The organism is Streptomyces sp. NPDC048473 (genome assembly GCF_043200155.1).
Lineage (GTDB): Bacteria > Actinomycetota > Actinomycetes > Streptomycetales > Streptomycetaceae > Streptomyces.
The window spans coordinates 57672-288357 of the sequence record NZ_JBICXE010000005.1; the positions used below are offsets into that span (position 1 = coordinate 57672).

A 230686-nucleotide genomic window follows, 5' to 3' on the forward strand; every position below is an offset into this window, starting at 1 on the left:
CTCCGGCGCCGAGGTCGGCTGCCAGGGCGAGGTCGGCTCCGCCTGCTCCATGGCCGCGGGCGCCCTCGCCGAGGTCCTCGGCGGCACCCCCGAGCAGGTCGAGAACGCCGCCGAGATCGGCATGGAACACAACCTCGGCCTGACCTGCGACCCGGTCGGCGGTCTCGTTCAGATCCCGTGCATCGAGCGCAACGGCATGGCCGCGGTCAAGGCCGTCACGGCCGCCAAGATGGCGCTGCGCGGCGACGGCACCCACAAGGTCTCCCTCGACAAGGTCATCAAGACCATGAAGGAGACGGGCGCGGACATGAGCGTGAAGTACAAGGAGACGGCGCGGGGCGGGCTCGCGGTGAACATCATCGAGTGCTGAGCGTTCATGTTGCGTCGTGCTGCGCGGCGACGTCCGGGCTGATCAGAGTGGTTGCGGCAGGGTAACCAGTACCACCCGGAGGCATCTGCCCACCGGCTGTCCACCGGTGCGGCCGTTCACCTGTCGGTTCGCGAGGGGATCCTCTTGTCCAGGATGGTCATCAGCATGACGGCGACGCCGATGCCGATGACGACGAGGGCGACGGCGTGGAATCCGGCGTCGGTCGCGGTGGATCCGAAGGCGATGCCGATGAGGCTGGAGGAGAAGATCGCGCCGAAGTACGCGAAGGTTCGGAACAGTCCTCGATCTTCCAGACGTCGGCGTGACCGTCGATCCACTGAAAGTGCTCAAGGGCGAGGTTTCGCGCAGGGGAGGGCATGATCGCGAGTCTTGCGACCATCGGTCACCACGGCCGGTAAATATCTCCGGGCTCCGTCGCACGACGCCCCTGCTGTCACCGGCGGCAGCTGAACACGCAGGACAGCACTTCGGAGGCGATGTGCATCAGCGAGGGGTCGCGGGTGACACGTGGCGCTGCGGCGGCACTACTGCCGTGCAGGAGAAAACTGTTCGTTGTGCCGGATGGTCTGGGGCCAGTAGGTTCGTGCCGTCGAAGATCGAGTGGTCTGGAGCCTGCGCACGATGCGAGAGCACGCATGATGACGAGTCCAGCCTCTGGGTTCGAGGGATCGGCCGGCTCACCGGAATCCGAGCAGGCAAACGGCGGACTGATCATCTTTTTGAACGGCACGTCGAGCTCGGGCAAGTCGAGCGTCGCCAGGGAGCTTGTCGGAGTCCTTGATGAGCCGTGCTTCTACATGCCCGTGGACGCGTTCCATGCCATGCGATCAGCACCTGAGATGACACCGGACCAGCTGAATGTCGTACTCAAGCGCACCTGGATGGGGTTTCACCGTGCGGTCGCGGGCATGGCTGCGGCAGGCAACATCATTGTCGCGGACCACGTCTTGAGCGAGCCGTGGCGCCTTCGCGATTGCCTGGCTCTGTTTTCCCCTCAGGACGTCGTCCTCGTCGGAGTGCGCTGCCCTTTGCCGGAGCTGGAACGCCGGGAGCAAGCGCGTGGTGATCGTCCGGCAGGGCTGGCTGCCCGCCAGTTCGACCGCGTCCATGCCCACGGCATCTATGACATCGAGTGCGACACCGGCAGTTCGAGCCCGCTCGAGTGCGCTCGGGAGATCAAGGAGTTTCTTCTCCGGCGGACGACCCCCACTGCGTTTGAACGCATGAGGCCAGTAAGTCTCGCCCAACCTGCGGTTGGGTGAGACCAAGCTTCTTTGCCGTCATGACCTGGCGCTCGCGCATGCGGTAAGTCGCCGTCCGGTGGTCCTGTTGCAAGTCAGCTCGGGCTCTGTCTGTCGTTGTGTGGAGCGCGACGTTCACTACCCGGCGTGCCTCAACGGGCCGGAACCGCACCCCCTTCCTCTCCGCCGATCCGGAACGTGAGCGATGTCTGAGAACAAGAGCGTCTGGGAAGTGCGGCTGGGTATTTACGCCACTCAGCAGCAGGCCGAAGAGGTCGAGGAACGCATCACCAGGCTGCTCTGCCCGGACCCCGATCACGCCCCGCCGTGCCCGATCCCCTGGTCGGTATCCCTCCTCCACGGGTCCGGGCTCGAGGAAGACGACTCGTATGCGGAGCTGATCGAACAGGCCGAGGCGGAGAAGCACCTCCGCCCGTAACCATCCGGACCCGCCCGACCATCCGGCGGTTCGATCGAACGGTCGCCGCTTGCGATCGTGCGTACGAGGTGAAGATCGGCTGAAGATCCCAGGGAACCCGGCCGCGCCGAGAAGACCCCCAGCCCTCCACGGCCGGGGCAAGTGCTCCGCCCTTGAACCTCATTGCCTGCCCCGGACCGCCGACGGCTCTGCCACAGCATCTCCACAGCCCTGAGGCCCTCGATTGCTTCAGCACCGTGGAGTTGACACCACGGTGCGGACGCGCCCGGCGCAGGCGGTACGGCGGACGACTTCAAGTACACGCCCCACGTGTCGGAAGCCGATTTCGACGCACTCTCCACCGCCGAGAAGCACTAGGTCGCCGCCGCCGAACTGACCGACGGCACCGTGCCGTTCGCGGACGACTTCGATGCGGTCCAGTACGGCCGGGACTACTGGAACGACTACGTGGACAACCTGGACCCGTCCGCACAGCAGGCGCTCCGGGACTACACGGGCGACTCGTTCCCCTCGTACAAGGACATGAACGGCTACCTGCGGAACGACCCCTACTACGGTCCCAGGCCCGAGGTGCTGCACGACATCGGCGAGATGGACCGGGTGATGTCGACCCGCCCCGTGCCCGAGGACGTCATGGTGGTGCGCGGCACGGGCATCGGGCACCTCGACCTCGACTCGTCTCTCGAAATGCTGGGTGGCACGTACGGTGACGAGGGTCCACATCGCTCGGCAACCACCCGGTACCCAGCTTCGCGGGCAAGGACGCCATCCTCCACCTGCGGGTCCCGGAGGGGACGCCCGCGCTGTGGCTGGAGAAGGTCAGCCAATACGGTGTGACCGAGCGTGAGATCCTTCTCGGGCGCGGCTCGGAGTACCGGGTGACCCGAGTCTTCGTGGACGAGGCCGGACAGGCCCAGGTGTACGGCGAAGTCCTGCCGAAGTGACAGAGGAAGAGTGCATGACCAGCGAGAACCGACCCAATCCGCGGTTCGAGGAAGACATGCAGCTCAAGCGGGTCGCCGGGCCGCCCCGCTACAACCGTGTCGCACAGGGGCCCGTGCAGTACGTGCGGGTCGCCGACAGCGACGGCGTGGTGATCGGCTACGTATGGGCCAATGACGAGGGGGACGCCGCCGGCTGGGTGACGCCGCAGGGGCTGGGGGCCGCCGCGATCAACGCCGGAGCCGCATGGCTCAGGAAGCTGCGGGACGCGAAGTCCCGCGGGATCGCTCCCACTGCCCTGCTCGCCGAGCTGGTCCGGGACACGAGTGACATCAAGGGCAGCGGTGTCGTACCCGGCTCGCCGGCCGAGGCCCCGTCGCTCGCCGAACTCAAGGAACTGGCAAGCGGGGGCTGAGGTCTCGCACCGACGCCCACGGCAAGAGCGGATCATGACGTACGAACCCGACGCACCGCGTTACCGCGGCGAGACCGACAAGCCGGTCCACCACCTCACCGTCGCCAACGCCCGCGGCGAGGCGATGGGCTACCTGTGGGCCAACGACGAGGACGACGCCGCCGGGTGGTGCCTGCGGCCCACCGGTGACCGGGCCGGGTTCAACGAAGGGCTTGAGTGGTCCACAAAGCTCAACGAGGCCAAGGCGCGCGGGCTCGTACCCACAGCCGCGCTCGCCGAGCTGGTCCGCGGCTCGGACCCGAGATGCGTCAGCCACATCGTCCCGGACTCCCTGACTGCGGCCCCGTCCCTGGCGGCGCTCACGGAGCTCGCCCACGTCGTGACCAAAGCCGACGACCGGCGTCTGCTGGCCCAGCTCGACCGTGAGAACGCCGACGCATGGCGCCAGTTGAGGGAAGGGCTCGCCGCGCTGACCGACGAGGACCGTGACGTGCAGTGGTCCAAGGGCGGGAAGCAGCCGGACGGCACCTGGCAGATGAGCTATCCGCTCCACAGCAGGCGGCTCGAACGCGTGGTCCGGGCGCTGCCCGCTGTCGGCGCCGTGACGCCCGCGTACCTCTGGCAGGACAATCCGCCGCCCACCGTGCCGCTCGACGGCCGGATGAGCCCGGCCGACGCCGTGCGCGCGGCCACGGCCGTGGTGCGCGGGGAGCGGTTCTCGGACGGGACGATCGCCCAGGCGGCGAGGGACGGACTCATCGACGCCGTGGCCGAGTCACTGTGCTCGTGGTACGAGACCGAGGTCGCCGGCACCCATGAAGATCCCTGACAATGACGATCTCCCCGCCGTACGCAACAGCCTGAGCGGCTGGCCCTCGCGCTGGGTGGTGCAGGACGAGAAGGACGGCTATTACGACGGCCTGTCCGGTGCCGTACTGCGTTGGCAGAACGGTCTGTTCGCACCGGCCGAGGCGGCCGACCCGGTCCCCGGGGACCCGCGCACGCCGGTGGCCGCCTCCTACCAGGAGGTCGCGAACACCGGCGAGCGTCAGCTGGCCGTCTCGTTCCGTACGGTCCACCCCGCGAACGGCCGGCTGGTGCTCGGCGGCGCCCTGGAGTCGGTGTGGCGCGAGCTGACCGGCGAGGCTCCGGCCTGCTGGGGCACCGCGGAGCCCGCCAGCCTCCCCTGGTCGCTGCGGCGGCTGACCGATGTCGCCTTCGAGAGGGCGCCCGAGCCGACCTGGATCGTGGTGGTCGGCAGCCCGGACCGGCCGGGTCTGGCGACGGTCCGCATCAGCCGCACGAAGGCGGGTGTGGAGGAGGACGTCACGCTGGCGTTCGGCTACGGCCCCGACGAGGAGCCGCCGCTGGACGCCCTGCCCCGGGCCGCGGAGGTGCTCGCCACCCGTCATCACCTGCAGTCGATGCTCGTCCAACTCCGCAAGGCCCGCCGCGACTTGGCCGTTCCGCCACGCTTCGAGGGGCCCGGTGTCCCGCCGGCCTTCGTGCTCGGCGCGGAGGAGGTCCGCGAGATGCCCGGCGACCGCGCCCGGCGCACCCCGCTGTCCGAGCCGCCGGTCCAGCTCGGCCCGAAGTCCCGTCCCGCGCTGTACTACCCGCTGCCGGGCGATCCGTCGGTCTGTCGGGGTGGCAGGACTTCGAGCGGCTGATGCGGCACCTGAAGGGTGCCTGAGCGAGGCGTCCCAACCCCTGGGTCAGGAAGTCCGGCCCAGGGGCTCACAGGCGTGTCCGGCCCGGGTGAGGTACGGCGGGGCCGATCGGCCTGAAATCGACGTGCCTCGCAGGCGTCCGCGCCGTCGGCACAGTGATCGCTCCAAGAGGTCACCAACTGCTCAGAGATGTTCAGTCGTTCGTGACGATCACGCAATTTCGGTCACAAATGCTTCCCTCTCTCACCCACAGGGGGTTGACTGTGGGTCACGCATGGTGATGCCGCCGTCCTGAGCCAAGGGCGATTGCCACCGCGGGCCCGTAAGCCCGGCCCCGATGCCCCGGCCCCCGGCAGAGGAGAGTGAGCAGGGATGACCGGCTCATCTCGTACGGTGACCTTCTGGCCAAGGGCGGATGGGAGCGGGCGGCCCGTCCCCGATGTGTACTGGCGCCGACGCGTGAATTCGATCAGATCCCCGTTCGTATCGTTCATCCGCATCGTCTCGACGAGGGGCACCAATGAGCCAGATTGCGCTGCCAGAGTTTCATATGCCGTTCCAGAGCACGGGATGCAATCCCGGCATCGAGGAGACCAGGAAGGCCACTTGGGAATGGGCCGAATCCAATGGTCTCGCGCTCTCCCCGATGGCCCGGAAGAAGATGGTCCGGACCAGGCCCGAACTCTGGATATCCCTCATTTTCCCCACTGCTTCACAGCAGCATCTCGATCTCTTCTGCCAGTGGCTCTTCTGGGCCTTCCTCGTCGACGACGAGTTCGACGACGGCCCCGCCGGACGTGATCCCCGCATGTGCGAGGCGGCGATCGACCGGCTGGTGGCGGTACTCGACGGCGAACAGCCGCGCGGCGCCATGGAGTACGCGCTCGTGGGCCTGCGGGCCCGGACGTACCACGACCGCTCGCCGCGCTGGATCCGGCAGTTCCGGCGCGACACGGTCTCCTGGCTGTGGACCTACTACGCCGAGGCGGTCGAGCGGGCCGCCGGGCAGGTGCCGACCAGGAACGAATTCGTGAAGCACCGGCGGGATTCGGTGGCCATGCAGCCCTTCCTGGATCTGCATGAGATCACCGCCGGAATCGACCTCCCGGAATCGGCCCGCAGCCTTCCCGCGTATATCGCTCTACGCAACGCCGTAACCGATCACTCGGGGCTCTGCAACGACATCTGCTCCTTCGAGAAGGAGGCGCTGCTCGGCTACGAGCACAATGCGGTACGGCTGATTCAGCGCGACAGCGGATTCACCCTCCAGGAAGCCGTCGACGAGGCCGGGGTGCAGCTCGCGGAGATAGCGGAACGGGTGCAGCGCGCCGAGAAGGAACTGATCGACGAAATAGAGGCGGCCGGGATCCACGGCCACACCCGGGCCGCGCTGGAGCGATGCGTGCAGGACTACCGAGGGCTGGTCCGGGGCGACTTCGACTACCACGCCCGCGCGGAGCGCTACACCCGTCCCGATCTGGTGGAGATCGACGAACGGGAGTCGCTGTCGCGGTACTTCGCCGCCTGACCGGCCGGCAACGGGTGGCACGGGGGCGGGAGGCCGGGGCCGGAGGCAGGAGGCCCGAGGCAGGAGGCCCGAGGCCCGAGGCAGGAGGCAGGAGGCCCGAGGCAGATCTCCGGAGGCCCGGCGGCAGGTCTCCGGAACCCCTGGGGCCGGAGACCCGGCCGCGGGTCTCCGGAGGCCGCGCCGCCTCAGCGGGTGCGCTGCAGGTGGGTGCCGATCTGTAGGAATGCTGAGACGAGGGGGGCCGCGGGTGCGACCGGGGACATGACCTGGGAGCCGTAGTGGACGATGACGGTCTCCAACTCGGGTGAGATGAACAGACGTTGGCCGTGGATTCCGCTGGCCATGTAGGAGTTGTAGGGGTCGTTCAGGATCCACCAGAAGTCGTGGTAGGAGAAGCCGGCAGGCGCGGTGGGGGGCGCGGCAGGGAAACGGACGCGCTTGGCGTAGCCGTCGGGGGCGTTGGGGATGGAGGCGGTCACGGCGGCGGGCAGGATCTGCCGGTCGGCGATGGCGCCGCCGCAGCGGATCATCTCTCCGAGGCGGGCCACGTCGCGGGCGGTGGCACTGAATCCGCCGCAGGCGGCTTCAGTGCCTTCGCTGTCGAGGGTGTAGTAGGCGTCTTCGTCGGCTCCGATGCGGGACCAGATGATGTCGCTGAGCAGGGCCGAGGTGGTGGCGCCGGTAATGCGGCGCAGGATTTCAGCGAGGGTTTCGACGTTGCCGTTCTCGTAGCGGAACTCTGTTCCCGGTGCAGCGGTGGCGCGTGCGGTGGTGAGGTGCTCGCGGATGCTGGTGGGGCCGCTGTAGCCGTACGGACGCAGGGGCGGTGCGATGACCGCGAAATAGCGCTGGGCCTCGATGGCTTTGTCGAAGGGGCGCCCGGCGTACGAGACGTGGGTTCCCATGTGCAGCAGGTGGTCAACGGTGCTGTCACCGAAGGCGGTTCCGGCGAGTTCGGGGATGTACGTGGAGGCTGCCGCGTCGCGATCGAGGATTCCCTGGTGGGCCAGCGTGGCTGCCAGAAGGCCTATGTACGACTTGGCCGCCGAGGCATTGAGGTGGGGGTCGTGCGCCTGCAGGCCGTGCAGGTAGGTCTCGTGGACGACGGCGCCGCGATGCATCACCAGGAGAGCGTCGGTCTGGGCGGCTTCGAAGACGTCGGGAAGGGTCAGGGCGCTGCCGTCGGGTGCGGTGATGGTGAGCTGGTCGATGCCGGCGGTGTCGGCCGGGAGACTGCGGGCCGCATCCTGTCCGCGCCCTACGCGTCGGCTGGGGCCCAGTTCGCGTGCTGAGGTGGTGTAACGGCGCACCCAGGCCGGGTCGGTGTAACCACGGGACCAGTGGAGATTCGCCAGCGGCGCGTCGGTCATCTGCACTCCTCGTTAAGCGACACTTTGAGCGCAACCATACACAGCGTTCAATTGATCCAAGGACCCACCTTCTGCACCACCACCCCACTTGCTGCAGAAGCATTGACCGGAAGCGGTCGCGGAGTTACGTTGCCGGACTAGCAGCCCATTAGTAGACGCTCTGTCCAGATGCTCTGCGGTGTCGTATCCCGGCCGGACTCACGGGGACGGGAAGGGCGCCGTCGTCTGCGGTCGCCTGATGCTCCCGCGGCAGAGCAGTCGCCCCCTGCCTTTCCGAGCCGCAGGAGTCCCCGCATGTCTTCACAGCCATCACCGCAGCTGACTCTCGACGCCTCCGGCGGGCTTGAGGCGCCGGCGTTCGACCGGCGTCGCGCCTGGCTGATCACCGCGATGATCGTCACGTTCATGATCGTCAATTTCGCGGAAAAGTCGGTGCTCGGCCTGGCGGCCGACCCGATCATGAACGAACTGGACATCAGCCGCAGCGCGTACGGCCTGATCTCCAGCGCCTACTCGATCCTGTTCAGCATCTCCGGGCTGCTCGTCGGCTTTCTCTCCGCACGCATCTCCAGCCGCGTCCTGCTGTTCGTGATGTGTCTGGCGTGGGGCATGGCTCAGCTGCCGGTCCTGATCGTGGCAACCGTGCCGACACTGGTCGCGGGCCGGGTGTTGCTCGGCGCGGCCGAGGGGCCGGCCACGCCGATGTCGATGCACGCCCTGTACAAGTGGTTCCCGGCGGAGCGCCGCAGCCTGCCGTCGGCCCTGCAGATCAGCGGCGGCGCGCTCGGCACGCTGATCGCAGCACCGGTGGTGACCTGGCTCATCACCCAGTTCGGGTGGCGTTCGGCGTTCGCCGTACTGGCGGCAACGAGTCTGGTGTGGAGCGCGGTGTGGTGGTTCGTGGGCCACGACGGCCCCCACGACCGGCCGGCCGCGCGCGTGCAGGCGTCCGGCGACGGTCCCGCACAGGCCCCCTACCGTCGGGTTCTGCTGTGCGGCACCGTGATCGGAAGTGTGGCCAGTGCGTTCGGCGCGTCGTGGGCAATGGCCATGAGCCAGGCCTGGCTGCCCTCGTATCTCAGGAACGAGCTGGCAATGAGTCCGGGGGCGGCGGCCTCGGTGCTCAGCGCCGTGGCCGCCTTCAGTTTCGTGCTACTGCTGGCGCTGTCCCCGGTGGTGGACCGGCTGGCCCGGCGGGGAGTGTCACTGCGCCGGTCGAGCGGTCTGCCGCAGGGCCTGGCCGTGGTGTGCGCAGGAGTGGCCATGGCGACGCTCCCGTTCGCAGGCTCACTGCCGGTCCAACTGGCCCTGGTCGCGGTCGCCTTCGGCGCGCACTCCATCGCCTTCCCCCTGCACTACATGACGGCCGCGGCAGTCGTGCCCGCCTCCCGGCGCGGCGCGCTGTTCGGCATCGTCGCCGCGACGGGGACGCTGCCGGGCCTGCTGGCACCTTCCCTCACCGGGCACCTGCTGGACACGGCGTCCTCCGAGAGCGCGGGCTATGCGCAGTCGTTCGTCCTGGCGGCGGCAGTCATGATCGTCTGCGGGCTGGTGGCGGTCTGCTGCATCCGCCCGGAACGGGACGCGGCGCGGCTCGGCGCGCCCTCCTAGAACAGACCGGGTGGCGCCCGCCCGGATCATGGCGGGTGCCGCCCGGCGCGGGCGCGGGTTCAGTCCTGACCGGGCGCGGTGTATCCGCTGGCCCAGTGCCGGCCGTGCAGGGCGAGGTCCAGGAGCATGCGCACGACCTCTTCGGCGGGCATGGGCGGGGTGTCCTGCTCGGCCCACCAGCGCAGCACGGCGACCTGCTCGCCGACCCACACCCGGGCCAGGAGGTCGGCGTCGATGCGCGGCTGGACGTTGTTGCGCTCGGCACGGGCCTTGAACTCCTTGGCCGTCGCGGCCGCGCAGGAATCCACGAACATCTGCAGGGGCTTGCCGTCCCCTTCGCCGCGCAGGACGACCCGGTAGAGGTCCCGTTCGTCGCTCACGTGCCGCAGCATCTCCAGCAGCGGTCTGCCGGTGAACCCGACAGCACTGCCGGTGAGCGCCGGCTCCAGGCGCTGCGCGAGCTGCTCGAGCAGCTCGGCGGTCACGCGCGCGAACAAGTCGTCCTTGCCCTTGAAGTGTGCGTAGAAGGTGGCGCGCGCGACATCGGCCCGTTCGGTGATGTCTTCGACGGTGAGCGCGCTGAAGCCGCGTTCCAGCACCAGCTCCACCAGTGCGCCGCCCAGCGCCCGGCGAGTGCGTCTGGTGCGCCTGTCCTCGGCCATGCGGCCCCCTTCGCTCTGTCGTGGTCGCCACACAGTCTAGATGGCTCTTGACAGCCCAGAGGATACAAAACACTCTGTCTGTAAACGTTCTTGCTGTATTCAATTGGTCAGACTGCAAGACTGGAGATCGTTGATGAACCTCGGCACCTATCTCACCCGCAGCGCCCGCTACTGGCCCGACGCCACCGCCCTGGTCTGCGGCGCGCGTTCCTGGACCTACACGGAGCTGGACCGCGCGAGCGACGGGCTCGCCTCGGCCCTGATCGCCCGTGGACTGGGCCCCGGCGACGCGGTCGCCTCCCTGGCCTGGAACCGCGGGGAGCTGGTCGAAGTCGAATTCGCCCTCTACAAGGCCGGGTTGGTGCGCGCGCCGATCAACGCCCGTCTGGGGCGTGGCGAGATCGAGCACATCCTGCGCTACGCCCCGGTACGCGTCCTCGTGTTCGACGCGGCGCACAGGGCGGACGCGCTCGCCGCGATCGAGTCGGCGGGCACCGGCTGCCTCGCCGTCCAGCTCGACGAGGACGGCACACAGGACACGGCCGGAATCCTCGACTACCGGGCCCTGCTCGGGGCGGGGACAGCCGCCCCTGTTGCCGTCGACGTCGACGAGGACGCCGCGTGCGTCCTGAACTTCACCTCCGGTTCCACCGGCACGCTCAAGGCGGCCGTACAAACGTTCGGCAATCGGTTGGCAAACATGCGCAAGCTGCTGATGAGTGACGAATCCAGGCCCCGGCCCAGCACGCGCTACCTTGCCTGCGGCCCGATCACGCACGCCACCGGCATGGCCCTGCTGGCCAACGTGTTCGCCGGGGCAACCACCTATGTGCTGCCCACCTGGAGCGCCGAGGCATTCGTGGACACGGTGGAAAAGGAGCAGATCACCACGACGTTCCTCGTGCCGGCCATGGTCAACATGCTGCTCGCCCGCCCGGACGCGGCCGAGCGTGACCTTTCCAGCCTGACCAGCGTTCGGGTGGGCGGCGCGCCCATCTCGCCGCAACGCCTCAGTGACGCGGTGGAGTTCTTCGGCCCTGTGGTGGCGCAGGGCTACGGGCTGGGCGAGACCACCAGCGTGGTGGCGGCCCTGAGCAGCCAGGAGATCGCCCACGCCGTGACCGGCGACCCGGAACTGCTCCAGTCCTGCGGGCGGCCGATGTACGACACCGAGATCCGCATCGTCGACGAGGCCGGCCTGCCGCTGCCGCCCCGCGAGGTCGGCGAGCTCATCGTCCGCGGCCCCGACTGCGTGCGCGAGTACTGGCAAGAGCCCGAGCTGTCCGCCGAGACGTTCCGCGGCGGCTGGGTCCACACCGGCGATCTCGCCTGGATGCGCGAGGACGGCTACCTGTTCCTCGTCGACCGCATGAAGGACATGATCATCTCGGGCGGGTTCAACATCTACTGCACCGAGGTCGAAGCCGCCCTCTACGAGCACACCGGCGTCCAGGAAGCCTGTGTCATCGGCGTGCCCGACGAGACATGGGGCGAAGCGGTCAAGGCCGTCATCGTGCCCCGCCCGGGCCACGCCCTGACCGCCGACGAGATCACCGCGTTCTGCGCAGACCGCCTCGACCGCTTCAAGAAGCCCAGGACTGTCGACTTCGTCGACGAACTGCCCCACAACCGCAACGGCAAGCTCGACCGCAAGGCCGTACGCGAACCGTTCTGGGCCGGCGCCGCCCGCCGCGTGAACTGACCCGCACCCTCCCCCACCCACAAGGACCCACGATGACTTTCTCTCTGCGCCCCGCTTATGACGCCCCCCAGGTCGCCGACCTCGTCGGCCGGCTCCGCACCTACCTCGAAGGCGAACTGGCCGACTACGAACGCGAACACGGCATTACTCACGACACCCACCTGACCCGCGCCGACCTCGAACCCGTCTGGCAGCGCAGCCGCGAACTGGGTTTCTACGGCATCCACCTGCCCGAGCAGTACGGCGGCCAGAACCTCTCCTATACGTCGCTGGCCGCCCTCAAGGAAGAAGTCGGCGCCAGTGGACGCGTCCTGGGCCACAGCGTGCTGGGAGACATGGGCGGCCCACTGCGCGCCGGCGACATCCTCAACCACGCCACCGACTACCAGCTGGACAAGTACCTGCTGCCCCTGGTGCGCGGCGAGCGCGCCTGCTGCTTCTCACTGACCGAAACCGACGCCGGCTCCGATGTGCGCTCCATGCGCACCACCGCCGTCCACGACGGCGACGGCTACCGCCTGAGCGGTCACAAGGTGTTCAGCTCCGCGGGCCCGTTCGCCGACTTCGCCATCGTCGTGGCGCGGATGGCCGGCACCGGCGGAAACGAGGGCGACAAGCCGTCCTTCTCCGCCTTCCTCGTCGACCTCGACAGTCCCGGCTGCCGGGTGACCGACGGCGCAACTCCCATGTCCGGCGAGCACATCGAGAGCGATATCGTCCTGGACAACTGTTATGTCCCCGCCGAGAACCTCCTCGGCGAGGAAGGCAAGGGCATGCGTATCGCGCTCGGCCGCGTCACCATCAATCGGCTCCTGCACTGCCCCACCGTCATCGGCGCCACGCGCCGCGCCCTCGACCTCACCCTGGACCGGACCCGCACCCGCAAGGTCGCCGGGGGCCAACTCCTGCTGACCCTTCAGTCCATCCAGCACAAGGTCGCCGACATGGCCACCGACCTGTATGCGGCCCGGTCGATGACCTACGCCGCGCTCGCCGCCCTGGACCAGGGCAACGACGTCCGCACCGAGGCGTTCATGTGCAAGTTGTTCGTCGCCGAGTCCGCCTTCCGCATCCTCGACCAGGCCGTCCAGATCCACGGCAAGGAGGGCCTCACCCAGGGCAACGAGATCGAATTCCTGTTCCGCAAGATCCGCATGTTCCGCATCCTGACCGGAACCTCCGAGATCCAGCGCAACGGCATCGCCCAAGGCCTCGCCTTCATGGCCTGACCCCTCCCCCCCACTCCTTGACCGCAAGACAGGTGCAACCAGTGACCACCACCCGCCCCGCAGCACCCGCCTGGTCGGCGCTGACCGGCAAACGCATCCTCGACCTTTCCCGCCTCCTGCCCGGCCCCTACGCCACCTGTCTGCTCGGCGACCTCGGCGCCGACGTCGTCAAAGTCGAAACCCCCGGCACCGGCGACCCCCTGCGCATCGCCCCCGAACTGTTCGACGCCCTCAACCGCAACAAACGCTCCGTCGCCCTCGACCTTCGAGACCCGGAAGACCGCATCGCCTTCCTCGACCTGGTGCGTACCGCCGACGCTGTCGTGGAAAGCTTCCGCCCCGGCGTCCTCGACACCATGGGCCTGGGCTACGCCACGCTCCACGAGGCCAACCCGCGCCTGGTGCTGTGCTCGCTCAGCGGGTACGGGCAGACCGGCCCCTACGCGCAAAAGCCCGGCCACGAACTCAACTTCCTCGGCCTGTCCGGCTTCTTCACTGTCCCCGGACGCCTCGACGGCCACATCACCCGTCCCGGCGTCCGCGTCGGCGACATGGCCGGCGCCATGCACGCAGCCCTCGCGCTGGCCACCGCTCTCGGCGCCGGCGGCGAGGGACAGCACATCGACGTGTCCCTCAGCGAATCCATCACCGCCTGGTGCTCGCTGTTCGCGCTGCCGCTGCGCGACATCCCCGACCCGCTCCAAGCAGGCCTGGTCCAGGGCGACAACGACATCTTCACCACGGCCGACGGGCGCCGCCTGTCCCTGGCCACGTTCGAGGACAAGTTCTGGCTCCGATTCCGCACCGAACTGTCCGACGCCTTCCCTGAACTGCACACATCCGCCTACGACCAGCGCGCTGCCCGCACCGCGGCACGGCAAAGCGTCGGCGACCTCCTGCACGGCGTCTTCCAGGCCCGCGACTACGCCTGGTGGGAGAAGCGCCTGAACGACCTCAACGCCCCCTGGGCCCCCGTCCTGGCCACCCCCGGTGAACTCCTGGCCGACCCCCACACCACCGCCCGGCAGCTGTTCAGCACTCCTTCTGATCACACCGCCTGCCCGCAGGCCCGTTTCCCCGTCACCTTCGGCGCCGGCCTCGACACCTTCCGCCGGCCCGCCCCCGCTCTCGGCCAGCACAATCAGGAACTGCTCGGCGAACGCGCGCACTCCGGTTGACGGCCCGCTCAACCGTGCTGCGGTCTCGGTAGAGGCCGGTGTCGTGGGTGACGGGCCTGTCGCCCCGGCTGCCCTTCTTCCTGCGGTTGGCAGCCTGGTCCCTCTTCTCCGGGACGACCGCCTCGATGCGGCGATCGCGCAGGTGGTGCGATTGGCGCGGGAGGAGTGGGCCTTGTCGCCCACGGCGGCGGGCCGGGTGCGGGACCGGCCGAGCAGGGCCGTCTTCGGACGGGCTCGCCGTCTCAGGCGGATGCGTCGCCGGTCGGCCCGGACCGGATCGTCTTCGCCGTCCTGCCCGTCGTGTTCCTCGCACGCTCCTTTTTTTGCGAGGCCGCCTCCTCAAGTGCGGCCAGGGCCTCCTAGCCCAAGTAGTCGTCCGTAGGCGCCGGTTCGTCATCGGCGCTCCTCAGCGGCAGCGCTCTGAGGGCCAGCGCCCACCCCAGCCGCGCCTCGCCCGACTCCGCGGAACGGCCGGTGAGTTCGGCGATCCGGCCGATCCGGTTGAGGACCGTGTTGCGGTGGCAGTAGAGGAGCTCGGCGGCACGCGCCGCCGAGCAGCCGCTGTCGAGCCAGACCCGGAGCGTGCTGAGCAGCGCGTCGCGTTCGGCCGCCGCGTCCAGGACGGCGCCCAGTTGCGTGGTGACGATGCGCTCGGCGATCTCGGGCCGGCCGACGAGGAGGACCTCCGCCAGCCGGTCGTCGAAGGCCGCCGCCTCGCCGCTTCCGGCGGGCAGCGTACGCAGCGCCTGCTCGGCCAGCCGCAGGGCCCGGCCCGCCTGGGCGAGCCGGCCGAACTCCGGTGACACGCCCGCGGTGGCACCGGTGCGATCGCGCAGCAGGTCGAGCAGTACGCCGGACTCCCCCGCGGCCAGCCGCACGATTCCCGCGTACCGGCCCGATCTCGGCCGCCAGAAGGACCAGATGCCGTGGCCGTCGAGGACGGGCGCCGGGTTGGGCGGCGCGGCCGGGTCCTGGGCGGCGACGACGATGACGTACCGGTCGTGGACCGGCACGCCGAGCGCGGCGGAGGCCGCCGCGGCGACCGCCGGGTCGTCCCCGCGCCCGTCGAGCAGGGCCTCGAAGAGGGCGACGCGGCGGGTGTCCTGGCGGCCCTGCATCTCCAGCTGGGTCAGCCGGTAGGACTCCGCCATCACGAGCGAGTAGCGGTCGATGGTCTCCCACACGGCACCCGCCATGTCGAGCTCGATGTCCCGGTCGCCCGCGACCGGGCCCACGGGGTCCCGCCCCCGCCCGGCCCCACCGACGCCCACGACGCTCCCGCCCCTACCGGCCCCGCCGGCACCACTAGTCCGACCGGCCCCACCAACCCCACTGGCCCGTCCCGACCGCGTCGCCCGTGTCGCCCGCAGGTGCTCCGCCATCACCTGCCACATCACCCGGCCCCCGCGCCGGTAGGCCTGCAGCACGGTGTCCAGCGGTACGTTCTGCTCCGCGCGCCGCCGTCCCGTCTCGCGCGCCGCGTGCTCGAAGTCGCCCCCACTGGAGGGCAGCCCGCCGAAGTCCTCCAGTGCCCGCAGCAGATTGTCGCGGCAGATCTCCCACAGATCGTCCCGGCTGACGGGCGCGCCGGAGGCGTACGTGCCGCTGTGCGCGTGGATGTCGGCGACGACCCGACGGGTCAGTTCGTCGATCTGCGGCACCAGAGCGACGGCCAGCGCGCGGCGCAGCTCGCCGTCGGCGCCACTGCTGCCGCCGCTGCCGTGGTCGTCGCCGCGAGGGGTCCGGGCTCCGGGATTGTCCGCCATGCCGGAAGGTTAGCGCCGTGCTCCCGTTAGGCGGATGCCTTGCCGCGTACACATCTGAGGGGCTGCTGCCCAGGTGAACGATGTGCATGGTGGGCATCTGCACATTGTGCGGAGACGGGCCGACGGCCGATTCTGAGCAGCAGCAGCCGTGTGAACACCATGTTTCCTGGAGCGTGTCATGTTTCTCAGCGTCGCCACTGTCCTCGGTGAGTCGGCCCGCAGGTATCCCGACCGCGTCGCCGTGGTCGATTCGGACACGCGCCTCACCTACCGGGACCTGTGGGCCCGGGCGCTGTGCTGTGCGGGCGCGCTGCGGGCGTCCGGGGTGCGGCCCGGGGACCGGGTGGCGGTGCTGCTGCCCAATTCGGCGGACTTCCTGTACGCGTACTACGGGGCGCTCGCCGCCGGGGCGACGGTCGTACCGGTGCACGGACTGCTGGTGGCCGACGAGGTGGCGTACGTACTGCGGCACAGCGGCTGTGTCGCGCTGATCAGCGGTGGTCCGCTGTGGCCGGTGGCCGAGGAGGGGGCGCGTGCCGCGGGGGTACGAGCCGTGCACGGCGTACCGGCGGACGGCGACCCGCTGCCCGCGCCGGAGCCCGCGGCGCCGGACGACACCGCGGTGATCCTCTACACGAGCGGCACGACCGGGCGGCCGAAGGGTGCGCTGCTCACCCACCTCAACCTCGTGATGAACGCGTCCGTGATCGCCCACGACCTGCTGGGCCTGAACGTCGACGACGTGGTCCTGGGCTGTCTGCCGCTGTTCCACAGTTACGGGCAGACCTGCGCGATGAACGCGACGCTACGGGCAGGGGCCACGCTCGTCCTCATGCCGCGCTTCAGCGGCGCGGGCGCACTCGAACTGCTGGCCGCCGAGGGCGTGAGCATCTTCATGGGCGTACCGACGATGTATCACGCGCTCGTCGAGGCGGCGGCGAAGGATGCCCCGGCGCGGGACGACACGACGCACCGTCTCACTCTGCGCGCGGCCGTCTCGGGCGGCGCCGCGCTCCCCGTCGCCGTACTCGAACGCTTCGAGGAGATCTTCGCGACGCAGGTCCTGGAGGGTTACGGGCTGACCGAGACCTCCCCCGCCGCCACCTTCAACCAGCCGGAGCTCGGCCGGCGCCCCGGCACGGTCGGCCACCCGGTCTGGGGCGTGGAGATCGGCATCGCGGACGCGGCTGTCGAGGAGGCCGTGGTGCTGCTGCCGGACGGGGAGGTCGGTGAGGTCGTGGTGCGCGGCCACAACGTCTTCGCGGGATATCTCGACGATCCGGAGGCGACGGCCGCCGCCGTGGTCGACGGCTGGTTCCGCACCGGCGATCTCGGGGTGCGGGACGAGGACGGCTTCCTGAGCATCGTCGACCGGAAGAAGGACCTGGTCATCCGGGGCGGCTTCAACATCTATCCGCGCGAGGTCGAAGAGGTGCTCGTGCGCCATCCGGCGATCTCCGAGGTCGCGGTCATCGGTGTGCCGGACGAGGCGCGCGGTGAGGAGATCTGCGCGGTCGTCGTGCTGCGCGGGGATGCGGGTGCGGTGACGGAGGAGGACGTGATCGCCTGGTCCCGGGACCGGCTCGGGCGGCACAAGTATCCGCGGATCGTGCGGTTCACCGAGACACTGCCGCTCGGCCCGACCGGCAAGGTCCTCAAACGGGCGCTGACGGCCGCCTCTTCCTGATCCACCGGGCCGACGCCGACGCCCCGACCGACGACGACCGGAGCCACGTCCGCCATGACCGCCCCCGCACACCCCCTCGCCCCGGCCACCGGCAGCAGACCGTCCGGCCAACGGCCTGCACTCACCGAGAAGTTGAGCTTCTTCGCGGGCAACCTCGGCAACATCCTGCTGTCCACCACCATCAGCTCGTTCCTGCTGCTCTATCTCACCGATGTGCTGGGACTCGCCGCGGCCGCCGTCGGCACGCTGCTCCTGGTCGTACGGATCGTCGACAGCCTCGTCGACCCGTTCGTCGGGTACGCCGTCGACCATCTGCCCGCGACCCGCCGCGGCCGCTTCCGTACGTATCTGCTCATCGGCGGAGTGCTCGGCGGCATCAGCTTCGCGGCGCTCTTCCTCGGCCCGGCGCTGCTGCCGGCGCCGCTGGCCGTCGCCTGGGTCGTCTATCTGCTCTGGGGACTCGCCTTCCCTATGATGGACATACCGCTCAACTCCCTGCTGCCTGTGATGACTTCGGATCAGGCGCAGCGCGGGACGCTTGCCACCGTCAAGGGGTTCACCTACCTCTTCGGCGGCATGATCGTCGTCGCGGCGACGCTGCCGATCGTGGGTGCGTTCGGCTCGGAGCGCACCGGCTGGCTGGTCTACGCGACGCTTCTCGCCGCCATCTCGGTTGCTCTGACGGCGACCGCCGCGCTCGGCGTACGGGAGCGGGTGCGGCCCACCCGCAGCGACCGTTACGGGCTCCGCGATCTGCTGCGGATCTTCACCGGGGGCCGGTCGGTGCCCGTGCTGCTCACGGCGAAGGTGGCGACCTCGGCGGCCAGTGCGGCGACCCTCGCCACGATGCCGTTCTACTTTCTCTACAACGTGGGCGACAAGGGCCTGGTGACCGTGGCCGCCCTGGTGATGATGGTCCCGATGGCCGGGGGCAGTGTCGTTGCCCCCGTGCTGGCGCGCCGCCTCGGCGGGAAGTCCGTCTATCTCGGCGCGCTGGCCGTCGCCGCGCTCGGCAACGGCTCGCTGCTGCTCGTGCCGTACGACGCGGTACCGGCGATCCTGGCCACGCTGGCCGTCGCGGGGATCGGCATGGGAGCGGCGGTGACCCTCAACTACGCGCTGCTCGCCGAGCTGACCGACTATGTCGAGTGGCGGCACGGCCATCGCGCGGAGGGTGCGCTGGCTTCCCTGGCCTCGTTCGCCGCCAAGGCGGGCGGCGGGCTCGGCGGCGCCGCCACCGCGTACTGCCTGGGCCTGTTCGGCTATGTGGCGCACACCGACCAGTCGGAACGGGCGATGGACGGAATCCGCTACGCACAGGCCGGCGTGCCGCTGGCGCTCACGGCGCTCGGCGGGCTGGTGTTCCTGGCCTATCCGATCACCCGCCGTGTCTCGGCACGGATCACGGACGAGCTGACCGCCCGCCGGTCGGCTTCCGCTGAAGGCAAGAGGATTGACGATGAGTGAGTACACCTGGGGCGCCTGGCGCGGGCAGTGGATCTGGGGCGAGAAGATCGCTGTCACCCCGCCGGGGCCGGAATCGATGCTCGGGGCGCCCGACCCGGAGGTGTACGACCGGCGCGTGCTGCTGCGGCGCGCCTTCGAGCTGGCGGACGTGCCCGACTCGGCGCCGTTCCGCATCACTTCGGACTCCCGGCATGTGCTGTACGTGAACGGTACGGAGGTCGCACGCGGCCCGGTCCGGCACGGTCCGCGGATGCTGCACTACGACACGGGGGACGCCGCGCGGCTGCTGCGTCCGGGGCGCAACACCGTCGCCGTGCTCGCACGCCACTACGGGCACGCGGTGCCGTGGTGGGAGCCGTCGCCGTGGACGCATCAGCTCGGCGGGGGTTCGGTGGTGGCCGAGCTGCGGCTCGCCGCCGACCGGTGGATCGTCACGGACGCCTCCTGGACGTACCGTACGGGCGACGCCTGGACCCCCTGCCGCCCGCACTCACAACTGGTCACCCAGACACCCGAGTTGCTGGACGGGCGGCTCCTCGACCCGGGCTGGACCGAGGTGGGGGGCAATGAAGGGAACGGCTGGCTTCCCGCGCGGGTGCTGTCCACGCGCGCCGTGGTGGGCCCGCAGACCGGCACCCGGCCGGAATCGGAGCCCTTCGGGGCACTGCTCCCCCGCCCGGTCCCGCAGCTCGCCGAGACCGTGCGGGACGCCGTGTCCGTACGGACCGCGCCGCTGCCCGGGGCGGTCCCGGGCGATCCGAGGGAAGCCCTCGCCGCGGCCATCACCGAGGCCGTGCCCGCCACCGCCCCTGCCCCGCCGGACACCCGGTACGACCTCGCCGCGGGCCCCGTACTCCTCGTCGTCGACTTCGGCCGGGTCGTCGCCGGTCATCTGCGCCTCACGGCCGAGGCGGCACCCGGCACCGAGATCTGCGGGGCCCTCACCGAACTCCCCACGCACGCGGCCCTCGACGCCGCCAACACCTTCAGGTACATCACGCGCGGCCACGACGACACCTTCGAGACGGGCGATCCGGTCGGCGGCCGGTACGCCCTGTTCACCGTGCGGGGCACCGGGAGCCTGCGCCTCGGCCCGGTCCAGGTGCGCGAGCGGCTGCGGCCGCGCCCCGAAGGGCCGTACTTCGACTGCGACGACCCGGAGCTGAACGAGATCCACCGGGTGGGGCTGCGCACGGTCGACCTCACCTCGCAGGACGCCTATCTCGACTGCCCCACCCGTGAGCAGCGCGCCTGGACCGGCGACTCGGTGGTGCACCAGTCGGTCGACCTGGTCGCCAATCCGGACTGGAGCCTGGCCCGCTGGCACCCCCGGCTGGCCGCGCAGCCCAGGCCGGACGGCATGCTGCGCATGGTGGCCGCCGGTGACTTGGCCCGTGACCCGATCCCCACCATTCCCGACTGGGCACTGCACTGGGTCCGCTCCGTGCACCAGCTGTACCGCTACACCGGTGACCGCGAGCTGGTGGCCGGGCTGCTGTCGGCGGCGGAGCCGGTGCTGCGCTGGTTCCTGCCGTTCCGGCGCCCGGACGGGCTGCTGCACGAGGTGACCGGCTGGGTGCTGATCGACTGGTCGCCCGTACAGGTGACGGGCGCGAGCGCGGCGCTGAACGCGCTGTGGGCGCGGGCGCTCGTCGATTTCGCGGAGATGGCCGACTGGCTCGGGGACGCGGGCCGGGCCCGCTGGGCGCGCGAACTGCACCAGGGGGTGGCGGCCGGCTTCGAGACGTTCTGGGACGCGGGGCGGGGCGCGTACCGCGACAACCTGTGCGACGGGCGCCTCGGCACGTCGGTCAGCGAGCACACCCATGCGGCGGCCGTCTGCGCCGGCCTGGTGCCGGACGGACGGAAGCCTGCCGTACGGGAGTTGCTGCTGGACCGGGCGTCGATGTTCACCCGGTCGCCGATGCGGTACCGGGGCAGCGACACCGGCGGGCCCACCGCCTCGGCGCCCGTGACGGACCGGGACGGGCCCGACTGGGACACCGAGCGGCTCGTCGTGGGGGCGCAGCCGTTCTTCCGCTACGTCGTGCACGACGCGCTGGCGCTGCTCGGTGCGGCCGACCGGATCGAGCGGTTGTGCCATGACTGGACGGCACTGCTGAAGACGGGCGGTTCCGCGTTCCGTGAGTGCTGGGAGGGCGGTTCGTACTGCCACGGATGGTCGGCCACGCCCAGCCGTGATCTGCTGGTGTACACGCTCGGCGTCACCCCGGCCGAGCCCGGATACGCCCGGGTACGGGTAGCCCCGCGGCTCGGCGCGCTGTCCGGTGCGCGGGGCGCGATGCCGACCCCGCAGGGCCTGGTCCGGGTCGACGCGGCCCCGGACCGGGTACGTATCGAGTCACCCGTGCCGGTGGAGGTGCTGCACCCCGACGGCTCCCTCACCCACCATCCGTCCGGCTCGTCGACCGTCGCACTCTCCACAACCGCACCGTCCGTGGAAACACCGTCCGCGATCGCGCCGCAGAAGGGCTGAAGCCACCTCATGACTGCCGTACCCCCTCCTCCCATATCCGAGACGTCTCCGCAGGTCAGTACGGTCCACGGGGCGGTGCGCGGCACGCTGGAGCGGGGCGTCGCCGTCTTCCGCGGTATCCCGTACGCGGCCGCGCCCGTCGGCGCCCTCCGCTTCCGGGCGCCGGAGCCGCCCGAGCCCTGGGAGGGCGTGCGGGAAGCGGTGGCGTTCGGGCCGACCGCGCCCAAGCGGCCGTACTCCCCGCCGCTGGACCGGCTGCTGCCCGATCCCGAGGTGCCGGGCGACGACTGCCTCAACCTCAATGTGTGGACGCCGTCCCCGGCCCGCACCGGGCTGCCCGTTCTCGTCTGGATCCACGGCGGTTCGCTGCTGCACGGCTCGTCGGCCGTGCCCGTGTACGACGGGGCGGCGTTCGCCCGTGACGGCGTGGTTCTCGTGTCGGTCAACTACCGCCTGGGCATCGAGGGGTTCGGGGTGTTCCCGGACGCGCCCGCCAACCGGGGGCTGCTCGATCAGCTCGCGGCGCTGACCTGGGTGCGGGACAACATCGCGGCGTTCGGCGGCGATCCGGACCTGGTCACCGTGTGCGGCGAGTCGGCGGGGGCCATCAGCATCGCCGCCCTGCTGTCCGCCCCGCGCGCGAAGGGCCTGTTCCGGCGTGCGGTGCTGCAGAGCGGTGCGCCGACCGCGCTCCGGCTGGACGCCGCCGCCCGCCGCACCACGGAGCTGATCGCGAAACGGCTGGGGGTCGCGGCGACGGCCGGGGCGCTGGCCGCGGTGGACCCGGCGCAGCTCCTGGCGGCGCAGACCGAGGTGACGTCTGGCGGCTCCCCGCTGACCGGCGGGAATTCCTTCCAGATCGTGGTGGACGGCGATCTATTGCCCCGCGATCCGCTCGAAGCGCTGCTGGACGGCGCCGCGGACGACGTCGATCTGCTGATGGGCTCGAACAGTGAGGAGTACCGGCTCTGGTTCGTGCCGAGCGGTCTGACGGAGCGGCTGTCCGGGATCAAGCTGCGGCTGGCCCTGCTGAAGTTCAAGGTGCCGGGCGCCACGGCGCGTACGTACCGTGCGAACCGGCCCGGTGCCACGCCGGGTGAGCTGCTCGGGGCGCTGGCCACCGATCTGCTGCTGCGCGTCCCGCTGAACCGGGTGGCCGATGCCCGCGTCGGCGCCTCGGGGAGCACTCGTCTCTACGAGTTCGGCTGGCCGTCCCCCGTGCTGCGGCTCGGGGCCTGTCACGGCCTGGAGATCGGCTTCGTCTTCGACACGCTGGACCGGCCCGACGCGGTGGCCCTGGCCGGCGAGGACGCCCCGCAGGAGCTGGCCGACGCGATGCACACGGCGTGGGTGCGGTTCGCCGCGTCCGGTGATCCCGGCTGGCCCTCCTGGGACACATCCCGCCCGGTGATGGGCTTCGGCCCCGGAGCGCCCGCCGTGGTGCGCGCCCCGCGCGACGAGGAGCTGCGCGGCTGGGCACCGTACCGGAGGAACTCCTGACACCGGCCGGTCCGCCGCCGACAGTGACGTGGGCGGCGGCCCCCGGCCCGTGGGCCGGGGGTCCTCCCGGCCATCAGCCCTTGTTCTGCGCCGCCCAGAACTCGTCGAACGTGAGCAGCCCGTCGCCGTTGGCGTCGTGCGAGTTGATGACGGCCTGGGCCACCGGCTCGGTGACATAGGGGTCGCCGAGCTGAGCCATCACGCTCTTGTACTCGGCAGCCGATATCAGCCCGTCGCCGTTCAGATCGAACCGCTGGAATGCCTTGCGTGCCGACTCGATGTCCGCCACAGTTCCGCCCCTTCATCATGCCTAACTGACGGGGGCCAGATTAACGGGCGCGACGGATGGCGGTCGCGGCGGCCGGTAGTCGATCATGGGCGGGGTGTCCGCCGCCCGGCGGACCGCGGCCGGGACCGGGGAGCGGGACGTTCATGGATGACGCACTGGCACGGATCCTGGCGGCTGCGGCGCACGGACGGTTTCCCCCGCCGGACGGGTCCACGACGGTGGTGGGGCAGCCGAATGCGCGGGATGCGGGAGTGCTGGCGTTCACCGCGCACTCGGTGGTGTTCACCGACGAGGATCCGCGGTGGGTGCGGGCCGTGCTGGCCGCCACACCGGGCGACGTGCTCGCCGCGACGATGAATCCGTACTTTCTGAGCGCGCTGTCGGCCCGGAGCGGCCGGCACATGAACACCATCGACCTGCTCACCGTCGCAAACGCGCTGCCGGGCGAGCCGGAGATCGCGCTGCGGGAGATCGCGGACCCGGAGCATCCGCGGGTGGCGCGCGCGATGAAGTACCGCGACGAGGTGCGGGTCTGGTCCGCCGACGATGGTGTGGTGATCCTCGGCCGGGGAGTCGCGGGGCGCTGGGAGACCGCGATCGAGGTGGCCGAGGAGGCGCGCGGCCGGCGGCTGGGCGAACGGCTGGCGCGCGCGGCCCGGCATCTGGTGCCGGACTCGGTGGTGTGGGCACAGCAGTCGCCGGGGAACGCCCGCAGCGTGCGGACGTTCCAGGCGGCGGGCTACCGGCCGGTGGGCTCGGAGGCCCTGTTCGTCGCGGGGTGAGTGTTCGCGCGGTTCGCGGTCGACGCCGGGCCGTCAGCGGAAGACGCCGGTGTGGCCGAGCGAGTAGCGGCCCGGCTGCGGGTAGACGGCGAGTCCGTGCGGGCCGCTGCCCACCGGGATCCGGGCAAGCTGCTTGCCGCTGGCGGTGTCGATCGCGTACACCTCGGAGTTGTAACGCCCGCTCAGCCAGAGGACCTTGCCGTCCGCCGAGACGCCGCCCATGTCGGGGCTGCCGCCGTTCGGCAGGTGCCATTTCTTCACCAGTTTGCGCTGTGCGAAGCCGAAGACGGAGATGGAGCCCTCGCCCCGGTTGGAGACGTACATCTCCTTGGAGTCGCGGCTGACGTAGAGGCCGTGGGCGCCCTTGCCGGTGGGCAGCAGCTTCGGGGTGGTGAACTTCTTCCCGTCCAGCACCCACACCCCGTTCGCGATCATATCCGCGATGTAGAACGTGCCGCCGTCGGGCGACAGCTTCACGTCCTGCGGCATCGCGCCCTTGAAAGGCAGCTTCTGCCGGCCGACGACCTTCATCCTCGCCGTGTCGACCTTGAGGAGTTCGCCGGAGAACTCGCAGGAGACGATGAAGTACCGGCCGTCCGTGGAGAAGTCGGCGTGGTTGACGCCCGCGCAGCCGACCGGGACGGTCTTGGCCGTCTTCATGGTGTGGGCGTCGCGGAAGACCAGTTCGCGGTCGTTCGAGGCCATCACCACGGCGTACTTGCCGTCCGGTGTGAAGTAGAGGTTGTACGGGTCGGAGACGGGCACCGTGCGGCCCGCCTTCCCGGTGGCCGGATCGATGGCCGTGAGGCTGTCGCCGATGTCGTTGTTGACCCAGAGGGTCTTCAGGTCCCAGGACGGGACGACGTGCTGCGGCTGGCGGCCGACCTTGATGGTCTTGATGACCTTGTACGTCGCGGGGTCGATCACCGACACCGTGTCGGAGTTGGTGTTGGGCACGTACACCCGGGACGGGAAGTCCTTGACGGCCGGGGAGAACATCCCCGGCCGGTCGGCCGCGTAGACATCCTCGGCGTCGAGCACCGGCGGCATGCCGGGCAGTCCCGGCGGCGGTGCGGGCTTCGCCTTGCCGGACGGTGCCGCGGCCTCGACGTTCCCCTTCCCGGCGGGGGTGGCGCAGCCGGTGAGTACGGCCAGAAGTACGCCCCCGAGCAGGGCCGCGGTGTGCTTGGTGGAGGGAGGCATCACGTCAGCAGCTCCGTGGTCGTCACCGCGCGCAGTTGGCGGCGGTCGATTTCGGTGAGGAGGAGGGGCAGGGCGGCGACCGTGTCCGGGTAGCCGAAATGCAGGCTCACCACCGATCCGTTGCGGATCTCCCCGGCCACCTTGCGGGTGACGGCCGCGGCGCCGGGAGAGGTGAAGTCGAGGGAGTCCACGTCGTACGAGAGGACGTGCGGGTAGCCCGCCCTGGCGGCGAGCCGCTGGACGAGCGGGGTGGCGTACCGGGTGCGTGAGGGCCTGAACCATGTGCCGATGGAGCCGGTGAGCCGGCGCAGCCGCTGGGCGCAGCCGGTGATCTCCGCGTACGCCTCGGCCTCGCCCATCGAGGAGATGTCGATGTGGCGCTGGGTGTGGTTGCCGAGGTCGTGGCCGCCGTCGAGGATGCGGCGGGCCATCTCGGGGTGTTCGTCGAGCCAGCTGCCGACGGCGAGGACGGTGATCCGGGCGTGGGCCCGTTCGGCCTCGGCGAGTACGGTCCGGGCGATGGCGGGGTCGCCCTGGCCGTGGAAGGTGAGGGCGACGCGGGCGCGGTTACGGGGGCCGTGGTCGATCTGGACCGGCTGCCCGGGGAAGCGGTGCGGGGCGGGCGCGGGATGCGGGGCCGCCGGCCGGGTGGTCGCGGTGACGGGGTTCTTCGGGCTCACCGCTGCCGGGACGGTCCTGGCCGACGTACCGGCGGTGTCGCCGCGGTCCGCGCATCCGGCGGCGAGGGCGCCGGTGAGGGCAGCCCCTGCTCCCGCGCGCAGGGCGCTGCGGCGGTGCACCGGTGTGTCGGAGGCGTTCATGTACAGACACAGTAGGGGCAAAATTCACAAAGAATGACAATATATGAGCATATGGGTGACGCGAATGAATCACTCGTCGATCCCATAAATATTCATGGTTTTCCAGGTAAGTGACCCATCACACCTGCGATTCACCTGAAGAATGTCATGCCATGGCCGCAAATGCCCCGTTTACGCCTTTGGCTGTGAGGTCGCCTGTCTGCCATAGTCGGTGACACGACCGCATTGACCCGAGCTCGGTCGTCACAAGCGGCCGTGAACACACCCCCCATTTCACGGCCCCCACACAGCAGCCCCCGAAGCGCCGCACCACGGCAGACCGGGGGCTTCTGTGCATCCGGCACGGGACCGCCGGGGGTCAGCGGTCGGAGATCCGCATCTCGAACCAGGTGGTCTTGCCGCGCGGCAGCAGATCCACACCCCACCGGTCGGAGAGCTTGTCGACGAGGAAGAGCCCCCGCCCACTGATGTCCATCTCCTGGACGGGCATCAGACACGGCAGTCCGCGCGAGGGGTCGCGCACCTCGATCCTGATCCAGCCGCGACGGCGCAGCATCCGTAACCCGAAGACCCGGGCGCCGGTGTGCCGTACCGCATTGCCGACGAGCTCCGAGACGAGCAGCACGGCGTATTCGGCGGTCTGCGGGGAGAGCGCCCACTGACGCAGCACCACGCACGAGGTGAGCCTCCGGGCGGTGGCCGCGGACTCCGGGCGGGACGGCAGCCGGACTTCACCCTCCGCCGGATTTCCGAACAACTCCAGCGCTTTGAACGCCTGTTCGTCATCGACGGCCGGCATCCAGCGCGCCGCTGTCGCGCCGCTGCGCGGTCGCGGCTGATCCACACCCTCCAGGCCCGCCATGCACACCATCATGGCCGCAAGGCAGGCACTCCGGGGCCGTTCCGACGGAATCCACACACCGGAATGGCTCATTCCGAAGAGGGCTGTAGGCATATGCCAGTGACAGAACGCAACCCATCACACCCCATCCGACCTGCGCAGATACCACACCCGAGCGGGATTGCCACCGCACCCGGACAGCTGAGCCTTAAGGTTCTCTTAAGGCTCAGCTAATCCGCCCGCACGGATGAATCCACGTCAGTCTGTGCCCAACTGGCGTTCGGTCAGAGGAACTTGGCCTTGCCCGGACCCTCTTCCACAAAGCTGCGCATTCCGCGCTCCCGGTCCTCGGTGGCGAACAGACCGGCGAACCAGTTCCGCTCGATCGTGAGCCCGGTGTCGATGTCCGTCTCCAGACCGGCGTCGACGGATTCCTTGGCGGCGCGCAGCGCGAGGGCGGGCCCCTTCGCCAGCTTGGCGGCCCAGGCGTGTGCCTGCTCGTACACCTCGGCGGCGGGCACCACGCGGTCCACCAGACCGATCGTCAGGGCCTCCTCGGCCTTCACATGGCGGCCGGTGAAGATCAGGTCCTTGGCCCGGGAGGGGCCGATCAGCCGGGCGAGGCGCTGGGTGCCGCCCGCGCCGGGAATCAGTCCGAGCAGGATCTCGGGCTGGCCCAGCCTGGCGTTGTCGGCGGCGATCCGGAAGTCGGCACAGAGCGCCAGCTCGCAGCCGCCGCCCAGTGCGTAGCCGGTGACTGCGGCGACGACGGGCTTGGGGATCCGGGCCACCGCGGTGAAGGAGTCCTGCAGTGCCTTGGACCGTACGACCATCGCCGTGTGGTCCATCGCCTGCATCTCCTTGATGTCCGCGCCCGCCGCGAACACCTTCTCGCCGCCGTAGAGCACCACGGCGCGCACATCGTCGCGCCGGGTCGCCTCCTCGGCGAGTTCACGCAGCCGGTCCTGGGTGGCGACATCCAGGGCGTTCATGGGCGGCCGGTCCAGCAGGATCGTGCCGACGCCGTCGCGTACTTCGAGGGTTACGGTCATGAGAGGCAGGTTAACCGGCGCTAACGACGGCGGGCCCGGTGCTGTTGGTCACAGCACCGGGCCCGCTCGTACTCCGTACGACGGGAGCTACTTGGTCCACTCCGACCAGGACATGTTCCAGCCGTTGAGGCCGTTGTCCGGCGCGATCGTCCTGTCCTGCGAGTTCTTCACGACCACGACGTCACCGATGAGCGAGTTGTCGAAGAACCAGGCCGCCGAGGTCTTCTTGCTCCAGGCGCCGCGCACGTCCTGCAGACCGACGCAGCCGTGGCTGGTGTTGGTCGAACCGAAGACGCCGGGGCTGCCCCAGTAATTGCCGTGGATGAAGGTGCCCGAGGCGGACAGGCGCATCGCGTGCGGCACGTCCTTGATGTCGTACTCGCCGCCGAAGCCGACGGTGTCACCGTTCATCCGGGTCACCTTGAGCTTCTCACTGATGACCATCTGGCCGTTGTACGTGGTGGTCGCCGGGGCGCCCGCCGAGATCGGGATGTCCCTGATCTGCTTGCCGTCGCGGACGACCTTCATCCGGTGCGTGCTCGCGTCGACGTTGCTGACCTGCCTGCGGCCGATGGTGAAGGAGATCGTCTTGGCCTGCTTGCCGTAGACGCCCGGGCGTCCCTCGACGCCGTCGAGGTTGAGCTTCACGGTCACCTTGGTGCCCGCGGCCCAGTACTCCTCGGGGCGGAAGTCGAGGCGGTCGTTGCCGAACCAGTGGCCCTCGACCGGTACGGACGGCTCGGCCGTCACCTTGATGGCGTTCTCGACCGCGGCCGGGTCGGTGATGCCACGGGTGAAGTGGATCGAGACGGGCATGCCGACGCCGACCGTGGAGCCGTCCTCCGGGGTGTACTGCCCGATGAAGGTGTTCTGCGGGACCAGTGTCGTGAAGGTGGTGTCCTTCGCCGACTCACGGCCCTTCGCGTCCTTGGCGACCGCGTGGACCGTGTACTTGGTCGCCGCGGCCAGATGCTGGTCCGGCGTCCAGCTCGTGCCGTCCGCCGCGATCTTCCCCTCGATCTCGGCGCCCTTGGGACCGGCGACCCTGACCGTGGTCAGCTTCCCCTGCTCGGCGGAGATCTTCAGTGCCCCGCTGGTGGCGACGGAGTCCGCCCCGTCCTTCGGTGCGATGGTCACCACGGCCTGCGAGGCGGTGGTGTCATCGACCTTCGCCCCGCCCTTGCCGTCCTTGCCCGCACTGCCGGCGTCGTCTCCCCCGCCGCACGCCGTCACCAGCAACAGCAGCGCACCCAGTACCAGAGCCAGCAGTCCGGTGGCCCCTCGCCCACGCCGCCCGCTGTTCGCCCCGGCCGATGTCCCCGATATCGGCTGCCCGTTCAATGTGCTCGTCTCCCCTCACACGGCCTGGCCCCGCCAAGGCCCTGGGAACCCGCAGGCCCCCGCCCCCGCGCGCTGCACATGCGCGCTCAGCAAAAGATAATCACACCGCCCATGAGGAGATGACCCCTCGGATGTCACCGTTCAGTCCCAACTTGTCCCGGGACTTCGCCAGGTGGCGCGGGGTACCGGTGCGGCGGGGCCGTCGAGGGCCTGTCCGCGTGCTGATCCGCCGGACAGGCCCGGGGGGAATCCGACGGGGCCTCAGCGGAGGGCGGAGCCGGCCTTCCACCGGGTCCAGTCCAGATTCCAGCCTCCGAGCCCGTTGTCCGGTGCGACCTGCTTGTCCTTGGAGTTGACGACCTCGATCACATCGCCGACGAGTGTCCGGTCGAAGAACCAGCCGGCCGGGGTGTCGCTGCTGCCGCCCTGCACATCGCGCAGCCCGATACAGCCGTGGCTGACATTGGTCGAGCCGAAGACGTCGTCGTCCGACCAGTAGTTGCCGTGCACGAAGGTGCCGGACCTGGTGAGCCGCAGGGCGTGCGGGACGTCGTCGATGTCGTACTCGCCGCCGAAGCCGACCGTCCGGCCGTCCATCCGGGTCACGTCGTACATCTCGCTGACGACCATCTTCCCGTTGTACGTGTCCATCCCCGGGTAGCCCGCCGTGATCGGGACCGTGGAGACGAGTTCGCCGTCGCGGTGTACCTCCATCGTGTGTGCGGCCGCGTCGACCAGGGACGTCTGGGAACGGCCCACCTTGAACGTGACCGTCTTGTCCTGGGTGCCGTACACATGCGGCGCACCCTCCACATCGCGCAGCCCCACCTTGACGGTGACCTCGGTGTCCGGCTTCCAGTAGGCGGCGGGGCGGAAGTCGAGGCGGGCGTTGCCGAACCAGTGACCCACCACCCCGACCGCCGGTACGGAGGTCACCCGGATGGCCCGCTGCACGGCCGCACGGTTCGTGACCGGGCGGTTGAAGTCGAAGGAAACGATCATTCCGGTGCCGACCGTGGACCGGTTCTCCGGTTTGAAGTAGCCGATGAAGCGGTGCTCGGGGACCGTCGTGGTGAACGTGGTGTGGCGGGCCGAACGGTGCCCGGCCCCGTCCAGGGCGACCGCGTCGACGCTGTACTTGGCGGCGAGCCTGAGCCTGCCCGCCTCCCCCCGGGGCGTCCAGGACAGACCGTCGTACGCGATCCGGCCCGGCACCGCCTGGCGCTGCGCGTCCTCGATCCGCATCACCTTGACGCTCTCCAGCCGCCCGTCGGGGACCTTCACCTCCATCCGGTCGTCCGGACCGATGTTCTTCGCCCCGTCCTTCGGGGTGATCACGATCGCCTCCTGCGGGGGGCGCGCCTTCCCGCTGAAGATCGATCCGGCGCCTGTGCAGCCGGCCAGTACGGCGAGCACGGCGAGCAGTCCTGCCCATGTCAGCACGGTGGCCGAGCTCGCCACCGCCCTCTTCGCTACGTGGTTCACGTCCCCCCAACGACGGGGGCCGGTCGGGGGAAACGTGAGGGCGGGCCCCCGCGTGGGCAGAACAGAGGGGAGGACCACACTCGGGGAGCCGCGGCCGGGACGCCGCGCGCTCCCTTTCGGTGCCGGTCCCCACGAGCCGCGGGAGGCGAGCAGGTGTCGAGCGCAGCCGAGCAGAAGGCAGTGCAGGAAACGGAAACGGCGGCCGGGCGCACGCGACGGCGGGAGGCCGCGCCGACGCGGCCGCCCGCCGTGTGGCCCGGCGCCCCGATGCCGCTCGGGGCCCGCTTCCGGGTGGGCCCCGACGGGGTCGCGGGCACCAATTTCGCGCTCTGGGCGGGTGGCGCGGAGGCCGTCGAACTCTGCCTCTTCGACGAGGACGGGAGCGAGACGCGCCTTGTGCTGACCGAGCTGACCCATGAGATCTGGCACGGCTTCGTGCCGGGCGTGCGGCCGGGTCAGCGGTACGGCTACCGGGTGCACGGCCGCTGGGATCCCTGGACCGGTGCCCGCTGGAACGCGGCCAAGCTGCTCCTCGATCCGTACGCACGGGCCGTGGACGGATCGTTCACCCTCCCGGCCGAGGTGTACGGCCATGTGAGGGACTGGCCGCACCAACAGGTCGCCGACACCGTGCGCGACGAGCGGGACTCCGCTCCGTACGTGCCGAAGGGTGTCGTGGTCCACGATGACGACGACTGGGCGCAGGACCGCCGGCCCAAGACCCCGTGGGCGGACTCCGTCATCTACGAGCTGCATGTGCGCGGCTTCACCAAGCTGCATCCGGGGATCCCTGAGGAGCTGCGCGGCACGTACGCCGGTCTCGCCCACCCGGCGGCCATCGGCCATCTGCAGCGGCTCGGGGTGACAGCGGTGGAGCTGCTGCCGGTGCATCAGTTCGCCCACGAGGACCATCTGCTCCGGCGCGGACTGCACAACTACTGGGGCTACAACTCCATCGGCTACTTCGCCCCGCACGCCGGCTACTCGGCGAGCGGGACCACGGGCCAGCAGGTCGGCGAGTTCAAGCGGATGGTGCGGGCCCTGCACGACGCCGGGATCGAGGTGATCCTCGATGTGGTCTACAACCACACGGCGGAGGCGAGCGAACTGGGTCCGATGCTGTCGCTGCGCGGCATCGACAACCGCGGCTACTACCGCCTCCAGTCCGACGCCCGCAGATACGCCGACTACACCGGCTGCGGCAACACCCTGCATGTCGTCCAGCCGCACGTCCTGCGGCTGATCACGGACTCGCTGCGCTACTGGGTCACGGAGATGGGCGTCGACGGCTTCCGCTTCGATCTGGCGGCCGCACTGGCCCGCTCGATGCACGACGTCGACATGCTCTCCCCGTTCCTCGCGGTGATCGCCCAGGACCCGGTGCTGCGCCGGGTGAAGCTGATCGCCGAGCCGTGGGACGTCGGCAACGGCGGCTACCAGGTGGGCGCCTTCCCTCCGCTGTGGACCGAGTGGAACGACCGCTACCGGGACGCCGTACGGGACTTCTGGCGCGGCGCCCTGCCCGACGTACGGGATCTCGGCTACCGGCTGACCGGATCCAGCGATCTGTACGCGTGGGGCGGCCGGCGCCCGTACGCCTCGGTCAACTTCGTCACCGCGCACGACGGCTTCACCCTGCGCGATCTGGTCAGCTACGAGCAGAAGCACAACGAGGCCAACGGCGAGGGCAACCGGGACGGCACCTCGGACAACCGGGCCTGGAACTGCGGCGCCGAGGGCGAGAGCGACGACGCCGGGGTCAACGCGCTGCGCCGCCGCCAGCTGCGCAATCTGCTCACCACACTGCTGCTGTCGACGGGTGTGCCGATGCTGGTCGCGGGCGACGAGATGGGCCGTACGCAGGGCGGCAACAACAACGCGTACTGCCAGGACAACGAGGTCAGCTGGCTGGACTGGTCACTGCTCGACCGGCCCGAGTGGCGGGCGCTGACCGAGCTGACCTCCCGGGTCCTCGCCCTGCGCCACACCCACCCGGTGCTGCGCCGCCGCGCCTTCTTCTCCGGGCGGGCACAGGCGGCGGACGGGCTGCGGGACCTGGCGTGGTTCACCCAGCAGGGTGCGGAGATGACGGAGGAGGACTGGTACGCACCGGCGGCGACGGTCGGGCTCTATCTCTCCGGACGCGACATCCCCGGCCGGGATGCGCGCGGCGAACCCGTCACGGACGACAGCTTTCTGGCGATCCTGCACGCGGACCACCGGCCGAGCGGCTTCCGGCTCCCCGGGCCGCCGTGGGCGCAGAGTTACGAACTGGTCCTGGACACCTCGCGGGAGGACCAGGCCGTGGCACCCGGCACCGTCCACCGCGGCGGCGGGATGCTGACCGTGCCGGCCAGGTCGGTGCTGCTGCTGCGGGTCAGGGAGTGAGGCGGTGCGCAGCCCTTCCGGGGTTCAGCCGAGGATGCCCCGGTCGTAGCCGACCGCGACGGCGGCGGCACGGTCCTTGGCGCCCAGCTTGGCGAAGATATGGGTGAGATGGGTCTTCACGGTGGCCTCGCTGATGAACAGCTCCGCGGCTATCTCACGGTTCGAGGTGCCCTTCGCGACGAGTTCGAGCACCTCGCGCTCACGGGCCGACAGCGACTCGTTGCCCGGGGCCGCCGGGGTGCGCACCCGTGAGATGAGACGGGAGGCGACGGCGGGCGAGAGCACGGTGCGGCCGTCGGCGGCGGCCCGGACGGCGGTGAACAGCTCGTCGCGGGGCGCGTCCTTGAGCAGATAGCCGGTCGCGCCGGCCTCGATCGCGGGGAGGGTGTCGGAGTCGGTGTCGTACGTGGTGAGGACGAGCACCTTGGACCGGGCGCCGCGCCCGGTCAGTTCGGCGATGGCGGCGACTCCGCCGCCGCCCGGCATCCGCAGATCCATCAGGACGACATCGGGGTCCAGCCGGGCGACGAGGCCGACGCCCTCCACCCCGTTCGACGCCTCCCCGAGGACCCGGAAGCCGGGTGCCGAATCGAACATGCCACGCAGACCGTCCCGTACGACGGGGTGGTCGTCGACGACGACGAGCGTGATGACGCGTGCGGAATCCTCAGCCATGGCAGGCCAACCGTACTGGTCATCGGCTGTGCTGAACCAGTGGCACCCGGGCGCAGACCGCCGTGCCGCGGCCCGGCTCCGTCTCCACCTCTACGGTGCCCGCGATGCGTTCGGCGCGGGCCCGCATGCCGCCCAGCCCGAAACCGCCCGCCCCGCTGTACGGCGGCAGGGCGACCGGGTCGAAGCCGCAGCCGTCGTCCCGTACGTCCAGGGTGAGTTCGTCGCCCATGAAGGACAGAGTGATGCCGACCCGTGAGGCCCCGGCATGGCGGCCGGCGTTGGCGAGGGCCTCCTCGGCGATACGGAGCAGGGTGGCGGCTATCTCGTCGTGCACCGGCTCGGCGGTACCGGTGACGGTGAACTCGGCCCGGACCGCGTGGCGTTCCCCCCAGCCGGTGACCGTCTTCTTCAGCGCGCCCGGCAGGTCGTCGTGCTCCAGGGCGGCGGGGACCAGGTCGTGCACCGAGCGGCGTGCCTCGCCCAGGCTGTGCCGGGCCAGCGCGGCGGCGCGGTCGAGGTGCTGCCGGGCCAGTGCCGGGTCGGTGCCGGCGATCGAGGTCACCACCTGGAGCTGGGCGATGATGCCCGTCAGGCCCTGCGCGAGAGTGTCGTGGATCTCGGCGGCGAGTCGGCGACGCTCGTCGGCGACGCCCGCTTCGCGGGCCTGAAGCAGGAGTTGGGCGTGCAGCCCGGCGTTCTCCGTCAGGGCCTGTTCGAGGCGGGCGTTGGCGGACTCCAGTTCGGCAATGGTGTCGACCTGGGTGCGGGTCTGCTCGGCCTCCCGGTTGCCGATCTGGGCGAAGACCATGGTGAGAGTCCCGTGCACGACGAGGAGGATGCCGAAGGCGATCCAGTTCATGAGGGTGACCGGCGGGAGGCCGCTGCCGGACTGCGAGCCCGCCATGATGACGGCGACGGCCAGCAGCCCGACGCGCATGGCCCGTTGCGGCAGCAGCCTGCCGGCATCGAAGTAGCTGAGGACCGCGAAGATGGAGAAGAACGGGTTGCACCAGGTCAGTCCGAAGGCGAGCGACGTGCGGGCGACGAAGTAGAACTGCGCCGCCCGCGACTGCGGGGCCACCGTCGCCCCGGCCCACCCCCACCAGAACTGGAGGACGAGTACCACCGGGACCAGCACCGCGGTGGCGTACACGTCCGAGCGGGACATGATGAGGTCGGCGGTCACGGCCGAGACCGCGGTGGCCAGGCCGAGCAGGCCGTACGGCCCGTACCGGAAGAACCGTTCCCACCACTGCGCGGCCGTCGTCGGTCCGGTGGTGGATGCCACTGCTGTCTCCCCCGTGTTCATGGGTGAAGTCTCCCCCGGATCCGGTCACTCCCACCGGAACAGCCGGGTCGCGAGCAGGGTCGACAGGGCCGCCCACAGCGCCATCACACCCAGCTGGGCCCAGCCGGGCCAGCCCCCCGACGCCGCCCGGTCCAGCGCCTGGGAGGCCGCACCGAACGGGGTGACCTGAACGATGCGCCGGAGGGTGTCGGGCATGGTCTGCACCGGGATCCAGACCCCGGCGGTGAACATCATCACGAGATAGACGACCGAACCGATGGCGGCGGAGGCCTTGGTGGTGCGGGAGAGCGCGCAGAGCAGTGCGCCGAGGGCGAGCACACTCGCCGTCGCCAGAAGCAGCGCCAGGACATAGCCGAAGGGCTGCCCGGGCAACGTGACGTCGAAGGCGGTCCGGCCGACGGCCGTCACCAGCACGGCGGAGCCGAGAGCCGCGGCGCCGTGCAGGGCGAACTGCGAGGTGAGCAGAGCGGACGGCCGTACCGGAGTGGTCGACATGCGGCGCAGGATCCCGCGCTCGCGGTAGCCGGTGAGGACGGGCGGCATGGCCTGCAGTCCGGCCATGATCATGGCGAGCAGCACCGACACCGGTACGTACAGATCGATGACGCGGCGGCCGCCGAGCGCGTCGTCGGGGTGCCGGAAGGACGGGATCAGGCCGAGGATCGTCAGCAGCGCGGTCGGGAAGACGAGGATCCAGAACAGGCTGCCGGGCTCGCGGAGGAAGAGCCGTGTCTCGGTCCTGAGTACCGCTGCCCATGGGGTGGGTACGGCCCGTGCCTTGGCCGGGTTTGCCGTGGTCATCTCAGGCCGCCTGTTCTGTGAGGTCGAGGAAGGCGTCGTCCAGCGTTGCCTCGAAGACGCGGAGTTGGTGTGCGGTGATGCTGTGGCGGGCCAGCAGCGAGATCACCGCGTTGACGGTCTCGTCGGTGCCGTTGATGACGATCCGGCCGTCCTTCCGCTCGACGGAGACCGCCCCGGGCAGCAGGCCGAGCTCGGTGTCGTCGAGCGGCTGGGAAGGCGTGAAGGAGATGACCGTGGAACTGCCGGCCCTGCTGATCAGGCCGGACGGGGTGTCGAGGGCGACAACCTTTCCCTTGTCGATCACGGCGACACGGTCGCAGAGCCGTCCGGCCTCCTCCATGAAGTGGGTGACCAGAAGGACCGTCACGCCGCTGTCGCGTACGTCCTCGATCAGCTTCCAGGTGTCCCGGCGGGCCCGCGGGTCCAGACCTGTGGTCAGCTCGTCGAGGACCACGACCCGCGGATTGCCGACCAGGGCGAGCGCGATGGACAGCCGCTGCTTCTGACCGCCGGACAGTTTGGCGAACCGGGTGCCGTACTTGGTGTGCAGACCGAGCCGTTCGGCCAGCGCGCGCCAGTCGGCGGGGTCCGGATAGAAGGAGCTGTACAACTCCAGCGCCTCGGCCACGGTGAGCTTGGGCTGCAGCTCGCTCTCCTGGAGCTGGGCGCCGAGCAGCCGGGTCACCCGGTCGTGGTCGGCGACGGGGTCGAGACCGGCCACGCGGACCGTACCGGCGTCGGGAACCCGCAGCCCCTCGACGCACTCGACGGTGGTGGTCTTGCCCGCACCGTTGGGTCCGAGGATCCCGAAGATCTCCCCCTCGTCGACGGCGAAGCTCACTCCGTCCACGGCGGGGCGCCCGGCGTAGGCCTTGTGCACCCCGTTCACTTCGATGATTGCCATGCCTACGAGAATCGTGTCGGAGGGACCCGCGCACCATCGTCCATCGCGCTCGAAGCGGCATCGGCCGATCGGTTGATACGGGGTACGACCAACGGGTCCGCAGGGCCGGGTACGGGGCCCGTCACCGCCGGACGGCCGAAAAACCACATGAGCGATGTCAGTGGTGAACCGTAGGCTCGCCTGTGATGCCCGAAGAACATGTAGAGCCCAAGGACCGGTCCACCGCGCGCTCCCTGCTGCGGTTGTGGCCCTATGTGAAACCGGTACGCAAGCGCCTGTTCGGCGCCGCTCTGGTCGCGATATTCGCTTCCTGCACCGGCCTGGTGATCCCTCTCGTACTGAAGTGGATCGTCGACGGCCCGGTGGCGGACGGCGATCCGGGAGGTGTCTGGCTCGGCGGGCTGTATCTGCTGTTGCTGGGCATCGCCGAGGCCGCGCTCTTCGGGGTACGACGGTGGATGGTGGCCCGGCCGCTGGCGGGGGTCGAGGCGGCGATGCGGGCCGACCTGTACCGGCATCTGCAGCGGCTTCCGGTGGCGTTCCACGACCGCTGGCCGTCGGGGCAGTTGCTCTCGCGCGGGACCACGGACCTGATGCTGGTGCGCATGTTCCTGGCCTTTCCGCTGACCTTCCTGCTGGTCAACGGCACGACGATCCTGATCGGTTTCATCATTCTGCTGATGCAGCAGTGGACGCTGGGGCTGGTGCTGCTCGCCCCGGTCGTGCCGCTGGTGATTCTCTGCTCGGTCTTCGAGACGAAGTACACGATCGTGGCGCGCACGGCCCAGGACCAGGTCGGCGATCTGACGACGGTCGTCGAGGAGAGCGTGCTCGGCATCCGCATCATCAAGGGCTTCGGCCGGCACCGCAGCCAGGCCCTCGCGTTCCGTGCCCTCTCGCAGCGGCTGCGCACCACGGAGCTGGGCAAGGCCCGCCTGCTCGCCGGCATCTGGGCCGCCATCACCACGATCCCCGAGCTGGCCATCGGGGCGGCGCTGGTCCTCGGCACCATCCAGGTCGCGGACGGCGGGCTCTCGGCGGGCACGCTGGTCGCCTTCCTCTCCACGGCGCTCGCGCTGCGGTGGCCGATCGAGTCGATCGGCTTCCTGCTGGCGATGAGCCAGGAGTCGGCGACGGCGACCGAGCGGTTCTTCGAAGTGATGGATGTGGCCGAGGAGGACGACACGGCCGCCGCCGACGGCCGCCCGCCGAAGGACACGTCCGGTCACGGCGAAATGGTCTTCGAGGGTGTGGAGTTCCGCTACCCCGACGCGGAGGCCGGTTCCGTACCCGTACTGTCCCGGATCGATCTGGCTATCCGCCCCGGCGAGACGATGGCCCTGGTCGGGGCCACGGGCTCCGGTAAGACGACGCTCACCGCTCTCGTGCCGCGGCTGCACGAGGCGACCGCGGGGCGGATCACGCTGGACGGCAGGGACATCACCGCCATGCCCCGTCAGGAGCTGCGCGAGCTGGTGTCCGTGGCGTTCGAGGAGCCGACGCTCTTCTCGGCGAGCGTCGGGGAGAACGTGCTGATGGGCGCCGAGGGTGCCGGGGAGGAAGAGCTGCGGCGAGCGCTCGCGGTCGCGCAGGCCGACTTCGTGGACGACCTGCCCCAAGGCATCGGCACCCAGGTCGGCGAACAGGGGCTCAGCCTCTCCGGCGGACAGCGGCAGCGGCTCGCGCTGGCCCGCGCCGTGGTCGGCCGGCCACGCTTCCTGGTGCTCGACGATCCGCTCTCCGCCCTGGATGTGCACACGGAGGCGCTGGTGGAGGCCGCCCTGCGGCAGGTGCTTGAGGAGACGACGGCGATCGTCGTCGCGCACCGTCCGTCCACCGTGATGCTCGCGGACCGGGTGGCGCTGCTGTCGGAGGGCCGGATCACGGCTGTCGGCACCCATCAGGAACTGCTGCGCAGCAGCGCGGAGTACGCCTGGCTGATGTCGGGCGCCACAAGCGCACAGGAGGGTGCCCCGGCCGAGGACACCTTCCCCGACCCGTCCGACGAGGACCGCCTTGTGCCGGACGTCCCTGCCGAGAAGGGCCGCACCCGATGACCAGTACGACGACCGGGCCCGCCGACCGGCGCGATGCCCGGAAGAAGGCCGAGAGCCCGTCCCCCTCCGGCGGTGCCGGGGATCAGTTCGACCGGGACGATCTGCCCACGCCCCGTGGTGCGACCCGCGCACTGCTGATGTCGCTGCTCCGGCCGCACCGGGGCCGGGTGATGGTGTCCGCGCTGTTGCTGCTGATCCAGCAGGCGGCGGTGCAGGCGGGCCCGCTGCTCGTCGCGTACGCCATCGACAGCGGTGTTCCCGCGTTCCGGGACAAGGACTACGGGCCGCTGATCGCGGTGGCCGTGGGGTACGCGCTGTGCTCGGCGGCCGCGGGGGCCATGCAGTATGCGTTCATCCGGGCCTCCGCCCGGATCAACCAGGACGTGCTGCTCGATCTGCGCGGGCGGATCTTCCGCCATGCACAGGCGCTGAGCGTGGACTTCCATGAGCGCTACACCTCGGGCCGGCTGATCTCCCGTTCCACCACAGATGTGGAGTCGCTGCGGGAACTGCTCAGCGAGGGACTGCAGGAACTGATCGGCATCGTCCTGTCCTTCGTCTCCATCTCGCTGGTGCTCCTCTGGCTGGACTTCGGTCTCGGCGCGGTCGCGGTGCTCTCTTTCGCGCCCCTGTATGTGCTGGTACGGCTCTACCAGCGGCGGGCCGGAGCGCTCTACGCCGCGCGGTCGACGGCGATCGCCGCGGTCATCGTGAAGTTCGCCGAGTCGATGAACGGCATCCGTCCCGTCCAGGCCTTCCGCCGCGAGCGCATCAACGACAGGCACTTCGAGGACCTCAACCACGCACACCGGCGGTCGAACGGCGGCGCGATGCTGGAGATGGCGCGCTATGTCGTCGGCTCCCGGCTGGTCGCCAACACGGCGGTCGCCGGGATCGTGCTGTGGGGTGCGTACCGCGTGGCGTCGGGCACCCTGGCGCTCGGTGTGCTGGCCGCGGCCGTGCTGTATCTGCGCCGGCTGTACGACCCGATCGACCGGCTCGGCATGTTCCTCAACTCCTACCAGTCGGCCGCGGCTTCGCTGGAGAAGATCGCGGGTCTGCTGGCCCAGACCCCTTCCGTCCCCGAGACATCGGATCCGCGGGAGCTGCCCGCCCTCACAGGTGAGCACCCGGGCCGCGAGGTCGTCTTCGACTCGGTGCGCTTCGCCTACCGGACGGGCGGCGAGGTGCTGCCCCGCTTCGATCTGACGGTCCCGGCCGGCCAGACCGTGGCCGTGGTCGGTTCGACGGGCGCGGGCAAGTCGACGCTCGCCAAGCTGCTGGCCCGCTTCTACGACCCGACCGACGGCCGGGTGCTGCTGGACGGGACAGATCTGCGGGATCTGGCGGTGCCGGAGCTGCGGCGGGGTGTGGTGATGGTGACCCAGGAGGCGTTCCTGTTCTCCGGGACGGTTGCCGAGAACATCGCGATCGGCAGCCCGGACGCGACCCGTGAGGAGATCGAGCAGGCCGCCAAGGCGATCGGCGCACACGATTTCATCGCCGGACTGCCCGAGGGATACGACACCGACGTACGCAAGCGGGGCGGCCGGATCTCGGCCGGTCAGCGCCAGTTGGTCGCGTTCGCACGGGCCCTGCTGGCAAACCCGGCGGTGCTGATCCTCGACGAGGCGACGAGCTCCCTGGACATCCCCGGCGAACGGGCGGTGCAGCGGGCCATGGACACGGTGCTGCACGGCCGCACCGCGGTCGTGATCGCGCACCGCCTGTCGACCGTGGAGATCGCGGACCGGGTCCTGGTGATGGAGCACGGGCGCATCGTGGAGGACGGTGCCCCGTCCGAACTCATCGGCGGCACGGGCCGCTTCGCCGGGCTCCACCGGGCTTGGCGGGAGAGTCTGGCGTGACGGGGAGGTTCACGCCGCCTCTGTTGTCGTGGACAATGGCCTGCCACTCCAGCACAGGGCACGCCGCGACCAACAACGTGTCCAGCCCGTCCGCGCCGTCTGCGGCGAAGCGGCTCAACGCCTCGTCGTGGACGGGGAAGTTGCCCTGTAGCGCGTCGCAGTGGCAGCAGCCGTTGGACAACTGCCGCTCGCGCATGGTCCTGCTGTAGTGGCTCTTGACGGTCGCGGCCAAAGGAGCGTGGCCGTGCTGCTGGAGCAGCCGCCGCACCAGCGCCATCGTCTTGGCGTTGTCCGTGGTGAATAGCCCGACATGGCCGCGGCCGGGCCGCTGCGGGTACAGGCCGATCAGGCACACCGTGTCCTTTCCGCAGGCCCAGCACGCCCGGCTCGGCGTGAGGACGCGCAGAGCCACGGTGGTTGCGCTGCCGGGCGGCGGCACCGTCGGCAACTCGATGGTCTCCGGGTCGAAGTCGTCGACCGCAGCACGGTCATCCACGTACTGGCAGGTCGCACACCGCACTTCCCAGCCTCCGTCGAGACCCTTGCCGAGAAACCCGCCGCTCGCCGCCACCCACACCGAGCACGACGCGCAGCCGCCCGCGAACCGATTCTCCACGCCACTTCCTCCCGGCCGCATTTCCGCATCAGCCCCATTCGAGGAGCCATTCTCGCCCCCGGTCCGGAGCGCTGGCTGATGATCCCCTGGTGTGGCGGACGACCCGGCTTCACAGTTCGATGAGCCGGCTGTAGCGACTGTGGACGGCATCGCGCTCGCTGTCGGGCACAGGGTCGACCGCCAGAGCGATCGGCAGGAGGCCGGCGGACGGGCGGGGGCCGCTGTCGAAGCGCGCTCTCGCCGCGGCGATCTCCTGGTAGGTGCCGATGGTGATGCGTCGTTCCGACGTGAAACTCGGCTCGCCGACGCGGCTGACGACGAACCCACCGTGGCCGAAGACCTTGCGGCAGCTGTCCATGATGCGCCGAGCCGTGCCATCGTCATGGGTCATCACGTGCAGGGGCCCGCTTCCCCAGCACAGCCCGGCCACCATCGACACCACCACCAACAGGTCGCGCCCCGTCGGGCGAGGCAGGGCCCCGAGGGTGGTGCCGTTCCGGTAGAGCATCAACGTCACGGCGATGTGCTCCTCGCCGGGCACGGAACCCATGCCCCTTCGGACCACTTCCATGACCGCCATCAGGGCCTCCGGGTCGACCTCGGGCTCAGGACGTTCGACCGGGACCAGTGAGAACAACACCTCACCGCTGCGCGACAGTTCCTTGAGGCGTGCTTCGGTGACGGCGTCGTGCTTCGGGTCGACCGCTGTGGTAACCCCGACCAGGACATTCCCTGCTGCCTGTACTTGGGAGAGTCCGGCCGCGGAGATCTCCGCATGCCACGAAGTGCCTTCCAAGGGACCGCTCTCGGCCAGCACGGTCAGCCGCGTCGGTTCGAGACGCGCCTTGAGCCCTTCCATGCTGCGGGCCGACGAGGCCTGCCCGGGCGAGACGAATCCGGCACCCGCGCACCTGTTCAACGTGCCGATGCTCCAGGCCTTGCCGAACATGTTCGCCAACGCGTTCGTCCGGATCAGCACCGCTGCCTCGCACGACGGGTTCACGAGCAGCACGGGCGTCCCCCCTTGCCAGTCCACCACGCACGCCCGCCACGTCAGGTTGACCTTGAGGTTCTGGGCCTGCTCAGGCGTGTGGTGCACCCACGCCGACGGGCGGCATTCCTGATGGTGGAGGGTGGCGAAGAGTCCGACGTTCACGTCGTCGATCGCGAGGTTGAGTACATCCGCGCCAGTGATCTCTTCGCCGCAGGTCAGGCAGTCCACGGGCACCAGGTTGTTCCGCAGTCTGTCCATCGTCTCGGTGCCGAGCTCCGCGCGGATGTCGTCGGCGACCTTGAGTTCGTTGCGCATGAGGTTCCCCCAGGTTCTTCATGGTCGGGTTCAGGAGTGCGGCACGCTGAACTCCCAGTCCAGTTCCCACAGGCTCGCCGTGCCGTCGAGCCCGCCGACGAGCAGGTACCGCCCGTCCGGCGTCACCTGCAGGTCGAGCACCCCGCTCTGCCCTGTCTCAAGGGTGTGCACCACGTCACCGGTTCGGACGGACCAGACCGTCACGGCGCCCGCCAGATCGCCCGCGAAGACGAACCGGCTGTCCTGGCTCAGCGCCAGGCACACCAGCCGGTCCGACTGCTCGGCGAACGCGTGCACGCGCTCCCCGGTGCCGGTCCACATGCGCAGGTACGGCGCTTCGTACCCGCACGCGACGATGAGCCGGCCGTCGTCCGACACGCGTACGTCGCGCGGGGCATAGGCGTCATCGACCGGGATGTCGAGCAGGCAGCTGCCGTCGGCCAGGTCCCACAGCCGCAGGGAGTCGTCCGCCCCGGAGACCGCGGTGCGCCGGTCCGCGCTGATCCAGACGGCGTTGACGCGCGAGGTGTGTCCGGTGAGCGTGCGCAGGCGCCGTCCACCGGCCAGGTCCCAGAGGTGGAGTACGTGGGCGGTGTCGGCCGCGACCACCCGGCTGAGGTCGGCGGAGATGGCTGCCGACGTGAGGATGTGCGGGTCGTCCGGGACGAGCGAAGCGACCTCCGCCCCCTCTGATGTCGACCAGACACGCATGGTTCCCGAGGACATCACTCCGGCGGCCCTGCGGCCTTCGGCGTCGAGCCTGGTCGCCAGCACCCCGTCGTCGAGGTCGAACAGTGGCGCACCGCTGTGCAGATCCCACACGTTCGCCCCGAAGAGAGTCCCGCACGTCGCGTATCGACCGTCGTCGGAGAGACTCGTCCCCACCCTGCGCAGTGAGGTGCCGGGGACGGACATCGTCCGTCTGATCCACGCCGTACGCAGTCCGGTTCGGGGGAACTGGTCCGCGAGTTCGCGCCAGGCACGGAGGAGCCGCACGTCACGCTCGTAGCCGGGTAACGCGCGTGCCTCGCCGAGGAGTTGGTGTGCGGTGCGGTAGTGGGTGGCGGCGATGGCCGCCTCGGCCCGGGCCGTCAGCTCGCGCGCCCGGTCGCCGAAGCGGGTCAGGTCGACCACTGGACGGGGGCGGCTCACGCGCAGTGCGGCCGTGTACCCGACAGGAGCGCACAGTTCCCAGGAGCGGACGGTGTTGTCCGCGGCGACCGACCGCGCGTGGCGGCCGTCCGGGGAGAGCCAGACCGCGCACACCCCCGCCGTGTGCCCGTGCAGCGTACGAAGGCAGCGCAGTTCGGTGAGATCCCACAGGCAGACGGTGCCGTCCTCGTTCCCTGTCAACGCCCAGCGGGTCTCCTCGTCGAGAGCGAGCGCCGTGATGCCGGGGAGCGTCGTCATGCGACGCTCGCACTCGCCGGTCCGCACATTCCAGACCCGCACCATCGCGTCGTCACTCGCGACGACCACGCGCGCGCCGTCCGCGGTCCATGCCATGGCCGACACCCGCGCGCAGGATTCCGTGAGCACACGGGAGAGGTCCGCGGAGCCGGGGCACACGAGATGCAGGCGGCCTTCAGTGTCTCCGTGGTAGACGAGGAGCATGGCCCCGTCGGGGCTCACCTCCGCCATCGAGAAGGCCGCGCGTTTGCCCAAGGGCGCACGGAGAACCAGCGCGCCGCGTGGCGCCGTCGTTCCCTGCTGGAGATTCCAGCCGAGCAGTTCGCCGTCCCCCGTCACGGCATACGCTCTGGCCTGGTCAGGGGAGAGGCGTAGGGCACGGACGGTCTCGTTTCCGACCGGGGTGTACATACGGAGCGAGCGCCCTGTCGCGAAGTTCCACAGGCGGATGCACTCACCGCGGGCGAGCGCGAGCCCGAATGTGCCGTCGATGCTGCTGACATCGGCGGACCAGACCCCGCTGTTCTGGCAGCTGTGGAGACACTCCCCCGTGGACGCGTCCCACAGACGGGTCGCGCCGCTCGCGTCTCCGCTGATCACACATGTTCCGTCCCGCGTGAATCCGGCCTGGCCGAAGGGCGGGAGGTCCGGGTCCGGGTACCAGGGCACGGACGTCGTCCCGGCGGCGGAGAAGTGACCGAGGTCCGGGGAGTCCAGAGCCTGCCGCGCGGAGCGCGTCTCCGGTTCATCGGCATGGTCACGCGCGACCAGTTCCAGGACCTCTCGCGCGCTGTCCACGGCGCCGCGCTCGAGATGCGCTTGCACCGTCAACAGGTGCGCGTGCCAGGGGTCTTCGGCATGGCGGCCGGCGACGCGCAGGGCGGAGAGCATGGCGGCGTCACTGATCTCGCCGCGCCGCCACCGTAACAGTCCCGCGTTGTACGTTGCGTCGAGGTGCTGGGGGTCCGCTTCGAGCGCCTTGCGCAACTTGCCGTCGGCCTGCTCCTGTTGCCCGAGGTCAAGCAGGGACAGGGCGCGGTTGTTGTACTCGGCCGCCCTCAGTTCAGCCTGCATGGGCGGTACGAGGAGCGGGGCCCCAGGGGCCAACTGGCCATGGATGGCCTCCAGTTCGCTCGCGATCTCCGCCATCGAGTCGGGCCGGGACCTCGGGTCCTCCGTGAGGCAGCGGTCCAGTAGGAGAGCGAGGGATTCCGGCATCTGCCGTGTCGGTGCGTCGGCGGACGGAGGGCTGTCGTACGTCACGCGGGTCAGCGGTCCGACGGTGGTGGAGGACTGCTCCGACGCGGCCGCGCTGAACATCTCCCGCACGGACACCCCGAAGCTGTAGACGTCGGACGCCCTGCCCAGCGGCCTGCCCTGGAGCTGCTCCGGCGACGCGTACGCGGGAGTCAGACCGCCCACGGACGGACCCCCGGGGGCCGTGCTCAATGCCTGGGCGAGGCCGAAGTCCGTGATCTTCGCAACCCCGTCGACGCCGCTGTCGAGCAGCACGTTGGACGGTTTCACATCACGGTGCAACACGCCGCTGTCGTGGGCGAATTCGAGTCCGCGCGCCATCTGGCAGCTGATCCGCACGATGCGCGTGACGACCGTCTCCGGGTCCCCGGCGTACAGGGCGCCGGTGTCGATGGAATCGCGCAGGCTGCCGCCGCGAACGTACTCCGCGAACAGCCGCGGGACCCCGTTGAGCACGCGCACGTAGTAGCAACTGCAGACATTCGGGTGCAGCCCCAGGGAAACCCAGGTCTGCGCTTCGGCCACGAAGCGTTCCACGTCGGTGGCGCGCGCCACGTGCTGCGGCAGCGGCGACTTGACCGCCAGGTCGATGCCCCATCCCAGGTGCCGCACACGGTGGACGACACCCATCCCTCCATGTCCTACGAGGCGGGTCAACTGGTAGAGCCCGTCGATCACATCACCGGTGTTCCACCCGGTCGACGGCTCCGCGGACGTACTCGTACTCATGCCTTCGTCTCCTCCACGCTGTCAGGCCCCGGCCCCGGGGGAAAACGAGATCGCTTCAGCCGATGGAGAGAGACACGTGATCGTTGAGCACGACGGTGTCGTGTCTCTGGACAAGGACGACCGCGTCTCGGCGCACATCGACGGTCTCGTCCCCGCGAAGCAGCACGGCATTGCCGGCGCCGCTCAGGTGGGTGTACGACCAGCCGTCATCGGAGAGTTCGAGGGCTCCGTGCGTGCGGCTGATGTCGGGCCGACTGATGCTGATGTCCTTGAGGCTGCGCCCAATCGTCACGTAATTCGATTCGGTGCGGTGCGTGGTCACCACGGCGTCGTCCACGACCACTGACACATCGAGGGCGTCCTGGAGGGTGGGACCGCCCGCCGTCAGCTCGCCGTCGTATAGAACGCGCAGAGAGCGAGTGTCGGGGAAACGCAAGACGCTTCCGTCCGGAACAAACACGGTCGTGTCGGGGCGGATCCGCACCCCCTGGTCTTCGCCCGACACGACCGACACGACACAGTCCGAAGACTTCTGGACCCATTGGAAGCCGGGCCGCCCGTCGACGCTGTCGAACCAGCGGAAGGCCCCGACCACGGTGCCGCCGTCATCCGGCCTTCCCACGGCCGGTCCGTCCGCTGTCATGAAGAGCGGCAGGTCCAGCGGACGCCCGAGGTAGAACCGCGCCGCCTCGCCACCACGCCCCTCACGCTGTCCCTCAAGAAGCACAAGAGTGGCACCCGCTTGCGGGGAACTCTCGGCGACCAGCGGCACCCACACGCGCTGCTCTGCGGGCTCCGAGGACGTGCGCCGCAAGAAGCCGCGGGAGGCACTTATCCCCGCCGTCAATTCCAGCCAGCTGTACTGGACTTCGTCCTGACGGACGAAGAACCGGAACTCCCGACTGCCGGCAACTGCACTGCGCCTGCCTGGAATTGTCCACTCCAGGTGGTCCGTTCGGATTCCGACGACGTTGCTGACCAGTTCCTGACGGCTCGTGGTCCGATTCACGCCGCCACCGACTGTGCCGATGCCCGGTGTGACCGAGACGTTCGCGCCGGTCGTCACCTGGGCGTCTACGTACTCCACGGACGGTGACGGCGCACAGGCCACCGGAGTCGGGCAGCCACGAGGCGCATGGAGCCGCGCGGAGACTACCAGGTCGAGTCCGGACTTCGCCTGCACGGACCGTACGGTGACGGGGACAGAGACAGCGAGGAAGCGCGACGCCTCACGCACCGACCCGGTGAGGCCTGCCTCTTCAAGCATCGATGCGGTCGCAGCATCGCAGTCAATCTCGCCTATGACGACCGCCGAAGCTCGTGCGGACCGGCCACTGCCGTGTCCGTGCATCGATCAACCTCCTGTCATTGGATACGAGTTCAGCGCACATTCATCATGCCCGACATCACCAAGCGAGCACCATCTTGAAGTCGTTGGTGAAGATACTGATGTGACGAGCTGTCAGGCGCTCGTGCCGACCGTGGGCGGCTGCTTGTAATACAGAGAGTCTGCCAGCGGTTCACTTCGGGGTTCGCCAGGACCAGCAGGCCGCGCAGGAGGTGGGTGGCGCGGGTGGGATCGGTGCGGAGCTCGCTCATCCGATGCCAGACCCGTTCAGTCACGGCGAGTTCGTCTCGCTCGGCCCGTACTCGGCCAGCTGTTTGACCAGCCGTTCTTCGAGTTCATCCGACTCCGCGCGCCGCGCGGTGATCCGTTCCGCCAACTCGGGATCCGCTATGAAACGGATCGTAGAAGCCACGCGGCGGAAGGCGAGCGAAACCCGGCGCACCTCCTGCCAGACGATCTACACCACAGACAGTCGCCCCCGGCCAGCATAAGTACGCCGGAGGGCGTGCACACCACCACGCCTACCAGCGACTTCAAGTTGGCGCGGTCCATCGACGCCGCGTTCTGGCCCGCCGAGGCTTCACCACCCGTACCGCCACCGACCCCTCTGCCGCCCGGGGCTCTACGCCACAGGACGACACCTCGCCCATCCAGAAACCTCATGGAGGGAAACCGACCGTCGCCGAAGTCCGCTCGTGGGCCCGCGACAACGGCCACACCGTTCCCGCCCGAGGACGCCTTCGCGCCGACATCTGGACCGCCTGGCACGCGGCCCATCCGACCTGACGGCCAGACCGAACGTCACAGAATCGGGCACGGGGCCACGGAGTTGGCGTCGTCGAGACGGGTGCGTTTCTTCTTGAGGGACCTCGCTGCCGGCCAGCGCGGACGTGGTCGGTGCTGGGCACTCGGCGCGTCCTCCTGTGCCGCGCTTGCCGCAGGCACAATACGCTGACCAGGTACTTCTCGCCCCTTCAGAGGAAACGCACCCCGTCGAGACCACGGACACGACGGAACCGCCACTACTCGCAGTCACCGCCACCGACATCCCGGCAGCGGCTTCTGCTCGTGATCGGCCAACACATCAGTGCTCATCACACGCGGATTCCGACGTTCCCGCAGGAACTCGTGCTCACAATTTTGCGCTCCCTACAAGGGCTTCCAGGATCCGCGAATCCGTCAGCAGTGGAGGAAGTTCGTCAGCAGTGGATCAGCAAATCGGCGATCCCTTCAACAACAACTACGTTCGGTAGCGATCTTCGTCGGGTCCCTTTCGGTCTTCCCCAAGGGCCGTCCCGCAAATGATCTTTGAGTGGGTGTGGACACCGGCCACAGCAAGATCATCACTGGGCCGGCCCCCACCGCGCCGGCCCTTGCCGTGCCGTCCGGCGCCGACCGTTGGCGGACTCCGGTCCGGCTGCTGCTGCACGTGGCACCGGGGTGGACGGGGGCGATGGTGAGCGGTGTGCTGATCCTCGCGGGCCTGACCCTCCCGGTGGGCTGGTTCCGCGCCGAGGCGGGGCTGAGTCTGTTCGGCCGGTCGGTGCGGGTGGCGGGTGGCGGGTGGCCCCTCACCCGGACCACCCGGCGCGCGCGATCGTGCCGGAGCTGGTCTGCTGATTCCGGGGGCCGTCCACCCGTATACCGGAGAGATCCAGATGAGCGCCTATCGAGCCGCGCAGGTCGCCACCGCCGGCGGTCCGTTCGAGATCGTCGAGCGCGAGGTGCCGCAGCCGGGCCCCGGCCACGTACGTATGGCCGTGGATGCCTGCGGGATCTGCCACAGCGACGCCTTTTTCGTGAACGACGCGCTTCCGGGCGTACGGTTTCCGCTGGTCCCCGGGCATGAGATCGCCGGGCGGATCGAGGAGCTCGGCGAGGGAACGCAGAGCGCCTGGCAGGTGGGCGACCGCGTGGCGGTGGGCTGGTTCGGCGGCAGCTGCGGCCACTGCACACCCTGCAGGCAGGGCGACTTCGTCATGTGCGAGAACCTGAAGGTCCCCGGATGGGCGTACGACGGGGGCTACGCCGAGACGGTGATCGCGCCGGCGGACGCCCTGGCCCGCATCCCCGACGCGCTGTCGGCGACCGATGCGGCGCCCTTGGGCTGCGCGGGCGTGACCACGTACAACGGGCTGCGGCGCAGCTCCGCCCGGCCGGGTGACCTGGTTGCCGTACTCGGCATCGGCGGCCTCGGTCACCTGGGGGTGCAGTACGCCGCCGCGATGGGCTTCGAGACCGTGGCCATCGCCCGCGGGGCCGCCAAGGCCGACTTCGCCAAGGAGCTCGGCGCGCACCACTACATCGACAGCACGGCAGACACCTCCGTCGCGGACGCGCTGCAGGCCCTCGGCGGCGCCAGGGTCGTCCTGGCCACCGCCGCCAACTCCGGGGCCATCACTGCGACCGTGGAAGGGCTCGCCCCCCGCGGTGAGCTGGTGGTCATCGGAGCGGACGCCGAGCCGCTGGGGATCAGCCCGACTCAGCTGCTCATGAGCGGCAAGGTCGTCCGGGGCCACCCGTCAGGCACCGCGCAGGACGTACAGGACACCATGGCGTTCAGCGCCCTGCACGGGATCCGCCCGATGACCGAGCCCGTGCCGCTGGACGGGGCCGACGAGGCGTACCGGAAGATGATGTCCGGTGCCGCCCGCTTCCGGATGGTGCTCACCACCCGCTGACGCACCCGGCTCCGCACAGGGCGGCGGGCTTCACCGCGGCCGTTGCTTCTCCTCGGTACGGGTGCAGCTGCCCGCTCCGTCGGCCGGTGCGGAGCCCGTACCCCGGAGCAGGGCAATGGAGAGAACGGCGGCGCCGGCCATCGCGGCGGCGGCGCCGGCCGCGGCCATGTTCAGGCTGTGGGTGAAGGCCCGGAACGCGGTGGAGAGCACCGTGTCCCGCAGGTCGTCCGGAAGCTGCCGGGCCACCGCGACCGCGCCTCCCAGGGTCTCCCGCGCGGCGTCGGGCACGCCGGGCACCGTACTGCTCATGCCCCGGCCGTAGACGGCGGCGCCGACCGAACCGAGCATCGCCATCCCCAGGGCCCCGCCGAGCTCCTGACCCGATTCGAGGACGGCGGCGGCGGAGCCCGCGCGCTCGGGTGGCGCGGCTCCGAGGGCGAGTTCATTGGCGAGCGTCATCGCGGAGACCAGCCCGCCCGCGTAGACGGCAGACCCGGCGAGCGTCATCCAGAGCGGCGAGTGAGTCCCGGTCCGGGTGAGCGAGAGGAAGCCCGCGGCGGAGACCAGGAACCCGCCGGCCATGACGTATCCGCGGTCGAACCGCCGGGCGAGCGCCCCGCCCGCCGGGGCGGCGACCACGACTCCGAGGGACGGCACCAGGCTCCACATCGCCGCCTCGAAGGGGCTCTTGCCCAGGACGGACTGCACGTACTGGGAGAAGAACGCCGCGAATCCGACCGTTGCGGCCATGGCCAGCATGTTGACGAGGACCGATCCTCCGAAGGCGCGGCGGCGCAGAAGGGCGAGGTCGACCATCGGGTGGGCCAGGTGGGCCTGCCGTCGGAGGAAGACGAAGCCCAGGGCTGAGCCGACAGTGACGCCGAGGGCCGGCAGGGGCTGGTATCCGTGCTTGGCGAGCTCCTTGATGCCGTGGATCAGCGGCAGCAGCGCGGCGAGCGAGAGCACCGCGCTCAGGATGTCGAACCTGCCCTCGGCGGGGGTCCTGGACTCCGGCAGCAGCAGCGGTGCGAGGACGAGCAGGAGTGCCATCGCGGGCAGGTTGACGAGGAAGACGGAACCCCACCAGAAGTGTTCGAGCAGGGCGCCGCTGACGACCGGGCCGACGGAGATGCCGGTGGCCATCACGGTCGTCCACAGAGCGACCGCCCTGGCCCGCTGCCGCCGGTCGTGGAAGAGGTTGCGGACGAGGGCGAGAGTGGACGGCATGAGGCAGGCGCCGCCCACGCCGAGGAGCGCCCGGGCGGCGATCAGTGCCCCCGGGGACTCGGCGTAGGCGGCGGCGACCGAGGCCGCGGCGAAGAGGACCGTGCCGGTGATCAGTACGGTCCGGCGGCCGATGCGGTCGCCGAGCGCACCCATGGTGATGAGCAGTCCGGCGAGGACGAAGCCGTACATGTCGAGGATCCACAGCTGCTGGGTGGAGCCCGGTTCGAGGTCCGCGCAGATGGCGGGCAGGGCGTAGAAGAGGATGGAGACATCCATCGAGACGAAGAGCAGCGGCAGCATCAGCACGCCGAGCGCGGTCCATTCACGGCGTCCGGCGCGTGGAGCGGCGGGCTCGGGCGCGCCGGTGCCGGAGGCGGATACGGGTGGTGCCGGGATGTGCGGTCCTGAGGTCATGCCGGGAGCACAGCAGCCGCGCCGCGTACACCGCAAACACCGCTGCAGTGCACCTCCCGACCGTCTCGTGCGTCCCGCCATATCTCCCGAGTTGACGGTGCGTACGCCGTTTCCGGTGCACTAGTACAGTGCCTCCGTGCAGACCGAACCGCCCTACCTCGGCATCGCCGGTGAACTCCGTCGTCGGATCGTCTCCGGTGAGCTCGCCCCGGGCGACCGGGTGCCCTCCACCCGTGCGATCGTCCAGGAGTGGGGTGTCGCCATGGCGACCGCCACCAAGGCACTGTCGGTGCTGCGCGGCGAAGGTCTCGTACGGGCGGTGCCGGGCGTCGGCACGGTCGTCGTCGAGCGTCGCGCTCCGGGGCCTGCCGGCCCGGGGAGCGGCCCTGCCCTGAGCCGTGAGCGCATTGTGCGTACCGCCATCGAACTGGCCGACGCCGAAGGGCTGACCGCGGTGTCCATGCGCCGGGTCGCGACCACGCTGTCCACCTCCACCATGGCGCTGTACCGCCATGTGCCGGGCAAGGCCGAGCTGGTGCGGCTGATGTCGGACGAGGTCCTCGGTGAACGCCCGCTGGGCGCCGTGCCCCGCGACTGGCGGTCGGGGCTGGAACTCGCCGCCCGGTGGCTCCGGTCGGTGTACGGGCGCCATCCGTGGATGGCGCAGGCCATGGCCTCCTTCACCCGGCCGACGGCGTCTCCGCGCGCGATGCGGTATACGGAGTGGGTGCTGCACGCTCTGTCGGGCTCCGGGTTCTCGCCGCACACGATGCTGCACATCCATCTCACGCTGTTCGCCCATGTCCAGGGGCTGGCCATGGCCGCCGACATGGAGGCACAGGCGCGTCAGGACACCGGGCTGTCCGACGCGGAGTGGATGGTAAGAAATGAGCCACAGTTCGACGCCATCTCGGCCAGTGGCGACTACCCGCTCCTCAACTCGGTATTCGAACACGATGAGTTCGAGCTCGACCTGGACACACTCTTCGAATTCGGGCTGCGGCGGACACTGGACGGCATCGCGGTGATGATCGGCGAAACGTCCGCTTAACGAACATGACTTTTCCGGCAACGGACGAATTCCGGCCAACTTGTTGACGCGGTCCTGACAGGACCGTCTTCCGGCTGAGACTCTTCACCCCGTTCTGCGCACTTCTCGCTCTTCCCGGACGGCTCACCCGGCCGCCGGTACCCCCCATCGCAGAAGGAGTCCGCGTGAGATCCACGCCCAGCCGTCGTGCCACCGCGACCGGCGCTCTGATAGCCGCAGCAGCTCTCCTCGCCGTCGGAGTCCAGTCCGGTACGGCCACTGCCACTCCCGGCAGCGCCACCGCAGCGGTACCGGCGGCCGCCGGCGCCGACCACGGTGCCCTGGCCAAGCAGCTCACCCCGTCCAAGCGCGCCGAGCTCATCCACGAGGCCGACGCGACCAAGGCGGCCACGGCCAAGGAGCTCGGTCTCGGCTCGCAGGAGAAGCTCGTCGTCAAGGACGTCATCCAGGACAACGACGGCACCACGCACACGCGTTACGAGCGCACCTTCGCCGGACTTCCGGTGCTCGGCGGCGACCTGGTCGTCCAGGAGACCAAGGCCGGCGCGACCGAGGGCGTGACCAAGGCGTCCAAGGTCACCAGCGGCCAGCTGAAGGCTGTGGACACGGCGGCCGACGTCGCGCCCGCCGCTGCCGAGAAGCAGGCGCTCGGGCTCGCCAAGGCCGACGGCTCCAAGAAGACCGAGGCCGACCGGGCACCCCGCAAGGTGGTCTGGATGGCGCAGGGCAAGCCGCAGCTCGCCTACGAGACCGTCGTCGGCGGTCTCCAGGACGACGGCACCCCGAACCAGCTGCACGTCATCACCGACGCCACCACCGGCGCGAAGCTGTACGAGTGGCAGGGCATCGAGAACGGCACCGGCAACACCGAGTACAGCGGCCAGGTCACCCTCGGCACCGCACCCTCGTACACGCTGACCGACACGGGCCGCGGCAACCACAAGACGTACAACCTGAACCACGGCACGTCCGGCACCGGGACGCTCTTCTCCGGCTCCGACGACGTCTGGGGCGACGGCACCGCGCAGAACGCCGAGACGGCGGCCGCGGACGCGCACTACGGCGCGGCCGAGACCTGGGACTACTACAAGAACGTGCAGGGCCGCACCGGTATCCGGGGCGACGGCGTCGGTGCGTACTCCCGCGTCCACTACGGCAACAACTACGTCAACGCCTTCTGGGACGACAGCTGCTTCTGCATGACGTACGGCGACGGCAGCGGCAACGCGAGCCCGCTGACCTCCCTCGACGTGGCCGCGCACGAGATGACGCACGGTGTCACCTCCGCCACCGCCGACCTGGTCTACAGCGGTGAGTCCGGTGGCCTCAACGAGGCGACCAGCGACATCTTCGCCACCGCGGTCGAGTTCTACGCCAACAACGCCACCGACAAGGGCGACTACCTCATCGGTGAGAAGATCGACATCAACGGCGACGGCACCCCGCTGCGCTACCAGGACAAGCCGAGCCGGGACGGCGCGTCCAAGGACGCCTGGTACTCGGGCATCGGCAACGTCGACGTCCACTACTCCTCGGGCCCGGCGAACCACTTCTTCTACCTGCTCTCCGAGGGCAGCGGCGCCAAGGTCATCAACGGCGTCTCGTACGACTCCCCGACCTCCGACGGTCTGCCGGTGACCGGCATCGGCCGCGACAAGGCCGCCCTGATCTGGTTCAAGGCGCTCACCACCAAGTTCACCTCCACGACGAACTACGCGGCGGCCCGCACCGGTACCCTCGCCGCGGCCGGTGAGCTGTACGGCACGACCAGCGCCGAGTACAAGTCCGTCGCCGACGCCTGGGCCGGCATCAACGTCGGCTCGCGCCCCGGCGGCACCGACCCCGGCGGCACGGTCTTCGAGAACACCACCGCCGTCGCCATCCCGGACCACGGCTCGGCCGTCACCAGCTCGGTCAACGTCACCGGCCGCACGGGCAACGCGCCCAGCACCCTCAAGGTCGGCGTGGACATCACCCACACCTGGCGCGGTGACCTGGTCATCGACCTCGTCGCCCCGGACGGCACGGCCTACCGGCTGAAGAACTCCTCGTCCAGCGACTCGGCGGACAACGTCCAGACGACCTACACGGTCAACGCCTCCTCCGAGGTGGCCAACGGCACCTGGAAGCTCAAGGTCCAGGACGTCTACTCGGGCGACACCGGCAAGATCAACAGCTTCAAGCTGACCTTCTGAACCCGGAGCCGGGCCTGACCCGGCCGAACCGCCCGGGAGGAGCGCACGCTCCTCCCGGGCGGTTTCCTGTCTGCGGCAGGTGCCGGTCAGTTGGGGTTGTTCGCGTGGGTCAGGGTCTCCCAGGCGACGAACAGGTTGTTGGACCCGGCGGGCCGCTGCTGCTCGGTGAGGGTCTGGGTGTTGGTCATGGCGATGCCCATCCGGTTGTGCAGGGCGTTGAAGCCGACCTCGGTGACCGGGCCGAGGCTGTCCTTGAGCGTGCCACCGCACAGCGTCGACGGGACTGCCGCGCCCAGCTGGTACTTGGCATGCAGTCCCAGTGCGTGGCGCAGACGGTCGGCGATCTCGGGGTAGAGGTCCTGGCCCTGGATACGGCTGGTCTCGGCGATGTGGGAGATGGCGGAGAGCCCGTATCCGGTGTGGGTGAGATCGCGGCAGGTTTCCTGGGAGAGGCCGTCCATGAAGGTCGTCTGGCCCTGCCAGTAGTTGATGATCTCGTCGCGGGTGTCGAGGCCGCTGCCCGGCGCGGTCTTCGGCAGGGCGCCGTCGGAGGTCAGATAGATGTACGCGGGGACGCGTCCGCGGAACTTGGCGACCGCCTTGTCGTAGGAGGTTCGGTCCTCCAGGAAGACCGCGATGCCGATCGCGGCCTCGGTCATGCTCAGCTCCCAGTTCCCGTTGCTGTTGGAGCCGTTGATGACCTTCGGGAGGTAGACGTTGCGCAGCATGGTGGCGAAGCGGCCGGAGTTCGGCCAGCTGCTGTAGGTGTACTTGATGATCTCGGCGGCGCGCGGCCAGGAGGAACCGGCCCAGCCGGTCTGGAGGGGGGCGTTGCTGTTGGTGTGGTCCTGGATCACGGCCGACCAGGCGTCCATGATCTCGACGGCCTTCGTGGCGTAGCGGCTGTCCTGGCTGATGTACCAGGCCAGCGAGAGCGTGTACGCGGCGATCGCGTCCTCGCGCTCGTCGGTGCAGCCGTAGTTGGGATTGGAATACGAGCCGCACTCGACGACGGCGCGCGGCTTGGCGGTACGGCTGAGCGATGCGTACGTGCTGGCCAGCATCCGGTCGTACGCGCTCTTCCAGGGCTCGGTGCCGGCCTGCACCTTCTCTCGTACGAAGTCGAGTTGGGGGCGGCTGACGAGGACGCCGGGGTGGGTGAAGGTGGCGGGGGCAGCAGCCGCGGCGGGCCTCATCGCCGAGGGGTTCGCGGTGGGGGCGGCTCTGTCCGCCGATGCCGGGGCCATGAAGAGCACGGTGATCAGCGAGGCGAGGGCGGTGGCGAGACCGGGGCCTCTTCGAAAAGTTCCGGTGCGCATGTGGGGTGCCTTCCGGTACGGGGGTGGTCCGGCAACTCGCCCGACAGCCAACGAAGTTCACGGATATGGACATCGAATCGAGTTGTGAACTCTGCAATGAGTGAGGAACTTAAAGGCATCCCATGGACACGTCAAGGCATTGGGTTCAGACAACGAAGGGGCCCGGCACCGCACAGGTGCCGGGCCCCACGGGACGGCGGGTCAGCGCATCAGCAGGCCCGCGCCGTCCCCCGTCGACTCCGTGGGCAGTGCCACCAGGCCGAGCTCCGCGCTGGTCGCCAGCAGCGGATGGGCGGGGAGCACCCGCACCGTGTAGCCGTACGGCCCGGTGCGGTCGAGGGCCAGCGGACCGTCGTAGAGCCAGCGGCCCTCCAGGTCCTGGCCCCCGGCGGGCTTCAGCGGGAAGACCTGGGCATCCGAGATCCCGTCGGCGGCGTCCACCCGGCCGGCCACCGCCTGCACCTCCACATCGTCGGGTTCCAGCACCCCGAGGGCGATCCGGACCCGTAGCACCAGCGTCGACCCCAGCTCGGCCTGGCCGCCCGCCGTGCTGGGCGCCACGGCCTCCACATGGTCGACGGCGACGCGCGGCCAGGCGGCGCGGACCCTGGCCTTCCAGTCGGCGAGCTGCCGGGCCGTACCGGGCTCCAGTGCACGCTGGGCGATCGCGGCGGGCGCGTACAGCCGTTCCACGTACTCGGACACCATGCGCCCCGCCAGAACCTTGGGCCCGAGGGTGCCCAGCGTGCGGCGGACCATCTCGATCCAGCGCTCGGGGAGCCCTTCGCCGCCCCGGTCGTAGAAGCGCGGCGCGACCCTGTCCTCGATCAGCTCGTAGAGGGCATTGGCCTCCAGATCGTCCCGGCGGTCCTCGTCCAGGGCCAGACCGTCGGCCGTGGGGATCGCCCATCCGAAGTCCGGCTCGAACCACTCGTCCCACCAGCCGTCGAGGACCGAGAGATTGAGGCAGCCATTGAGCGCGGCCTTCATGCCGCTCGTACCACAGGCCTCCAGGGGGCGCAGCGGGTTGTTGAGCCAGACGTCGCAGCCCGGGTAGAGCTTCTGCGCCATGGCCATCCCATAGTCCGGCAGGAACACGATGCGATGGCGCACCCGCGGATCGTCGGAGAACCGCACCAGCTCCCGCACCAGCCGCTTTCCGCTGTCGTCGGCGGGGTGGGCCTTGCCGGCGACCACGATCTGGATCGGGCGGTCCGGGTGGAGCAGCAGTTCCCTCAGCCGGTCGCGGTCGCGCAGCATCAGCGTCAGCCGCTTGTACGAGGGCACCCGCCGGGCGAAGCCGATCGTCAGCACGTCCGGGTCCAGCACGCTGTCGATCCAGCCGAGTTCGGCCGCTTCCGCGCCCCGGGTGCGCCATGAGGCGTAGAGCCGCTCGCGCACCTCGGTGACCAGTTGTCCGCGCAGGGCCCGCCGCAGGTCCCAGAGTTCCCGGTCCGGGACATCGGCGGCGGAGTCCCAGCGTCCGGGAGTGCCGCCGTATCCCTTGCGCAGCCGGAGGATCTCGGGCGCGACCCAGGTGGGTGCGTGGACCCCGTTGGTCACCGAGGTGATCGGCACCTCCGCCGCGTCGAAGCCCGGCCAGAGACCGGCGAACATCTCGCGGCTGACCGACCCGTGGAGGGTGGAGACGCCGTTGGCCCGCTGGGCGAGCCGCAGCCCCATCACCGCCATATTGAAGAGCTCGGGCTCGCCGCCGGGGTAGGTCTCCATGCCCAGTTGCAGGATGCGTTCGACGCCCACTCCCGGGAGTTCGCCGTCGTCCCCGAAGTGCCGGGCGACGAGCTCACGGTCGAACCGGTCGATCCCGGCGGGCACGGGCGTGTGGGTGGTGAAGACAGTGCCGGCCCGCACGGACTCCACCGCGGAGTCGAAGTCGAGGCCGGTGCCGGAGAGTTCACGGATGCGTTCGAGTCCGAGGAAGCCGGCGTGGCCCTCGTTGGTGTGGAACACCTCCGGCGCCGGATGCCCCGTGAGGCGGCAGTACGTCCGCACGGCCCGTACGCCGCCGATGCCGAGGAGCATCTCCTGGAGCAGCCGGTGCTCGCTGCCGCCGCCGTACAGCCGGTCGGTCACCTCGCGCTCGCCCGGCGCGTTCTCCTCCACGTCGGAGTCGAGCATCAGCAGCGGTACGCGTCCCACCTGGGCCTGCCAGATGTGGGCGTGCAGCGAACGGCCACCGGGAAGGGCCAGCACCACTCGGCTCGGGGTGCCGTCGGCTTCGCGGATCAGAGTGAGCGGCAGCTCGTTCGGGTCGAGTACGGGATAGTGCTCCTGCTGCCAGCCGTCACGGGACAGGCTCTGGCGGAAGTAGCCGTGCCGGTAGAGCAGGCCGACCGCGATGAGGGGGACGCCCAGATCGCTGGCGGCCTTGAGATGGTCGCCGGCGAGAATGCCGAGTCCGCCGGAGTACTGGGGCAGTGCGGCGGTCACCCCGAACTCGGGTGAGAAGTAGGCAATGGCGGCCGGCAGCTCTGCCCCCTGGGCCAGCCGTTCCTGGTACCACCTGGGACCGTCCAGGTAGTCCCGCAGGTCTGCGGACACCTCGGTCAGCCGGTGCAGGAACTGCTGGTCCAGGGCCAGCTCGGCGAGTCGCCCGGCGGATACGGCACCGAGCAGCCGCACCGGGTCGCATTCCGCCGTCCGCCGGATCTCCGGGTCGACGGCCTGGAAGAGCTCACGGGTCTCGGTGTGCCAGGACCAGCGCAGATTGCGGGCGAGGTCGCTGAGCGGTTGAAGGGGGTCGGGGAGGACGGGACGCACGGTGAATCGACGAATGGCCTTCACGTATTCCACCTTTACAGGGGACGTACGAATCCGAGGGGACGCACCACGGTGTGCGCCTCTCCGTCACCCTCGACGTTAACGGTGGGCCGTGCGCCGCAGCCACGGCGCGCGACCGGCTTACAGCGCGTCGAGCCGGCCGGGTCGCCCGCCCCGCTTCCGCCCCGTGGCGATCTCCGCCCCGCCCGCCCCCACCTCATCCGTACCCGGGGCCCCGAACGGCCGGTCCAGGCACATCCGCCACATAGGTAATGGCCGATTCCATCCCCTCGTTCGGTCTTGTGGCACTTCACACCAAGGGGAAAGCTGCCCAGTGGCGTCCGGAGGGGCGCCGGCGAGCCCCGCGCACGCGGGGCGGCGCCCGGCGCATTCAGGTCGTCACAGATACGCCCGAGTAGTTAACACACCACCGGATTGGCCCCCCGGGAAGCATGGGAAGGCTTCTCCGGTACACAGCCCGGGTGCATCCCGGGACCACGCGAATGCCGCCCGAATGCAGCATGAATGCGAGGCACCTGCGGGACCGGTGTTCATCCGGTTTACATCCGCGCAACACATCCGCGCCCCAGCAATTCGAGTGCCATTCGAGTGAATGCGGACAGGAGCGGCCATGCCCACACCCCATCAGCCGTCAACGGAGCAGCTAGAAAGGACGGACCCCATCGGTCGCGGTGCGCGTATTCCGCCCTCCGCGGCCGCGTCGCGCCCCGTTCAGCCCGAGCTCCAGTCCCCAGGTGATTCCATGATCGGTCGCATTCCCGTCCTCGACGTCCGTCCCCTCGTCGACTGCGGCAGAAGGCCCGCCAAGGCCGTTGTCTCAGAGACCTTCCAGGTCACCGCGACCATCTTCCGCGAGGGCCATGACGCCGTCGCCGCCAATGTGGTCCTGCTGGATCCGAACGGGCGCCCAGGGCCCTGGACACCGATGCGGGAGCTCGCTCCCGGCACCGACCGCTGGGGCGCCGACGTCACCCCGGTCACCGAGGGCCGCTGGACGTATACGGTCGAGGCCTGGAGCGACCCGGTCACCACCTGGCGGCAGCACGCCCTGATCAAGATCCCGGCGGGGATCGACACTGCGCTCGTCCTGGTGGAGGGCGCCGAGCTGTACGAGCGGGCCGCCGCGGGCGTACCCAAGCGGGACGGGCGCGAGGCGGTGCTGGACGCGGCCGACGCACTGCGCGACGAGTCCCGCCCGGCCGCCACCCGGCTCGCCGCGACGCTCGCCCCCGAGGCGCAGGCCGCGCTCGCCCGTCACCCGCTGCGCGAACTGGTCACGGTGTCCCGCCCACTTCCTCTGGTGGTCGAGCGCCGGCGAGCCCTGTTCGGTTCCTGGTACGAGCTGTTCCCCCGCTCGGAGGGCGCCAGGGTCGAACCGGCCAAACCGGCCGGGGCGAAGAAGAAGGGCAGGGCGGGGAAGGCGGGAAAGACGGCGGAAGCGCCGGCAAGGATCATCAGCGGCACCTTCCGTACGGCTGCCGAGCGGCTTCCCGCGGTCGCCGCCATGGGTTTCGACGTCGTCTATCTCCCGCCCATCCACCCCATCGGAACCACCCACCGCAAGGGCCCCAACAATTCGCTGTCCCCTGCTCCCCACGACGTGGGCGTGCCCTGGGCGATCGGCTCGGCAGAGGGCGGTCACGACGCCGTCCATCCCGAGCTGGGAACCCTCGACGACTTCGATCATTTCGTCGAGACCGCCCGCACCCTGCGCATGGAGATCGCACTGGATTTCGCACTCCAGTGTTCTCCCGACCACCCCTGGGTCGAGAAACACCCCGAGTGGTTCCACCACCGCGCCGACGGCACCATCGCCTACGCCGAGAATCCGCCGAAGAAATACCAGGACATCTATCCGATCGCGTTCGACAAGGATCTGCACGGCCTGGTCACGGAGACGTCGCGCATTCTGCGCTTCTGGATGGATCACGGGGTACGGATCTTCCGCGTCGACAATCCGCACACCAAACCGGTGATCTTCTGGGAGAAGGTGATCGCCGATATCAACCGGACCGACCCGGATGTGATCTTCCTCGCCGAGGCATTCACCCGGCCCGCCATGATGAAAACGCTCGCCGCCATCGGCTTCCAGCAGTCGTACACGTATTTCACCTGGCGCAACACCAAGCAGGAAATCACCGAGTACGTCACGGAGCTGTCGGGCGAATCCGCCTCCTGCATGCGGCCCAACTTCTTCGTGAACACCCCGGACATCCTGCCGGGTTACCTCCAGGACGGGGGCCGCCCGGCCTTCGAGGCGCGGGCCGTGCTCGCCGCGACGCTCTCCCCGGCCTGGGGTGTGTACGCGGGGTACGAGCTGTGCGAGAACACCCCGGTCCGGCCCGGCAGCGAGGAGTACATCGACTCGGAGAAGTACGAAATCCGGCCCAGGAACTGGGAGTCGGCGGAGCGCGAAGGCCGTTCGCTGGCCCCGCTCATCACCTCGCTCAACCGCATCAGGCGCCGCCACCCGGCGTTGCAGCAGCTGCGCGATGTGCACTTCCACTCCGCCGACAACGACGCGTTGATCGCGTACAGCAAGCGTTCGGGGCCGAACATCGTTCTGGTGGTCGTCAACCTCGACCCGCACCACACCCAGGAGGCCACGGTCTCGTTGGACATGCCGCAACTCGGCCTCGACTGGCACGAGAGCGTGCCGGTGCGCGACGAGCTCACCGGCGATACCTATCACTGGGGCAGGACCTTCTATGTGCGCCTAGAGCCGGGCGTCACGCCCGCGCACATCGTCGTCCTGCGACCGTCCCCGCCGACCGGAGGGTCACCCACACCATGATCGTCAATGAGCCTGTCCACGACCTGTTCGAGGACACCCCGGCCAAGGACCGCGATCCCGACTGGTTCAAGCGCGCCGTTTTCTACGAGGTCCTCGTCCGGTCCTTCCAGGACTCCAACGGCGACGGCATCGGCGACCTCAAGGGCATCACCGCCAAGCTGGACTATCTGCAGTGGCTGGGCGTCGACTGCCTCTGGCTCCCGCCGTTCTTCAAGTCGCCGCTGCGCGACGGCGGCTACGACGTCTCCGACTACACCGCCGTGCTGCCGGAGTTCGGCGACCTGGCCGACTTCGTGGAGTTCGTCGACGCCGCGCACCAGCGCGGGATGCGCGTGATCATCGACTTCGTCATGAACCACACGAGCGATCAGCACGACTGGTTCCAGCAGTCCCGCACGGACCCGGAAGGGCCGTACGGCGACTACTACGTCTGGGCCGACGACGACAAGCAGTTCCCGGACGCCCGGATCATCTTCGTCGACACGGAGACGTCCAACTGGACCTTCGACCCGGTGCGCAAGCAGTACTACTGGCACCGGTTCTTCTCCCACCAGCCCGATCTCAACTACGAGAACCCGGCGGTGCAGGAGGAGATCATCTCCGCGCTGCGCTTCTGGCTGGACCTCGGAATCGACGGATTCCGCGTGGACGCCGTGCCGTATCTCTACCAGCGGGAGGGCACCAACTGCGAGAACCTCCCGGAGACACACGACTTCCTCAAGCGGGTCCGCAAGGAGATCGACGCGAACTACCCGGACACCGTGCTGCTCGCCGAGGCCAATCAGTGGCCGGAGGACGTCGTCGACTACTTCGGCGAGTTCCAGGCCGGCGGCGACGAGTGCCACATGGCGTTCCACTTCCCCGTGATGCCACGGATCTTCATGGCCGTGCGGCGCGAGAGCCGCTACCCGGTCTCCGAAATCCTGGCGAAGACACCGGCGATCCCGAAGAACTGTCAGTGGGGCATCTTCCTGCGCAACCACGACGAGCTCACCCTCGAAATGGTCACGGACGAAGAGCGCGACTACATGTACGCGGAGTACGCCAAGGATCCACGGATGCGGGCCAACATCGGTATCCGGCGGCGCCTGGCACCCCTGCTGGACAACGACCGCAACCAGATCGAACTCTTCACGGCGCTGCTCCTGTCCCTGCCCGGATCCCCGATCCTCTACTACGGGGACGAGATCGGGATGGGCGACAACATCTGGCTGGGCGACCGGGATGCCGTACGCACTCCGATGCAGTGGACGCCCGACCGGAACGCCGGGTTCTCCTCCAGTGATCCCGGGCGGCTCTACCTCCCCACGATCATGGATCCGGTCTACGGCTACCAAGTCACCAATGTCGAGGCGGCGATGGCCTCCCCGTCGTCGCTGCTGCACTGGACGCGGCGGATGATCGAGATCCGTAAGCAGAATCACGCTTTCGGTCTCGGCTCGTACAGCGAACTGCCGTCGTCGAACCCCGCCGTGCTCGCCTTCACCCGGGAGCACGGGGACGATCTCGTGCTGTGCGTGCACAACTTCTCGCGGTTCGCGCAGCCGACGGAGCTGGATCTAAGGTCGTTCAACGGGCGTCATCCGGTGGAGCTGATCGGTGGGGTGCGCTTCCCCGCCATCGGTCAGTGGCCCTACCTGCTGACTCTCGCGGGACACGGGTTCTACTGGTTCCGGCTGCGCAAGGACGTGCCACCGAGCTGACCGGGCGTCACTTCGCACCATCAACCGCGGGGCGGTTACCGCCGCCCCGCACGGGGCACTCTCTCCCACATCGAGCACTTCCGGGCCCTTCCGGGCCTCATCTGGCGTTTCGATCCCTTCGAGTCGAGTCCGTACGGACCATCCTGACCCGACACGTCCCGCACAGCCGGACAGCTATTGCCGCAATCCGGGACACTCTTCGCATCCTGTGGTGTGCCCGGGGAAAGGACGCGATGCCATGTCGGAGGCTGCATCCACTCGGGTCGCCCTGACTGACAGCACAGCCCTGCTCCCGTCTCTCGCCCCTCTGCTGCACGAATGGCTGCCCCGGCAGCGGTGGTTCGCGGGCAAGGGGCGGCCGATCACCGCGTTCTCGCTGGTGTCGGCGACCGAGATACTGCCGGTGGGCAGCGATGTGGTCGGCGCCCGGACCGGGACCGGACTGCTCCATCTGCTGGTCCGGGTCCACCAGCCCTCCATGCCCGCGCAGTCGCCGGACGACTGCTATCAACTGCTGCTCGGCGTAAGGTCCGCGCTGCCGCCGCGACTGGCGCCCGCACTCATCGGTCATGTGGCCAAAGGACCGCTCGCCGGCTGCACCGTCTACGAGGGACTGCACGACCCGCGCCTCGCCGAACTCCTGCTGGAACGGTTCCGTACCCCCGGCACCCTCGGCTCCCTGCGCTTCGACCGGGGCGGCGCCCCCATCGCCGCGGGGCTGGCGCCGCGCGTGCTCGACACGGAGCAGTCCAACACCTCACTCGTCTACGGCAACGCCTACATCCTCAAGATCTTCCGCCGGATCTTCCCCGGCACCAACCCCGATCTGGAACTGCCGCTCGCGCTCGCGCGCGAGGGCTGCGGACGGGTGCCCGCCCCCGTCGCCTGGTTCGAGGCCACCACCCCTCAGCCGCTCACCCTCGGCGTCCTGCAGCCGTTCCTGCGCGGCGCCGAGGACGGCTGGCAGCTCGCCCTGCACGCCCTCGCCTCGGGCCGCGACTTCACCGTCGAGGCCCACGCGCTCGGCAGGGCCACCGCCGAGGTGCACACCGCGCTGGCCGCCGCCCTGCCGACGCCCGCCCTGCACCGCTCCCAGACCGAGCATCTCGCCGCCGCGATGGTGCAGCGGCTGGAAGCCGCCGCGCAGGCGGTGCCGGCGCTCGTGCCGTACGTCCCCGGGCTGCGTACCGCCTTCGACGCGGTGGCCGCACTGGGTCACCGGGGTCACAACTGGGCGGCCCAGCGGGTCCACGGCGATCTCCATCTCGGCCAGACGCTGCGCGCGGCCGACGGTTTCTGGTCACTGATCGACTTCGAGGGCGAACCGGCCAAGCCACTGCCCGAGCGCCGCCGTCCGCAGCCTCCGGTGCGCGACATCGCCGGCATGCTCCGCTCCTTCGACTACGCGGCCCGCTCGCACCGCCCGTGGAACGCCGACTGGGCGGCACGCTGCCGGACCGCCTACTGCGAGGGGTACGCCAAAACCTCGGGCGTCGACCCGCGCAGCGAACCGGAGTTGTTGCGCGCCCATGAGACCGACAAGGCGGTGTACGAGGTGCTGTACGAGGCACGGCACCGGCCCGACTGGCTTCCGGTCCCGATGGCGGCGATCCACCGTCTGGCCGCCGTCGCCGACTGACGGCCCGGGTGCCGCCGCCCGTCAGCGGACCCGCCGTCGTCGCACCCGCACCCCGTCCCGCCCTGCCTCGTCCGTCCCCGCTGTTCCGCCCTGTCCGGCCCTGTTCCGCCCCGACAACACCCTCCGAGGAGGCTGTCCCCGTGACCGCCCGCAAGCCGTCCCGCAAAACACCCGCCGCCACCGAGGCCCCTCAAATCCCCCTGCTCACACCGGACGCGACGGCACCCCCCGCGGCCTCGGAGGAGGTGGCCACCCCGCCCTCCTCGGAACCGGCCGCCCCGGCCGAGCGGAAGAAGCCGGCGGGCAAGCGAGCTGCCGGAACCGGTGACAGTGCCGCGCCACCACGTGCCCGCGGGGGCACCGGCAGCCAGGGAGTGCGACAGGCGCGCCCCCTCGACGACGGCGACCGGGGCCGGCTGCTCGCCGGTGAGCACCATGCCCCGCACGACCTGCTCGGCGCCCACATGGTCCGCGGCGGTGTGACCTTCCGGGTGCTGCGCCCGTACGCACAGTCCGTGACCGTGCTCGCCAAGGGGCTGCGGGCACAGCTGCACGACGACGGCGACGGCCTCTTCTCCGGGCTGCTGCCGATGCCCTCGCTCCCCGAATACCAGCTCCTGGTCGCCTACGAGGACAACGAGACCGAGGTGCAGGATCCGTACCGTTTCCTGCCCGCGCTCGGCGATCTCGATCTGCATCTGATCGGCGAGGGACGCCACGAAGAGCTGTGGACCGCCCTCGGCGCGCAGCCCATGGAACACCAGGGGGTCGCGGGCACCCGGTTCACCGTCTGGGCCCCCAACGCCCGCGGTGTGCGGGTCATCGGGGACTTCAACTACTGGGACGGCACCGGCTTCCCGATGCGTTCGCTCGGCTCCAGCGGGGTGTGGGAGCTGTTCCTGCCCGCGATCGGGGAGGGCACGCTCTACAAGTTCGACATCTGCCGCCCGGACGGTTCGCACACCAAACGGGCCGATCCGATGGCCCGCCGTACCGAGGTACCGCCCTCCACCGCTTCGATCGTGACGGCCTCGCACCATGAGTGGCAGGACCAGGGATGGATGGCGCACCGGGGGGACGTACCGGTGCACGAGGCGCCGTTCTCCGTGTACGAGGTGCATCTGCCGTCCTGGCGGCCGGGACTTTCGTACCGTCAGCTGGCCTCCCAACTCCCTGCGTACGTAAGGGATCTCGGGTTCACACATGTGGAGCTGATGCCGGTCTCCGAGCATCCCTTCGGCGGTTCCTGGGGCTATCAGGTCACCGGTTTCTACGCCCCGACGTCACGCATGGGCACACCGGACGACTTCCGTTTCCTCATCGACGCGCTGCACCGGGCCGGCATCGGTGTCATCGTCGACTGGGTGCCCGCGCACTTCCCGCGCGACGACTGGGCGCTCGCGGAGTTCGACGGCCGCCCGCTGTACGAGCACTCGGACCCGTCGCGGGCGGCACATCCCGACTGGGGCACGCTGGAGTTCGACTACGGGCGCACGGAGGTGCGCAACTTCCTTGTAGCCAATGCCACTTACTGGTGCGAGGAGTTCCACATCGACGGGCTGCGGGTCGACGCCGTCGCCTCGATGCTCTATCTCGACTACTCGCGCGAGGACGGGGAATGGTCCCCGAACGAGCGCGGCGGCCGGGAGAACCTGGATGCCGTCGCCTTCCTCCAGGAAATGAACGCAACCGTCTACCGACGCAATCCGGGCGTCGTCACCATCGCCGAGGAGTCCACCGCCTGGAACGGCGTCACCCGCGCCACCCACCACGTCGGCCCCGACGGTTTCGGCGGGCTCGGCTTCGGGCTGAAGTGGAACATGGGCTGGATGCACGACTCCTTGCAGTACGTGTCGAAGGAGCCGGTGCACCGCAAGTACCACCACAACGAGATGACCTTCTCGATGGTGTACGCGTACAGCGAGAACTACGTCCTGCCGATCTCGCACGACGAGGTGGTGCACGGAAAGCAGGCACTGGTCAGCAAGATGCCCGGCGACTGGTGGCAGCAGCGCGCCAACCACCGGGCGTACCTCGGCTTCATGTGGGCCCACCCGGGCAAGCAACTCCTCTTCATGGGCCAGGAGTTCGCGCAGGGGGCGGAGTGGTCCGAGGGGCACGGTCCGGACTGGTGGCTGCTCGACCCTTCGTACGAGGCGGAGAGCGACCACCGGGGCGTACGTACCCTGGTCGGCGACCTGAACGCGGTGTACGGCGCCACTCCCGCGCTCTGGCAGCGCGACACCGTTCCGGAGGGCTTCGACTGGGTGGACGGCGGTGCGGCCGAGGACAACGCCTTCGCCTTCCTGCGCTACGACGCGCACGGCTCGCCGCTGCTCGCCGTCAGCAATTTCTCCCCGGTGGTGCGGCACGACTACCGCATCGGTGTCCCGGACGTCCTCGGTGATCAGGTCGCGTGGGCGGAGGTCCTCAATACGGACGCCGCGCGGTACGGCGGCAGCGACGTACACCATCCCGGGCCGCTGAAGCCCGAGCGGGTGGCCGCGCACGGCCGGCCCGGCAGCATCCTGCTGACACTGCCGCCCCTGGCGACGGTCTGGCTGAAGCCGGTGTGATCCCGCCCGCGGGGCCCGCGACCACCTCCTGGTTGCGGGCCCCGCGCCATGCCCTGCTCAGCGGCTGAGCGCCTCGACCGTGCTCGCCCATGAATCGGCGCCGTGCCCCTTGGCGATCGCACGGTCACAGACGGCCTTGATCGCCTCCAGCCGGGGTGTGTCCAGCCCCCCCCCCTGCCGCGGGACGCGTGCAGCAGGTGATCGACACTCGCGGTCATCATGGCGAGGTTGGCACCCGCGCCGTTGTACTCCTTCGCATCGATGTCGGCCGCCGTCCCGGCCACGATGGGCGGCAGGATGTTCACGATGGTCCGCAGATACGGGGCGATGGCGGCAGCGGGGATGTTCTCGGCCCCGAACTGGCTCGTAACACCCGCTGCATCAAGCGGTACGAACGCCGCTTCCTGCGGCCGCTCGACGTCATGTCCTAGGCCAGGAGCCGGGCTTGGACGACTGCCCCGAACGCCATGGCATGGCCGTGCAATTCTTCGACACAATCGCCGTGGACTTGCTGCTCGGCGGCACGGGCGAGAAGGCCGACAGACGGACCAGGGACCAACGTCGCTTCTTTAGTCCGTGATCGATCAGGCAAGCCGGATTGGCCCGCGTTCTCCAGGGCCGGCCGCTCCGCGGCCGCCATCGCTGCGACGCCCTGCTGGCTCAGCAGCGCGACGAGCGTGCCCCGGCCGGGTGGATGCCGTTGGTTAATTCGCCCCGTCGAGTTGATGCTCGGCGGGGCGAGGTGCCAGGCCGGGCTCTGGGCCTGTCCCTGGCCCAGGCGTCGAGCCGGGCCAGGATCGCGGCTGCGGTGACGGCGACGACCGCAGAGCAGGGCCCAGCGCGTGCCATCTGCTTCGGGGCGGGCGGCAGGGCGCCCTGGACCAGGAGCGCCGGGCCGGCCGATCGTCTCCGCGGTGTGACGGGTGTCACCGTACGGTCACAGCCGACGGTCGGTGAAACCCTCACCTGCGGTCCGGTATCTCCCATGGTGTCAGCAGATCTTCGTAGCAGAGGATGTTCATGAACCACCGTTACGTCTCCACCGCCGTCGTCCTCGCCTCCGCCGCCGCGCTCCTCGCCGCCGCGTGCGGGTCTTCAAGCGCCAGCCCGAACGCGACGGCAAGCACCCCGGCCGTGTCCACCAAGGCCGGTTCGGCCACCCGCGGTCCGGGTGCGGTCACCGCCGCCAACGCACAGGCCAGGACCACGGGGGCTACGGCCTGGAAGCCGTGCCACCTGCCCGCGGGGTACAAGCACTTCTTCAAGCTGGACTCCGCCAAGAACTTCCAGGGCAACACCGTCGTGCGCGTCACCCCGGAGACGTGCAAGGTGAACACAGAGAACGACGAGGACGTCGACTACACCCCGAGTGGAGCGGCCCGGTCGTACGTCTTCGCCTCAGGCGCCTCCGTCAAGGTCCTCAGCGACACCACAACCGTGAAGGTCACCCCGAAGTGGCTGGTGAACCACAAGCTCGCCAACAGCCCGCACTTCTACTACCGCGTCAACGGCCAGAGCCAGATCACCGCCATGCAGGAGATCTACCACCCGTAGAGGAGTGAGTCTGTTTTCAGCGGTCGCAGGCGATCAAGGAGCGTTTGACCTTGGCGCCGGTAGTCCGGTGGTGACAGATGCCCTCGGCGAGAGCGAGGAGTCTTTGTCCCGTGCGGGCGAAGACTCCAGCCGGTGTCCTGCCACCGTGTTACTCCAGGCTGCGCCGGCCTCTGAGCGTGTCTGACACCACCGCGATCCACTGGCGCCAGCACTTCGCCCCGGTCCGCAACTCCCTGCGCGAGGCCAACCCAGTGCACCCCGACCGGGACTGTCGCGACGACCAGCTGAAGGACATCCAGAGCGTCGTCACGCAGTTCCCCCACGTGGTGTTCGGCGGGGACTTCAGCTCCCTGCCCCCGGACTGGCCGGGCAACACCACCGCCTGGATCTGGCCGGCCGGCCGACCTGTACTCCAAGGGCCCCGGCACCCCGGGCTTCCAGGAGTGCGACCAGCAGGTCGCGGCACGTACCGGTCGCGCCACCCACGACGGCGGCTGCAAACTCGACTACCTCTCCAGCAGCGAACCGCGCCGCTGGTGCGGGCCGGGCGACAGCGCCTACTCAGACCATCACGTGCTCATCGAGAGCGTGGCCCCGCGCGTCGGTCTGCTCATCGAAAAGCAATCGCGTGCGGGTTCCGGCTCAACCACATCCAGGAATCGATGAACCTGCGCGGTTCCGTCCGCGTCCAGACCTCTCTGGCGGGCGACGACGTCGGCGACGACCGGGGCGTCGGGCGGGCCTCCTGCCCGAGTCGCCGGACGATCTTCTTGCCTTCTGCCTGGCCATCGTCGATCGGATTGTCCCGGGCCCGGGAGGCCCGGGTCGCCCGGCAGGGCTTTACCAGGTGGTGTTGCTGGGCAGCCGTCGGATGTCGCATCACCATCACCGGTGCCGGGCGTCGGCGAGCAACCCGAAGATCACCTCGTCGACGAACTCACCGTTGACCCACGCGGAAGCGTGAAGCCTTCCTTCCTGGGTGAACCCGGCGCGGGAAGCTGCGCGGATCATCGCCGTGTTGTCGGCAAGCGTTTCGAGTTGCAGCCGGTGCAGTCCACGCACTGTGAAGCCGTAGTCGCACAGCACCTGGAGGACGTCGACGCCGAACCCGCGGTTACGGAATGTCGGCCGCAGTGAGATGCCCAGGTGTGCGCTTCTGTTGTGGGTGTCGATGCCCCACAGCAGCGCCTCTCCCGCCAACTCGTCGTTTTCCAGGGATACAACAGAGAAACAGGCAGCCTCATCGTCAGGATCCGCGACCGCGTAGGGCGACGCCGCGGAGCCCGGCGTGACGGGGCGCCAGGGTCGCGAGTCGGCCCTCGATCTCGTCGCCACGTCGTCGTACAGTTCAGCGTGCAGGACGGGGACGTCCAACTCGTGCCGGGCGCGGAGCCCGATCTTGCTTCCTCGTAGCATGGGCTTTTCATACCCGACTCACTCTGCGGTGATCAACTAGGTTTACGGCTTGCAGAGAATCAACATGCGGCCGAGCACCCTGAGGGTCCGGTGGGAGGTGCGGGGGATGAGTTTCCGGCTGGCGGCGTACGCCGTGTGCATCGAGGGCGGGCGGGTGCTGCTCGCCCGTCACGTACCGCCGAAGGGCGAGAGCAACTGGACCCTTCCGGGCGGCAGGGTCGAGCACGCGGAGGACCCGTTCGACGCGGTGATCCGGGAGGTCGCTGAGGAAACCGGCTGCGACGCGGTGGTCGAACGCCTGCTGGGCGTGGACTCCAGGGTGATCCCCGCAGCCGACCGCCCCTTGCCCGGCCTGCCCGAGCACCAGAATGTCGGCATCTTCTACCAGGTCCGTATCACCGGCGGCCAACTCCGGCCTGAGCCGAACGGCGAAATCGCCGAGTCGGTCTGGACTCCGATTCCCGACGCCGCCTGCCTGCGCCGGTCATCGCTGGTCGACATCGGCCTCGCCCTGGCACAGACGCTTCCGGCAACCGGCCACGTCGCTGCCGTCCCGGTCAGCGGCCTGATCCAGCACTGAAAGGCCATCAACATCCGGGCTGGCTGCCCCGCAGGCGGCGACGTTCGCCAGTGGGGCGGTCGGCAGGTCCGCGACGTGCCCTCTTTGGATCGCAGCGAGCAGCTCCCGTGGCCCGCCTGATCGTGTTCAGCTCGTCCATTGCGTCCTGGTGGGAGCCGAGCATCGCGTGGGCCCTGGCGACGTCGAGACGGCGCCGGTCCCAGTTGTTCGCGCTCGGCCGACCGAGCTTCTTCAGCGCCTTGCGGCTCAGAGGTCCCTCATCTGCCCGACTGAGCACTCCGCGAGCATCGCCGATGAGAGAGGTCCTCGATGGCCTTCATCTCGGCTACGCGCTGACACAGCTCTCCCCAGACGGCAAGCCGGCCCGGCACGGCATTGGACATACGCGCATTCGAGGGGCGTCCCAGCAATTCAGTGACGTCGAGTGCCCAGCAGCAACACATCGCGGCCTATCGGCCGAGAGCTTACGAAGTGCCACGACGGGCGGTGGCTGCGCCCGGCTCCGTCGGTCGAGCAGTGCCACACTGCGGCTCGGAACCCGAGTTCCGGGCTTCGAGCTCCGGGACCGGCTGGTTCACCCTTTCGTGGGTACGAGGAGGGGGCTGGGCCCGACGCTTGAGCTTCGGGATCCGGGCGTCGGAATCCGGGCTCCGGGATTCGAGCGCTCTTGGTCAACCGGTAGGTAAAAGAAGGGGGTTGGGAAAACCTTCCTACCCTCCCCGACCCGTCACGGCCAGCAAGTATGACTAATCGTGACCAGCTTGCAGCGCGCCACCGGGGCTGCTTACGGTGCCCCCAACAAAACGACCCCGACGCGGTGTTGGAAGCACCGGGCCGGGGTCTCACCCAAAGATCGAAACGAGCGATCTCGTGGCTACCGAGAACTTTAGCCCTGCCCTGCGTGCGCCCGCATCCTCACGCCCGTACGCGAAAGCCAACCGCGGCTACGGCAAGCGATCCGCACCGGACCAACGCCCCGCGCACGCAGATGACTTCATGCTTCTGCCCGAGCGCGAGCGCTACATCGCCGGGTACGTCGACCACCTGCCCGACGGTGCGGCCATGGACATCAAGTCGCTGGCCAGGAGCATCCCCCTGTACGGGCAGATGGCCGTCGGCAGCGCCCTCAGGGCACTGGGAGTGGCCGGTCACCTGCGGTACGCCCAGTGCCGGATCGAGGAGCGCGGCCAGGTCCGCTGGGTCACCCGCACCTTCTGGTCCCGCACCGCTCGCGACAACGAATGGTGGGGCGCCTTCCTGGACGCCGAGAACAACCGAGCCACCCAAGAAGCAACCGCTCCCCGGGCCGGGGCTGAATCGCAGGCCCCGGCCCCCGTGACACCGGCCGAGCCCACAGCTCAGCCCACCTCGCCCGGCCCCGTACCCGACGTACCGAAGCGGCAGACCCCTGAACCGGCCCCGGGGCAACCCTCGCCCGCGTACCTCGCTCTGGCCCAACTGGGCCGGATCGAACCGCGCCTGGCCCTCTCCGCCGCCGACTGCGCCGTCCTGGAGTCGCCGGCCGCCCAGTGGTTCGCCCGAGGCGTGGACACCGACTACCTCACCCATGCCCTCACCTCCGGCCTCCCCGCCCAGGTCGGCTCCCCCATCGGCTTCGTACGCCGCCGCCTCAGCGACAAGATCCCGCCCCACCTGCCCACCGTCCCGACACCGGCCGCGCCAAGCACTCCCGGCCGCCGTCTGATGGTGGAATGCACCGAATGCGGCACACCCGGCCCATCCGAAGCACTCCCCGACGGCCTCTGTCGCAGCTGCCGCACACCCGCCCTGGGCCCGGCCCCGACAGCCCCCGCCGACCCGCCCGTCGAACGTGACATCCACGCACTGGTCGGCACCCTCCGCGACCTGATGAAAACCCCCTGACCGCGTCGAGTTGCGCAGGTACCGCGCAGACGGCCGCCTGGAGATACGTACGCCCCGCCTCACACCACCTCGAACACGTCCTCCAGTTCCTGGAGCAGCCTGCGCTTGGGGCGGGCGCCCACCATCGACTTCACCGGTTCGCCGGAGCGGAACACCATCAGGGTCGGCATCGACAGCACCGCATACCGGCTCGCGATCCCCGGGTTGCGGTCGACGTCGATCTGGACGATCTTGATGCGCCCGGCCTCCTCGGCGGCGACGGCGCTGAGCACGGGGGCGAGCTGGCGGCACGGGCCGCACCAGTCGGCGGTGAACTCGACCAGTACGGGGAGGTCGGCCGCCAGCACCTCCCCGTCGAAGGTGGTGTCGGTGACCTCGGCCACGCCCTCTGCATGAATCATCTGTCATCCTCCCAGTTCACAACGTGGTTCCGGGCCGCCGGGAAGCTCTGCAGCGGCCTCCAGCTCGGCCCTGGCGAGCTGCGCGCCCACTTGGACGCGTACCGCCTGGAGCTGCTCGATGAGCGAGTCGAGCTCGCCGAGCTTGCTCCGGTAGACGGCGAGCGAGGCGGGGCAGGCGTCACCGGCCGGGTGGCCGGCGCGCAGGCATTCGACGAACGGCCGGGTCTCCTCCAGTTCGAAGCCGAAGTCCTGGAGGGTCCTGATCTGCTGGACCAGACGCAGATCGTCCTCGTCGTACGCCCGGTACCCGTTTCCGGCCCGCCGCGCAGGCAGCAGTCCGCGTGACTCGTAGTACCGCAGAGTCCGCGTGGTCGTCCCGGCCCGCTCGGCCAGCTCCCCGATTCGCATGTCTTCGACGGTAAACCTTTACGCGGACGTCAAGGCAAGGAGACAGAGGCAGAGGGCCGTCGCGGGAGCTTCCGCGACGGCCCTCTGTCCGTGTGCCGGGTGTTCGGTGTCTAGGCCTTCGCCACGGCGGGCTCCTGGTCGCCGTCCCGCGGCTCCGGGACGCCCGTGCCCTCGGCGTCCTGGTTGAGCATCTTCTCGTTCCACGGGAGCGCACCGGACAGGACCTGGTCCACCCGCTCCTTGTCGATCTCCTTGGTCCAGGTGCCGACCAGGACAGTGGCCACCGCGTTGCCGGCGAAGTTCGTCATGGCGCGGGCCTCGCTCATGAAGCGGTCGATGCCGACGATCAGTCCGACGCCGTCGACCAGTCCGGGGCGGTGCGACTGGAGACCGCCCGCGAGGGTGGCCAGGCCCGCGCCGGTGACTCCGGCCGCGCCCTTCGACGCGACGATCATGAAGAGCAGGAGCGAGATCTGCTCACCCGCGCTCAGCGGGTCGCCCATCGCGTTGGCGATGAAGAGCGAGGACATCGTGAGGTAGATCGCGGTGCCGTCGAGGTTGAAGGAGTAGCCGGTCGGCACGGTGATGCCGACGACGGGCCTGCTGACCCCGAGGTGCTCCATCTTCGCGATGAGGCGCGGCAGGGCGGACTCCGACGAGGAGGTGGAGAGGATCAGCAGGAATTCGCGGCCCAGGTACTTCAGCAGGAGCAGCAGGTTCACTCCGGCGACCAGCCGCAGGATCGTGCCGAGCACCACGAAGACGAAGATCGCACACGTGATGTAGAAGCCGACCATGATGATCGCGAGGGACTTCAGGGCGTCGACGCCGGTCTCGCCGACCACCGCCGCCATCGCGCCGAACGCGCCGACCGGGGCCGCCCACATGATCATGGCGAGCACCCGGAAGACGAGGCGCTGGATGTGGCCGATGCCGCGCAGGACCGGTTCGCCCGCCGAGCCCATGGCCTGGAGTGCGAAGCCCGCGAGCAGGGCGATCAGCAGGGTCTGCAGCACCTCGCCCTCGGTGAAGGCGGACACCATCGTCGTCGGGATGATGCCGAGCAGGAAGTCGACGGTGGACTCGCTGGCGCCCGCCGCCTGCTTCTCACCGGCGGCGCGCACCGCTTCGGTGAGGTGGAGGCCCTGGCCGGGCTCCAGGATGTTGCCGACGAGCAGACCGATGGCGAGTGCGACGGTCGACATCACCAGGAAGTAGCCGAGGGCGAGGCCGCCGACCGCGCCGACCTTGGCGGCCTTGCGCACCGAGCCGACGCCCAGCACGATCGTGCAGAAGATGATGGGCGAGATCATCATCTTGATGAGGTTCACGAAGCCGGTACCGATCGGCTTGAGTTCGACGGCAAAGTCCGGGGCCGCGAAGCCCACGACGATGCCGAGGCCCACAGCCGCGATCACGGCGAGATACAGATAATGCGTACGGTCCCGCTTGGCGGCTGCCACTCCCACGGGGGCTCTCCTCGGCTCGTCCGGGTCGCTCCCCCGTCCCTGGGGGGCTTGGTGACTATCCCGCCCCCCTGTGACGCCGGTCACTGTTACGTGCATTTCGTTCATATGTTTTCGGCCAGGCAGACTGTTGCCATGCGTCTTCCCCGCACCCGCCCTCGCAGCCTCGCCGGCCAGCTCTTCGCCATGCAGGTGGTGCTGGTCGCGGCCGTGGTGGCGGGATGCGCGTTCTTCGCCTACGTCTCCGGCAGCGCACAGGCGAAGGAGACCGCGACCCGGCAGGTCAGGGCGGCGGCACTGGCGATCGCCGACTCGCCGTCCGTACGGGAGGCGATCCGCACCCCGGACCCGTCCGCCGTGCTGCAGCCGTACGCGGAGAAGGTGCGCAAGGACACCGGGATCGCCTTCGTCACGATCATGTCCCCGGACCGGGTCCGCTGGACGCACCCGGACGCCGACCGGATCGGCGAGAAGTTCCTCGGGCACACCGCGCAGGCGCTGCGCGGCGAGACGTTCACGGAGACGTACACCGGCACGCTCGGACCCTCGATCCGGGTCGTCACCCCGGTCCGGGACGGCGGCAGGATCACCGGCCTGGTCAGCGCGGGCATCACGGTCGAGCGGGTCTCCTCGCAGGTGCGGGCGCAGCTCGGGGCGCTGGGGCTGGCGGCGGGCGGGGCGCTGGCGCTCGGCGGCATCGGTACGTATGTGATCAACGCCCGGCTGCGGCGGCACACGCACGGCATGAACGCCGCCGAGCTGAGCCGGATGCACGATTACCACCAGGCCACGCTGCACGCGGTGCGCGAGGGACTGCTGATGCTCGACGGGCGGCGCAGGATCGCGCTGATCAACGACGCGGGCCGGGAGCTGCTCGGTCTCGATCCGGGTGCCGTCGGGCGCAGGGTCGCCGAGCTGGATCTGCCGGCGCCGCTGACCGGTGCGCTGCTCGCCTCCGAGGAGCGGGTCGACGAGCTGCATCTGACGGCGGACCGGGTGATCGTGGTCAACACGCGTCCGGTGGTGGGCGGGGAGCAGCGCGGTACGGTCGTGACGCTGCGCGATCACACGGAACTCCAGGCGCTGTCCGGCGAGTTGGACTCCGAGCGGGGGTTCACCCAGGCGTTGCGCTCGCAGGCGCACGAGGCGGCGAACCGACTGCACACGGTCGTCTCGCTGATCGAACTGGGCCGGGCCGAGGAGGCGGTGGGTTTCGCCACCGCGGAGCTGGAACTGGCCCAGGCCCTCACCGACCGGGTGGTGGGCGCCGTCGCCGAACCGGTGCTGGCGGCGCTGCTGCTCGGCAAGGCGGCGCAGGCCAATGAGCGGGGGGTGGAGCTGGTGCTCGCGGACGACAGTCTGATCGACGACGGCGCCCTGCCCGCGACCCTGCCGCCACGGGACCTGGTGACGATCCTCGGCAATCTGATCGACAACGCGGTCGACGCGGCGTCGGAGGCGGTGACCGGTACGCCCGGTCCGGAGGCCGTGCCCGCCCAGCGAGGGGTGGCGGCGGGGAGGGCCGGCCGCGCCCGGGTCACCGTCACCGCGCTCACCGGGGAGGGCGAGCTGCTGCTGCGGGTCGCCGACACCGGGGCCGGGATCGATCCGGGCGACGCCGCCGAAGTGTTCGACCGGGGCTGGTCGACGCACGGCGCGGGCCGCGGCATCGGGCTCGCCCTCGTACAGCAGGCGGTGCACCGCAACGCCGGGACGGTGGCGCTGGACCGCGGCCCGGACGGCGGTGCCGAGTTCACGGTGCGACTGCCGCTGACCATCGGCAACCGCACGACGCACACCACGAAGGAGGCCACCGCATGATCCAGGTGCTGGTCGTCGAGGACGACCCCGTCGCCGCGGACGCCCATCAGCTGTACGTGGGCCGCGTCCCCGGATTCACGGTCGCCGCGGTCGCGCACTCGCGCGCGGAGGCGGTGCGGGCGCTGGACCGTACGCCGGTCGATCTGCTGCTCCTGGATCTGTATCTGCCCGACGGGCACGGTCTGCAGCTGCTGCGCTCGCTGCGCGCGGCCGGGCACTCGGCGGATGTCATCGCGGTGACGTCGGCGCGTGATCTGGCGGTGGTCCGGGAAGGGGTGTCGCTCGGTGTCGTCCAGTACGTGCTGAAGCCGTTCACCTTCGCCACCCTGCGCGACCGGCTCGTCCGCTACGCCGAGTTCCGCGCGGCGGCAGGTGAGGCGAGTGGTCAGGACGAGGTGGACCGGGCGCTCGGCGCCCTGCGCGCACCCCAGCCGACCCGGCTGCCGAAGGGGCTGAGCGGCCCGACGCTGGAGGCCGTCACCCGCGTCCTGCGGGCCGCTCCGGACGGGGTCACGGCGGGCGCGGCCGGGGTGGAGCTGGGCATCTCGCGGATCACCGCGCGCCGTTACCTGGAACATCTGGTGACGGTGGGGCGCGCGGTGCGCAGTCCGCAGTACGGTCAGATCGGGCGCCCGGAGCTGCACTACCGGTGGGTGGCCCAGGGGCGCTGACCCCGTACGGCGCCAGGACGTACGACACCAGGACGTACGACACCAGGACGTACGACACCAGGACGTACGACACTAGGACGTTCCTACGAGCCGTGATATCAGTGGAACACACCGTAGTCAGACCGCGTGTTGACTTCTACGGTGGGGCCGTGCACCCCTCCCCGCCCTTCAACGCCCCCGCCGCGCGCCGCCTCCGCGAGGCCCTGGGGATGCTTCCCGGCCATGTCGCGTACGGTCTCGGAGCCCAGTACGGGCTCCGTATCAGCACCGAGACGGTGGTCGCCTGGGAGCGCGGGCTCGCCGTCCCGAGCGAGTACGAACTCACGGCGCTGGCCGGAGTGTTGTGGTGCTCGCCGGGCGAGCTGCTCACCGCCGCGCGCACCCTGCGGGAGCACCGGGTGGCCCGGGAGCTGGCCGTCGAGGAGCTGGCGCGTCTGCTGGGGCTGACCGCCTCCGCGTATCTGCGGATGGAGGAGGCGGGGCGCTGGCGCGGCAATGAGCGCCAGTCCGCGGTGCTCAGCGAGGTGCTGGGGCTGACGGCCGCCGGGTTCGTGACGGTGTCCGGCCGGGACGAGGAGCTGGCGGAGCTGTTGCGCAGTGCGGTGACGACGCGCTGGCAGGCCCATGTCCGGCCGGTGGCGAAGCTGGTGCCGCTGGAGCGCGGGTTCCTGCAGGACGTACTGGGACAGCTGCACACCGACTACCAGGCGCTGATGGTGTCGACGCTGAGCTGGAGCAGCACGGGCGCGGAGCGGGCCGGGGCGACGGGCGATGCGGGGCGGGAGTTCCTGGCGAAGATCGTGGAACGGTTCTGGCAGACGGCGGGGGTGCAGGGGACGAGTGCCTGAGCCGTCCGGCCTCCGGTATCCGTGCTGCGCTCAGCCGCCGGCCGCGTCCGAGGCCACCGGGTCGAAGGAGAACAGACTTCCCCGGTCCACCCCGTCGCAGCCCATCTGCACCACCTCGGTGTTGCGCCTGCTGCTGCCCGCCTCGGCGCCGATGCACAGGTGGGTGTGGGCGGGCCGGATCCGGTAGCCCTTGACGGGATGCCCCAGGGGCTCGATCCAGAACGCCTCCGCGGAGCCCCGGCTGCCGCACTCCTGGTCCTGCATCGAGGCCCCGGCCTCCCGGGTCCCGTTCCAGACGCCCGTGCAGCCGGGGCCGAAGTCCGGGTGGTCGGTCACGATCCGCCAGACGTCGTCGCCCAGCGGTCTGAGGGAGAAGCTCGGGATCGTCTCCCCGCCGCACGGCATCTGGTAGAGCCGGCCGCTGTCGGACTCCCGCTTCTCGGAGAGGCAGAGCCCGGAGTGGACGGACCGGATCTGCACCGTCCGCCCCGCCACGGGTCCGGCGACGGGGGCGGGCCCCGGCTGTTCGTCGCGTACGAGGAAGGCGACGGTCACCGCGGCGGCGGCCAGGACCAGGAGGGAAACGGCGGCCACCAGGACGGTGCGGAACCGGCGACGGGCAGGGCGCGGCCCTGCGGACGACTCGGCGGGCGGCTCGGCGGCCGGCCCTGCGGACGACTCGGCGGGCGGCTCGGCGGACGGCTCGGCGGACGGCCCTGCGGACGACTCGGCTGGCGGCCCTGCGGACGGCTCGGCGGACGGCTCGGGTGCCCCCTCGGCCGGCGCGCCCGGGACCTCCTCGGCCTCCTGCGTGCCGGCCACGCCCGCTCCCCCGGCCCGCTGCCCGTGCACGGCGAGTTCCTTGCGTACGCCGAGCCAGTTCTCCACCTCCGTGGGCCCGCAGCCACAGGCCCGCACGAAAGCGGCGAGGAGTTCCTCGCGCGGGACCGACGTACGCCCCAGCATGTTGGCGATCGTGGAGCGCGGCAGGACGTCCCCGACGGCATCCGCCCGCTGGGTCAGCTCGCGGAACGTCAGACCGGACGCGTCCTTGAGCACTCTCAGCAGGGCGATGAGCTCGGCCGCGCTCCGCGCCTCCCGAGGATCCGGAGCCCTGCCCTCGACCACCATGCGCTGTGCCCCTCCCGTGGGATCCGCGCCCGGACAGAGTTGGGACATGTCCGGGACAGGGATAAGCCTTGTTGATCCGGGCCGCCGGCTCAAGAGTGGATTCCGGCACCGCGGCCCGTCCGGCCCTGACCTTCCGGAACGGCCCCGAGGGCCGGGGGAACGGCAAGCGGCCCTGACCGTCCACGGGGGGACAGTCAGGGCCGCCGGCCACTTTTTACGACGCTGCCGCGCGCGACCCGGGTCAGAAGACCGACTCGGCCTCGTCCATCCGGTCCCCCGGCACCGTCTTGAGCTGGGTGATGGCGTCGGCGAGCGGAACCATCTTGATGTCGTTGCCACGCAGAGCCGTCATCCGGCCGAAGTCGCCCCGGTGCGCGGCCTCCACCGCGTGCCAGCCGAAGCGGGTGGCGAGCACCCGGTCGTACGCGGTCGGCGTGCCGCCGCGCTGCACATGGCCGAGAATGACCGGTCGGGCCTCCTTGCCGAGCCGGGTCTCCAGCTCGATGGCCAGCCGGTTGCCGATGCCCTGGAAGCGCTCGTGGCCGTACTGGTCGATCTCGCCCTTGGCGTACGGCATGGAGCCCTCGGCCGGGTGCGCGCCCTCGGCGACGCAGATGACCGCGAACTTCTTGCCGCGTGCGAAGCGTTCTTCGACCATCTTGACCAGGTCCTCGACCTGGAAGTGGCGCTCGGGAAGGCAGATGCCGTGCGCGCCGCCCGCCATTCCGGACTCCAGCGCGATCCAGCCGGCGTGGCGTCCCATCACCTCGACGACCATGACCCGCTGGTGCGATTCGGCCGTGGTCTTGAGGCGGTCTATGGCTTCGGTCGCGACGCCCACCGCGGTGTCGAAGCCGAAGGTGCGGTCGGTGGCGGAGATGTCGTTGTCGATGGTCTTGGGGACGCCGACGACGGGCATTCCGGCGTCCGACAGCATCCGCGCGGCGGTGAGGGTGCCCTCGCCGCCGATCGGGATGAGGGCGTCCATGCCGTAACGACGGCTCAGCTCGGCGCAGTTCTCGGCGGCCTCGCGCAGCCGGTCGCGCTCCAGCCGGGCCGAGCCGAGAATGGTGCCGCCGTGGGCGAGGATGCCGCTGACCGCGTTGAGGTCGAGGGGGCGGAAGTGACCGTCGAGGAGTCCCTTGAAGCCGTCCTCGAAGCCGATGACTTCGTCGCCGTGACCCATGGCACGGTGCACGACCGACCGGATCACTGCGTTCAGGCCCGGACAATCGCCGCCTGCGGTGAGAACTCCGATGCGCATCGTGCTGTATCTCCTGCTCGCTAGTGCCGTGCATTTCGGGGGCGCGTACAGAATCCCCCGTACCGTGAGCCACAACGATTGTCCCACGTCAGGTCTGGACCTCGCGCTCTCGGCCGCACCGGGGATGCCCGCACGGGTGTTCCGCCGGATGCGGCAGTGAATCCGACGAGGCCCGGGGAGGCCGTACGGCCCCTGGCGCAGGGCCTTTCGCCCGGCGGGCGGCGTCTCGACCCCCGCAGGTATCGTCAACATGGCAATACCATCCCAAACCGCAAAAATGGACGGGAGAGCACGCGTGACGCGCAGCGTGTACGTGACGGGGATCGACCGGGGGGACGGCCGCCAGGTCGTCGATCTGGGAGTCATGGAGCTCCTGACGCGTCAGGTGGACCGGGTCGGGGTGTTCCGGCCGCTCGTCCACGACGTACCCGACCGGCTGTTCGAGCTGCTGCGGGCCCGCTACCGGCTCCCCCAGGACCCCGCGTCGGCCTACGGGCTGGACTATCGCGAGGCGTCCGCGCTCCAGGCGGAGCAGGGCACGGACGAACTGGTCTCCCGGCTCGTCGAACGGTTCCATCAGGTGGCCCAGAAGTACGAGGTGGTGCTGGTCCTCGGCACCGACTTCGCCGCCACCCAGCTCCCCGACGAGCTGGCGCTCAACGCCCGCCTCGCCAATGAGTTCGGCGCCTCGGTCATCGCGGTGGTCGGCGGGAAGGGCCGGCCCGCGGAGTCCGTACGGGCCGAGACCCGCAATGCCTACCGGGCGTACGCGGGCCTGGGCTGCGACGTCCTCGCGATGATCGTGAACCGGGTGGCGGCCGAGGACCGCGATGTCATCGCGGAGCGGCTGGCGGCCCGGCTGCCCGTCCCCTGTTCCGTCCTGCCGGACGATGCGGCGCTCTCCGCGCCGACCGTCGCCCAGATCACCGCGACGCTCGGCGGCACGGTGCTGCTCGGCGACGACTCCGGGCTGGCCAGGGACGCGCTGGACTTCGTCTTCGGCGGTGCGATGCTGCCGAACATGCTGAAGGCGCTGACGCCGGGCTGTCTGGTGGTCACACCCGGCGACCGGGCGGATCTGGTGGTCGGCTCGCTGGCCGCGCACAGCGCCGGGACCCCGCCCATCGCGGGTGTGCTGCTGACCCTGAACGAACGCCCCGGCGAGGAGATACTCAGGCTGGCCGCGAGACTCGCACCGGGTACCCCGGTCGTCTCCGTGGCCGGCGGCTCCTTCCCCACCGCAGGGGAACTCTTCGCGCTGGAAGGCAAGTTGAACGCGGCGACGCCCCGCAAGGCGGAGACCGCGCTGGGCCTCTTCGAGCGCCATGTGGACACCGTCGCCCTGCTGGACCGGATCTCGGTGGCCCGCAGCGGCCGCGTCACCCCGATGATGTTCGAGCACGAGCTGCTGGAGCAGGCCCGCGCCGACCGGCGCCGGGTCGTCCTGCCGGAGGGCACCGAGGAACGGGTGCTGCGCGCCGCCGACGTACTGCTGCGCCGCAATGTCTGCGACCTCACCCTCCTCGGCGACGTCGACGTCATCCGCAAGAAAGCCGCGGACCTCGGCATCGATCTCGCCGGTACGCAGCTCATCGACCCGCAGACCTCCGAACTGCGCCAGGCGTTCGCCGAGCGGTACGCACAGGTGCGCGCGCACCGCGGGGTCACGGTGGAGCTGGCGTACGACGTCGTCGCGGACGTCAACTACTTCGGCACCCTGATGGTCCAGGAGGGGCTCGCGGACGGCATGGTCTCCGGGGCCGTGCACTCCACCGCGGCGACGATCCGCCCCGCCTTCGAGATCATCAAGACCAAGCCGGACGCCTCGATCGTCTCCTCCGTCTTCTTCATGTGCCTGGCGGACAAGGTCCTGGTGTACGGCGACTGCGCGGTCAACCCGGACCCGGACGCGGAGCAGCTCGCGGACATCGCGGTGCAGTCGGCCGCCACCGCCGCCCGCTTCGGTGTGGAGCCGCGGATCGCGATGCTGTCGTACTCGACGGGCACGTCCGGATCGGGCGCCGATGTCGACAAGGTCCGCGAGGCGACGGACCGGGTGCGCGAGAGCCGGCCGGACCTCAGGATCGAGGGTCCGATCCAGTACGACGCCGCGGTGGAGCCGAGCGTCGCCGCGACGAAGCTGCCCGGCTCCGAGGTGGCGGGACAGGCGACGGTGCTGATCTTCCCGGACCTGAACACCGGCAACAACACCTACAAGGCCGTGCAGCGCTCGGCGGGCGCGGTGGCCGTCGGACCGGTGCTCCAGGGGCTGCGGAAGCCCGTCAACGATCTGTCCCGGGGCGCGCTCGTCCAGGACATCGTCAATACCGTGGCCATCACGGCGATCCAGGCGCAGAGCGAGGAGCGAACCGCATGACCATCCCGACCGCAGAAGGCTCTTCCACCGTGGCCGCGAATCGTGTACTCGTTCTCAACTCCGGCTCCTCGTCGGTGAAGTACCAGCTCCTGGACATGAGCGACCATTCCCGGCTGGCGGCCGGACTGGTCGAGCGGATCGGTGAGAAGACCTCCCGGCTGGTGCACACCCCGCTGGTCGAATCGGATGAGGCGGCCCGAAGGGCCTCCGTCGAGGGTGGTGGGGGGCGACGGGCGGGAGGCGCCGAGCCGCGTGAGCGCATCGGCCCGATCGCCGATCACGAGGCCGCGCTGAAGGCGGCGGCCGAGGAACTGGCGGCCGACGGTCTCGGCCTGGACTCCCCCGCGCTGGCGGCGATCGGTCACCGGGTGGTGCACGGCGGGCTGCGGTTCACCGAGCCCGTGGTGATCGACGACGAGGTGCTGAAGGAGATCGAGCGCCTGGTCCCGGTGGCCCCGCTGCACAATCCGGCGAACATCATCGGTATCCGTACCGCCCAGGCCCTGCGTCCGGACCTTCCGCAGGTGGCGGTCTTCGACACGGCGTTCCACACGACGATGCCGGAATACGCGGCGCGGTACGCGATCGATGTGGAGACCGCCGACGCGCACCGCATCCGGCGCTACGGCTTCCACGGCACCTCGCACGCGTACGTCTCCCGCAAGGCCGCCGAGCTGCTGGGACGTACCCCCGAGGAGGTCAATGTCATCGTGCTGCACCTGGGCAACGGCGCCTCGGCGTCGGCGGTGGCGGGTGGCCGGTGCGTGGAGACCTCGATGGGGCTGACCCCGCTGGAGGGGCTGGTGATGGGTACGCGTTCCGGCGACATCGATCCGGCTGTCACCTTCCACCTCAAGCGGGTGGCCGGGATGTCGACGGACGAGATCGACGAACTGCTCAACAAGAAGAGCGGTCTGGTCGGGCTCTGCGGCGACAACGACATGCGGGAGATCCGCCGCCGGATCGACGAGGGCGACGAGCGTGCGGCGCTGGCGTTCGACATCTATGTGCACCGGCTGAAGAAGTACATCGGCGCCTATTCGGCGGTCCTCGGGCGGGTGGATGCCGTGGTGTTCACGGCGGGGGTCGGGGAGAACTCGGCACCCGTACGGGAGGCTGCGATCGCCGGTCTCGAGGAGCTCGGCCTGGCGGTGGACGCGGATCTGAATGCCGTGCGGTCCGGCGCGCCGCGGCTGATCTCGCCGGACTACGCACGGATCGCGGTCGCCGTGGTGCCGACGGACGAGGAACTGGAGATCGCCGTCCAGACCTTCGCGCTCGTCGGACAGGCCCACAACTGAGCACCCCCGCGCCCCTTTGTACCTTCCACCAGACGGAATATTCCGCAGCGAAACAAACCGATAGGATCCGCCTCATGCGCCGTTCCAAAATCGTCTGCACACTCGGTCCCGCCGTCGACTCCCATGAGCAGCTCGTCGCTCTGATCGAGGCCGGCATGAGCGTGGCCCGCTTCAACTTCAGTCACGGCAGCCACGAGGAGCACCAGGGTCGTTACGACCGGGTCCGCAAGGCCGCCGCCGAGACCGGCCGTGCGGTCGGTGTGCTCGCCGACCTCCAGGGCCCGAAGATCCGCCTGGCGAAGTTCGCCGAGGGCCCCGTCGAGCTGGTCCGCGGGGACGAGTTCACCATCACCGCGGAGGACGTCCCCGGCAACAAGTCGATCTGCGGTACGACCTACAAGGGTCTGCCGGGCGACGTCGCCAAGGGCGACCCGATCCTGATCAACGACGGCAACGTCGAGCTGAAGGTCGTCGCGGTCGAGGGCCCCCGGGTCAGGACCATCGTCATCGAGGGCGGTGTCATCTCCGACCACAAGGGCATCAACCTGCCCGGCGCGGCGGTCAACGTCCCGGCCCTGTCTGAGAAGGACGTCGATGACCTGCGGTTCGCCCTGCGGATGGGCTGCGACCTGGTGGCGCTCTCCTTCGTACGGGACGCCGATGACGTCAAGGACGTCCACAAGGTGATGGACGAGGAAGGCCGCCGGGTCCCCGTCATCGCCAAGGTCGAGAAGCCGCAGGCCGTCGAGCACATGGAGGGCGTCGTCATGGCGTTCGACGGTGTGATGGTCGCCCGTGGCGACCTGGCCGTCGAGTACCCCCTGGAGAAGGTCCCGATGGTGCAGAAGCGCCTGGTGGAGCTCTGCCGGCGGAACGCCAAGCCGGTGATCGTGGCGACCCAGATGATGGAGTCGATGATCACCAACTCGCGGCCGACCCGCGCCGAGGCGTCCGACGTCGCCAACGCGATCCTGGACGGTGCGGACGCGGTCATGCTGTCGGCCGAGTCCAGCGTGGGCGCGTACCCGATCGAGACGGTCAAGACGATGTCGAAGATCGTCGTCGCCGCCGAGGAGGAGCTGCTCTCCAAGGGCCTCCAGCCGCTGGTACCGGGCAAGAAGCCGCGCACCCAGGGCGGTTCGGTGGCCCGTGCCGCCTGCGAGATCGCGGACTTCCTGAACGGCAAGGCACTGGTCGCCTTCACCAAGTCCGGTGACACGGCCCGCCGCCTCTCCCGCTACCGCGCGGCGCAGCCCATCCTGGCCTTCACCACGGACGAGTCCACCCGCAACCAGCTCGCCCTGAGTTGGGGCGTCGAGGCCCACGTCGTACCGCACGTGGACAACACGGACGCGATGGTCGACCTGGTCGACGCGGAGCTCCTGAAGCTGGACCGCTACAACGAGGGCGACACCATGGTCATCACGGCCGGCTCGCCCCCCGGCGTCCCGGGCACGACGAACATGGTGCGGGTGCACCATGTCGGCGGCGGGGCGCGCGACTAGTACGCGGCAGTACCCGTACGGCACGACTGTGGGCCGCACTCCCTGAAGGAGTGCGGCCCACGGTCTTGTGCGGCTCCCGAACGGGTCGGTGTCGGCTAGCTGTTGCCGCCGGTGAAGTAGTTGTGCAGTCCGGGCACCTTGAGCGTGCCGCCGAACTGGCCGGCCTGGGTCACCTTGACCTTGGTGAAGAAGGCGAAGGGTACGTTCACCGGCGGCGGTGTCTGTGGGCTGAACGTGACCGGGATGAGGCCGAAGAGGTTGCCCTTCAGCTCCTCCGTGTACATGGTCACCGTGCCGTTGCGGATGGTGGACGTGGAGCCCTCCCGCGCCTGGACATGGGCCGTGGTGCCGGCCGGGCCGACCGTCAGCTGGTGGAGGTCCTTGATGTCGACGGAGCTCGCGGTGAACTTCAGCACCTTCTTGATGGTGCCGTCCTGCGTCTTCACCTCGACGATGCCCTTGTAGTCGAGCCCGTTGAGGGTGAGCATCGAGCTGTCCAGGATCCACGGGTCGGTCGGGAGCAGCGGGACGCCCGTTTCCAGGTCGGCCGCGGCCAGCGCCTCGGGGTCGGCGGTCGGACACGGGAAGCGCTCCTTGGCGCCGTCCGGGATGTCCTCGTCCTTCTTGGCGTCGAGCCCCTTGGCGCTGTCGTCGAGCTCCTTGACCGACTTGCCGGCCTTGTCCGCTGCGTCGCGGATGGCGGCGGCGGTCTTGTCGGCCGTCTCCTTCGCAGCGTCGGTGACCTTCTCCGCGGGCTTGGCGTCATCGCTCTGCGACGGCTTCGGGGACGCGGTGGTGGCGCTCGGGGACGGGCTCGCCGTCTCCTTGTCCGGTCCGTCGAAGAGGTCTTTGAGTGCGTCGCCCACGCCCAGCGGGTCGAGCGGGTTCGTCGACTTCGTGGGTGTGGGCGAGGCGCTCGGCGCGGCGGCGGGTGCGTCGGCGGCCTTCGTCTCCGGCTTCGCCGCGTCGCTCGCCGACGGGGTCGCCGAGGGCTTCGGCGTCGCCGTGGCGCCCTTGCCACCGGAATCGGTGGCGGACGGGGACGGGGACGGCGACTTCGTCTCCGATGCGGACGGGGACGGCGATTCGCTCGGCTCGTCGGAGCGGGTCACGCAGGGGCCGGGCGCGAAGGGAATGTCCGTGCTGTCGTCGGCCAGCGCGAGCTTGGGGGTGAGCCCCATGCCCACGAATACGGCCGTCGGCATCGCGGCGAGGGCGAAAGCCTTGCCGGCGGGTATGTGCAGCTTCGTCAGCAACGACTTCCTGGGGGCCGCGTGGCGCGGTCCGCTTCTCGTCCGGAGGTCCTCCCCGGTCGAGTTCAGCTGCGTCTCGTCACCCCGCACGATGCCTCCCGCCGTCGACCTCAACTGTCGTGTCGTACTTCTCCGGCCGCTGCTGGGGCACCGCTGCCGTGCTCTGGAACTCGGGTTCGGGCTCCTTCGTCCCGAAACCGGCGTCCTCGGACGTCTGGCCTTGCGCACCGGCATCCACGGAGTCGGGCTTCGGCTCGCCCGGGGCCCAGGAGATGGAGAGCGCCCCACCGAGCAGGGAGAACAGGAAGCCGATCAGGAATCCGCCGATGTTGGCGACCGGTATGGAGATCAGCGCCAGCAGGATCGCGGCAACTCCGGCGAACACTCTTACGATGTGGTGGAACCACATCGTGAGGCCCAGCGTGATCAGCAGGATCCCGATGATCAGTGACCCCGCACCGGCGGTCGTGGACATCGCCAGCGTGACGTTGCCGAGGTGCATATTGGCGTACGGGAAGTACGCGATGGGTAGACCACCCACCATGGTGAACAGGCCCGCCCAGAACGGCCGGTTACCCCGCCAGGTGCGGAATCCCCGCCGGAAGACGCGGAGGTAGTGCTCGTTCTGCCCTGTGGACTCGGGGCTCATGGAAAACAGCTCCCTGGAACCGGTACTGCTGTGAGAAGAGAAAAGGTGGGCGGCCGGAGACCCCGAGGGGCGCTCCGGCCACCCGGGCGAGTGCTAGTAGCACTCCTGGGTGCCCGACTTCAACCGCAGGCTCAGGTTGCTGAGCTTGAAGGTGCCGGCGGTGGTCGCCCACGCCGTCTGCTCCACGTTGGTCAGCTTGGCTTCTTCGGCGCGCTGCGCGAAGCCGTTCGGGTTCGCCTGGGTGCGAGGCTGGATGCCGATCGAATCAGGGTTGTTCGGGTCCTTGAGGGAACCCGCAGCAACACCGATGTCGATGTTCTTGAACTCGGCGTCCGCGTCGAGCTCGGAGACATCCAGGTACAGATTGGTCGCCTGGACCGGCTTCTTCGGATCCGTACCCGCGTTCAGCACCAGCGTGACAGTGCCGAGGCCGAACGGAAGGTTCGGAGTGACCACCGACTGGCACATGTTGGTGATCGTGGCGTCGCTGAAGCCGGACACGGCTACGGCGTGCGCCCCGTTCTTGCCCGCGGGGTCCGTACCGGTGGCCACACTGCCGTACTGCACGAAGTTGTGGCCGACGAGACTGTCCGCACGCACCTTGAAGCTCTGGCCGGACACGCTGAACGACGCCGCGAGGGCGCCCTGCGCGAGACCGACACCCACTGCGGCGGTCGCGACGACGCTCGGCACCATGACCAGAGCGAAACGCTTCCATCTGGTGCCGCCACGAACCTGGGAACTCATAAATTTTCCTCCTTCTCGGACGTACATCTCCGGTCCGGGCCTGGGCCCGTCCTGGGATGGGAGAAGTGCTACGTCCTCGGAAAGGAGAGCGCCCGCGTACGGAGGCAGGAACCGCGTCCGAATCACCGGCGATCACCCCCGAGCGACAACCACTGGCCACGCATTCGCGCAACCTGTTCGGACAGGCCCTGCCGGACGGCAGGAACCCCCCTGTCCGGAGTCGGCGCCACTGCCGCCGACCCACTCGGTGGGGACCCAACAGGGCCGCCGCACCGGCTGGCAGCCGGGCTGGCGTTATTGGACCGAGCCTGGCCGATCGTGGTGCATTCCCGCCCGCGGCACAAGGGGGTTCGTTACTCGCTAGTAACGGCCCGATAACCGATGCGCGACCGGGCGGCATCGCCCGGCCACACAGGGTGGCATCGAACGGAAGGAGAAAGGGAAAATCGGGGTCCTTATGCGGACAGATCCCGAGGGGCGGTTTACTGCGAGTAACAGGCCGTACCTTTATCAAGATTTGGTAAAGCAGAGGCGTCTCTTATCGCCTGATCGCGAAAACGGCCGTGGCACCCCGGGGGTGCCACGGCCGCGTTGTCACATCAGAACAAGACCCGCGCCAGCGCCGTACGCGCGGCGCCGACCCGCGGATCGTCGGGGCCGATCACCTCGAACAGCTCCAGCAGCCGCACCCGCGCCACGTCCCGGTCGTCGCCGAAAGTACGGCGCACCGTCTCCACGAGCCGCCCGAAGGCGTCCTCGACATGACCGCCGACCAGGTCCAGATCGGCGGCAGCGAGCTGCGCCGTGACATCGGCCGGGTTCTCCGCGGCGCCCTTGCGGACCTGCTGCGGGTCCATGTCCTTGACCCGGGCGAGCAGTTCGGCCTGGGCGAGACCGAGCTTGGCCTCCGTATTGGCCGGGTCGTCGGACAGGACGTTCCTGTACGCCTCGACGGCACCGGCGAAGTCACTGGCGTCCAGGGCCTGCACGGCCGCTTCGAGCAGGGCGTCGTACGGTCCGGCGGGTGCCTCGGCAGGAGCCTCGCCGGCCTCCTCGGCAGCGGCCGCGTCCTGGTCGACCACGATTCCGGTGAGCCCGAACCGCTCCTCGCCGACCTGGATCAGCTGGTCGAGCGTCTGCCGGATCTGGGCCTCGGGGGCCGCGCCCTGGAAGAGCGGGAGGGCCTGCCCGGCGACGACGGCGAAGACCGCCGGGATGCCCTGGATGCCGAACTGCTGCATCAGCATCTGGTTGGCGTCGACATCGACCTTGGCCAGCACGAAGCGGCCGCTGTACTCATGGGCCAGGCGCTCAAGGAGCGGCCCCAGCTGCTTGCACGGCTCGCACCACTCGGCCCAGAAGTCGATGACGACCGGGACCTCGGCGGAGCGCTGCAGGACATCGCTCTCGAAGCCCGCCTCATCGACATCGATCACCAGGGCGGACGGCGGCACGGCACCGCCGCCACCCTGCCGGGCGGCCTCGGCACGGGCCTGCTCCGCCTTCTCCTTGGCCTCGCCGGCCGCCTTCACCGCGGCGAGGTCGACGACGCCGCTCATGGACATGTTCCTAGGCTGCATACGTACATCCTCCCCCCTTGGCACGCCGATACGGAAAGCGATACCGGAACCGCACCCGTCCGCGGTCCCCGCCGGTGTGCGGGAGGCACGGACAGACACGGTCCGAGGGCCCCTGAAAGACCCGTTTCGGCGCCGGGTCCCCACCCGGTGCCTGTGGCTGTCGTTCGGTCGTGGCGTTACGACGGCAAGACCATCGTCTTTACGCTACGACCCGTAGCGTAACTTCCCGACACCCCTCGCGCACAAGTGCATTCGGTGATCTGTCTCACGGTGAACGGGACCGGCCGGTTCTACTTACTGACCGGTATGGTCACGGCATGCTGAGCCACAGCCATCCCAAACCCCTTCGAACGGGACGTCCCCGCAGCGCCGCGGCCGATGAAGCGATCCTGGAGGCGACCAGAGCCTCCCTGGTCGACCTCGGCTGGTCGAAGCTGACGATGGGCGATGTGGCGACGCGGGCCGGGGTCGCCAAGACGACCCTGTACCGGCGGTGGGCGGGCAAGAACGAACTGGTCGTGGACGCCGTCGCGGTCCTCTTCGACGAGCTGGAACTGCCCGATCTGGGCAGCCTGTCGGCCGATGTGCAGGCGGTGGTGCTGCAGTTCGCCGCGCTGCTGGAGCGGCCGGAGACCCAGACGGCACTGATGGCGGTGGTCGCGGAGTCGACCCGCGACGAGGCGCTGCGGACCCGGATCCGCGACTCGATCGTGGACCGGCAGAAGCGGCTGGTGCTCCAGGGGCGCAAACGGGCCCAGGAGCGCGGGGAGTTGCCCGTCGAACAGGACGAGGATGTGGCGGCGGCGACCGCCGATCTGATCTTCGATGTGATCGCCGGTGCGGTCGTGCACCGGGCCCTGGTGAGCGCCGAGCCCGTCGACGAGGACTGGGCCCGGCGCTTCACCGTACTGCTGCTCGCGGGGCTGGGGGCGGCGGCCTCCGCGTAGCGGGGCGGGCTGCGGCTGCCGGGTGCGGCCACCGACTGCCCGTCAGAAGCCGGGCGGCTCCGTGTAGGTGCCCCACTCGTCGCGCAGGACACCGCAGATCTCACCGAGCGTCGCCTCGGCCCGCACCGCGTCGAGCATCGGCCCGATCATGTTGGAGCCGTCGCGGGCGGCGGCCAGCATCGCGTCCAGCGCCGACGTGACCCGTGCGTCGTCGCGGGCGTCCTTGCGGCTGCCGAGCACCCGGACCTGCTCGCGCTCGACCTCGTGGCTGACCCGCAGGATCTCCAGGTCGCCGGTGACCGAGCCGTGGTGGACGTTGACGCCGACGACGCGCTTGTCGCCCTTCTCCAGCGACTGCTGGTACCGGAAGGCGGACTCGGCGATCTCGCCGGTGAACCAGCCGTCCTCGATGCCGCGCAGGATGCCGGAGGTGATCGGCCCGATGGGGTGCTGCCCGTCCGGGTGCGCCCGGGTGCCGCGCTCCTTGATCTGGTCGAAGATCTTCTCGGCGTCGGCCTCGATCCGGTCGGTGAGCTGCTCGACGTACCAGGAACCGCCCAGCGGGTCGGCCACATTGGCGACGCCGGTCTCCTCCATCAGCACCTGCTGGGTGCGCAGCGCGATCTCGGCGGCCTGCTCGGAGGGGAGCGCGAGGGTCTCGTCGAGGGCGTTGGTGTGCAGCGAGTTGGTGCCGCCGAGGACGGCGGAGAGCGCCTCGACCGCGGTCCGTACGACGTTGTTGTACGGCTGCTGGGCGGTGAGCGATACACCGGCGGTCTGGGTGTGGAAGCGGAGCCACTGCGCCTTGTCGGTCCTGGCGCCGTATGTCTCCTTCATCCAGCGGGCCCAGATCCGGCGGGCCGCGCGGAACTTGGCGATCTCCTCGAAGAAGTCGAGGTGCGCGTCGAAGAAGAAGGAGAGACCGGGCGCGAAGGTGTCGACGTCAAGACCGCGGGAGAGGCCGAGCTCCACGTAACCGAAGCCGTCGGCGAGGGTGTACGCGAGCTCCTGCGCGGCCGTCGCCCCGGCCTCGCGGATGTGGTAACCGGAGACGGAGAGCGGCTTGTAGGCGGGGATGTCGCGGGCGCAGTACTCCATCAGGTCGCCGATGAGACGCAGATGGGGCTCGGGCTGGAAGAGCCACTCCTTCTGCGCGATGTACTCCTTGAAGATGTCGGTCTGGAGCGTGCCGTTGAGCACGCCCGGGTCGACGCCCTGGCGCTCGGCGGCGACCAGATACATGCAGAAGACGGGGACGGCGGGTCCGCTGATCGTCATGGATGTCGTGACATCGCCGAGCGTGATGTCCTTGAAGAGGATCTCCATGTCGGCGGCGGAATCGATGGCCACGCCGCAGTGCCCGACCTCGCCGAGCGAGCGGGGGTCGTCGGAGTCGCGGCCCATCAGCGTCGGCATGTCGAAGGCGACACTGAGCCCGCCGCCGCCCGCGGCGAGGATCATCTTGTATCGCTCGTTGGTCTGCTCGGCGTTGCCGAAGCCGGCGAACTGGCGGATGGTCCAGGTCCGGCCGCGGTAGCCGGTCGGGTAGAGCCCCCGGGTGAAGGGGTACTCGCCGGGCCAGCCGATCCGCTCGAATCCCTCGTACGTGTCCCCGGGGCGGGGGCCGTACGCGGGTTCCACAGGATCTCCGGAGAGTGTGGTGAAGTCCGCGTCACGCTTGCGGGCCTTGTCGTAACGGGCCTGCCAGCGGCGGCGGCCTTCCTCGATCGCGTCAGCGTCCATACCATCGAATTTACTAGGACGTCCTAGTAAATGTCGATGGCAAACCGCCCGGTGCTTTGCACGGGGCGGTTCGGGTGGTGCGGGGCGGGCCGGGCCCGGTCCGGGCGGATCAGGCCTTGACGGCCACGGGAGAACCGTCGGCGACCAGCGGCTCGACCTCGCGGACGACCTTGCGCTCGACGAAGAACGCGGCCGTCGGGATGGTGCCGGAGATCAGCACCCAGAGCAGCTTGCCCACCGGCCACTTCGCCTTGGAGCCCAGGTCGAAGGCGAAGATGAGGTAGATGATGTAGAGCACGCCATGGATCTGGGAGACGACGAGCGTCAGATCCTCGCCCATCTCGAAGCCGTACTTGAAGACCATGCAGGTGCAGAGCACCAGCAACATGACTGCGGTGACGTAGGCCATCACCCGGTACCGGGTCAGCACACTGCGTTTCATGGAATCGAGCGTAACCGGACGCCCCGGGCGATCTTGCAGCGGGCCGGGCCCTCGAAATGTTGTCCTAAGCCTCTTCGAAATCCTGGGCCGCGATCCGCAGCGGCCGCAGCATGGCGAAGATCTCCGCGCACTCCTCGGCGTCGTACACCCCGAGCCCGAACTCCATGTGGACCAGGTCCTTGGTCGCGGCCTCGACGACCTCGCGGCCCTTGTCGGTGATGGAGGCGAGGGTTCCGCGGCCGTCGTTCGGGTTGGGGCGCTTGGCGACCAGGCCGGAGCGCACCAGCCGGTCCACGGTGTTCGTGACGGAGGTGGGGTGGACCATGAGCCGCTCACCGATCTTGGACATCGGCAGCTCACCGGCCTTGGAGAAGGTGAGCAGCACCAGCGCCTCATACCGCGCGAAGGTCAGTCCGTACGGTTTGACGACCGCGTCGACCTCGGCGAGCAGGATCTGCTGCGCGCGCATGATCGAGGTGATCGCCCCCATCGAGGGCACCGGACCCCAGCGCTGCTGCCAGAGTTCGTCGGCGCGGGCGATGGGATCGAAGGGGAGACTGAGCGGCTTCGGCACGGCATCGACCTTACCCACTGGTCATATGCTGGTCAGCCCCGTCTCGAACTTCGGTCCGAATGCGGTCGGTGGGTGCGGTTCTCCCGACTTCCAGGACGAGCAGCAGCACGCACAGGGTGCCGGCCGCCCCGGCTCCGGCGATCACCTGATGTACGGGGAAGAATTCGGCGGCGAGCCCGGCGAGGGCCATGCCGACGCCCTGGAGCGTCATCAGTCCGGCGGTGAGCAGGGTCATGGCCCGGCCGCGCAGCGCTTCCGGTACGGCGGCGACGAGCCACTGGTCGAGGCCGATGACGTACGCCGCACCCGCCCCTGTGAGCGCCAGCGCCAGCACGGTCGGGACCATGCCCGGGCGGAATCCGTACACCACCAGGGGCAGCATTCCCACGGCGGCGGCCGGCAGCACGATCAGGGAGCGCAGGCGGGGGGTCAGCGCGGTGCCCACGTACAGTTCGGCGGCGATCTGCCCGACCGGCATCGCGCACATCAGCAGTCCGAGCGCGACCGGCCCCACGCCGATCTCGTCCGCGTACGGTGCGGCGAGCGCCTCCGGTGCGACGACGAACAGCGGGGGCAGCCAGAACAGCAGCATCAGCGCGCGGATCCTGCGATTGGCGAGGACGGTACGGGCTCCGGCGAGCGAATTCTTGAGCAGGGCGCCACCGCCGTCCCCGCCGGACCTGGCCGGCCGGTCACGGGTGCCGAAGCGGAGCAGGGCCGCCGAGCAGAGGAAGGTCACCGCGGTGATCGTGATCGCCCCGCGCGGGGACAGCGCGGCGAGCAGCACACCGCCCACACCGAAGCCGGCGAGCAGCGCGCTCTGCGAGACGATCCGCAGCAGCGAGCGGCCGAGTACGTAAAGGTCGCCCCCGCCCAGGATGTCGGCGAGCGCGGCCATCCGCGTCCCGGTGAAAACGGGTGACACGGCGGCGACCACGCAGCGCAGCGCGAGCAGTCCGCCGACCGGGGTGCCCGGCAGCACCATCACGGTGACGCAGCCCGCGCAGATCAGATCGCAGGTGACAAGGACCCGGCGGGCGGGGTACCGGTCGGCGACCCCGGCGAAGAGCGTGCCTCCGACGAGGTACGGGAGGAAGCCGAGCGCGAAGGTGAGGGCGCTGAGCAGAGGCGAGCCGGTGAGGCCGTACACGAGGACGGTGAGGGCGAGCTCGCTGACGATGACGCCGAGCAGGGAGAGCAGATGGGCGATGAAGACCGCCCGGAACTCCCGCACGGCGAGGACGGGACCGTAGCCGCGGGAGGCGGACGGGGCCGTCACCTCCGTTGCGTCGCGGGGGCGGTCCGCAGAGTTTTCGGTGTCTGTCGGCATGGGCGCAGCCTGCGGGGCCGCAGCGGTTCTCCGTAGACTTTCGGCCCACGCCGAAACTTCGCGAGGGCGGGCCGTACAGGGGGCCGTACATGTCGTTCCATCTGCATCTCGACGAGAGCGACCTGCTCCGCTGCCGGTTCGCGCTCTCGCCGCTCGGGGAGACCCAGTCCGCCGTGCGTGTGCTGGCCCAGCCCGAGCGGCACGGGTATCACCTGCCGTGGCTGCGGCTGATCCGGGACGCGGCCGCCGGGCTCGATCTCGGGCCGCTGTGGCTGCTGATGGCGCGGCGCGGGCACAGTCCCGACTTCTTCAGCCCGCCGCCGCCCGGACCGGTCACCACCTTCGAGGAGGAGATCGCGGGGGTGCGGTCCGTCGATCCCGAACTCGCCCGCCAGGACTTCGCGCTGACGCTGGCGGGCCGGCCGGAGGTGCTGCACTCCCCCACCGGGCAGGCGATGCTCGCCGATCCCGTCCGGGCCGTCCGGGAACTGGCCGATCTGCTGGAGGAGGCCTGGCGGGTGCTGATCGAGCCGCACTGGCCGCGGCTGCGCGCCCTGCTGGAGGCGGACATCGCCTACCACTCGCGGCGGCTCGCCGCGGTCGGCTTCGAGCGGTTGCTGGGTGAGCTGAGCCCCCAGCTGAGCTGGTCGGATTCGACGCTCACCATCGTCGGGACGCACGGCCGGCACACCCGGGTGCTCGGCGGGCAGGGGCTCGTCCTGATCCCCAGCGTCTTCTGCTGGCCGGACGCGGTCAGCGGCTTCGAGCCACCGTGGCAGCCGGCGATCATCTATCCGGCGCGCGGGATCGGCGGGCTGTGGACGGAGCCGGCCGACCGTACCCCGCAGGTGCTCGCGCGGCTGCTCGGCCGGGGCCGGGCCGATGTCCTGTGCGCGCTCGACGAGCCGGCCGGGACGAGCGCGCTCGCGCACCGGCTGGGCCTCGCGGTCTCCTCGGTGTCGGAACATCTGTCGGTGCTGCGCGCGGCGGGGCTGCTCACTTCGCGCCGGTACGGACATCAGGTGCTGTACGAGCGGACGCCGCTCGGGATCGCCCTGGCCGTGCCGGAGCACCGCCCGCCGGAATGAGACGAGCCCCCGGCCGGGTGGGGCCGGGGGCTCGTCGGGTCACGCGAACGGACGGGTGTCAGTCCGTTTCCCCGAGGTACCGCTCGACCGTCTCGACCTTGGAGGTCAGGCCGTCGGTGACACCGGGGCGGATGTCGGCCTTCAGCACGAGGGAGACTCGTCCGGCGCGGGCCTCGACGGCGGCCACGGCCCGCTTGACGACGTCCATGACCTCGTCCCACTCGCCCTCGATGGAGGTGAACATGGCGTCCGTACGGTTGGGCAGCCCGGACTCGCGGACGACCCGGACGGCGTCGGCGACGTACTCGCCGACGTCCTCACCGACGCCCAGCGGACTGACCGAGAACGCGACAATCATGCGCTGACCACGCCTTCCCGGCGGGCGCGGGCGGCGATGACGCCGTCGGCCTCGTAGCGCTTGAGTACCTTGTCGCCGTACAGCCCGCCGAACGGCAGCAGCGCGAGCAGGAAGAAGAACGCGACGCGCTTCAGCGGCCACTTGGTCTTGGACCAGACGTCGAGCAGCAGGACGGCGTAGATCACGAAGAGCACGCCGTGGATGATGCCGAGCGGCATCATCAGGAAGTCGATGTCGGAGACCCGGCTGAGGATCGAGCCAAAGATGATCAGCGCCGGGAAGGAGAGCGCCTCGGGAATCGAGATGAGGCGCAGCCGGTGCAGGGCGGTAGCGGTCTTGATGTCCACGAGGGCACCTTCGGTGGGAGGATCGTGACGGCTTGTGAATACAGGCACAAGCGCAACCCATTGTGGCATCGGCACGGGCGGCGCCCGGTGCCGGGGGCGGTATGTCTCCGGTCGCGTGTCACGTGCCGCCCCTGCCGCCTGCCGCCTTCCCCCGTACGGGATACGTCCCGGTTGCGTACAGGTCCCGTACCGGATGCGTATCAGGGGCGGTTCAGGGTGCCGGTTCATCCCCGGGGCCCTGTCCCGGCCGGGGTCCTGCCGTTACCGTCGCTCCGTGGCAATGTTCCGACTCCAAGGCAGCAGAACGCTCGCCGTCGACCTGACCGGCGACGCCGTCAAGGCGAAGAACGGCTCGATGGTCGCGTACGACGGCCGGATGACGTTCAAGAAGATGACCGGTGGCGGTGACGGCCTGCGCGGCATGGTGACCCGCCGGCTGACCGGCGAGCAGATGACCGTGATGGAGGTGACCGGGCAGGGCACCTGCTACTTCGCCGACCGCGCGAGCGAGATCAGCCTCGTCTCGCTGCACGGCGACAAGCTCTACGTGGAGGCGAGCAATCTGCTCTGCACCGACGCCGGGCTGCGCACCGGCACCACCTTCACCGGCCTGCGCGGCGGGGCGACGGGCAACGGCCTGTTCACCACCACCGTCGAGGGCACCGGGCAGGTGGCGATCATGTCGGACGGTTCGGCCGTGGCGCTGCGGGTGTCGGCCCAGTACCCGCTGTTCGTCGACCCCGGCGCCTACATCGCGCATCAGGGCAATCTGCAGCAGCACTTCCAGTCCGGCGTGAACTTCCGGACGCTGATGGGCGAGGGCTCGGGCGAGTCCTTCCAGATCCGGTTCGAGGGCGAGGGTCTCGTCTACGTGCAGCCGAGCGAGCGGAACACCATCGGGGGCGATGTCTGATGCCGTTCCGTGAGATCAACTCGAAGATGGTCGAGGCGACGGTGCTCCCCGGCCAGAAGATGTACAGCCAGCGCGGCGCGATGCTCGCCTATCGCGGCGAGGTGTCGTTCACGCCGAACATCCAGGGCGGCCAGGGCGGCGTGATGTCGATGATCGGCCGCCGGGTGGCCAATGAGGCGACCCCGCTGATGACCGTCGAGGGCAGCGGCACGGTGATGTTCGGCCATGGCGGCCATCACATCCAGGTGATCAACCTGTCCGGCGACACCCTGTACGTGGAGGCCGACCGGCTGCTCGCCTTCGACGGGACGCTGCAGCAGGGCACGATGTTCATGGGTTCGCAGGGCGGGGTGATGGGCATGGTGCGCGGTCAGGTGACCGGGCAGGGGCTGTTCACCACCACCCTCAAGGGTCATGGCGCGGTCGCGGTGATGGCACACGGAGGGGTGATCGAACTGCCGATCACGCCGGGCCGCGAGGTGCATGTGGATCCGCAGGCGTATGTCGCGCACCACGGCGACGTACGCAACAAGCTCTCCACCGCGCTCGGCTGGCGGGACATGGTGGGGCGCGGCTCCGGCGAGGCGTTCCAGCTGGAGCTGAGCGGCAGTGGCGCGGTGTACGTCCAGGCCTCGGAGGAGAAGCTGTGAGCACGCCCGTGGTCTTCGACCCGATGACGCTGCCGTCGGACGACAACGTCAACTCGTACACCTTCTGTGTGGAGCTCAAGGGGAGCCAGTGGTTCCTGCAGAAGGGCAAGATGATCGCCTATTACGGGCGGATCGAGTTCAACGGCATCGGCCACGGGCGCTTCGATCGGCTGATCCGTACGAGCTTCCACTCGCCGCTGCACGCGAGCGACTGGGTGGTGGCCGAGGGCAGCGGCAAGATGCTCCTCGCGGACCGGGCCTTCGATGTGAACTCGTACGACCTGGAGGACGGGAATCTGACGATCCGGTCCGGCAATCTCCTCGCGTACCAGCCGACCCTGGCACTCAAGCAGTCCATCGTGCCGGGCTTTCTGACTCTGATCGGTACGGGGAAGTTCGTGGCCGCGTCCAACGGTCCGGTGGTCTTCATGGAGCCGCCGCTGCGGGTCGATCCGCAGGCCCTGGTGGGCTGGGCGGACTGCCCCTCGCCGTGCCATCACTACGACCACGGCTATATGACAGGCGTGATGGGCGGGCTGCGGTCGCTGACCGGGATCGGCGGCACTTCGGGTGAGGAGCACCAGTTCGAGTTCGTCGGGGCGGGTACGGTGCTGCTCCAGTCGACCGAGATCCTGATGCCCGAGCAGCCGACGGGGGCGACTCCGGCGCAGGCCGGGGTACCGGGTGGTGCGGGTCAACCCGGCTCCACACCCCGTCTGCCCGGTCAGCTCGGGGACCTCCAACGCCGCTTCGGTTTGTGAACGGTAGTCTGCGGAGTGTGACGTCGAACGTCTGCACCCCGCACCCGAGCCCGTCTCCGAGCGGGTGCCGGGCGTCACACCTCCCCACTTCGTCCGGCTTTCAACTTCTTAGGTAGAATCCATACATGGAGACCGAGACGGCCACTCGCTGGCTGAACGACGCGGAGCAGTGCGCCTGGCGCACCCACCTGGACGTCAGCAGGCTGCTGATGCACCAGCTGGAGAAGGACCTCCAGCCGTTCGGCCTGACCAACAACGACTACGAGATCCTGGTCAACCTCTCGGAGTCGGACGACCAGCGCATGCGGATGAGCGACCTCGCCGCCGCGACTCTGCAGTCCAAGAGCAGGCTCTCGCACCAGATCACCCGCATGGAGAACGCGGGGCTGGTCCGCAGGGAGAACTGCGAGTCGGACCGGCGCGGACTGTACGCGGTCCTCACCGAGGACGGCGCGGAGACGATGCGGAAGGTGGCGCCCCACCACGTGGCGTCGGTGCGCAAGCACTTCATGGACCTGTTGACGCCGGAGGCACTGGCGGACCTGCACGCGGCGCTGGCCCCGGTCGCGGATCATCTGCGGGGGCGCCGCGGCAAGGTGTGACCTGCGGGGCGGAGGCGGCGTTTCAGCCGGCGCCCGGCAGCCACAGCTCGAACCGTGCGCCGCCCTCCGGCGCACCGTCCACCGTCAGCCGGCCGCCGTGCCGGGCTGCGACGTCACGGGCGATGGCGAGGCCCAGACCGGCACCGCCCTCGTCCCGCGTACGGGCGTCGTCGAGACGTACGAAACGCTCGAAGATCCGCTCGCGCTCGTCCGGCGGCACCCCTGCGCCGTCGTCGGTGACCGCGACGACCGCGCCGCCCCGTTCGCCGCGCACCGAGACCGCCACCGCGCGCTCCGCATGACGCTCGGCGTTGTCCAGCAGATTGCCGATCACCCGCGCCAACTGCCCACGCGAACCGGCCACTTCGAACGCACCGGAGTCCGGCACGGACACCGCCACCGGAATCCGGTCGCCGGTGCGCTGCGAGACCTCCTCATGGACCAGCGCGCCCAGGTCCAGCGTCGTACGGCCCGGCCGCTCCCCCGCGTCCAGCCGTGCCAGCAGCAGCAGATCGGCCGCCAGCGCCTGCAGCCGTACGGTGTCGGCGACCGCGCCCGGCACGTCCAGCAGCTCCGGATGCGCGGCGCCCACCTCCAGCTGGGTGCGCAGGGAGGCGATCGGGCTGCGCAGTTCGTGCGAGGCATCCGCCACGAAGCGCCGCTGCCGGTCCACCGATGCCTCAAGGGCCGTCAGGGTCTCGTTGGTGGTACGGGCCAGCCGGGCGATCTCGTCGCGCGAACCGGGCTCCGGCACCCGCCTGCTCAGATCCTCGGACGCGGTGATCGCGGCCATCTCGCGCCGGATGCCCTCGACCGGGCGCAGCGCCCGCCGGGTCACCAGCCAGGTGACCCCGGCGACGACGAGCAGCAGCACCGGCAGCCCGATCAGCATCGCACCGCGCACCGTGCCCACGGCCTCCTGCTCGGCGGCCAGTGGGGCGCCCGCGTGGACGGTCAGGGTCACCCCGGCCGAGGTGGTCGCCCGCACGGACGCGAAGCGGTAGTCGGCCGTGTCGCCGTCGACGGTGGCGGTGCCGTTGCTGAAGTCCGGTTCACCGGAGTCGACTTCACCGCGGCCCGGGGTGCTGTGATCGTCGTCGCCGTCATCGCTTCCGTCGTCATCGCGTCCGTCGCCATCGCGTCCGTCGCCATTGCTGCCGTCGTCGTCAGAATTTCCTGCGGCCGGTGACGGGGCCGGCTTGACCTGCTCCGTACCGGTGCCCGAGATCGCCTCCAGGTCCTTGGAGACGGCCACCACGCGCCCGTCCTCGTCGGTCACCTGGACCGGGTGGTCCTCCTCCTCGCGCATCTCCAGCCGGTCGTACGGCACATCGAGGGCCAGTTGCCCGGCCACCTCACGGGCCACCACCTCGGCCTGCAGCCCCGCCTGGTCGGTGAGGTTGGCGCGCAGGACGAGGAGCACGGCGAGCCCGGCGCCGATCAGCGCGAGGGCGACCACCGCCGTGGCACCGAGTGCGGCCCTGGCCCGTACCGACCTCACAGCGCCTCCAGCCGGTAACCGGCGCCGCGCACCGTACGGATGGCGGCCGCGCCGAGCTTGCGCCGCAGCGCACTCACATACACCTCGACGATGTTCGGGTCGCCGTCGTAGGCGAAGTCCCAGACGTGTTCCAGGATGTCCGCCTTGCTCACCACCTGCCCGGGCCGCAGCGCAAGCTGTTCCAGCACCGCGAACTCCTTGGTGGTGAGGGTGATTTCGGCCGGGCCCAGGTGCACCCGGCGGGCGGCGGTGTCCATGCGCAGGGAGCCGACGGTGAGCACCGGCGAGCCGGAACCGCCGCCCCGGCGCCGCAGCAGCGCCCGGATCCTGGCTACCAGTACGACGTACGAGAAGGGCTTGGTCAGGTAGTCGTCGGCCCCGGTGTCGAGGCCCTCCGCCTCGTCGTACTCCCCGTCCTTCGCCGTCAGCATCAGGATCGGCATCTCATGGCCGGCGGCGCGCAGGGCGGCGCAGACCCGGTATCCGTTCATCCCGGGCAGCATGATGTCGAGGACGACGAGGTCGTACGCTCCCTCGGCGGCCCGGTGCAGCCCTTCGAGGCCGTCGTGCACGACATCCACGGCGAAGCCCTCGGCGGTGAGTCCCCCGGCCAGGGACATCGCCAGCCGCTTCTCGTCCTCCACGATCAACAGGCGCATACGCACAGGGTCGCAAACCGAACCTGAAGACGGCTTCAGGTGGCTTCAGGCTGCGTTCAGCATCACCCCGGCAGTGTGGACCGTGTCGAAACCGGCAACCCGATCGGGGAGGAACCCTCATGAAGCACAAGATCGCCATCGCCGCCGTCACCGCGGCCGTGCTCGTCGGCGGCGGAGCCGCCACGGCCGTCGCCTTCGCGGACGACAACAGCCACGACCGCGACACCAGGAGCAGCACGGCGAGCGGCAGCACCACCCGCATCGGCGTCCAGGACGCGGCCTCGGCCGCCGTCGGGGCCGTCCCGGGAACGGTCACCGAGGCCGAGCTGGACGACGAGGACGGCGGGCGGGTCTGGGAGCTCGACGTGTACGGCTCCGACAGGGTCTGGCACGACGTGACGGTGGACGCGGGCAACGGCAAGGTGCTCGGCAAGCATGTCTCCGACGATGACGACGATCGCGACCGGCATGCGCCCAGGTCGGCCCCCGTCTCGCTGAACGCGGCGGTCGACGCGGCGCTCAAGGCGACGCCCGGGACCGTGACGTCGATCGACCTGGACGACAGCGACGGCCGGAGCGGCGGGGCGCTGCACTGGGAGGTCGACGTCCGGGGCAAGGACGGCAAGCAGCACGAGCTGAACGTCGACGCGAAGACGGCCAAGGTCACGGTGGACCGTTCGGACGACAACCATGACCGTCACGACGACCACGGGGACGACCGGGACGACCACGACGACGACTGAGGGCCCCGGTCCGGCGGATTGTCAGGGCGCGTTGCCCGACAGGGCCGTCCCGTCGCTGAAGCTCAGGAACAGTGCGTCACCCTGCGCGACGAACGAGATGTGCGCCGGATCAAGCGGATCACCGGGGGCTCCGGGCCATCCTGTGTACATCTTGGAGCCCACGTTCTCCTCCTTGGCCGCAGCCAGGCGGTAGGCCCCCACTCCGTACCCGTCGACGACGAAGACCTTGTCGCCGACCACGATCGGCGCTCCCTGGGTCTCCAGTCCCTCGGACGCGTCATCCCCCTCCCAGATCAGCCCGCCGTCGGCCAGCTTGATCACGTACACCCTCTGCCGGCTGCTCACCACGACCTTGCCGTCGCGTGACACGGCAGGCCGGTAGGCGATGTCCACACCGTCGGCGATCGTGCGGCGGTTCTGCGGGGCCGCCGCATCGACGACCGTCAGGCCGTTCGAGCCCGCGCAGAGGAGTTCCTTCCCCTTCAGGACCGGCGTACGGCAGGTGATGTCACCGGCCCCGATGCCGCCCAGCCGTGCGCCGTCCGCGCTCTTCAGGACGGTGACGCCATCGCCGACCGCGACGAGCCGGCCGTCGGCGAAGGACAGTTCGGCTTCGGCGGCCGGGTCGTCCCACGGACTGTCCCACTTGCGGGGGTGCTGTCCGGTCAGCTCGTGGGCGACGATCCGGCCGGCACCCGCACCGCTGCCGGTGGCCTTCGTGGCGTAGTAGAGGACGCCGCCGGACTGGACGGAGTCGGCCACCCGGGTGCCGTCGGGCAGCGGCTCCCGCCATTTCTCGGCGCCGTCGGTCAGGCCGCGCGCCATCAGGGCACCGTCCTCGAAGGCGTACACGGTGGTGCCGATGACGGCGGCCACCGAGGCCGGGGCGGTGCCCGCCGTTCCCGGCGGGGTCTGCCAGCGCTGCTTGCCGTTCGCGGCGTCCAGCACGGTGATGCGCTGCGGGCCGCCGCAGACCAGGGACGCATCCGCGAGTACGCACTCCACCGGGCCGTCCGCGATCTTGGCCTTCCATGCCTTCCAGCCCGCCGGTTTGGTGGAAACATCCGCGGCGGCTGTCCCGAAATCGCCGGTGTGCCCCGCGTCCGCGCCCGGAATGACGGCGGGCCCGGCCTTGGCCCGCGCGGTGTCCGAGGCGGAAGCGGTCGGATTCGCCGTGCCACCGCCGGTTCCTCCCGCGTTGTCGTCGCCTCCGCCGTCCCCGCTGAAGAGCCCCGGCAGCAATACCGCCCCGAGCACCACGCCCACCACCGCGGCAGCCGCCACCAGCCCGATCCACAGTCCCCTGTTCCCCTGCCGGTCACCCGGCACGGACACGGGCACGACGGGCGTCGGGGCGAGGGCCGGACCACCGAGGTGCGGTGCGTGGAACGGAACCGGTGGTGCGGCAACCGACGGCACAGCCGCCTCCGCGACGGCGCGTGCCCCGGCCGCATGCGCGGCGAGCTGCCCTCGTATCGCTTCCGTCCAAGGGAACGATCCGGCGGCCGACACGCCCGACCGCTCTCCCGGCAGCAGCATGTCGGCCAACTGCTGAGGGGTCGGCCGGGCCTCGGCGTCGCTGCGCAGGCACGCCTCGATAACAGCGCGCAACTGCGTTGGTACGCCGGACAGTTCGGCCTCGCCCTGGGAGATCCGGAAGACGACGGCCGCCATGTCGGAGTCGTCGAACGGCCCCCGCCCGGTCGCCGCGAAGGCGAGCACCGCGCCGAGGCAGAACACATCCGACGCCGGTACGAGCGAGCGTGAGCCGTTGACATGCTCGGGCGAGATGTAGCCAGGGCTGCCCACCACGACACCGGTCCGGGTCAGCTGGGTGGCGTCGAAGGCCTGGGCGATCCCGAAGTCGATCACCTTGGGACCATCGGCGCCGAGCAGCACATTGCCCGGCTTGAGGTCGCGGTGGAGTACGCGTACGGCGTGCATGTCGGCGAGCGCGCGGGCGAGGCCGGCGCCCATCTCCCGCACCACCGGCTCGGGCATCGGCCCACCGCGGGTCACCGCCTCGGCGAGCGACGGGCCGGGGACGTACTCGGTCGCCAGCCACGGCAGTCGGCCGTTCGCGTCGCCGCCGACGAGGGCCGCGGTGTGCGGGCTGCGTACGGCGCCCGCCGCGTCGATCTCGCGGCGGAAGCGGATCCGGAAGCCGTCGTCGAGGTCGAGATCGGCGCGTACGGTCTTCAGCGCGACCAGGCCGCCGTGGGTCTCCGGCGCACCCGCCGGCCGGGCCAGATACACCTCGCCCATGCCGCCCGCGCCCAGCAGCCCGAGAAGCTGGTAGGGGCCGATCAGCCGGGCCCGGCCGGCCGGAAGCGGCTCGATCACTGCACGGCTCCTCTGCCGTTCGCCGGACGGTTCACTCGGGCAGCGGTACGGAGACCGCGGTGCCGTCGTCGTACACGACATGCACGACACCGCCGAGCGGCAGTACCTGCGGGTCGAGCAGTTCCTGCTCCAGATCGACGCCATTGGTGACGGAGTCGTACGTCGGTGTCCTGCTCGGGCCCGGAGCGCCCGGAATCCGGGTCCTGGTGAGTGAGCCGAGGGTGCCGTCGGGGCGGACCGGGACGGTGTACAGCGTCGTGCTGTCCGCCCAGACCACGGTGTCGGCGACGATCAAGGCGTCGGAGACCGGGTTGCTCATGCCCTGCGCCATCTTCCCGCCGAGCGGGAATCTGCCGAGAGCCCGGCCATTGACGCGACCGACGACGACGAGTTCATCGGGCACGTCCGGCACGTATTCACTGCCCCGACGGATGGCGATCACCCGGTCGTCGAGCGCGGTGGGGGTCGCTTCGGCGACGAGCGCGGGGTCCACCGGCACCCGCCCCCGCGCCTTGAGCGTCCCCGCCGAGAACCGCAGCACGCTCATGTCGGAGCCGAAGCCGGAAGCGCTGCCGTTGGAGGCGTAGGCGGTGCAGAAGGCGAGATCGCCCCGCACCCGAAGATCCCCGCATCCGGAGTTCGTACCCTCACCGGCGCCCTGCACGGCCTCGCTGCCCGCGGTGCCCAGCAGCGCGCCGTCCTTCGGCCTGAACGCCTTCGGCGCGTTTTCACCGATGGCGTACACCACCTTGCCATCAGTGGCGACGGGCCAGAAGTTGCCCTTCTGGGCGTCGGAGATGTCCTGCGGAGCCAGCGGCTTGTGCCACTTCTCGGCACCGGTCCTCAGGTCGTACGCGGCGAGGGTCGCGCCCTGGGGCACCGATGTGGTGGCGGCGAAGACCAGACCTTCGACGACCAGTGGCGCGCTTTCCAGGTTGTGCGCGCCGCCGGACCGGGTCTCCCAACGGACTTTCCCCGTACGGGCGTCCAGCGACTGCAGCCGGTCGCCCGCGGCGAGCAGCACGGTGTCGTCGTACACGGTGGGGCGGGTGGCAGCGGCCGGCATGAAGAACTGGCGACTGGGCCCCCAGCCCGCCGAACGGGAGGTCTCCCCCGTGTCGAGCACCCACATCCGGTGGCCGTCGGCCGCCGACAGCGCCTCGTACGTGCCGTCCGTCTTGCGGCAGACCACGACGTCGCGACCCGCGGAGCAGCCGATCGGCGACCCGGAGAACTTCCCCTGCCAGGACTTCTTCCACCCCGCCGGACGGACATCGCGGCCGTACGGAACCGTGCCCGAGCCGTCCGGGCCGCCGTTCTCGTCCACACCGGCCACGATCCTGACGGCTGCGGGTGAACCGCCCCCGGGGGAAGCCTCGTCGGGGGCGCCACGATTGTTGCGCCAGGCCAGGATGCCCCCGGTGGCCGCGCCCAGCACGATCAGCGCGGCAAGGGCGGCGCCCAGGGCGCGACGGGAGCGGCGCGGGGGCTGGGCGAGGCCGGGGCCCTGGGTGGGTGCGATGTGCAGGCCCGGGGTGAAGTCAGGTCCCTGGGTAGGTAGTTGGTGGGGTGCGGCATGGCTTCCGGTGGCCGCTTCGGTCGGTGTGTACCCGGGCAGCAGCGGCCCGCCCAGCGCCATGACCCGGGCCAGCTCGCGCCCGTACTCGGCGATGCGCCGCTCCACCGGCTCCGGCCACCGCGCGGCCGCGTCGGGGGTGAGCCGCTGCGCGAGTTCCGCAGCGGTGGGCCGAGAAGCAGGGTCGGCGACCAGGCAGTCCTCCAGGACGGCACGGAGCGCCTCGGGGACGTCGCCGAGATCGGCCTCGACGTACTTGACCCGGTAGAGCACGGCGGCGACCGGGCCGTCCCCGAAGGGATCGCGTCCGGTGGCGGCGTAACAGAGCACGGAGGCGAGGCAGAAGACATCGGAGGCGGGGACGACGCGTCCGCTGCCGGCCACATGTTCCGGGGACATGAAGGCGGGGCTGCCGACCATGCGGCTGGTGGTGGTGAGCGGGGTCGCGCCGGCGTCCCGGGCGATGCCGAAGTCGATGAGGCGCGGACCGTCCGCCGCGAGCATCACGTTGCCGGGCTTCACATCCCGGTGGACGATTCCTGCCGCGTGGACGGCCGCCAGGGCGCGGGCGAGTCCGGCGCCGAGCATCCGTACTTCGGCCTCGTCCATCGCACCCGCCCTGCGGACGGCGGCGGACAGAGTCGGTCCTGCCACGTATCCGGTGGCGAGCCAGGGCACTTCGGCGTCGGCGTTCCCGTCGAGCAGCGGGGCGAGACAGGGGCCGACGACGGACCGGGCGACGGTGATCTCGCGACGGAAGCGATTGCGGAACCCTGGGTCCTGGGCCACGTCGCGGCGGACCGTCTTGACGGCGACCGGTTCGCCGTCGCCGTCCAGGGTGCCGAGGAAGACCTCCCCCATGCCGCCCGCGCCGAGCCGGGCCCGTATCCCGTACGGCCCGATCCGTCTGGGCGAGTCCTCCCGCAGCGGACCCAGCATGCGCCACTCCCCCCGTCGGTACGCATGGAACGCCGGACACCCGGTGCACGTATCCGGCCGTAATCCTGCCACGGACACGTCACCGGTCGCAGCGCCGGTCAGCACGAGAAGCGCACCTCCGAACCACAACTGACGCTTCCTCAGCGGCCGGGGCGGGGATGCGCGGTGCGACGGTTCCGGGGTGGCGGCGCACAAACGTCTCCGGACGGTCCCGGGAGCGGCCCGCACGCCGCTCCCGGACCCGTCCGGCCGGGTCAGGCCCCGGTGAGTCCTGCCACGAGCTCGTCCGCCGCCGCGTACGGGTCGAGGCTCCCCGCCACGATGCGTTCGGCGAGCGCGCCGATGTGGCGGTCGCCGTGCAGATCGCCGATGCGCTCACGCAGCCGCGTGACGGCGATCGTCTCGACCTCGCGGGCCGCACGGGCCATGCGCCGCTCGGCGAGCACTCCGTGCTCCTCCATCCACGCCCGGTGCTTCTCCAGCGCCTCGACGACCTCGTCGATGCCCTCGCCCCGGGCGGCGACCGTCTTCACGATCGGCGGCCGCCAGTCGCCGGGCCCGCGGGACTCACCGAGGCCCAGCATGTGGTTGAGCTCGCGGGCGGTGGCGTCCGCGCCGTCCCGGTCGGCCTTGTTGACGACGTACACATCGCCGATCTCCAGGATTCCGGCCTTCGCCGCCTGGATGCCGTCGCCCATGCCGGGTGCCAGCAGGACGACGGAGGTGTCGGCCTGGGAGGCGATCTCCACCTCCGACTGGCCGACGCCGACCGTCTCCACCAGGATCACTTCGCACCCCGCGGCGTCCAGCACCCGGATCGCCTGCGGTGCCGACCAGGCGAGGCCGCCCAGATGTCCGCGGGTGGCCATGGAGCGGATGTAGACGCCCGGGTCGGAGGCGTGCTCCGACATCCGGACCCGGTCGCCGAGGAGCGCGCCGCCGGAGAACGGCGAGGACGGGTCGACGGCCAGGACGCCGACCCGCTTGCCCGCCCGCCGATACGCCGAGACCAGTGCCGACGTCGATGTCGACTTGCCGACACCGGGTGAGCCGGTCAGGCCGACGACGTACGCGTTGCCCGTCAGCGGCGCCAGGGCCGCCATCACCTCGCGCAGCTGCGGCGACGCCCCCTCCACCAGGGAGATGAGCCGGGCCACGGCCCTCGGGCGGCCTGCACGGGCCTGCTCGACCAGGGTGGGGACGTCCACCATCACCGCTCCGTTCACTCGCTGCGTGCTCTACGTGTACTACGTACCGCCGGCCGGGGCCGTTCCTGCTCAGGTCCTACTTGGGGACGCGGATGATCAGCGCGTCGCCCTGGCCGCCGCCGCCGCACAGCGCCGCCGCACCGGTGCCGCCGCCGCGCCGCTTCAGCTCCAGCGCCAGGTGGAGCACCACACGGGCGCCGGACATGCCGATCGGGTGACCCAGCGCGATGGCGCCGCCGTTGACGTTCACCTTGTCGGGGGTGACACCGAGGTCCTTCATCGACTGGACGGCGACCGCCGCGAACGCCTCGTTGATCTCGATGAGGTCGAGGTCCGCGACCTCCAGGCCGTCCTTCTTCAGGGCGTGCTTGATGGCGTTGGACGGCTGCGACTGGAGCGAGTTGTCCGGGCCGGCCACGTTGCCGTGGGCGCCGATCTCGGCGATCCAGTCCAGGCCCAGCTCCTCGGCCTTGGTCTTGCTCATGACGACGACCGCGGCGGCGCCGTCGGAGATCTGCGAGGAGGTGCCCGCGGTGATCGTGCCGTCCTTGGTGAAGGCCGGGCGCAGCTTGCCGAGGGACTCCGCGGTCGTCTCCGGGCGGATGCCCTCGTCCTTGGCGAAGAGGACCGGGTCGCCCTTGCGCTGCGGGATCTCGACCGGGGTGATCTCGGCCTCGAAGATGCCGTTCTTCTGGGCGGCGGCGGCGCGCTGGTGGGAGAGGGCGCCGATCTCGTCCTGGTCGGCGCGGTTCAGGCCGAGGCGGGTGTTGTGCTTCTCGGTGGACTCGCCCATCGGGATGTTCTCGTAGGCGTCGGTCAGACCGTCGTACGCCATCGAGTCGAGCATCTCGATCGCGCCGTACTTGTAGCCCTCGCGGGACTTCGGGAGCAGGTGCGGGGCGTTCGTCATGGACTCCTGGCCACCGGCGACGACGATGTCGAACTCACCGGCGCGGATCAGCTGGTCGGCGAGCGCGATCGCGTCGAGCCCGGACAGACACACCTTGTTGACGGTGAGCGCGGGGACGTTCATCGGGATGCCCGCCTTGACCGCGGCCTGGCGGGCCGGGATCTGGCCTGCACCGGCCTGCAGGACCTGGCCCATGATCACGTAGTCGACCTGGTCGCCGCCGATGCCGGCCCGGTCCAGCGCGGCCTTGATGGCGAAGCCGCCGAGATCGGCCCCGGAGAAGCTCTTCAGCGAGCCGAGGAGGCGGCCCATGGGCGTACGCGCGCCCGCGACGATCACTGAGGTGGTACCGGTCGTTCCTGACATGAGGCGCAGCCCCTTGGGAATAGGAGTGAACGAGGGTTTACATGAATGTACTGAGCGGTACCTCGCCCGTCATCCGGCAGCGGGTGTGATCGCGCGCACGTTGCGTAACCATCGGTGGAGCGCTGCACTGGTTGCATGCTGACGCGAATCGACCACATCGGGATCGCCTGTTTCGACCTCGACAGGACCGTCGAGTTCTACCGCTCGACCTACGGGTTCGAGGTGTTCCACTCCGAGATCAACGAGGAGCAGGGCGTGCGGGAGGCCATGCTCAAGATCAACGATACGTCCGACGGTGGTGCTTCCTACCTCCAGCTGCTGGAGCCGACCCGGGACGACTCGGCCGTGGGCAAGTGGCTGGCAAAGAATGGGGAGGGTGTCCACCACATCGCCTTCGGCACCGCGGACGTCGACGCCGACGCGGCGGAGATCCGGGAGAAGGGGGTCAGGGTGCTGTACGACGAGCCCAGGACCGGGTCGATGGGGTCCCGGATCACCTTCCTGCACCCCAAGGACTGCCACGGTGTCCTCACCGAACTGGTCACGTCCGCAGCGGAGCACTGACCTCCGGATACCTGGCCCGGTAGAGTGGGCTGTTCCGGGCCGGGGCCGGGTCGGGGCCGCGCCGCGTCCCCAGCCGTTGATCTGTCACCATTCCCCGGGGGACCGTTCACCGGCGAACGGTACTCGTTGGAGAGTTGCGACCAGGGGACGGATGGGACCGCGCAGTGCGGGGCTACGAACGCCAGGAGAGCCACCGAGCTGAAGACGACCATCTCTCGCGGTTCGAAGCCGAGATGGACCGGCTGAAGACCGACCGGGAGAAGGCCGTCCAGCACGCCGAGGACCTCGGTTACCAGGTCGAGGTCTTGCGCGCCAAGCTGCACGAGGCTCGGCGCAATCTCGCGACCCGTCCCGCCTACGACAGCGCGGACATCGGCTACCAGGCCGAGCAGTTGCTCCGTAATGCCCAGATCCAGGCCGACCAGCTGCGGACCGACGCCGAGCGGGAGCTCCGTGACGCCCGTGCGCAGACACAGCGGATCCTGCAGGAGCACGCCGAGCACCAGGCGCGGCTCCAGGCCGAGCTGCACAACGAGGCCGTGCAGCGGCGCCAGCAGCTCGACCAGGAGCTGGCCGAGCGCCGCCAGACCGTCGAGTCCCATGTCAACGAGAACGTCGCCTGGGCCGAGCAGCTCAGGGCCAGGACCGAGTCCCAGGCCCGCCGGCTGCTGGAGGAGTCCAGGGCCGAGGCCGAGCAGTCCCTGGCGGCGGCGCGCGCCGAGACGGGCCGACTGGCGGACGAGACCCGGCAGCGGCTCGGCTCCGAGGCGGAGTCGGCCCGTGCCGAGGCCGAGGCGCTCCTGCTGCGCGCCCGCAAGGACGCCGAGCGGCTGCTGAACGCCGCCTCCAGCCAGGCGCAGGAGGCCACCAGCCACGCCGAGCAGCTGCGTACGTCGACGACGGCCGAGACCGAGCAGACCCGGCAGCAGACCGCCGAGCTGAACCGGGCCGCCGAGCAGCGCATGCAGGAGGCCGAGACCCAGCTGCGCGAGGCCCGCCTGGCTGCCGAGAAGGTCACCGCCGAGGCGAAGGAGGCCGCCGTCAAGCGGCTGGCCGCCGCCGAGTCGCAGAACGAGCAGCGCACCCGTACGGCCAAGTCGGAGATCGCCCGGCTGGTCGGCGAGGCCACCAAGGACGCCGAGACGCTCAAGGCGGAGTCCGAGCAGGCGCTCGCCGATGCCCGCGCCGAGGCGGACCGGCTGAAGTCCGAGGCGGCCGAGAAGGCCCGCACGGCGGCCGCCGAGGACGCCGCGGCCCAGCTCGCCAAGGCCGCCAGGGCCGCCGAGGAGGTGCTGACCAAGGCGTCCGAGGACGCGAAGTCCACCACCAGGGCGGCGAGCGAGGAGGCCGACCGGATCCGCCGCGAGGCGGAGGCCGAGGCGGACCGGCTGCGCGGCGAGGCCGCGGAGCAGGCCGATCAGCTCAAGGGCGCGGCCAAGGACGACACCAAGGAGTACCGGGCCAAGACGGTCGAGCTGCAGGAGGAGGCGCGCAGGCTGCGCGGCGAGGCCGAGCAGCTGCGCTCCGAGGCGGTCGCCGAGGGTGAGCGGATCCGTGGCGAGGCCCGCCGCGAGGCCGTCCAGCAGATCGAGGAAGGCGCGAGGACCGCCGAGGAGCTGCTGTCCAAGGCGAAAGCGGACGCGGAGGAGCTGCGCGGCCACGCGGGCGCGGAGAGCGAGCGGGTCCGTACCGAAGCGGCCGAGCGCGCCGGCGCGCTGCGCAAGCAGGCCGAGGAGGCCCTGGAGCGCGCCCGCACCGAGGCCGAGCAGCTGCGTACCGAGTCCGAGGAGCAGGCCCGGTCCACCACCACCGCGGCCGAGCAGGCGGCGGCGGAGCTGCGCGAGGAGACCGAGCGTGCCGTCGCGGCCCGGCAGGCGGAGGCGGCCGACGAGCTGACCCGGCTGCACAACGAGGCCGAGACCAGGGTCACCACCGCCGAGCAGGCACTCACGGACGCGCGCGCCGAGGCGGAGCGCATCCGGCGCGAGACGAACGAGGAGTCCGAGCGGCTGCGCGCGGAGGCCGCCGAGCGGCTGCGGGCGCTGCAGGAGCAGGCGGAGACCGAGGCGGAGCGGCTGCGTACCGAGGCCGCGGCGGATGCGTCGCAGTCGCGTGCGGAGGGCGAGTCCGCCGCCGTACGGCTGCGCAGCGAGGCGGCCGCCGAGGCGGAGCGGCTCAAGTCCGAGGCGCAGGAGAGCGCCGACCGGCTGCGTTCCGAGGCCGCTGCCGCCGCGGAGCGGGTGGGCACGGAGGCCGCCGAGGCGCTGGCCGCCGCGCAGGAGGAGGCGAACCGGCGCCGCCGGGAGGCCGAGGAGACCCTGGACGCGGCGCGCGCCGAGGCGAACCAGGAGCGCGAGCGGGCCCGCGAGCAGAGCGAGGAGCTTCTCGCCTCCGCCCGCAAGCGGGTCGAGCAGGCGCAGGCCGAGGCCCAGCGTCTGGTCGAGGAGGCGGACAGCCGGGCGACCGAGATGGTCTCTGCGGCCGAGCAGACGGCCCAGCAGGTACGGGATTCGGTCAGCGGGCTGCAGGAGCAGGCCGAGGCGGAGATCGCCGGGCTGCGCTCCACCGCCGAGCATGTCGCCCAGCGGACGAAGTCCGAGGCGCAGGAGGAGGCGGACCGGGTCCGCGCCGATGCGTACGCGGAGCGGGAGCGGGCCAGCGAGGACGCGAGCCGGATCCGCCGGGAGGCGCAGGAGGAGTCCGAGGCCGCGAAGGCGATGGCCGAGCGGACCGTCTCCGATGCGATCACCGAGTCGGAGCGGCTGCGCGCGGACACCGCGGAGTACAGCCAGCGGATGCGTACCGAGGCCTCCGATGCGCTGGCCTCGGCCGAGCAGGACGCGGCTCGCAGCCGGGCCGAGGCCCGCGAGGACGCCAACCGGATGCGTTCCGATGCCGCGACCCAGGCCGACCGGCTGGTGGGCGAGGCGACGAGCGAGGCCGAGCGGACCCGTACGGAGTCGACGCAGCAGGCCACCCAGCTGGTTGACGAGGCGCAGCAGCAGGCGGCCCGGGTGACGGGCGAGGCCATGGACGAGGCCGAGCGGCTGCGGGCGGAGGCGGCGGCCACCGTCGGCTCCGCACAGGAGCATGCGGTCCGTACCCGCGAGGAGTCGGAGCGGGTACGCGCCGACGCGGAGGCGGCGGCCGAGCAGATGCGTGCCGAGGCCCGTCAGGAGGCCGACCGGCTGCTCGACGAGGCGCGGGAGGCCGCGGCGAAGCGCCGTGCCGATGCCGCCGAGCAGGCGGACCAGCTCATCAACAAGGCCCAGGAGGAGGCGCTGCGCGCCGCCACCGAGGCCGAGGAGCAGGCCGACACGATGGTCGGCGTGGCCCGCAAGGAGGCCGTGCGGATCACCTCGGAGGCGACCGTCGAGGGCAACTCCCTGGTGGAGCGCGCCCGTACGGACGCGGACGAGCTGCTGGTCGGCGCGCGCCGGGACGCCACGGCCATCCGGGAGCGGGCCGAGGAGCTCAGGACCCGGATCGAGAGCGAGATCGAGGAGCTGCACGACCGGGCCCGGCGGGAGACCTCCGAGCAGATGAAGACGGCGGGCGAGCGCGTCGACAACCTGATGAAGGCGGCGACCGAGCAGCGCGACGAGGCGGCGGCCAAGGCCAAGGAGCTGCTGGCGGACGCCAATTCGGAGGCGAGCAAGGTCCGGATCGCGGCGGTGAAGCGGGCCGAGGCGCTGCTGAAGGAGGCCGAGCAGAAGAAGGCCACGCTGATCCGCGAGGCCGAGAAACTGCGGGCCGACGCCGAGGCCGAGGCGAAGCATACGGTGGACGAGGGCAAGCGCGAGCTCGATCTGCTGGTGCGCCGGCGCGAGGACATCAACACCGAGATCTCCCGTGTCCAGGACGTGCTGGAGGCACTGGAGTCGTTCGAGACGCCGACGGGCGGCGGCAAGGGCGCGGGCGGCGGCTCCACCGGTGGCGTCAAAGCCGGGGCCTCGGCGGGCACTCGATCGAGTGGCAAGTCGTCCGAGGGGTAGTCGCCCTGTCATCTCCCGTGCTTCGTCAAGGACGTTCAACCCTCCGAGTGGCAAGAGTTGCGGGGGTTAGCCACTCAAAAGGGGTGTCATTCTCCAGATCAAACGGGCATCCACTCGATGACACGCCGCTCGGGCCCCTAGGATTCCCTCTAACACCTCACCGGTCTCATTCGACAGGAACCCCATGAGCGACCCTTCCTCCCCCTTCGGCTTCGAGCTCGTGCGACGTGGATACGACCGCGGTCAGGTGGATGACCGCATTACCAAGCTCGTCGCCGACCGTGATAGTGCTCTCACCCGCATCACGTCTCTGGAAAAGCGCATCGAGGAGCTCCACCTCGAAACGCAGAACGCCCAGGCCCAGGTGAACGACGCGGAGCCGTCGTACGCCGGTCTCGGCGCGCGCGTGGAGAAGATTCTCCGCCTGGCCGAGGAGGAGGCGAAGGACCTGCGCGAGGAGGCCCGTCGCGCCGCCGAGCAGCACCGTGAGCTCGCCGAGTCGGCCGCCCAGCAGGTACGCAACGACGCCGAGTCGTTCGCCTCCGAGCGCAAGGCGAAGGCCGAGGACGAGGGCGTCCGTATCGTCGAGAAGGCCAAGAGTGAGGCCGGCTCGCTGCGTACGGAGGCCCAGAAGGACGCCGCGCAGAAGCGCGAGGAGGCTGACGCCCTCTTCGAGGAGACCCGCGCCAAGGCCGCCCAGGCCGCCGCGGACTTCGAGACCAACCTGGCCAAGCGCCGCGACCAGTCGGAGCGCGACCTCGCGTCCCGTCAGGCCAAGGCCGAGAAGCGCCTCGCCGAGATCGAGCACCGCGCCGAGCAGCTCCGCCTGGAGGCCGAGAAGCTCCGTACGGACGCCGAGCGCCGGGCCCGTCAGACGGTGGAGACCGCGCAGCGCCAGTCCGAGGACATCGTGGCCGACGCGAACGCGAAGGCCGACCGGATCCGCAGCGAGTCGGAGCGCGAGCTGGCGGCGCTCACCAACCGCCGCGACTCGATCAACGCTCAGCTGACCAACGTCCGCGAGATGCTGGCGACGCTGACCGGTGCCGCGGTGGCCGCCGCCGGCTCCCCCGCCGACGACGAGCCGGTCACCCGCGGCGTCCCGGCTCAGCAGACCCGCTGACCCCGCAGTACCTCAGCTGTACCCCATGCGCGCCCGGTTCCGCCCTTGTGGTGGCGCCGGGCGCGCGGCCGTTCTAGCGTGAACGCATGATCGAGCTTGATGGCCTCACCAAGCGCTTCGGCAACAAGGTTGCCGTCGACCGGCTTTCGTGCCGCGTCAGACCTGGAATGGTGACGGGCTTTCTGGGCCCCAACGGGGCGGGCAAATCCACGACGATGCGGATGATGCTCGATCTCGACAACCCGACCAGCGGTTCGGTGCGCATCGACGGCAAGCACTACCGCGACCTGGAAGAACCCCTCAAGTACATCGGGGCGCTGCTCGACGCGAAGTCGATGCACGGCGGGCGCAGCGCGTACAACAATCTGCTCTGTCTCGCGCAGAGCAATCGCATCCCGGAGAGCCGGGTCGCGGAGGTGCTGGACACCGTCGGTCTGAGCGCGGTGGCGAAGAAGAAGTCGAAGGGCTTCTCCCTAGGCATGGGCCAGCGGCTCGGCATCGCGGCGGCGCTGCTCGGCGACCCGCAGGTGCTGCTCTTCGACGAGCCCGTCAACGGTCTGGACCCCGAGGGAATTCACTGGATCCGCAATCTGATGAAGGCGCTCGCCGCGGAAGGCCGGACGATCTTCGTCTCCTCGCATCTGATGAGCGAAATGGCACTCACCGCGGACCACTTGATCGTGATCGGTCAGGGCCGGCTGCTCGCCGACACCTCGATGGCCGACTTCATCCACCAGAACTCCCGCAGTTATGTACGGCTGCGCTCCCCGCAGCAGGAGCGGCTGCGCGATGTGCTGCACGAGGAGGGCCTGATCGTGGTCGAGACGGGCAGCGGCACGCTGGAGATCGACGGGGCCACCACCGAGGCGCTGGGCGAGCTCGCCGCCCGGCATCAGATCGTGCTGCACGAGCTGAGTTCCCAGCGGGCCTCCCTGGAGGAAGCGTTCATGCAGATGACGGCGGACTCCGTGGAGTACCACGCGCACTCGGAGCTCGGTGAGGCACCGCCGCCCGTGGGTCCGCAGTGGGGCGATCAGTGGAACCAGCAGACCGCCGCCGGCACCGCCGGGAACGGCACGCCGGGCGCACCCGGCACCTCCGGCACCGGCAAGGGGGCGTGACGACGATGGCATCGGTACCCGCGGTCCTGACCTCCGAGTGGACCAAGATCCGTACGGTCTCGTCGACCGTCTGGACCCTGATCTCCGCGTTCGTCGTCACCGTCGCGATGAGCGCGGCGCTCTGTGCCCTGATGAACGCCCAGTTCGACGACCTCCCCGTGGCGGAGAGGGCCACCTTCGACCCGACCCTCATCAGCTTCTCCGGCATGGTCCTCGGCCAGCTGGCCATGGTCGTCTTCGGTGTGCTGGTGGTCGGTACGGAGTACAGCTCGGGCATGATCCGCACCTCACTGGCGGCCGTGCCCCAGCGCGCTTCGTTCCTCTTCAGCAAGGTCGCGGTGGCCGGTGTGCTCGCCCTGGTGGTCGGCATCGCCACCAGCTTCGTCTCGTTCTTCCTCGGGCAGGCCCTCCTCGGCGATCACCACACGGACATCGGTGCGGACAACGTCCTGCGCGCGGTCGTCGGCGGCGGCCTCTACATGGGCCTGATCGGGATCTTCTCCATGGGTGTGGCGACGATGCTGCGCAGCTCCATGCTGTCGCTCGGCATCCTGATGCCGTTCTTCTTCCTGGTCTCCCAGATCCTGTCGGCGGTCCCGGGCGCGAAGAAGGTCGCCCGCTACTTCCCCGACCAGGCCGGATCCAAGATCATGCAGGTGGTTCCGGACGCCATGAACAGCAACCCGGCTCCGTACGGGCCATGGGGCGGGCTCGGCATTCTGGTCGCATGGGTGGCGGCCGCGCTGGTCGGCGGCTATCTCGTGCTGAAGAAGCGAGACGCATGACCCGTGGGCGGACGCCCATGACCGATGGACGGACACCCCTGCCCCGACCGGCCCGGAAGCACTCCGTCCGCTCTGCCGGAAGCGATGCGCTCCCGTAACGGCTTGGCCGGAACCGTCAAGGCCTGGATATCCTCCTAACTCTTACGGGGGGCGTGCGGCCGGACGGCCTGGGCCCCGACGACAGACAAAGTCGATGGGGCTGGAGCATGATCGAGGCAGTCGGCCTGACCAAGCGCTATGGCGCGAAGACGGCCGTGTACAACCTTTCCTTCCAGGTGCGGCCGGGTGCCGTCACCGGATTCCTCGGTCCCAACGGGTCGGGCAAGTCCACCACCATGCGCATGATGCTGGGCCTGGACCGACCGACCTCCGGCCATGTCACGATCGGCGGCCACCCCTTCCGCAGCCTGCCGAACGCCCCCCGACAGGTGGGCGCGCTGCTGGACGCGAAGGCGGTGCACGGCGGGCGCAGCGCCCGTAACCACCTCCTCTCGCTCGCCCAGCTCGCCGGCATCCCGGCCGCCCGGGTCGACGAGGTGCTCGGTGTCGTCGGTCTGCACGACGTCGCGCGGAAGCGGTCCAAGGGCTTCTCGCTCGGCATGGGCCAGCGGCTCGGCATCGCGGCGGCGCTGCTCGGCGACCCGCAGGTGCTGCTCTTCGACGAGCCCGTCAACGGTCTCGACCCCGAAGGCATCCTCTGGGTCCGCAATCTGATGAAGATGCTGGCGTCGGAGGGCCGCACGGTCTTCGTCTCCAGCCATCTGATGAGCGAGATGGCCCTCACCGCCGACCATCTGATCGTGATCGGCCGCGGGCAGCTGCTCGCCGACATGAGCGTCAAGGACTTCATCTCCGCCAATTCGGCCGACTTCGCCAGGGTGCGGGTCGCGGACGGCGTGCCGGAGCAGCGGGAGAAGCTGACCGCCTCGCTCACCGAGGCGGGCGGCCAGGTCATGTCCGAGCCGGACGGGGCCCTGCGGATCACCGGTCTGCAGCTGCCGCGGATCAGCGATCTGGCACACGAGTCGGATGTCCGGCTGTGGGAGCTCTCGCCGCACCAGGCCTCGCTGGAGGAGGCGTACATGCGGATGACGCAGGGCGCCGTGGACTACCGCTCGACGGTGGACCAGAAGGCCGGTCTGCAGCAGCCGGTGCCCGGTGGGTACGGGCAGCAGCCCGGTTACGGGGCGCCGCAGCAGCCGGTCCCGGAGATGCCGCAGCAGGGCTGGTACGCCCCGCCGCCGCCCGGACAGAACCCGTACGCGGGCGTCCAGGCAGCCCCCGCCTCCCCGGCCCCGGCGGCGCCCGCCGCAGCCCCTGCAGACCTGACCGAGCGCGAGACCAGCAAGGACGCCCGATGACCACACCGCCGACCCCGCAGGCGCCGTACCAGCAGCAGGCCCCGGTCCCGCAGCAGAACTGGCAGGCCGCACCGGCCGGGCTCTACGCCTCACCGATCCCGCTGCGCCGCGCCACCCTCGGCGATGCGCTCGCCTCCGAGTGGACCAAGATCCGTTCGGTGCGCTCCACGATGTGGACGCTCGGCATCATGATCGTGTTGCTGCTCGGCCTCGGACTGCTGGTGGCCGTGCTCATGAACATGGCCGACACCGACATCGGCGACGTCCCGGTGCTCAGCTTCGGCTTCTTCGGTGTGCTCCTCGGTTCGATCTGTGTGATCACGCTCGGCGTGATGACCATCGCCTCCGAGTACGGCACCGGCATGATCCGTACGACGCTGACGGCCTGCCCCAGCCGTGCGCGGGTGCTGACCGCGAAGGCGATCGTCTTCTTCCTGCTCACCTTCGTCATCACGACCGTGACGACCGCGCTGGTCGGCGTGTTGCAGACGGCCATCCTCGACGGCGAGGCGCCCACCGGTGGCGACTGGCTGCGCGCCACTGTCGGCGTCGGCCTCTACATCGCGACGCTGGGACTGCTCTCGCTCGCGGTCGGCGCTCTCATCCGGCACTCCGCGGGTGCGATCACAATCATGATCGGGGTGGTGCTGCTGCCGCTCGTGCTGGCCATGTTCATGTTCTCGGAGTCGCTCGCCGACCTGCGGCAGGCACTCTTCGAGTACTCGATCCCCAGCCAGCTCAGCGCGCTCTACGACACCTCGGTCACCGGGTCGGGGCCGTCCGGCTGGGAGTCGTTGTGGATCATGATCGGCGTCACGGGCGTGGCCCTGATCGGTGCCTATCTGACGCTCGAGAACCGCGACGTCTGACGGGCCACCGGTCGCCGTTCGCCGGGGCTCAGTAGCGAGGCGCGTTCCTGGACCGCTGCACCTGCGTGGTGCGGCGGTCCTTCGCGTTCCAGCAGGCCTTGTGCCAGTGCCTGCGGTCGTCGATCCCGCCGTACTCGGACCAGGCCACCAGGTGCGGGACGCCGGACGGGATCTCCTGGTCGCAGCCGGGGCAGCGGTACCGCTTGCCTGCCGCGCTCGCGCCGCTCACGGGGCGGACGGACCACTCCTCGCCCTGCCAGTCCTCGGTGCGTCCGCCGCCGCCGTACCGGGCCCCCGGCTCCGCTGCGCTGTCGTGGGGACTCTCGCCGCCTCGGGGGCGGTTGCGGCGCGGGGACACGTGACACCTCACGGGGCAGGCTGGGCAGTTCCCGTCCAGCGTAGGGCCATTTGGCCGAGCCAGGTGTCCCGCACCGCACGGGGCGGCGCCCGGGAAGGGGTGAGTTACCGGAAAATCGCAACAACTTCTCTCTGGACCGTGCCTTTGGCACGTGTCAGACGTTGTTGCCAGCAGGGGAGAGCCGCGTCGGCCGCAAGGAGGCAATTGGCGATGCGCGTGGGAACGTTCGTACTGGCAGCCCAGTTTCCGGGACAGGGGCCGGGGGAAGCGCTGCATCGCGCGATCCGGTCCACCGAGGTCGCGGAGGAATCCGGGCTCGACTCGGTCTGGCTGGCAGAACATCATTTCGTGCCGTACGGGGTCTGCCCGTCCGCCGTCACCCTGGCCGCGCTGCTGCTCGGCCGCACCCGGAGAATCCGGGTGGGTACGGCGGTGAGCGTGCTGCCGACCCAGCATCCGGTCGCGCTGGGCGAACAGGCCGCGCTGCTCCATCTCACCAGCGGCGGCAGATTCACGCTCGGCGTCGGCCGGGGCGGCCCCTGGGTGGATCTGGAGGTGTTCGGAGCGGGCCTGGAGGCGTACGAGAAGGGCTTCCCGGAGTCCCTGGAGCTGCTGCTCGACTGGCTGGACAAACCCCGGGTGGCGGGGAACGGGGAGCGGTACGGCTTCCGCGAAGTGGCGGTGGTCCCCCGGGCCGACGAGCTGCTCGGTCAGGACGGAGGCGAGAGCCCCGGCCGCCCCGAGGTGATCGTCGCGTGCACCTCGCCGAAGTCGGTGAAGCTCGCCGCGGAGAACGGCCTGCCGATGCTGCTCGGTATGCACTGCGGGGACGAGGAGAAGGCCGAGATGGTCGCCCTGTGGCGCTCCGCCGCCCTCGCCGCGGGCCGCTCGCCCGAGAGCGTCCGGGAGGCCGGACATGTGTCCGCAGGAGTGGCCCAGATCGCCGACCGTGCCGAGGACGCCGTGGAGACGCTCGTGAAGGCGATGCCCGGCTGGCTGCGACAGGGCCTGGACGCCCATGTGACGGTCGACGGCCGGCACCGGGCGATGCGCGACCCGGTCGCCTATACGGAGCTGCTGTGCGGCCTTCATCCGGTGGGCCCGCCCCGGCTCGCGGCCGACCGGCTCGCCGCCACCGCCGAGCGGACAGGCATCACCCGCTTCGCGCTCCTGGTGGAGGGTTCGGGAGATCTGGCAGCCACGGAGGAGAACGTAGCGCGGCTGGGCACCGAAGTACTGCCGCTGCTCACATAAGCAGTCGTAAGAGGTACGGGGGGCTGCCGCCCCGGAGCCAGTTGCACCTCCCGCGGCCCGGAACGGCAGCAGAAGCGTTTAGCAGTCCCGTAGTTCGGGCGACTGATTGAGCAACTGGCCCCTCACCGAGGTGAAGCGGGCCAGACGCTCGTCGACCGAGGCGTCCAGCGGGAACACCGCGACGCGGTGGCAGTTCTGGAATGCCAGACGCACCCCGAAGTGCCGCTGCAGAGCACCGCGTATCGCATCACTCGCGAGCGCGCGCAGCAGCTGACCACGTGCCTGCTCGTCCGGCGGGGGCGTCTGGTTGTCGGCGAACTCTCCGCCGTCGACCTTCAGCTGAGCCACCAGAGAGCTGATCATCTCCCATGCGTAGGGCAGGGAGGTCCGGACGCAGTCGACGAAGTCGGCTTCGTCGACCTCGCCTCGCTCGGCCTGTTTCAACAGCGCCGGTGAGACGTCGAGCGACATGGGTTCTCCTCTCGCGACCCCGACGCCGGGCCGGGGCCTTACGGGCAGGGAAGGAGGACGGCGACGCAGCGTGCACAGACGGCGACCTCCTGCTTCCACCGTAAGGGTGCAGTCCTGGCCGCACCAGGAGAATGGGAACACAACCGGCCAATAACGAAGGGGAGCAAAGAGGGGCAAGCCCCTAGGACCCCGATCCGGGCGGAGAGAGGCGGCAGAGGAGTGGCAGAGGGAGAATCGCGTGGAGCACCTGTCGTCGAGTAGCGTTGCCGACCATGCGTCTCGTCATCGCCCGCTGCTCCGTGGACTACGCCGGCCGGCTCACGGCCCACCTGCCCTCCGCTCCCCGTCTGATCCTGGTGAAGGCGGACGGGAGCGTGTCGATCCACGCCGACGACAGGGCGTACAAACCCCTCAACTGGATGTCACCGCCCTGCACCCTCAAGGAGGGCGCCGACGACACCGCGGGCGTCTGGACCGTGGTCAACAAAGCGGGCGAGAAACTGATCATCACGATGGAGGAAATCCTCCATGACTCGTCCCATGAGCTGGGTGTCGACCCGGGCCTCATCAAGGACGGCGTCGAAGCACATCTGCAGGAACTTCTCGCTGACCGGATCGAGACACTCGGCGAGGGCTACACCCTGATCCGCCGTGAGTACTTCACCGCCATCGGACCGGTCGACATCCTGTGCCGGGACGCCGACGGCCAGACCGTGGCCGTGGAACTGAAGCGGCGCGGCGACATCGACGGCGTGGAGCAGCTGACCCGCTATCTGGAGCTGCTCAACCGCGATCCCCACCTCGCCCCCGTGAAGGGCATCTTCGCGGCGCAGGAGATCAAGCCGCAGGCGCGGGTGCTGGCGACGGACCGCGGGATCGGCTGTGTGGTGCTCGACTACGACGCGCTGCGCGGCATCGAGGACGACAAGCTGCGTCTGTTCTGACGCTCTGCGGACGCCGGACGCGCAGGGAGCGTCCGGCGTTCGCGCGCGTGCTTCCGCTCAGGCCACGGTCGGGCTGCCGGCCGACGACGGAGCGGGCCCGCTCGCCGAATCGGAGGTGTTCGGCGACGTCGGCGGGGTCTCGGTCGCCGAGTCCGTCGGGTCCGGGGATTCGGTCTCCGTCGGAGTCGGGGGCGGGGTGGACGACTTGGACGGTGTGGGCGACTTCGACGGGCTGGACGGCTTGGTCGGCTTGTCCGAGGGCGGCTTGTGACCGGACGGCTTGTCCGACGCCGGGGTGTCGCCCGGTGCGGACGAGTCGTCCGTGGACGGCGTACCGCTCATGCCGGGCGTGGCCTGGCTGCCCGAGGGTCCCGGCGTCACCTCGCTGCTGCTGGATGCCGTGTCCCCAGGGGTCGAAGCGTCCTGCGGCCCGTCGTCCGGGGCGCCGTCCTGGAGGTCGTCCTGACCGGTCGACTCCTCGCTCGTGACACCCGGATTCCCCTGGGCATCACCGCCGGATGTCAGCCCCAGCGTCACCACCGTGCCGAGCACACCGGCCAGGACGACGCCCGCGCCCGCCGCGACCAGGTTGCGCCGGGCCCCGCCCAACACCCCGAAAAGGCCTCTTCGCGCGCCCGAGGCAGCTGCGGGGGCGCCCTGCCGGGATATCACCGCGGTGGCGTCCTCGTACGGCCGCGACAGCGACTGCGTCACGGCTGCCGTCGGACCTACGGGCAGCGGCACCGGCTCCTCGTACCGCGGGGCCGGCACCTCATCGCCCACTGGGATACGCCCGCCGGGCAGCGGGCCACCGGAGCGGTCCTCGACCAGGGCGAGCGCACGTCGTCCGGCCACCGCGCCCGACTTGTCGGCGAGCGCCCCGCGCATGCTGATCGAGGTCTCCAGCTCCGCCCTGGCCCGGTCCGGATTGCCGGTGCAGAGTGCGAGGACGCCCAACTCATGGTGGAAGTACGCCTCTTCGGCGACCTCTCCGGCGATCCTGGCCGCCTCCTGGCCGATCCGCAGGGCCCTCTCCCAGGCGCCCCAGTGCAGTCCTGCCGCGAAGGCCGGGGAGGCGCTGCGGGCCAGCAGTACGGCCACGCTGGTCTGCCCCGCCCCGTCGCCGGGAACGAGCTGTGCCATCGCCGCGATGACGGCGTCGGCCTCGGCGGTCGCCCGTGCCGGGGTGACCGAGGGGTGCCCGGCCCACCAGGCGTAGTGCTGGGCCGCGGTCCGGGCCCGCTCGGTACTGTCCTCGCCGTATCCGGCGGCCTCCAGCTGAGCGAGGACACCGGCGGCCAGCCGGTAGCGGGGACCGGCCGGGGAGAGCAGTCCGCAGCCGGCCAGTTCGCCGAGCGCGGCATCGGCGTGGGTGTCCCCCACGAGCGCCGGCAGATGCGCCTGGTGCGGCACCTCGCCGCCGAGTGCGACCGCGAAGTGCAGGGTGTCGCGGGCGGGCCCGCTCAGCCGTGAGGCGAGCAGTGCGGCGGGCGCCGCGCCCTCGCCGAGGCTGGGCAGCGGTATGTGGACGCCGTCGATGTCCTCGTCGTGCCCGAAGGGTGCGTCGGCGGGGCGGCCGTCGAAGCCGCTGTACGCGTCGGGGTCGGTGCGCAGCATGTCGCGCTGGCGCAGCAGGGCGCCCGCCTGGACGAAGCGCAGCGGCAGCCCCTCGGACTCGAACCAGAGGTCTCCCGCCCAGTTCGCCTCCTCGTCGGTGAGCGGACGCTCGACGACCCGCTCCAGCAGGTCGGTCGAGGAGCTGCGGCCGAGGCCCGCGAGGAAGACCTCTTCGAGGTGCGAGTCCGTGGTGGGTGCGGCGATATCCGGAGTCGTCGCGAACAGGAAGGCGCACTCCGGAGTGGCTTCGAGCAGCTCCTCCAGGGCGGCCCCGCCGAATTCCAGGTCGTCGAGTACGACGACGGCGCCGACACTCCGGACCTTTTCGAGGAGACCGGTGCGGTCGGGCCGGTGCAGCTGTGCGTCATGGACGGCCTCGAAGAGCCCGTACAGCAGGTCGGTGACGGTCCGCTTGTAGCCGGAGAGCCGTACGACTCCGTCCGGTGCGAGGTCCGCGCAGTCGGCGGCGACGGCGTCCAGCAGTGCCGTACGGCCGGATCCGGCCGGTCCGGTGAGCCGCACCGAGCGGCCGCGGGCCAGCAGGCGCGCCAGCCGTTCGCGCTCTTCCGCACGCTCCAGGAGGGGCAGCTGCGGGGCGGGCGGCCCCGGCGGCACGGGCGGTGCGGTGGCGCGTTCGCGGTCGGCGCGCCCGGTCGCGGTGCGCCGGACCGGCGGGTCGGGCTGCTCCCCCGGCGGGCACAGCTCGACCTCGCTGCCGTCGACCGGGTTGACGGTGAGGAGATAGTCACCCGCTATGAGCCGGACGACGCGCGCCTGTTGCGGCGTTTGCTGACCCAGATCCGGAGTGATGGGGCCTCCCCTGCTCGAACGGAGTTGAGAGCTCGGGGAAGGATCGCGGGACGGAAGTCGCCGGCCGGTTCCCTCACCGAAGCTGTCGTTGTCCCGGCCGTACTCTTCCGGCCCCCGGTGTGTCGGGTCCATCGCCAATGCCCCCAGACGCGTCGCGCACGATTGCTTGCCCCTCCCGGCCTCGCACGCCCCGCTGTCGCTTCTGGTCCGGTGTCCGCCTGGTGGGTTCGTCAATCGGCGGACGGCCGAACCCTAGACCGTCGCACAGTGTCCGCGCACAATCGGGGGGCCACGCCGTCCGAAGCGCACATTCTCGTACGGATTGTGCACCTTCGGCCGCGCCGCACGGCCGGGGCCCGTCCGCCGGGCCGGGGCCGGGCAGGGCCTACACCCGCGGCAGGGAGTCTGCGGCGATTCCGCCCTCGATGGCCAGAATGCGGTGCAGCCGGGTCGCCACCAGCAGGCGCTGCATCTGCGGCGGCACTCCACGGAGCACCAGCCGTCGTCCGGCCCGTCCGGCCCGGCGGTGTGCGCCCATGATGACGCCGAGCCCGGTGGCGTCCCAGGAATCCAGCTCGGTCAGGTCGAGCACCAGGTCGCCGACTCCGTTGTCGAGGGCCGAGTGCAGAGCCGTACGGGCGTCCGCCGCGCTTCGGACGTCGAGGCGGCCCCCGACGACCAGCTCGGCGTGGTCGCCCCTGATGTGCATATGCGCTCCCCGGAATTGCTCCGTAGCAAGGTTCGTCTGTCTGTCCTGTCTCTGCCACAACTGACTGCGACGGAGACAGGGAAGTTGCCGTCTGTAAGCGAACCGATACCGAATTCACCCCGTGGAGTGACTGAGGCCCGGCGTGAACCCGCGCGGATCCACCGATTCCGGAAGACGCCCCCCGGGCCTCCGGGCCTGACCGACGGCAGATCAGGCAACCGGAGGACCGAAATCGATCAGTACGTGTAGAAGCCCTGCCCGCTCTTGCGGCCGATGTCACCTGCATCCACCATCCGGCGCATCAGCTCCGGCGCGGCGAACTTCTCGTCCTGGGACTCGGTGTAGATGTTGCTCGTGGCGTGCAGCAGGATGTCGACGCCGGTCAGGTCCGCCGTGGCCAGGGGGCCCATGGCGTGGCCGAAGCCCAGCTTGCAGGCGATGTCGATGTCCTCGGCCGAGGCGACGCCCGACTCGTACAGCTTGGCGGCCTCGACGACGAGCGCCGAGATCAGCCGGGTGGTGACGAAGCCGGCCACATCACGGTTGACGACGATGCAGGTCTTGCCGACGGACTCGGCGAACTCCCGTGCGGTGGCGAGGGTTTCGTCGCTGGTCTTGTAGCCGCGTACGAGCTCGCAGAGCTGCATCATCGGGACCGGCGAGAAGAAGTGCACACCGACGACGCGCTCGGGGCGCTCCGTCACGGCCGCGATCTTGGTGATCGGGATCGCGGAGGTGTTGGAGGCGAGGACGGCGTCGTCCCGGACGATCTTATCGAGGGCCCGGAAGATCTCGTGCTTGACCTCAAGCTTCTCGAAGACGGCCTCGACGACGACATCCGCGTCGGCGACCGCGTCGAGGTCGGTGGTGGTGGTGATGCGGCCGAGCGCGGCATCGGCGTCGGCCGCCTCCAGCTTCCCCTTGGAGACGAACCTGTCGTACGAGGCCTTGATGCCGTCACGACCACGGGTCAGGGCCTCGTCGGTGACATCACGCAGCACGACGTCCCAGCCCGCCTGGGCGGAGACCTGCGCGATGCCGGATCCCATGAGTCCGGCTCCGATGACGGCGAGCTTCCTGGCCACGTGTGCACCCCTTGGTTTCTGTTCGCCTCTGCAGCTGATCCCTGCACGGCCCGGTCTTAACGGTTGTTCACATGCTCTCCGGCGGAGATTAGTACCCGTGAGGGGCCGTGGGGCCGTGAAGAGATGCGCGTCACGTCTCACATGACGGACATCACACCGGCACACGTCATTCGGCGGCGCGCCGGGCGTAGTTGAGGACCTTCTCACTCAAGAGGTCCTCCATGTCGTCGAGTAGGCCGAGGGCCTCGCGGGAGACCTCGTCGGGGGAACGGCCGGCCATCATCTCGCGTCCGATGAGCGCCAGAAGGGTGCTGTGCACCCAGTTGATCTGCCCGGCCATCAGCGACGGCAGCGGGTCGTCCGGATGCGCGCCGGTCTCCTCGCGCAGGGTCTCCTCAAGGAGCACGAGGCTCTCCTGCTGCATGTGCCACAGGCGGGCCCGGAGCCCGGCCGCCCCCTCCACGACCTTCATGAAGCGGTCGTAGCCGTCGATGAGGCCCACCTGGGGTGACACCGCTTCCACCTCACCCCGCAGCTCGCGCAGCACCGCGACGGCCGCGGATTCGCCCTTGTCGCGGGCGCGCACGAAGCGCGAGAGGCGCGCGACGCTGCCCTTGGCCCGGTCGAGGAAGAGGTCCTCCTTGGCCTGGAAGTAGTTGTAGACCGTGTTGACGGAGACATCGGCCGCCTCGGCGACCTCGGCGATCGTCACCGCGTCGAACCCGCGCTCCAGGAACAGTCCCGTGGCCACATCCGAGATGTGCTGTCTGGCCTGCCGCTTCTTTCGCTCCCTGAGCCCCTCTGCCATGGCCACATCGTAGGCGGCACGGGACCATTTTGGGCTCGCTGAATTTTTGGTGTCATTGCAAAAATTCAGGGACTCTGTTTTTCTGGGGTCATGACCATCATCAGTACGGCCGGTCTGGCCCGTACCTTCCGGACGAAACGCGGCCCGGTCGAGGCGGTGCGCGGCATCGACCTGACCGTCTCACCGGGCGAGATCCTCGGCTTCCTCGGCCCGAACGGGGCAGGAAAGACCACGACCCTGCGCATGCTCACGACCCTGCTGCCGCCCACCGGGGGCGCGGCCACCGTGGCCGGCTGCGACCTGGCCGCCGATCCCGTCGGCGTGCGCCGAGCCGTCGGCTACGTGGCGCAGTCCGGCGGCGTCGACCCGAATGTGACCGTGCGGGAGGAGCTGGTCACGCAAGGGCGGCTCTACCGCCTGACAAAGCCCCAAGCGGTCGAGCGTGCCGAGGAGTTGGCGCGTGACCTGGATCTGGTGGACCTGCTGGACCGCAGGACGGCGGCGCTCTCCGGCGGCCAGCGGCGCCGCCTCGACATCGCGATGGGGCTCACGCACCGCCCCCGGGTCCTGTTCCTCGACGAGCCGACCACGGGCCTGGACCCGGCGAGCCGCGCGGACCTCTGGGACCTGGTCCGCCGCCTGCGCGACGAGCACGGCACCACGGTCTTCCTGACCACGCACTACCTCGACGAGGCGGACGCTCTCTCCGACCGGCTCGTGATCGTCGACAAGGGCGTCGTGGTGGCCGAGGGCACGCCGAGCGCGCTGAAGCTGGCGCACGGCGGGTCGATCGACGCGACCCTCCAGGACACGTTCCTCGCCATCACCGGCCGCGGCCCGGCGCCGGCCGCCTCCACCCCCGTAGCCGTATAGGACGTTGAGAGACATGCTCCTGCAGGACACCGCGCTGATCTTCGGGCGTTACGCCCGCCAGACCCTGCGCTCCAAGTTCCAGATCCTCTTCGGCGTGCTGATGCCGCTGCTCTACCTTCTGCTGTTCGGACCGCTCCTGACCAACCTGCCCCTGGGGTCGCGCGGCAGTTCCTGGCAGGTGCTCGTGCCTGGGCTGTTGCTTCAACTCGGCCTGTTCGGCGCCCTGTTCTCGGGTTTCTCGATCATCGTCGAGAAGAACTACGGGGTCGTGGAACGGATGCGCGTCACGCCCGTCAGCCGCCTCGCCCTGCTGCTGGGCCGGGTGCTGCGCGATGCCGCTCTGTTCGTCTTCCAGGCGGTGCTGCTGGTTCTCGCCGCGCTGCTCATGGGCCTGCGGGCGCCGCTTGCCGGGGTGCTCATCGGGTTCGCGTTCGTTGCCCTGCTGACCGTCTCCCTCGGCTCCCTCTCGTACGCGGTCGCGCTGAAGGTCGACAGGCCGCAGGAGTTCGGCCCGATCGTCAACTCGGTCTCCATGCCGTCGATGCTGCTGTCGGGCCTGATGCTGCCGATGGCCCTCGCGCCGGGCTGGCTGGATGTCCTCTCCCACTTCATGCCGCTGCGCTATCCGGTGGACGCGATCCGGGACGCGTACCTCGGTCAGTACGCGACCGCCTCCATGCTGTACGGCGTCCTGGTCGCCCTCGGCCTCGCGGCACTCGCAGTGACGGTGGGCACACGCGTCTTCCGCAGGGCCGGTGCGTAACTAGGCTGGCCGCATGGTCAATCTGACACGTATCTACACCCGCACCGGCGACCAGGGCACCACCGCCCTCGGCGACATGAGCCGGACCGCCAAGACCGATCTGCGGATCTCCGCGTACGCCGACGCCAATGAGGCCAATGCCGTCATCGGTACGGCGATCGCGCTCGGGCAGCTCTCCGAGGACGTCGTCAAGGTCCTCGTCCGTGTGCAGAACGACCTGTTCGACGTGGGCGCGGATCTGTCGACGCCGGTCGTCGAGGACCCGAAGTACCCGCCGCTGCGGGTCGAGCAGAGTTACGTCGACAAGCTGGAGGCGGACTGCGACCACTTCCTGGAGCAGTTGGAGAAGCTGCGCAGCTTCATCCTTCCGGGCGGTACGCCGGGGGCGGCGCTGCTGCACCAGGCGTGCACGGTGGTCCGGCGGGCCGAGCGGTCCACCTGGGCGGCGCTGGAGGTGCACGGTGAGGTGATGAACGCGCTGACGGCGACGTATCTCAACCGGCTCTCCGACCTGCTGTTCATTCTCGCGAGGACAGCGAACAAGGAGGTCGGGGACGTGCTGTGGGTACCGGGCGGCGAGCGGTAGCCGTTGTCGTCCCCGATCGCCGGACGGGCTTGAAAATCAAGCCCGTCCGACCTCTCAGCGCCCCGCCCCCTCCCGTTTCGGGAACACCGTGTAGCTCCCCGCGACGACCACGTTGATCCCGATCACGAACAGCATCGTCTGCTGCCACGACCGCAGCGACGTCACATCCCCGTCCCCGCCCACGTACCAGATCGCCGCCTGCAGCAGCGCCAGCGCCGTCACGGCCGCGAGGGTCCACCGTGCCGCGACCCGCCACTCGTGCGCCGCGCGCTCCATGCCGTATTTCGGCGGCTTCACCGGCGGCGGGCCGCCCGCGAAGCGGTGGGCGACCCGGGCGTCGGCCCAGCGGATCGTGGAGTGGCCGAGCCCCACCGTGAAGCCGATGTAGACCGCGGCGAGCCCGTGCTTCCAGTCGGGCTCGGCGCCGTTCTTCAGGTCGATGGCCGTCACCACCAGCAGCACGACCTCCAGCAGCGGCTCGCACAGCAGCACGGCCGCACCCAGCCGCGGCTTCTTCGCCGGGTAGCGCAGTACGAGCCCCGCGGCCAGCAGCACCCAGAAAGCGACTTCGCAGAACACGATCAGCGTGACGATCACGGCACTTCTCCTTCCCGTTGCCTCCAGCCTTCCGGCCGAGGTGCCCGGAGTCGTCGTCGGCAGTGACGAACCGTGACTGCATACTTCGATGTACTCGTGGATCGCCCCCGGTACGGAGGTCCGGAGGGAAGCCGCCGTGTTGGATAGGAGGGTGCTCCCCTACGCCCGCCCGCACCGCCACGACGTGCTCATCGCTGCCATCGGTCTCTGCGGCGGTCTGTTCCTGTGGATGCTCGGGCTGCACATGCAGGGCGACCGGACCTTCGTCGCCCCCTGGATCTCCCTGCTGCCGCTCGCCGTCGTCTCGGCGCTCGAACTGGTACGCAGGACTGCTCCGCAGACGGCGCTGGTCGTCGGCACGCTCGCACTGGTCGCGGACCAGTTCACGGTCGGCAATCTGGCGACGGTCCTGATGTTCACCGATCTGATGTACGCGGCCGTGCTGTACGGGACACCGGCCGCCGCCCGCCGTATCCCGGTGACCACGTTCCTGATCACGGTCGCGGTCACGATCGGGTTCCTGGCATGGTTCCGCAATCCCCAGGCGCTGCTCATCGGCGTGGTCAGCGGAATGATCTCGTTCCTGCCCGCCATCACCGGGGTCAGCGTCCGCAACCACCGCGACGCCGCCGAGACCGCCAGGCTGCGCGCCGATCAGACCGCGCTGCTGGCCGAAATGGACCGCGCCCAGGCGGTGACCGCCGAGCGCACCCGGATGGCCCGCGAGCTGCACGACATGGTGGCGAACCATCTCTCCGCGATCGCCATCCACTCCACCGCCGCCCTCTCCATCGACGACCCCGGCACCTCGCGCGACGCGCTGGGGGTGATCCGGGAGAACAGCGTCGACGGTCTCGCCGAGATGCGCCGGCTGATCGGGCTGCTGCGCACCGGCGGCGCGAGCCCGGAGCCGAGCGCCTCGCCGACGCTCGCCTCGCTGGACGCACTGGTCGAGCAGACCCGCACGAACGCCGCGTCGAGCGGACTGACCTGCGCCTTCGAGGACACCCGCGGCGATCAGGGCCCGTTGCCCGCGCCGGTCGAGCTGGCCACCTACCGGATCGTCCAGGAGTCCCTGACGAACGCACTCAAGCATGCCGCGCCCGGCCCGGTCGTGGTGCGGCTCGGGCGGGCCGGGCAGCTGCTCACGGTGGAGGTCAGCAGTGTGTTCGGGGACCGTCCCGGGCCGCGCGCACCCGGATCGGGGGCCGGCCTGGTGGGGATGCGGGAGCGGGTGGCGCTGCTGGGCGGAGAGATCGAGGCGGGTGCGGTGAGCACCGGCAGCGGGACGGAGATCTGGCGGGTACGGGCCGAACTGCCCGTGGAGGAAGGGACCGTGAGGGCATGACGATCCGGGTTGTGGTCGCCGAGGACCAGTCGGCCGTCCGTGCGGGGCTGGTGCTCATTCTGCGCAGCGCGCCGGACATCGAGGTCGTCGGCGAGGCGGGGGACGGCGAGGAGGCGGTACGTCTGGCCCGCGAGCTGCGACCGGATCTGGTGCTGATGGACATTCAGATGCCGCGCCTCGACGGGGTGTCGGCGACCGGGCAGGTGGTGGCCGAGCAACTCGCGGATGTGCTGGTGCTGACGACGTTCGATCTGGACGAGTACGTCTTCGGCGCGCTGCGGGCGGGGGCTGCGGGCTTTCTGCTGAAGAACACCGATGCGCACGATCTGCTCGAAGCGGTACGTACGGTGGCGCGCGGCGAGGGGATGATCGCCCCGGCCGTGACGCGCCGCCTGATCGCGGAGTTCGCCGGGAGCACCCCCGTACGGCATGCGAACACGCCGGATCCGGCGGTGCTCGACGCTCTCACCCGGCGGGAGCGGGAGGTGCTGGGCGCTCTCGGCGCGGGGCTGTCGAATGCCGAGATCGCGGTCCGGCTCTCGATGGCCGAGGCGACGGTGAAGACGCATGTCAGCAGGCTGCTGGGCAAGCTGGAGATGCGCAGTCGAGTCCAGGCGGCGGTACTCGCACGGGAGTTGGGCATTTGAGGTTTACTTCCGGCCTTTGGTCCAGACCTCTTGACGATTGGTCCAGACCTTCCTAACCTCACCGAACACACTGCGGTGAGCACGCCATGACAAAGCGTGCTCAGGGCGGCGCAGGGTTTGCAGTCCACGGACCACCCCCGTTTGTCCGGACCTCACCCGAGGAGCACCGTTGAGCACTGAAACCCCCCTACGCCGGACCCGACTCAGACTCGGGACCGGAAGAGCCACCAGATCCAGAGCGGTCGCGGGCCTCACCGCACTGCTGCTTCCGCTCGCCGCGATGGTCGGCCTGGCCTCCCCCGCCGAAGCCGCCACCTCGGCAACCGCCACGTACCTCAAGAAGTCCGACTGGGGCACCGGGTTCGAGGGCCAGTGGACGGTGAAGAACACCGGCACCACCGCCCTCTCCTCCTGGACCATCGAGTGGGACTTCCCGTCGGGCACCGCGGTCAGCTCCGCCTGGGACGCCACCGTCACCAGCTCCGGAACCCACTGGACCGCCAAGAACGTCGGCTGGAACGGCTCGGTCGCACCGGGCGCCAGCGTCTCCTTCGGCTTCAACGGCACCGGCACCGGCGCCCCCACCGGCTGCAAGCTGAACGGCGCCTCCTGCGACGGCGGCAGCGTTCCCGGCGACAACGCCCCCTCCGCGCCCGGCACTCCGGCCGCGAGCAACATCACCGACACCGGCGTGAAGCTCACCTGGACAGCTGCCACCGATGACAACGGCATCAAGAACTACGACGTGCTGCGCAACGGCAACAAGGTCACCACGGTCACCGGCCTGACCTACACCGACAGCGGGCTGACCGCCGGCAGCGACTACTCGTACACGATCCAGGCGCGCGACACCGCCGACCAGACGGGCCCGGTCAGTGCCTCGGTGGCCGTACACACCACGGGCGGTGGGGGAAACCCCGACCCCGGCAGCAAGGTCAAGCTCGGTTACTTCACCGAGTGGGGCGTCTACGACCGCAATTACCACGTCAAGAACCTGGAGACCAGCGGCAGCGCGGCCAAGATCACGCACATCAACTACGCCTTCGGCAACGTCACCGGCGGCCAGTGCGCGATCGGCGACGCCTACGCCGCTTACCAGAAGACCTACGACGCGGCCTCCAGCGTCGACGGCACCGCCGACACCTGGGACCAGCCGGTGGCCGGCAACATCAACCAGCTGCGCGAGCTGAAGAAGAAGCACCCGGGCCTCAAGGTCCTCTGGTCCTTCGGCGGCTGGACCTGGTCCGGCGGCTTCACCCAGGCCGCGCAGAACCCCACCGCCTTCGCCAACTCCTGCTACAACCTGGTCGAGGACCCCCGCTGGGCCGATGTCTTCGACGGCATCGACATCGACTGGGAGTACCCCAACGCCTGTGGTCTGACCTGTGACACCAGCGGCCCGGCCGCCCTGAAGGGCATCACCTCGGCGCTGCGCACGAAGTTCGGCAGCAACAACCTGGTGACGGCCGCCATCACCGCCGACGCCTCCACCGGTGGCAAGATCGACGCCACCGACTACGCCGGCGCCGCCCAGTCCCTGAACTGGTACAACGTGATGACGTATGACTTCTTCGGCGCCTGGGCAACAACGGGCCCGACCGCCCCGCACTCCCCGCTCACCTCCTACAGCGGCATCCCGCAGGCCGGCTTCAACTCCGCCGATGCCATCGCCAAGCTGAAGGCCCAGGGCGTCCCCGCCTCGAAGCTGCTCCTCGGCATCGGCTTCTACGGCCGCGGCTGGACCGGTGTCACCCAGGACGCGCCCGGCGGCACCGCCACCGGTGCGGCCCCCGGCACGTACGAGGCGGGCATCGAGGACTACAAGGTCCTGAAGACCAGCTGCCCGGCCACCGGCACGATCGCCGGTACGGCGTACGCGCACTGCGGCACCAACTGGTGGAGCTACGACACCCCGGCCACCATCGCGTCCAAGATGACCTGGGCGAAGGGCCAGGGCCTGGGAGGCGCGTTCTTCTGGGAGTTCAGCGGTGACACCACCAACGGTGAGCTCGTCAGCGCGATCAACAACGGTCTGAAGTAGCCCCCGCTCAGCACCGCGCACAACCCCGAAAAGCAGCCGGGGAGACAGGTCCGCTCCCTGTCTCCCCGGATTTCGTTCGTCCCTGTACGGGCGCTCAGGCCACGTTCACCCTCTGGCCGGGCGGAGCCGCCTCCAGCCAGGCGAGGAACCCGGTCAGCGCATCCTCGCTCATGGCCAGCTCCAGGCGGGTCCCACGATGGAGACAACCGAGCACCACGGCGTCGGACAGGAGCGCCAGCTCCTCCTCGCCCTCGGGCAGCCGACGGGCAACCACCTCGATCGCGGAGCGCTCCAGCCCCCGGCGCGGGCGGGGAGCGTACGAAAAGACCCGGAACCAGTCGATCCGGTCGCCGCTGTACCGGGCTACCCCGTACACCCAGCCCTTGCCCGAGAGATCGGGCTCCTCCGGCACATTCCATCGCAGGCTGCAGTCGAAGGTCCCACCGGAGCGCTGAATCAGCCGCCGGCGCAGACCGAAGACGAAGAGACCAACCGCGACCAGTGCGACGACCAGCCCGCCCACCCACAGCGCGAGGAACATCTCCACCGACCTCCTCGCATCGTCGAGTAACGGATACCGCCATAACCGCACCTGCATCGCCTCAGCCGCGGCACGGTCTGGAGTGGTCTCCAGCTCGGGCCGCGGCTGAGGGTAAAGCTACGTTGTCGCGGTGCGCTAGCGCGCCGCCACCGCACGCAGTCGCACTTCGGCGCGCCGCTCGGAGCCGGCGTCCGTGTCCGACTTCGCACGCTCCAGCGCACGCTCGGCGCGCTGGACATCGATCTCGTCCGCCAGCTCCGCGATCTCCGCGAGCAGCGAGAGCTTGTCGTCCGCGAACGAGATGAAACCGCCGTGCACAGCGGCGACCACGGTCTCGCCGTCGCTCGTACGGATCGTCACCGGGCCCGATTCCAGCACACCCAGAAGCGGCTGGTGACCGGGCATGACGCCGATGTCGCCGGACGTGGTGCGCGCGACGACCAGGGTGGCCTCGCCGGACCAGACACTGCGGTCCGCGGCGACCAGCTCGACGTGCAGCTCAGCAGCCAAGGGTGGCTCCTCGGGTCACCACCCGGCCGTTGAGGCCGGGTGTTGGGTCAATTCTACGGGGCGTGGTGAGGGGGGCGGGACGCACCCACCCCCCTCGGTGAGCCAGGGGCTCAGGAGACGCCGAGCTCCTTGGCGTTGGCCTTGAGGTCCTCAATGCCACCGCACATGAAGAACGCCTGCTCCGGGAAGTGGTCGTACTCACCGTCGGCGATCGCGTTGAACGCGGCGATCGACTCGTCGAGCGGAACGTCCGAACCGTCCACGCCGGTGAACTGCTTGGCGACGTGGGTGTTCTGGGACAGGAAGCGCTCGATGCGACGGGCGCGGAAGACGGTGAGCTTGTCCTCCTCGCCGAGCTCGTCCATACCGAGAATGGCGATGATGTCCTGGAGGTCCTTGTACTTCTGCAGGATTCCCTTGACCCGCATGGCGGTGTCGTAGTGGTCCTTCGCGATGTAGCGCGGGTCCAGGATCCGGGACGTGGAGTCCAGCGGGTCCACGGCCGGGTAGATGCCCTTCTCGGAGATCGGACGGGAGAGAACCGTCGTCGCGTCGAGGTGGGCGAAGGTGGTGGCCGGAGCCGGGTCGGTCAGGTCGTCCGCGGGGACGTAGATCGCCTGCATCGAGGTGATCGAGTGACCGCGGGTCGACGTGATCCGCTCCTGCAGCAGACCCATCTCGTCGGCCAGGTTCGGCTGGTAACCCACCGCGGACGGCATACGGCCGAGCAGGGTGGACACCTCGGAGCCGGCCTGGGTGTACCGGAAGATGTTGTCGATGAAGAAGAGCACGTCCTGCTTCATCACATCGCGGAAGTACTCCGCCATGGTCAGACCGGCAAGCGCGACCCGCAGACGGGTGCCCGGGGGCTCGTCCATCTGGCCGAAGACAAGGGCGGTCTTGTCGATGACGCCCGAGTCCTGCATCTCCTCGATGAGGTCGTTGCCCTCACGGGTACGCTCACCGACGCCCGCGAACACCGACACACCGTCGTGGTTGTTGGCGACGCGGTAGATCATTTCCTGGATCAGAACGGTCTTGCCGACACCGGCACCACCGAACAGACCGATCTTTCCACCCTTGACGTACGGGGTGAGAAGGTCGATGACCTTGACGCCGGTCTCGAACATCTCGGTCTTGGACTCGAGCTGGTCGAAGCTGGGCGCCTTGCGGTGGATCGGCCAGCGCTCGGTGACCTCGGACTCGGCCTCGGGCTTGTTCAGGATCTCACCAAGGGTGTTGAACACCTTGCCCTTGGTCATCTCGCCGACCGGCACCGTGATGCCGGAACCCGTGTTCGTCACCGGGGCCTGGCGGACCAGACCATCGGTGGGCTGCATCGAGATCGCGCGGATCACGCCGTCGCCGAGGTGCTGGGCGACCTCGAGCGTCAGCTTCTTGAGCTTGCCGTCCTCGGCCGGGTCGGCCACCTCGACGGTCAGCGCGTTGTAGATCTCCGGCATCGCGTCGACGGGGAACTCCACGTCGACGACCGGGCCGATGACCCGGGCGACGCGGCCCGTGGCAACGGCCGTCTCAACTGTGGTCGTCATTACTTGTCACTCCCCGCGGTCGCGTCGGCCAGTGCACTGGCACCACCGACGATCTCGCTGATTTCCTGGGTGATTTCGGCCTGGCGGGCCGCGTTGGCAAGCCGGGAGAGGCTCTTGACGAGCTCCCCGGCGTTGTCGGTGGCCGACTTCATCGCGCGACGGCGGGCAGCGTGCTCGGAAGCAGCGGCCTGCAGCAGTGCGTTGTAGATCCGGCTCTCGACGTACCGCGGAAGCAGGGCGTCCAGGACGTCCTCCGCCGACGGCTCGAAGTCGAAGAGCGGCAGGATCTCTCCCTTGCCGTCCTCCTCCTTCGTGGTGTCGAGGCTGAGCGGCAGCATCCGGTCGTCCACCGGGTTCTGCGTCATCATCGAGACGAACTCGGTGAAGACGATGTGCAGCTCGTCCACGCCGCCCTCGGCGGTCTCCTTGGTGACCGCCTCGATCATCGGGGCAGCGGCCCGCTTCGCATCCGCGTACGTCGGGCTGTCGGTGAAGCCGGTCCACGACTCCGCGATCTTGCGCTCGCGGAAGCCGTAGTAGGCGACACCCTTGCGGCCGATCACATACGTGACGACCTCCTTGCCCTCACCGCGCAGCCGCTCGGTCAGCTGCTCCGCGGCCTTGATGGCGTTGGAGGAGTAACCGCCGGCCAGGCCGCGGTCGCTCGTGACGAGCAGGATCGCGGCCCGTGCCGGAGTCTCGGCCTCGGTGGTCAGCGGGTGCTTGGTGGTGGAACCGGTCGCCACCGCGGTGACCGCACGGTTCAGCTCGGTGGCATACGGCATCGAGGCCGCCACCTTGCGCTGCGCCTTGACGATGCGCGAGGCGGCGATCATCTCCATCGCCTTGGTGATCTTCTTCGTGGCGGTGACGGAGCGGATGCGGCGCTTGTAAACGCGAAGCTGAGCGCCCATCGATCAGCCCTCGCCCAGGAGCTTGCCGTCCGAGGTCTCGAACTGCTGCTTGAAGGCCGCGACTGCGTCGGCGACCGACTGCAGCGTGTCGTCGGACATCTTGGCGCCCTCGGCGATGCTGGTCAGGAGGTCCTTGCGCTCACGGCGCAGGTACTCCAGCAGCTCGCTCTCGAAGCGACGGATGTCCTCGACCGGGACGTCGTCCATCTTGCCGGTGGTGCCGGCCCAGATGGAGACGACCTGCTCCTCGACCGGGTACGGCTGGTACTGCGGCTGCTTCAGCAGCTCGACCATGCGCTTACCGCGCTCCAGCGACGCCTTCGAAGCCGCGTCCAGGTCGGAACCGAAGGCGGCGAACGCCTCCAGCTCGCGGTACTGGGCGAGGTCGACACGGAGTCGGCCGGAGACCTGTCGCATGGCCTTGTGCTGGGCGGAGCCACCGACACGCGAGACCGAGATACCGACGTTCAGGGCCGGACGCTGGCCGGCGTTGAACAGGTCGGACTCCAGGAAGCACTGGCCGTCGGTGATGGAGATGACGTTGGTCGGGATGAACGCCGACACGTCGTTCGCCTTGGTCTCGACGATCGGGAGGCCCGTCATCGAACCGGCGCCCATGTCGTCGGAGAGCTTCGCGCAGCGCTCCAGCAGACGCGAGTGGAGGTAGAAGACGTCGCCCGGGTAGGCCTCGCGGCCCGGCGGACGGCGCAGCAGAAGCGACACGGCGCGGTAGGCGTCGGCCTGCTTCGAGAGGTCGTCGAAGATGATCAGGACGTGCTTGCCCTGGTACATCCAGTGCTGACCGATGGCCGAACCGGTGTACGGCGCCAGGTACTTGAAGCCGGCCGGGTCGGACGCCGGGGCGGCGACGATGGTCGTGTACTCGAGCGCGCCGGCCTCTTCGAGGGCACCGCGCACGGAGGCGATGGTGGAGCCCTTCTGACCGATGGCGACGTAGATGCAGCGCACCTGCTTGTTCACGTCGCCCGTGCGCCAGTTGTCGCGCTGGTTGATGATCGTGTCGACGGCCAGAGCGGTCTTACCCGTCTGACGGTCACCAATGATCAGCTGACGCTGGCCGCGGCCGATCGGCACCATGGCGTCGACGGCCTTGTAGCCGGTCTGCATCGGCTCGTGCACCGACTTACGGACCATGACGCCAGGGGCCTGCAGCTCGAGGGCGCGACGGCTGTCGGTCGCGATCTCGCCGAGACCGTCGATCGGGTTGCCGAGCGGGTCGACGACGCGGCCGAGGTAACCCTCGCCGACGCCGACGGAGAGCACCTCACCGGTGCGCTGCACCGGCTGGCCCTCTTCGATGCCGCTGAACTCGCCGAGGACGATCGCACCGATCTCGCGCTCCTCGAGGTTGAGGGCGAGACCGAGGGTGCCGTCCTCGAACTTCAGCAGCTCGTTCGCCATGGCCGAGGGAAGACCCTCGACCTTCGCGATGCCGTCGCCGGCAACGCTGACCGTACCGACCTCCTCGCGCGAGGCCGCGTCCGGCTTGTACGACTGGACAAAGTTCTCCAGCGCGTCCCGGATCTCCTCCGGCCGGATCGTGAGCTCCGCCATCTGGGTTCCCTGCTCTCCTTGTTGGGCCCGAAGTTTCTTAAGGGGGTCTGGGGGCCGACCCCCAGGAATCTTCTGCAATTTCTGCACGGCCCAACCGGGCCGCTGGTCTTGCTCTGTTCTGTTGCTGCGCTGCGCTGGTCAGCCGGCCATGCGACGGGTCGCCTCGTCGAGACGCTCCGCGATGGTGCCGTTGATGACCTCGTCACCGACCCGCACCGCGATCCCGCCGAGGACCGTGGGGTCCACATCGAGATTCAGGTGCATCGGCCGTCCGTAGATCTTCGCCAGTGCGGCGCCGAGGCGCTGCTTCTGCTGATCGCTCAGCGGCACTGCCGAGGTGACCACGGCGACCATGCGGTCCCGGCGCTCCGCGGCGAGCTTGGAGAGGGACTCGAGTCCCGCTTCCAGGCTACGTCCACGCGGCTGAGTCACAAGGCGCACGACGACGCGCTCGGTGGTGGGCCGTGCCTTGCCGCCGAGCAGGCTGTGCAGCAGCTCCCTCTTGGCGGCGACGGACGCCGACCGGTCGGTGAGCGCGGCGCGCAGCGCCTTGTCGGAGGCGACGATCCGGCCGAACCGGAACAGCTCGTCCTCGACGTCGTCCAGGTCTCCGCTGCGCTGGGCGGCGGTGAGGTCTGCGATGTTCGCCAGTTCCTCGACCGAGTCGACCAGGTCACGCGACTGCGACCAGCGGGAGCGGACCATGCCGGAAATCAGGTCGACGGTCTCGCCGCCCACCTGACCGCGCAGCAGTCGTCCGGCCAGCTCGGCCTTGGCCTCGCCGGCCTGCGACGGGTCGGTCAGGACCCGCCGCAGTGAGACCTCGCGCTGGAGCAGCGCCGTTACGGCGGCCAGCTCCTCGGCGAGCTTCGCCGCGTCGACCGACGTGTTGTCGGTCAGCGCGTCGAGACGCTCACGTGCGGCAGCCAGTGCCTCGCGGCTCGCGCCGTTCATCGGACAGCCTCGGCCTTCGCCTCGAGCTCGTCGAGGAAACGGTCGACGGTGCCGCTCTGCCGGGCGTGGTCCTCAAGGGACTCGCCGACGAGCTTGCCGGCCAGGTCGGTGGCGAGCTTGCCCACGTCCTGGCGCAGCGCGGAAGCCGCAGCCTTGCGGTCTGCCTCGATCTGGGCGTGGCCGGCAGCGATGATCTCCTCGCGCTGCCGCTGGCCTTCCGCCCGCATCTCCTGCAGGATCACAACGCCCTGCTCCTGCGCCTCCTGGCGCAGGCGCGCGGCCTCGTGACGGGCCTCGGCGAGCTGAGCCTTGTACTGCTCAAGAACGCTCTGGGCCTCGGTCTGGGCCGCATCGGCCTTTTCGATACCGCCTTCGATGGCCTCGCGACGCTCGTCCAGAACCTTGTTGATGTTCGGGAGGAGCTTCTTGGCGAGGAAGCCGAAGACGATCAGGAAGGCGATGAGGCCGATGACGAGCTCAGGGATCGGCGGGAAGAGCGGGTTTTCCGTCTCTTCGGCCGCGAGCTGAACCAGGGGGTTCACATCAGTGCCTTTCGTCTCGGTTTACTGTCCGTCGGCCTGAAGATCAGGAACCGTAGACGAACGGCATGACCAGACCGATCAGGGCGAGCGCCTCACAGAAGGCGAAGCCGAGGATCTGGTTGGCGCGGATGAGGCCGGCGGCCTCGGGCTGGCGGGCGAGAGCCTGGGTGCCGTTACCGAAGATGATGCCGACGCCGACGCCGGGACCGATGGCGGCGAGGCCGTAACCGATGGAGCCGAGAGCCTTCAGGTCGCCAGTGACAGCGGCGAGGGTCTGGGACATGCCAGTCTTCCTTCTCTTTCAAGGACCGGTGGGGGTTGGCCACCGGACGAATAAGGGTCGGAGCGCGAGATGCTCAGTGGTGCTTGGCGAGCGCGCCCTGGATGAAGGTGCAGGTCAGGAGTACGAAGACGTACGCCTGAAGCGCCTGGACGAAGAGCTCGAACGCGGTCATCACGATGACCATCACGAACGAGACACCGGCGTAAGCGATACCGATGCCGTTGAGCAGGTACCAGCTGGCGATCGTGAACAGCAGCAGGAGGGTGTGACCGGCGAACATGTTCGCGAAGAGTCGCACCGCGTGGGTGAAGGGGCGGACCAGCAGGTTCGAGAAGAACTCGATGAGCATGGCCAGCGGGAGCACCGCGCCGAGCGACTTGTCGTAGCCGGTGATGTTCTTGAAGGCGCCCACGAACCCGTGCCGCTTGAAGGTCAGACTGACCCACAGGACGTACACGATCAAGGCCAGCACGATCGGGTACGAAATGATCGACGTCACCGGGAACTGAGCGACCGGGATGATCGACCAGAGGTTCATCATCCAGACGAAGAAGAACAGCGAGACAACGAGCGGGACGTACTTCTCGCCCTCACGTTTGCCGATCGTCTCGTACACGATGCCGCGGCGGATGAAGTCGTAGCCGCTTTCGGCAACCATCTGCAGCTTGCCCGGGACGACCTTCGGCTTCCGGAAGGCGGCCCAGAAGAAGCCGACGATGACGACCGAGCCGAGCAGGGCCAGCAGCATCGGCTTGTTGAAGTACAGGTTGCTGTCCGCGTCGCCCCAGAGGGGCTCGAACAGGAACGAGTGCAGGCCGGGTGCCGGGAAACCACAACCGTCGAAGATGTGGCAATCGGTCTCGAAGGCGAGCACCTGTGTCGGGTCAGCACTCACCGCGGGCTCCTTCAGCGTGGCGCATAGGTACGGCAACCTCGTTGTGTCGGCGCGGCGCGCAGCCGCGGTTCGGCACTGGACTGGTGTTACGGATGTGTGAGCGGCAGTCAGGCATTGAGCCTCGCGATCGAGCAGGCGTCAGCTCACATGCCCGCGCCCGCAGTGCCGCAGTTGGAACCGGACGATAGCAGGGTCCTGGACTTGCACTTATTCCGCCCCTACCCTTCACGTCTTCGACCCCGTGTTCTTGGGCTTTTCGCCCTTGTCGGACTCGGGTTCGACGTAAAGGATCTTGGCCTTCATGTGCGCACGCGCCTGTGCGCCGATCCACACGAGGGTCGTCACGACCAGCGTGATCGCGAAGGCCTTCGGGTTGAACAGCGTGGTGTTCTTGAATGCGGCGACAAAAATGAACAGCAGGAGAAGCTGAGCCGTATACAGCATCAGCCCCATCGCCTGGAACAGGTGAGGCAGAGACCTCGCGGTCCGTTGCAGGACCATGAGCCCGATCCCCATGAAGAGGATCACCACGATCGTCGCAACGACCGCGCCCAGGGCTCCCTTGCCACCGGCAACGCCACCGCTGATGGCGGCGGCAACAGCGCCGGCGACAGCGGTGGGTACGGCGGTCTGGAGGAGAGTCCGGACGTCGTTGGACGGCATGGCGGCAGCTCCGCTTGCAGGGGGTGGGCAGTGTGTCGTCATGGACGAGCGTAGGCCCGGTCCGAGGCGATGCCTCGGGCCAATGGACCGCGCTACTCAGGTCCTTCGGCTCCGTCACCGGGCTTAGTGAACGGTATCACAAACTATTTGATGAGGTCTTTACCAAGAAAGTGTGCTTGCTGTCACACGTGAGAGTGAACCTGCGCGTGTGAGCAAGACAACGCAACGTCTTGTCTGGTATTGCCCCTCGGTGACCGAATCGTCAGCGCGCGGAATCGGCCTTATCTCTGTCCGAAAGACGCGAACGGGGGCCGATCGCAGTCGCCCCGTTGACGCCGGAGACTCCCACGACGATCGGGGCCCGCTCCTGGAGCTCGTGACCCTCCTGCCCCATCTGCGTTTCCAGCGGCCCCTGTTGGGTCTCGGGCGCCGGTGAGGATTCCGCCTCGGGTGCCTCGTCCTTGCTGCGGCGACGGCGGTAGCGGGGCGGTACGAAGCGTTCCGCCCAGTGCGGCGCCCGCGGGGTGAAGCGGGGCATCAGCAGCAGTACGAGGCCCAGCGCGCTCAGCCCCATGACCACCAGCACGATCCATAGGGACGCCGAGTGCACGGAGTAGCCGACCGCGCCGAAGGCGATCAGGGCCGACCAGAAGTACATGATCAGCACGGACCTGCTGTGCGAATGGCCGATCCCCAGCAGCCGGTGGTGCAGATGGCCGCGGTCCGCCGCGAACGGCGACTGGCCGTTCCACGTACGCCGCACGATCGCCAGCACCAGGTCGGCGGCCGGGATCGCGATGATGGTCAGCGGCAGCAGCAGCGGGATGAAGACCGGCAGCATCGCGTGGGTGGCCTCGCGCTCACTGCCGGCGAAGAGCTTCATCGTGTCCGGGTCGACCTGCCCGGTGACCGAGATCGCACCGGCCGCCAGCACCAGGCCGATCAGCATCGAGCCCGAGTCGCCCATGAAGATCCGGGCCGGATGCATGTTGTGCGGCAGAAAGCCCAGGCACATGCCCATCAGGATCGCCGTGAAGAGCGTCGCGGGGGCCGCCGCCTCGATCATGTGCCCGTACCAGAGCCGGTACGTGTACAGGAAGAACGCCGCGGAGGCGATGCACACCATGCCCGCCGCGAGACCGTCCAGGCCGTCGACGAAGTTGACCGCGTTGATGGTGATGACGACCAGAGCGACCGTGAGCAGCGTGCCCTGCCACTGGGTGAGCGCGACGGTGCCGACGCCGGGGATCGGCAGCCACAGAATCGTCAGGCCCTGGATGACCATGACAGCGGCGGCGATCATCTGCCCGCCGAGCTTGATCAGTGCGTCGATCTCGAACTTGTCGTCCAGCACGCCGATCAGCCAGATCAGCGCGGCCCCGGAGAGCAGCGCCCGCGGTTCGCTGGAGAGCTGGAAGACGCCGTCGAGGTTGTACAGATGATCCGCGACGATCAGTCCGGCGCACAGTCCGCCGAACATGGCGATGCCACCGAGCCTCGGTGTCGGTTCTCGGTGGACGTCACGCGCACGGATCGCGGGCATCGCCCCGACCGCGATGGCGAACTTTCGCACCGGGCCGGTCAGCAGATAGGTAACCGCGGCCGTGACACAGAGCGTCAGCAGGTAATCACGCACGGGCTGCCCCATAGATTTCGCCGGCCATCTCAGCCCACACCTTAACTACGTCGGGCTCATGGTTGAGGACACAGAGGCCGGGCCGATGGTTGCACGGACCACGTCTACCCCGGATAGGGCGGATATTTCCGGGCCAGTTCCTGAACCTCGGCGCGGATGTCGCTCTCCTCACGTACCGCTGCTCCGAAGAGCACGGCCAGCCGTGCCATGTCGGCGTCGTCCATGCCCTGGGTGGTGACGGCCGCGGTGCCGAGTCTGATGCCCCGGGTGTCCCCGTACGGAAGCGCGCAGGTGTCCAGCACCAGGCCCGCCGCTGCCAGCCGGGCGCGGGCGGTGGGTCCGTCGACGCCCAGCGGGGCCGGGTCCGCGACGATCAGGTGGGTGTCCGTGCCGCCCGTGGTGACCTCGAAGCCCTCGGCCTCCAGACCTGCGGCCAGCACCCGGGCATGGGCCACCACCAGATGGGCGTACGCCGTGAACGCCGGAGTGGCCGCCTCCCCGAACGCGACGGCCTTCGCGGCGACCGTGTGCATCTGCGCACCGCCCTGGGTGAAGGGAAAGACCGCCCGGTCGATCCGCTCGGCCAGCTCCGCACCGCACAGGATCATCCCGCCGCGCGGACCTCGCAGCACCTTGTGCGTGGTCGCGCAGACCACATCGGCGTACGGGACGGGGCTCGGAGCCGCTCCCCCGGCGATCAGCCCCATCGGGTGCGCGGCGTCGGCGATGAGATACGCGCCCACCTCGTCGGCGATCTCCCGGAACAGTTCGTAGTCGGGATGGCGGGGGTACGAGATCGAGCCGCTGACGATCGCCTTGGGGTGGTGCGCACGGGCCAGGGTGCGCACCTGCTCGTAGTCGATCAGGCCGCTCTCGGAGTCCACCCCGTAACCGATGAACTCGAACCAGCGGCCGGAGAAGTTGGCGGGCGAGCCATGGGTGAGATGTCCGCCGTACGGAAGTCCCATCGCGAGCACCGTGTCGCCGGGGCGCAGCAGGGCCGCGTACGCGGCGAGGACGGCGGAGGAGCCGGAGTGCGCCTGGACGTTGGCGTGTTCGGCGCCGAAGAGCGAGGTGGCCCGCCGGCAGGCGATGCGTTCGGCGGCGTCGGCCTGCTCGCAGCCGCCGTGGTAGCGGGCGTCGGGGTAACCCTCGGCGTACTTGTTGGCGAGCGGTGAGCCGAGGGCGGCGAGGACCGCGGGCGAGGTGAAGTTCTCGGCGGCGATCAGCTGCAGGCTGTTCGACTGCCGGTGCAGCTCCCCCAGCAGCACGGCGGCGATCTCCGGGTCCTCCCGGAGCAGGGCGCCGAAGTCCTGCGGCAGGGCGGTTCCGGCGACGGAGGTGGGTGCGGCAGGAGTGGTGACCGGCATCTGACGGCTCCGGGCCTGGGGAGGGGTGCGCTGACGTCAGCTCCAATGTAGGCCCGTGACGACCCCCCTGCCTGCTGTGCGGCCACGCCGTACACCCGTTGGGCCCCCAAGTGCCGGGCTGATGCGTACGGCCGTCAGAGTGGCGCAGGCGCGAGCGTCAGTGCGGGGCGGGTACGCCGGTCAGCGCGGTGACGACCGGGTCGAGGGCCTGGTTGATCTCGTCGCCGATGGAGCGGAAGAACGTGATCGGGGCGCCGTACGGGTCGTACACCTCGTCGGCCTCGGCGGTGGGGGCCAGCAGCCAGCCGCGCAGCGCGGCCGCGGCGCGGACCAGTGCGCGGGCGCGCTCGACCACACCCTCGTCGCGCGCGTCCGGCAGCGTCGCGGGGTCTATGGCCCGGACCAGTCGGGTGAATTCCTTGAGCGTGAACGTCCTCAGGCCGGCCGAGTGACCCATCGAGATCACCTGGGCGCGGTGGTCGCGGGTGGCGGTGAGGACGAGATCGGCGCGGATCACGTGCTCGTCGAGTAGTTCGCGGCCGACGAAGCCGGTGGCGTCGGCGCCGAAGTCGGCGAGGACGATCTCGGCGTTGGCCTCCATGGGAGCGCCTTCGTGGCCCCAGGTGCCGGCGCTCTCCACGATCAGGCCGCCCTGACGCGGATCGCCGAGGCGGTCCACCAGGGCATGGCGGGTCAGCCGCTCGGTGATCGGCGAGCGGCAGACGTTGCCGGTGCTGACGTGGAGGATGCGGAAAGTATCGGTCCGCCCCGCTATGCCACGCCCCTCAGGGGCGGTCAATTGGCCACCTCGAGGTCGGGTACCACCTTGCGGAGTTCCTCGGCACTGAGCGCACCGGTGCGCAGCAGTACGGGGACCTTGCCGGTCACGTCGACGATCGACGACGGCACGATGCCGGGCGTCGCGCCGCCGTCGAGGTAGACGGAGACGGAGTCGCCGAGCATCTCCTGGGCGGCATCGCAGTCCTCGGGGGCCGGGTGTCCCGTGAGGTTGGCGCTGGAGACGGCCATCGGGCCGACCTCGGTGAGCAGCTCGATGGCGACCGGGTGCAGCGGCATCCGGATGGCGACGGTGCCGTGGGTGTCCCCGAGGTCCCACTGCAGCGACGGCTGGTGCTTGGCAACGAGCGTGAGGGCGCCGGGCCAGAAGGCGTCGACGAGCTCCCAGGCCTGCTCGGAGAAGTCGGTGACCAGTCCGTGCAGGGTGTTCGGGGAGCCGATCAGGACGGGCGTCGGCATGTTGCGGCCGCGGCCCTTGGCGTCCAGCAGGTCGGCGACGCCCTCGGAACTGAAGGCGTCCGCACCGATCCCGTACACGGTGTCGGTGGGCAGCACGACCAGTTCGCCGCGGCGGACGGCCGACGCGGCCTCACGCAGACCCGTCGTACGGTCGGTCGCGTCGTTGCAGTCGTATCGCCGTGCCATCAGCCGGCCTCCTCAAGCATGTACGGGTATGGCGGGTACAGGTCGTGCGGGCGGTGGCCGCCGGTCACGGCATGGCCTTGCGGGCCGTGGCGAACCGCGGCCGGTTGTTCAGGTCGGGGTGGTCGGCCGCATCGGCCCAGCCGCGTTCCTCGGTGAAGATCCACGGCACCTGGCCGCCCTGGGTGTCGGCGTGCTCGATGACGACGAGGCCGCCGGGGCGCAGCAGGCGGTGTGCGGTGCGTTCGATGCCGCGGATGGTGTCGAGGCCGTCCTCGCCGGAGAAGAGGGCCATCTCCGGGTCGTGGTCACGGGCCTCGGGTGCCACGTACTCCCATTCGGTGAGCGGGATGTACGGCGGGTTGGAGATGACCAGGTCGACCTGGCCGTCGAGCTCGGGAAGAGCCGTGAGCGCGTCTCCCTGGTGGACGGTGACCCTGGACCCCTCGGCGTTCTTCCTGGTCCACTTCAGGGCGTCGTCGGAGAGCTCCACGGCGTGCACGCGTGAGCGCGGCACCTCCTGGGCCATGGCCAGGGCGATGGCGCCCGATCCGCTGCAGAGGTCGATGATGAGCGGCTCGACGACATCCATCGCGCGGACGGCGTCTATCGCCCAGCCGACGACCGATTCGGTCTCCGGGCGGGGGACGAAGACGCCGGGTCCGACCTGGAGCTCCAGGTAGCGGAAGAAGGCGCGTCCGGTGATGTGCTGCAGCGGTTCGCGGGCCTCGCGGCGGGCGATGGCCTCCCAGTAGCGGGCGTCGAAGTCCGCGTCCGGCACGTTGTGCAGCTCGCCCCGCTTGACGCCGTGCACAAACGCGGCGAGCTCCTCCGCGTCGAATCGCGGTGAAGGCACACCGGCGTCGGCCAGCCGCTGGGTGGCCTGGGCCACCTCGGCGAGCAGCAGGTTCATCGCGGTTCTCCGTACGGGGTCACGGGCGGGGCGGGCTCGGTCTTATGCGGCGGCGAGCTTGGCTGCGGAGTCGGCGTCGACACACGCCTGGATCACGGAATCCAGGTCGCCGTCGAGCACCTGGTCCAAGTTGTACGCCTTGAATCCGACGCGGTGGTCCGAGATCCGGTTTTCCGGGAAGTTGTACGTACGGATCTTCTCGGAACGGTCGACCGTACGCACCTGGCTGCGTCGTACGTCCGAAGCTTCCTGCTCGGCGGCTTCCTGGGCGGCCGCGAGCAGTCGCGAACGCAGGATACGCATGGCCTGCTCCTTGTTCTGGAGCTGGCTCTTCTCGTTCTGGCAGGAGGCGACGACACCGGTCGGCAGGTGGGTGATGCGGACCGCCGAATCCGTGGTGTTGACGGACTGGCCGCCGGGGCCCGAGGAGCGGTAGACGTCGATACGGAGATCGTTGGCGTGGATCTCGACGTCGACCTCCTCGGCCTCGGGCGTGACGAGCACACCGGCGGCGGAGGTGTGGATACGGCCCTGGGACTCGGTGGACGGCACCCGCTGCACGCGGTGCACCCCGCCCTCGTACTTCAACCGGGCCCACACGCCCTGGCCGGGCTCGGTGGCGCCGTTGCCGCCCTTGGTCTTCACGGCGACCTGGACGTCCTTGTAGCCGCCGAGCTCGGACTCGGTGGAGTCGATGATCTCGGTCTTCCAGCCGACGCGCTCGGCGTAGCGCAGATACATCCGCAGCAGATCGCCGGCGAACAGGGCGGACTCGTCGCCGCCCGCGCCCGCCTTGATCTCCAGGAGCACGTCCTTGTCGTCGCTGGGGTCGCGCGGGACCAGGAGGAGGCGGAGCTTCTCGGTGAGCCCTTCGCGCTGCTTCTCCAGGACCTTGACCTCGGCGGCGAAGTCGGGGTCGTCGGCGGCGAACTCGCGTGCCGTCTCGATGTCGTCCCCGGTCTGCTTCCAGGAGCGGTACGTACCGACGATCGGGGACAGCTCGGCATAGCGCTTGTTGAGCTTGCGCGCGTTGGCCTGGTCGGCGTGGACCGCGGGATCCGCGAGCTTCTTCTCGAGATCGGCCTGTTCGCCGATCAGTTCCTCGACCGCCTCGAACATCTTCGGGCTCCTGGTTTCTTCACTCAAACGTGCCTGCTGGACGGCTTGATGCTGTCCGGGCCCGGGTACGGGGACGGCCCGTACCCCGGACCGGAAAAAAACGCCGGTCTCGGCGCCCCCGGGAAGAGGGCGCCGAGAACCGGCGCAGTGGCTCGCTACTTGCTGGCGGAGCCGGCAGCCTTGCCGAAGCGGGCCTCGAAGCGGGCCACGCGGCCACCGGTGTCGAGGATCTTCTGCTTGCCCGTGTAGAACGGGTGGCACTCGGAGCAGACGTCGGCGCGGATGTTGCCGCCGCCGATGGTGCTCCGGGTCGTGAACGACGCGCCACAGGTGCAGCTGACCTGCGTCTCGACGTACTCGGGGTGGATGTCGCGCTTCAAGGGTTTCTCCTAGGTTCGGGAGGGCGCCGGGTCGTACGCGCGGATTGCGCGTCCGTGAACCGGGGCCGACGTACCAGTCTGCCAGGACCGGCCGTATCTCCCAAAACCGGGGGCGGGCCGCAACTATTCCCGGCTCGCCCGGTCACTGCACGACACTGCCCGCGACGCCCTTGTCGCCCGCCGACTTCTCGGTGGCGGAGGCGGGGATGGCCTTGTCGTGCTTGAGCGCCGTCCACACCTGCTGGGCGGACTCCTCCAGCGGTACGACGCGGTTCGGGTCGGCCGGGTCGTACTGCACGGGCAGGGTGACCATGTGGACGTTCTTGGAGCCGAGCCCCTTGAGGCCGTTCGCGAAGCCGGTGAGCTGCTTGACCGAACCCAGGTCGGAGTCGGTGGTGATGGCCTTGGTCGCCGTGTCCGCGAGGTCGAAGAGAGTCTTCGGGTTCGAGAACACTCCGACGCTCCTGGCCTGTTCCATCAGCGCCTTGATGAACGCCTGCTGGAGCTGGATGCGGCCGAGGTCGCTGCCGTCGCCGACGCTCTTGCGGGTGCGGACGAGGCCCAGCGACTGTTCGCCGTCGAGCGTGTGGGTGCCGGGTTCGAGGTTCAGATGGCTCTTGGAGTCGTTGATCGCCTTGGTGGTGGTGATCTTCACGCCGCCCAGCTCGTCGATGAGCTTCTTGAAGCCGGTGAAGTCGACTTCGAGGTAGTGGTCCATGCGGATGCCGGACATGGACTCGACGGTCTTGACCGCACAGGCCGGGCCGCCGACCTCGTACGCCGTGTTGAACATCGCTCGCCGCTGGCCCGCGACGGGCTGCCCCGTGGTGTCGCTGGTGCAGTCGGGGCGGGTGATGAGGGTGTCGCGCGGGATGGAGACGACGGAGGCCGTCTTGTGGCCCTTGTTGAGGTGCACGACCATCGCGGTGTCGGAACGGGCCGCGCCCTCGTCGGCGCCGTACTCGGAGTTCGCGCCGGAGCGGGAGTCCGAGCCGAGCACGAGGATGTCCTCGGAGCCGTTGTCGACGTTGTCGGGGCGGTTCTTGCCGAGCGCCGCGTTGATGTCGACGGCCTTGAGATTGCCGTTGAGTTTGAAGTAGGCGTATCCGAGGCCGCCGCCGCCGACGACCACGGCACCTGCCAGGGTCCAGGCGGCGATCACCGTCGCCCTGCGGCGACGGGAAGGCCTCTTCCGGCGTGTGCCGGTGGGCCGTATTCGGCCGCCGCTCCCGCTCTGCTCGGTCATCCTTCTCCTTCGGTCGTCAGCTTCTCCCGGCTACCCCCTGCAGCGGCGTTCGGGCACTGATTTGTCGGCTTTGGCGACTTGTTGTCACTTCGTACGACGTCGCGGCACGAAGAAGGGTTGCACAGCGACCTGTCACGTCCCCGTGAGGACAAAAAGGACGAGCGGCTCTGATGAACAGCTGGTGACCCCGCGCTCACCTGCGGTTTCTTGCCTGCTGCAGCCATCGTGGCGGCCTCCGTTGTCGCGACGTTCATGTGGCGAAGGTCTCGGATCGGCCGAAAGGGTCGAATCGACTGCGTCACATTCGCGGGCCCTACGACGCAGGGCCGCCCCCGTCACCGAAGTGACGAGGGCGGCCCTGTGATTCAGCCGGTCCGGGTACGACGTCAGTCGTTGCCGTTGCCCGGAGCCGGCGTCGTCTTCTGGATCTGGAGCAGGAACTCCGCGTTGGACTGGGTCTTCTTCATCCGGTCCAGGAGGAGCTCGATCGCCTGCTGCTGGTCGAGCGCGTGCAGCACCCGGCGCAGCTTCCAGGTAATGGCCAACTCGTCACTGCCGAGCAGGATTTCTTCCTTACGGGTGCTGGACGCGTCGACGTCCACCGCCGGGAAGATGCGCTTGTCCGAGAGCTTCCGGTCGAGCTTGAGCTCCATGTTGCCGGTGCCCTTGAACTCCTCGAAGATCACCTCGTCCATGCGCGAGCCGGTCTCGACGAGCGCGGTGGCCAGGATGGTCAGCGAACCGCCGTCCTCGATGTTGCGCGCGGCACCGAAGAAGCGCTTCGGCGGGTACAGCGCGGTCGAGTCGACACCACCGGACAGGATGCGGCCCGATGCCGGGGCCGCGAGGTTGTACGCACGGCCGAGGCGGGTGATGGAGTCCAGCAGGACGACCACGTCGTGACCCAGCTCGACGAGACGCTTGGCGCGCTCGATGGCCAGCTCGGCGACGGTGGTGTGGTCCTCGGCGGGACGGTCGAAGGTCGAGGAGATGACCTCGCCCTTCACCGACCGCTGCATGTCGGTGACCTCTTCCGGACGCTCGTCGACCAGGACGACCATCAGGTGGCACTCGGGGCTGTTGACCGTGATCGCGTTGGCGATCGCCTGCAGGATCATGGTCTTGCCGGTCTTCGGCGGGGCCACGATCAGGCCTCGCTGGCCCTTGCCGATCGGTGCGACCAGGTCGATGATCCGCGTCGTCAGGACGTTGGAGTCGGTCTCCAGGCGGAGCCGGTCCTGCGGGTAGAGCGGGGTCAGCTTCTGGAATTCCGGGCGGCCGCGGCCGGTTTCGGGCGCCATGCCGTTGACCGAGTCGAGGCGGACCAGCGCGTTGAACTTCTCGCGACGCTCGCCGTCCTTGGGCTGGCGCACCGCACCGGTGACATGGTCACCCTTGCGCAGGCCGTTCTTGCGGACCTGGGCGAGCGAGACGTACACGTCGTTCGGGCCCGGCAGGTAGCCGGAGGTCCGGATGAACGCGTAGTTGTCGAGGATGTCCAGGATGCCCGCGACGGGGATCAGCACGTCGTCGTCGGAGACCGGCGGTGCGTCGCTCGCGAAGTCCTCGCGGCCACGACGGCCACGGCGGTCGCGGTAGCGGCCGCGACGGCCGCGACGGCCGCCCTCGTCGTCGTAACCGTCGTCCTGCGGGCCGCTGCTCGGCTGGCCCTGGCCCTGGCGCTGCTGGCGCTGGCCGCCCTGCTGGCCCTGGCCGCCGCCCTGGCCGCCGCCCTGCTCGTCGCCCTTGCCGCGGCGGTCGCGCTGACGGTCGCGGCGCTCCCCGCGCTCGCCGCGCTCCTGACGGTCGCCACGGTCGCCGCGCTGACCGCGGTCCTGACGGTCGCCCCGGCGGCCCTCGGCCGTGTCGGCGGCGGCTTCGGCCTTGGCCTCGGTGCGGTCGTCGCTCTGCGGCTCGGTCTGCGTCTGCGCCTTGGCCTCGGCGGCCGGCTTGCTCTCCGCCTTGCTCTCCGGGCTGCCCGCCTGAGCGGTCGCACGGCGCCGACGACGCTCGCCCGTGGGCTGGTCGTCGCTGGCCGGCTGGCCGGGGATGTCGATCTGCTGCTGCGCGGCGGCCTTCTCGGCGGGCGCGGCGGCCGCGGACTCGTCCCCGGTGCGCGCCTTGGAGGTGGCACGGCGCTTCGGCTTGGTCTCGGCATCCGCGGCGGGCGCGGCGGCCTTGGGCGCAGCGGAGCTACCGGCCTGCGCCTCCTTGATGACCTCGATCAGCTGGCCCTTGCGCATCCGCGCAGTGCCCTTGATGCCGAGGCCGGACGCGACCTGCTGCAGCTCGGCCAGGACCATGCCGTCAAGGCCGGTGCCGGAGCGGCGGCGCCGTGCGGTGGTGCCAGTGGCAGCACCTTCGGCGGGCGCAACGCTGTCGACGCTCTTGTCGGCAGTCACGCCCATCAGATCGGTGGTGTCGCTCACGAAGGGTCCTTCCCTGGAGCGGACGTCGGCCTTCTGGCTCGGCGACCGGTTGTGCTGCCCGACTGCGGTCTTTTCTTGCGGACCGTGCCGGGGCGGTGGTCCGCCGGGTACGGCGGAGAGATGGAGGTGTGCAAGGTTCCGGCGCGAGCATCCCCCTGCTCGGCCCACTCCTGGACAAGCGAGGGGTGTCGTGCCGGTTCCGGAGCGTGCACGAAACTGCTCAGGCAGGCTGCTCAGGCAGTTGGGGAGGCTCCCGGAAGAAATGGTGGTCCCGGAAAGGGACACGAAGCAACGCGCCACATAGACGTCGGTTGCAGACTTGAGGTTAACACTACCGGCTCCAACAAACATTCCCCCTCTCACTCACCGGCAATCACTTCTCGCTACGGGGCGAGCGGCAGCACGCTCGCACCCGGGGCGTCGAGAGTGAGCCGATTGGCTGCCCATCCCTCGCCCGCCAGCCGTGCGACCTTGTCGGCCGCACCGTCCTCGGCCAGTGCGAGGACCGTCGGCCCGGCACCGGAGATGACTGCGGGGACGCCGTCGGCGCGCAGTCGGTTCACGAGCTCCACGCTCTGTGGCATCGCCGGGGCGCGGTACTCCTGGTGCAGCCGGTCCTCGGTGGCGGTGAGCAGCAGCTCGGGGCGTCTGGTCAGGGCCTCGACGAGGAGCGCGGAACGACCGGCGTTGAAGGCGGCGTCGACATGCGGGACCGTGCGCGGCAGCAGTCCGCGGGCGGTCTCGGTCAGGACCGGCTTGCCGGGGACGAAAACCACCGGAACGATGGAATCTGAGGGATCCATCCTGATTGCACGGGCCGATCCGCCGTCCATCCAGGCAAGGGTGAACCCGCCGAGCAGGCAGGCCGCGACATTGTCGGGGTGGCCCTCGATCTCGGTGGCGAGCTCCAGCAGCGCGGCGTCGTCGAGCCGGGCATCACCGCCGGTCGTCACGGCGCGGGCGGCGACGATGCCGGCGCAGATGGCGGCGGAGGAGGAGCCGAGGCCGCGCCCGTGCGGGATGCGGTTGGCGCAGACGATCTCCAGGCCGCGGGGCTGACCGCCGAGCAGGTCGAAGGCCGTGCGCAGGGAGCGTACGAGGAGGTGGCTCTCGTCGCGGGGCAGCGTGTCCGCGCCCTCACCCGCGATGTCGATGTGCAGCCCGGAGTCGGCCACGCGGACGACGACGTCGTCGTACAGCCCCAGCGACAGGCCGAAGGCGTCGAAACCCGGGCCCAGGTTGGCGCTGGTCGCAGGGACGCGCACCCGGACGGCGGCGGCTCGGAAGGCGGGACCGGCCATCGCTTAGACGACTCTCCTTGTGAGACAGCGGGGGTGGTGAAGCGTTTTCTCGATACTGGCGGGAGGTCGTGGCGGCGGGGAGTGGAATTCCGGGGAACCCGACGGCCACAACGGCCCATGCACCGCGGCAGATGCGGCGGGGCGGGTTGGGTACAGCTTATCGAAGGAAGGTTCTGTGGCGACATAGGGCGCACAGGAGGCGCACGATGCGTGTCGCCCGCCTCCTATGCGCTCTCCGCCCGGAAAAGGGGCGGTTGAGCCGGGTTCCTACCGACAGGTGAACGGGGCTCCTGCCGATCGTGAGCCCTGGGCTCACACCGACGGTGAACCGGGCTCCCGGACGGCAGGCGAGCCGGGCCGCTGCCGACAGCTGAGCCGGATTGGCGCCGACAGCCGAGCCCGGTCGTTGCCGGCAGGCAAGCAGCGTCGGCGCCGACCGGATCCAGCCCTTACGCGAGGCCCAGCTTCTCGGCGGCGGTGGCCGCGTCGACCGGGACCGTGACCGGCTGCGGAGCGCCCGCGACGGCCCAGTCGGGGTCCTTGAGCCCGTTGCCGGTGACCGTGCAGACGATCTTCTGGCCCGGGTCGACCTTGCCCTCTTCGGCGGCCTTCAGCAGACCGGCGACGGACGCGGCCGACGCGGGCTCGACGAAGACACCCTCCTGGGCGGCCAACAGTCGGTAGGCGGACAGGATCTGGCGGTCCGTCACCTCGTCGATGAAACCGCCCGATTCGTCCCGGGCGTCCAGCGCGTACTGCCAGGAGGCCGGGTTGCCGATCCGGATCGCGGTGGCGATGGTCGACGGGTCCTTGACGATCTCGCCGCGCACGATGGGCGCGGAGCCGGAGGCCTGGAAGCCCCACATGCGTGGGGTGTGCGTGGACATGCTGTCGCCCGCGTACTCCTTGTAACCCTTCCAGTACGCGGTGATGTTGCCCGCGTTGCCGACCGGGAGGACATGGATGTCCGGGGCGTCGCCGAGCGCGTCGACGATCTCGAACGCGGCGGTCTTCTGGCCCTCGATACGGACCGGGTTGACCGAATTGACCAGTGCCACCGGATAGTTGTCCGAGAGCGAGCGGGCCAGCGTCAGGCAGTCGTCGAAATTGCCGTCGACCTGGAGGATCTTGGCGCCGTGCACGAGCGCCTGGCCCATCTTGCCGAGCGCGATCTTGCCCTGCGGCACGAGGACGGCGCAGACCATGCCGGCCCGTACCGCGTACGCGGCGGCGGAGGCGGAGGTATTGCCGGTGGAGGCACAGATGACAGCCTGTGCACCCTCTTCCTTGGCCCGGGTGATCGCCATCGTCATACCGCGGTCCTTGAAGGACCCGGTGGGATTGGCGCCCTCGACCTTGAGGTGCACCTCGCAGCCCGTGCGCTCGGAGAGGACCTGAGCGGGGACGAGCGGTGTACCGCCCTCACGAAGCGTGACGACCGGCGTCGTGCTCGTGACCGGAAGGCGGTCCCGGTACTCCTCGATGATGCCGCGCCACTGGTGGGTGCCCTTGCTGGTCATGGGTCCTTACTCCCCTTCAACACGCATGATGCTGGCGACACCGCGCACGGTGTCGAGCTTGCGCAGCGCTTCGACGGTCGCCGAGAGGGCGGCGTCGGGCGCGCGGTGGGTGACGACGACGAGAGAGGCCTCGCCGCCTCCGTCTGGTCGGCCTTGCTGGCGGACGGTATCGATCGATACGCCCTGTTCGGCGAAGACCGTTGCGACCTGGGCGAGTACGCCAGGCTTGTCGGCCACGTCGAGGCTGATGTGGTACCGCGTGACGACCTCGCCCATGGGGCTGACCGGCAGGCGCGTGTACGCGGACTCGCCGGGGCCGGTGGCCTCGCTGAGTTTGTTGCGGCAGACCGCGACGAGGTCGCCGAGGACCGCGGAGGCGGTCGGCGAGCCACCGGCGCCGGGGCCGTAGAACATGAGCTGTCCGGCCGCCTCGGCCTCGACGAAGACCGCGTTGTACGCCTCGCGGACGGAGGCCAGCGGGTGGCTCAGCGGAATCATCGCGGGGTGCACTCGGGCGGTGACGGACTGCCCGTCGGCGGCACGCTCGCAGATGGCGAGGAGCTTGACGGTGCAGCCCATGCGGCGGGCGGAGGCGATGTCGGCGGCGGTGACCTCGGTGATGCCCTCGCGGTGCACATCACCGATCCTGACCCGGGTGTGGAAGGCGATACCGGCGAGGATCGCGGCCTTGGCGGCGGCGTCGAAGCCCTCGACGTCGGCGGTCGGGTCGGCCTCGGCGTATCCGAGCGCAGTGGCCTCGTCGAGCGCCTCGGAGTATCCGGCTCCGCTCGTGTCCATCCGGTCGAGGATGAAGTTGGTGGTGCCGTTCACGATGCCGAGGACCCGGTTGACCTTGTCACCGGCGAGGGACTCGCGCAGCGGCCGTACGAGCGGGATGGCGCCGGCCACGGCGGCCTCGTAATAGAGGTCCCGGCCGTGCTTTTCTGCGGCGGCGTGCAGAGCTGCGCCGTCCTCGGCCAGCAGCGCCTTGTTGGCGGAGACGACGCTCGCGCCGTGCTCGAAGGCGGTGGTGATGAGGGCACGGGCGGGCTCGATGCCCCCGATGACCTCGATGACGACGTCGATGTCGCCCCGTTTGACCAGGGCTGTCGCATCGGTGGTGATCAGTGCGGGGTCGACACCCTCCCGCACCTTGGAGGGCCGGCGCACGGCGACACCGGCGAGCTCGACCGGCGCGCCGATGCGCGCGGCGAGGTCGTCGGCGTGCGTCGTCATGATGCGCGCCACCTCTGAGCCGACCACTCCACAGCCCAGCAGCGCCACCTTCAGCGGACGCGTACGCATCATCCGACCTCGTTTCCTTTACATCTGATGTGTGGACCAGTCTCACTCACCGGACGGGAGTTTCTGCCACCCGTCCGGATCCTGAGACATCTATTTCATCAGCCGACATCGAGACGCAGGAGATCTTCCTCCGTCTCGCGCCTGACGATGACTCGCGCCTCCCCGTCGCACACGGCGACGACGGGCGGGCGCAGGGCATGGTTGTAGTTGCTCGCCATGGAGCGGCAGTACGCACCGGTGGCAGGCACGGCGATCAGATCACCGGGTGCCAGGTCGGACGGCAGGAACGCGTCCTTGACCACGATGTCGCCGCTCTCGCAGTGCTTGCCGACGACACGCACGAGCATCGGCTCGGCATCGGAGGTCCGCGAGACGAGCGCGACGCTGTACTCGGCGTCGTACAGCGCGGTGCGGATGTTGTCCGACATGCCGCCGTCGACGCTGACGTACGTACGCAGCCCCTCCAGGGGCTTGATGGTGCCGACCTCGTACAGCGTGAACGCGGTCGGGCCGACAATGGCGCGCCCCGGCTCGACGGAGATCCGCGGGGTGGCGAGCCCGGCCGCCTCGCACTCGCGGGTCACGATGTCGCCGAGCGCCTTGGCGATCTCGTGCGGCTCGCGCGGGTCGTCCTCGGAGGTGTAGGCGATGCCGAGACCGCCGCCGAGGTCGATCTCGGGCAGCTCGATGCCGTGCTCGTCACGCACCTCGGCGAGCAGCTGCACCACGCGCCGGGCGGAGACCTCGAAGCCGGCCATGTCGAAGATCTGCGAGCCGATGTGCGAGTGGATGCCGATGAGTTCGAGCCCGTCAAGGGTGAGCACCCGGCGTACCGCCTCGGCGGCCTGTCCCCCGGCCAGCGCGATCCCGAACTTCTGGTCCTCGTGCGCGGTGGCGATGAACTCGTGGGTGTGGGCCTCGACGCCGACGGTCACCCGGATCTGTACGCGCTGCCGCTTGCCGAGCCCCTGCGCGATGTGCGCGACCCGGGCGATCTCCTGGAAGGAGTCGAGCACGATCCGCCCGACGCCGACGGTGACCGCCCGCTCGATCTCCGCGACGGTCTTGTTGTTGCCGTGGAAGGCGATGCGCTCGGCGGGCATCCCGGCGTCGAGTGCGGTGGTCAGCTCTCCCCCGGAGCAGACGTCGAGGTTGAGCCCCTCCTCCTTGAGCCAGCGCACGACGGCTCGCGACAGGAACGCCTTCCCGGCGTAGAACACATCGGCGTCCCGCCCGAAGGCGTCGGCCCAGGCCCGGCAGCGGGCCCGGAAGTCACTCTCGTCGAGGAAGTAGGCGGGGGTGCCGAACTCCTCGGCCAGCCGCGTCACTTCGATACCGCCGACGGTGACCGCACCGTCCTCGGTGCGGGCGACGGTACGGGCCCAGACCTTCTCGTCCAGGACATTGAGGTCGGCGGGCGGGGCCGTGTAGTGCCCCTCCGTCATGACATCGGCGTGACGGGGCCCGGCGGGGTGTGCGGATCGGCTCATCGTGTTGCTCTCTCGGGTCTCTCAGAGGACTTCGGGTGCGCTGATGCCGAGCAGGGACAGGCCGCCTGCCAGCACCGTCCCGGCGGCTTCGGCAAGCGCGAGCCGGGAACGGTGGGCGGCCGAGGGTTTCTCGTCACCGACGGGGAGCGGGGCGGCGCTGTCATGGAAGTCGAAGAAGGCCTGCGCGACCGTTTCCAGCTGCCGGGCGAGCCGGTCGGGCTCACGGTGGCGGGCTGCGGCGGCAAGCACACCGGGATGGTCGGCGAGGAGCGCACCGAGCACGGGCGCGTCCACGCTCTCCTCGTACGCGCCACGGAACCCGAGCTGCTGAGCGTTCCGGCTCAAGGCCCGGGTCCGGGCGTACGCATACCGCACCCGGAACAACGGATTGCTCTCCCGCTGCACGAGAAGCTCGTCGCTCCCCGTGCACCGGGCCCGGTCGTGCGGGGCGGCCCGCAGCAGCGCCCAGCGCGCGGCGTCACTCCCGAGCCGCGCGAAGAGATCACGGTCCGCGGCGGCCACGGGCACCACATGCAGCGCCTCCCCATCGGCCGCCCGCGCCCCGACTTCCGCCCCCTGGGCCCGGAGCAGCCGCTCGACGGTCTCGGTGACGACACGGGCGCGCAGCTCGTCGACGGGTACGAACGAGGCGGATACGCCGGCGAGGGCGTCCCCGCGCCCGTACTCCGTACCGCGCGCGTCGACGGCCCGAACGAGCGCGTCAAGGCCGCGCGCACCGTCCAGCAGGGTGAAGTTCAAGAACCCGGGCCCGGTGACCTCGACACCACCGATCCCCGGCGCCTCCTGCACGCGCTCCCGAAGAATCTCCGCCACTTCCCTGGCCGGCAGCGCGGCGGGCCCGGCCAGCTGGAGGGCGACGGCACAGGCGTAGTCCCCACGCCCGCCGGGCCGTGTCCGTTCGACCCGCACGCGCGCGGGCACGGGCGCGCGCAAGGCGTCCTCGTCGACCGCGCGGCGCACGGCGTGCAGCACGGTCCTGGAGAGATCGGCGGGGGTCACAGGACAAGCGTAGGGGAGGAAGGGGGGCGCCCCGCGACCCGGTTTCGCCATGCGGTCACCCGGCGGCGCTCTCCGCCCTCCCTGCGCCGTGTCTGCCGTCGAGCGACGGCGGGTCCTCCCTGTCCATCAACTGCCGTACGAGCCGCACCAGCTCGCTCGGCTCGAAGGGCTTCGCCAGGAACGCATCGACCCCTGCGGCGACCCCACTGTCCACCTCGTAAGGCGTGCAGGCGCTGATGATCGCCACGGGCAGATGTCTGGTCCGCGGATCGGAGCGCAATCTGGTGGCGGTCTGCAGACCGTCCAGCCGGGGCATGACCACATCGAGCGTGATCACATCGGGGCAGACCCGATGCACCAGATCCAGACACTCGACACCGTCGGCCGCGGTCACGACCTCGAAGCCCTCAAGCTCAAGATTGACCCTGATCAACTGCCGGATGACCTTGTTGTCGTCGACAACAAGCACGCGGCCACACGCCCCTGACACACTTCGAGAGTAGGCGGGACGTAGGGGCTGCGTCCGGGTTTTGCCCATTTCCGACCCCGGACGAGTGGCGCAGCGGGTGGCCGAATGCACTCAGGACCGCCTCGCCGGCCCCTTGATGCGGCCCGTTTCGCCGCCTCCGGCAACGCGGAAATACCTGTTCACGGACACCCCACGGAAGCTGGTAGTGTTTCCCCCGTCGCCGCGTAACGCAGCGAAACGCCCCCGTAGCTCAGGGGATAGAGCATCGGCCTCCGGAGCCGTGTGCGCAGGTTCGAATCCTGCCGGGGGCACTTCGCAGGAAGTGCCTAAAAGACCCCGTGATCAGCGAGTTCGCTGACTGCGGGGTCTTTGCTTTGGAGCGACTGGCGACCACTGCAAGCACCCCCGAGGACAGTCGACGCATTCGGTCCCCTGAAGGCAAGTACCTCCGGCGTTGCATCGACCTGTTCGCGCACGAGTTCAGGCCCGGCACCACTCGGATCCATGTCCGGTCGACCATCGAACCGGCCGTGACGCCGCCTCCGGCGAGCCCCGGTCCATAGCGCGCTGGACATCGATTCCTGACCGCGTCGGCGTGGCGCCCACCACGCCTGATCGCCTCGTGCAGCCGGCAACGGTCGGGGCCGGGGCCGCAGGCGTGCAAGCAGCAGCTGACCCGGCTCTCGCCACGACATGGCGTGGCCACATGTCGGCCCTCTGCCAGTTGCTGACGGACGGGGCTGGCTCACATCCACCGAGACCGATGGGTCACGGAGGCGTCGCCCTCCCCGGAGCGCCTCAGCGCACTCACCAGCGAAGAGGCCGACCTCTGCCAAGACCGACCAGGCAACACCACCGAGATTCCTGAATACCGCAGAGCGACGCTCCCGCCCTCCGGTTGAATGACCGTGTGGCACGGAAAACGGGATTCGACGAGACCGACCTGCGCGCGCTGGCCGGTCCACGCTCCTTCGAGCGAGGCCGGGGATACGTGGATGCGGTGACCGCCATGGAAGTGGGCGACGGCTGGATCACGGCCACGGTTCATGGGACGGACGCGTACGCGGTGGAGCTGTCCCTCGGCGGACCCGGCAGGCTGGGTGGGGAGTGCGACTGCCCGTACGGCATGGAAGGCAACTTCTGCAAGCACCTGGTCGCACTCGGCCTGACCGCGCTCGCCGAGGCGGCTGCGCTGCCGCAGCAGCGCAGCCGAGCCCGGAGTCGTGCACAGAAGCTGGACGTGTGGCTGACCGGACTCTCCAGGGACGAACTCCTCGCCCTTGTCCGGGAGCAGATCGCCGAGGACCGGCAGGTACGCCGCCGCCTGGAACTGCGGGCGGCGAGCGCCCGCGGAGACCTGGCCGAGGTCCGTACCCGGATCCGTGAACTCCTCGACATCGCCCCCTTCGCGCGGTACGGATACGTCGAGCACGCCGATGCCCGCGCGTATGGCGAACAAGCCGCGCAGGCGGTGTCCGCGATCACCGCGCTGACCTCCACCGGGCGGGCCGAGGACGCGATCCACCTGTCGCGGGAGGCGATGCGGCTGCTGAGCGAGGTGCAGGACGGCATCGACGACTCCGACGGGCAGCTGAGCGAGATCGGGGCCGCTCTCGCCGAAGCCCATCTCGACGCGTGCCGTACGGCTCGTCCGGACCCGGACGAGACCGGGCGGTGGCTGGTCCGGCATGTGCTCAGTGACCTGGACGACCTCACGGGCATCGACCCGCTCGACTACGCGGATGTCCTCGGAGAGCAAGGCATGGTGACCGTACGACAGCTGGCTGTCGAGGCGTGGCGCGGCAACCGCACCGGGTGGGCGGAGAAGTACCTGATGGAGCGGCTGGCCAGGGCGGGCAATGATGTGGACACCGTGGTCGCCGTTCACGCGGCAGACCTCGCACCCGACGGCAGCACCCACCTGGTCATCGCCCGCGAACTGGACACCGCAGGCCGTCCCGACGAGTCCCTCCGGTGGGCGGAGCGCGGCATCGAAGAAGCGTCTGCCCCCGTCACTCCCGACCTCGCCTTGGTGGACTACCTCTGCGACCGTTACACCCGCGCGGATCGGCTCTCCGACGCCGTCGCCCTGCGCCGCGTCGTCCTCGCCGCGCGTCGTTCCCTGGCCGCGTACCAGCAGCTGCGTACAGCAGCGCAGGCGGCCGGCTGTTGGCAGGTGGAGCGTGAGCGAGCTCTCGCGCTGCTGCGGGCCGATGCGCAACAGCGGCAGCAGTCCTGGTACGGCGGACCTGTCCTGATCGACGCCCTGCTCGACGACGAAGACATCGCCACCGCCTGGCAGGCCGCGGCCGAGACCGGCGCCCACGACCGGCAGTGGCTCGCCCTCGCCGACCAGGCACGTGCCTCTCGTCCCTCCGACGCGCTCCGCGTCTATCTGCGCATGGTCGAACCTCTCACGAAGCAGACCGGCAACACGGTCTACGAGCAGCTGACCAGCCTGCTGTTGAGCATCCGCGACTGCCACCGCCGCCTGGGCACCGAGGACGAGTTCAAGTCGTACGTCGCTGCCCTGCGAGCCGCCCAGCGGCGCAAGCGGAATCTCATGCGGCTCCTCGACCAGCACAGCCTGTGACCCCGCCGGCCGCACGAACACCTGTGGGCACGGAGGACGGAATACCTCAGTCTGATGCGGCGGACGAGCGACTGCCGGTCGGCTCGGGCCGTGCGGTCTACGGGTCCATGTCCTCCGAGCCGCCGGAACCGATCTGTTCCGCTCGCAACGCCAGGTCCTGCAGTACGTCGGCGGAGGACACATCCGTCTGCCCGGAGTCGTGCACCTGAGCCAGCATCGCGAAGGCCAGAGTGAACGCGCCGACCAACTGCTCCACCGCGCCGCCGACCTCCCGGCCCACAAGCACCGCGACCTCTTCGATCGAGGCGTCCTCGGGGATCGAGATCCGGGGCATCGTCTCGTTCAGGAGCGCGGTCACCACGCTCGGATCGGTCTCGACATCGTCGCGGTCCACGTTCTCTTCGAGGAGCCGACGGATCTCGCCCGCCTCCGTGAGAATTCCCACGACACGCTTCACCACTTCGCTCTGCTCCATCCAGCGAGCATAGGCGCGGTCCACTGCGAGCTGCGGCCGGTCGGTCATTCGTGCCGTCGCGCCTTCGCCGGGCCGGGTCGGACCGGGGAACCGCAAGGGGCGGCCGAGCGTGCTCTCGTACAGGGGACGCAACTGTGCACCTCAGCCATGTACGGTGACCGGCCCCGGTACTTCGATCAAAGGAACCTCATGGACTCTGTGTTGACCGTGATAGTCGTTGTGATCGGCACAGCGTTCTACCTGCTGCCGTCGCTGATCGCCTTCAACCGGAGCAGCGGGGACCGGTGGTTGGTCCTGATCATCAACATTGTCTTCGGCGCGACTCTCGTGGGCTGGGTTCTGGCCCTCTATCTGGCTCTGCGCAAGCCCAGGGTGTCCGCCGCGGCGTGATGTCCGTGCTCGCGAGCCGGATGGCGGGCCCCGGCGGCTCAGCCGGCCGGTGAAGTCGAGGGTGTCCCGGGGCAGATACCTTGGGGCCCCGCTCCGGCCCGGATTCGTACGCGCCCTATCGTGACGCCGTGCATATGACGTATTTAGCTTCACGGATCGGTAAGGCGCTGGTCGTGACCGTGATCGCCGCCGCCCTGTCCCATCTGATGCTGTCCGACGGCCTGTCACTGTCCCAGTGGCAGCAGGCCGCGACGAATGCGGGCGGTGATCTCGGAGGCTCCGGAGATACCGCGTTCTCGGCGGCGGTCGTCAACACGATGCTGGTCATGCCCGCCGTGCTGTGGGTGGGCATGCGACTGCTGCGTGAGGGTCGCGTGTATCTGATCGTGGCCGTCGGCACCGTCGGCTGGTTCTTCACCGTCGGCCAATACATCGATCAGCTCAGCGACCGGCCGGACATCGTGATGCCGCTCGGGCCCCTGGCGCTGTTCATCGCCGTCACCGCCCTGTCCTCTGTCGTCCTCCGGCCGCAGGAACGAGTGAATCCGGGATCGCTCTCCTCAACGTCGGCTCAGCCCGTCATGGACCGAGCCATCGGATCTGTCGGGCGCGAGGCGGCGTAGCAGCACCTGCGGCGGTGACGGCAACGTCAGGGAGCCCGGCCGCCCTTCCGGCCCCCCGCGTCAGGCCACCGGCAATCCCGGTGCCGGATACCCGTCCATCAGGCCCTTCACCTGCGCGCGCACCTTCGCGACGGCCGACTCGTCGCCGAGCCGGGCCGCCTCGACCACGCGGGTGATCCATTCCGCGACCGTGCCCATCTCCGAGGCCGGGACGCCTCGGGAGGTCAGGGCCGGGGTGCCGATACGGATGCCGGAGGGGTCGAAAGGCTTGCGGGGGTCGTAGGGGACGGTGTTGTAGTTGACGACGATTCCGGCCCGGTCCAGGGCCTTCGCCGCGATCTTGCCCGGAACACCGCGGGAGGTCAGGTCGATCAACAGGAGGTGGTTGTCCGTGCCGCCGGAGACCAGGTCGAAGCCGCGGGACGCCAACTCCTCGCCCAGAGCACGGGCATTGGCGACCACCTGGTGGGCGTAGGCGCTGAAGCCGGGGCGGGCGGCTTCCTTCAGGGCGACCGCGATCGCTGCCGTCGTCTGGTTGTGGGGGCCGCCCTGGAGGCCGGGGAAGACGGCGCGGTCGATGGCGCGTGCGTGTTCCGCCTTGCTCAGCAGCATCGCGCCGCGCGGGCCGCGCAGGGTCTTGTGGGTGGTGGTGGAGACCACGTCGGCGTACGGGGCGGGTGAGGGGTGTGCGCCTCCTGCGATCAGGCCGGCGATGTGGGCGACATCGGCGACCAGGACCGCGCCGACCTCTTGGGCGATCTCGGCGAAGCCCGCGAAGTCGATCGTCCGGGGCACGGCCGTACCGCCGCAGAAGATCAGCTCGGGGCGTTCGGCGAGGGCCAGGTCGCGTACCTCGTCCAGGTCGATGCGACCGGTGTCGCGCCGTACGCCGTACTGCACCCCGCGGAACCAGGTGCCGGTGGCGGAGACGCCCCAGCCGTGTGTGAGGTGGCCGCCCATCGGCAGCGACATGCCGAGCACGGTGTCGCCCGGCTTCAGGAACGCCAGGTACACGGCGAGGTTGGCCGGTGAGCCGGAGTACGGCTGCACATTGGCGTGGTCCATCCGGAAGAGCGCCTTGGCGCGTTCGGCGGCGAGCGTCTCGACCTGGTCGATGTTCTGCTGGCCCTCGTAGTACCGCTTGCCCGGGTAGCCCTCGGAGTACTTGTTCTGCAGGACGGTGCCGGATGCCTCCAGTACGGCGGCGGAGACGTAGTTCTCGCTGGGGATCAGACGCAGGGTGTCCGCCTGGAGTTGTTCCTCGGACGCCACCAGTGCGGCGAGTTCCGGGTCGGCGGCTGCCAGTGCGCTGTGACGGGTGAGCGGTGATACGGATACGGTCACGGGGTCCTCCCGGGTCGGTCGCATTGCTGCAGTGGACCCGGATGCCCAGGCGGACGGCTCTCCGGCTATGACGCCCCCGGGCGGGCCCGGGGTGTGCCGCTCCCTCGTGGTCGATTCCACAGAGCACCCCTGTCGGGGTACGCGCCAGTCGCGGCACCGGTCACTTTATCGGGTGCGGGGCCGGGCCGCCTCGATACCGGTTCGATGCCGCTGGCGAGTCGTCGGGCGGCGCACGGACGTACAGGCGTCCGGATTGACACTGTTCGGGGCGTCGTGGATGGTAATCCAACCGGGTGCGGTTCCAGGCCCGACTCGCTCAACGGTTGGGGGGCCGACGTGAGTTGGGACGATCAGCTTCGTTTCGGGGCAGGGAATACTCCTTCGCCGCCACCCGCATCCCCGCCGCCTCCCCCGCCTCCTGGCCGGCCGCCCACGGTCGGGCCGCCGCCGCCCGGGAGTGTTCTGCGTTCTGTGGCCGTGGGGCTGCTCAATCTGAGTGGGTTCGGGCTCGGCTATGCGCTGATGCGGTGCTGGTTCAGGACCGCGCTGTGCTGGGTGGCGACCGGTGCGCTGCTGCTCGTCGCACTGCCGGCCGATCCCGACGGGGTGGCCGAGGGGCTCGTCGTCGCGTATCTCGTCGTGCTGGTCCTGGCGGCCGTGGACGGGGGGCGGATCGCCCGGCGTCGGGCTGTCGGCGGGTCGTGGCGGCCGATGGTGGCGGCAGTGGCCGGCCTGGTGCTGCTGGCGGTGCCTGCGGGGGGCGTGGTGTTCTACGGCTCCGCGCAGGACGAGGCCGTCGAGCAGATGCTGCTCGACCGGCTGGACACGGGTGACAGGACCGTTGCGGCGGCTTCGGCCAAGACCTTCGGCGCCGCACAGGGCGACTACCGGTCGGCGCTCGCCGTCTACCGCGAGCTCGGTGAGGAGCACGCCGGGTCGAGGGCCGGGAAGCTCGTACCGAAGCGGCTCGACGCGTACTACCGGGCGGTCTCGGCGCCGTACCGGCAGAAGAAGCACTGCGAGGCCATCGAGCCGTTGACCTATCTGCGGACCGTGCCCGGATCCATCGATCCGAAGCTGCTCGGCGATCTCGCGGGCTATCCCGACGGTCCGCTGGCCACCTCGCTGTACGAATGCGGGGTGTCCAAGCTGGGTGACCCGGCCGCCGGTACGGAAAGTCATGAACTGGGCGAGCTGCTGCGTACGTTCCCCGGGTCGGCGCAGGCCGAGAAGGTGGGGCCGGCGGTCTCCAGGAAGATCTCGGAGCAGAGCGGGGCCGTACGCGGGAGCAATCCCTGCGCGGCCACGGAGACACTGCGCCGGCTCCGCGCGACGGCGCTCGCGCTGCCGGACAAGTCGGTCTCGGCGCTGGCCGGGAATGCCGACGGTTCCATCGAGAACGGCGTCTACGCCTGCGGGCTCGCGGAGTTCAAGGACAAGCGGTTCGGCGAGGCGCGGCAGACGCTGACGGAGTTCGCCGCCACATACAAGAGGGACAAGCGCAGGGAGCGGGCCCGGGACATCGCCATTGCCGCCGAGATCGCCGACACGCGGGCGGCGGCCGGCAAGCACCTGCCGCCCTCGGGCCGGCCGGGCGGGGCCCGGATGCAACTCGTCATCAGCAATGACGCCCCCGACGGGGTCGAGATCCTGTACACCGGGCCGGTCACGGGCCGGGTCAGTATCAAGGGGTGCGGCAGCTGCACGTCGTACTCCTGGGTGACCGGATCCCTGTCGGCCTGCAAGGCCAAGGGGAAGAGTTATCCGCAGGTGACGCTGTGGCTGCCCGCGGGTGAGTACCACTTCCTGTACAAGCACCGAGGGGGCTCGTCCAGCGCCACTGTCAGCAGTTACGCGGACGGTTCGAAGATCCAGTCCGGGTATCGGTACACCGGCTGCACGTACGTGACCAGTTCGACCTCGCTCGGCACCGGCCCGACGGACTCGGTCTCGAACACCTGAGGGTACATTTCCGCCGATTCTCCGTGAACTACCCCATGACCAGGCTCACTTGGTCGATTCTTGGTGAATGCATGCCCCCTGCATGAGGCGTTCCTCGCCAGAGTGGCGCATTACATGTGCACATCATCCGGCACATGCTCCACACGCGAAGACCCACATCGCAGGGGGTTACATGAGAACCAGCCGCGCGAGAAGTCGCGCCGCGCTGAGCATGGCAGCGACACTGCCGCTGCTTGCCGGTGCGCTCGCCCTCGGGATACCGAACGCCAGCGCGGACTCCGCGTCGAGCGGCCGGGATGCGCTGCAGGGCACCAAGCCTGTCTGGGCGACCGCCAAGGCCGACCAGGGGGCCACGTCCGACAGCGGCAAGGTCAGCGTCCGGGTCCATCTGGCCGGACGTGACGCGAAGGGGCTGGCCGCCTACGCCGCCGCCGTGTCCGACCCGCAGTCCGCTTCGTACGGGAAGTACCTGAGCGCCCAGCAGGCGCAGGCCCGGTTCGGGGCCACTCAGCAGCAGATCGACCAGGTCGGCCAGTGGCTGAAGTCGAACGGGCTGACCGTCACCGGCGCCAACCAGCACTACGTCTCGGCCACCGGTGATGTCGCCGCCGCCGAGAAGGCGTTCGGCACCCAGCTGCGCAACTACCGCAAGGGCAGCCGAACCTACCATGCCCCGGCTGCCACCGCCTCCGTGCCCGCCGGGCTGAGCGATGCCGTTCTCGCCGTCTCCGGCCTGGACAACGCGCCGCACAAGTCCAGCCACGACGAGACGCTGCCGCCGCCGGACGCGGTGTTCCGCAACGCCGGCCCCTTCTCCTCGTACTACGGCTCGAAGACCGCGTCGACGCTGCCGAGCGCCTACGGGTCCAAGGTGCCGTACGCCGTCAAGGGGTACACCGGCAAGCAGCTGCGCGCCGCGTACGGTGCGGGCGACTGGACCGGCAAGGGCGTCACCGTCGCGATCACCGACGCGTACGCCTCGCCGACCATCGCGAAGGACGCCGCCGAGTACGCCAAGCGCAACGGCGACGCCGCGTACCGTCGCGGGCAGCTCAGCCAGGTGCTGCCGGCCGACTACACGAAGACCGAGGAGTGCGGGGCCTCCGGCTGGTACGGCGAGGAGACCCTCGACGTCGAGGCCGTGCACGCGGTCGCGCCCGCCGCCGACATCGTGTACGTGGGTGGCGCCTCCTGCTACGACGCCGACCTGCTGGACTCGCTCAACAAGGTCGTCGACCACCGGCTCGCGGACATCGTCTCCAACTCCTGGGGCGACATCGAGGCCAATGAGACCCCGGACGTCGCTGCCGCGTACGACCAGGTCTTCAAGATGGGCGCGATCGAGGGCATCGGCTTCTACTTCTCGTCCGGCGACGACGGCGACAACGTCGCGTCCACGGGTACGAAGCAGATCGACGTCCCGTCCAACTCCGCCTGGGTGACCTCGGTCGGCGGCACCGCACTGGCCGTCGGCAAGAACGACGCATACCAGTGGGAGACCGGCTGGGGCACACTGAAGGCGAGCCTCGCCGACGACGGCAAGAGCTGGACCGGCTTCCCGGGCGCGTACACCTCCGGCGCGGGCGGCGGCACCAGCTCGTCCGTGAAGCAGCCGTTCTACCAGCGCGGCGTCGTCCCGGACTCGCTCGCGCAGGCGAACGGGAAGATGCGGATGCGCACGGCCCCGGACATCGCGGCCGTCGCCGACCCGAACACCGGCTTCCTGGTCGGCCAGACCCAGACGCTGCCCGACGGCTCGCTCGGCTACGACGAGTACCGCATCGGTGGTACGTCACTGGCCGCGCCGGTCATCGCCGGTGTCCAGGCGCTCGCGCAGCAGGCCCGGCACGGTCTGCCGATCGGTTTCGCCAACCCGTCGATCTACGCCCGGTACGGCTCGAAGGCGTACCACGACGTCACCGACCACCCGCTGGGCCCGAACCGCGACCTCGCGGTGGCCCGGGTCGACTTCACCAACGGCTTCGACGCGGCGGACGGGGTACTGACGTCGGTGCGCAGCCTCGGCAAGGACGCCTCGCTCAAGGCGGTCAAGGGGTATGACGACGTGACGGGTGTCGGGACTCCGGCGGCCGGTTACGTGAACTCGTACCGCCTGCACTGAGCTTTGGGTTGATGCACTTCGACGGCCGTCCCGGGGCTTTCGTTCCGGGGCGGCCGTCGGTCGTACGCGGGCCCGTGCGAGTGCCGTCCGCGCCTCGTCAGTGCCGTACGCGGGCCCGTGCCCGTGCCGTCCGCGCCTCGTCAGTGCTGTGCGCGGGCCCGTGCCGTCCGCCCCTCGTCAATGCTGTGCGCGGGCCCGCCCGCCACTCATCCGCGTCTCAGGCCGAGGCGCGCTTGCGAGGGGCCGCCTTCTTCGTCGTCGACTTCGTGTCCGACTTCGCGGTGGTCTTCTTCGCCGTCGTCTTGGCGGACGACTTCGCTGTCGACCGCGCGGCGGTCTTCTTGGCGGGTGCCCTGCTCGGCGCCGGTTTCTTCGCGGCCGTCTTCTTGGTGGACGCCGTGGCCTTCTTCTTCGCTCCGGTTCCGCCCGACTTCTTGCGGCCGGTGAGCGAGGTGACCTTGGCGACGGGGGCGTTCGCCGATTCCTTCTCGGTCTCCGGCTCCGGCTCCTCGCCACGGGCCTCCTTCGCCGCCCGGACGCTGTTCTCCAGCGCTGCGATCAGGTCGATGACCTTGCCGCCGCCCGAGGCGTCCGCCTCCGCCGGCTCCAGGGTCCGGCCGTCCGCCTTCGCCGCGATGAGTTCCTCGACCGCCTCGCGGTAGTCGTCGTGGAGCGAGTCCATGTCGACCTCGCCGAGGGTGGCCATCAGTGCGTCGGCCAGGTCGAGTTCGGCGTCGCGGACCGTGACCTCGGTCTCCGGGGCGACGCCCTCGGGGCTGCGGATCTCGTCCGGCCAGAGCAGGCCGTGCATGGCGATCACATCGTCGACCACCCGCAGCATGCCGAGCCGTTCGCGGCCGCGCAGCGCGTATTTCGCCACCGCGACCTTCTGGCTCCGCTTCAGCGCCTCACGCAGCAGGGTGTACGGCTTGGCCGCCGGGACTCCGTTGGCGGAGAGGTAGTACGCCGCGTCCATCTGGAGCGGGTCGATCGAGGCGGCCGGGACGAAGGCGACGATCTCGATCGTCTTGGCGGTGGGGAGCGGCAGGGAGCTGAGGTCCTCGTCGGTGATCGGGATCATCGAGCCGTCGGCGTCCTCGTACGCCTTGCCGATATCGGCGGCGGTGACCTCCTGCTCGTCGATCTCGCAGACCTTCCGGTAGCGGATCCGGCCGCCGTCGGCGAGGTGGATCTGGCGGAAGGAGACCGAATGGCTCTCGGTGGCGTTGACCAGCTTGATCGGGATGCTGACCAGCCCGAAGGAGATGGCGCCGTTCCAGATGGACCGCACTGTTCACCCCTTGTGTCCGTACAGATACCTGTAGATCCGGGAAACGTGTGATTCTTATCGTATGACGCCGATCACAGAGGTGGAGGGGCGGCGGCTGGCGCTCAGCAATCTCGACAAGGTGCTGTATCCGGCCACCGGAACCACCAAGGGCGAGGTGCTCCACTACTACGCGGCCACCGCGGCGGGGGCCCTGCTCGCCCATCTGTACAACCGGCCCGTGTCCTTCCTTCGCTATCCGGACGGGCCGGACGGGCAGCGCTTCTTCACCAAGAATCCGCCGCCGGGTACGCCGTCCTGGGTACGGACCACCGCTGTGCCGCACCATGAGGACAAGCAGGCCAGACAGGTGGTCGTGCAGGATCTCGCCTCGCTGATGTGGGCGGCCAATCTGGTGGTGGAATTCCACACTCCGCAGTGGCAGGCCGATGCGCCCGGGATCGCCGACCGGATGGTGTTCGACCTGGACCCCGGTGCGCCCGCGACCGTGGTGGAGTGCTGCACGGTCGCGCTGTGGCTGCGCGAGCGGCTGGCGGCGGACGGACTGCTCTCGTACGGGAAGACCTCCGGGTCGAAGGGGCTGCATCTGCTCGTACCGCTGGAGCCGACCCCCGCCGATCGGGTGTCGGCGTACGCGAAAGGACTGGCCGTCGAGGCGGAGCAGGAGCTCCCGGGGCTGGTCGTGCACCGGATGACGCGGGCATTGCGGCCGGGGAAGGTGTTCGTCGACTTCAGCCAGAACGCGGCGGCGAAGACGACCGCCACGCCCTATACGCTGCGCGCCCGGCCCGAACCGACCGTCTCGGCGCCCGTCACCTGGGCGGAGATCGAGGAGTGCCGGGCGCCCGGAAAGCTGGTCTTCCTGGCCGGTGACATGGGGGCGCGGCTGGAGCGGTACGGGGATCTGCTGGGGCCGCTCATCAATCCGAACCGGGCTCGGGGGTTGCCGACTGCGCGGTAGGGGGGCGGGCCGGGGTCTGGGCTCCGGGGCCGCTCCCGGGACCGGAGTGAGCGTCGGTCGTCCGGGCTCCGTCTTGTCCTCAACCTTGTCCTCGACCGCCGGACGGGCTTGTTTCCGCCGCGCTTGTCGATCACCGGGCGGGCGCGATTCTCGCGGTGTCCTCGATCAGTGCTCCCGACGATCGATGCGTCCGAAATTCGCCCCCGGAGCACATAGCGCATGGCGGACGATCTTGTCATGCTCGCCAGGAAAAGACCGCATGTGGAGGGCGGAGCGTCCGAGCCGTGGTGCACACTCCTCGCAGACACTGCTTCGTGGAATTGCGTGGGGAGGCGATGGCGTGTTCGCAGGGATCGACGAGGTCGACTGGGCCTCGATGGAGCATGCCTACGGGCCTGCCGATGATGTGCCGGCGATGCTGCGGGGTCTCGCGTCCGCCGATCCGGCGGAGCGCGAGGCGGCGCTGGACGGCATGTACGGAGCCGTTCACCACCAGGGTGATGTGTACGCCTGCACGCTGGCCTGCATTCCTTTTCTCTTCGAGCTGGTCGTGGATCCGGGGATTCAGGACCGGGGCAGCATCGTCGAGCTGCTCACCAGCATCGGGGGCATCGATCTGGACGGGGACGACGAGGACGAGTTCGACGAGGAGGAGATCGAGGGCGCGGCGAACTACGCGATGGCGGCGACCGCCGTCACCACGGGCGCCGGGGTGTTCTTCGAGCTGATGGCCGACGAGGACCCGGGGGTGCGGCTCTCCGCTCCCCTGGCGCTCGCCACGCTCCACAGCCACCCGGTGCGGGTTCTCGCGCTGTTGCGGGAGCGGTTGCCGGTGGAGCCGGCCGAGGAGGTGCGGCTCGCCCTGGTAGAGGCCGCGGGGCGGGTCGCCCTGCGCCATCGTGCACTGGCCGGACAGGCGGCCGACTGGCTGACCCGGCTGGCCGGTGAGGGGTTCCCGCCGGGGCTGCGGCTCGCCGCGCTGGCCCAGCTGGCGCGGTGCGCACCGGACGCGCTGCCGGGCGATGTCGTACGGGTGGTGACGGGGCTGCTGCGGCAGCTGCGCTCGGTGCCCGCGCGTCGGGCCGGGGCGGCCCCCGCGGTCGATGCGCAGGCCGGTCCGGCCGAGGCGGTCGCGGCCGTCGACGCGCACACGGAGGCGACCGGGGCCGGGGAACCGCCCGTCGAGGAGCGAGCCGCGCCGGTGACCCTGGTGGGGCAGTTGCGGGCGCTGTCCGACGAGGAGACTTCGGGGCGGACCGCCCCCTGGACGGCGGACCTGCTGCGGACACTGCATGTCGGGCTCGACGACCGGGTCGCCGAGCGGACGGCGCTGCTGACCGATCAGCTGCGCAGCCCCGACCACCAGCAGCGGATCGATGCGCTCCGGATGAGCAGTGGGCTGATCCGGGCCTGGCGCGGGTCGTACGAGGAGCTGGTCCGGCTGGTCGGTGAGCAGCTCGCCACCCCCGAGCCACGGCTGGCCGAGGCCGCCGCACATGTGCTGGAGGAGCTCTTCGGACTCGCCGCGCCCGCCGCCGACGCGCTGGCGGCACGGGTGGCGGCAGACCCCGGCGCCTGGGTTCAGAACTGGCCGAGCGGGCCTCCGGGGCTCGGCAGCGCGGTGAAGGCGCTGGCCCGGCTGGGCGACGCCCGTGCCGTGCCCGCGCTGGCCGCCGCGCTGGAGCGGCCCGAGGTGCCGCACGACGTGGGGTTCGCCATCGGCTGTCTGGGGGCGGCAGCGGCCCCGCTGACCGCTGTGCTGCGCCGCAGGCTCGGCGAGGTCCGTCTCGACGAGGAGGCGTACGACCGGGCGAACCCGCTGCTCACGGCGCTGGCCGCGCTACGGGCGGACGAGGCGATGCCGGAGGTGCTGCGGGTGCTGCGCGGCGCGCCGGAGTACCGGGGCGAGTGGCTGCGTACGGCGGCACTGCGGGCGCTCGGTTCGTTCGGGCCCGCGGCGCACAGTGCCGTACCGGAGCTGCGTACGCTGCTGCGCCGTCCCGGGAGCACCTCGGCGACGGAGGCCGCGGAGGCCCTGTGGGCGGTCGACGCGGATGCCGACGCCGTGCTGCCGGTGCTGATCGAGGGCCTGCAGGCGGAGCGCGCCCACGAGCGGCGCTCCGCGGTGAACGCGCTGGGCAGGCTCGGGACGGCGGCTGCGGTGACCGCGCCCCGGCTGCGCGCACTGCTCCGGCACGAGGAGCCATGGCTGCGGGTGGATGCGGCGGTCGCGCTGTGGGACGTGTCCGGGCGGGCCGAGGAGTCCGTGCCGGTGCTCCTGGCGGCCTGGGAACAGAACCGTCATGTCCGGGTCCGGGTGGCGGAATGTCTGGCGCGGATGGGTGTCGCTGGTGCAGGGTCGGACGTGGCACGTGTGCTGCGCGCCGAGCTCGCCTCCGTACGCCGTCACAACGCGATGGACGGCGGATTCAGCAGCCACGACACATACGAGGACGAAAAGCTGCTGGCGCTCTGCCGGCAGGCGCTTCCGGGTAATACGGGGAAGGGACCCACAACATGATCATTTTCGGTACACGGGGTTATCTGTATCAGCTGGCCATCCTGACGATGGTCTGCGGCTGGTGCGGCAATCCGGCCGCGCACACGCTGCGCAAGCGGGTCACGAAGTTCACGCTGTTCTTCGTGCCGCTGTTCCCGTTCTCGACGAAGTTCGCGACGCAGTGCACATTCTGCGGCGGGGAGCAGCAGATCCCGAAGGAGCAGGCCGAACAGCTGCTGGCGCAGCATGCCGCCTCGCAGGACGGCAATCCGTTCGGGCAGGCGCAGGGGCAGGGACAGCCGGGATACGCGCCGGGCGGACAGGGGCAGAACCCCTACCAGCACTGAAGAAGCACCTCGGAACGGCGCCTCGAAACAGCCCCCCGAACGGTACTAAATAGGCATAAAGGACTTCCTTCCGAATAAGGTCTATGAGGCATGGACCACGGGAAGGGAGGGTGCCATGCGTCCGCATCGCCGGGTGCAGTGCCGCACCGCGGCGGCCCTCGGGGCCGCCGTCGGCGCAGTGCTGCTGGCCGGCTGTGGCACCGGCGGCGGGCTGCGGAGCGCCGGAGCGGCCCCGCCCGCCATCGGGCCCGCCCGGCTCTGGCCCCAGCTGCCGCCCGCCTCGGCCGCTCCGTACGACTACGGCGAGGGCGAGACCGCACGCATCCCGGGGATCGAGGTGCCGGACGGGAATGTGCGCCGTCTGGACCCGGTGTCGGTGGTGCAGGCGGGCCTGAAGGCCCGGCCCAACCGGTCCAGCGGCGCGGCCGACCTCCCCGCCGACACCGTCCGGCACATCGTCGCGTGCCGCACCGAGCCGGCTTCCTGCCCCGTGCTGCAGCCCTACTTCCGTGATCTGACGGGCGACGGCAAGGACGAGATGGTGCTCGGCGTCCGGTTGCCCGGCCGCCAGCTCTCCGTGCGGGTCTATATGCCGGAGGCGGGCGGGCTGACCCGGATCCTGTCCACCGCGGACGCCGTGATCAGCGTCGAGCTGGCCGGGCGGGACCTGATCATGCGGGTGCCGTCGGCCATCACCGGGTACGAGTACCGCACCGCCTGGTCCTGGGACGGCCGGCAGCGCGCGATGCTGCCCACCCAGGACGAGATCCTGCGGATGCCTGCGTCCAGGGCCCCGCAGCCGAGCCCCACGACCACCCGGCCGAACGCCAGGCCCACGACCGCCGGGCCCACCGCCACACCGTCCGTCGGCGTTTCCGCGGAGCGCCGATGAAGCGACACGGGGCCGGGCAGCGCGGGACGAAGCGGCGCAGGCCGCGCATGCCCTCCTGGACCGCAACGCTCACCTGGAAGTCGGCTGTCTTCATCACCGTGATGTGCTGCGCCCTCGCCGCGCTGCTGAGCGTGCTGGTCCACAGCGAGGTGACCCGTCAGACCGTCGGCCAGGCCCGCGAGAAGGCGCTGTCCCGGCTGGAGGACGTCACCGACGCGTACGAGACGGGCGAGGCGCTCCCGCCGGGTTCCGGCATCGATCCGCCGGAGCTGCCCGCCTCCCTGCGTGCACTGGCCGTGGCCGGCGAACGCGGCACGCTCGTCGGCCGTCACAACGGGCATCCGGCCATGTGGGCGGCGGCTCCGGCCGACGGCCGCGCGCTGGCCACGGAGGTGGACTACAGCCAGAGCGCCGGCACGATCAACGATCTCGACGGGGCAATCATCGGCTCCTCCCTGCTGGCCACCGGCGCCACCCTGCTCGTCGGCGCGTTCGCCGTCACCCGGGTCACCCGGCGGCTGCACCAGACGGCCCGGGTGGCCCGCCGGATCAGTGCGGGCGATCTCGACGCCCGCGTCGACGATCCGCGCACGGCTGACCCTTCGCGCCCGCAGGACGAGGTGGCGATCGTCGCCGGTGCGCTGGACACGATGGCGTCCACGCTGCAGCGCAAGCTGCTGACCGAGCAGCGGTTCACCGCCGATGTGGCGCACGAGCTCCGCACCCCGCTGACCGGCCTCTCGGCCGCCGCCGAACTGCTGCCGCCGGGGCGGCCGTCCGAACTGGTGCGCTACCGGGTCCGGACGATGCGGGGGCTGACGGAGGATCTGCTGGAGATCTCCCGGCTCGACGCCCGTACGGAACAGGTCGATCTCGATGTCCACGAACTGGCGCCGCTCGTCGAACGCGTGGTGCGCGCCTCCGGAACGGAGACCGAGGTCCGTTTCGAGGAGACCGGCTCGGGGCGCCCGCACGCGCCCGTACAGGTCGAGACCGACAAGCGGCGCCTGGAGCGGGTCCTGGGCAATCTGATCGCCAATGCGCACCAGCACGGCCGCCTCCCGGTGGTGCTGACGGTCGACGGGCCGGTGGTGACCGTACGCGATCACGGGCCGGGTTTTCCGGACTATCTGCTGGACGGCGGCCCGCAGCGGTTCCGCACCGAGGGCGGCGGCAAGGGACACGGTCTCGGGCTGACCATCGCCGTGGGACAGGCGCAGGTGATCGGCGCCGGCCTCGTCTTCTCCAACGCCCAGGACGGCGGGGCAGTGGCCCGGCTGACGCTCCCCGAGTACGTACGGCTGGACGACGAGGTGTCAGACAGCCCCGGCGACCCGGAATCCGGTCCGCATCACAAGGAGTGAGAGGCCGTCAGCTTCGCACCCCGTCGACGCCGGCCGCCGGGCAGACCCCCCATGAACACGTCGGCGGACATACCCGCTATGACATAAGGGAAATAGACACCACCTCTTGCTACGTTGCGTGGCATGACCGCAACGACGGCGGACGCCCCCCCGCCCGATCTACGTCTGCCCAAGCGGCGCGGAGTCGAGCTGCTGCTCCTCATCGGGGCCGTCCTCATCTCCGTCTACGGCTACGCCGCCGTCGGCCTGGCCAGGAACGATGCGGTCCCGCCCGATGTGGCCGGTTACGGCGCGGGCCTGGGGCTGCTCGCCCTTCTCGCCCATCTCGCGGTCCGCTTCCGTGCCCCGTACGCCGATCCGCTGCTGCTGCCCATCGCCGTACTGCTCAACGGGCTCGGCCTGGTGCTGATCTACCGGCTCGACCTGGAGACCCCGAAGGACCAGGCGGCCCCCACCCAGCTGATCTGGTCCACGCTCGGCGTGGCGCTCTTCACCGCGGTGGTCGTCTTCCTGCGCGACCACCGGGTGCTCCAGCGGTACGCCTATCTCTCGGTCGCCACCGCCCTGGTCCTGATGATCGTGCCGATCTTCTTCCCCGCGGTGAACGGTGCCAAGATCTGGATCCGGGTCGGCGGATTCTCCTTCCAGCCGGGTGAGTTCGCCAAGATCCTGCTCGCCGTGTTCTTCGCCGCGTATCTCGCCGCGAACCGCAACGCCCTCGCCTACACCGGCCGCAGGATCTGGAAGCTCCAGCTCCCCACCGGCCGGGTGCTCGGCCCGATCGTGGCGATCTGGCTGCTCAGCGTCGGCGTCCTGGTCCTGGAACGCGATCTGGGCACCTCACTGCTCTTCTTCGGCCTCTTCGTGATCATGCTGTACGTGGCGACCGGCCGGACCGGCTGGATCGCGGTGGGCCTGCTGCTGGCCGCCGTCGGCGCGTTCGTCGTCGGCTCCTTCGAACCGCATGTGCACAGCCGGGTCCAGGACTGGCTCGACCCGTTCGCCTCCATCGACGCCGGCCGGGGCCCCAGCCAGCTGGCCCAGTCGCTGTTCGCGTTCGCCGCGGGCGGGATGCTCGGCACCGGGCTCGGGCTCGGCCACTCCATCCTCATCGGCTTCGCCGCCAAGTCCGACTTCATTCTGGCGACCGCGGGCGAGGAGCTCGGCCTGGCCGGGCTGACCGCGGTCTTCCTGCTGTACGCGCTGCTCGTCGCCCGTGGCTACCGGGCCGGGCTCGCCCTGCGCGACCCCTTCGGGCGGCTGCTGTCGATCGGTCTCGCCTCGATCCTGGCGCTCCAGGTGTTCGTGATCGCGGGCGGGGTGATGGGGCTGATCCCGCTGACCGGCATGGCGATGCCGTTCCTCGCCCAGGGCGGTTCGTCCGTCGTCACCAACTGGATCATCGTGGCGCTGCTGATCCGGGTCAGCGACCAGGCCCGCAGACCCCACCCCGACCACGTGGAGACCGGAGTCATCTCCCCGATGGCGGAGGACGAGCTGTGATCCCGCACCCGCAGCGAGCTGTGAACCCGTACCCGCAGCGAGCCCCGGAGGCCAGGCCGTGATCCGCTACATCCGCCGGGCCGCCGCGCTCTTGCTGCTGCTGCTCGTGGCGCTGCTGCTGAACGCCGCCCGCATCCAGATCCTCGATGCCGGCAGCCTGGACGACAACCCCGCCAACCGCCGCCTCACGATCGCCCGTTACAACCAGCCGCGCGGCAACATCCTGGTCGGCGGCAAGTCCGTCACCGGTTCCAGTGACACCGGCGAGCAGCTCAAGTACGAGCGCACGTACAAGAACGGCCCGCTGTACGCGCCGGTGACCGGCTACGCCTCACAGACGTACGGCACGACCCTGATCGAGAACGCCGAGGACGACATCCTCTCCGGCACCGACTCGATGCTCGCCCCGCTCCCCCTGTGGAACGAGGTCACCCGCAGCCAGCAGCCCGGCGGCAATGTCGTCACGACCATCAAGGACTCGATGCAGCGCGCCGCCTACAACGGGCTCGGCGGGCGGCGGGGCGCGGTCGCCGCCGTCGAGCCGTCGACGGGCAGGATCCTGGCGCTGGTCTCGACACCTTCGTACGATCCCGGGCGGCTCTCCGGCACCGGTTCGTCGGTCACCGACGCCTGGCAGCAGCTGAACGCGGCGAAGAGCCAGCCGATGCTCAACCGGGCGATCCGGCAGACCTATCCGCCGGGCTCCGCCTTCAAGATCGTGACAGCGGCGGCCGCGCTCGACGCGGACGTCGTCACCGACCCCGACGACCAGACCGACACCCCGTCCCCCTATGTGCTGCCGGGTACGACGACCACGCTCCCCAATGAGGCACAAGGCTGTGAGGATGCCTCGCTCGCCGAGGCGATCCGGGTCTCCTGCAACACCGTGATGGCGGAGCTGGGGGTGCGGGTCGGGCTGAGGGGCATGGTGGACGCGGTGCGGAAGTTCGGCTTCAACGACACCGGGCTGAAGATCCCGTCGGGGGTGGCGAAGAGCAATTTCGACACCGAGATGTCCGACGACCAGCTGGCGCTGTCGTCGATCGGGCAGTTCGACACGACGGCGACACCGCTCCAGATGGCCATGGTGGCCTCGGCCGTGGCGAACGGCGGCGACCTCAAGTACCCGTATCTGGTGGACCGTACGACCACGCGAAGCGGCTCGACCGTCCACCGGAACGGCTCGCACACCTACCACCAGGCGATGAGCCCGCGGACGGCCATGGATCTGCGGCGGATGATGGTCGACGTCGTGGAGGACGGCACCGGGTCCAACGCCGCGATCGACGGAGTTGAGGTCGGCGGCAAGACCGGCACCGCACAGCACGGCATCGACAACTCGGGCAGGCCCTACGCCTGGTTCATCTCCTGGGCGCAGGCACCGGACTCGGCGCAGCCGGCCGTCGCGGTCGCCGTGGTCGTCGAGGACGCCGCCGCGAACCGGGCCGACATCAGCGGCGGCGGCAGCGCGGCCCCGATCGCCCGTTCCGTCATGGAGGCGGCCCTGAGAGACTGACGGCGTGGCGGATGCGGGCGAGGTGGGCCGGGCGCTGGCGCGGATCGGGCGGGAGGATCCGCGCCTGTGCGCGTTCATCGAGGTGTGGCCCGGGAGGGCGCTCGCCGACGAGGAGCGGGCCCGTCAACTTCCGCTGGCCGGCCTGCCGTTCGCGGTCAAGGGGCCGGCCGGTATCCGTTCGTACGCGGCCCGGCGGCTGATCGCGGCCGGTGGCGTCCCGGTCGGCGCGACCTCGGTGCCCGGTCCCGGCACGCCGTGGCAGACCTGGGGGCTGGGCGCCCACGGCCGTACGCTCAACCCGTGGCGCCCCGACCGCACGCCGGGCGGCTCCTCGGCGGGCTCGGCAGTGGCGGTCGCGGCGGATCTGGTGGAGCTGGCGACCGGCAGCGACGGGGCGGGGTCGGTACGGATTCCGGCGGCGTGGTGCGGGATCTTCGGCCTGAAGACGACGAACGGCCTGCTGCCCTCCCCCGACCGCTCCGGGCTCGCTTCCGCCGGGGTGCTGGCCCGTTCGGCGGCTCACGCCCAGACGTATCTGCGCTGTGTCCTGGACGGCTGTGAACCGGTGACGGCGGACCTTCCGGTCCCTGCTGTCTTCAGCCCCGATCTGGGGTACGCGGAGGTCGACCCGGAAGTCGAGTCGGTCGTCCGGCGCGCGGTGGGGCGGCTCGTGGCGGCCGGGGTGGTGCGGCTCATGGACCGTGCGTGCGAGCTGCTCGACCCGCGAGAGGCGTGGCAGGCGGTCCGCCGTGGGGAGCCGTCCCCGGCCGCCACGGAGATCCGGCGCGAGAACGACCTCCGGCTCGACACCCTGTTCGCCCGTGCCCCTCTGCTGCTCACCCCGACCACCCCCAACCGCCCGCACGGCCACGACGGTCCGGGCGATCTCTACTCGACCGCGCTGACCTGGGCGTTCAACCTCAGCGGGCATCCCGCCGCGAGCGTGCCCGCCGGATTCACTGCGGACGGCTGCCCGGTCGGGCTGCAGCTGATCGCAGAGCGCGGAGCGGACGCCTCGCTGCTCGGGACGGCCCGTGCGGTGGAGAACGCGCTGGTCACCTGACGGCCGTGTTGAGCGGCTCCCGGCGTTGCAGCCACTGTGCGGGCACCCCGTCGACCCCGGTGGCCGCGCCGACGACGCCGCCGGTGATGGCGCAGGTCGTGTCGACGTCGCCGAGGCCCTCGGCCGTTGCCCAGAGCGCCGCTTCCAGGTCGTCCGGGTGCCGGGCCGCGGTCCACAGGGCGAACGGGACCGTGTCGTCGGCGCGTATGCGCTGTCCGTTGCCCAGCAGATCGGCCGCCTTCCACGGCTCGGTGGCGAAGGGTACGTCGACGGCCCGGCGCAGTCCGTCGCGTACGAGCCCTTCGGGGGTGCGGTCGGCGACCGCGGCCAGGGTGAACTCGCCGCGGACCGCCAGCGCCGCCGCGACCGCGACCGCCACCGCGCCCGCGATGCCCTCCGGGTGTGCGTGGGTGACGGCCGCCTGCAGCGCGGCCTGCTCGGCGGCGTACGGAACGTCCTCGTGGAAGTGCGCGCCGAGCGGTGCGACCCTCATCGCCGCGCCGTTGCCGAGGCTGCCGCCCTCGAAGAGTTCGGGCGCCAGCGTGCGCCAGTCGGCCGGTGAGGTCAGCAGTTCGGGCAGCAGGATGTGCATGCCGTGGCCGTAGCCGCGGGCCTGGTCGGCCTCGAAGGCGAGCGCGAAGCAGAGCGCGAGCCGGTCCTGTTCGACCCGGCCGTGCTCGTCGATGACGCGCAGGAGGGCGCGGGCCAGTGCGGTGTCGTCGGTCCAGTGCCAGACCGGCTCCTCGGGGGTCCGACGCGCCTTGATCTCGTTGAATGCCTGCCGGGGTTCGCGGAAGAGCGGGAACCACCGCTCGCCGAACGCGTCGCCCAGGGCCAGTCCTTCGAGGCTTCGGCGGGCGGCTGCGGGGCCTGCGGCGAGGGGCGGGGGCGGATTCGTCATACGCGCCATCCTTCCGGGACCGGAGGACGACGTACATACCTCAAGGCCCTGGAACGTGTCCCGACGCGCTCGATTCGCCCTGCGTTATCGCCTTTTCGACCTCGGCGACCCTGGCCTGTTCCTCCGCCGCGAAACGGTCCTGATCCAGCTGCTCGGCCATCTCCTCGTCCTGGGCCATCAGCAGGTCCAGGCTGGAGTCGCCGAGCTCGAAGACGCCCATGTCGACATAGGCCTTCTGGAGCCGTTCGCCCCACAGGCCGATGTCCTTGACGCACGGCACTATCCGGCTGAACAGCAGCTTGCGGAAGAGCTGCAGAAACGGTGACTGCTCGGAGAGTTCCTCGGCCTCCTGCTTGCCGATGCCGAAGTTCTCCAGCACCTCGACGCCCCTGAGCCGGTCGCGCATCAGATAGCAGCCCTCGATGACGAACTCCTCGCGTTCGCGCAGTTCGGCGTCGCTCAGCTGCTTGTAGTAGTCGCGCAGCGCCATCCGCCCGAAGGCGACGTGCCGGGCCTCGTCCTGCATGACGTACGCGAGGATCTGCTTGGGCAGCGGCTTGGTCGTCGTGTCGCGGATCATGCCGAACGCGGCCAGGGCCAGGCCCTCTATGAGGACCTGCATCCCGAGGTAGGGCATGTCCCAGCGGGAGTCGCGCAGGGTGTCGCCGAGCAGCCCCTGGAGGTTGTCGTTGACCGGGTAGAGCATCCCGACCTTCTCGTGCAGGAACCGGCTGTATATCTCCGCGTGCCGGGCCTCGTCCATGGTCTGGGTCGCGGAGTAGAACTTCGCGTCCAGGTCGGGGACGGACTCCACGATCCTGGCCGCGCAGACCATGGCGCCCTGCTCACCGTGGAGGAACTGGCTGAACTGCCAGGCGGTGTAGTGCTTGCGCAGCTCGCCCCGGTCCTTGTCGGTCATCTTCGCCCAGTGCGGTGTGCCGTACAGGGTGAGGACGTCGTCGGGGGTGCCGAGCGGGTCGGTGGGGTCGACCTCCAGGGACCAGTCGATGCGCTTGTTGCCGTCCCACTGCTTGTCCTTGCCCTTCTGGTAGAGGGCGAGCAGGCGTTCGCGGCCGTCGTCGTAGTCCCAGCTGAAGCGGGCGGCGCCGGAGGCGGGCACCTGCCACAGCGGTGTGTCGGGGGCGGTGGTGTAGAGGTCGTGTGTCGACACGGACGGCTCCTTTTCGCCTTGCGTGCTCCGATAAGTTCCGTGGCGGTTGCGTCAGTTGGCAGGTTCACACGTTGGTAGACGCCGGGTCAACAAGTCGTGCGCAAGGGATTGACGGCCTTGCTGACGGAGAGTCTCATAAGAAGTGACCGCCGGTAACCCATGTGTGAGGTGCCTCCAGCCATGACGACAGTGACCGAACGCGACGTGCAGTTGCTTCGCGATGCACTCGGCCCGCTCCGGGACCGCGAGCAGATCGCCGAGCGGCTGCTCGAATCCTCGGCCAAGCACTCCTTCGATCCGGACAAGGAACTCGACTGGGACTCGGCGATCGAGGAGGGCAAGTGGTTCTGGCCGCCCGAGCTCGTCTCGCTCTACGACACCCCGATGTGGCGGAGAATGTCCGAGGAGCAGCGGCTGGACCTGTCCAGGCACGAGGCGGCGTCGCTGGCCTCACTGGGCATCTGGTTCGAGATCATCCTCATGCAGCTGCTGGTCCGGCACATCTACGACAGGCCGGTGACCAGCAACCACGTCCGCTACGCACTCACCGAGATAGCCGACGAGTGCCGGCACTCGATGATGTTCGCCCGCATGATCAAGTGGAGCGGGTCGCCCGACTACCCCGTACCGCGCGTCTATCACAACCTCGCACGGGTGCTGAAGACCATTTCCACCACGCCCGGTTCGTTCGCCGCGACCCTGCTCGGCGAGGAGATCCTCGACTGGATGCAGCGGCTGACGTTCCCGGACGAGCGCGTCCAGACGCTGGTGCGCGGTGTGACCCGCATCCATGTCGTCGAGGAGGCACGGCACGTCCGGTATGCCCGCGAGGAGCTGCGCCGCCAGATGGTGACCGCCCCGCGCTGGGAGCGCGAGTTCACCCGGGTGAGCTGCGGCGAGGCGGCCCGCGTCTTCTCCGTCTGCTTCGTCAACCCGCTGGTGTACGAGAGCGTCGGCCTGGACCGCCGCGAGGCCGTCGCCCAGGTGAAGGCGAGCGGCCACCGGGCGGAGATCATGCAGAGCGGCGCGAAGCGGCTGACGGACTTCCTCGATGACATCGGGGTACTCAACGGGGTGGGACGCAGGCTGTGGAAGAGCTCCGGCCTGCTCGCCTGAGCCGACGCCCCGTTGCCCGTTCGGGCGAAGCGCTTAGGCTTCATGGCATGACCACTGCCGCGCCGCCGACCCGTGCGTACCGAAGGCTCAGCGTCGAAGAGCGCCGCACCCAGCTCCTCGGTGCGGCGCTCACCCTGTTCGCACACCGGGCCCCCGACGAGGTCTCGCTCGACGAGGTGGCGACGGTCGCCGGGGTTTCCCGCCCGCTCGTGTACCGCTACTTCCCGGGCGGGCGGCAGCAGTTGTACGAGGCGGCGCTGAGGTCCGCCGCCGAGAAGCTGATCCTGTGCTTCAGCGAGCCGCCCGTGGGTCCGCCCACCGAACGGGTGCTGCGCGTGCTCGACCGCTATCTCGCCTTCGTGGACGAGCACGACGCCGGTTTCAGCGCACTGCTGCGCGGCGGAAGCGTCGTCGAGACCTCCCGTACGACCGCGATCGTCGACGAGGTACGGCGGGCGGCGGCCGAGCAGATCCTGCTGCACCTGGGCCGGGGCGGCGCGGACGCGAAGGCCGAACCCGGGCTCCGGCTGCGGATGATGGTGCGCACCTGGATCGCGGCCGTCGAGGCGGCGTCCCTGATCTGGCTGGACGAGGGGAAGCAGCCCGCCGCGGCCGATCTGCGCGACTGGCTGGTCGACCAGCTGATCGCGCTGCTGGCCGCGACGGCGGCGACGGACCCGAAGACCGCGACGGCGGTGGCGGAGCTGCTGCCGCTGGAGACCGCCGCGGGTCCGGCCGGACGGCTGGCGGAACGGCTGATCCCGGTGGTCGGCGGGGCGGCCCATCTGCTGCCCGAGAGCTGATCGGTCAGACTGGGGCGGTGAGAAGCGAGAACACCCCCTTCACCGGCGGCCCCCTGGACGGGCGGGTACTGCCCGTCCTCGTCGGCCCGACCGGTCATCCGCCCAAGTGGTACGAGGTCCCGGTACCGGCCGCCGACGGTGGGCCCGCCACCGTGTACGCGTACCGCCGGGTCCCGGCCGGTCACTCCAAGCGGCTGGGGATTCCGAGGGGCTGGGTGTACGAGTACGCCCCCGAGGGCCGTGAGCGGCACAGCCCCAAGTGGCCCTGGTCGAAGCCGGACTGAGGGTACGGGCCCCGGCGGGGCCGAGGGGTCGGTCTAAGATCGACACTCTGGTGCCAGGCACATTCAGCAAGGGGGTGCGCCATGGAGGCGCTGCGTCAGGACGATCCACGCCGCATCGGTCCGTACACCGTGCTGGCGCGGTTCCGCGAGACCGCGAGCGCCGTGCAGTACCTCGCGCACGACGCGGCCGACGACAACTCCGGGGTGGTCACCGGCCGACCTGTGGTGGTCACCGCCGCCCGCCCCGAACTGGCCGCGCTGCCCGCCTTCCGGCGCCGCTTCCAGGCGGAGGCCCGCACCGCGGACCGGCTGGCAGGCGGTTGGGTGCAGCCTCAGCTGGGGCCTCCGGCCGATGACGCGGACGAGGACGAACTGCCCTGGACGGCCGGGGCCTACGTACCCGCGCTGACGCTCTCCGAGGCGATCGACGTCATGGGCCCGCTTCCCGAGCGTGCCGTGCGGATACTGGGCGCGGGCATCGCCGAGACCCTCTCCCGCGTCCACGCCACCGGTGCCGTACTCCAGGGCCTGGCCCCCAGGACGGTGCTGCTGGCCGAGGACGGGCCGCGGCTCACCGCGTTCGGCCCGCTGGGCGCCGCGGCCGCCGCCGAGGCCCGGCCCGGCGGGCAGTTGTCCGTACGGCTCGGCTATCTCACCCCGGAACAGGTCGAGGGCGAAGAGCCCGGACCGGCCTCCGATCTCTTCGTACTGGGCCTGCTGCTGGCGTACGCGGCAACCGGCACGACCCCGCTCGCCGACGGCCCGGCCGCCGAGGGCGCCGACCGCATCGCCCACACGGACCCCGAACTCGGCGCGGTTCCGGCGGAGTTGCGCGACCTGATCGCCCGCTGCCTGGCGAAGGACCCGGCCGACCGGCCGAGTGCGGGGACGGTGGCGGCGGAGCTGGCCCTTGAGGGAGCGGCGGGCCTGGCGAAGGGCGGCTGGCTGCCGGAGCGGCTGGCGGCTGTGGTGGCGGAACAGGGAGTGCGGGTACGGGAGTTGGCCGCGGCGGGTCATCCGGTGGATGCGCCGGTTGATGGGCAGGTCGACGGGCCCGTTGACGGACCTGTGGACGCCGCACCATCGGGCGGATCGGCCGACGCGCCCGGCCGCGAACTCACCCTCGGACTCATCCCCGCCCCCGCCCCCGCCGGGGACACCCGTACCACTCAGCTGGGGGACATCGGGCGTCACATCCCGAGGACCGACCGGCCCACGACCCAGTTGTCCGTACCGCCCGAGCTCACCGCGCCCCCTGCCGCGCCCGCCGCCGGGCTCCCCGCCGTACTCCCGCCCGTAGCGCCGATGTCGCCCCGCCCGCTGCCGGTCCCCGCCGCTCCCGCGCCCTCCCCCACCCTCGCTCGGCGCAGCCTCTTCATCGGGCTCGCTGCCGGGGCCGCCGGGCTGGTGGTCGGTGGGGGCGGGGTGCTCGCGCTCGGGTCCGGTGACGGGGGGTCGACGGACGATCCCAAGCCCACGCCGAGCAGCAGCGGTCCCACGGTCGCGGGGCTGCCGCCGCAGCCGCGTTGGGTGTACACGCACCCGGCGGCCGAACCGCCGCCGCTCACCGCCGCCCTCTGGAACGACCGGCTGCTGGTGCTGACCAGCGAGAGCGGGGCGGCCGGCATCGATCTGCGTACCGGGCGCCGGGTCTGGGAGAACGCGGACGCCGCCAAGGGACGGGCAGCGCTTCCGGCCGGCAAGGATCTCTGTTTCGTCGCCGGTCCGTCCGAGTTCCTGTGGCTGTCGCCGAAGGACGGCAAGGTCGTGCACCGGGTCGGTTACGCGGACGGGTTCACCGGGGCGCCGAATCTCGCGGTGCCGGAGATCGTCGGCACCTTCGGACCGGTGGTCTGGTTCACCGGCTCCAACAAGGTCACCGTCAAGGCCCCGCCCCCGAAGAAGGGCAAGAAGCGCGGCAAGGACACTCAGGTCGTCAAGTCCTACCTCTTCGCCTACGACACCCTGCAGCGCAAGGAGCTGTGGCGGACCCCCGTACCCACCGGGCGCGGACCGGCCGCCCCCGTCTACCGGCTGATCGCGATCGGGCAGGACGACTTCGTCGTACGTCAGAGCACAGGCACGCTCACGCCCGGCGATGTGAAGGCCGCCAAGGGGAAGGCCGTCTTCCGTGGCTTCGACCAGAAGACCGGGAAGCAGCTGTGGAGCAGGTCGTTCGGCACGGTCGCACCGGACGCGGCGGCCATGGGCGACGACCGGGGCCTGCTGTACGCGGCGGTGGGCGACGATCTCCAGGCCTTCGAGCTCCCCGCGGGCAAACCGAAGTGGACGCTGAACGGCACCACCGGGACCCCGTACGGAACCCCCGTCGCCACCGGAACACTCCTGCACACCACCAACCGCAACCAGGAAGTGGGCGCGGTCGAGCGGGAGACGGGGCGGCTGCGCTGGCGGCGCTCCACGGAGGCGGCACCCGGCACCGCCGCACCCACGGTGACGCTCAGCACGACCGGCAGGACGCTGCTGGCCTCGGACGGGGCCCAGGTCACCGCGTTCGCGGCACAGGACGGGCGACGGCTGTGGAAGTTCCAGGACATCGGCTCCCAGGACCCGAAGGGTCCCACGGTCACCGCCCCGTACCGGGTGCTGGCGTCCGGAAAAACCGCCGTGGTCCAGCGCGACCGGATCTTCTACGCCTTCCCGGTCGCCTAGCCGAATCACTCAACCACCGCCTTCCGGGCGAACGCGTCTGCCGCCACACCGCACGGTTCTTGCATCGCCTGACACCGAGTGACCGTATTGAGTCGTTGCGCTCACTCATGGGGTAGTCCCATGACTCGCCCCGTCACCGGAGGTGGTGTCGTGTCAGGCAAGGTCCTGCGTGCGGTCTGCACCGCGACCCTGACCACGCTCGTCGTAGCCTCGCCGGCAGCCGCCGCACCCGTGGAACCGAGCCCCGCGGCGGCCCCTCCGGCCCCCGCGTCCACGGCCGCGAACAAGAGCGTTGCCCAGCTGCTGACCGAGCTGCAGAAGCTGTACCAGCAGGCCGAGGAGGCCACCGAGAAGTACAACGGGACCGCGGCGGAGCTGAAGAAGCGCGCGGCTCAGGCGAAGAAGCTCGACGCCTCCCTCGCCGCCGCACGGATCGCACTGTCCGACAGTCGCGACGAGGCGGGGCAGCTGGCCCGGGAGCAGTACCAGGGGCAGTCCGACATCTCCTCGTACATGCAGCTCCTGCTGGCCCGCGATCCCGAGCACTTCCTGGACCAGGAGCATGTGATCCGGCGTGCGGCGGCCGGGCGGGCGGCGACCGTGAAGCGGCTCACCGGTGCCGCGAAGCGTGCCGACGACCTGGCGACCGAGTCCCGCAAGGTACTGGACCGGCAGCAGGTCCTGGCCGCGAAGCAGAAGAAGCAGCGGGACACGGTGCGGTCGCGGCTCAAGTCGGTCGAGACGAAACTGGCCACGCTCTCCGCCGCTCAGCTCACCGAGCTGAGCCGGCTGGAACAGCAGGGCATGGCAAAGGCTCAGGGCGCCCTCGTCGCCTCAGGCGCGCTGTCCTCGGTCAGGCCACCGTCCCAGGCTGGCGGCGATGCGGTGAAGTACGCGATCGGGCAGGTCGGCAAGCCGTATGTGTGGGGCGCGGTGGGCCCGAACTCGTTCGACTGCTCGGGGCTCACCTCCCAGGCCTGGGCGAAGGCCGGCCGCGTCATTCCGCGGACCTCGCAGGAGCAGTGGCGGCAGCTGCCGAAGGTGCCGCTGAACGCGCTCCGCCCCGGCGACCTGGTGATCTACTTCCCGAAGGCCACTCATGTGGCGCTGTACATCGGCAACGGCATGGTGGTGCAGGCGCCCCGGCCGGGCTCGCAGGTGAAGGTCTCTCCGGTGGCATCGAATCCGCTGCTGGGCGCCGTACGGCCGGATCCGCAGAGCACGCCGCTCTCCGTGTACAAGCCGCCGCAGCTCCCGCAGGGTGCGTCCACGGGCTCGGACGCGGGGTACAGCTCGTCGTCGGCGCCCAAGCAGTAGGCAGCCCGGGCGATCGTGCCGTGCCCGCACATGACAGCCGGGCCGAGTCCCGTCGGATTCCCGACAGGACTCGGCCCGGCTGCTGCGATCAGGCGGCCGACGCGGCCCCGGACACCTCGGCGAGGTACGCGTTCGTCTTCTCCGGGTCGAAGAAGAAGTTCTCGAAGTCCGCCGGGTCGTTGAAGCCGTTGGCGAAGCGGTTGGCGACCGGCTGGAGCTGGCCGGCGGCGCCGATCAGGTTCAGCACGTGCTCCGGCGGTACGCCGAGCATCGCGTTGGTCCACTTCACGACGTGCTGCGCGGTGTCCCAGTAACGGTCGAACGTGGCCTGCATCCAGTCCGCGTCGAACTCCCGGTCGCCGTGCTCGATGATCGACTCCAGGTACGCGTTGGCACACTTGGAGGCCGAGTTGGAGCCCTGCCCGGTGATCGGGTCGTTGGCGACGACGACGTCCGCCACGCCGAGCACCAGACCGCCGCCGGGCAGCCGGCCGATCGGCTTGCGGACGGTCGGGGCGTAGCGTCCCGCCAGGGTGCCGTTGGCGTCGGTCAGTTCGACCTTCGTGGCGCGGGCGTACTCCCACGGCGTGAACCGCTCCATGAGCTCCAGCGTCTTGGCGAGGTGCTCGGAGGGGTCCTTGATGCCCTGGAACACGTCGAGCGGGCCGCCCGGGATGCCCTCCCAGAACAGGATGTCGGCGCGGCCGGACGTGGTCAGGGTCGGCATCACGAAGAGCTCGCCGACGCCGGGGACCAGGTTGCAGCGGACCGCGTCGAACTCGGGGTGCTCGGGGCGCGGGCCCATGCCGTGGACGTACGCGACGGCCAGGGCGCGCTGCGGGGCGTCGAACGGCGAACGGGACGCGTCCCGGCCGAACATGGAGACCAGCTCGCCCTTGCCCGCGGAGACCATCACCAGGTCGTAGGTGCGGGAGAAGTAGTCCAGGTCGGAGACCGCGGCACCGTGGATGACGAGCTGTCCGCCGCGCTGGGCGAAGGTCTCCATCCAGCCGGCCATCTTCACGCGCTGGTCGACGGACTGGGCGAAGCCGTCCAGCTTTCCGACCCAGTCGATGGCGCGCGAGGAGTCGGGGGCGGCGACCGAGACGCCGAGGCCCTCGATGCGCGGGGCCTGGGACTCCCAGAAGTTGAGCTGGTAGTCACGCTCGTACTGGAGCGCCGTGTCGAACATGCACTGCGTCGACATGACCCGGCCGGAGCGGATCTCGTCGGCGGTGCGGTTGGACATCAGGGTGACTTCGTACCCTCTGGACTGCAGTCCGAGGGCGAGCTGGAGACCGGACTGGCCGGCTCCGACTATGAGTATCTTCCGCATCGCGGTTCTCCGTTTACGTGTTGAGCTATGCCGGGGTGGCGTCGAGTGCGTGGCCGACGAGGGCCAGTAGCGACTCGACGACGGTGATCCTGTTACGCGCGTCCATGATCACAACAGGCACGTGCGGAGGCACAGTCAGGGCCTCCCGGACATCTTGCGCCTCGAACCCCGGCGTTCCCTCGAAGTGGTTGACGGCGACGATGTACGGCAGGCCGCAGCTCTCGAAGTAGTCGAGTGCGGGGAAGCAGTCGGCGAGCCGCCGGGTGTCGGCGAGCACGACCGCACCGATCGCGCCGCGCACCAGGTCGTCCCACATGAACCAGAAGCGCTGCTGGCCCGGCGTGCCGAACACGTACAGCACGAGGTCGTCGTCGAGCGTGAGCCTGCCGAAGTCCATCGCGACGGTCGTGGTGACCTTGTCGGGTGTCGCGGAGAGATCGTCGGTCTCCTCGCTGGCCTGGGTCATCATCGCTTCGGTCTTCAGCGGGGTGATCTCGGAGACCGACCCCACGAAGGTCGTCTTGCCCACGCCGAAGCCGCCCGCGACCACGATCTTCGTGGCGATGGGGGCCCTGGTGTGGTCCAACTGCCAGGCCTGCAGCGATTCTTCGGTCTGGTCCCTGGCTCCCGGTTGGCGCGGGGTGAAGAGCGGCGACTCAGAGACGGCGGAGTCCATTGAGCACCCTTTCGAGCAGTGCGCGGTCGGGCTGGCCGGTGCCGTGACCGGTCCCGTACACGCGGATCTTTCCCTGGTCGGCCAAGTCGCTGAGCAGCACCCGGACCACGCCGAGCGGCATCTTCAACAGGGCGGAGATCTCCGCGACCGTACGCATCCGGCGGCAGATTTCGACGATGGCCTGGAGCTCCGGCATGACGCGGGTCGCCAGGTTGCCATTGGTCAGCTCGCGGCGCTCCTCGGGCGCTTCGAGCGCGGCGACGAACGTCTCGACGAGCAGGACGTGGCCGAAGCGGGTGCGACCGCCGGTGAGCGAGTACGGGCGGACCCGTGCGGGCCTTCGGTCGGACCCGCGGACGGGGAGCCTGCGGGCGGGTTCAGCAGCGGGCATCACTGGGCGCTCTCCATCGATTTGCGCAGTTCACTGCGGAGTTCGGGGGTGAGTACGTGTCCGGCTCGGCCGACGAAGAGCGCCATGTGGTAGGCGATGACGCCCATGTCGCAGTCCGGGGTGGCGTGCACACCGAGCAGCGAGCCGTCACTGATCGACATGACGAAGACGCTGCCCTCGTCCATGGCGACCATGGTCTGCTTGACGCCGCCACCGTCCATCAGCTTGGCGGCACCGGCGGTGAGGCTGCCGATGCCGGAGACGATGGTGGCCAGGTCGGCGCTGGAGCCCTTGGGGCCGTCCTGCCGGCCGGTGTTCTGAGTGGTCAGATGGCCGGGGTCGGAGGAGAGCAGCATCAGTCCGTCGGACGAGACGACGGTGACCGAGTGGACCCCTGGCACCTCCTCCACCAGATTGCTCAGCAACCAGTGAAGGTTCCGGGCCTCGGTACTCAGCCCGAATGTGCTGGGCGCAGTCAACTGCGTGCCTCCTCGACTGTGTCCCCCGTCTCATCGGTTCGGCCGTCGTTAAGGTCGGCCGGCTCACTGTGCTCGGTAAGTGCGGAGCGCCCGGCGTGTGCGGGGGCCCCGGGGAACGGCTGGGTCGTCGTGGTCTCCGCGATCTCCGCCTCGACGTCCCGGCGGCCGTCCTTCGCACCCTGGTGGAAGCCGCCGAGCCGACGGCGCAGCGCCTCCTTGTCCAGGCTGCCCTTGCGCTCGGCGGTGGGTGCCGTGGTGGGCTTGACGACCTTGGGGGTGCGCTTGGGCAGCCCCTTGTCCGTGATGCGCTCCTGCTGCTGCGCGTGCTGCTCCGGCTGCCGGGGGCCGGGCAGGGCGTCGGCGACGGAGGCGGGCGCGGTGTGCGGCTCCGGGGCGGTGTACGGCGAGGAGGTCGGGACCGGCGCACTGTATGGCTCCGGGGACTCGTCTGCGGTGCGCTCGTGACGGTCGGGGCCGATGGCGTACGGGTCGGGCGCCGTGAACTCGGGGGCGTCCGCGAACTCCGGAACGACCGGGAGCCGGACCTGCATCGTGGTCTCGGCCTCGGTCTCGGCGGCGACCGGAGCCGGTGTGGGGGCGAGAGCGTTGCCCGCCGCGTGCCTGGGCCCGGGCGCGGGCTCGGAAGCGGCGCCGGACTCGCGGATCGTCTGCTCGGCCGCGGCGATCAGCGGGTCGCCGGGCAGGGCGAGCGTACGCCCCGGCAGTGCGTTGGAGTTGGCCTCGGCGACCGACCCCGGCAGGTTCAGCGCGGGGGCGTCCCCGGGGACCTTCACCGGTGGCGGTGTGGCGGCCGGTGGTGCCTTCGGCAGCAGGGCCTGGGGCAGGACGACGACCGCCATGACCCCGCTGCCCTTGTGGTCGCGCAGCTGGACCCGTACGCCGTGGCGCGCGGCCAGCAGGGAGGTGACCTGGAGGCCGAGTCCGGCCCCGTCCGCGCTCTGTTCGCCCGCCTCGAACAAAGTGGGGTCGCCGAGCCGGGTGTTGAGCTCGCCCATCCGTACCGCCGACATCCCGATGCCCTCGTCCTGGACGGAGAGCATCACCTCGCCGGACTCCAGCAGCCAGCCGGAGAGCTGGACATGGGAGTCCGGCGGCGAGAAGGAGGTCGCGTTCTCCAGGAGTTCGGCGACGAGGTGGCTGAGGTCGTCCGCGGCGAAACCGGCGATCTGGGCGTGCGGCGGCAGGGACTGGATGGTGACCCGCTCGTACCGTTCGATCTCCGAGACGGCCGCGCGCAGCACGTCGACCAGCGGGATCGGGCCCGCGTGCCCGTGGCCGTGCTCGGCGCCCGCGAGGACCAGCATGTTCTCGCTGTGGCGGCGCATGACCGTGGCCATGTGGTCGAGCTTGAAGAGGGTGGCCAGCCGCTCCGGGTCGTGCTCCCGCTCCTCCAGGCTCTCGATGACACCGAGCTGGCGCTCGACGAGGCCGAGGGTGCGCAGCGAGAGGTTGACGAAGGTGTGGTGGACCGTGTTCTTCAGCCGCTCCAGCTGGGCGGTGAGGTCGGAGGCCACGACCTGGAGTTCGGCGCGCTGGACGGTGAGGGCCTCGCGTCCGGTGATCAGCTCGGCGCGCTCGGTCTGCAGGCTCTCGAAGCGGCCGTTGAACTCGTGGAGCAGTCCGTGCAGCTTGCCGTGCAGGGCGTTGATGGACCGTACGACCTGGGCGAACTCGTCGTTGCGGCCCGTGTAGCGGACCGGTTCGGCGGTGGCGGGCTCCGCGGCGAGGCGGGCGGCACCGATCCGCAGGACGGCGAGCGGCTGGGTGAGGGTGCGGGCCACGGCGGTGGAGACGCCGACGGCGATCAGCAGACAGCCGCCGAGCAGCGCGATCCGCAGTTCGAGCGCGGTGACGTCGTCGTCGCGCAGCTGCTCCAGGCGCTGGACCTGTGCGGTGCCGAGGGCGGACTCGACGCCCCGCATCCGGTCGATCCGGGCGGAGAGTGCCGCCTCGACCCTCTTGCTGCTGGCCTTCTGGTCGGAGTCCGACAGTTCGGGGCGGTCCGTGAGGGAGTTGAGGTACTTCTCCGCGCTGTTGACCTCGGGCCCGGTGACGGTGGACGACAGCTTGTCGCGGGCGGTGGAGCCCGCGGCCTGGTCGAAGTCGGCGAGCGAGGAGAGCTCGCGGACTCGGGCCTGCTGGGCGGCGGCGCTCAGCTCGTCACGGGTGCGGTCGTCCTTGCTGCTGCCCTCGTCCTGGGTCTGGACGGGCAGACCGGTGATCGGGTCGATCTGTGGGGTCGTGACCTTGCGGGGTACGGACAGTGCGGCGATCAGCAGCCCGCGGGTGGCGGAGGCCTGGTCGGTGGCCCGGCCGAGGGCGAGCGGGGCGCGGGTGGACTCGGCGGCGCGCGGCGGGGTCTTCTCGGCGAGCTCGTCGGCGAGGTCGTGGAGCTTGGCGATGACCTCGGAGTACGCCTGATGGGCCGCCAGCGCGGTGCCCTTGCCGCTGAGCGCGTCGCGGCGCAGGGAGGGGATGGTGGAGAGGTCACGGCGCAGTGCGGCCGGGGCCGCGCCCCTGATCTCGTCCACCTGCTGGTCGACGCGGGCGCTCCGGCTGCCGGGGTCGCCCTTGCCTTCCGCCGCCGGGCCGGACCTCTCGTCACGGCCGGCCGCGATGTAGGCGGTGACCTCGTCACGCTCGTCCGCGAGGGCGTGGGCGAGCGCGATGGCCTGCTGGTTCAGCTCCGCGAGGGTGACCAGCTGCTGCGACTCGTTCAGGTCGGAGGAAGCACTGAGGGCCGCGGGTGCGCCCGCGGCAATGACGGTGATGCCGACGACCGCGACGCCGGCGACCAGCCGGTTGCGTACGCGCCCGGTACGCCGGGGGCTCTCGCTCTCGGCCGGTGCCGGAGGCGTCCCCCCGGAACCGCTGTGCTTGCTGCCCTTGCTCCGAGGCCGCTTCTTCTGCACCGGTGCTCGCATTCTTGACTCGTCCGCCCTTGAAGCAGAGGTGACGCACGGTCACATGTGAACAAGCGCCCCGACCCCTGGTACGGCTTCCGACCATTCCAGTGCTTTTGAGAGGGGGGCGCGCATCAACCACTCCGCCACCTGAACGAGTGAACATCACTCCGGAGTTGACGAACAAGTCTCCCCCCGGGGCGCATCCGGCACACCTGGACCTTCGGCTGGAACTTCCGCCCAGGCTTTGGCAGGATGCCCGCCCGCACGCAGCGCGGAGCCTTTCCTTCCGCTCCGGGGCGTCCATCTGACCTGCTGGTACAGGCCAATCTCGGGCAGTGCAGGGCTCGTGAAGGCGTCGTGCAGACTGGCGGTATGCGAATTGAACTCGCCACCGCCGCCGGCAGCGCCGAACGACCGAACGAGGACTGGGCCGCCACTGCCCTGCCCGCTTCCGGCCGGGGTGGGACGCTGGTCCTGCTCGACGGAGTGACTCCGCCGCAGGGTGACGACGGTTGTGTGCACTCGGTGCCCTGGTTCACCGCACGGCTGGGCGGCTCGCTGGTCGAACTGTCGGGTTCGCGACGGGATCTGACCCTCCAGGAGATCCTGGCCGAATCCATCCGGCACACCGCCGATACGCACCGTTCCCTGTGTGACCTTTCTCACGTGAGGACACCGCAGGCGACGGTCGTCCTGGCGCGCTGGGACGAACACGAGATCGAGCACTTGGTGCTCTCCGACTCCGTGCTGCTGTTCGAGGCACCGGACGGAACCGTGCGTCCCCTCCTCGACGACCGGCTGGACCGCCTGCCGCCGGGCTCGCTGGCCAGCGAAGCGATCGCCGACGCGCAGGTACGGAACAAGGAGGGCGGCTTCTTCACCGCCGCCGCCGACCCCTCCGTGGCGGCCCGCGCGGTCATCGGGCGCACCCCGCTCCGCCAGGTGCGGGCGCTGGCCGCGATGACCGACGGAGCGGCCCGCTGGACCGAGATGTTCCGCGAGGGCGACTGGGCGGACTGCCTCGGAGTGCTCCACAAGGAAGGCACACAGGGGCTGATCGACCGCGTCCGGGCACTGGAGGACGCGGACACGGAGCGTACGTATCTGCGCCGCAGCAAGCCTCATGACGACGCGACGGCGGTCTACGCGGTGCTGTGACGGCACACCGGGGAAGCCGGGGCGGGGAAACCGGGCCGGGGCGGGGTGTCAGTCCTCGGCACGGGCGTTCAAGTGGTGCAGCAGCCGGGCCAGTTCGGCCACCTCTGCCCGGTCCCAGTCGGCGAGCTTGCGCACATAGCGGTCGCGTCGGGCATCGCGGACGCTTCGATAGCGGACCAGGCCCTCGGCGGTGAGGTGGACGAGGGAGGCCCGGCCGTCGGCCGGATCGGGCTCGCGCGCCACCAGTCCGAGGTTCTCCAGGGCGCGCAGTTGACGGCTCATGGTCGCCTTGCCGACCCCGAAGTAGGCCGCGAGATCGGTGGCCCGCTGCTGCCCGGCCGACTCCAGCCGTACGAGAAGTCCGTATGCGGCGGCCTCCAGCTCGGGGTGGACCTCGCGCGCCATCTCCCCGGAGTTGGCCCGCGCCCGGCGCAGAAAGACGGCCAACTCCCGCTCCAGGGCAAGGAATGCGTGGTCCACACCACTTTCTCCGGTCGCGCCGGGTTCACTACCGCTTTCGCTCCCGTGCACGTCAACACCCCTCATGAGCTTTCCTGCCGCTGAAAGTTTCTTTCGCCGCCGGTCATCGCCGCAGCTCGGCCAGTATTTCGCAGGCGTAGACCAACGGCAGCGCCCGGGCCCCCTTCCGTAGCGCGGGTCTACGTGCGTAGCGTCATGCATGGCATGTCCACACCATGACCTGCCGGCAGGGGTTCGCCCGGCGTCCCCCTGGGATCAGCACGTCCCCCCACCAAGGCCTCGGAGGCACTCACATGCCGGTGCTCAGATCCAGATCCAAAACCTCCCGTCGCTCGCGCTTCGCCGCGGCCGGAACCCTGCTCGCAGCCCTCTCCCTCCTCCTCACCCTGCCCGGCGCGGCGAGCGCCGCGGGCACCCACGACACCGCCGCCGCGGCCAAGAAGCCCGCGCGCGGCACGGCCACGATGGGCATGGGCGTCATCGCCCACGACGGCCAGGGCGGACTGCCGCGCGACACCCGGGCCGCCCAGACCGAAGGCGTGGACGTCGCCAGCTACCAGGGCAACGTCGACTGGGCGACCCTCTGGAACAGCGGCGTGAGGTGGGCCTACACCAAGGCCACCGAGGGCACGTACTACACGAACCCGTACTTCGCCCAGCAGTACAACGGTTCGTACAACGTCGGCATGATCCGGGGTGCGTACCACTTCGCCACCCCGGACACCACGAGCGGCGCCACCCAGGCCAATTACTTCGTGGACCACGGGGGCGGCTGGTCGAAGGACGGCAGGACACTGCCCGGCGTCCTCGACATCGAGTGGAACCCGTACGGCGACCAGTGCTTCGGCAAGACCGCGGCCGGCATGGTCTCCTGGATCCGCGACTTCGTGAACACCTACAAGGCGCGCACCGGACGCGACGCGGTCATCTACACCGCGACCAGCTGGTGGCAGACCTGCACCGGGAACAACGCGAGCTTCGGCGCCACCAACCCGCTGTGGGTGGCCCGCTACAACACCACGGTCGGCGAACTCCCGGCCGGCTGGAGCTACTACACGATCTGGCAGTACACCTCGTCCGGCCCCTACGTCGGCGACCACAACCACTTCAACGGCGCCCTCGACCGCGTACAGGCTCTCGCCAACGGCTGAGCCGGCCCCGCCGCCGCACCCGCCCGGTCCGACGCTTCGCACAGCAGAGCCCCCGGTGACCCACCCAGTCGCCGGGGGCTCTGCCCTGTTCCCACCCCTGACCAGGCATTTCACCCTCCGAGCCGACAACGAAGGTCCTCTATGCACCCGGTGTATACGCCATGTGTATAGTCCTTCTCTGCCGCACGCCGTGCGCCCTGTTCAGCTACGGAGGAGTGACCCGCGTTGTCCATCAAGACGAAGTCGATCGGTACAGGGTTGGCCGCAGCCCTTGTGACGGCACTCACTCTGACGCTGAGCGGCTGCTCCATGCAGACCACCGCGCCGGCCTCCGCGCGCGGCGACGCGGGCTCCGACTCCAAGGGTTCCTTCGGCCCGGTGGACTGCCGCAAGGCGAAGTGCATAGCCCTGACCTTCGACGCGGGACCGGGTGAGGACACACCGCATCTGCTGGACATCCTCAAGGAGAAGAAGGTGCACGCGACCTTCTTCCTGCTGGGCAAGAACCACGTCAAGCAGCACCCCGACACCGTGCGCAGGCTCGCCGCCGAGGGGCACGAAGTGGCCAACCACACCTGGTCCCACGAGATCCTGACGGACAAGAAGCCCGCCGAGATACGCGCCGAGCTGGAGAAGACGCAGGACGCGATAGCGGAGATCACCGGCAAGAAGCCGCGCCTGATGCGCCCGCCGCAGGGCCGTACCGACGACACCGTCTCGGACATCAGCAAGGACCTGGGGCTCTCCCAGATCCTGTGGAGCGCGACCGCCAAGGACTATTCCACGACCGACTCGGCGCTGATCAAGAAGCGCATCCTGGACCAGGCGAGCCGGGACGGCATCATCCTGCTGCACGACATCTACAAGGGGACGGTGCCCGCCGTGCCGGGCATCATCGACGCGCTGAAGAAGCAGGGCTACACCTTCGTCACGGTCCCGCAGCTGATGGCGCCCGCCGAGCCGGTCCCGGGGACCATCTACCGCCCCTGAGCCGTGCGGCCCGAAAGGCGAGGCCCCGGCGTACGCGGAGCGGCCGATACGCGAGAACCTCCGTCGCACGCGGAACGGCCTACGCATGAGAACCTCCGTCGCACGCGGAACGGCCCGCCCGCCCGTTGCCGGGAGGGCGGGCCGTCCGTACCGGTCGCGCACGTGGTGCCACGCCCGTCACGCCATGGCGCCTACGCCGCGGCCGGGATCCTCTCCTCGGGCCTGGCCGCGGAGGCCGGCGCGAGGGCGATCTCCAGCACCTGGCGCACGTCCGTCACCGGGTGGACCTCCAGAGTGTCCAGGACCTCGGCCGGAACATCGTCCAGGTCGGCCTCGTTCCGCTTCGGGATCACCACGGTGGTGATCCCGGCCCGGTGCGCGGCCAGCAGCTTCTGTTTCAGACCGCCGATCGGCAGCACCCGCCCGGTCAGCGAGACCTCACCGGTCATCGCCACATCCGTACGGACCAGCCGTCCGGAGAGCAGCGAGGCCAGCGCCGTCGTCATGGTGATGCCGGCGCTCGGGCCGTCCTTGGGGACCGCGCCCGCCGGGAAGTGGATGTGCACGCCGCGGTCCTTCAGGTCCGCGACCGGCAGCTCCAGTTCCGCGCCGTGCGACCGCAGGAAGCTCAGCGCGATCTGCGCGGACTCCTTCATGACGTCGCCGAGCTGACCGGTGAGGGTCAGTCCGGACGCCCCGGTCTCCGGATCGGCCAGCGACGCCTCCACGAACAGCACGTCACCACCGGCGCCGGTCACCGCGAGTCCGGTGGCCACGCCCGGCACCGAGGTGCGGCGCTCGGCCGGGTCCTGGGCGGACTCGGGGACGTGGTGCGGCCGGCCGATCAGAGCGCGCAGATCCGCTTCGGCGACTGTGAACGGGAGCTCCCGGTCGCCCAGTTCGTGCTGGGCCGCGACCTTGCGGAGCAACCGGGCGACGGCCCGCTCCAGGTTCCGTACGCCCGCTTCACGGGTGTACTCGCCGGCCAGCTTGCGCAGCGCGGACTCGTCGAGCGCCACCTCGTCCTTCTCCAGACCGGCCCGCTCCAGCTGGCGCGGGAGCAGGTGGTCACGGGCGATGACGACCTTCTCGTCCTCGGTGTAGCCGTCGAGCCTGACCAGCTCCATGCGGTCGAGCAGGGCCTCCGGGATGGCTTCCAGGACATTGGCGGTGGCCAGGAAGACGACATCGCTGAGGTCGAGTTCGACCTCCAGGTAGTGGTCGCGGAAGGTGTGGTTCTGCGCCGGGTCGAGGACTTCGAGAAGGGCGGCGGCCGGGTCGCCCCGGAAGTCGGAGCCGACCTTGTCGATCTCGTCGAGCAGGACGACCGGGTTCATCGAACCGGCCTCCTTGATGGCCCGGACGATACGTCCCGGCAGAGCACCGACGTACGTACGCCGGTGGCCGCGGATCTCCGCCTCGTCCCGTACACCGCCGAGCGCGACGCGGACGAACTTGCGCCCCATGGCATGCGCGACGGATTCACCGAGCGAGGTCTTGCCCACGCCCGGAGGACCCACCAGCGCCAGCACGGCACCGCCGCGCCGCCCGCCGACGACGCCGAGACCGCGCTCGGAACGCCGCTTGCGTACCGCCAGGTACTCGGTGATCCGCTCCTTCACGTCCTGCAGGCCCGCGTGCTCGGCGTCGAGGATCTCCTGGGCGCCGCGGATGTCGTACGCGTCCTCGGTCCGCTCGGTCCACGGCAGTTCGAGGACGGTGTCGAGCCAGGTCCTGATCCAGGAGCCCTCGGGGCTCTGGTCGGAGGAACGCTCCAGCTTGTCGACCTCCTTGAGCGCGGCCGCGCGGACGTGCTCGGGAAGATCGGCGGCCTCTACGCGGGCCCGGTAGTCGTCGGACTCGTCTGCGCCGGAACCAGGACCGCCGTTGAGCTCGGACAGTTCCTTGCGTACGGCTTCGAGCTGGCGCCGCAGCAGGAATTCACGCTGCTGCTTGTCGACGCCCTCCTGGACGTCCTTGGCGATGGACTCGGCGACGTCCTGCTCGGCGAGGTGTTCGCCGAGCCACTGGATGGCGAGCTTCAGCCGGGCGACCGCGTCCACGGTCTCCAGGAGCTGCACCTTCTGGGCAGTGGTGAGGAAGGGTGAGTAACCGGAATTGTCGGCGAGCGCGGAGATGTCCTCGATCTGCTGGACCCGGTCCACGACCTGCCAGGCGCCGCGCTTCTTCAGCCAGCTGGTGGCGAGTGCCTTGTACTCCTTGACCAGCTCGGCGGCGGCTCCGGGGAGCGGATCGGGGACGACCGCGTCGACCCGTGTCCCCTCCACCCAGAGCGCTCCACCCGGTCCGCTGGTCCCGGCCCCGATCCGCACCCGGCCACGGCCGCGGATGAGCGCGCCCGGATCCCCGTCCGAAAGCCGTCCGACCTGCTCGACGGTGCCGATGACACCGGTGCCGGTGTACGTCCCGTCGATCCGCGGCACAAGAAGCACCTCGGGCTTGCCGCCGCCCTCGCGGGCTGCGGCCTGTGCGGCTTCCACGGCGGCGCGCACATCGGTGTCGGACAGGTCCAGAGGCACCACCATCCCGGGCAGCACGACCTCGTCGTCGAGCGGCAGCACGGGCAGGGCGAGCGGAGTGACCGCATTGGAATCGGTAGCCATGATCTCCCCTTCAGCAGTCAAGTTGAGTTATGCAGACTCAATGCTCCTGAGCCGCCCATTGTTCCCCGGGGTTTGTTCGCTGTGAGCGATCGGCTGAATGCGCTCGTTTCCGCAGGACCGGTCAGGCCCTTTCTGTAGCGGAGAACTCCGGATGCGTCCGCTTTAATCCGGCGACGTTCCTGGCCGAGAAAAACCATTTGCCACCGCTCGTACTGTCTTCTCGTGACAGACATCGACGGCTTGCTCGCGGCCTATGACGAGCAGATGCGTGGTGCCCCGCCCAACCCTCCGACCGGGGTCACGCACGAGTGGGAGGGCCCGCTGCTGCGGATCGTCGGCCAGTTCCGCGGCTTCGTGAGCGGTCCGCGCGATGTCGGCGTGAGCGGCGCGGAGCTCGACCGGCTGATCGCCCGGCAGCGCGACTACTTCGCCGCTCGTGGCGAGGCGGTGGAGTGGAAGACCCGCGGGCACGACCGGCCGGCCGATCTCACCGACCGGCTGCGTGCGGCGGGCTTCGTCGCCGAGGAGCAGGAGTCGGTCCTGATCGGCCGGGCCGACGAGATGGCGGCCGAGCCGGTCCTGCCGGACGGCGTCGTCCTGCGTCAGGTCACCGCGGACGCCGACATGCACCGTATCGCCGCGATGGAGTCGTCCGTCTGGGGACAGGACTGGAGCTGGCTCGGCGAAGACCTGATCGCGCGCGTCTCGGCCGCACCTGAGGAGATCGCCGTCCTGGTCGCCGAGGCCGACGGCGAAGTGGTCTCGGCGGCCTGGCTGGTCTTCCGTGCCGGAACCGAATTCGCCGGTCTGTGGGGCGGTTCGACGCTCTCCGCGTGGCGGGGCCGGGGGATCTACCGCGCCCTGGTCTCCGCGCGTGCCTCGCTCGCCGCCGCCCGCGGCGTCAGGTTCCTCCAGGTGGACGCCTCCGACGACAGCGCCCCGATCCTGCGGCGACTGGGCTTCCACCTCGTGACGACCACCACGCCCTATGTGTGGTCACCGCCGGGGCCCTGACGGCGGCACGGTGGCATCGGACCGGCCGATGCCCCGACGCCCGGCCCACCTGCGAAAGAACCGCCCGGCCCACCGGCGAAAACCAGTCGTCAGCCGGGCGGAACACCGGACAGAGTGCCGGTATGAACGACGACCGAGGGCTGAACCAGGACGGCACCATCCGGCGGGAGGGCTCGCTGAGCCGGGTGCCGGCGGTGTTCGCCCCCGTGGTGGAGGCGGCCCGCGCCCGGATCGCCGAAGCCTTCGACGGCGCGCGGCTGCACAGCGCGTACGTCTACGGCAGCATTCCGCGCGGCACGGCCGTTCCCGGTGTCTCCGATCTGGACCTGCTGCTCGCGCTGCGTACCGGGCCCACCGAAGCCGACGAGGCGGCGGCCCGTGCCGTCGAGGCCGGGCTGGACGCCTCGTTCGGCCAGATCGACGGCGTCGGCATCCTGTTGTCCGGCGCCGACACCCTCACCAGCGAACTCGAACGCAACGACCTCGGCTTCTTCCTCGCCTGTCTCTGCACCCCGCTGCTGGGCGAGGACCTCGCCGTACAGCTGCCGCGCTACCGCCCCACCCCGCTGCTCGCCCGTGAGACCAACGGGGACCTCCACCTCTCGCTCCCCCGCTGGCGACGGAGGGCCGCCGAAGCCACCACGGACGCCGAACGCCGAAACCTCAGCCGCGGCGCCGCCCGCCGTATCGTCCGGTCGGGCTTCACCCTGGTCATGCCGCAGTGGGGCGGCTGGACCAGCGATCTGGCCGAGTCCGCCGAGGTGTTCGCCCGCTACTACCCGGACCGTCCGGAGCGGATCGAGCAGATGCGGGTGGCCGCACGCACGGGCCGCACCCCCTCCACCGACCCGGCCGTCCTCGCGATGCTCATCGACGATCTGGCGCCCTGGCTGGCAGCCGAGTACCTCGCGGTGCACGGCGAGAAGACCCCACGCCCCTGACCACCGCCCCTTTGACCGCACCGGCCCGGCGCAGCAGCGGCCAGCAGGCCACGCCCAGCAGCAGCGCCAGCAGATGGCCCCAGTTGGTGAGGGGGTCGTCGAGGTCGAGCAGATCGTGCAGCAGCATCGCACCGACTCCGCCGAGCACCAGCACCCGCAGCCACGGCGTGAGCAGCCCGGCGAGCGCACCCACGCTCGCCATCAGCCCGAAGCTGATGCCGTAGTCGAGCCGGTGCAGCGAGGACTCCGGCAGATGCCCGGCCACCACGGACAGCCCGACCGGGATCTCCGTGGCGAGCGTCGCCACGACATGACCGAGCAGGAACACCCCGGCGGTGCGCCACCCCCCGATGCGGCGTTCCAGGGCGGTCAGCACGAGAGCGAAGCCGAAGACGTACGGGGAGGTGAGCCCGCCGACGACCCACAGGGCACTGGCGGCCAGGACGAGAAGCGGGGTCTCGCCGAGATGCGCGACGTCCGTGCTCGATTCGCGCAGCACCGCGGAGACGGTGTCCGGATCGGCGTACTCCATGAAAAGGGACGTGGCGACGAGCACCATCAGATACCCGAACGTGAACGGGGTACCGGTGGGCGTCGGCAGCAGCCGCAGCCACCGGCGGGCCTTCCGGTCCGCCTTCCGAGCCGGAGGGGCGGCGGCCTGCTCCGTATGGCGCTGACGCGGAATGGCGTCGAGCAGCGGCGCCGCGAGCTCTTCTTCGCGAGCCGCCCTGTCCGTACCCTGATGCACCGCGCGAGGCCCCTTTCCGTACAAGCCCCCCGAAGCAACGTCCTACCCTCCGTGATCGTCCCCCACGTCGTCTATGGCGTGAGCCACATATGAACCGAGTCGGGTCCGGTGCCCGATAGAGGGGTGTGAGCCTGTTGCGCCCCTCGGGGGAGGACCGAAATGACGACAACGCCCTGCTGCGTGCCGTCGCACAGGGGGATACGGCGGCCCTGGCGACGCTCTACGACCGGCACGCCGGCTGGCTGCTCGCCCGGCTGAGCAGGCGGTGCGCGGATGCCGAGACCGTACGGGAAGTCCTTCAGGACACGTTCGTGACGGCCTGGCGCTCCGCCGGATCGCACCGCGGTGCGCAGATCGGCGGCTGGCTGTGGGTGATCGCCTCGCGCCGGCTGGTGGACGCGCAGCGGGTCCACGCCCGCACCGATCTCGCCGCACAGGCCGAGCGGGCCGGGAGCAAGGAGTGGGCAGCCGCCGCGCCTTCCGCCGAGGAGCGGGTGCTCGCCGGTCTGGAGTACGGGGATGTGGGCGCCGCACTCGACCGGATCTCGCCGGAGCTGCGGGAGGTCCTGCGCGCGACGGTCATCGACGGGCTGACGACCCGCGAAACGGCTCGGCTCCTCGGCATACCGGAAGGCACGGTCAAGACCCGGGCGATGCGGGCCAGACGTGAGCTGCGCGCCGCGCTGGAACTGCTGGCGCCGGAAGCCGGTCCGCTGGGAGGCATTGCGTGAGGGGAGGCAACGGCATGAGGGGAGGCAACGGCATGGGGGGAGGCGACGGCATGCCCCACTGGCACGTGGGCGGAGAACTGGCCGAGCGGTACGCCGCCGGTTCCGTGGCGGAGACGGACGCCTGGTCCCTGGAGAAGCACGTGGAGACGTGCGGGGCGTGCGCGGCGCGGGTCTCGGCGGCGGTACGGGCACGGCGGGAGGCGGCGGCGCTGCTGGACGGGGTGCGGGCCGGAGTGCTGGCCGCGGTGGCGGCGGAAGGGTCGCCGGAGAGCGAGCCCGTCCGGAGCGACCGGGTCCGCTTCCTCGCGTCCGCAACCGGGTCCGTCCTGAACGGTCGCGTCCGCCTTCCCGGGTCCGCAACCGGGTCCGCCCTGATCGGTCGCGTCCGCCTTCCGAGGTCCGCAACCGGATCCGTCCTCAACCGTCGCGTCCGCCCTCCCGGGTCCGCCTCCCGGACCGGGCGTCTGCTGTGGGCCGCCGGGCCCGCGCTGCGCGGTGCGTGGCTGCTGGCGCTGGTGCTGGTGGCCGTCGGGGCTCTCGCCCTGGCGTACGGGGCGGGGCTCGACGCGGCCGCGCGGCCGCTGCTCCTCGTCATCGCGCCGGTGCTGCCGCTCGCCGGGGTCGTCGTCTCCTACGGACGGCACACGGACCCGATGCACGAGATCACCGCCGCCACCCCGTCCGGCGGGCTGCGGCTACTGCTGACGAGAACCGCCGCGGTGCTCGGCGTGAGCATCCCGGCGCTCACCCTCGCCGGGGCCGCGCTGCCCCCGTCCGCCGCGGGGCCGGGCCCGGCGGCATGGCTGCTGCCGGGGCTGGCGATGACGCTGGCGGCGCTCGCCCTCGGTTCGTACGTCGGCTGCCGCACCGGCGCCTCGTCCGTCGCCGTGGCCTGGGCGGCCGCCGTGCTCCTGCCCGCCTTCGCCGGCTCCCCCCTGGGGATCACCGCGCCGGCGGCCGCGGCCGCGACGTACTTCGCCGGGCCCGCCGCACAGGGCGGCTGGGCGGCCGGGGCGCTGGTCTGCGCCGCGCTGCTCGCCGTACGCCGTAGATCCTTCGACCATCTGGAGACGTTGTGAGCGTGAACGCATGAGGAGCACCACGGTCATGAGCACGGTCAAGGTCAGGAAACTCACCGTCCGGCACCGCAGGACGGCCGCGCTCGACGCCGTCGATCTCGACTTCGCACCCGGTGTGCACGGACTCCTCGGGCCGAACGGGGCGGGCAAGACCTCGCTGATCCGGGTGCTCGCGACGGTCGCCGCACCGTCCGGCGGCCGGGTGGAGCTGCTCGGCAGCGAGGTCGGCGCCAGGTCCGACCACCGCAGCCGGGCCGCGGTCCGGCGCAGGCTCGGCTATCTGCCGCAGGAGTTCGGGTACTACCCGGGCTTCACCGTCCGCGAGTTCGTCGCCTATGTGGCCTGGCTCAAGGAAATGGACGCGGCGGCGGTCCCCGCGGCCGTGGAGCGTGCGGTGGACCGGGTGGGTCTGACGGACCGGATCGACGCCCGGGTGAAGACCCTGTCGGGCGGGATGGTGCGGCGCGTCGGCATCGCCCAGGCGATCGTCAACGATCCGGACCTGCTGCTCCTCGACGAGCCGACGGCCGGTCTCGACCCGGAGCAGCGGGTCGAGTTCCGGGCGCTGATACGGGAGCTGGGCGGCGCGTCCACCGTGATCGTCTCGACCCATCTGGTCGAGGATGTCGCCACGGCCTGCACCGATGTGACGCTGATCGAGGGGGGCCGGATCGCGTACCGGGGTACGACGCAGGAGCTGACGGCCCTCGGAGGCGAGAACACCGGAGCGGACGGGACGGACGGCAACCGGATCGAGCGCGGCTACACCGCCGCGCTGCGGGCGCACCGGGCGGCGGTGGCGCACCGATGACGGGCTCCGAAGCACCGATACGCCATCAGGCGCACACCGCGCTGTGGGCCGAGCTCCGACGCGGGATCGCCCCCTGGACCGGGCTCGCCGTCGCACTCACCCTCCTCGTTCCGCTGTGGAGCAAGGCTCCCCAGTGGCAGGGCAGTTGGGGCGAGACACAGAGCCAGCTGCGCTCGGCGAGTGCACTGCTCGCCGGTCCGCTCGTTGCCGCGGCCGCCTGCTGGCAGGGCGGCCGGGAACACCGCCGCCGCACCGCCGAGCTACTGCTCTCGGTCCCGCGCAGCCGACTCGCGCAGGCGACGACGGCCGCGACGCCGATCGCGCTGTGGGCGGCGGCCGGGTATCTGTTCGCGCTGGCCGTGGCGTTCGCGGCGACCGCCCCGTACACCGGGGTCGGCAGCCCGTCCGTCTCGATCGTCGCCACGGACCTCGGTTTCCTGCTGTCCATCGGTTTCGTGGGGTTCGTCGTCGGCCGGTTGGTGCGGTGGCGGCTGATCGCTCCGGTGCTGGCGGTGTGCGCGTACGTCGGCCTGGGGTTCCCGGACTATCTGGACTCGGAAGCCCGGTTCCTGAGCCCGGCCCAGTCGGTCGCGCTCGAAGTGTCCGTCCCGGTCTGGTGGTTCGCCCCGGTTCTGGTGGCATGGACGGGCGGCATCGCCGTCACCGTGCTGCTCGCGTACGCGGCACGGCGGCGCTGCCTTGCGGTCGTGCCGCTGGTCCTGGCGATCGCGGCGGGGACGCTGGTCGTCCGCACCGGTGAGGACCTCTACCGCGACGACCCGTCCGTGGCCCGCAAGGTCTGCTCGACAGCCACCCCCGGCACTCCGCAGATCTGCGTGCACGCGTCCGAAGCCCCGGTGATGCCCCAGATGTCCGAGGCCCTGACGGGAATGTTCTCGCGGCTGGAGGGAGTCCCGGGCGCACCGGTCAGATACGTGGACTCCGAGCCCGACCCGAAGGACGGCGAAGCCGCTCTCGCGCACGTGTCGCGGGGCCGGGGCATCACACGCGACGAGCTGACCGATCCCGGCGCGTACGCCTCGGAAACCGCCTTGGGCCTCGTGAACCGCGACTGCTCGGCCGACTCGCAAGGGAAGGACCGACGGGAGGTCGAGCGAGTGGCACGCACGGAGGATGCGGTCATCAGCTGGCTGAGCGGCGAAGACTCCATATGGTTTCCGAATTCGCCCTATCTCGCCCGCCTCAAGGCCATGCCGGACGCCGACCGCAAGGTCTGGCTCGGCCGCTTCCTGGCCACACTGAAGAGCTGCACGCCCGCGGAGGTCCCGGTCCTGTGAGCCACCAGCCGACCCACGCCGCACTGCCCCTCCTCTATATCCGCTCCCGCGCCCTCCCTCTCACCACTGCCGCCCTGACCTGCATCGTTCTCGTCGCCGCCGGGGCGGCCCACTGGCTGGAGACCAGACCGTACTTCGACCACACCGCCCGCGTCCCGGTCCTCGCGCTGGCCCCGTTGCTCGCCTCCGCCGCGATCGGCACCAGCCTGCACGCGCAGAGCGACGAGCTGGACCGAACCGCCGTACGCCGCTGGTGGCCGCGCCGGCTGCTGCATCTGCTGATCCTGACCGTACTGACGACCGGGGCGCTCGCGCTGGCGGTCCCGGGGCACCCGGAGGCGTTCGGCGCACCGGCCATGGTGCGCAATGTGCTCGGCGCGACCGGGGTGGCCGCGGCCTCCGCCGCCCTGATCGGTGCCCGGCTGAGCTGGCTGCCGATGACGGTCTACGGCGGCGCCGTCTATCTGGCGGCACCCCGCACCCCGGGCGGCGCGGCGGCGGTGTGGGCCTGGCCGATGCAGCCAGGTCCACAGGGTGCGGCATGGGCGGTGGCCCTGACGGCGTACGTGGTCGGGGCGGTCCTCCTCGCGGTGCGCGGCGCACGCCCGGAGAGCGCGTAACTCTCGACAGTCTTGACGGCGCACGCCCCAGGCCGCGCAACGGCGCACGCGCCCCGGACGGATCGGATGGTTCGGGCGGATCCGGCAATCCGCTGGCCCCCGGCCGCGTCGAGCGGCCAGGATGGCGGGGACCTTGTCCGCGCCCACCGGAGGCCCGCACCATGCCCGACATCCACGCCCCCGACACCCTCGCCCCCGTCACGCTCGACCGCCGCGAAGGTCCGTACGGCGAGGTCGTTCTGCGGGAGCGGGGGGACGACTTCGAGATCATCGCCAACGGGTGCTTTCTGATGGACACCTCGGACGGGCGTTCCGAGCGGCTGCTGATCGACGCGGCACTGGCCGCGCTGCCCGCCGACCGGGTGGCACCGGCGGTGCTCATCGGGGGTCTCGGGGTCGGGTTCTCGCTCGTCCGGGCCGTCGCCGAGCCGCGGTGGGGGCGGATCGCCGTCGTCGAGCGGGAGCAGGCGATCGTGGACTGGCATCTGGAGGGGCCGCTGGCCGGGATCTCCGGTGCGGCACTCGCCGACCCGCGGACCACGATCCTGACGACGGATCTCATTTCGTACCTGCGTACGACTACGGACCGTTACGACGCCCTGTGCCTGGACATCGACAACGGACCGGACTGGACCGTCACCGAGGACAACACGAGCCTGTACTCGCCCGCCGGTCTGGCGGACTGCCGGGAGCGGCTGACGCCGGGCGGCGTTCTCGCGGTGTGGTCCGCGCAACCGTCCGCCGACTTCGAACAAGCCTTGCGGAATGCCGGATTCAGTGGGGTTAGGACGGAAGAGGTCAGTGTTGCCCGAGGTGTGCCCGACGTGGTGCATCTCGCACTTCGGACGGACTGAGAGCCCCCACCGGGTATCCGTGACCCCCGGACGCCCGGGGCCAAGCGCCACAAGGCCGACACTCCGCCACTTCCTCGCGCCCAAGCCGTTACACCCTGCGTAGCCGAGAACAGTCCGCTGCCTTTACGCTGCTGACCGGTAACGGGGATCACCCACCAAATCCACAAGCGAAGACCGTGCCTCCGGGGGAATGGCCCCCGTGAGAACGGGCAGGGGCGGGGCGATGGAACAGACACACACCACCCACAACGGTGTCGCGGCCACCCCGGGCGCACAGCGCCGGGTGCTGGTGGTCGAGGACGACGCCACGATCGTCGATGCCATTTCCGCCCGGCTGCGGGCCGAGGGCTTTCTGGTGCAGACCGCACTCGACGGGCCCGCGGCCGTGGACGCGGCCGAAGCATGGCAGCCCGATCTGATGGTGCTCGACATCATGCTCCCCGGATTCGACGGCCTGGAGGTCTGCCGCCGCGTGCAGGCCCAGCGGCCGGTGCCGGTGCTGATGCTGACCGCCAGGGACGACGAGACCGACATGCTGGTCGGCCTCGGGGTCGGCGCCGACGACTACATGACCAAGCCGTTCTCGATGCGCGAGCTGGCGGCCCGGGTGCACGTCCTGCTGCGCCGGGTCGAGCGTGCGGCGCTGGCCGCGGTCACGCCGCGCAGCGGCATACTGCGCCTCGGCGAGCTGGAGATCGATCACGCGCAGCGCCGGGTCCGGGTGCGCGCCGATGACGTCCACCTCACGCCGACCGAGTTCGACCTGCTGGTCTGCCTGGCCAACACCCCGCGTGCGGTGCTCTCCCGGGAGCAGCTGCTGGCCGAGGTCTGGGACTGGGCGGACGCCTCCGGCACCCGTACCGTCGACAGCCACATCAAGGCGCTGCGCCGGAAGATCGGTGCGGAGCGGATCCGTACCGTGCACGGTGTCGGCTACGCCCTGGAGACCCCGGCGCCATGACCCAGCCCGGTTCCGGACTGCGTCCTTTCTCGGTCAAGGCCAAGCTGGGCACGCTCGTGGTGGTCTCGGTGTTCATCACCACCGGGCTGCTGATGGTGGCGGTGCGCACCAGGACCGAGCTGCGCTTCATCACGGTGTTCTCGGTGATCGCGACCCTGCTGATCACCCAGTTCGTCGCGCACGGTCTGACGGCGCCGCTGGACGAGATGACGACCGTGGCCCGGTCGATCTCGCACGGCGACTACACCAGACGGGTTCGCGCCGACCGGCGTGACGAACTCGGCGACCTGGCCCAGACGATCAACCTCATGGCGGACGATCTGGAGGCCGTGGACCGGCATCGCAAGGAGCTGGTGGCCAATGTGTCGCATGAGCTGCGAACACCCATCGCGGCGCTGAGAGCCGTGCTGGAGAACGTCGTGGACGGGGTGTCCTCGGCCGACCCGGAGACCATGCGTACGGCGCTGAAGCAGACCGAGCGGCTCGGCAGGCTGGTGGAGACGCTGCTGGACCTGTCCCGCCTGGACAACGGGGTGGTCACGCTGAAGGCCCGCCGTTTCGAGGTGTGGCCGTATCTGTCGGGTGTGCTGAAGGAGGCGAACCTCGCCGCCTCGCACCGCCGGCTGTCCTCCGGTTCCGGGAATCACACCCGCAAGGACGTACATCTGCATCTGGATGTGTCGCCGCCCGAGCTGACCGCGCACGCAGATGCGGAACGGCTGCACCAGGTGGTGGCCAATCTGATCGACAACGCTGTCAAGCACAGCCCGCCGCACGGCCGGGTCACCGTGCTGGCCCGACGCGGGGCCGGACCGGAATCCCTGGCACTGGAGGTCCTGGACGAGGGTCCGGGAATTCCGGAGTCCGAGCGGCACCGGGTCTTCGAGCGTTTCAACCGTGGCGAGGTGCCGTCCCCGCACGGTCCGGGCAGCGACGGCGGTACGGGCCTGGGCCTGGCGATCGCCCGCTGGGCGGTGGATCTGCACGGCGGACGGATCGGCGTGGCCGAATCTGCTCGCGGCTGCCGCATCCAGGTCACTCTTCCGGGGATTCCGCAACCGCGAGGTTGACATAGGGTTCGAACCGGAAGGGCACGTTCTACGTGTTCCGTTCAACGGGTACGGTCCAGGGGGCCGTAGCCGCATTCCGGCGTACCCGGAGTGAAGCGGAACCATGCTTGTTTCCCGCCATTTCCTGCATCGAAACCCGCCTTCCGATGTGACTTGCACGACGAAGACCGGCCCGGCCTGCATGGAACGGCTGGGGAGGCGTAGCCTTGATTTCCGCTGTCCATCACCTTGTGAAGCGGAAGAGGGCGGTTGCCGCCGTGTCGTCTCAGTCCCCCAGTAACTCGAGCATCTCGACCGACCAAGCCAGCCCGGGTTCGAACCCGGCTGCTGCTTTCGGCCCCAATGAGTGGCTCGTCGACGAGATCTACCAGCAGTACCTCCAGGATCCCAATTCGGTCGATCGCGCCTGGTGGGACTTCTTCGCCGACTACAAGCCGGGTACGTCCGGCACGGCGGACAAGCCCGTTCCCGGCGCCGCAGTCGCGGGGGCTGCGGTGACCCCGGCCCCGGCCGCCACCGCACCGGTCGCCACCGCACCGGTCGCCACACCCCAGGCCGCTCCGGCGCAGGCCCCGGCTCCGGCCGCGAAGGCCCCCGCGCCCGCGGCTCCGGCGCCCGTACAGGCCGCTCCCGCCGCCGCTGCTCCGGCAGCCCCGGCGAAGGCCGCGCCGGCTCCGGCCGCGAAGGCCGCCGCTCCTGCTCCGGCCAAGCCCGCCGCGGCTGCGGCCACCGGGGCCCCGGCCGGCCCCGAGTACGTGACGCTGCGCGGCCCGTCGGCCGCCGTCGCGAAGAACATGAACGCCTCGCTGGAGCTGCCGACGGCCACGTCCGTCCGCGCCGTTCCGGTGAAGCTGCTCTTCGACAACCGCATCGTCATCAACAACCACCTCAAGCGCGCCCGGGGCGGGAAGATCTCCTTCACGCACCTCATCGGGTACGCGATGGTGCAGGCCCTCAAGGCCATGCCGGCGATGAACCACTCCTTCGCGCTGAAGGACGGCAAGCCGACCCTGGTCAAGCCGGACCACGTGAACCTCGGTCTGGCCATCGACCTGGTGAAGCCGAACGGTGACCGCCAGCTGGTCGTCGCGGCCATCAAGAAGGCCGAGACGCTCAACTTCTTCGAGTTCTGGCAGGCCTACGAGGACATCGTCCGCCGCGCCCGCAACGGCAAGCTCGGCATGGACGACTTCACCGGAGTCACCGCCTCGCTGACCAACCCCGGCGGCATCGGCACCGTGCACTCGGTGCCCCGCCTGATGCCCGGACAGGGCCTCATCATGGGCGTCGGCGCGATGGACTACCCGGCCGAGTTCCAGGGCACCTCTCAGGACACCCTGAACAAGCTGGGCATCTCCAAGGTCATGACGCTGACCTCGACGTACGACCACCGGGTCATCCAGGGCGCCGCCTCCGGCGAGTTCCTGCGGATCGTCGCCCAGCTCCTCCTCGGCGAGAACGAGTTCTACGACGAGATCTTCAAGGCGCTGCGCATCCCGTACGAGCCGGTCCGCTGGCTCACGGACATCGACGCCTCGCACGACAACGACGTGACCAAGGCCGCGCGGGTCTTCGAGCTGATCCACTCCTACCGGGTCCGCGGCCATGTCATGGCCGACACCGACCCGCTGGAGTACCGCCAGCGCAAGCACCCCGACCTGGACATCACCGAGCACGGCCTCACCCTGTGGGACCTGGAGCGGGACTTCGCGGTCGGCGGTTTCGCCGGCAAGTCGATGATGAAGCTCCGCGACATCCTCGGTGTGCTGCGTGAGTCGTACTGCCGCACCACCGGCATCGAGTTCATGCACATCCAGGACCCGAAGCAGCGCAAGTGGCTCCAGGACCGGGTGGAGCGCCCGCGCGCCCAGCAGCCCGAGCGCGAGGAGCAGCTGCGCATCCTGCGCCGGCTGAACGCCGCCGAAGCGTTCGAGACGTTCCTGCAGACCAAGTACGTCGGCCAGAAGCGGTTCTCGCTGGAGGGCGGCGAGTCCGTCATCCCGCTGCTCGACGCGGTCATCGACTCCGCCGCCGAGGCCCGCCTCGACGAGGTCGTCATCGGCATGGCCCACCGCGGGCGGCTGAACGTGCTGGCGAACATCGTCGGCAAGTCGTACGCGCAGATCTTCCGCGAGTTCGAGGGCAACCTCGACCCGCGCTCGATGCACGGCTCGGGCGACGTGAAGTACCACCTGGGCGCCGAGGGCACCTTCACCGGTCTGGACGGCGAGCAGATCAAGGTCTCGCTGGCCGCCAACCCCTCGCACCTGGAGGCGGTCGACCCGGTCCTGGAGGGCATCGCCCGCGCCAAGCAGGACATCATCAACAAGGGCGGCACGGACTTCACGGTCCTGCCCGTCGCGCTCCACGGCGACGCGGCCTTCGCGGGCCAGGGCGTCGTCGCCGAGACGCTCAACATGTCGCAGCTGCGCGGCTACCGCACCGGCGGCACCGTGCACGTGGTGATCAACAACCAGGTCGGCTTCACCGCCGCCCCGGAGTCCTCGCGCTCCTCGATGTACGCCACCGACGTGGCGCGCATGATCGAGGCGCCGATCATCCACGTCAACGGTGACGACCCCGAGGCCGTCGTCCGTGTCGCGCGCCTGGCCTTCGAGTTCCGGCAGGCGTTCAACAAGGACGTCGTGATCGACCTCATCTGCTACCGCCGCCGCGGTCACAACGAGGGCGACAACCCGGAGTTCACCAACCCGCAGATGTACACCCTGATCGACAAGAAGCGCTCGGTGCGCAAGCTCTACACCGAGTCCCTCATCGGTCGCGGCGACATCACGCTGGAAGAGGCCGAGCAGGCGCTGCAGGACTTCCAGGGCCAGCTGGAGAAGGTCTTCGCGGAGGTCCGCGAGGCCACCTCGCTGCCGGCCCCGGCACACACCCCCGAGGTCCAGCCCGAGTTCCCGGTCGCCGTGACCACCGCGGTCTCCCAGGAGGTCGTGAAGGTCATCGCGGAGTCCCAGGTCAACATCCCCGACCGGATCACCGTCCACCCCCGCCTGATGCCGCAGATGCAGCGTCGCGCGGCCTCGGTGGAGAACGGCACGATCGACTGGGGCATGGGCGAGACCCTGGCCATCGGTTCGCTGCTGATGGAGGGCACCCCGGTCCGGCTCGCCGGCCAGGACACCCGCCGCGGCACCTTCGGCCAGCGGCACGCGGTCCTCGTCGACCAGGTGACCGGCGAGGACTACACCCCGCTGCTCTACCTCGCCGACGACCAGGCCCGTTACAACGTCTACGACTCGCTCCTCAGCGAGTACGCGGCGATGGGCTTCGAGTACGGCTACTCGCTGGCCCGTCCGGAGTCGCTGGTCATCTGGGAGGCCCAGTTCGGTGACTTCGTCAACGGCGCGCAGACCGTCGTCGACGAGTTCATCTCCTCGGCCGAGCAGAAGTGGGGCCAGACCTCCGGCGTCACGCTGCTGCTGCCGCACGGCTACGAGGGCCAGGGCCCGGACCACTCGTCCGCCCGCCCGGAGCGCTTCCTCCAGATGTGCGCGCAGGACAACATGACGGTCGCCATGCCGACGCTCCCGTCGAACTACTTCCACCTCCTGCGGTGGCAGGTGCACAACCCGCACCACAAGCCGCTGGTCGTCTTCACCCCGAAGTCGATGCTCCGCCTCAAGGCGGCAGCCTCGAAGGCGGAGGAGTTCACCACCGGCGGCTTCCGCCCGGTGATCGGCGACGACTCGGTCAAGGCGGAGAACGTCCGCAAGGTCGTCTTCTGCGCGGGCAAGCTGTACTACGACCTGGACGCCGAGCGGCAGAAGCGCGGCGACACGGAGACCGCGATCATCCGTCTGGAGCGCCTGTACCCGCTGCCGGGTGCCGAGCTGCAGGCCGAGATCGCCAAGTACCCGAACGCCGAGAAGTACCTCTGGGCCCAGGAGGAGCCGGCCAACCAGGGCGCCTGGCCGTTCATCGCCCTGAACCTGATCGACCACCTGGACCTGGCCGTCGGCGCCGACGTCCCGCACGGTGAGCGCCTGCGCCGCATCTCGCGGCCGCACGGCTCGTCCCCGGCGGTCGGCTCGGCCAAGCGCCACCAGGCCGAGCAGGCACAGCTGGTCGCCGAGGTCTTCGAGGCCTGACCGGTCGCTGTACGCACGACGAAGGGCCCGGTCCCGCGATCGACTCGCGGGGCCGGGCCCTTCGTCGTGCGTACGGTTCAGATGATCAAGGGTTCGAAGTCCCAGAAGGACAGGGGCTCGGCCGGTGCCCGGTCGTCCACCTGCCGACAGGCAACGGTGAGCGGATGGTCCGGCCCCAGCACTGCGACGGCCCGCGGTCCGTTCACCCGGTCCAGTTCGTACGCCGATTCGGTGCGCCCGTTCCTCATCCGGACGATCGTCGCGTTCAGCGTGCACCCGATCGCCCAGGGGTGTTCGCTCCCGACCGCCTCGGCCATCAGGGTGCGGGCCCGTTCGATCTCGTAGCTCGCGGTGTCCCGCTCGCCCAGGGTCCAGCGCATCAGCCCGAGGTTGCCCTCGACACCGATGGTGTACGGGTGCTCCACGCCCAGCATCCGCCGGTATCCCACCACCACCACCTCGTGCAGCCGCCGGGCCCGCCCGGGCTCGCCCGCCCGCCGCTGCGCCCAGGCGCCGCTCGCCGTGATCAGCAGGGTGAGCGGGTCGTGTTCGCCCAGGAGCCGCAGACAGCGCTCCCGCACATCGGTGAGGAGGGGCAGCGCGGCGGCCGGACCGTCCGTGAAGTACTGGCACAGCGCGAGGTTGTGCTGGGCCCGCAGGGTCTGCGGATTGTTGGCCCCGATCGACTGCAGATGTCCGCCGACCGTCTGCCGCAGAGTCTCCTCGGCCTCCCGACAGCGTCCGAGCAGCCGCAGGTCGATGGCGCAGTTGATCTCCGAGTACAGGGTGGCCGGAGCGCTCCCGCCCAGCACGGAGCGCCGCCGGGCGAGGGTGTGGCGGTCCTGCTCCAGCGCCTCGCCGTACCGCCCCAGGAGCCGCAGCGACACGGCGAGGTTGTTGTCCGCGTTCAGCGTGCGGTAGTCCTCCTGGCCGAGGACGGTGAAGTAGCGGTCGCGGATCGAGGCGGAGAGTTCCAGCGCCTCCGGGTAGCGCCCGAGACCCCGCAGATCGGCGGCGAGTCCGCCCGCCGCCCGCAGATGCTCCGGATCCAGTTCGCCGCGTTCGGCCCGCAGATGGTCGGCCGCCGCGCGCTCGACGCCCTCGCTCGTCCGGTAGTTGCCGAGGGCGCGCAGCAGATTGGCGTAATGGTGACCGAGGTCCCAGATCCGTGGGTGTGTCCCGCCGAGCAGGGTCCGCCAGGAGTTCATGGCCGGTTCGGCGAGCCGGATGCCGCTGCCGTACTCCCCTGAGAGGTACATGTAGCGCAGACAGTCCAGAACAAGTGTCTGCACCGCGGATTCGGTGCTCTCCAGCACCTCCGCCCACTTCAGATGCGGGGTGATCGCGGCGTACTGGGGCCACATCCGCACGTCGGAGGGCTGCCCGCTGTTGATGGCGGCCAGCGCGGTCCGGGCCGCCTCGCAGTACTCCTCGCGCTTGGCCTCCGGCATGTCGCTCCGCACCATCCGGTGGATCATGCGGTGCATGTGGAGGGCCCCGTCCGGCTCCGTCGCCCCGGTCGTGGGGGCGCCGGTGGTCTCCAGCCGGATGACGGAGTAGCGCAGCAGCTGCTGGATCGCCCGGTCGAGCACGCCGGGGTCCACGAAGGCTTCCAGGCCGGTGACGGTGTGCCAGGCGATCCTGCGCAGCAGGTGGAGGGGGAGGGCATCGGGCGCGAAACAGGTGCAGAGCCTGAGGAGTTCGACCGCCTCGGGGGCCAGTTCCATGAGCCTGTTCAGCAGTATCGACCAGGCGGTCCGGAAGGCGAGCGGGAAGTCTGCGGAGACCTTGACGACGTCCTGGTCGATGCCGCCTTCGAGCAGTCCGAGGTACTCCTCGACCGGCATGTCGGAGTCGTTGAGCCAGCCGGCGGTCTGGTCGAGGAGCAGCGGGAGGTCTTCGAGTGCGTCGGCGAGCCGGCCGGTCTCGGCCGGGGTCAGGCGCGGGGCGCGGCGGTGGATGAACTCGGCCGACTCCTCGCGGCTGTAGGCCCGTACCTCGACGAGGTTGCTGTTGTGCTCGCTCCACTCCGGGTTGCGGGAGGTGATCAGGACATGTCCGGGGCCGGTCGGCACCAGGTCCGAGATCTGGTCGGGTTCGTCGGCGCCGTCCAGGACGAGGAGCCAGTGGGAGTGGGGTTCGCCGCGGCGCAGCGCGTCGCGTACCGCGCGCAGCTGTTCGCCGTACTCGGCGCCGGTGGACAGGCCCAGTTCGCGGGCGAGTTCGGCGAGCTTCTGGCGGTAGCGGGTCCGGCGGTCGGCGGGCACCCACCACACGACGTCGTACTCGGAGCCGAAGCGGTAGACGTACTCGGCGGCCAGCTGGGTCTTCCCGACGCCGGACATGCCGTGCAGGGTCACCACACCCGCGCCCGGCCGGGCGCCCTGGAAGACCTCGTACGTCCGGTTGAGCAGCTCCTCCCGGCCGGTGAACCGGGTGTTGCGGCGCGGCACCCCGCCCCACACCTCGGGGGTGCCCGCCGGATACCGGGGCCCCGCCCCGGCCTCGACGGACTCGGGCAGCGGATCGGTGGGCAGGCCCAGACGGACCAGCAACCGCCGCTCGGCCTCGTCGGCGCCGACGGCGGTCAGAACTGCGGCTTTGAGGACCGAGGCGGCGCCGGGCAGCGCGGAGGTGGTGACGCTGACGGCGGCGAAGCGGTCGGGGTCGGGTGCGACGACCTCGCGCAACGCGCTGTCCCACTCGTCGTGGCTGCGCGGGCCGAGCTGGAAGTACCTGTCGCTGAGGATCACCAGGACCCGGCCCCGGGCGAGCAGCAGGTCTCGCAGCATCTCCTCCAGCGGGAGCTGCGCCGGGGGATCCCAGCGCTGCTGGACGACCGTCACTCCTCGGCGCTCCAGACGGTCCCCGATCCACGCCGCCCAGGCGCGGTTGAAGCCGGCGAAACTGATGGTGACGTGGTCCGCGAGGCCGGGCGCCGGTCGCATGGCCGGAGGTGTCCCGGAGGGCTCGGTGGTCCCCGAGGTCTCCGGTCGTACGAGCGGCGCCGCGTCCCTGGTGGCGGGCCCGTACTCCTCGGGTGCGGGCGACCGGTCGGGGACGTATCCGACGACCGACGGGGGCTGCGCGGGCCCGTCCGCTGCCGGTTCCCTGATCCGGCAGGGCAGCGCGGCCTTGCGGACCGGCATCCCCCACTGGTTGGTGATGGTGAGCCACAGCCCTGCGGGCCCGGTGACCCGGCCCGCCGTGACGACGAACCGGGCCGGGCCGTACGTACCGCCGTAGCGGTGCAGTACGAGCGCGGGGTCGTCGAGCACCTCGCAGACGAAGTGCGGACCGCCGTCCAGCGCGACGGTGAAGGTCAGTTCCTCGTCCTGGTAGGGCCATGCCTCGCAGTCGTCCTCGCCCTGCGGCCCGAGCGGACCGCGCAGGTCGACGGTGACGAGATAGGCGCACCCCGCCTCGGCCTCGTGGGGGCGGCTGACGACGGGCTCGATCAGAAGGGTCTGTTCCTCACCGTTCACCGTGCGCCCCTTCCCGGTCTCTCGTCCGGTCCCCGCGCGGCCCGCTGAGGCTGAGTGTGCTGAGCGGATGCCCGTAGTACTGGAACATGAGGCTGTACAGCAGACGCAGCACCGGTCGCTGCCCGTCCACGTTCGGCCGCCCTTCGTGCAGGGCCCGCGGCAATTGCGCCAGCGGCCCGAATTCGTGAAGTGCCCGCGCCCGGAAGAGACGCAGCGAGTCGGCGACCGGACGCCAGGGTTCTTCCGCCACGATGCCGACCAACTGGCCGATGAGTTCGCGGGCCTCGCTGTCGCCGACCTGCCCCGCCGCGACGACACAGCCGCCGGCCCCCTTGCGGAGGAAGAGTTCGGTGAATCCGCGCAGATCCGTCTCACCGACTCCGGTGTTGCGGACGAACCTTGCCGAATGGCAGGCGTTGAGGCAGACCATCGAGTGGTCCTTGTCGAGCACCGTCATCGGGCGGTCGTCGTACTCGGCCCAGCTGACCTCGGCGAGGGTGAGGGCGTTGACCCGTTCGTCATAGGTGCCGTGGGCGGCCATGTAGACGAGTCCGACGGGATCCGACGGGCGGGCGTCGAGCTCGTCGAGGAATCCGTCGATCGTCACATGCGGGCGGTGCGCGTAGCCGTGGAAAACGGCCATGTCGTCCCGCATGTCGTGGATGCGGCGGGCCCCTCCGTGCCATCCGGGGGCGACGTTCACGTCATGGAAGTAGTACCCGAGCACATCGCCCGCGGCACAGACGGACGACTCGGGCAGCACCATGTCGGCGCTGCGGATGGTGAGCCAGCGGGTGACGGCGACCAGTGCCCCGAGGAGTCCTTCGCCCAGGCCGTTCTCGGGGTCGGCGGGCAGCCAGAACGCCTCCCAGGGGATCTCGTAGCCGGTGTCGTCGTGAATGGTGATCTGGAGCGCGTCGCCGTGCACCGCGCGGGCCCGGTTGATCCAGGCGCCGAGCCGCCGCTGGTTGCCGGACCAGTGCCGGATGTCCCGGAGCAGCTGGGAGGGGGCGGGGCCGTCGCCCAGCGCGTTGCCCAGACCGATGTCGGTGGGACGCAGCTGGGTCGGCCCGGTGGTGTACGGGAGCCGGGGCACGCCCTCGCACCAGGCGCTCACGCCGAACGCCTGGGGGCCGCCGTGGCGGTCGTGGTGCGGAACGACCGTGATCCGGGCGGTGTGCGGCGGAGGCCGGCTGTCGGCGTGGGCCTCCGCGAGCCCGAGCCGCTCGCGCAGTCCCGTGCGGACCCCGGCCGGTGCGGGGGTTCTGGCCAGTCGTCGGCCCGTCGCCACCGAGTTGTCCAGCAGTCGGCGCAGCCGTGCGGAATCACTGCCCACGGGCCGCCGCCTGCGTGGGCCGCCCCTCGACCACTCTGCCGTCGAGCGCCTCGGCCAGCAGCTGCGGCAGTTCCGCGTACGGCTGCCGTCCCGGGTCGACGACGACGCTGTGCAGCCGGGTCCGGTCCATGCCGCTGATCCGGACGGCCGCGGCCAGCGCGTCCTCGATTCCGGTCCGCCCCACGCCTCCACGGTCTGCCCGGCCTCGGTGGCTGACGGCCAGCGGCACGTTGCCCCGGCCGTCGGTGACCAGGACCAGCAGGGCCTCCACCAGGCCGGCGCGGTGGTGCTGGAAGGCGCGGCGCAGGGTCTGTTCGGCCAGGTTCAGCCCGTGGGCGAGGGGGGTGGCCCGGCCGGGCCGGCGGTCCAGGGCCGCGGCGATCCGCGGGGAGCGGGTGGACAGGGCGGCGAAGGATTCGGCCCGCACCTCGTTCGGCGCCCCGCGGCCCCCCACTTCGACCACGTGCACCGAGGCGCGGGTGACATAGGCCCATTGCAGGAACGGGTCGAGTGCCTGGTGCCAGTCCCAGTCCTCGCGGCAGGTGTGGTCCAGGACGAGAGTGAGCATCCGGACGGGCTCCGGCGCCCGGACGTAGCCGCGCAGATCGCGTGGCAGGATCACCAGCCGGTCGCGCCGTTCCCGTATCGCCCGGTACTTGGCGGCCTCCATCGCCGTGCGTACGGGGGCGAGGTCCCACAGGTCCTGGGCGGGGCGTACGCCGACGACGGGTCCGCGCGCGGCGCGGGGTCCGGCGGTGTGCCGGGCCGGGGTGCGCAGGGAGGTGCCCTCGGCCGGCGGCCCGGCGGTGTCCTCCGGGTACGGGGTGGCGGCGGCCGGCCAGGGACCGGCCGCAGGTCCGGATCCGATGCGTTCGGCGGGGCCGGGTTCCCGGACCGGTGTGCCGGGTGAGGGGCGCTGCTCGGCGTCGGGCCGGGGTTCGGGGGGCGGGAGGATGCGCGGGGCGCCCCGGGTGGTTTCGGCGGGGCCGGAGTCGGGGGCGGGCAGGACGGGCGGGCGCCGGGCGCTGCGCAGGCCGATCAGCCGGGCGGCGGCGTCGACGTGGTCGGCGGTGATCCGTTCGGCGCCGTCCAGCCGGGCCAGGGCACGGGCGATCCGGGCCAGGGCGAGGGGTCTGCGCTGACCGGCGCCGTCCTGGTCGTCGAGGAGCTCCAGCACGCGGGGGGCGAAGCCTTCATCGGGGTGGAGGGGCGGCCGGGTGGTGGAGCGTGCCCGGTCCAGTGCGGTGGCCCAGGCGTCGGGGAGCGGGCCGAGGGGGGCGTCGCCGGGCCGGGGACGCAGACCCTGGACCGTGAGGCGGACCGGGAAGCGGTCCAGGAGGTGCGGGGAGATCCGTTCGGTGTCCTCCGTGCGGCAGACGGCCAGCCAGCGGGCGGTCGGCCGCCAGCGGCGTTGCAGCCCGGCGTGTTCGACGGTGGCGGCATCGGCGCCGAGCAGCTGCACGGCGGCCCGCTTCCCCGGCACGCTGAGCCGGGCCAGGTCCGGGACGACGACCATGGAGGGGCCGGGCACGGGCTCGGTGAGCGGTCCGGGGTCCAGGGCGAAGTCGATCCCGAGCGGCCCGCGGCTCACTCGGGGCCGTAACCACAGGTCCTCGTCCATGGTGGCGGCGGTGAGCGTGGTGCGGGGGACGGACATGGCGTGGGGTCCGGCCGGTCCGGCGAGCAGCCCGTCGAACACTTCGGCGACGGTGCTCAGGTGTGCGTCCGGGAGGTCGAACAGAAGTACTCCGGACAGCTTCGGTTCGACGGCGGCGCAGACCAGTGCGGTGAGCAGCCGCCGGGACAGTTCGCCGGCGTCTGCGGCGGGCACGGCCCGTGGCTCAGAGGCGGACATCGGCGGCTCAGTCGAAGAGTGCGCTGACGTGGTCGTCCTCGTCCGGACCCCAGGTGAAGGCGGCACCGTGGGCGGACTCCGGCCTGCGATGGCGCAGGGCGAGGGGCAGAATCCGGCGGACGTGTGCCGGGTCGACCTGCTGGGCCCCGTCCCGTGCGGCCAGCGCACGGGCGGTCTTCGCCACCAGGAGGTCGCCGCGCTGCCCGACGGCGCCCATCCGCTCGGCCGCCTCGGCACAGAGCCTGCTCACGCTCTCGTCCAGCCGGACCTCCCCCAGCCGCTGTCTGGCCGCGAGCAGCGCGGACCGCAGTGCGTCGTTCTCGTCCTGCGCGGCGCGCAGCCATGCGGAGTCCTCGGTCTCCAGTTCCTCCTCGAAGGCGAGCACGGTCGTGATCATCCGATGGCGGTCGGCGAGGTCGAGCTCGGACGTCGTCACCATCAGTCCGAAACGGTCCAGGAGTTGGGCGCGCAGACTGCCCTCTTCGGGGTTCATGGTCCCGACGAGTCCGAAGGACAGGTGCTTGGCGGTGTCGATGCCCTCGCGCTGGATGGACAGCACACCGGTGGAGACGACGTCCAGAATGATGTTGACGAGATGGTCGTCCAGCAGGTTGACCTCGTCGATGTACAACAGCCCTTTTCTGTCCGCCTCTTCGAGCAGACCGGGCTGCGGCTTCGCCACGCCCTGCATCAGCGAGTCCAGCTCCCAGCCGCCGACGACCCGGTCGTCGGTCGCGTTGATCGGAAGCGTGACGGGCAGCTCGCCGCCGGACATCAGCGCGAAGGCACGGACGACGGTGGATTTGGCGGTGCCGCGCTGCCCGGTGATCAGCACGCCGCCGATTCTCGGGGAGATGAAATTGAGCTCCAGGGCCAGCTTGAGACCGTCCTGCCCGACGATGCGGCTGTACGGGAGAATGGGGACGGGCGCCGCCGGGACAGCCGGTGGCGGTGTCCCGCTCATGAGGACGTCACCGCGGTGGTGACCTGCTCCTCGTTGCCCGGCTGCCAGCGGAAGGTGACCTGGATCTGCGCCTGAGCACCGGCCTTCACCACGGCCGCCATTCCGGCCTCGAAGGTGATGCCGACCTGGAGCTCGATCTCGTCGGGCCGCATCCCCTCCCCCAGCTCGCCGAGCCTGCGCATCGCCTGGGAGGCGCAGCGTCGTGCGAGATCGAGACCGTCGCCGTACAGATCTCCGGCACTGTTCAGCACGCGCCGGCCGGCATCGGCGCCACCGCCCCTGGTCTCGTCACTGTTGTAGAAGCCATCGGCCGGTGCCCCGGTCGGTGCGAACGCCTGGGCGTCCACGACGACCGGAATCGGGCCGTCCTCCCCCGGTGCCGTGGACCCTACGATGACCGCCACCCCGTACCCCCTGGCTGCACCAACTGGCTTGCCACACAAGGATACTGACGCTCACTCAATTATCACGGCGCTTTCCGTGAACCGGATCAGATCATCTGCGGTTCGAAGTCCCAGTACGGACGGTTGCGGGAGCGCGCCGAGACCGTGTGGACGTGCTGGGCGCCCAGGGTCGCCACCAGGTCGTCCAACGCCTCCGTCTCGACCTTGTCCGCACGCTGCCGGTCCCGGATGCCGCGCAGGTCCGCGGCGTGCGCGATCCGGGCGGAAAGGGTCAGCGGATGGGTCCGGCCGAGGACCTCGATGGCCCTGGTGACGACCGAGTCCGTCAGTGCGGCGGCTGATTCGGGGTCGCCCACCAGGTTGCGCAGCGCCGAGGCGTTGATGGCGCAGCCCAGCGTCCAGGGGTGGTTCTCGCCCACGGCCTGCGCCATGTCGGCGAGCGCCTCCTCCAGGACGGTGTGCGCATGGTCCCGCTCCCCCACGTTGCGGAGGATCAGGGCATGGTTGGCCCGGGTTCCCGCCACGTAGGGGTGCCCCTCGCCGAGCATGTCCACATAGCCGCCGACGACCTTTTCGCTTATGTCCCTGGCGCGGTCGATGTCGGCGTGTTCCCGGGCGAAGCAGCTCTGGCTGGCCGCGAACATCATCGTCAGCGGATCGTTCTCGCCCAGCACGCGCTCGCCCCGTTCGAGAACCCGGGTGAACAGGTCCGCGGCCTTGGCTCGTTCTCCCGAGCGGTACTGGCAGAGCGCGAGGTTGTGCTCGGCACGCAGGGTCTGCGGGTTGTCGGGGTTCATGACCAGCCGGTGCACCCGGGCGCTCTGGGTCTGGAGCGACAGGGCATCGCCGTACCGGCCGAGCAGGCGCAGGTCGGTGGCGTAGTTGATCTCGGAGTAGAGCGTCCAGCTGTGGCGCGGGCGCAACAGCTGGCGCCGGGCCTCCAGGGTGCGCCGGTTGAGTTCGAGTGCCTCCTCGTACCGGCCCAGCAGGCGCATCGAAGTGCCCAGGTTGTTCTGCGCGCTGAGCGTGCGTGAGTCCTGGTCGCCCAGCAGTTCCCGGTAGGCGCCGAGGATCCACCCGGACATCTCCAGCGCCTCGTCGTAGCGGCCGAGGCCACGCAGGTCGGCGGCGAGGCCGCCGGCGGCCCGCAGGTGTTCCAGGTCCTGTGCGCCGCGTTCGGCGCGCAGATGGTCGACTGCGGCCCGTTCGATGGCTTCCGTACCGGCGTAGTCGCCGACGGCCCGCAGCAGGTTGGCGTAGTTGTAGCTGAGGTCCCAGACCCTGGGGTGGTCCTCGCCGAGCAGTTCCCGCCAGGCCTTCATGGCGCGTGCGCCCAGCTTGATGCCGGCCCGGTACTCCCCGGAGAGGTACATGTAGCGCAGGCAGTTGAGCACCAGGGACTGCACCGCCGGATCGGTGCTCCGGAGCACGTCGGCCCATTTCAGGTGCGGGGTGATCTCGGCGTAGGCGGGCCACAGACGGGTGTCGGTGGGACGGCCGGGGTCCGCGGCCGCGAGGGCCCGGCGGACCACGTCGATGAACTCCTGGCGGTCCCGTTCCGGCATGTCCTTGCCGACGATCTGGTGGACCATGCGGTGCATGTAGAGCGATTCGCCGGACGACGCCTCGTCGACGACCGATTCGTGGGACTCCAGGCGGACCACGGAGTACTGGCGGAGCTGGCCGATCGCCTTGTTCCACAGCAGCGGGTCGTTCATCAGACCGGAGAGCTGCTCCGGCAGTTCGCCCGGGGGCATTTCCTTCAGCAGCCGTACGGGGATGGAGCCGGGTGCGAAGAAGCTGCACAGGCGCAGCAGGTCGACCGACTCGGGGACGGTGTCCCTGAGCTTGTTCAGCAGTATCGACCAGGCCGTCTGGAAGGCGAGCGGGAAGTCGGCGGAGACCTTGACGACGTCCTGGTCGATGCCGCCTTCGAGGAGTTCGATGTACTCCTCGACCGACATGTCGGAGTCGTTGAGCCAGCCGGCGGTCTGGTCGAGGAGCAGCGGGAGGTCTTCGAGGGCGTCGGCGAGCTGGTCGGCCTCGGCCGGGGTCAGGCGCGGGGCGCGGCGGCGGATGAAGGCGACCGACTCCTCGCGGTCGTAGACCGGGACCTCGACGAGGTTGCTGTTGTGCTCGCTCCACTCCGGGTTGCGGGAGGTGATCAGGACATGTCCGGGGCCGGTCGGCACCAGGTCCCAGATGTGTTCGGGTTCGTCGGCGCCGTCGAGGACGAGGAGCCAGTGGGAGTGGGGTTCGCCGCGGCGCAGCGCGTCGCGCACCGCGCGCAGCCGTTCGCCGTACTCGGCGCCGGTGGACAGGCCCAGTTCAGGGGCGAGTTCGGCGAGCTTCTGGCGGTAGAGGGCGCGCCGGTCGGCAGGCACCCACCACACGACGTCGTACTCGGAGCCGAAGCGGTAGACGTACTCGGCGGCCAGCTGGGTCTTGCCGACGCCGGACATGCCGTGCAGCGTCACGACTCCGGCGCCGGGTCCGGCGTCCTGGAAGGCCTGATACGCCTTGCCGAGCAGCTCCTCGCGGCCGGTGAACCGGGTGTTGCGGCGCGGCACCCCGCCCCACACCTCGGGGGTGTCGGCCGGATAGCGGGGGCCCTGCCTGGCCTCGACGGAGTCGGGCAGCGGGTCGGTGGGCAGGCCCAGGCGGACGAGGAGCCGCCGTTCGGCCTCGTCGGCGCCGACGTTGGTGAGGTCGGCCGCGCCGAGGACCGAGGTGGCGCCGGGCAGCGCGGAGGTGGTGACACAGACGGCGGCGAAGCGGTCGGGGTCGGGGGCGACGACCTCGCGCAGGGCCCTGTTCCACTCGTCGTGGCTGCGGGGGCCGAGCTGGAAGTACCAGTCGCTGAGGATCACCAGGACGCTGCCGCGCGACAGCGTCAGATCCCGCAGCGACTCCTCCAGCGGGAGCTCCACCGGGGGATCCCAGCGCTGCTGGACGACCGTCACTCCACGGCGCTCCAGACGGTCCCCGATCCACGCCGCCCAGGCGCGGTTGAAACCGGCGAAACTGATGGTGACGGTCTGCGCCCCGGTTGCTCCAACTTGCTTACGCGTTCCGGGCATTCAACCGTCTCCCTGCCTCGATGCGAGCCTTGTCAACATACACCGGAGCATGGTCGCTCCGGCCGGTGTCGCGGGTGCCGCTCACTGCCTTCGCGAGCCGTTCCTCTGCTGCCATATCACCTTGGCGGTGGCCACGTACGCCTGCGCGCGCGCGAGATGACCCGTGGGGGGCGGACAATCGTCCAGACGGTGGTAGAGCGTGATCATCTCGTTGACCAGCACCCGGCCTTCGCGGGTCAGTGCCGCCGATCCGGCCAGCACGGGCAGTACGGCCCCGACCTGTTCGCGGCAGCGGGCGTGCTCGGCCCAGGCCAGGTCGCGGTGGGTGACGCGTTGCGCGCCGAGCGCGAACCGCTGCCAGTAGTCGGCCAGCGCGATGTGCGAGTAGGCGCCCTGCAGGAGGCCGTCGAAGGGCCGGGGGTCGGAGCGCCAGGGGGCGAAGTGGCGTGGTGCCGTGTCCTCGTGGTGCAGCGGTACGAGGGCTCCGAGCGCGGCCAGTTTGGTGTGCTGGAGTTCATGGACGAGGGTCGAGGCGAAGTAGGCGGGGGTGGCCGGCTTGCTGCTGAGGACGGCGCCGAACGCCTCGCGCCTGGTGCCGCTGCAGTGCGCCGCGCCCTCGCCGGTCGGCCCGGAGCCGGGCGGGTGGCCGAGCGGTATCAGGCAGCGCAGCAGCACGGCCGCTTCGGTGAGGCGGTGCTCGCCGCCGATGCGGAGCAGGGGCTCCACTCCGGACCAGGACTCGGTCCAGGCCTTGCGTTCGTGGTCGTCGATATGGGTGGCGGCACTCAGTCCGTGGCGCTGGAGTCCGCTGCCCTCGGTGCGGTACGGGTCGACGTCGTCCAGGGGTACGGGTCCGATGCCGGGCAGCACGGCGGGCAGGGCAAGCACGGGCAGCCAGCGCGGGTCGGCCGAGCCGGCCGAGCCGTCCCGTTGCGTATGTACGGTGAGGAGCGGCCCGCCGTCGGTTTCACGCACCGTCAGTTCACCCTCGGCAAAGGCGATGTCGACCGGGCCGGAGACCGCGCGGAGAGCGCCCAGGGTGGGCAGTGACAGGTGCCCGTCGTGTGCGGTGAGCCGGGTCGTGAACGCGACGCCTGCGCGGATCGCGGCCGTCGCGGCGAGGGCGCTCAAGTGGTCCAGGTCGGCCAGGAGTTCGGGGCCGGGGGCGGTGCCGGTGAGGCCGCGCAGGCAGCGCTGCGCCCAGGGCCCGGCGAGGGGGTGGAACAGGACGGTGCGCACGGCGGCCCGGTCGGCGCGTTCCGCCGTCTCCAGCAGCGCCCAGTCCTGGCGGACCCGGTCGAGCGCCCGGGGCGGGCAGACGGTCGTGGGGGCGGCCTCGGCTGCGTCGAGCAGGGCCCGCAGCAGGAGGAGTCGCCGGGTGTCCTGATCACGTACGAGGACGCGGAGGGTGTCGGCGTCGCCCTCGGTGCGGCCCAGTTGGCGCAGCATGTGGTCCGGGAGTGGGGGGCTCATCGGTGTTCTCCTGCGGTTGCGTCGGACAGCCGGGCCGCGACATGGCGTACCAGCCGTTCGAGGTCGGCGCAGTAGACGGACGGGTTGATGAAGCCGTTCTCTGCGCGGTAGCGGTGTGCGTAGTGGCCGCCGCCGCAGACGGTCAGCAGCGGGCAGGCGCGGCAGGTGGCGGCGAGCGCGTCGGCGCCTGCCTGGCGGGCGGCGACGCCGGGGTGGCGCAGGGCGTCGTCGAAGGTGTGGTGGAAGATGTCGAGCCCGGTGGCGGCGGCCGTGTCGTAGGCGGACTTGAGGGAGTCCACCTGCTCGATCGACCCGTCGGTCTCGACCACGATCGCGTTGACGGGGTCGAGACCGAGGGATTCGGTGGCGGCGGGCAGGCCCAGCAGCAGGGCGATGCACTCCTCGAAGAGCCGGACCCGGGTCTCCCTGCGCGCGGCCGGCCACCAGCGGTCGAAGACGGTGGTGAGCCAGTCGCCGTACGGGGTCGGGCGGCCCTGTCCGGGCACCGTGGGGGCCGTCCCCGCGTCGGGCAGGCCCGGCGGGGGGTTCGTCCAGTTGCCGTGCGGCAGCAGCAGGTCCAGGGCCGGGGGACGCAG

General features: G+C 70.2%; 190 protein-coding genes, 1 tRNA gene, 3 pseudogenes and 1 riboswitch (2 of these 195 only partly in view). Of the genes and pseudogenes, 93 read left to right on the forward strand and 101 right to left on the reverse strand.

Annotated elements, in window-relative coordinates; genetic code table 11:
- Positions 1 to 370, forward strand: the final stretch of a protein-coding gene (locus ACGFU7_RS10780) for an L-serine ammonia-lyase (protein WP_393694358.1). 1013 nt of this gene lie to the left of the window's left edge; 370 of the gene's 1383 nt are visible here — the last part of the coding sequence; its start codon lies beyond the left edge, outside the window; it ends in the stop codon at positions 368 to 370.
- Positions 371 to 486: 116 nt separating this feature from the next.
- Here the strand turns inward: ACGFU7_RS10780 and ACGFU7_RS10785 are convergent, their stop codons facing one another.
- The gene (locus ACGFU7_RS10785) at positions 487 to 708 is read right to left on the reverse strand and encodes a hypothetical protein (protein ID WP_393694360.1); all 222 of its coding nucleotides are present in this window, start codon (positions 706 to 708) and stop codon (positions 487 to 489) included.
- A gap of 321 nt (positions 709 to 1029) precedes the next feature.
- On the opposite strand from ACGFU7_RS10785, the gene ACGFU7_RS10790 reads away from it, so the two are divergent.
- The 8 genes and pseudogenes from ACGFU7_RS10790 (at position 1030) to ACGFU7_RS10825 (ending at position 6626) form a co-directional block, all read left to right on the forward strand.
- Positions 1030 to 1653, forward strand: coding sequence for a chloramphenicol phosphotransferase CPT family protein (locus tag ACGFU7_RS10790; protein ID WP_393694890.1), 624 nt, complete (start codon positions 1030 to 1032; stop codon positions 1651 to 1653).
- A gap of 184 nt (positions 1654 to 1837) precedes the next feature.
- Positions 1838 to 2071, forward strand: a complete 234-nt coding sequence (locus tag ACGFU7_RS10795) for a hypothetical protein (protein ID WP_393694362.1) — start codon at positions 1838 to 1840, stop codon at positions 2069 to 2071.
- Positions 2072 to 2458: 387 nt separating this feature from the next.
- Positions 2459 to 2908, forward strand: a complete 450-nt coding sequence (locus tag ACGFU7_RS10800) for an ADP-ribosyltransferase (RefSeq protein WP_393694364.1) — start codon at positions 2459 to 2461, stop codon at positions 2906 to 2908.
- Complete coding sequence (locus ACGFU7_RS10805; protein WP_393694892.1) at positions 2848 to 3015, forward strand: ADP-ribosyltransferase; 168 nt, start codon at positions 2848 to 2850, stop codon at positions 3013 to 3015. Before ACGFU7_RS10800 ends, ACGFU7_RS10805 begins: the two co-directional genes overlap by 61 nt.
- 14 nt (positions 3016 to 3029) lie before the next feature.
- Positions 3030 to 3428, forward strand: coding sequence for a hypothetical protein (locus tag ACGFU7_RS10810; protein WP_393694366.1), 399 nt, complete (start codon positions 3030 to 3032; stop codon positions 3426 to 3428).
- Between the two features lie 34 nt (positions 3429 to 3462).
- Positions 3463 to 4257, forward strand: a complete 795-nt coding sequence (locus ACGFU7_RS10815; RefSeq protein WP_393694368.1) for a DUF6508 domain-containing protein — start codon at positions 3463 to 3465, stop codon at positions 4255 to 4257.
- Positions 4258 to 4270: 13 nt separating this feature from the next.
- Positions 4271 to 5121: pseudogene (locus tag ACGFU7_RS10820) on the forward strand (DUF6177 family protein); the annotation flags it as partial.
- A gap of 527 nt (positions 5122 to 5648) precedes the next feature.
- On the forward strand, positions 5649 to 6626 hold the full coding sequence (locus ACGFU7_RS10825; protein ID WP_393694894.1) for a terpene synthase family protein: 978 nt from the start codon (positions 5649 to 5651) through the stop codon (positions 6624 to 6626).
- A 185-nt stretch (positions 6627 to 6811) separates the two neighbouring features.
- Here ACGFU7_RS10825 and ACGFU7_RS10830 read toward each other — a convergent pair whose 3' ends face one another.
- Positions 6812 to 7996: a serine hydrolase domain-containing protein gene (locus ACGFU7_RS10830; protein ID WP_393694370.1), complete on the reverse strand. Its 1185-nt coding sequence runs from the start codon at positions 7994 to 7996 to the stop codon at positions 6812 to 6814.
- Positions 7997 to 8290: 294 nt separating this feature from the next.
- Between ACGFU7_RS10830 and ACGFU7_RS10835 the strand changes: the two genes are divergently transcribed.
- Complete coding sequence (locus tag ACGFU7_RS10835; protein WP_393694372.1) at positions 8291 to 9607, forward strand: MFS transporter; 1317 nt, start codon at positions 8291 to 8293, stop codon at positions 9605 to 9607.
- Positions 9608 to 9666: 59 nt separating this feature from the next.
- Here ACGFU7_RS10835 and ACGFU7_RS10840 read toward each other — a convergent pair whose 3' ends face one another.
- The gene (locus ACGFU7_RS10840; RefSeq protein ID WP_393694374.1) at positions 9667 to 10269 is read right to left on the reverse strand and encodes a TetR/AcrR family transcriptional regulator; all 603 of its coding nucleotides are present in this window, start codon (positions 10267 to 10269) and stop codon (positions 9667 to 9669) included.
- Between the two features lie 133 nt (positions 10270 to 10402).
- On the opposite strand from ACGFU7_RS10840, the gene ACGFU7_RS10845 reads away from it, so the two are divergent.
- Genes ACGFU7_RS10845 through ACGFU7_RS10855 form a run of 3 tightly spaced genes read left to right on the forward strand, consistent with a single transcriptional unit; the run spans position 10403 to position 14378 of the window.
- Positions 10403 to 11971 carry a class I adenylate-forming enzyme family protein gene (locus tag ACGFU7_RS10845; RefSeq protein ID WP_393694376.1) on the forward strand — a complete coding sequence of 523 codons (1569 nt, stop codon included), beginning with the start codon at positions 10403 to 10405 and terminating at the stop codon, positions 11969 to 11971.
- Between the two features lie 32 nt (positions 11972 to 12003).
- The gene (locus ACGFU7_RS10850; RefSeq protein ID WP_393694378.1) at positions 12004 to 13200 is read left to right on the forward strand and encodes an acyl-CoA dehydrogenase family protein; all 1197 of its coding nucleotides are present in this window, start codon (positions 12004 to 12006) and stop codon (positions 13198 to 13200) included.
- A 41-nt stretch (positions 13201 to 13241) separates the two neighbouring features.
- A complete protein-coding gene (locus ACGFU7_RS10855) occupies positions 13242 to 14378 on the forward strand; it encodes a CaiB/BaiF CoA transferase family protein (RefSeq protein ID WP_393694380.1) in 1137 nt (378 codons plus the stop codon).
- Here the strand turns inward: ACGFU7_RS10855 and ACGFU7_RS10860 are convergent.
- Both ACGFU7_RS10860 and ACGFU7_RS10865 read right to left on the reverse strand, forming a co-directional pair.
- Positions 14371 to 14725 (reverse strand): annotated as a pseudogene (locus tag ACGFU7_RS10860) (hypothetical protein); the annotation flags it as partial. The gene ACGFU7_RS10855 and the pseudogene ACGFU7_RS10860 sit on opposite strands and share 8 nt — an antisense overlap.
- A 12-nt stretch (positions 14726 to 14737) precedes the next feature.
- Positions 14738 to 16144 (reverse strand): PucR family transcriptional regulator, encoded by a 1407-nt coding sequence (locus tag ACGFU7_RS10865; protein ID WP_393694382.1) that lies wholly within the window; start codon positions 16142 to 16144, stop codon positions 14738 to 14740.
- Positions 16145 to 16322: 178 nt separating this feature from the next.
- Here ACGFU7_RS10865 and ACGFU7_RS10870 point away from each other — a divergent pair, with 178 nt between their 5' ends.
- The 4 genes from ACGFU7_RS10870 to ACGFU7_RS10885 are packed head-to-tail and all read left to right on the forward strand — an operon-like array spanning position 16323 to position 23295.
- Positions 16323 to 17831 carry a long-chain fatty acid--CoA ligase gene (locus tag ACGFU7_RS10870; protein ID WP_393694384.1) on the forward strand — a complete coding sequence of 503 codons (1509 nt, stop codon included), beginning with the start codon at positions 16323 to 16325 and terminating at the stop codon, positions 17829 to 17831.
- Positions 17832 to 17885: 54 nt separating this feature from the next.
- On the forward strand, positions 17886 to 19298 hold the full coding sequence (locus ACGFU7_RS10875) for an MFS transporter (RefSeq protein WP_393694386.1): 1413 nt from the start codon (positions 17886 to 17888) through the stop codon (positions 19296 to 19298).
- Positions 19291 to 21795, forward strand: coding sequence for a hypothetical protein (locus ACGFU7_RS10880; protein ID WP_393694388.1), 2505 nt, complete (start codon positions 19291 to 19293; stop codon positions 21793 to 21795). Before ACGFU7_RS10875 ends, ACGFU7_RS10880 begins: the two co-directional genes overlap by 8 nt.
- 9 nt (positions 21796 to 21804) lie before the next feature.
- Positions 21805 to 23295, forward strand: a complete 1491-nt coding sequence (locus ACGFU7_RS10885; RefSeq protein ID WP_393694389.1) for a carboxylesterase/lipase family protein — start codon at positions 21805 to 21807, stop codon at positions 23293 to 23295.
- A gap of 73 nt (positions 23296 to 23368) precedes the next feature.
- On the opposite strand, the gene ACGFU7_RS10890 is transcribed toward ACGFU7_RS10885, so the two are convergent.
- Complete coding sequence (locus ACGFU7_RS10890) at positions 23369 to 23584, reverse strand: EF-hand domain-containing protein (RefSeq protein ID WP_093897410.1); 216 nt, start codon at positions 23582 to 23584, stop codon at positions 23369 to 23371.
- A 143-nt stretch (positions 23585 to 23727) separates the two neighbouring features.
- On the opposite strand from ACGFU7_RS10890, the gene ACGFU7_RS10895 reads away from it, so the two are divergent.
- Complete coding sequence (locus ACGFU7_RS10895) at positions 23728 to 24366, forward strand: GNAT family N-acetyltransferase (protein WP_393694391.1); 639 nt, start codon at positions 23728 to 23730, stop codon at positions 24364 to 24366.
- Positions 24367 to 24399: 33 nt separating this feature from the next.
- Here the strand turns inward: ACGFU7_RS10895 and ACGFU7_RS10900 are convergent, their stop codons facing one another.
- The 6 genes from ACGFU7_RS10900 to ACGFU7_RS10925 form a co-directional block, all read right to left on the reverse strand.
- Complete coding sequence (locus ACGFU7_RS10900; RefSeq protein WP_393694392.1) at positions 24400 to 25569, reverse strand: beta-propeller fold lactonase family protein; 1170 nt, start codon at positions 25567 to 25569, stop codon at positions 24400 to 24402.
- On the reverse strand, positions 25569 to 26390 hold the full coding sequence (locus tag ACGFU7_RS10905) for a polysaccharide deacetylase family protein (RefSeq protein WP_393694394.1): 822 nt from the start codon (positions 26388 to 26390) through the stop codon (positions 25569 to 25571). The genes ACGFU7_RS10900 and ACGFU7_RS10905 overlap by 1 nt, the downstream gene beginning before the upstream one ends.
- Before the next feature lie 358 nt (positions 26391 to 26748).
- Positions 26749 to 27264: an ATP-binding protein gene (locus ACGFU7_RS10910; RefSeq protein ID WP_393694396.1), complete on the reverse strand. Its 516-nt coding sequence runs from the start codon at positions 27262 to 27264 to the stop codon at positions 26749 to 26751.
- A gap of 251 nt (positions 27265 to 27515) precedes the next feature.
- On the reverse strand, positions 27516 to 28283 hold the full coding sequence (locus ACGFU7_RS10915) for an enoyl-CoA hydratase-related protein (protein ID WP_351791277.1): 768 nt from the start codon (positions 28281 to 28283) through the stop codon (positions 27516 to 27518).
- A gap of 87 nt (positions 28284 to 28370) precedes the next feature.
- Positions 28371 to 29624, reverse strand: coding sequence for an Ig-like domain-containing protein (locus tag ACGFU7_RS10920; RefSeq protein ID WP_393694398.1), 1254 nt, complete (start codon positions 29622 to 29624; stop codon positions 28371 to 28373).
- Between the two features lie 261 nt (positions 29625 to 29885).
- On the reverse strand, positions 29886 to 31109 hold the full coding sequence (locus ACGFU7_RS10925) for an Ig-like domain-containing protein (RefSeq protein ID WP_393694400.1): 1224 nt from the start codon (positions 31107 to 31109) through the stop codon (positions 29886 to 29888).
- Positions 31110 to 31262: 153 nt separating this feature from the next.
- Here ACGFU7_RS10925 and glgX point away from each other — a divergent pair, with 153 nt between their 5' ends.
- Positions 31263 to 33497 carry a glycogen debranching protein GlgX gene (glgX, locus tag ACGFU7_RS10930; protein WP_393694402.1) on the forward strand — a complete coding sequence of 745 codons (2235 nt, stop codon included), beginning with the start codon at positions 31263 to 31265 and terminating at the stop codon, positions 33495 to 33497.
- A gap of 24 nt (positions 33498 to 33521) precedes the next feature.
- On the opposite strand, the gene ACGFU7_RS10935 is transcribed toward glgX, so the two are convergent.
- From ACGFU7_RS10935 to ACGFU7_RS10950, 4 genes are read right to left on the reverse strand one after another with little or no spacing between them, the layout of a single operon-like run.
- Positions 33522 to 34172 carry a response regulator gene (locus tag ACGFU7_RS10935; RefSeq protein ID WP_393694404.1) on the reverse strand — a complete coding sequence of 217 codons (651 nt, stop codon included), beginning with the start codon at positions 34170 to 34172 and terminating at the stop codon, positions 33522 to 33524.
- Between the two features lie 19 nt (positions 34173 to 34191).
- Positions 34192 to 35481 (reverse strand): sensor histidine kinase, encoded by a 1290-nt coding sequence (locus ACGFU7_RS10940; protein WP_393694406.1) that lies wholly within the window; start codon positions 35479 to 35481, stop codon positions 34192 to 34194.
- A 24-nt stretch (positions 35482 to 35505) separates the two neighbouring features.
- Positions 35506 to 36282, reverse strand: coding sequence for an ABC transporter permease (locus ACGFU7_RS10945; protein ID WP_393694408.1), 777 nt, complete (start codon positions 36280 to 36282; stop codon positions 35506 to 35508).
- Between the two features lies 1 nt (position 36283).
- Positions 36284 to 37186 carry an ABC transporter ATP-binding protein gene (locus tag ACGFU7_RS10950; RefSeq protein WP_393694410.1) on the reverse strand — a complete coding sequence of 301 codons (903 nt, stop codon included), beginning with the start codon at positions 37184 to 37186 and terminating at the stop codon, positions 36284 to 36286.
- A gap of 185 nt (positions 37187 to 37371) precedes the next feature.
- On the opposite strand from ACGFU7_RS10950, the gene ACGFU7_RS10955 reads away from it, so the two are divergent.
- The gene (locus ACGFU7_RS10955) at positions 37372 to 39243 is read left to right on the forward strand and encodes an ABC transporter ATP-binding protein (RefSeq protein WP_393694412.1); all 1872 of its coding nucleotides are present in this window, start codon (positions 37372 to 37374) and stop codon (positions 39241 to 39243) included.
- Positions 39240 to 41111, forward strand: a complete 1872-nt coding sequence (locus ACGFU7_RS10960) for an ABC transporter ATP-binding protein (RefSeq protein ID WP_393694414.1) — start codon at positions 39240 to 39242, stop codon at positions 41109 to 41111. The genes ACGFU7_RS10955 and ACGFU7_RS10960 overlap by 4 nt, the downstream gene beginning before the upstream one ends.
- Here the strand turns inward: ACGFU7_RS10960 and ACGFU7_RS10965 are convergent.
- The 5 genes from ACGFU7_RS10965 to ACGFU7_RS10985 all read right to left on the reverse strand — a co-directional run bounded on the left by ACGFU7_RS10965 (position 41050) and on the right by ACGFU7_RS10985 (position 48192).
- Entirely contained in the window at positions 41050 to 41727 is a 678-nt protein-coding gene (locus ACGFU7_RS10965) for a hypothetical protein (RefSeq protein ID WP_393694416.1), read from the reverse strand. The genes ACGFU7_RS10960 and ACGFU7_RS10965 overlap by 62 nt on opposite strands.
- Positions 41728 to 41836: 109 nt before the next feature.
- The gene (locus tag ACGFU7_RS10970; protein WP_393694417.1) at positions 41837 to 43036 is read right to left on the reverse strand and encodes a hypothetical protein; all 1200 of its coding nucleotides are present in this window, start codon (positions 43034 to 43036) and stop codon (positions 41837 to 41839) included.
- Between the two features lie 30 nt (positions 43037 to 43066).
- Positions 43067 to 46432 carry a protein kinase gene (locus ACGFU7_RS10975; RefSeq protein WP_393694419.1) on the reverse strand — a complete coding sequence of 1122 codons (3366 nt, stop codon included), beginning with the start codon at positions 46430 to 46432 and terminating at the stop codon, positions 43067 to 43069.
- A gap of 55 nt (positions 46433 to 46487) precedes the next feature.
- Complete coding sequence (locus ACGFU7_RS10980) at positions 46488 to 47699, reverse strand: hypothetical protein (protein WP_393694421.1); 1212 nt, start codon at positions 47697 to 47699, stop codon at positions 46488 to 46490.
- A 352-nt stretch (positions 47700 to 48051) separates the two neighbouring features.
- Positions 48052 to 48192, reverse strand: a complete 141-nt coding sequence (locus ACGFU7_RS10985) for a hypothetical protein (protein ID WP_393694422.1) — start codon at positions 48190 to 48192, stop codon at positions 48052 to 48054.
- A gap of 152 nt (positions 48193 to 48344) precedes the next feature.
- Between ACGFU7_RS10985 and ACGFU7_RS10990 the strand changes: the two genes are divergently transcribed.
- Both ACGFU7_RS10990 and ACGFU7_RS10995 read left to right on the forward strand, forming a co-directional pair.
- Complete coding sequence (locus tag ACGFU7_RS10990) at positions 48345 to 48566, forward strand: histone-like nucleoid-structuring protein Lsr2 (RefSeq protein WP_393694896.1); 222 nt, start codon at positions 48345 to 48347, stop codon at positions 48564 to 48566.
- A gap of 872 nt (positions 48567 to 49438) precedes the next feature.
- A complete protein-coding gene (locus ACGFU7_RS10995; protein WP_393694424.1) occupies positions 49439 to 50461 on the forward strand; it encodes an alcohol dehydrogenase in 1023 nt (340 codons plus the stop codon).
- 30 nt (positions 50462 to 50491) lie between these two features.
- Here ACGFU7_RS10995 and ACGFU7_RS11000 read toward each other — a convergent pair whose 3' ends face one another.
- Complete coding sequence (locus ACGFU7_RS11000) at positions 50492 to 51988, reverse strand: MFS transporter (protein WP_393694898.1); 1497 nt, start codon at positions 51986 to 51988, stop codon at positions 50492 to 50494.
- A gap of 250 nt (positions 51989 to 52238) precedes the next feature.
- Here ACGFU7_RS11000 and ACGFU7_RS11005 point away from each other — a divergent pair, with 250 nt between their 5' ends.
- Positions 52239 to 53153, forward strand: a complete 915-nt coding sequence (locus tag ACGFU7_RS11005; RefSeq protein ID WP_393694426.1) for a TetR/AcrR family transcriptional regulator C-terminal domain-containing protein — start codon at positions 52239 to 52241, stop codon at positions 53151 to 53153.
- Between the two features lie 164 nt (positions 53154 to 53317).
- Positions 53318 to 55348 (forward strand): M4 family metallopeptidase, encoded by a 2031-nt coding sequence (locus ACGFU7_RS11010; protein WP_393694427.1) that lies wholly within the window; start codon positions 53318 to 53320, stop codon positions 55346 to 55348.
- Positions 55349 to 55434: 86 nt separating this feature from the next.
- On the opposite strand, the gene ACGFU7_RS11015 is transcribed toward ACGFU7_RS11010, so the two are convergent.
- On the reverse strand, positions 55435 to 56667 hold the full coding sequence (locus ACGFU7_RS11015) for an alginate lyase family protein (RefSeq protein ID WP_393694429.1): 1233 nt from the start codon (positions 56665 to 56667) through the stop codon (positions 55435 to 55437).
- Between the two features lie 201 nt (positions 56668 to 56868).
- On the reverse strand, positions 56869 to 59472 hold the full coding sequence (gene glgP / locus ACGFU7_RS11020) for an alpha-glucan family phosphorylase (protein WP_393694430.1): 2604 nt from the start codon (positions 59470 to 59472) through the stop codon (positions 56869 to 56871).
- 739 nt (positions 59473 to 60211) lie between these two features.
- Here glgP and ACGFU7_RS11025 point away from each other — a divergent pair.
- The 4 genes from ACGFU7_RS11025 (at position 60212) to glgB (ending at position 68181) form a co-directional block, all read left to right on the forward strand.
- Complete coding sequence (locus ACGFU7_RS11025; RefSeq protein WP_393694432.1) at positions 60212 to 62263, forward strand: alpha-1,4-glucan--maltose-1-phosphate maltosyltransferase; 2052 nt, start codon at positions 60212 to 60214, stop codon at positions 62261 to 62263.
- Positions 62260 to 63966 carry a maltose alpha-D-glucosyltransferase gene (treS, locus tag ACGFU7_RS11030; RefSeq protein WP_393694434.1) on the forward strand — a complete coding sequence of 569 codons (1707 nt, stop codon included), beginning with the start codon at positions 62260 to 62262 and terminating at the stop codon, positions 63964 to 63966. The genes ACGFU7_RS11025 and treS overlap by 4 nt, the downstream gene beginning before the upstream one ends.
- A 238-nt stretch (positions 63967 to 64204) precedes the next feature.
- The gene (locus tag ACGFU7_RS11035) at positions 64205 to 65605 is read left to right on the forward strand and encodes a maltokinase (protein WP_393694436.1); all 1401 of its coding nucleotides are present in this window, start codon (positions 64205 to 64207) and stop codon (positions 65603 to 65605) included.
- 140 nt (positions 65606 to 65745) lie between these two features.
- Positions 65746 to 68181, forward strand: a complete 2436-nt coding sequence (gene glgB, locus ACGFU7_RS11040; RefSeq protein WP_393694438.1) for a 1,4-alpha-glucan branching enzyme — start codon at positions 65746 to 65748, stop codon at positions 68179 to 68181.
- A gap of 57 nt (positions 68182 to 68238) precedes the next feature.
- Here glgB and ACGFU7_RS11045 read toward each other — a convergent pair whose 3' ends face one another.
- Entirely contained in the window at positions 68239 to 68346 is a 108-nt protein-coding gene (locus ACGFU7_RS11045; RefSeq protein ID WP_393694899.1) for a hypothetical protein, read from the reverse strand.
- A 65-nt stretch (positions 68347 to 68411) separates the two neighbouring features.
- Positions 68412 to 68486 (reverse strand): annotated as a pseudogene (locus ACGFU7_RS11050) (hypothetical protein); the annotation flags it as partial.
- 715 nt (positions 68487 to 69201) lie between these two features.
- Between ACGFU7_RS11050 and ACGFU7_RS11055 the strand changes: the two are divergent.
- A complete protein-coding gene (locus ACGFU7_RS11055; RefSeq protein WP_393694439.1) occupies positions 69202 to 69735 on the forward strand; it encodes a hypothetical protein in 534 nt (177 codons plus the stop codon).
- Positions 69736 to 70620: 885 nt separating this feature from the next.
- On the opposite strand, the gene ACGFU7_RS11060 is transcribed toward ACGFU7_RS11055, so the two are convergent.
- Positions 70621 to 71151 (reverse strand): GNAT family N-acetyltransferase, encoded by a 531-nt coding sequence (locus tag ACGFU7_RS11060; RefSeq protein ID WP_393694441.1) that lies wholly within the window; start codon positions 71149 to 71151, stop codon positions 70621 to 70623.
- 106 nt (positions 71152 to 71257) lie between these two features.
- Here ACGFU7_RS11060 and ACGFU7_RS11065 point away from each other — a divergent pair, with 106 nt between their 5' ends.
- Positions 71258 to 71731, forward strand: coding sequence for an NUDIX hydrolase (locus ACGFU7_RS11065; RefSeq protein ID WP_393694442.1), 474 nt, complete (start codon positions 71258 to 71260; stop codon positions 71729 to 71731).
- Positions 71732 to 72601: 870 nt separating this feature from the next.
- Positions 72602 to 73615, forward strand: a complete 1014-nt coding sequence (locus ACGFU7_RS11070; RefSeq protein WP_393694444.1) for a MarR family transcriptional regulator — start codon at positions 72602 to 72604, stop codon at positions 73613 to 73615.
- Between the two features lie 59 nt (positions 73616 to 73674).
- Here ACGFU7_RS11070 and trxA read toward each other — a convergent pair whose 3' ends face one another.
- From trxA to ACGFU7_RS11085, 3 genes are all read right to left on the reverse strand, one after another.
- Entirely contained in the window at positions 73675 to 74016 is a 342-nt protein-coding gene (gene trxA, locus ACGFU7_RS11075) for a thioredoxin (RefSeq protein WP_393694445.1), read from the reverse strand.
- A gap of 3 nt (positions 74017 to 74019) precedes the next feature.
- Positions 74020 to 74424, reverse strand: coding sequence for a MerR family transcriptional regulator (locus ACGFU7_RS11080; protein WP_393694447.1), 405 nt, complete (start codon positions 74422 to 74424; stop codon positions 74020 to 74022).
- 110 nt (positions 74425 to 74534) lie between these two features.
- Positions 74535 to 75893: a cation:dicarboxylate symporter family transporter gene (locus ACGFU7_RS11085; protein WP_393694449.1), complete on the reverse strand. Its 1359-nt coding sequence runs from the start codon at positions 75891 to 75893 to the stop codon at positions 74535 to 74537.
- Positions 75894 to 76025: 132 nt separating this feature from the next.
- On the opposite strand from ACGFU7_RS11085, the gene ACGFU7_RS11090 reads away from it, so the two are divergent.
- From ACGFU7_RS11090 to ACGFU7_RS11100, 3 genes are all read left to right on the forward strand, one after another.
- Positions 76026 to 77711, forward strand: a complete 1686-nt coding sequence (locus ACGFU7_RS11090; RefSeq protein ID WP_393694451.1) for an ATP-binding protein — start codon at positions 76026 to 76028, stop codon at positions 77709 to 77711.
- Positions 77708 to 78382, forward strand: coding sequence for a response regulator (locus ACGFU7_RS11095; RefSeq protein WP_393694453.1), 675 nt, complete (start codon positions 77708 to 77710; stop codon positions 78380 to 78382). The genes ACGFU7_RS11090 and ACGFU7_RS11095 overlap by 4 nt, the downstream gene beginning before the upstream one ends.
- Before the next feature lie 209 nt (positions 78383 to 78591).
- Positions 78592 to 79230, forward strand: a complete 639-nt coding sequence (locus ACGFU7_RS11100) for an XRE family transcriptional regulator (protein ID WP_393694901.1) — start codon at positions 78592 to 78594, stop codon at positions 79228 to 79230.
- Positions 79231 to 79260: 30 nt separating this feature from the next.
- Here the strand turns inward: ACGFU7_RS11100 and ACGFU7_RS11105 are convergent, their stop codons facing one another.
- Together ACGFU7_RS11105 and ACGFU7_RS11110 are read right to left on the reverse strand one after the other, a co-directional pair.
- Positions 79261 to 80361 (reverse strand): helix-turn-helix domain-containing protein, encoded by a 1101-nt coding sequence (locus ACGFU7_RS11105; protein WP_393694455.1) that lies wholly within the window; start codon positions 80359 to 80361, stop codon positions 79261 to 79263.
- Positions 80362 to 80602: 241 nt separating this feature from the next.
- Entirely contained in the window at positions 80603 to 81625 is a 1023-nt protein-coding gene (locus tag ACGFU7_RS11110; RefSeq protein ID WP_393694457.1) for an ATP-dependent 6-phosphofructokinase, read from the reverse strand.
- Between the two features lie 295 nt (positions 81626 to 81920).
- On the opposite strand from ACGFU7_RS11110, the gene pta reads away from it, so the two are divergent.
- The 3 genes from pta (at position 81921) to pyk (ending at position 86808) form a co-directional block, all read left to right on the forward strand.
- Positions 81921 to 84002 carry a phosphate acetyltransferase gene (pta, locus tag ACGFU7_RS11115; protein ID WP_393694458.1) on the forward strand — a complete coding sequence of 694 codons (2082 nt, stop codon included), beginning with the start codon at positions 81921 to 81923 and terminating at the stop codon, positions 84000 to 84002.
- On the forward strand, positions 83999 to 85303 hold the full coding sequence (locus ACGFU7_RS11120; RefSeq protein WP_393694460.1) for an acetate kinase: 1305 nt from the start codon (positions 83999 to 84001) through the stop codon (positions 85301 to 85303). Before pta ends, ACGFU7_RS11120 begins: the two co-directional genes overlap by 4 nt.
- Positions 85304 to 85377: 74 nt before the next feature.
- Entirely contained in the window at positions 85378 to 86808 is a 1431-nt protein-coding gene (gene pyk / locus ACGFU7_RS11125) for a pyruvate kinase (RefSeq protein WP_393694461.1), read from the forward strand.
- 95 nt (positions 86809 to 86903) lie between these two features.
- On the opposite strand, the gene ACGFU7_RS11130 is transcribed toward pyk, so the two are convergent.
- The 4 genes from ACGFU7_RS11130 to ACGFU7_RS11145 all read right to left on the reverse strand — a co-directional run bounded on the left by ACGFU7_RS11130 (position 86904) and on the right by ACGFU7_RS11145 (position 91037).
- Positions 86904 to 88151, reverse strand: coding sequence for a hypothetical protein (locus tag ACGFU7_RS11130; protein ID WP_393694463.1), 1248 nt, complete (start codon positions 88149 to 88151; stop codon positions 86904 to 86906).
- Positions 88141 to 88710, reverse strand: a complete 570-nt coding sequence (locus tag ACGFU7_RS11135) for a DUF6114 domain-containing protein (protein ID WP_393694464.1) — start codon at positions 88708 to 88710, stop codon at positions 88141 to 88143. The genes ACGFU7_RS11130 and ACGFU7_RS11135 overlap by 11 nt, the downstream gene beginning before the upstream one ends.
- 93 nt (positions 88711 to 88803) lie before the next feature.
- Positions 88804 to 89457 carry a DUF6230 family protein gene (locus ACGFU7_RS11140; RefSeq protein ID WP_393694465.1) on the reverse strand — a complete coding sequence of 218 codons (654 nt, stop codon included), beginning with the start codon at positions 89455 to 89457 and terminating at the stop codon, positions 88804 to 88806.
- 599 nt (positions 89458 to 90056) lie between these two features.
- Positions 90057 to 91037 (reverse strand): tetratricopeptide repeat protein, encoded by a 981-nt coding sequence (locus ACGFU7_RS11145; RefSeq protein WP_393694466.1) that lies wholly within the window; start codon positions 91035 to 91037, stop codon positions 90057 to 90059.
- Between the two features lie 317 nt (positions 91038 to 91354).
- Here ACGFU7_RS11145 and ACGFU7_RS11150 point away from each other — a divergent pair, with 317 nt between their 5' ends.
- Positions 91355 to 91984, forward strand: a complete 630-nt coding sequence (locus tag ACGFU7_RS11150) for a TetR/AcrR family transcriptional regulator (RefSeq protein WP_393694467.1) — start codon at positions 91355 to 91357, stop codon at positions 91982 to 91984.
- 42 nt (positions 91985 to 92026) lie between these two features.
- Here the strand turns inward: ACGFU7_RS11150 and ACGFU7_RS11155 are convergent, their stop codons facing one another.
- The 4 genes from ACGFU7_RS11155 to ACGFU7_RS11170 all read right to left on the reverse strand — a co-directional run bounded on the left by ACGFU7_RS11155 (position 92027) and on the right by ACGFU7_RS11170 (position 96073).
- Positions 92027 to 93727, reverse strand: coding sequence for a methylmalonyl-CoA mutase (locus ACGFU7_RS11155; protein WP_393694469.1), 1701 nt, complete (start codon positions 93725 to 93727; stop codon positions 92027 to 92029).
- Positions 93728 to 93836: 109 nt separating this feature from the next.
- Positions 93837 to 94169: a DUF3817 domain-containing protein gene (locus tag ACGFU7_RS11160; protein ID WP_393694471.1), complete on the reverse strand. Its 333-nt coding sequence runs from the start codon at positions 94167 to 94169 to the stop codon at positions 93837 to 93839.
- A gap of 64 nt (positions 94170 to 94233) precedes the next feature.
- Positions 94234 to 94743, reverse strand: coding sequence for a MarR family winged helix-turn-helix transcriptional regulator (locus ACGFU7_RS11165; RefSeq protein ID WP_393694473.1), 510 nt, complete (start codon positions 94741 to 94743; stop codon positions 94234 to 94236).
- 10 nt (positions 94744 to 94753) lie between these two features.
- Entirely contained in the window at positions 94754 to 96073 is a 1320-nt protein-coding gene (locus ACGFU7_RS11170; RefSeq protein ID WP_393694475.1) for an MFS transporter, read from the reverse strand.
- An 89-nt stretch (positions 96074 to 96162) separates the two neighbouring features.
- Between ACGFU7_RS11170 and ACGFU7_RS11175 the strand changes: the two genes are divergently transcribed.
- The gene (locus ACGFU7_RS11175; RefSeq protein WP_393694477.1) at positions 96163 to 97161 is read left to right on the forward strand and encodes a DUF5937 family protein; all 999 of its coding nucleotides are present in this window, start codon (positions 96163 to 96165) and stop codon (positions 97159 to 97161) included.
- A 58-nt stretch (positions 97162 to 97219) separates the two neighbouring features.
- Here the strand turns inward: ACGFU7_RS11175 and ACGFU7_RS11180 are convergent, their stop codons facing one another.
- Both ACGFU7_RS11180 and ACGFU7_RS11185 read right to left on the reverse strand, forming a co-directional pair.
- Positions 97220 to 97519 carry an MTH1187 family thiamine-binding protein gene (locus ACGFU7_RS11180; RefSeq protein ID WP_393694479.1) on the reverse strand — a complete coding sequence of 100 codons (300 nt, stop codon included), beginning with the start codon at positions 97517 to 97519 and terminating at the stop codon, positions 97220 to 97222.
- Complete coding sequence (locus ACGFU7_RS11185; protein WP_093898564.1) at positions 97516 to 97866, reverse strand: DUF3817 domain-containing protein; 351 nt, start codon at positions 97864 to 97866, stop codon at positions 97516 to 97518. Before ACGFU7_RS11185 ends, ACGFU7_RS11180 begins: the two co-directional genes overlap by 4 nt.
- Positions 97867 to 98146: 280 nt before the next feature.
- On the opposite strand from ACGFU7_RS11185, the gene ACGFU7_RS11190 reads away from it, so the two are divergent.
- The 4 genes from ACGFU7_RS11190 to ACGFU7_RS11205 all read left to right on the forward strand — a co-directional run bounded on the left by ACGFU7_RS11190 (position 98147) and on the right by ACGFU7_RS11205 (position 100792).
- Complete coding sequence (locus tag ACGFU7_RS11190) at positions 98147 to 98779, forward strand: AIM24 family protein (protein WP_393694903.1); 633 nt, start codon at positions 98147 to 98149, stop codon at positions 98777 to 98779.
- Positions 98779 to 99429, forward strand: coding sequence for an AIM24 family protein (locus ACGFU7_RS11195; RefSeq protein WP_351256246.1), 651 nt, complete (start codon positions 98779 to 98781; stop codon positions 99427 to 99429). Before ACGFU7_RS11190 ends, ACGFU7_RS11195 begins: the two co-directional genes overlap by 1 nt.
- Positions 99426 to 100190 carry an AIM24 family protein gene (locus ACGFU7_RS11200; protein ID WP_393694481.1) on the forward strand — a complete coding sequence of 255 codons (765 nt, stop codon included), beginning with the start codon at positions 99426 to 99428 and terminating at the stop codon, positions 100188 to 100190. The genes ACGFU7_RS11195 and ACGFU7_RS11200 overlap by 4 nt, the downstream gene beginning before the upstream one ends.
- A gap of 125 nt (positions 100191 to 100315) precedes the next feature.
- Positions 100316 to 100792 (forward strand): MarR family winged helix-turn-helix transcriptional regulator, encoded by a 477-nt coding sequence (locus tag ACGFU7_RS11205; protein ID WP_393694483.1) that lies wholly within the window; start codon positions 100316 to 100318, stop codon positions 100790 to 100792.
- 22 nt (positions 100793 to 100814) lie between these two features.
- Here ACGFU7_RS11205 and ACGFU7_RS11210 read toward each other — a convergent pair whose 3' ends face one another.
- Complete coding sequence (locus ACGFU7_RS11210) at positions 100815 to 102293, reverse strand: ATP-binding protein (RefSeq protein WP_393694485.1); 1479 nt, start codon at positions 102291 to 102293, stop codon at positions 100815 to 100817.
- Positions 102290 to 102952 (reverse strand): response regulator transcription factor, encoded by a 663-nt coding sequence (locus ACGFU7_RS11215; protein ID WP_393694487.1) that lies wholly within the window; start codon positions 102950 to 102952, stop codon positions 102290 to 102292. Before ACGFU7_RS11215 ends, ACGFU7_RS11210 begins: the two co-directional genes overlap by 4 nt.
- Positions 102953 to 103071: 119 nt before the next feature.
- On the opposite strand from ACGFU7_RS11215, the gene ACGFU7_RS11220 reads away from it, so the two are divergent.
- The gene (locus ACGFU7_RS11220) at positions 103072 to 103695 is read left to right on the forward strand and encodes a PepSY domain-containing protein (RefSeq protein WP_393694489.1); all 624 of its coding nucleotides are present in this window, start codon (positions 103072 to 103074) and stop codon (positions 103693 to 103695) included.
- Positions 103696 to 103716: 21 nt separating this feature from the next.
- On the opposite strand, the gene ACGFU7_RS11225 is transcribed toward ACGFU7_RS11220, so the two are convergent.
- The 4 genes from ACGFU7_RS11225 to ACGFU7_RS11240 form a co-directional block, all read right to left on the reverse strand.
- Positions 103717 to 106038 carry a protein kinase gene (locus ACGFU7_RS11225; protein ID WP_393694491.1) on the reverse strand — a complete coding sequence of 774 codons (2322 nt, stop codon included), beginning with the start codon at positions 106036 to 106038 and terminating at the stop codon, positions 103717 to 103719.
- 31 nt (positions 106039 to 106069) lie between these two features.
- Positions 106070 to 108553, reverse strand: coding sequence for a PQQ-binding-like beta-propeller repeat protein (locus ACGFU7_RS11230; RefSeq protein ID WP_393694493.1), 2484 nt, complete (start codon positions 108551 to 108553; stop codon positions 106070 to 106072).
- Positions 108554 to 108807: 254 nt separating this feature from the next.
- Positions 108808 to 109764, reverse strand: a complete 957-nt coding sequence (gene meaB / locus ACGFU7_RS11235) for a methylmalonyl Co-A mutase-associated GTPase MeaB (protein WP_383968152.1) — start codon at positions 109762 to 109764, stop codon at positions 108808 to 108810.
- A 73-nt stretch (positions 109765 to 109837) separates the two neighbouring features.
- The gene (locus tag ACGFU7_RS11240; RefSeq protein ID WP_393694495.1) at positions 109838 to 111037 is read right to left on the reverse strand and encodes an acetyl-CoA C-acetyltransferase; all 1200 of its coding nucleotides are present in this window, start codon (positions 111035 to 111037) and stop codon (positions 109838 to 109840) included.
- Positions 111038 to 111172: 135 nt separating this feature from the next.
- Between ACGFU7_RS11240 and mce the strand changes: the two genes are divergently transcribed.
- From mce to ACGFU7_RS11275, 7 genes are all read left to right on the forward strand, one after another.
- Entirely contained in the window at positions 111173 to 111601 is a 429-nt protein-coding gene (gene mce, locus ACGFU7_RS11245; protein WP_393694497.1) for a methylmalonyl-CoA epimerase, read from the forward strand.
- 164 nt (positions 111602 to 111765) lie between these two features.
- Entirely contained in the window at positions 111766 to 115596 is a 3831-nt protein-coding gene (gene scy / locus ACGFU7_RS11250) for a polarized growth protein Scy (protein ID WP_393694499.1), read from the forward strand.
- Positions 115597 to 115780: 184 nt separating this feature from the next.
- Positions 115781 to 116719, forward strand: coding sequence for a cellulose-binding protein (locus ACGFU7_RS11255; RefSeq protein WP_393694501.1), 939 nt, complete (start codon positions 115781 to 115783; stop codon positions 116717 to 116719).
- An 86-nt stretch (positions 116720 to 116805) separates the two neighbouring features.
- Positions 116806 to 117840, forward strand: a complete 1035-nt coding sequence (locus tag ACGFU7_RS11260) for an ABC transporter ATP-binding protein (protein ID WP_393694503.1) — start codon at positions 116806 to 116808, stop codon at positions 117838 to 117840.
- A 5-nt stretch (positions 117841 to 117845) separates the two neighbouring features.
- Positions 117846 to 118625, forward strand: a complete 780-nt coding sequence (locus ACGFU7_RS11265) for an ABC transporter permease subunit (protein WP_393694505.1) — start codon at positions 117846 to 117848, stop codon at positions 118623 to 118625.
- A gap of 206 nt (positions 118626 to 118831) precedes the next feature.
- Positions 118832 to 119986 (forward strand): ABC transporter ATP-binding protein, encoded by a 1155-nt coding sequence (locus ACGFU7_RS11270; protein ID WP_393694507.1) that lies wholly within the window; start codon positions 118832 to 118834, stop codon positions 119984 to 119986.
- Positions 119983 to 120855 carry an ABC transporter permease subunit gene (locus ACGFU7_RS11275; RefSeq protein WP_393694509.1) on the forward strand — a complete coding sequence of 291 codons (873 nt, stop codon included), beginning with the start codon at positions 119983 to 119985 and terminating at the stop codon, positions 120853 to 120855. The genes ACGFU7_RS11270 and ACGFU7_RS11275 overlap by 4 nt, the downstream gene beginning before the upstream one ends.
- A 28-nt stretch (positions 120856 to 120883) precedes the next feature.
- On the opposite strand, the gene ACGFU7_RS11280 is transcribed toward ACGFU7_RS11275, so the two are convergent.
- Positions 120884 to 121213, reverse strand: coding sequence for an ATP/GTP-binding protein (locus tag ACGFU7_RS11280; protein ID WP_393694511.1), 330 nt, complete (start codon positions 121211 to 121213; stop codon positions 120884 to 120886).
- A gap of 210 nt (positions 121214 to 121423) precedes the next feature.
- Here ACGFU7_RS11280 and ACGFU7_RS11285 point away from each other — a divergent pair, with 210 nt between their 5' ends.
- Positions 121424 to 122467: an LLM class flavin-dependent oxidoreductase gene (locus ACGFU7_RS11285; protein WP_393694513.1), complete on the forward strand. Its 1044-nt coding sequence runs from the start codon at positions 121424 to 121426 to the stop codon at positions 122465 to 122467.
- 78 nt (positions 122468 to 122545) lie between these two features.
- On the opposite strand, the gene ACGFU7_RS11290 is transcribed toward ACGFU7_RS11285, so the two are convergent.
- Positions 122546 to 122938: an SCO5389 family protein gene (locus ACGFU7_RS11290; protein ID WP_393694514.1), complete on the reverse strand. Its 393-nt coding sequence runs from the start codon at positions 122936 to 122938 to the stop codon at positions 122546 to 122548.
- A gap of 272 nt (positions 122939 to 123210) precedes the next feature.
- Here ACGFU7_RS11290 and nucS point away from each other — a divergent pair, with 272 nt between their 5' ends.
- A complete protein-coding gene (gene nucS / locus ACGFU7_RS11295) occupies positions 123211 to 123882 on the forward strand; it encodes an endonuclease NucS (protein ID WP_093898543.1) in 672 nt (223 codons plus the stop codon).
- A 57-nt stretch (positions 123883 to 123939) separates the two neighbouring features.
- Here nucS and ACGFU7_RS11300 read toward each other — a convergent pair whose 3' ends face one another.
- The 4 genes from ACGFU7_RS11300 to ACGFU7_RS11315 all read right to left on the reverse strand — a co-directional run bounded on the left by ACGFU7_RS11300 (position 123940) and on the right by ACGFU7_RS11315 (position 128911).
- A complete protein-coding gene (locus tag ACGFU7_RS11300; RefSeq protein WP_393694516.1) occupies positions 123940 to 126441 on the reverse strand; it encodes an ATP-binding protein in 2502 nt (833 codons plus the stop codon).
- Between the two features lie 253 nt (positions 126442 to 126694).
- Positions 126695 to 127018, reverse strand: coding sequence for an STAS domain-containing protein (locus tag ACGFU7_RS11305; protein ID WP_266357903.1), 324 nt, complete (start codon positions 127016 to 127018; stop codon positions 126695 to 126697).
- 236 nt (positions 127019 to 127254) lie between these two features.
- A complete protein-coding gene (locus ACGFU7_RS11310; RefSeq protein WP_327369892.1) occupies positions 127255 to 128103 on the reverse strand; it encodes a 3-hydroxyacyl-CoA dehydrogenase family protein in 849 nt (282 codons plus the stop codon).
- A gap of 166 nt (positions 128104 to 128269) precedes the next feature.
- Positions 128270 to 128911, reverse strand: coding sequence for a TetR/AcrR family transcriptional regulator (locus tag ACGFU7_RS11315; RefSeq protein ID WP_393694518.1), 642 nt, complete (start codon positions 128909 to 128911; stop codon positions 128270 to 128272).
- A 90-nt stretch (positions 128912 to 129001) separates the two neighbouring features.
- Between ACGFU7_RS11315 and ACGFU7_RS11320 the strand changes: the two genes are divergently transcribed.
- From ACGFU7_RS11320 to ACGFU7_RS11330, 3 genes are read left to right on the forward strand one after another with little or no spacing between them, the layout of a single operon-like run.
- Positions 129002 to 129784, forward strand: a complete 783-nt coding sequence (locus ACGFU7_RS11320; protein ID WP_393694520.1) for an ABC transporter ATP-binding protein — start codon at positions 129002 to 129004, stop codon at positions 129782 to 129784.
- A gap of 13 nt (positions 129785 to 129797) precedes the next feature.
- A complete protein-coding gene (locus ACGFU7_RS11325; protein WP_393694522.1) occupies positions 129798 to 130547 on the forward strand; it encodes an ABC transporter permease in 750 nt (249 codons plus the stop codon).
- A 13-nt stretch (positions 130548 to 130560) separates the two neighbouring features.
- Entirely contained in the window at positions 130561 to 131133 is a 573-nt protein-coding gene (locus ACGFU7_RS11330; protein ID WP_393694524.1) for a cob(I)yrinic acid a,c-diamide adenosyltransferase, read from the forward strand.
- Between the two features lie 54 nt (positions 131134 to 131187).
- Here ACGFU7_RS11330 and ACGFU7_RS11335 read toward each other — a convergent pair whose 3' ends face one another.
- Positions 131188 to 131730 carry a hypothetical protein gene (locus ACGFU7_RS11335; RefSeq protein WP_393694526.1) on the reverse strand — a complete coding sequence of 181 codons (543 nt, stop codon included), beginning with the start codon at positions 131728 to 131730 and terminating at the stop codon, positions 131188 to 131190.
- Positions 131731 to 131881: 151 nt separating this feature from the next.
- On the opposite strand from ACGFU7_RS11335, the gene ACGFU7_RS11340 reads away from it, so the two are divergent.
- The 3 genes from ACGFU7_RS11340 to ACGFU7_RS11350 all read left to right on the forward strand — a co-directional run bounded on the left by ACGFU7_RS11340 (position 131882) and on the right by ACGFU7_RS11350 (position 135766).
- On the forward strand, positions 131882 to 133078 hold the full coding sequence (locus ACGFU7_RS11340) for a sensor histidine kinase (RefSeq protein WP_393694905.1): 1197 nt from the start codon (positions 131882 to 131884) through the stop codon (positions 133076 to 133078).
- Complete coding sequence (locus ACGFU7_RS11345; RefSeq protein ID WP_393694528.1) at positions 133075 to 133725, forward strand: response regulator; 651 nt, start codon at positions 133075 to 133077, stop codon at positions 133723 to 133725. The genes ACGFU7_RS11340 and ACGFU7_RS11345 overlap by 4 nt, the downstream gene beginning before the upstream one ends.
- A gap of 169 nt (positions 133726 to 133894) precedes the next feature.
- Complete coding sequence (locus ACGFU7_RS11350) at positions 133895 to 135766, forward strand: glycosyl hydrolase family 18 protein (RefSeq protein ID WP_393694530.1); 1872 nt, start codon at positions 133895 to 133897, stop codon at positions 135764 to 135766.
- A gap of 94 nt (positions 135767 to 135860) precedes the next feature.
- Here the strand turns inward: ACGFU7_RS11350 and ACGFU7_RS11355 are convergent, their stop codons facing one another.
- From ACGFU7_RS11355 to ACGFU7_RS11475, 25 genes are all read right to left on the reverse strand, one after another.
- The gene (locus ACGFU7_RS11355; protein WP_393694907.1) at positions 135861 to 136307 is read right to left on the reverse strand and encodes a DUF2550 domain-containing protein; all 447 of its coding nucleotides are present in this window, start codon (positions 136305 to 136307) and stop codon (positions 135861 to 135863) included.
- A gap of 135 nt (positions 136308 to 136442) precedes the next feature.
- Complete coding sequence (locus ACGFU7_RS11360) at positions 136443 to 136817, reverse strand: F0F1 ATP synthase subunit epsilon (protein WP_393694532.1); 375 nt, start codon at positions 136815 to 136817, stop codon at positions 136443 to 136445.
- Positions 136818 to 136927: 110 nt separating this feature from the next.
- Positions 136928 to 138370, reverse strand: a complete 1443-nt coding sequence (gene atpD, locus ACGFU7_RS11365) for a F0F1 ATP synthase subunit beta (protein WP_393694534.1) — start codon at positions 138368 to 138370, stop codon at positions 136928 to 136930.
- Entirely contained in the window at positions 138370 to 139284 is a 915-nt protein-coding gene (locus ACGFU7_RS11370; RefSeq protein WP_393694536.1) for a F0F1 ATP synthase subunit gamma, read from the reverse strand. The genes atpD and ACGFU7_RS11370 overlap by 1 nt, the downstream gene beginning before the upstream one ends.
- A 3-nt stretch (positions 139285 to 139287) precedes the next feature.
- On the reverse strand, positions 139288 to 140859 hold the full coding sequence (gene atpA, locus ACGFU7_RS11375; RefSeq protein WP_393694538.1) for a F0F1 ATP synthase subunit alpha: 1572 nt from the start codon (positions 140857 to 140859) through the stop codon (positions 139288 to 139290).
- 138 nt (positions 140860 to 140997) lie between these two features.
- Complete coding sequence (locus ACGFU7_RS11380) at positions 140998 to 141813, reverse strand: F0F1 ATP synthase subunit delta (protein ID WP_393694540.1); 816 nt, start codon at positions 141811 to 141813, stop codon at positions 140998 to 141000.
- Positions 141810 to 142355 carry a F0F1 ATP synthase subunit B gene (locus tag ACGFU7_RS11385; RefSeq protein ID WP_393694542.1) on the reverse strand — a complete coding sequence of 182 codons (546 nt, stop codon included), beginning with the start codon at positions 142353 to 142355 and terminating at the stop codon, positions 141810 to 141812. The genes ACGFU7_RS11380 and ACGFU7_RS11385 overlap by 4 nt, the downstream gene beginning before the upstream one ends.
- 43 nt (positions 142356 to 142398) lie before the next feature.
- Complete coding sequence (locus ACGFU7_RS11390) at positions 142399 to 142638, reverse strand: ATP synthase subunit C (protein ID WP_005311859.1); 240 nt, start codon at positions 142636 to 142638, stop codon at positions 142399 to 142401.
- A 73-nt stretch (positions 142639 to 142711) separates the two neighbouring features.
- Positions 142712 to 143548, reverse strand: coding sequence for a F0F1 ATP synthase subunit A (gene atpB, locus ACGFU7_RS11395; RefSeq protein WP_393694908.1), 837 nt, complete (start codon positions 143546 to 143548; stop codon positions 142712 to 142714).
- A gap of 210 nt (positions 143549 to 143758) precedes the next feature.
- Positions 143759 to 144196, reverse strand: a complete 438-nt coding sequence (locus tag ACGFU7_RS11400) for a hypothetical protein (protein ID WP_393694544.1) — start codon at positions 144194 to 144196, stop codon at positions 143759 to 143761.
- A 262-nt stretch (positions 144197 to 144458) separates the two neighbouring features.
- Positions 144459 to 145844 carry an MraY family glycosyltransferase gene (locus ACGFU7_RS11405; RefSeq protein ID WP_393694546.1) on the reverse strand — a complete coding sequence of 462 codons (1386 nt, stop codon included), beginning with the start codon at positions 145842 to 145844 and terminating at the stop codon, positions 144459 to 144461.
- Positions 145845 to 145936: 92 nt separating this feature from the next.
- Positions 145937 to 147202 (reverse strand): serine hydroxymethyltransferase, encoded by a 1266-nt coding sequence (glyA, locus tag ACGFU7_RS11410; RefSeq protein WP_393694548.1) that lies wholly within the window; start codon positions 147200 to 147202, stop codon positions 145937 to 145939.
- 157 nt (positions 147203 to 147359) lie between these two features.
- The gene (locus ACGFU7_RS11415; RefSeq protein WP_393694550.1) at positions 147360 to 148001 is read right to left on the reverse strand and encodes a protein-tyrosine-phosphatase; all 642 of its coding nucleotides are present in this window, start codon (positions 147999 to 148001) and stop codon (positions 147360 to 147362) included.
- Complete coding sequence (locus ACGFU7_RS11420) at positions 147998 to 148645, reverse strand: L-threonylcarbamoyladenylate synthase (RefSeq protein WP_393694552.1); 648 nt, start codon at positions 148643 to 148645, stop codon at positions 147998 to 148000. Before ACGFU7_RS11420 ends, ACGFU7_RS11415 begins: the two co-directional genes overlap by 4 nt.
- Before the next feature lie 64 nt (positions 148646 to 148709).
- Complete coding sequence (prmC, locus tag ACGFU7_RS11425) at positions 148710 to 149555, reverse strand: peptide chain release factor N(5)-glutamine methyltransferase (RefSeq protein WP_393694554.1); 846 nt, start codon at positions 149553 to 149555, stop codon at positions 148710 to 148712.
- A 42-nt stretch (positions 149556 to 149597) separates the two neighbouring features.
- Positions 149598 to 150674 (reverse strand): peptide chain release factor 1, encoded by a 1077-nt coding sequence (gene prfA / locus ACGFU7_RS11430; RefSeq protein WP_393694556.1) that lies wholly within the window; start codon positions 150672 to 150674, stop codon positions 149598 to 149600.
- A gap of 155 nt (positions 150675 to 150829) precedes the next feature.
- On the reverse strand, positions 150830 to 151054 hold the full coding sequence (gene rpmE / locus ACGFU7_RS11435) for a 50S ribosomal protein L31 (RefSeq protein WP_037689259.1): 225 nt from the start codon (positions 151052 to 151054) through the stop codon (positions 150830 to 150832).
- 142 nt (positions 151055 to 151196) lie between these two features.
- The gene (locus ACGFU7_RS11440; protein WP_393694557.1) at positions 151197 to 152300 is read right to left on the reverse strand and encodes an LCP family protein; all 1104 of its coding nucleotides are present in this window, start codon (positions 152298 to 152300) and stop codon (positions 151197 to 151199) included.
- 386 nt (positions 152301 to 152686) lie between these two features.
- Positions 152687 to 154729 (reverse strand): transcription termination factor Rho, encoded by a 2043-nt coding sequence (gene rho, locus ACGFU7_RS11445; protein WP_393694559.1) that lies wholly within the window; start codon positions 154727 to 154729, stop codon positions 152687 to 152689.
- A gap of 383 nt (positions 154730 to 155112) precedes the next feature.
- Positions 155113 to 156030 carry a homoserine kinase gene (thrB, locus tag ACGFU7_RS11450; protein WP_393694561.1) on the reverse strand — a complete coding sequence of 306 codons (918 nt, stop codon included), beginning with the start codon at positions 156028 to 156030 and terminating at the stop codon, positions 155113 to 155115.
- Positions 156031 to 156479: 449 nt separating this feature from the next.
- A complete protein-coding gene (gene thrC, locus ACGFU7_RS11455; RefSeq protein ID WP_393694563.1) occupies positions 156480 to 157550 on the reverse strand; it encodes a threonine synthase in 1071 nt (356 codons plus the stop codon).
- 6 nt (positions 157551 to 157556) lie between these two features.
- Entirely contained in the window at positions 157557 to 158855 is a 1299-nt protein-coding gene (locus tag ACGFU7_RS11460; RefSeq protein WP_393694909.1) for a homoserine dehydrogenase, read from the reverse strand.
- A gap of 98 nt (positions 158856 to 158953) precedes the next feature.
- The gene (gene lysA / locus ACGFU7_RS11465) at positions 158954 to 160345 is read right to left on the reverse strand and encodes a diaminopimelate decarboxylase (protein WP_393694565.1); all 1392 of its coding nucleotides are present in this window, start codon (positions 160343 to 160345) and stop codon (positions 158954 to 158956) included.
- A gap of 21 nt (positions 160346 to 160366) precedes the next feature.
- Entirely contained in the window at positions 160367 to 161365 is a 999-nt protein-coding gene (gene nrtL / locus ACGFU7_RS11470; protein WP_393694567.1) for an ArgS-related anticodon-binding protein NrtL, read from the reverse strand.
- Positions 161366 to 161420: 55 nt separating this feature from the next.
- Positions 161421 to 161834 (reverse strand): response regulator, encoded by a 414-nt coding sequence (locus tag ACGFU7_RS11475; protein WP_393694569.1) that lies wholly within the window; start codon positions 161832 to 161834, stop codon positions 161421 to 161423.
- Positions 161835 to 162073: 239 nt separating this feature from the next.
- Between ACGFU7_RS11475 and ACGFU7_RS11480 the strand changes: the two genes are divergently transcribed.
- Positions 162074 to 162145, forward strand: a tRNA-Arg gene (locus ACGFU7_RS11480).
- Between the two features lie 698 nt (positions 162146 to 162843).
- A complete protein-coding gene (locus tag ACGFU7_RS11485) occupies positions 162844 to 164427 on the forward strand; it encodes an SWIM zinc finger domain-containing protein (RefSeq protein ID WP_393694911.1) in 1584 nt (527 codons plus the stop codon).
- A gap of 97 nt (positions 164428 to 164524) precedes the next feature.
- On the opposite strand, the gene ACGFU7_RS11490 is transcribed toward ACGFU7_RS11485, so the two are convergent.
- A complete protein-coding gene (locus tag ACGFU7_RS11490) occupies positions 164525 to 164902 on the reverse strand; it encodes a hypothetical protein (protein ID WP_393694571.1) in 378 nt (125 codons plus the stop codon).
- 189 nt (positions 164903 to 165091) lie between these two features.
- Between ACGFU7_RS11490 and ACGFU7_RS11495 the strand changes: the two genes are divergently transcribed.
- A complete protein-coding gene (locus ACGFU7_RS11495; RefSeq protein WP_393694573.1) occupies positions 165092 to 165292 on the forward strand; it encodes a superinfection immunity protein in 201 nt (66 codons plus the stop codon).
- A 128-nt stretch (positions 165293 to 165420) separates the two neighbouring features.
- Complete coding sequence (locus tag ACGFU7_RS11500) at positions 165421 to 165915, forward strand: hypothetical protein (protein ID WP_393694575.1); 495 nt, start codon at positions 165421 to 165423, stop codon at positions 165913 to 165915.
- A 60-nt stretch (positions 165916 to 165975) separates the two neighbouring features.
- On the opposite strand, the gene glyA (ACGFU7_RS11505) is transcribed toward ACGFU7_RS11500, so the two are convergent.
- Positions 165976 to 167283 (reverse strand): serine hydroxymethyltransferase, encoded by a 1308-nt coding sequence (gene glyA, locus ACGFU7_RS11505; RefSeq protein ID WP_393694577.1) that lies wholly within the window; start codon positions 167281 to 167283, stop codon positions 165976 to 165978.
- A 12-nt stretch (positions 167284 to 167295) separates the two neighbouring features.
- Positions 167296 to 167421, reverse strand: a riboswitch (ZMP/ZTP riboswitch).
- A gap of 315 nt (positions 167422 to 167736) precedes the next feature.
- On the opposite strand from glyA (ACGFU7_RS11505), the gene ACGFU7_RS11510 reads away from it, so the two are divergent.
- Complete coding sequence (locus ACGFU7_RS11510) at positions 167737 to 169221, forward strand: hypothetical protein (protein WP_393694578.1); 1485 nt, start codon at positions 167737 to 167739, stop codon at positions 169219 to 169221.
- A gap of 172 nt (positions 169222 to 169393) precedes the next feature.
- Positions 169394 to 171343: a protease pro-enzyme activation domain-containing protein gene (locus tag ACGFU7_RS11515; protein WP_393694580.1), complete on the forward strand. Its 1950-nt coding sequence runs from the start codon at positions 169394 to 169396 to the stop codon at positions 171341 to 171343.
- A gap of 217 nt (positions 171344 to 171560) precedes the next feature.
- Here the strand turns inward: ACGFU7_RS11515 and ACGFU7_RS11520 are convergent, their stop codons facing one another.
- Positions 171561 to 172634 carry a Ku protein gene (locus ACGFU7_RS11520; RefSeq protein ID WP_393694581.1) on the reverse strand — a complete coding sequence of 358 codons (1074 nt, stop codon included), beginning with the start codon at positions 172632 to 172634 and terminating at the stop codon, positions 171561 to 171563.
- A gap of 61 nt (positions 172635 to 172695) precedes the next feature.
- On the opposite strand from ACGFU7_RS11520, the gene ligD reads away from it, so the two are divergent.
- The 8 genes from ligD (at position 172696) to ACGFU7_RS11560 (ending at position 182777) form a co-directional block, all read left to right on the forward strand.
- Positions 172696 to 173592, forward strand: coding sequence for a non-homologous end-joining DNA ligase (ligD, locus tag ACGFU7_RS11525; protein WP_393694583.1), 897 nt, complete (start codon positions 172696 to 172698; stop codon positions 173590 to 173592).
- 340 nt (positions 173593 to 173932) lie between these two features.
- Positions 173933 to 176113 (forward strand): HEAT repeat domain-containing protein, encoded by a 2181-nt coding sequence (locus ACGFU7_RS11530; RefSeq protein ID WP_393694584.1) that lies wholly within the window; start codon positions 173933 to 173935, stop codon positions 176111 to 176113.
- The gene (locus ACGFU7_RS11535; protein ID WP_393694586.1) at positions 176110 to 176439 is read left to right on the forward strand and encodes a zinc-ribbon domain-containing protein; all 330 of its coding nucleotides are present in this window, start codon (positions 176110 to 176112) and stop codon (positions 176437 to 176439) included. The genes ACGFU7_RS11530 and ACGFU7_RS11535 overlap by 4 nt, the downstream gene beginning before the upstream one ends.
- A gap of 115 nt (positions 176440 to 176554) precedes the next feature.
- Positions 176555 to 177331 (forward strand): hypothetical protein, encoded by a 777-nt coding sequence (locus ACGFU7_RS11540; RefSeq protein WP_393694588.1) that lies wholly within the window; start codon positions 176555 to 176557, stop codon positions 177329 to 177331.
- Positions 177328 to 178695, forward strand: a complete 1368-nt coding sequence (locus ACGFU7_RS11545; RefSeq protein ID WP_393694590.1) for an ATP-binding protein — start codon at positions 177328 to 177330, stop codon at positions 178693 to 178695. The genes ACGFU7_RS11540 and ACGFU7_RS11545 overlap by 4 nt, the downstream gene beginning before the upstream one ends.
- Positions 178696 to 178818: 123 nt before the next feature.
- Complete coding sequence (locus ACGFU7_RS11550) at positions 178819 to 180198, forward strand: FtsW/RodA/SpoVE family cell cycle protein (protein ID WP_393694592.1); 1380 nt, start codon at positions 178819 to 178821, stop codon at positions 180196 to 180198.
- Positions 180199 to 180256: 58 nt separating this feature from the next.
- Positions 180257 to 181714 (forward strand): penicillin-binding transpeptidase domain-containing protein, encoded by a 1458-nt coding sequence (locus ACGFU7_RS11555; protein WP_393694594.1) that lies wholly within the window; start codon positions 180257 to 180259, stop codon positions 181712 to 181714.
- Positions 181715 to 181718: 4 nt separating this feature from the next.
- Complete coding sequence (locus ACGFU7_RS11560; protein ID WP_393694596.1) at positions 181719 to 182777, forward strand: amidase; 1059 nt, start codon at positions 181719 to 181721, stop codon at positions 182775 to 182777.
- Here the strand turns inward: ACGFU7_RS11560 and ACGFU7_RS11565 are convergent.
- Both ACGFU7_RS11565 and ACGFU7_RS11570 read right to left on the reverse strand, forming a co-directional pair.
- Positions 182770 to 183687, reverse strand: coding sequence for an ADP-ribosylglycohydrolase family protein (locus tag ACGFU7_RS11565; protein ID WP_393694598.1), 918 nt, complete (start codon positions 183685 to 183687; stop codon positions 182770 to 182772). The genes ACGFU7_RS11560 and ACGFU7_RS11565 overlap by 8 nt on opposite strands.
- Before the next feature lie 31 nt (positions 183688 to 183718).
- Positions 183719 to 184849, reverse strand: a complete 1131-nt coding sequence (locus tag ACGFU7_RS11570) for a ferritin-like domain-containing protein (protein ID WP_393694600.1) — start codon at positions 184847 to 184849, stop codon at positions 183719 to 183721.
- 180 nt (positions 184850 to 185029) lie between these two features.
- On the opposite strand from ACGFU7_RS11570, the gene ACGFU7_RS11575 reads away from it, so the two are divergent.
- From ACGFU7_RS11575 to ACGFU7_RS11595, 5 genes are all read left to right on the forward strand, one after another.
- Positions 185030 to 185965: a diiron oxygenase gene (locus tag ACGFU7_RS11575; RefSeq protein WP_393694602.1), complete on the forward strand. Its 936-nt coding sequence runs from the start codon at positions 185030 to 185032 to the stop codon at positions 185963 to 185965.
- 47 nt (positions 185966 to 186012) lie between these two features.
- A complete protein-coding gene (locus ACGFU7_RS11580) occupies positions 186013 to 186768 on the forward strand; it encodes a TetR/AcrR family transcriptional regulator (protein WP_393694604.1) in 756 nt (251 codons plus the stop codon).
- Positions 186769 to 186785: 17 nt separating this feature from the next.
- Positions 186786 to 187052 (forward strand): hypothetical protein, encoded by a 267-nt coding sequence (locus ACGFU7_RS11585; protein ID WP_351202691.1) that lies wholly within the window; start codon positions 186786 to 186788, stop codon positions 187050 to 187052.
- 81 nt (positions 187053 to 187133) lie between these two features.
- A complete protein-coding gene (locus ACGFU7_RS11590) occupies positions 187134 to 189725 on the forward strand; it encodes a PQQ-binding-like beta-propeller repeat protein (RefSeq protein ID WP_393694606.1) in 2592 nt (863 codons plus the stop codon).
- Between the two features lie 150 nt (positions 189726 to 189875).
- Positions 189876 to 191042 carry an NlpC/P60 family protein gene (locus ACGFU7_RS11595; protein WP_393694608.1) on the forward strand — a complete coding sequence of 389 codons (1167 nt, stop codon included), beginning with the start codon at positions 189876 to 189878 and terminating at the stop codon, positions 191040 to 191042.
- 88 nt (positions 191043 to 191130) lie between these two features.
- Here the strand turns inward: ACGFU7_RS11595 and ACGFU7_RS11600 are convergent, their stop codons facing one another.
- Genes ACGFU7_RS11600 through ACGFU7_RS11620 form a run of 5 tightly spaced genes read right to left on the reverse strand, consistent with a single transcriptional unit; the run spans position 191131 to position 196857 of the window.
- Positions 191131 to 192378, reverse strand: coding sequence for a styrene monooxygenase/indole monooxygenase family protein (locus ACGFU7_RS11600; RefSeq protein WP_393694610.1), 1248 nt, complete (start codon positions 192376 to 192378; stop codon positions 191131 to 191133).
- A 25-nt stretch (positions 192379 to 192403) separates the two neighbouring features.
- Positions 192404 to 193054 (reverse strand): ATP/GTP-binding protein, encoded by a 651-nt coding sequence (locus ACGFU7_RS11605; RefSeq protein WP_393694612.1) that lies wholly within the window; start codon positions 193052 to 193054, stop codon positions 192404 to 192406.
- Positions 193035 to 193445: a DUF742 domain-containing protein gene (locus ACGFU7_RS11610; protein WP_356325002.1), complete on the reverse strand. Its 411-nt coding sequence runs from the start codon at positions 193443 to 193445 to the stop codon at positions 193035 to 193037. Before ACGFU7_RS11610 ends, ACGFU7_RS11605 begins: the two co-directional genes overlap by 20 nt.
- The gene (locus ACGFU7_RS11615) at positions 193445 to 193924 is read right to left on the reverse strand and encodes a roadblock/LC7 domain-containing protein (RefSeq protein WP_393694614.1); all 480 of its coding nucleotides are present in this window, start codon (positions 193922 to 193924) and stop codon (positions 193445 to 193447) included. Before ACGFU7_RS11615 ends, ACGFU7_RS11610 begins: the two co-directional genes overlap by 1 nt.
- Positions 193921 to 196857: a nitrate- and nitrite sensing domain-containing protein gene (locus tag ACGFU7_RS11620; RefSeq protein WP_393694912.1), complete on the reverse strand. Its 2937-nt coding sequence runs from the start codon at positions 196855 to 196857 to the stop codon at positions 193921 to 193923. Before ACGFU7_RS11620 ends, ACGFU7_RS11615 begins: the two co-directional genes overlap by 4 nt.
- Before the next feature lie 366 nt (positions 196858 to 197223).
- Here ACGFU7_RS11620 and ACGFU7_RS11625 point away from each other — a divergent pair, with 366 nt between their 5' ends.
- Positions 197224 to 198009: a protein phosphatase 2C domain-containing protein gene (locus tag ACGFU7_RS11625; RefSeq protein WP_393694616.1), complete on the forward strand. Its 786-nt coding sequence runs from the start codon at positions 197224 to 197226 to the stop codon at positions 198007 to 198009.
- Positions 198010 to 198057: 48 nt separating this feature from the next.
- Here ACGFU7_RS11625 and ACGFU7_RS11630 read toward each other — a convergent pair whose 3' ends face one another.
- On the reverse strand, positions 198058 to 198555 hold the full coding sequence (locus tag ACGFU7_RS11630; protein ID WP_393694618.1) for a MarR family winged helix-turn-helix transcriptional regulator: 498 nt from the start codon (positions 198553 to 198555) through the stop codon (positions 198058 to 198060).
- Between the two features lie 227 nt (positions 198556 to 198782).
- Here ACGFU7_RS11630 and ACGFU7_RS11635 point away from each other — a divergent pair, with 227 nt between their 5' ends.
- Entirely contained in the window at positions 198783 to 199640 is an 858-nt protein-coding gene (locus tag ACGFU7_RS11635; RefSeq protein WP_393694620.1) for a lysozyme, read from the forward strand.
- Positions 199641 to 199949: 309 nt separating this feature from the next.
- On the forward strand, positions 199950 to 200630 hold the full coding sequence (locus tag ACGFU7_RS11640; protein WP_393694914.1) for a polysaccharide deacetylase family protein: 681 nt from the start codon (positions 199950 to 199952) through the stop codon (positions 200628 to 200630).
- Positions 200631 to 200821: 191 nt separating this feature from the next.
- Here ACGFU7_RS11640 and lon read toward each other — a convergent pair whose 3' ends face one another.
- The gene (gene lon, locus ACGFU7_RS11645) at positions 200822 to 203254 is read right to left on the reverse strand and encodes an endopeptidase La (RefSeq protein ID WP_393694622.1); all 2433 of its coding nucleotides are present in this window, start codon (positions 203252 to 203254) and stop codon (positions 200822 to 200824) included.
- Between the two features lie 222 nt (positions 203255 to 203476).
- On the opposite strand from lon, the gene ACGFU7_RS11650 reads away from it, so the two are divergent.
- Positions 203477 to 204268 carry a GNAT family N-acetyltransferase gene (locus tag ACGFU7_RS11650; protein ID WP_393694624.1) on the forward strand — a complete coding sequence of 264 codons (792 nt, stop codon included), beginning with the start codon at positions 203477 to 203479 and terminating at the stop codon, positions 204266 to 204268.
- 122 nt (positions 204269 to 204390) lie between these two features.
- Positions 204391 to 205209: a nucleotidyltransferase gene (locus ACGFU7_RS11655; protein ID WP_393694626.1), complete on the forward strand. Its 819-nt coding sequence runs from the start codon at positions 204391 to 204393 to the stop codon at positions 205207 to 205209.
- On the opposite strand, the gene ACGFU7_RS11660 is transcribed toward ACGFU7_RS11655, so the two are convergent.
- Positions 205136 to 205957, reverse strand: coding sequence for a rhomboid-like protein (locus ACGFU7_RS11660; protein WP_393694628.1), 822 nt, complete (start codon positions 205955 to 205957; stop codon positions 205136 to 205138). The two genes, ACGFU7_RS11655 and ACGFU7_RS11660, sit on opposite strands and share 74 nt — an antisense overlap.
- Positions 205958 to 206082: 125 nt before the next feature.
- Between ACGFU7_RS11660 and ACGFU7_RS11665 the strand changes: the two genes are divergently transcribed.
- The 9 genes from ACGFU7_RS11665 (at position 206083) to ACGFU7_RS11705 (ending at position 217493) form a co-directional block, all read left to right on the forward strand.
- The gene (locus ACGFU7_RS11665; protein WP_393694630.1) at positions 206083 to 206688 is read left to right on the forward strand and encodes an RNA polymerase sigma factor; all 606 of its coding nucleotides are present in this window, start codon (positions 206083 to 206085) and stop codon (positions 206686 to 206688) included.
- Between the two features lie 50 nt (positions 206689 to 206738).
- Positions 206739 to 207767, forward strand: coding sequence for a zf-HC2 domain-containing protein (locus ACGFU7_RS11670; protein WP_393694632.1), 1029 nt, complete (start codon positions 206739 to 206741; stop codon positions 207765 to 207767).
- A 28-nt stretch (positions 207768 to 207795) separates the two neighbouring features.
- Positions 207796 to 208578: an ABC transporter ATP-binding protein gene (locus ACGFU7_RS11675; protein WP_393694634.1), complete on the forward strand. Its 783-nt coding sequence runs from the start codon at positions 207796 to 207798 to the stop codon at positions 208576 to 208578.
- On the forward strand, positions 208575 to 209876 hold the full coding sequence (locus tag ACGFU7_RS11680; RefSeq protein ID WP_393694636.1) for a hypothetical protein: 1302 nt from the start codon (positions 208575 to 208577) through the stop codon (positions 209874 to 209876). Before ACGFU7_RS11675 ends, ACGFU7_RS11680 begins: the two co-directional genes overlap by 4 nt.
- Positions 209873 to 210496: a hypothetical protein gene (locus ACGFU7_RS11685; protein ID WP_393694638.1), complete on the forward strand. Its 624-nt coding sequence runs from the start codon at positions 209873 to 209875 to the stop codon at positions 210494 to 210496. Before ACGFU7_RS11680 ends, ACGFU7_RS11685 begins: the two co-directional genes overlap by 4 nt.
- A gap of 161 nt (positions 210497 to 210657) precedes the next feature.
- Entirely contained in the window at positions 210658 to 211350 is a 693-nt protein-coding gene (locus tag ACGFU7_RS11690) for a spermidine synthase (protein WP_393694640.1), read from the forward strand.
- 223 nt (positions 211351 to 211573) lie between these two features.
- A complete protein-coding gene (locus ACGFU7_RS11695) occupies positions 211574 to 212311 on the forward strand; it encodes a response regulator transcription factor (RefSeq protein ID WP_014154105.1) in 738 nt (245 codons plus the stop codon).
- Positions 212308 to 213381 carry an ATP-binding protein gene (locus ACGFU7_RS11700; RefSeq protein ID WP_393694642.1) on the forward strand — a complete coding sequence of 358 codons (1074 nt, stop codon included), beginning with the start codon at positions 212308 to 212310 and terminating at the stop codon, positions 213379 to 213381. The genes ACGFU7_RS11695 and ACGFU7_RS11700 overlap by 4 nt, the downstream gene beginning before the upstream one ends.
- A 257-nt stretch (positions 213382 to 213638) precedes the next feature.
- Entirely contained in the window at positions 213639 to 217493 is a 3855-nt protein-coding gene (locus tag ACGFU7_RS11705; protein ID WP_393694644.1) for a multifunctional oxoglutarate decarboxylase/oxoglutarate dehydrogenase thiamine pyrophosphate-binding subunit/dihydrolipoyllysine-residue succinyltransferase subunit, read from the forward strand.
- 77 nt (positions 217494 to 217570) lie between these two features.
- Here ACGFU7_RS11705 and fxsT (ACGFU7_RS11710) read toward each other — a convergent pair whose 3' ends face one another.
- From fxsT (ACGFU7_RS11710) to ACGFU7_RS11745, 8 genes are all read right to left on the reverse strand, one after another.
- Complete coding sequence (gene fxsT / locus ACGFU7_RS11710; RefSeq protein ID WP_393694646.1) at positions 217571 to 220978, reverse strand: FxSxx-COOH system tetratricopeptide repeat protein; 3408 nt, start codon at positions 220976 to 220978, stop codon at positions 217571 to 217573.
- Positions 220968 to 222314: a CHAT domain-containing protein gene (locus tag ACGFU7_RS11715; RefSeq protein WP_393694648.1), complete on the reverse strand. Its 1347-nt coding sequence runs from the start codon at positions 222312 to 222314 to the stop codon at positions 220968 to 220970. Before ACGFU7_RS11715 ends, fxsT (ACGFU7_RS11710) begins: the two co-directional genes overlap by 11 nt.
- Positions 222304 to 224169 (reverse strand): hypothetical protein, encoded by a 1866-nt coding sequence (locus ACGFU7_RS11720; protein WP_393694650.1) that lies wholly within the window; start codon positions 224167 to 224169, stop codon positions 222304 to 222306. Before ACGFU7_RS11720 ends, ACGFU7_RS11715 begins: the two co-directional genes overlap by 11 nt.
- Before the next feature lie 7 nt (positions 224170 to 224176).
- Positions 224177 to 225133: an ATP-binding protein gene (locus ACGFU7_RS11725; RefSeq protein ID WP_393694652.1), complete on the reverse strand. Its 957-nt coding sequence runs from the start codon at positions 225131 to 225133 to the stop codon at positions 224177 to 224179.
- Positions 225130 to 225537 carry a CU044_2847 family protein gene (locus ACGFU7_RS11730; protein WP_393694654.1) on the reverse strand — a complete coding sequence of 136 codons (408 nt, stop codon included), beginning with the start codon at positions 225535 to 225537 and terminating at the stop codon, positions 225130 to 225132. Before ACGFU7_RS11730 ends, ACGFU7_RS11725 begins: the two co-directional genes overlap by 4 nt.
- An 86-nt stretch (positions 225538 to 225623) precedes the next feature.
- Positions 225624 to 228617 (reverse strand): FxSxx-COOH system tetratricopeptide repeat protein, encoded by a 2994-nt coding sequence (fxsT, locus tag ACGFU7_RS11735; protein WP_393694656.1) that lies wholly within the window; start codon positions 228615 to 228617, stop codon positions 225624 to 225626.
- Between the two features lie 81 nt (positions 228618 to 228698).
- Positions 228699 to 230090: an aKG-HExxH-type peptide beta-hydroxylase gene (locus ACGFU7_RS11740; RefSeq protein ID WP_393694658.1), complete on the reverse strand. Its 1392-nt coding sequence runs from the start codon at positions 230088 to 230090 to the stop codon at positions 228699 to 228701.
- Positions 230087 to 230686 carry the end of an FxsB family cyclophane-forming radical SAM/SPASM peptide maturase gene (locus ACGFU7_RS11745; protein WP_393694660.1) on the reverse strand. Its footprint extends 645 nt past the window's final position, so the window shows 600 of its 1245 coding nt (coding positions 646-1245); its start codon lies beyond the right edge, outside the window; the stop codon is at positions 230087 to 230089. The genes ACGFU7_RS11740 and ACGFU7_RS11745 overlap by 4 nt, the downstream gene beginning before the upstream one ends.

Bases quoted from the DNA above. Each gene is read 5' to 3' on its own strand.
- ACGFU7_RS11670 (WP_393694632.1), top strand. From the start codon at position 206,739: ATGCCCCACTGGCACGTGGGCGGAGAACTGGCCGAGCGGTACGCCGCC.
- atpD (WP_393694534.1), bottom strand. From the start codon at position 138,370: ATGACGACCACAGTTGAGACGGCCGTTGCCACGGGCCGCGTCGCCCGG.
- ACGFU7_RS11535 (WP_393694586.1), top strand. From the start codon at position 176,110: ATGATCATTTTCGGTACACGGGGTTATCTGTATCAGCTGGCCATCCTG.
- ACGFU7_RS11110 (WP_393694457.1), bottom strand. From the start codon at position 81,625: ATGCGCATCGGAGTTCTCACCGCAGGCGGCGATTGTCCGGGCCTGAAC.
- ACGFU7_RS11565 (WP_393694598.1), bottom strand. From the start codon at position 183,687: ATGGCGCGTATGACGAATCCGCCCCCGCCCCTCGCCGCAGGCCCCGCA.
- ACGFU7_RS11485 (WP_393694911.1), top strand. From the start codon at position 162,844: ATGGAAGTGGGCGACGGCTGGATCACGGCCACGGTTCATGGGACGGAC.
- pyk (WP_393694461.1), top strand. From the start codon at position 85,378: ATGCGCCGTTCCAAAATCGTCTGCACACTCGGTCCCGCCGTCGACTCC.
- meaB (WP_383968152.1), bottom strand. From the start codon at position 109,764: ATGGTGGACGTCCCCACCCTGGTCGAGCAGGCCCGTGCAGGCCGCCCG.
- ACGFU7_RS10875 (WP_393694386.1), top strand. From the start codon at position 17,886: ATGACCGCCCCCGCACACCCCCTCGCCCCGGCCACCGGCAGCAGACCG.
- ACGFU7_RS11155 (WP_393694469.1), bottom strand. From the start codon at position 93,727: ATGGACGCTGACGCGATCGAGGAAGGCCGCCGCCGCTGGCAGGCCCGT.
- ACGFU7_RS10995 (WP_393694424.1), top strand. From the start codon at position 49,439: ATGAGCGCCTATCGAGCCGCGCAGGTCGCCACCGCCGGCGGTCCGTTC.
- ACGFU7_RS11100 (WP_393694901.1), top strand. From the start codon at position 78,592: ATGCTTCCCGGCCATGTCGCGTACGGTCTCGGAGCCCAGTACGGGCTC.
- ACGFU7_RS11285 (WP_393694513.1), top strand. From the start codon at position 121,424: ATGCGCGTGGGAACGTTCGTACTGGCAGCCCAGTTTCCGGGACAGGGG.
- ACGFU7_RS11655 (WP_393694626.1), top strand. From the start codon at position 204,391: ATGAACGACGACCGAGGGCTGAACCAGGACGGCACCATCCGGCGGGAG.
- ACGFU7_RS11390 (WP_005311859.1), bottom strand. From the start codon at position 142,638: ATGTCCCAGACCCTCGCCGCTGTCACTGGCGACCTGAAGGCTCTCGGC.
- ACGFU7_RS11170 (WP_393694475.1), bottom strand. From the start codon at position 96,073: ATGCCGACAGACACCGAAAACTCTGCGGACCGCCCCCGCGACGCAACG.
- ACGFU7_RS10845 (WP_393694376.1), top strand. From the start codon at position 10,403: ATGAACCTCGGCACCTATCTCACCCGCAGCGCCCGCTACTGGCCCGAC.
- glyA (WP_393694548.1), bottom strand. From the start codon at position 147,202: ATGCCGGTCACCACTCCTGCCGCACCCACCTCCGTCGCCGGAACCGCC.
- ACGFU7_RS11695 (WP_014154105.1), top strand. From the start codon at position 211,574: ATGGAACAGACACACACCACCCACAACGGTGTCGCGGCCACCCCGGGC.
- ACGFU7_RS11600 (WP_393694610.1), bottom strand. From the start codon at position 192,378: ATGCGGAAGATACTCATAGTCGGAGCCGGCCAGTCCGGTCTCCAGCTC.
- ACGFU7_RS11640 (WP_393694914.1), top strand. From the start codon at position 199,950: ATGCAGACCACCGCGCCGGCCTCCGCGCGCGGCGACGCGGGCTCCGAC.
- ACGFU7_RS11255 (WP_393694501.1), top strand. From the start codon at position 115,781: ATGAGCGACCCTTCCTCCCCCTTCGGCTTCGAGCTCGTGCGACGTGGA.
- lon (WP_393694622.1), bottom strand. From the start codon at position 203,254: ATGGCTACCGATTCCAATGCGGTCACTCCGCTCGCCCTGCCCGTGCTG.
- ACGFU7_RS10790 (WP_393694890.1), top strand. From the start codon at position 1,030: ATGACGAGTCCAGCCTCTGGGTTCGAGGGATCGGCCGGCTCACCGGAA.
- ACGFU7_RS10910 (WP_393694396.1), bottom strand. From the start codon at position 27,264: ATGATGGTGTGCATGGCGGGCCTGGAGGGTGTGGATCAGCCGCGACCG.
- glyA (WP_393694577.1), bottom strand. From the start codon at position 167,283: ATGCGACCGACCCGGGAGGACCCCGTGACCGTATCCGTATCACCGCTC.
- ACGFU7_RS11725 (WP_393694652.1), bottom strand. From the start codon at position 225,133: ATGAGCGGGACACCGCCACCGGCTGTCCCGGCGGCGCCCGTCCCCATT.
- ACGFU7_RS11230 (WP_393694493.1), bottom strand. From the start codon at position 108,553: ATGCTGGGTCCGCTGCGGGAGGACTCGCCCAGACGGATCGGGCCGTAC.
- ACGFU7_RS11680 (WP_393694636.1), top strand. From the start codon at position 208,575: ATGACGGGCTCCGAAGCACCGATACGCCATCAGGCGCACACCGCGCTG.
- ACGFU7_RS11550 (WP_393694592.1), top strand. From the start codon at position 178,819: ATGACCGCAACGACGGCGGACGCCCCCCCGCCCGATCTACGTCTGCCC.
- ACGFU7_RS10940 (WP_393694406.1), bottom strand. From the start codon at position 35,481: ATGAACACGGGGGAGACAGCAGTGGCATCCACCACCGGACCGACGACG.
- ACGFU7_RS11220 (WP_393694489.1), top strand. From the start codon at position 103,072: ATGAAGCACAAGATCGCCATCGCCGCCGTCACCGCGGCCGTGCTCGTC.
- ACGFU7_RS10980 (WP_393694421.1), bottom strand. From the start codon at position 47,699: ATGCTTGAAGAGGCAGGCCTCACCGGGTCGGTGCGTGAGGCGTCGCGC.
- ACGFU7_RS10840 (WP_393694374.1), bottom strand. From the start codon at position 10,269: ATGGCCGAGGACAGGCGCACCAGACGCACTCGCCGGGCGCTGGGCGGC.
- ACGFU7_RS11265 (WP_393694505.1), top strand. From the start codon at position 117,846: ATGGCATCGGTACCCGCGGTCCTGACCTCCGAGTGGACCAAGATCCGT.
- ACGFU7_RS10945 (WP_393694408.1), bottom strand. From the start codon at position 36,282: ATGACCACGGCAAACCCGGCCAAGGCACGGGCCGTACCCACCCCATGG.
- ACGFU7_RS11590 (WP_393694606.1), top strand. From the start codon at position 187,134: ATGGAGGCGCTGCGTCAGGACGATCCACGCCGCATCGGTCCGTACACC.
- ACGFU7_RS11065 (WP_393694442.1), top strand. From the start codon at position 71,258: ATGAGTTTCCGGCTGGCGGCGTACGCCGTGTGCATCGAGGGCGGGCGG.
- ACGFU7_RS10950 (WP_393694410.1), bottom strand. From the start codon at position 37,186: ATGGCAATCATCGAAGTGAACGGGGTGCACAAGGCCTACGCCGGGCGC.
- ACGFU7_RS11270 (WP_393694507.1), top strand. From the start codon at position 118,832: ATGATCGAGGCAGTCGGCCTGACCAAGCGCTATGGCGCGAAGACGGCC.
- ACGFU7_RS11035 (WP_393694436.1), top strand. From the start codon at position 64,205: ATGTCGGAGGCTGCATCCACTCGGGTCGCCCTGACTGACAGCACAGCC.
- ACGFU7_RS10870 (WP_393694384.1), top strand. From the start codon at position 16,323: ATGTTTCTCAGCGTCGCCACTGTCCTCGGTGAGTCGGCCCGCAGGTAT.
- ACGFU7_RS11195 (WP_351256246.1), top strand. From the start codon at position 98,779: ATGCCGTTCCGTGAGATCAACTCGAAGATGGTCGAGGCGACGGTGCTC.
- ACGFU7_RS10915 (WP_351791277.1), bottom strand. From the start codon at position 28,283: ATGACCGTAACCCTCGAAGTACGCGACGGCGTCGGCACGATCCTGCTG.
- ACGFU7_RS10900 (WP_393694392.1), bottom strand. From the start codon at position 25,569: ATGCCTCCCTCCACCAAGCACACCGCGGCCCTGCTCGGGGGCGTACTT.
- ACGFU7_RS10825 (WP_393694894.1), top strand. From the start codon at position 5,649: ATGCCGTTCCAGAGCACGGGATGCAATCCCGGCATCGAGGAGACCAGG.
- ACGFU7_RS11635 (WP_393694620.1), top strand. From the start codon at position 198,783: ATGCCGGTGCTCAGATCCAGATCCAAAACCTCCCGTCGCTCGCGCTTC.
- ACGFU7_RS11215 (WP_393694487.1), bottom strand. From the start codon at position 102,952: ATGCGCCTGTTGATCGTGGAGGACGAGAAGCGGCTGGCGATGTCCCTG.
- ACGFU7_RS11105 (WP_393694455.1), bottom strand. From the start codon at position 80,361: ATGGTGGTCGAGGGCAGGGCTCCGGATCCTCGGGAGGCGCGGAGCGCG.
- ACGFU7_RS11610 (WP_356325002.1), bottom strand. From the start codon at position 193,445: ATGCCCGCTGCTGAACCCGCCCGCAGGCTCCCCGTCCGCGGGTCCGAC.
- prfA (WP_393694556.1), bottom strand. From the start codon at position 150,674: ATGTTCGAGGCGGTCGAGGAACTGATCGGCGAACAGGCCGATCTCGAG.
- ACGFU7_RS10935 (WP_393694404.1), bottom strand. From the start codon at position 34,172: ATGGCTGAGGATTCCGCACGCGTCATCACGCTCGTCGTCGTCGACGAC.
- treS (WP_393694434.1), top strand. From the start codon at position 62,260: ATGATCGTCAATGAGCCTGTCCACGACCTGTTCGAGGACACCCCGGCC.
- ACGFU7_RS10865 (WP_393694382.1), bottom strand. From the start codon at position 16,144: ATGGCGGACAATCCCGGAGCCCGGACCCCTCGCGGCGACGACCACGGC.
- ACGFU7_RS11150 (WP_393694467.1), top strand. From the start codon at position 91,355: ATGCTGAGCCACAGCCATCCCAAACCCCTTCGAACGGGACGTCCCCGC.
- atpA (WP_393694538.1), bottom strand. From the start codon at position 140,859: ATGGCGGAGCTCACGATCCGGCCGGAGGAGATCCGGGACGCGCTGGAG.
- ACGFU7_RS11380 (WP_393694540.1), bottom strand. From the start codon at position 141,813: ATGAACGGCGCGAGCCGCGAGGCACTGGCTGCCGCACGTGAGCGTCTC.
- ACGFU7_RS10810 (WP_393694366.1), top strand. From the start codon at position 3,030: ATGACCAGCGAGAACCGACCCAATCCGCGGTTCGAGGAAGACATGCAG.
- ACGFU7_RS11690 (WP_393694640.1), top strand. From the start codon at position 210,658: ATGCCCGACATCCACGCCCCCGACACCCTCGCCCCCGTCACGCTCGAC.
- ACGFU7_RS10885 (WP_393694389.1), top strand. From the start codon at position 21,805: ATGACTGCCGTACCCCCTCCTCCCATATCCGAGACGTCTCCGCAGGTC.
- ACGFU7_RS11700 (WP_393694642.1), top strand. From the start codon at position 212,308: ATGACCCAGCCCGGTTCCGGACTGCGTCCTTTCTCGGTCAAGGCCAAG.
- ACGFU7_RS10850 (WP_393694378.1), top strand. From the start codon at position 12,004: ATGACTTTCTCTCTGCGCCCCGCTTATGACGCCCCCCAGGTCGCCGAC.
- ACGFU7_RS11575 (WP_393694602.1), top strand. From the start codon at position 185,030: ATGACGACAGTGACCGAACGCGACGTGCAGTTGCTTCGCGATGCACTC.
- lysA (WP_393694565.1), bottom strand. From the start codon at position 160,345: ATGAGCCGATCCGCACACCCCGCCGGGCCCCGTCACGCCGATGTCATG.
- ACGFU7_RS11405 (WP_393694546.1), bottom strand. From the start codon at position 145,844: ATGGGGCAGCCCGTGCGTGATTACCTGCTGACGCTCTGTGTCACGGCC.
- ACGFU7_RS11580 (WP_393694604.1), top strand. From the start codon at position 186,013: ATGACCACTGCCGCGCCGCCGACCCGTGCGTACCGAAGGCTCAGCGTC.
- ACGFU7_RS11080 (WP_393694447.1), bottom strand. From the start codon at position 74,424: ATGCGAATCGGGGAGCTGGCCGAGCGGGCCGGGACGACCACGCGGACT.
- mce (WP_393694497.1), top strand. From the start codon at position 111,173: ATGCTGACGCGAATCGACCACATCGGGATCGCCTGTTTCGACCTCGAC.
- ACGFU7_RS10895 (WP_393694391.1), top strand. From the start codon at position 23,728: ATGGATGACGCACTGGCACGGATCCTGGCGGCTGCGGCGCACGGACGG.
- ACGFU7_RS11160 (WP_393694471.1), bottom strand. From the start codon at position 94,169: ATGAAACGCAGTGTGCTGACCCGGTACCGGGTGATGGCCTACGTCACC.
- ACGFU7_RS11540 (WP_393694588.1), top strand. From the start codon at position 176,555: ATGCGTCCGCATCGCCGGGTGCAGTGCCGCACCGCGGCGGCCCTCGGG.
- thrC (WP_393694563.1), bottom strand. From the start codon at position 157,550: ATGACCAGCAAGGGCACCCACCAGTGGCGCGGCATCATCGAGGAGTAC.
- ACGFU7_RS10975 (WP_393694419.1), bottom strand. From the start codon at position 46,432: ATGAGTACGAGTACGTCCGCGGAGCCGTCGACCGGGTGGAACACCGGT.
- ACGFU7_RS11290 (WP_393694514.1), bottom strand. From the start codon at position 122,938: ATGTCGCTCGACGTCTCACCGGCGCTGTTGAAACAGGCCGAGCGAGGC.
- ACGFU7_RS10905 (WP_393694394.1), bottom strand. From the start codon at position 26,390: ATGAACGCCTCCGACACACCGGTGCACCGCCGCAGCGCCCTGCGCGCG.
- thrB (WP_393694561.1), bottom strand. From the start codon at position 156,030: ATGGCCGGTCCCGCCTTCCGAGCCGCCGCCGTCCGGGTGCGCGTCCCT.
- ACGFU7_RS10795 (WP_393694362.1), top strand. From the start codon at position 1,838: ATGTCTGAGAACAAGAGCGTCTGGGAAGTGCGGCTGGGTATTTACGCC.
- ACGFU7_RS11420 (WP_393694552.1), bottom strand. From the start codon at position 148,645: ATGGCACGGCGATACGACTGCAACGACGCGACCGACCGTACGACGGGT.
- ACGFU7_RS10835 (WP_393694372.1), top strand. From the start codon at position 8,291: ATGTCTTCACAGCCATCACCGCAGCTGACTCTCGACGCCTCCGGCGGG.
- ACGFU7_RS11180 (WP_393694479.1), bottom strand. From the start codon at position 97,519: ATGATTGTCGCGTTCTCGGTCAGTCCGCTGGGCGTCGGTGAGGACGTC.
- ACGFU7_RS11370 (WP_393694536.1), bottom strand. From the start codon at position 139,284: ATGGGCGCTCAGCTTCGCGTTTACAAGCGCCGCATCCGCTCCGTCACC.
- ACGFU7_RS11260 (WP_393694503.1), top strand. From the start codon at position 116,806: ATGATCGAGCTTGATGGCCTCACCAAGCGCTTCGGCAACAAGGTTGCC.
- ACGFU7_RS11460 (WP_393694909.1), bottom strand. From the start codon at position 158,855: ATGCGTACGCGTCCGCTGAAGGTGGCGCTGCTGGGCTGTGGAGTGGTC.
- ACGFU7_RS11490 (WP_393694571.1), bottom strand. From the start codon at position 164,902: ATGGAGCAGAGCGAAGTGGTGAAGCGTGTCGTGGGAATTCTCACGGAG.
- ACGFU7_RS11060 (WP_393694441.1), bottom strand. From the start codon at position 71,151: ATGCTACGAGGAAGCAAGATCGGGCTCCGCGCCCGGCACGAGTTGGAC.
- ACGFU7_RS11145 (WP_393694466.1), bottom strand. From the start codon at position 91,037: ATGCAGCCTAGGAACATGTCCATGAGCGGCGTCGTCGACCTCGCCGCG.
- ACGFU7_RS11515 (WP_393694580.1), top strand. From the start codon at position 169,394: ATGAGAACCAGCCGCGCGAGAAGTCGCGCCGCGCTGAGCATGGCAGCG.
- ACGFU7_RS11315 (WP_393694518.1), bottom strand. From the start codon at position 128,911: ATGGCAGAGGGGCTCAGGGAGCGAAAGAAGCGGCAGGCCAGACAGCAC.
- ACGFU7_RS10815 (WP_393694368.1), top strand. From the start codon at position 3,463: ATGACGTACGAACCCGACGCACCGCGTTACCGCGGCGAGACCGACAAG.
- ACGFU7_RS11305 (WP_266357903.1), bottom strand. From the start codon at position 127,018: ATGCACATCAGGGGCGACCACGCCGAGCTGGTCGTCGGGGGCCGCCTC.
- ACGFU7_RS11090 (WP_393694451.1), top strand. From the start codon at position 76,026: ATGCGTCTTCCCCGCACCCGCCCTCGCAGCCTCGCCGGCCAGCTCTTC.
- ACGFU7_RS10880 (WP_393694388.1), top strand. From the start codon at position 19,291: ATGAGTGAGTACACCTGGGGCGCCTGGCGCGGGCAGTGGATCTGGGGC.
- ACGFU7_RS11055 (WP_393694439.1), top strand. From the start codon at position 69,202: ATGAACCACCGTTACGTCTCCACCGCCGTCGTCCTCGCCTCCGCCGCC.
- ACGFU7_RS11275 (WP_393694509.1), top strand. From the start codon at position 119,983: ATGACCACACCGCCGACCCCGCAGGCGCCGTACCAGCAGCAGGCCCCG.
- ACGFU7_RS11300 (WP_393694516.1), bottom strand. From the start codon at position 126,441: ATGGACCCGACACACCGGGGGCCGGAAGAGTACGGCCGGGACAACGAC.
- fxsT (WP_393694656.1), bottom strand. From the start codon at position 228,617: ATGCCCGGAACGCGTAAGCAAGTTGGAGCAACCGGGGCGCAGACCGTC.
- ACGFU7_RS11325 (WP_393694522.1), top strand. From the start codon at position 129,798: ATGCTCCTGCAGGACACCGCGCTGATCTTCGGGCGTTACGCCCGCCAG.
- ACGFU7_RS11740 (WP_393694658.1), bottom strand. From the start codon at position 230,090: ATGAGCCCCCCACTCCCGGACCACATGCTGCGCCAACTGGGCCGCACC.
- ACGFU7_RS11190 (WP_393694903.1), top strand. From the start codon at position 98,147: ATGTTCCGACTCCAAGGCAGCAGAACGCTCGCCGTCGACCTGACCGGC.
- ACGFU7_RS11025 (WP_393694432.1), top strand. From the start codon at position 60,212: ATGATCGGTCGCATTCCCGTCCTCGACGTCCGTCCCCTCGTCGACTGC.
- ACGFU7_RS11240 (WP_393694495.1), bottom strand. From the start codon at position 111,037: ATGTCAGGAACGACCGGTACCACCTCAGTGATCGTCGCGGGCGCGCGT.
- ACGFU7_RS11675 (WP_393694634.1), top strand. From the start codon at position 207,796: ATGAGCACGGTCAAGGTCAGGAAACTCACCGTCCGGCACCGCAGGACG.
- ACGFU7_RS11355 (WP_393694907.1), bottom strand. From the start codon at position 136,307: ATGTTCCTCGCGCTGTGGGTGGGCGGGCTGGTCGTCGCACTGGTCGCG.
- ACGFU7_RS10830 (WP_393694370.1), bottom strand. From the start codon at position 7,996: ATGACCGACGCGCCGCTGGCGAATCTCCACTGGTCCCGTGGTTACACC.
- ACGFU7_RS11320 (WP_393694520.1), top strand. From the start codon at position 129,002: ATGACCATCATCAGTACGGCCGGTCTGGCCCGTACCTTCCGGACGAAA.
- ACGFU7_RS11625 (WP_393694616.1), top strand. From the start codon at position 197,224: ATGCGAATTGAACTCGCCACCGCCGCCGGCAGCGCCGAACGACCGAAC.
- ACGFU7_RS11000 (WP_393694898.1), bottom strand. From the start codon at position 51,988: ATGCTGCCGCTGCTCTTCGTCTCGATGGATGTCTCCATCCTCTTCTAC.
- prmC (WP_393694554.1), bottom strand. From the start codon at position 149,555: ATGAACCTGCTGCTCGCCGAGGTGGCCCAGGCCACCCAGCGGCTGGCC.
- ACGFU7_RS11015 (WP_393694429.1), bottom strand. From the start codon at position 56,667: ATGCGCACCGGAACTTTTCGAAGAGGCCCCGGTCTCGCCACCGCCCTC.
- ACGFU7_RS11495 (WP_393694573.1), top strand. From the start codon at position 165,092: ATGGACTCTGTGTTGACCGTGATAGTCGTTGTGATCGGCACAGCGTTC.
- ACGFU7_RS11120 (WP_393694460.1), top strand. From the start codon at position 83,999: ATGACCATCCCGACCGCAGAAGGCTCTTCCACCGTGGCCGCGAATCGT.
- ACGFU7_RS11545 (WP_393694590.1), top strand. From the start codon at position 177,328: ATGAAGCGACACGGGGCCGGGCAGCGCGGGACGAAGCGGCGCAGGCCG.
- ACGFU7_RS11330 (WP_393694524.1), top strand. From the start codon at position 130,561: ATGGTCAATCTGACACGTATCTACACCCGCACCGGCGACCAGGGCACC.
- ACGFU7_RS11720 (WP_393694650.1), bottom strand. From the start codon at position 224,169: ATGTCCGCCTCTGAGCCACGGGCCGTGCCCGCCGCAGACGCCGGCGAA.
- ACGFU7_RS11175 (WP_393694477.1), top strand. From the start codon at position 96,163: ATGTCGTTCCATCTGCATCTCGACGAGAGCGACCTGCTCCGCTGCCGG.
- ACGFU7_RS10955 (WP_393694412.1), top strand. From the start codon at position 37,372: ATGCCCGAAGAACATGTAGAGCCCAAGGACCGGTCCACCGCGCGCTCC.
- ACGFU7_RS11205 (WP_393694483.1), top strand. From the start codon at position 100,316: ATGGAGACCGAGACGGCCACTCGCTGGCTGAACGACGCGGAGCAGTGC.
- ACGFU7_RS11630 (WP_393694618.1), bottom strand. From the start codon at position 198,555: ATGAGGGGTGTTGACGTGCACGGGAGCGAAAGCGGTAGTGAACCCGGC.
- ACGFU7_RS11400 (WP_393694544.1), bottom strand. From the start codon at position 144,196: ATGCCGTCCAACGACGTCCGGACTCTCCTCCAGACCGCCGTACCCACC.
- nucS (WP_093898543.1), top strand. From the start codon at position 123,211: ATGCGTCTCGTCATCGCCCGCTGCTCCGTGGACTACGCCGGCCGGCTC.
- ACGFU7_RS11605 (WP_393694612.1), bottom strand. From the start codon at position 193,054: ATGGACTCCGCCGTCTCTGAGTCGCCGCTCTTCACCCCGCGCCAACCG.
- ACGFU7_RS11135 (WP_393694464.1), bottom strand. From the start codon at position 88,710: ATGAGCCCCGAGTCCACAGGGCAGAACGAGCACTACCTCCGCGTCTTC.
- ACGFU7_RS11140 (WP_393694465.1), bottom strand. From the start codon at position 89,457: ATGAGTTCCCAGGTTCGTGGCGGCACCAGATGGAAGCGTTTCGCTCTG.
- ligD (WP_393694583.1), top strand. From the start codon at position 172,696: ATGACGCCGATCACAGAGGTGGAGGGGCGGCGGCTGGCGCTCAGCAAT.
- ACGFU7_RS11345 (WP_393694528.1), top strand. From the start codon at position 133,075: ATGACGATCCGGGTTGTGGTCGCCGAGGACCAGTCGGCCGTCCGTGCG.
- ACGFU7_RS11440 (WP_393694557.1), bottom strand. From the start codon at position 152,300: ATGACCGAGCAGAGCGGGAGCGGCGGCCGAATACGGCCCACCGGCACA.
- ACGFU7_RS10970 (WP_393694417.1), bottom strand. From the start codon at position 43,036: ATGCGCAACGAACTCAAGGTCGCCGACGACATCCGCGCGGAGCTCGGC.
- ACGFU7_RS10960 (WP_393694414.1), top strand. From the start codon at position 39,240: ATGACCAGTACGACGACCGGGCCCGCCGACCGGCGCGATGCCCGGAAG.
- trxA (WP_393694445.1), bottom strand. From the start codon at position 74,016: ATGATTCATGCAGAGGGCGTGGCCGAGGTCACCGACACCACCTTCGAC.
- ACGFU7_RS11095 (WP_393694453.1), top strand. From the start codon at position 77,708: ATGATCCAGGTGCTGGTCGTCGAGGACGACCCCGTCGCCGCGGACGCC.